Genomic DNA, 230686 nt, shown 5'->3' with positions numbered 1-230686 from the left:
TGGTCGTCTCTCCCGGCGACGCGGAGAGCGCCCGCACGATCGTCGGCGACGACGTACAGCTGGTGGAGCGCGAGCTCGACGACGCCTGGATGCGCGACATCGGCCCGACCTTCGTCACCGACGGGGCCGGCGGGCTGGCCGCCGTGGACTGGACCTTCAACGGCTGGGGCGCCCAGGAATGGGCCCGCTGGGAGCACGACTCCAAGATCGCCCGGCACGTCTCGGACCTGGCCGGCACCCGTACGTACAGCACCCCGCTGGTCAACGAGGGCGGCGCCATCCACGTCGACGGCGAGGGCACCGTGCTCCTCACCGACACCGTGCAGCTGGGCGCCGGGCGCAACCCCGACTGGACCCGCCAGCAGGTCGAGGACGAGATCCACGCCCACCTCGGCACCACCAAGGCGATCTGGCTCCCGTACGGCCTGGCCGGCGACTACGGCACCTACGGCACGCAGGGCCACGTCGACATCGTGGCCGCCTTCGCCCGCCCCGGCGTGGTGATGGTCCACACCCAGCCCGACCCGGCCCACCCGGACCACGAGCGCTGCAAGACCATCGCCGCCATCCTGCGCGCGTCCACCGACGCGCGGGGCCGGCAGCTGGAGGTCGTGGAGATCCCGGCGCCGACCGTGCTGGAGGAGGACGGGGAGTGGGTGGACTACTCCTACATCAACCACTACCTGTGCAACGGCGGCGTCGTGCTGTGCTCCTTCGACGACCCGCGCGACGAGGAGGCCGCCGAGATCTTCCGCGGCCTGTTCCCCGAGCGGACCGTGACCCTGGTTGACGCACGTACGATTTTCGCCGGGGGTGGCGGTATCCACTGCATCACCCAGCAGCAGCCGAAGGTCTGACCCGAGGCGGATCGACGAAGGAGTGGCCCATGGCGGCGGGTGGAGTACGTGCGGTGCGGAAGAACGCGCCGCCGCGCGAGGACGTACTCGTCGCCGCCATGGCCACGATCGCCGAGCGCGGCCTGGACGGCCTGACCATGGCCGGCCTGGGCCGCCAGGTCGGCATGAGCAGCGGCCACCTCCTCTACTACTTCGGCAGCAAGGACGAGCTCCTGCTGCAGACGCTGGAGTGGAGCGAGGCGGCCCTGGGCGCGAAGCGGCGGGCCCTGCTGTCCCGCCGCGGCCCGGCGCGCGAGCGCCTGCAGGCGTACGTGGACCTGTACGTGCCCGAGGGGGCCCGGGATCCGCACTGGACCCTGTGGCTGGAGGTCTGGAACCGCTCGCAGAACGCCGGCGCGCAGGAACGCGAACGCCAGGGCGCCATCGAGGGCGCCTGGCACCGCGACCTGGTGGCCCTGCTCGCCGAGGGCGTCTCGCGCGGGGAGTTCCGGCCGGTGGACCCCGACCGTTTCGGCGCCCGGCTGCGGGCCCTGCTCGACGGGTTCAGCATCCAGGTCGCCGTCGGCCTGCCCGGGATAGGGCGGGCGGACATCCTGGCCCACGTCTCGGAATTCCTTGACGAGGCTCTCGTATCGTGAGACGCGCCGCTCTTGCGGTGAGACGGTGTGACACACTGCGGATGTGTCTGCTCAGCTCATGATTATGGACAGCAGCGCGCCGGTCCGCAGTGGCCGCTGAACCGTGGAAAACCTTCGCGGAAGCGGCCATCGTGCCCCAGACCCGCGCGCAGACCTCTCGCACCCGCGAGAGGTTTTTTCGTTTCCCGGCTCCATTCCGGCCGGGAACGCACTGCGCGGGATGATGGGGGCAGTGGCGGCGGCCTTGCCCCGGGGCGGGCATCCGGAACCACTCATCCGACGGGAGTCAGATCAGCATGACGACGACAGAGGCGACAGCGCAGGCGCAGGATCCCGCCGACGACACGGACAGCTTCCACGTCTTCGACACCACCCTGCGCGACGGCGCCCAGCGTGAGGGCATCAACCTCACCGTCGCCGACAAGCTGACGATCGCGCGGCACCTGGACGACTTCGGAGTGGGCTTCATCGAGGGCGGCTGGCCGGGCGCCAACCCCCGCGACACCGAGTTCTTCGCCCGCGCCCGGGCCGAGATCGACTTCAAGCACGCCCAGCTGGTCGCCTTCGGCGCGACCCGGCGGGCGGGCGGCTCGGCCGCCGAGGACCCGCAGGTGCGGGCCCTGCTCGAGTCGGGCGCCCCGGTGATCACCCTGGTGGCCAAGTCCCACGACCGGCACGTCGAGCTCGCCCTGCGCACCACGCTGGACGAGAACCTGGAGATGGTCCGGGACACCGTCTCCCACCTGGTCGCCCAGGGCCGCCGCGTCTTCGTCGACTGCGAGCACTTCTTCGACGGCTACCGGGCCAACGCCGAGTACGCGAAGTCGGTCGTGCGCACCGCCCACGAGGCCGGCGCCGACGTCGTCATCCTCTGCGACACCAACGGCGGCATGCTGCCGGCCCAGGTGACCGCCGTGGTCGCGACCGTGCTCGCCGACACCGGGGCGCGCCTGGGCATCCACGCCCAGGACGACACCGGCTGCGCCGTCGCCAACACCCTGGCCGCCGTCGACGCAGGCGCCACCCACGTGCAGTGCACCGCGAACGGCTACGGCGAGCGGGTCGGCAACGCCAACCTCTTCCCCGTCGTCGCCGCACTGGAGATCAAGTACGGCCGCCAGGTGCTGCCCGTCGGCGCGCTCGCCGAGATGACCCGCATCTCGCACGCCATCGCCGAGGTCGTGAACCTGACCCCGTCCACGCACCAGCCGTACGTCGGCGTCTCGGCCTTCGCGCACAAGGCGGGCCTGCACGCCTCGGCCATCAAGGTCGACCCGGACCTGTACCAGCACATCGACCCCGAGCGGGTCGGCAACACCATGCGGATGCTGGTCTCCGACATGGCCGGGCGCGCCTCCATCGAGCTCAAGGGCAAGGAGCTCGGCGTCGACCTCGGCGGGGACCGCGCGCTGGTCTCCCGGGTCGTCGAGCGGGTCAAGGAGCGGGAGCTCTCGGGCTACACGTACGAGGCCGCCGACGCCTCCTTCGAGCTGCTGCTGCGCGCGGAGGTCGAGGGCCGCGCCCGCAAGTACTTCCGTACGGAGTCGTGGCGGGCCATCGTCGAGGACCGCCCGGACGGCACCCACGCCAACGAGGCCACGGTGAAGCTGTGGGCCAAGGGCGAGCGGATCGTCGCCACGGCGGAGGGCAACGGCCCGGTCAACGCCCTGGACCGGGCGCTGCGGGTCGCCCTCGAGCGCTTCTACCCCCAGCTGGCCAAGTTCGAGCTGATCGACTACAAGGTCCGCATCCTGGAGGGCAAGCACGGTACGGAGTCCACGACCCGCGTCCTGATCGCCACGACGGACGGCAGCCGCGAGTGGTCCACGGTGGGCGTCGCCCCGAACGTGATCGCCGCGTCCTGGCAGGCCCTGGAGGACGCCATCACGTACGGCCTCCTCCACGCCGGCGTGGAACCCGCCGAGTAGCCGAGCCCCACTTGCCTCACTCGCCCCACCCCCTGCCCCCGTGGCGGGGTGGTGGGGTTTATGTCCTGCTCACACAGGAAAGTGGCGGTTCCGGTAGCGTCGGGGACATGAGGACCAGGCTGATATCCGTACGTCCCGGTCGACTGCTGGCCGGTCTGCTGCTGGCCCTGTCCGCGAGCGCCCTCGTGGCCGCCCCGCAGGCATCGGCGGCCACCGGACCCGCTGCCGTGGCGGAGGCCCTCAAGCAGGGCCCGGTCTACGTGGACCCCCGCGCCGAGGCGCAGCTGCCGAAGGCCCAGGCGGACGCGCTGGCGAAGAAGATCAAGGATGCCGGGAAGCCGGTGTTCGTCGCCGTGCTGCCGGCGAACGCGGAGTTCCCCGCCGACAGCGTGCTGCGCACGGTCCGCGCCGAAACCGGCATCACCGGGCTCTACGCGATCCGGCTCGGCGACGGCTTCAACGCGGGCGCCGACCGGGCCGTCATGCCCACCAACGCCGTCCGCAACCTGACCGATGCCGTGAAGGCCGGCGGGCCCGTGGACGCGGGCACGCAGCTGAACAACTTCGTGGACCAGGCCCTGGCCCAGGCCAAGGGCGGCGCCCCGGCCTCCTGGGGCGACTCCGGCAGCGGCGCCGGGGTCCCGGTCGGCGGGCTGATCACGCTCGGCGCGGTGGTCGCGATCGGCGGCGGCGGTGCGTACGCGCTGGTGCGCCGGGGCCGCAAGAAGAAGGAAGAGGCGGAGCGCGAGGCCATCGAGAAGCTGCGCGTGGTCGTCGACGAGGACATCACCGCGTTCGGCGAGGAGCTCGACCGGCTGGACTTCCACCCCGGTGAGCCCGGCGCGGACGACGCCATGCGGGCGGACTACGAGAAGGGCCTCGACTCGTACGAGAAGGCCAAGGACATCATGGCCTCGGTCCAGCACCCCGACGAGGTCAGGGGAGTCACCCAGGCCCTGGAGGACGGCCGGTTCGCGCTGGCGAGCCTCGATGCCCGCCGGCAGGGCAGGCCGCTGCCCGAGCGCCGTTCGCCCTGCTTCTTCGACCCGCGGCACGGGCCGAGTACGGAGGATGCCGGCTGGGCGCCGGCCGGCGGGGCGGCGCGTACCGTCCCCGTGTGCGCGGCGGACGCCGTCCGCCTGCGCGAGGGCAAGGACCCGATGGTCCGCACGGTCGACACCGCGTACGGGCCGCGCCCGTACTACGACGCGGGCCCGGCGTACGGCCCCTGGGCGGGCGGATACTTCGGCGGCGGCATCCTGCCCGGCCTGCTCGTGGGCACGCTGCTCGGCTCGATGATGTCGAGCCCCGCCTACGCCTCCGACATGGGCGGCTACGACGGCGGGGACTACTCCGGCGCCGACTTCAACCCCTCCGACTTCGGGGGAGGGGACTTCGGCGGCGGCGGTGGGTTCGACGGCGGCGGCGGCTTCGACGGTGGGGGCGGCTTCTAGGGCCGCCCCCGGTCCCGGTCCCGGCGCCGTCAGGCGGGTCAGGCCTGCTTGATGGCCGAGATGTCGAAGGTCAGCTTCACCTTGTCGCTGACCATGACGCCGCCGGCCTCCAGCGCGGCGTTCCAGGTCAGGCCCCAGTCGGAGCGCAGGATCTCGGCGGAGCCCTCGAAGCCGACGCGCTCGTTGCCGTAGACGTCGGTGGCCGAGCCGTTGAACTCCAGGTCGATGGAGAGCGGGCGGGTCACGTCCTTGATCGTCAGCTCGCCGGTGATGCGGTACTTGTCGCCGCCGAGCTGGGCCGCCTTGGTGGAGCGGAAGGTCATCAGCGGGAAGGCCTCGGTGTCGAAGAAGTCCCCGCTGCGCAGGTGGCCGTCGCGGTCGGCGATGCCGGTGTCCACGGAGGCGACCTTCACCTCGAGGGAGGCGGCGGAGCGGGCCGGGTCGCTGCCGTCCAGCTGCAGGGTGCCGGCGTAGTCGGTGAAGCTGCCGCGCACGTTGGTCACCATCGCGTGGCGGACGGTGAAGCCGATGCTGCTGTGGGCGGCGTCGATGACGTAGTCGCCGGTGAGGGCGGCCAGGGCCGGGTCCACCTCGAGGGTGGCGACGGCGGTGGCGGTGTCGGTGCTGCGGCGGGTGAAGAGACCCATGATCTGCTCCTTGGGGCGTGCCCTGCTCGGTGTTGGTTGAACTTTCAACGAGAACGACGCTAGACCTATTCCGTTCAAATTTCAACATCCTGGGGGTGTGTCACGCCGTTTTGTGGACACTCCACAAAGGAGGGCGGCCCTGCCTGGTGCTGTCCGCACATCACGTGGCGGTTCTGTCCGGGCCGGACAGCGGAACACACCCGAGACTGTGTGGAACCAACGGAGGTTTTTCTTCGACCGCTTCGTAAGGTCGATACATGACCGTTGTGGACCAGACTCCGAGCGAGCCGACGGACGCCCGCGGGCGCGTGGCCGAGCTGCACTCCCTGCGCGAGCAGGCGCGGCGTGGACCCAGTGACCGGGCGACCGAGGCGCAGCACGCCAAGGGCAAGCTGACCGCGCGCGAGCGCATCGCGCTGCTGCTCGACGAGGGTTCCTTCAAGGAGGTCGAACAGCTGCGCCGCCACCGGGCGACCGGCTTCGGCCTCGAGAGCAAGAAGCCGTACACCGACGGTGTCATCACCGGCTGGGGCACGGTCGAGGGCCGCACGGTCTTCGTCTACGCGCACGACTTCCGCATCTTCGGCGGCGCCCTGGGCGAGGCCCACGCCACGAAGATCCACAAGATCATGGACATGGCCATCGCGGCCGGTGCCCCGCTGGTCTCCCTGAACGACGGCGCCGGCGCCCGTATCCAAGAGGGCGTCTCCGCGCTCGCCGGCTACGGCGGCATCTTCCAGCGCAACACCAAGGCCTCGGGTGTCATCCCGCAGATCTCGGTCATGCTGGGCCCGTGCGCCGGCGGCGCCGCGTACTCGCCGGCCCTGACGGACTTCGTGTTCATGGTCCGCGAGACCTCGCAGATGTTCATCACCGGCCCCGACGTCGTCCGCGCCGTCACCGGTGAGGAGATCTCCCAGAACGGCCTCGGCGGCGCCGACGTGCACGCCGAGACCTCCGGCGTCGCGCACTTCGCGTACGACGACGAGGAGACCTGCATCTCCGAGGTGCGCTACCTCATCTCGATGCTGCCCTCCAACAACCGGGAGAACCCGCCGGTCCACGAGACCTCCGACCCCGCCGACCGGCGCTCGGACGTCCTGCTGGACCTGGTCCCGGCGGACGGCAACCGCCCGTACGACATGCTCAAGGTGATCGAGGAGCTCGTCGACGAAGGCGACGTCCTCGAGATCCACGAGCGCTGGGCCCGCAACATCATCTGCGCCCTGGCCCGGTTCGACGGCCAGGTCGTCGGCATCGTCGCGAACCAGCCCGGCCACCTCGCGGGCGTCCTCGACATCGAGGCCTCCGAGAAGGCCGCGCGCTTCGTCCAGATGTGCGACGCCTTCAACATCCCGATCATCACGCTGCTGGACGTCCCCGGCTTCCTGCCGGGCGTCGACCAGGAGCACGGCGGCATCATCCGCCACGGCGCGAAGCTCCTGTACGCGTACTGCAACGCCACGGTCCCGCGGATCTCGCTGATCCTGCGCAAGGCCTACGGCGGCGCGTACATCGTCATGGACTCCCAGTCCATCGGCGCGGACATCACGTACGCCTGGCCGACGAACGAGATCGCGGTCATGGGCGCCGAGGGCGCCGCCAACGTCATCTTCCGCAAGCAGATCGCGGAGGCCGAAGACCCCGAGGCGATGCGCGCGCGCATGGTCAAGGAGTACAAGGCCGAGCTGATGCACCCGTACTACGCCGCCGAACGCGGTCTCGTCGACGACGTCATCGACCCGGCAGAGACCCGCGAAACCCTGATCAGCGCCCTGGCGATGCTCCGCAGCAAGCACGCCGATCTGCCGTCCCGCAAGCACGGCAACCCGCCGCAGTAACAGCGAAGGAGACCTGCCACTGATGAGCAAGACCACGGACACCCTGCTGCGCGTCGAGAAGGGCAACGCCGCCCCCGAGGAGCTGGCCGCGATCACCGCGATCCTGCTGGCCCGCGCCGCGGCCACCCCGGAGGCCCGCCCGGTGCACCGCATCGGCTCCCAGGCCCGCTGGCGGCGCCTGGAGCGCACCCCCGGCTTCCGCGCCCCGCACAGCTGGCGGGGTTAGTCCCCACAGAGCCTCACGAAGCCCCGCAGGTACGACTGCTCGTACCTGCGGGGCTTCGTCGTGCGCGGCCGTGGAGCCCGAAGCGGAAGGCCCCCGCACTCCGAGGAGTGCGGGGGCCTTCCGTGTCAGCCGTGGCGCCTAGCGCAGGCGGGCCATGAGGGCGTGCTCGACGAGCGTGATGAGCGCGCTCTTGGCGTCCGCGCGGTGGCGGGCGTCGGTGGTGATGATCGGAGCGTCCGGGCCGATCTGCAGGGCCTCGCGGACTTCCTCCGGGGTGTAAGGCTGGTGTCCCTCGAAGCCGTTGAGGGCCACGACGAACGGCAGCCCGCTGTTCTCGAAGTAGTCGACCGCCGGAAAGCAGTCGGCGAGTCGGCGGGTGTCGACGAGCACGATCGCACCGATGGCGCCGCGGACGAGGTCGTCCCACATGAACCAGAACCGGTCCTGACCGGGTGTACCGAAGAGGTACAGGATCAGGTCCTGGTCCAGGGTGATGCGGCCGAAGTCCATGGCGACCGTGGTGGTCGTCTTGTCCCCGGTGTGGGTCAGATCGTCGATGCCGGCCGACGCGGAGGTCATGACGGCTTCGGTGCGCAGCGGGTTGATCTCGGAGACCGCGCCGACGAACGTGGTCTTGCCCACGCCGAAGCCGCCCGCCACCACGATCTTCGCGGAGGTGGTGGAGCGAGCCGCTCCGCCGTTAGAGCTTGCGAAGTCCACTGAGCACCCTTTCGAGCAGTGTCACATCTGGCTGGCCGCCGGCAGACTCGTCGCCGCCGGGCTGGTGAATGGCGACAAGGCCCGCCTCCGCCAGGTCGGCGACGAGGATTCGGGCGACACCAAGAGGAATGGAGAGAAGTGCCGAGATCTCCGCGACGGATTTGATCTCCTGGCACAGACGGCAGATGCGCTGGTGCTCGGGCAACTGCCCTTGCAGCCGCGCGGGGTCTGCCGTGGTACTGACCAGCGCCTCGATGGCGAGCTGGTAGCGCGGCCGGGTACGGCCGCCGGTCATCGCGTACGGGCGCACCAGCGGGTTGTGGGCCTTGGGGGCCTGCGGCTGCGTACCCCGGTGGGGCTGCTGCGAAGGCCGCTGAGGCGGCTGGACCTGCTGGGGCTGGCCATACGGCTGCTGGTACGGGTTGTGCTCCGGCACGGGCCGGCTGGGAGCGGAGGGAAAGTTGAAGCGGTTCTGGTCGTGCTGCCCACCCTGCGGCTGCTGCGCGCCGCCATAAGGATGACCTCCGGGTGTTGTCACGTTTCCTCCTCCGACTCCAAGAACGCAGTACTCCCTGTGGAACCGCGCCACCGCACCCTATGGTGCGATGACGCGAAACGCACTGCCTGTTTGCTAGTTGAGAAGACTTCCCTGCAGCTCCGAACGCAGTTCCGGAGTGAGGACACTGCCTGCTCGGTCCACAAGGAGGGCCATCTCGTAGCCCACGAGGCCGATGTCGCACTCGGGGTGCGCGAGCACCGCGAGCGAAGATCCGTCCGAGACGGACATGAGGAAGAGGAATCCCCGGTCCATCTCGACCACGGTCTGGTTGACGGCGCCACCCTCGAAGATGCGGGAGGCTCCTGCGGTCAGCGACGTCAGACCGGAGGCCACGGCCGCCAGCTGATCGGCGCGGTCGCGCGGGAATCCGTCGGACATCGCCAGAAGAAGGCCGTCGGCGGAGACCACCACCGTGTGGGACACCCCAGGGGTGTTGTCCACGAAGTTGGTGATCAACCAGTTCAGGTTCTGTGCCGCCTGGCTCATCGGGCTCACACTAACGCTCCTGGTCATAGCTGTTACTTGACTGCTCAGAACCCGCGCTGCGTCCCTGCTGGACACCGCGCCGCAGGTTGCTCAACCTGCCGCGGACGTCCTCGGGTGCGCGGGAGACCTGGGGGCCGCCCTGCGGGGTCGTCTCCGCCGCGCCCTCGACCAGGTTGGCCTTGGGTACGCGCCGAGGGAGACCGGACGGGGTGACCCCGCCCGCCTTCGGCTCACGGAGTTTTGCGGCCTGCTGCCAGCGCTCGTCGTTGTTCGAGCGCCAGTCGTCGCCGGCTTCCTCGTCCCGCTCCGCGGCGGCGGGCTGCTGCTGTCGCGGCGGCCGCTGCTCGAAGAGGGATCCGGTGGACTCCGCTTCCTTCCGCGCCGGCTGCCCCTGCTGCTGGCTGCCGCGGCGCGGCAGGCCCGCTCCGGTCACTTGGTGGCCGGTGTCGGCAGCGGCGCCCGGACGGTCGAAGCCTACGCGCTCCGCGGCGGGTTCGGGAGCGGACTGGGGTTCCGATTCGGTCCCGTATCCCTGCTGGTAGCCGCCGGAGTAGGTGTTCTGCTCGGGCCACTCGGCCTGCTGGGACTGGGATGCGTAGCCGCCGTCGTACGCCTGGGCGCCCTGCTGGCGATCCTGGTAACCGGCTTCCGGATAAGCGTAGTCCTGCTGCGGGTACGCCTCGTAGCCCTGCTGGGCCCCATGGGCCTGCTGGGAGTCGTACGAGGTGTCGTAACCCTGCTCGGGCTGCTGCGCGTAGTCCTGGTACTGCTGGTACCCGTGCTCAGGCTGAGGTTCCGCATACTCCTGCTCGGAGTACTCGGCCTGCTGCTCCTGCCCGTAGACCTGGGCCTCGAGCGCGGCTCTGCGCTCCTGCTGGGCCAGGGAGCGGCCGACCGGGTTGAGCCCGGGGTCGTCGCCGCCCTGGTTGTCGTAGCGGGAGTCGTCGAAGCCGAGCTCGGCGGCCGTACGCATCGGAGCGGCCGTACGCATCGGAATCGCCTGCTGCGCCGGCTGCTGCGGGATCATCCCGGACACCGTGAAGTCGTCGTCCGGGATCCCCTCGCCACCACCACCATGGGTGATCGCGTCGGGCAGCATGACCAGCGACGTGGTGCCGGCGGCCTCGCCCGAGGGGCGCAGCTGGACCCGGATGCTGTGGCGGTCCGCCAGCCGGCCGACCACGAACAGACCCATGCGCTGGGAGATCGCGGCGTCCACGGTCGGCGGGTTGGCCAGCTTGTGGTTGATGTCCGCGAAGTCCTCGGCGGTGAGGCCGATGCCCTTGTCGTGGATCTCGACCATGACGCGGCCGTCGGGCAGGCGCGTGGCGTTGACGCGGACCTTGGTCTGCGGGGAGGAGAACGTGGTGGCGTTCTCCAGGAGCTCGGCGAGCAGGTGCACGAGGTCGGTCACGGCCTGGCCGTGGATCTCGGCCTCGGAGACGCCCGAGAGCTCGATGCGCTCGTACTGCTCCACCTCGGAGGAGGCGGCGCGCAGGACGTCGACGAGGGGGACCGGCTGGTCCCAGCGGCGGCCCGGCTCCTCACCCGCGAGGATGAGGAGGTTCTCGCCGTTGCGGCGCATACGGGTGGCCAGGTGGTCCAGGCGGAAGAGGTTCTCCAGCTGGTCCGGGTCGGCCTCGTTGTTCTCCAGGTCGGTGATGAGGGTCAGCTGGCCCTCGATCAGCGACTGGTTGCGCATGGAGAGGTTCGTGAAGATCGCGTTGACGTTGCCTCGCAGGAGCGCCTGCTCGGCGGCGAGCCGGACCGCTTCCCGGTGGACCTGGTCGAAGGCGCGGGCGACCTCGCCGATCTCGTCCTGGGAGTTGATCGGGATCGGCGCGACACGGGTGTCGACCTTGCCCGGGTCGGTGCGCGAGAGCTGGTCGACGAGCATCGGCAGGCGCTGCTCGGCGACGTCGAAGGCGGCGGAGCGCAGGCGGCGCATCGAGTTGCTCATCGAGCGGGCCATCAGGGCGGCCAGGATGAAGGCGGCGAGCAGGGCCACGACCACGACGGCGCCGGTCCAGATGGCGTCGTTGCGGGCCGCGTCGGAGACCGCGACGGAGTCGTTGACGGCCTTGGCGAGGAGGTCCTTCTCGATCTCGGCGTAGCCCTCGAACTTGGCGGTGGCCGCGGCCTGCCAGGCCTGGGGCGTGGTGCCGTTCGCGGCGAGCTTGGTCTTGTTGTCGCCGCCGGCGATCGCCTCGGTCATGCCGGTGAGCGCGGAGCCGTTCACGATGGGCGGAGCCTTGAAGACGGTGCCGGCCTGCTCGGCCTGCGTCTTGGCGGCCGCGAGCTTGGCAGCACCCTCCTGCGACTTCTTGCCCATGACCTCCTTGAGGCGGTTCACGTCGTCCTCGGTGCCGGCCGCGACGTACTCGCCGATGGCGATGTCCTCGAGGTAGGCGTACGAGGCGAAGGCGACGAGCTGGGCCTTGCGGACCGATTCGTTCTCGTTGGGCCGGACCAGCAGGTGGGTGCCGACCGAGCGCTGGAGCGAGTTGGCGGCCTTGGCCAGCTCCACCGCGTAGACCATGCGGCCGTAGCTGGTGACGTTGCCGGTGCCCAGGCCGAGTTCGTTGGAGAACGTCATGAGGTAGTGCTGGACCAGCACGTACCCCTCTTCGGTCGGGATGGGACCGTTCGCGCTGGGCGGGTTCTTCTTGTCCGTCTCCTGCGCGGTGTACGCCGTCTGCCGGACGGCCGCGAGCTTGGGCTCCTCCTGGCGGAAGAGCTCCAGTCGGCGCTCGAGCCCCTGGTTCGCGTTGGAGGGGAGGTCCTTGGCGGCCTGGGCGAACCTCTCCTTGGCCGCGTCCGTGGCTTCCCGGGCCTTCGCGACGCCCGCGTTGTTGGCGTCGCCCCGAAGGAGCGGTTCGGCCGTCAGGTCGCGCTCGTTGAGGAGGGCCTGGCCGTATTCGGCCGCCGCCTGGACGATGCGGGCCGTCTTCTCGGCGTCCTTGGCCTCGTTCCAGCTGTCGACGGAGCCCTTCACCTGGAACCCGCCCATGACCAGTCCGACGAGGACGGGTACGAGAAGGATGGCGTTCAGCTTGGTCGGCACACGCCAGTTACGGGGTGCGAACCTGCTGGTGCTGCCGCTCTTCGCCGGTGGGTCCACGGGTACGTCGACGGGCGACGCGGCCGCGCGCTGCGGCGGGGTGAAGTTGCCGCGCGCGGGTTCATCCGCGGGGCTCGAGTTGCTTCGCCTCACTCGACCAACAACCTTCCGGCGGTGCTACTAGCTAGTTAGTTGAATTCCAGCACGGTTAACGGCCGTGTTCCAAACAGTTGGAATCAGCCATTCCAAGAGACTTATGTCCCGCATAAATCGGACATAAAGAGCGAGTGCCAGCAAAAATGGAGTCATTTGTGCGCGCAGCGGCACCGGGCGACCGCACCCTGTGTCCAACTGGCGGCAATTCTCTGTCGAAACGTTATGAACCGAGAGGGCGGGCCGTGTCCTATGACACAGCCCGCCCTCTCACGTTGTGAAGAACCCGTGGTACTTGAGTGGTGCCCCTTGAGCCGCGTGACTCGGATCGTGTTACTTGAGTCGGGCCATGAGGGCGTGCTCGACGAGCGTGATGAGCGCGCTCTTGGCGTCCGCCCGGTGGCGGGCGTCGGTGGTGATGATCGGAGCGTCCGGGCCGATCTGCAGGGCCTCGCGGACTTCCTCCGGGGTGTAAGGCTGGTGTCCCTCGAAGCCGTTGAGGGCCACGACGAACGGCAGCCCGCTGTTCTCGAAGTAGTCGACCGCCGGAAAGCAGTCGGCGAGTCGGCGGGTGTCGACGAGCACGATCGCACCGATGGCGCCGCGGACGAGGTCGTCCCACATGAACCAGAACCGGTCCTGACCGGGTGTACCGAAGAGGTACAGGATCAGGTCCTGGTCCAGGGTGATGCGGCCGAAGTCCATGGCGACCGTGGTGGTCGTCTTGTCCCCGGTGTGGGTCAGATCGTCGATGCCGGCCGACGCGGAGGTCATGACGGCTTCCGTGCGCAGCGGATTGATCTCCGAGACGGCCCCGACGAACGTGGTTTTGCCCACGCCGAACCCGCCCGCCACCACGATCTTCGCGGAGGTGGTGGAACGGGCGGTTCCGCCATTAGAGCTTGCGAAGTCCACTGAGCACCCTTTCGAGCAGCGTTACATCCGGCGTGCCGCCGGCCTCTCCATTGCCCGGCTGGTGGATGGCCACCATTCCGGCCTCGGCCAGGTCGGCGACGAGGATCCGGGCGACACCGAGCGGCATCGACAGCAGTGCGGAGACCTCCGCGACCGACTTGACCTCGCGGCACAGCGTGCATATGCGCTGGTGCTCGGGAAGCAGGCCGGACAGGTGCATCGGATCGGCCGTGGTGCTGACCAGCGCCTCTATGGCGAGCTGGTAGCGCGGCCGGGTCCGACCGCCGGTCATCGCGTACGGGCGAACGAGCGGCTGGTCGCCTTCCGAGTACGAATCACCGTACGAATCGGAGTAGGCGGGGGGCGGGGTCATTGATCCTCCGGGCTGGACAGCAGTGGTCAGCGTGCCGTCTGACGGGGCGGCCGGTGGGGGGACGGTATGACGGCCTGGCGGTGGTACTGGGTTCCGGGGCTGCTGCCCCGGTCCCCCGGCCGGAAGTACCGTCCGGCCGGGAGATGTGGCGTCAGATGAGCAGGCTTCCCTGCAGCTCCGCGCGCAGGTCCGGGGTGAGGACACTGCCGGCGCGGTCCACGAGGAGGGCCATCTCGTAGCCGACGAGGCCGATGTCGCATTCGGGGTGTGCGAGTACGGCCAGCGAGGATCCGTCCGAGACGGACATGAGGAAGAGGAATCCGCGGTCCATCTCGACCACGGTCTGGTTGACGGCGCCGCCCTCGAAGATGCGGGAGGCTCCTGCGGTCAGCGACGTCAGACCGGAGGCCACGGCCGCCAGCTGATCGGCGCGGTCCCGGGGAAAGCCCTCGGACATCGCCAGAAGGAGGCCGTCGGCGGAGACCACCACCGTGTGGGACACCCCGGGGGTGTTGTCCACGAAGTTGGTGATCAACCAGTTCAGGTTCTGTGCCGCCTGGCTCATCGAACTCAACTAACGCTCCTGCTGGTAAGTGGGGTCGATGTGGTAACTGCCGGTCGCCGGGCCGTTGTTGGCCTGACGGCCCTGCTGGATACCCCGTCGGAGGTTGGTCAGACGGCCGCGGACGTCGTCCGGCGCTCGCGAGACCTGCGGGCCGGACTGTGCCTCGGCCTGCTGCTGCGCGGTGCCGGCCACGAGGTTCGCCCGCGGTACTCGGCGGGGGAGCCCCGAGGTGGTGATGCCCCCGGCGGCGGGCTGGCGCACGCGCTCGGCCTGCCGGCCCAGCTCGTCGTTCGGCGAGGACCGCCAGCTGACGGTCGGCGAGCTGCCGTTCGCCGCCTGGGCGGGCTCGGCCGCCTGCTCCTGGCCGCGCTGCGGCAGCGGCTGCTGCGGGCGCTGCTGGGGAGCCGGAGCCGGGGCGGACTGCTGGGGTACGGCCGGCGCCTGACCGGAGGACTGCTGGCCCTCCTGGTGGAACCAGTTCGACTCCAGCGTGTCGAAGATCGGGCTGCGCTCGTTGCCGGTGCTCGGAGCCGGCGGCAGCGCCTCCGGCTGGGGGGCCTGCGGCAACTGCGGGGCCTGGGGCTGCTGCTGGGCGTATCCGCCGACGCCGGGGCCGCCGGGCCGCGGGGCCGGGTAGTCCGGGCGGGCGAACTGGCCCGTGGTGGACGGATCCGCCGGACCGCGCAGCTCCGGACGCTCGAACTGGCCGGTGGTGCTGTTGCCGGCCGGCGGCCGCGGGGCATTGAAGTCCGGACGGGGGAACTCGGCCGTCGCACCGGGGCCCGAGAGCTCGTCGTGGCCGCGCGGGACCTCCTGACCGCCGCTGCGCGCCGGGTCGGCGCCCCAGCTGGTGGTCTGCGGGATCCCGGCAGGACCCGTACCCGGAAGCTCCGGACGGGGGGCGCCACCGCGCGGCGGCAGCTGCGGGCGGCTGCCGCGCGGAGCCGGGGCGGCGGGCGCCTGGACCGAGGGGACCGGGCCCGTGGGCTGCTGCGGGGCCTGCGGCCGCTCGAAGCCGTTGCCCTGCGGGAACCCGGCCTGGCCGGAGGCCGTGGGCGTGGGCATCGGACGGGACGGGGCACCGCCGGCCGGACCGCGGCCCGGCAGCGGGGCACCGCCGCCGAAGGCACCCTGGCCCTGGCCGGTCGGAGCGCCCGGCATGCCCGGACCGCCCTGCGGACGCACGCCGGTGCCGCCCTGCTGCGGACGTGCACCGGGACCGCCCTGCGGACCGGCGGCGCCGTCGCGTCCCGGCAGCGCGGCACGCTGGCCGCCGGAGACCTGGCCGCGCTGCGGGCCGGCGCCCACGGGCTGGCGTGCGCCGCCGCCCGGGACGGAACCCTGCGCGGAAGCACCCGGCATGCCCTGCTGACCGCCGGAGCCCGGACCACCCGGAGCACCGGGACCGCCCTGGCCCGGCATCGGACCCGGCTTCTTGCCGCCCTGGGCGACGTCCACCGGCAGCATGACGAGGGCCGTCGTACCACCCGAGTCGGACGGGCGCAGCTGGATGCGGATGCCGTGTCGCAGGGACAGGCGGCCGACCACGAACAGGCCCATGCGGCGGGAGACGGAGACGTCCACGGTCGGCGGCGACGCGAGCCGCTCGTTGATCGCGGCGAGGTCCTCGGGGGAGAGGCCGATACCGGTGTCGTGGATCTCGACGAGCACGCGGCCGTCGGGCAGCGCGTGACCGGTGACCTTGACCTTGGTCTGCGGGGAGGAGAACGAGGTGGCGTTCTCCAGCAGCTCGGCGAGCAGGTGCACGAGGTCGTTGACGACGCGGCCGGCGACGTCGGTGCCGGGCACCGACGAGAGTTCGATGCGCTCGTACTGTTCCACCTCGGACGCGGCGGCGCGGAGCACGTCGACGAGCGGGACGGGGCGGGTCCACCGGCGGCCCGGCTCCTCGCCCGCGAGGACGAGGAGGTTTTCGCCGTTACGGCGCATGCGGGTCGCGAGGTGGTCGAGCCTGAAGAGCGAGGACAGCTGGTCCGGGTCGGCCTCGCGCGACTCCAGCTCGGAGATGAGCGAGAGCTGGCGCTGGATGAGGCCCTGCGAACGGCGCGAGAGGTTGGTGAACATCGCGTTGACGTTGCCCCGGAGGAGGGCCTGCTCGGCGGCGAGGCGGACGGCCTCGCGGTGCACGTCGTCGAAGGCCGCGGCCACCTGGCCGATCTCGTCGCGGGTGTGCAGGCCGACCGACTCCACGGACGTGTCCACGTCCTGCGGGTCGGACTCGGACAGCTGCTTGACGAGCTCGGGCAGTCGGTCCTGGGCGACCCGGGTCGCGGTGTCCTGCAGGCGGCGCAGCGAGCGGATCATCGACCGCGCCATGACGAAGGCACCGACGAGCGAGACACCGAGGACGAGGAGGATCAGGGCACCGTTGATGATGGCGTCCTGCTGCGAGGAGTTCTTGAGCTCGCGGGCCTTCTGCTCCATGTCCTCGAGCAGGGTGAGCTCGATCTGCTTCATCGCCTGGATCTTGGTGTCGTCCGCGTCGTACCAGTCCATCCAGGACCGGTACTGCGTCTCCTTGGCGAACTGACCCTGGGTCGACAGGACGCGGCGGGTGTAGTGGTCCGCCTTGCCGATCTCCGCGTTGCCGTCGCCGAGCACCGCGAGGAGTTCCTCGGGCTTGCCCTGGTAGACGAGTTCGAAGGTCTTCTTCGCCTGGCTCTCGCCGCGGAGCGCTGCGAGGGCGTACAGGCGGTCGTTCTCGGTGAGGGTGCCGGCGGGCTGGCCGCTGTCGGGCAGCGAGGCGGCGATGACGGCGCGCTGGATCGAGGCGTACTCCTTGGCGGAGGAGAAGGCCGCCAGGGCGCGCGTACGCTTGATCATCTCCGGGCTGGACGTGGCCTGCGCCATGTCCTGGGAGAGCGAGAGCAGCGAGACGATCAGCGCGTTGTACTCGGTGACCGTCTGCTGGGCGCTGTTGCGGTACGCGTTCTTGCGGATTTCCTCGATGCCGGTGAGCTGGCGGCCGATCTGCAGGATGTTGTTGCGGATCGACTTGAGGGTCTCGTCCTTGTCCTCCGCGCCGTCGACCTTGTCGGTCGCGGCGGCGAAGGCCTTGGCAGCGGCGTCGGTCTGGTCGCGGACGCCCGTGACGAGGGTGTTGGGCTTGCCCGACTTGTCGACCGACAGCGGACCCGCCGACCTGTCCCGCTCCTCCTGGAGCATGGCGGCCAGGTTGGTGGCCTGCCGGGTCATGGTCGTCAGCAGCTGCATGTGCTCCAGCTGGCTGATGTCGTTGAGCGAGTCGTTGATGCGGAAGCCACCGAGCGTGGTGGCGGCGACGACCGGCAGGGTCAGCAGCGACACGAGTCGCGTGCTGATGCGCCAGTTCTGCATGGCGAATCGCGAACCGGGCCCGCTGGGGGCTTTCGGTATCGCCACGTCCTTGTCGGCCGGCTCTTCGCTCTTCGCCTTGCCCCGGGGCTTGAGGCGTGCCTTCCCCTTCACCGCGTTCACGGTGGCGGAGGAGTCGGTGCCTGCGCCTTCGACAGCCGGCCCGCGGTTCTGGGCGTGCTGGGGCGAGGAGCCACGGTCGGTCCCGCCGCGCGGCTCCTGCTCCGCCGCAGCGCTGCCATCCCTCTTGAATCGTCCCTGCACTAGCGTCGCAACCTCTGGACCAGGCGTCCCGCCGGGCGACCGGTGGGACGGTGTCGAGTCGTGGGGCATTTCGGCCCCATGGTGGTCGTCGGTGACCGGCGCGTCTCCCTCTCCTTGCCGCCGCGCGCGGCGCTGTGTCGCGCCACCTGCGCGCCGGCTGTTCCCGCGGCGGTCCCGCGAATTCCAGCACAGTGGCGGATCTCCAACAAGGTGCGCGTGTCGGCCCGGGGGATTGGTGACTTCTTGTAATGGCTGCACTACGCGATGTGGTCCGCCTTTCGGGAGGAAACGGACTTACGCCATCCAAACGCGGCGGCTGGCAGGGTGTCCCAGTCGAGATGATCAGGAGCGGAATGGCTGATTCAGTGGCGTAATGTCCGGTTCGTCGCCCAAAAATGACCATCCGTTATGCCCGTATTGCCTGGTCACGGGTGAGCAAACTCACACAGTCGTGGCCATTACTTCCCGGTTGAGCCGGGGAATCGGATGTTTAGCCTTGCCCTTTACAGGGTTGACGGATCCGACAACCCCCACCCCACAACCGAACCGAGGGCCCGAGACACCGTGAAGACGACGACGATGTTCCGCAACATAGCCAACCCCCGCCGCACCACCCTCGCGCACCTCAAGGACGCCGAGGAGCTGCAGGCGACCGAGGCTCCGGAGCACGCCGTCGAGCTCCCCACCCAGACCGCGAACCCGCGCCGCACGATCCTGATGGACGCGCCGGTCGCCGCCGCGCAGTAAGCCACTCGGCAAAAGGAGCGCGAAGCGCCGCTGCCCACCGCGTTAGCCTGGGGACGCAGACTCCAGCCAGCGGAAATACAGAGGGGCAGACGCAACACGTGCGCATCGCCAGGTTCTCCATCGACGGCAATGTCGCGTTCGGCGCGGTCGAGGGCAGCACTGCCCCCGGCGCCGAGGGTGAGCTCGTCCTCGACATCATCAAGGGCATTCCGTTCGCGGACTTCGAGCTCTCGGGCACGAAGGTCCCGCTGAACAAGGTCCGGCTGCTGCCGCCCGTGCTCCCGAACAAGGTCGTGGCCATCGGCCGCAACTACGCGGAGCACGCGGCAGAGCTCGGAAACCAGGTCCCGGACGTCCCGATCACCTTCTTCAAGCCCTCCACCTCGGTGGTCGGCCCGGGCGACCCGATCACGTACCCCTCCTTCTCCCAGGACCTCCACCACGAGGCGGAGCTCGCCGTGGTCATCGGCCGCATGTGCCGAGAGGTCCCGAAGGAGCGCGTCAAGGACGTGATCCTCGGCTACACCTGCGCCAACGACGTCACCGCGCGCGACGTCCAGCAGCGCGAGAAGCAGTGGGCCCGGGCCAAGGGCTTCGACAGCTCCTGCCCCCTCGGCCCGTGGATCGAGACCGACCTCGACCCGAGCGACCTGACCATCCAGTGCACCGTGAACGGCGAACAGCGCCAGCTCGGCCGCACCAGCGACATGGTCCGCTCCATCGAGGACCTGATCGTCCACATCACCGAGGCCATGACGCTGCTCCCCGGCGACGTCATCCTCACGGGGACCCCGGCCGGAGTCGGCCCCCTCAACGTCGGCGACGAGGTCGCCGTCACCATCGAAGGCATCGGCACTCTCACCAACAAGGTGATCAAGCGTGGCTAACGCACCCGTCCGCGTCCGTTTCTGTCCCTCCCCGACCGGCAACCCCCACGTCGGCCTGGTCCGGACGGCTCTCTTCAACTGGGCGTTCGCCCGCCACCACGGCGGTACGTTCGTCTTCCGCATCGAGGACACCGACGCGGCCCGCGACTCCGAGGAGTCGTACGTCCAGCTGCTCGACTCGCTGCGCTGGCTCGGCTTCACCTGGGACGAGGGCCCCGAGGTGGGCGGCCCGCACACCCCGTACCGCCAGTCCGAGCGCATGGACATCTACGCGGGCATCGCCCAGCGCCTGCGCGACGGCGGCTACGCCTATGACTGCTACTGCACCACCGAGGAGCTGGACGCGCGCCGCGCCGCCGCCCGCGCCGCCGGCAAGCCCTCCGGCTACGACGGCCACTGCCGCGAGCTGACCCAGGTGCAGCTGGAGGCCTACCAGGGCGAGCACCGCCCCTCGATCGTCCGCTTCCGGATGCCGGACGAGACGATCACCTTCACGGACCTGGTCCGCGGCGAGATCTCCGTCACCCCGGAGAACGTCTCCGACTTCGGCATCCTGCGGGCCAACGGCGCGCCGCTGTACACGCTCGTCAACCCGGTCGACGACGCGCTGATGGAGATCACGCACGTGCTCCGCGGTGAGGACCTGCTGTCCTCCACCCCGCGCCAGATCGCGCTCTACAAGGCGCTGATCGAGCTGGGCGTCGCCAAGGCGGTCCCCGAGTTCGGCCACCTGCCGTACGTCATGGGCGAGGGCAACAAGAAGCTCTCCAAGCGCGACCCGGAGTCCTCGCTCAACCTGTACCGCGAGCGCGGCTTCCTCCCCGAGGGCCTGCTGAACTACCTCTCGCTCCTCGGCTGGTCCTTCTCCAAGGACCAGGACATCTTCTCGATCGAGGAGATGGTGGCGAAGTTCGACATCCCGGACGTCAACGCCAACCCGGCGCGCTTCGACCTCAAGAAGGCCGAGGCCATCAACGCCGACCACATCCGGCTGCTGGACCCGAAGGCCTTCGCGGACGCCTGCGCCCCGTGGCTGCAGGCCCCGCACGCCAACTGGGAGGCGGAGGACTTCGACGCCGAGGCCTGGGCGGCCATCGCGCCGTACGCCCAGACCCGCGTGACCGTCCTGTCGGACATCACCGCCAACGTCGACTTCCTGTTCCGCAAGGAGCCGGTCGAGGACCAGGCGTCCTGGGACAAGGCGATGAAGGGCGAGCCCGCGGCCCTGCTGACCACCGCCCGCGCCAACCTGGACGTGGCCGACTGGAGCGACCCCGAGTCCCTCAAGCAGGCCGTCCTGACCGCCGGCGAGGCCCACGGGCTCAAGCTCGGCAAGGCCCAGGCCCCGGTCCGCGTGGCCGTCACCGGCCGTACGGTCGGCCTGCCGCTCTTCGAGTCCCTGCAGATCCTCGGCAAGGACCGCTCGCTGTCCCGCATCGACGCGGCCCTGGCCAAGCTCGCCGCGTAAGCAAGCCCGTACCTCCCTCGGGGGGCGGCGGCCGGACCTCCCGGCCGCCGCCCCCCGAGCTGTTTTCCGGGCGTCGGCCGGGGTTCTGGCGATCGACATCGGCAAACCCCGGGGGTGGAGCCCGCAGATGTCGTAGCGTCGGAGGCATGCCGATCCGTGCCGTGCTGTGGGACATCGACGACACCCTGTTCGACTACACCGGGGCGGACAGGGCCGGCCTCGCGCGCCGGCTCGCCGAGGAGGGCATCGCGCAGCGGTACGGGTCCCCCGCGCAGGCGCTCGCCCTGTGGCGGGACATCACCACCCGCCACTGGGACCGCTTCGCCGCCGGCGAGGTGAGCTTCCAGGAGCAGCGCCGGGACCGGGTGCGGGACTTCCTGGGGGAGCCCGGCATGAGCGCCGTCCAGGCCGACGACTGGTTCGACCGGTACGTCGAGCACTACAAGGCCGCCTGGGTGCTGTTTCCCGACGTGGTGCCCGTACTGGACGCCCTCGCGGCCGACTACCGGCACGGGGTGCTCTCCAACTCCTCCACCGCCAACCAGGACCCCAAGCTGCGCCACCTCGGGCTGCGCGAGCGCTTCGAGGTGCTCGTGTGCGCCGTGGAACTGGGCGTCAGCAAGCCCGAGGCGGAGGCGTTCCTGGCGGGCTGCGAGGCGCTCGGGCTGCCACCGGGCGACGTGGCGTACGTGGGGGACCAGCCGGAGATCGACGCGCGCGGAGCCCGCGACGCCGGGCTGACCGCGGTCTGGCTCGACCGTGACGGCGGGCGCGGGCCGGGCCCCGACGGCGTGCACCGGATCGCCGGGCTCGCCCGGCTCCCGGAGCTGCTGGCCTCGGATACCCGTTTTGGAGCACGGTCAGGCATCCGGTAATGTTCTTTCTGCGCCGCCGGAGCGGGCCGAAAGGCCGGACGGAGGCGCCACTCGAAAGAAAAACCCCCAAGGGGTTGACTTTCGGTGGGGTATAGTGTAATTGGCAACACGAGGGTTTCTGGTTCCCTTATTCTAGGTTCGAGTCCTGGTACCCCAGCGCAGTGCAGTAGTAACGCAGTGCTTTGCCCCCGTTGTGTAGCGGCCTAGCACGCCGCCCTCTCAAGGCGGTAGCGCCGGTTCGAATCCGGTCGGGGGTACAGATCCTTCCCGCAAGATCTCCATTTGGGTAGCTCCCGGACGTCTTGATGCAGGATCGCTAGGGCCCCCGTTGTGTAGCGGCCTAGCACGCCGCCCTCTCAAGGCGGTAGCGCCGGTTCGAATCCGGTCGGGGGTACTGGTCTGGTATAGACCACATTGGGCTATGGTGTAATTGGCAACACGAAGGTTTCTGGTTCCTTTGTTCTAGGTTCGAGTCCTGGTAGCCCAGCGCAGTACAGAGCAAGCCCCCGTTGTGTAGCGGCCTAGCACGCCGCCCTCTCAAGGCGGTAGCGCCGGTTCGAATCCGGTCGGGGGTACGCACAGAAGAGGCCCCCCGCGTTCATCGCGGGGGGCCTCTTCGTTGTTCTCGAACGCACCACGCCCCCGTGCGAGCCCCGCACAAGTGCGGGCCCGGAGGCGCGTGTTCGGACGTGTGCGGCGTCGTACGCGCCCCCGGACCCGGGGGATGGGGGAGAGGGGCCTGCGGCCGGGGCGGTGTCAGCCGGAGCGGCGCAGGGCCTCCGACAGGCGGGCGGCCGCGTCGATGACGGCCTGGGCGTGCATCCGGCCCGGGTGCCGGGTCAGGCGCTCGATCGGCCCGGAGACCGACACGGAGGCCACCACGCGGTTCGACGGCCCGCGCACCGGCGCCGAGACCGATGCCACGCCGGGCTCCCGCTCGCCGATCGACTGCGCCCAGCCGCGGCGCCGTACGCCCGACAGGGCCGTCGCCGTGAAGCGCGCGCCCTGCAGCCCGCGGTGGAGCCGCTCGGGCTCCTCCCAGGCCATCAGGATCTGCGCGGCCGAACCGGCCTTCATCGGGAGCGTGGAGCCCACCGGGACGGTGTCCCGAAGGCCCGACAGCCGCTCCGCGGCCGCCACGCAGATGCGCATGTCGCCCTGACGCCGGTAGAGCTGCGCGCTCTCGCCCGTCACGTCACGGAGGTGGGTGAGTACCGGTCCCGCCGTGGCCAGCAGGCGGTCCTCGCCGGCCGCGGCGGCGAGCTCCGCCAGCCGCGGTCCGAGGATGAACCGGCCCTGCATGTCCCTCGCCACCATCCGGTGGTGTTCCAGTGCCACGGCCAGGCGATGTGCCGTGGGTCGTGCGAGCCCTGTCGCCGCGACCAGCCCGGCGAGGGTGGCCGGACCGGACTCCAGTGCGCTCAATACCAGAGCTGCCTTGTCGAGAACGCCGACGCCGCTAGAGTTGTCCATGAAACGATATTCGCGTCTCACACTGTGAAACGCAAGTTCAATTTTTCCAAGAACCAGCGAGTCTGTATGTACGGGTCCACGAACCACTGGATCCGGGACGGTGAGCCGGAGGGAAAGCGATGGGTAGGACACTCGCGGAGAAGGTCTGGGACGACCATGTCGTCCGGCGCGCCGAGGGCGAGCCCGACCTCCTCTTCATCGATCTGCACCTGCTGCACGAGGTGACCAGCCCCCAGGCCTTCGAGGGTCTGCGGCAGGCCGGCCGCAAGGTCCGGCGGCTCGATCTCACCATCGCCACCGAGGACCACAACACCCCCACCCTCGACATCGACAAGCCGATCGCGGACCCGGTCTCCCGGGCCCAGCTGGAGACGCTGCGCAGGAACTGCGCGGAGTCCGGTGTGCGCCTGCATTCCCTGGGTGATGTCGAGCAGGGCGTCGTCCACGTGGTGGGACCGCAGCTGGGCCTGACCCAGCCGGGCACCACCGTGGTCTGCGGTGACTCCCACACCTCCACCCACGGTGCTTTCGGTGCGCTGGCCTTCGGTATCGGCACCAGCCAGGTCGAGCACGTGCTGGCCACCCAGACGCTGCCGCTGGCCCGCCCCAAGACGATGGCGATCACCGTCACCGGCGAGCTGGCCGACGGCGTCACCGCCAAGGACCTGATCCTGGCGATCATCGCGAAGATCGGCACGGGCGGCGGCCAGGGCTACATCCTGGAATACCGCGGTGCGGCCATCGAGAAACTCTCGATGGAAGCCCGCATGACCATCTGCAACATGTCGATCGAGGCCGGCGCCCGCGCGGGCATGATCGCCCCCGACCAGACCACCTTCGACTACCTCAAGGGCCGCGACCACGCCCCGACGGGTGCGGACTGGGACGCGGCGGTCGGCTACTGGCAGACCCTGCGCACCGATGAGGATGCGGTCTTCGACGCCGAGGTCGTCATCGACGGCGCCACGCTGTCGCCGTTCGTCACCTGGGGCACGAACCCGGGCCAGGGCGCGCCCCTGTCCGCGAACGTCCCCGATCCTGCTTCGTACGAGGACGCATCCGAGCGCCACGCCGCCGAAAAGGCCCTGGAGTACATGGGGTTGACGGCCGGGCAGCCGCTGCGCGAGATCAAGGTCGACACCGTCTTCGTCGGCTCCTGCACCAACGGCCGCATCGAGGACCTGCGCGCCGTCGCCTCCATCGTCGAGGGCCGCAAAGTCGCCGACGGCGTACGGATGCTGGTCGTCCCCGGCTCCGTCCGCGTCGCCCTCCAAGCCATGGAGGAGGGCCTGGACAAGGTCTTCACCGAGGCCGGCGCCGAATGGCGGCACGCGGGCTGCTCGATGTGCCTGGGCATGAACCCCGACCAACTGGCCCCCGGCGAGCGCTCCGCATCCACCTCCAACCGCAACTTCGAGGGCCGCCAGGGCAAGGGCGGACGGACCCACCTGGTCTCCCCGCAGGTGGCCGCCGCCACCGCGGTGCTGGGCCATCTGGCCTCGCCCGCCGACCTGTCCGACGCCACCGCGACCGCCGGAGTCTGAACCATGGAAGCCTTCACCACCCACACCGGCCGGGCCGTCCCGCTGCGCCGCTCCAACGTCGACACCGACCAGATCATCCCGGCCCACTGGCTCAAGAAGATCACCCGTGACGGATTCGAAGACGGCCTCTTCGAGGCCTGGCGCAAAGACCCCGAGTTCATCACGAACCGCCCCGAGCGCCAGGGCGCCACCGTGCTGATCGCCGGTCCCGACTTCGGCACCGGCTCCTCACGCGAACACGCCGTCTGGGCCCTGCAGAACTTCGGCTTCAAGACCGTCATCTCCCCCCGCTTCGCCGACATCTTCCGCGGCAACTCGCTGAAGAACGGCCTGCTCACCGTGGTCCTGCCCCAGGAAACCGTCGACCGGCTGTGGGAGCTGACCGAGGCCGACCCGACCGCCGAGGTGACGGTCGACCTCGTCGCCCGCCAGGTCCGCGCGGCGGGAATCGAGGCCGAGTTCGAACTCGACGACAACGCCCGCTGGCGCCTCCTCGAAGGCCTGGACGACATCTCGCTCACCCTTCAGAACGAAGCGGACATCGCCACCTACGAAACCACCCGACCCAGCTTCAAGCCACGCACGATTCAGGCCTGATTCCTGCCTGATCAGCGCTTATTCGCCCTTGGGTGATCACATCGACAACACTGTGCCCCCCGCCTTCCGGCGGGGGGCACAGCCGTGTGTTGAGGCCCCGTGAGGCGACAACTCGCCCCAGATGGCACAATCTGTGCATGGAACGCGACAGTCAACTTGAGCTCTACGAACTCGTCGCGGACCGGCTGAAAGAAGCACACACAAGGGTGCGCACACTGCAAGTCCCGGAGGGCGTAAGGATGGCGCTGTCCCGGAAGCTGTTGGTCGTCACGGCCGCGGCGAAGCATGATCTCGCCGATGCGGCAAGGCGCCTGGACAGGTTGATGAAGGACCTCGACGAGGGTCGATTCCCTGAAGGCGACTGATGCGAAGGAACTCCGTAACGACCTACACCGTTGCGGCACTAGGGTGATTAGCCCGTTTCGTGTTTGATTTGCGGTATATATCCGCCTAACGTGCGAAATAAGCTTGAACACATTCGTTCTGGCGAAGTCTCCGAAGGGGAAGACGTGAACAAGGCGCAGCTCGTAGAAGCGATTGCCGACAAGCTGGGCGGCCGCCAGCAGGCCGCGGACGCTGTCGACGCGGTACTGGACGCGATGGTCCGCGCTGTGGTCGCGGGCGACCGGGTCTCGGTCACGGGCTTCGGCTCGTTCGAGAAGGTCGACCGCCCGGCCCGCTACGCCCGCAACCCGCAGACGGGTGAGCGCGTCCGGGTCAAGAAGACCTCGGTTCCCCGCTTCCGCGCGGGCCAGGGCTTCAAGGACCTGGTCGCGGGCACCAAGAAGCTGCCCAAGGGCGGCGAGGTGTCGGTGAAGAAGGCTCCCAAGGGCAGCCTCTCCGGCGGAGCTTCCGCGACGGTCAAGAAGGCCGTGGCCAAGAAGGCCACCACCGCCAAGAAGGCGGCGGCGAAGACCACGGTCGCCAAGAAGACCACTGCGAAGAAGGTCGCCACCGCCAAGAAGGTGGTCGCCAAGACCGCCGCGGCGAAGAAGACCACGACGGCGGTGAAGAAGACCACTGCCGCGGCGAAGAAGACCGCGACGGCGGCGAAGAAGACCACCACCACCGCCAAGAAGACGGCTCCGGCGGCCAAGAAGGCCACCGCGAAGACCACGGCGCCCGCCAAGAAGACGACGGCGCGCAAGACCACCGCGAAGAAGACCACGGCCCGCAAGAAGTAAGGCCACGAGTCACACACGCCGGGCCGGCTTCCCCTCCCTGGGGAAGCCGGCCCGCGGTGCTGTCCGTGCAGGTCAGAAGGCCGGCACGGCCGAGGCTCAGAAGGTCTGCAGGGTGATCAGGGTGATCCGGCGCGCCGGTCCCTCGCCGTCCGTCTCGATCCGGACCCGCTGCCCGGGGCGCAGCAGCCGCAGGCCGCCCGCGTCGAACGCCGGGGCCTCGAAGGGCACCGGGGTGCCGTCGTCCAGCAGCACACTGCCGCTGCGGGTCTGGGAGTCGTACGTGTACGCGGTCGCCTGCATACCGGCACTGTATCGGGCCGTGTGACGGCCCACACCGAGGGCGAGGGCCGTCCGCAGATCCGCGGCCGTGTCCACGTCCCGGCGCACGCTCTCGACATCCGCGAGGGCTATTTCCGCAGCTCCCGAGGCCGAATGGCGGGCCCGTGACGGGCCTCCGAACGAGGGTGCCAATTCCACGTCCGGCGCAGCGGAAAGCAGGGTCGTACCGATTCCCGCCGCATCCGCCAGAAATGCCCGGGGAAATGCGGATGCGGCTTCGAGCACGCGTAGCAATTCCGGCGGCCGCAACGCGGGCAGATCCGCGTTCATCGCGGCCACCGCCGCCCCGGGCCGCACCGCACGTATCTCCCGCGCCCCGTGGGTCAGCGCCGCGTTGAGCCCGGCGGCCGGGGTGTCCGGCAGGATCCGCGCCCCGAGCCGGGCCAGTTCCGCACCCGCCTGCGCGTCGTCCGTGACGACCACCACATCCGCGACTGCCGCGCAGGCCAGAGCCCCTGCCACGGTGTCCTGTGCGAAAGCCAGCGCGAGCCCGGGACGGGACGCGCCCACCGCCGCCGCGAGACGGCTCTTGGCCACCGCCAGGGGCTTCAGCGGGACCACCAGACTCCAGACCGCGTTCGTGGCGGGCCCCTTCCCTCCGGTGCGCGTCCCTGCATGTGTGGACCAAGGCCGGGTCATGGCCGGGTCGTGCGTCGGCCCATTGTCGCCTCTGCCCGGTCGACCCGGCGGTCCGGTGCTCCGGGCGGGGCGTACCGTGTTCTCGACAGAGACCGGACCTGAGGCCACACTTGTCCGGCCGACGAGGTGCCCCGGCTTCCCCAGCCACCGCTGGGAGGTACCCCACGCACCCGTTCAAGAGGAAAGGTGTCCGAGTGTCCCGCCGCAGAATCGGCTTCTGGTACCGCCTGGCGGCGGTCATCGCAAAACCGCCGCTGGTGGTGCTCTTCAAGCGGGACTGGCGGGGAATGGATCACATTCCGGCCGACGGCGGGTTTATCACGGCCGTCAATCACAACTCGTATCTGGACCCGCTCTCCTACGCGCACTTCCAGTACAACACCGGCCGGGTGCCCCGATTGCTCGCGAAGGCGGCCCTCTTCAAGGTCCCCATTGTCGGCGCGATCCTGCACGGATCCGGCCAGATCCCGGTCTACCGCGAGACCACCAACGCCCTGGACGCATTCCGGGCCGCCGTGGACGCGATCGAGCGCGGCGAATGCGTGGCCTTTTATCCGGAAGGCACCCTCACCCGCGATCCGGACATGTGGCCGATGGCCGGCAAGACCGGCGCGGCCCGGGTCGCGCTGATGACCAGGGCGCCGGTCATTCCGGTGGCCCAGTGGGGCGCGAATCTCGCGATGCCGCCCTACGCCAAGGAGGACAAGGTGCGGCTGTTCCCGCGCAAGACCCTCCAGGTCCTCGCCGGACCTCCCGTGGACCTCTCCGAGTTCTACGACCGGGAGCCCACCCCGGAGGTGCTCAAGGCCGCCACCGAGACGATCATGGAGGCCATCACCGGGCTGCTGGAGGAGCTGCGCGGCGAGAAGGCGCCCGAGCAGCCGTACGACCATCGCAGGGCCAGGGCGGAACAGCGGCACAAGGCCGCGGGGGAGGACCAGAAGTGACACGTCCCGTGAAGGCAGCCGTCTTCGGAACCGGCTCCTGGGGCACGGCCTTCGGCATGGTGCTCGCCGACGCAGGCTGCGAGGTGACCCTGTGGGGCCGCCGCCGCGAGGTCGTCGACGCCATCAACACCGGCCGGACCAACCCGGACTACTTCCCGGACGTCGAACTCCCCGCGAACATGCGCGCCACCACCGACCCGGCCGAGGCCGCGGCCGGCGCCGATTTCGCGGTCCTCGCCATCCCCTCCCAGACCCTGCGCGGCAACCTCGCCGAATGGGCCCCGCTGCTGCCCGCCGACGCCGTGCTCGTCTCCCTGATGAAGGGCATCGAGCTCGGCAGCGCCAAGCGCATGAGCGAGGTCATCGAGGAGGTGGCCAAGGTCCCCGCCGAGCGCGTCGCCGTCGTCACCGGCCCCAACCTGGCCCGTGAGATCGCCGCCCGCCAGCCGGCCGCCGCCGTCGTCGCCTGCTCCGACGAGGCCGTCGCGCAGCGCCTCCAGGCGGCTTGCCACACCCCGTACTTCCGCCCGTACACGAGCACCGACGTCATCGGCTGCGAGCTGGGCGGCGCCGTCAAGAACGTCATCGGCCTCGCCGTCGGCATCGCGGACGGCATGGGCCTGGGCGACAACACCAAGGGCTCGCTCATCACCCGCGGCCTCGCCGAAGCGACCCGGCTGGGCCTGGCGATGGGCGCCGACCCGCTCACCTTCTCCGGTCTCGCGGGCCTCGGCGACCTCGTCGCCACCTGCTCCTCGCCGCTCTCGCGGAACCACACCTTCGGCACCAACCTCGGCCGCGGAATGACCCTCGAGGAGACCATCGCGGTCACCAAGCAGACCGCCGAGGGGGTCAAGTCCTGCCAGTCGGTGGCCGATCTGGCCCGCCGCCACGGGGTGGACATGCCGATCACCGACACGGTCGTCGACATCGTCCACCACGGCAAGCCCCCGCTGGTCGCTCTCAAGGAGCTGATGGGACGCAGCGCCAAACCGGAACGCCGCTGACTCCGTTCCGGACGTGTGAGCGGGTATCGTCGTGGCGATATGAGCAGCGAGAACCTCCCCCAGACCCCTGAGCAGCAGGGCCGCAAGCCCCGCGTGGCCGTCGTGTTCGGCGGCCGCAGCTCGGAACACGCCATCTCGGTCGTCACGGCGGGCGCCGTGCTGCGCTCCATCGACCGGTCCAAGTACGAGGTGCTGCCCATCGGCATCACCACGGACGGCCGGTGGGCGCTGACCGCCGACGAGCCCGCGCGGATGGCCATCGCCGACCGCAAGCTCCCGAGCGTCGAGGAGCTGGCGGACTCCGAGGACGGCGCCGTCGTGCTCTCCGTCGACCCGGCCAACCGCGAGGTCGTCTACACCGAGCCGGGAGCCGTCCCCAAGGCCCTGGGCGAAGTCGACGTCGTCTTCCCGATGCTGCACGGCCCGTACGGCGAGGACGGCACCCTGCAGGGCCTCCTGGAGCTCTCCGGCATCCCGTACGTCGGCTCGGGCGTCCTCGCCTCGGCCGTCGGCCAGGACAAGGAGTACATGAAGCGGGTCTTCACCTCCTTCGGCCTCCCCGTCGGCCCGTACGTGACCATCCGCCCGCGCGAGTGGGAAGCCGACCGGGACGCCGCCAAGGCGCGGATCCTGGACTTCGCCGGCGAGCACGGCTGGCCGCTCTTCATCAAGCCCGCCCGGGCCGGCTCCTCCATCGGCATCACCAAGGTCGACGAGGTCTCCGGCCTCGACGAGGCGATCCGCGAGGCCCACCGCCACGACCCGAAGATCATCGTGGAGGCGCTGCTGCGCGGCCGCGAGATCGAGTGCGGGGTGCTGGAGTTCGATGACGGGCCGCGCGCGAGCATGCCCGCCGAGATCCCGCCGGTCTCCAGCCACGACTTCTACGACTTCGAGGCGAAGTACATCGACTCCGCCTCCGGGATCGTGCCCGCTCCGCTCACCCCGGAGCAGACCGCCGAGGTGCAGCGGCTCGCGATCGAGGCGTTCGACGCCGCGTCCTGCGAGGGCCTGGTGCGCGCCGACTTCTTCCTCACCGAGGACGGCACCTTCGTCATCAACGAGATCAACACCATGCCGGGCTTCACCCCGATCTCCATGTACCCGCGGATGTGGCAGGAGTCGGGCATCGAGTACCCCGAGCTGGTGGACCGCCTGATCCAGGCGGCCCTGCGCCGCTCCACCGGGCTGCGCTAGCAGGCAGCCGCAGAGCGCAAAGCCGACCGCCCGCCGGGATTCCCGGCGGGCGGTCGGTGTACGAAGCGGGGGGCGTCCGGCCGTCGGGCCTTCGGGCCGTCAATACGACGAGATGCCCTCGGGGACGGTCCTGGCCACCACGCCGGACAGACCGACCAGCATGCCCGCATCCGTGGCATGCTCCTTGTCGACCCGGACCTCGGTGTACGCCAGCCGCATCCCGGTGATGAACCGGAACCCGCCGCCGGCACTGTCGGGGACGGGCTTCAGCAGCCACCGGACGCCGTCGACCTCGACGCCGCCCAGCTTTTCGTCCGCCATCTCGGGGGGCTTGGGGATACCGCACCGCAGTACGATCGCCGAGCCGCCCCACGCGGCGGTCAGATCCGACTCCGGCGCGGCCTCGGCCCGCGCCAGGCCGGCCACCGTCTCCGGGAGTTCCTTGTGCAGTGCTGCACAGAACCCCGCGACGTCGGCGGGCGGCGTGGGCGGCGGGTCCACCCGGGCAACGGAGTCACCCGGGGTACAGCCCGCGAGGGCCAGTACGGCGGCCAGTACGGACAGGGCGGGCACACGGAGGGGCCGGCGGTGGAGGGACATCACCGGCCAAGAGTAGACGGGGGCTACAGATGGACCACCGGGCAGGTCAGGGTGCGGGTGATGCCCTCCACCCGCTGCACCTTGGCGACGACCATGCGGCCGAGCTCGTCCACGGTGTCGGCCTGGGCGCGCACGATCACGTCGTACGGCCCCGTCACGTCCTCGGCCTGGATCACCCCCGCGATCTGGCTGATGGACTCGGCGACGGACGACGCCTTGCCCACCTCGGTCTGGATAAGGATGTACGCCTGTACCACGGAACCTCCAGGGCGGCCACGAGGATCGATTCCCCTAACCTTCGGGTGGGCCCAGGGATTCGGACGGGCCCGGGGAAGAAGGGACGCCACGGTACCGCGTTGCCGAGCACCACGGGGAGACCCGGGGGCACGGCGCCACGCACGGCGGGGCGTACGGAGAGCAGAAGTTGACGTATCTGTTGACGGTACCCAGAGCTGTGACGGCTCGCGACCGCAAGCGGACTGGGCAAGAAGGGGCACAGCGATGAAGGGCACTGTGGGCGAGCTGGGGGAGTTCGGGCTCATTCGAGAGCTCACCTCACGGCTCACCACCACCCCGGCGGTCCGGCTCGGACCGGGCGACGACGCCGCGGTCGTGTCGGCCCCCGACCGGCGCGTCGTGGCGAGCACCGACATCCTGCTCGAGGGCAGGCACTTCCGGCGCGACTGGTCCACGGCCTACGACGTCGGCCGCAAGGCCGCCGCACAGAACCTCGCCGACATCGCCGCCATGGGCGCGGTGCCGACCGCACTGCTGCTCGGCCTGGTCGTCCCGGCCGAGCTGCCGGTCACCTGGCCCACCGAGCTGATGGACGGGCTGCGCGACGAGTGCCAGGTCGCCGGCGCGGCCGTGGTCGGCGGCGACGTCGTCCGCGGGGACACCATCACCGTCGCCATCACCGCCCTCGGCGACCTGCGCAACCACGAGCCCGTGCTGCGCTCCGGCGCCCAGCCCGGCGACGTGGTGGCCGTCACGGGCTGGCTGGGCTGGTCCGCGGCCGGATTCGCCGTGCTCTCGCGCGGCTTCCGCTCCCCGCGGGCCTTCGTCGAGGCGCACCGGCGCCCCGAGCCCCCGTACCACGCGGGCCCCGCCGCCGCCGGGCTCGGCGCCACCGCCATGACCGACGTCAGCGACGGCCTGATCGCCGACCTCGGGCACATCGCGGAGGCCAGCAAGGTACGGATCGACCTGCGTTCGGCAGCCGTCGACATCCCGACCCAGATGCACGACATCGGGCAGGCCGTCGGGGTCGACCCCTTGCAGTGGGTGCTCACCGGGGGAGAAGATCACGCCATCGTGGCGACCTTCCCGCCCGACGTGAAACTGCCGGCCCGCTGGAAGGTCATCGGTGAGGTGCTGAACCGGTCCGCGCTGCCCCAGGTGACCGTGGACGGCGCTCCCTGGACGAGCACCGGCGGGTGGGACCACTTCGGCTCCGACCCGTCCACCGAGGAGACCCCCAGATGACCGACGCGCCACCGCTGTGCCTGACCGTCGCCGGATCCGACTCCGGCGGTGGCGCCGGGATCCAGGCCGACCTCAAGACCATGCTGGCACTCGGCGTGCACGGGATGAGCGTGGTGACCGCCGTGACCGCGCAGAACTCCCTCGGGGTCCAGGGAGTCTGGGAGCTGCCCGCCGAGGCCGTGAAGGCCCAGTACCGGGCCGTCGTGGACGACATCGGCGTACAGGCGGTCAAGACCGGGATGCTGTCCTCGGCCGCGCTGGTGGAGACGGTGGCCGAGCTGCTCGCCGCCACCTCCGCGCCCGCCGTCGTGGACCCCGTCGGGGTCTCCAAGCACGGGGACGCGCTGCTCGCCGAGTCGGCGCTGGACGCCGTACGCAAGGAGCTGCTGCCGCGGGCCACCGTGGCCACGCCGAACCTGGACGAGGTGGCGCAGCTCACGGGCGTGGTGGTGGAGAGCGAGGACGACATGCGGCGGGCCGCCGACGCGGTCCTCTCGTACGGGCCCGAGTGGGCGCTGATCAAGGGCGGGCACCTGGCGGCCCACGGGAACGAGGCCGCCGACCTGCTGACCGACGGCGAGACGCAGCTGTGGCTGCGGGCGCCGCGCCACGACAACCGGCACACCCACGGCACCGGCTGCACCCTCGCCAGTGCGATAGCCGCCGGGCTCGCCAAGGGCCAGGACGTGCCGCAGGCGGTCATGGAGGCCAAGGAGTACGTGACCGGCGCCATCGCGGCCGGCTTCGCGCTCGGCGGCGGCATCGGCCCGGTGGACCACGCCTGGCAGTGGCACCGCTGAGGCGACCGGACCGCGGATCCCGCACGGCACAGCAGAGGACCCCCGCATCAGGATGATGCGGGGGTCCTCTGCCGCCCGGTCGGTCCAGGCAAGGCAAGGCAAAAGGCCGGTCCACGAGGTGGACCGGCCTTTTTGGCAACCGGAAAGGGCTGCGCTACGACGGTTGGCGTCAGCGCGAGACCTTGCCGGCCTTGATGCACGAGGTGCAGACGTTGAGGCGCTTCGGCGTCCCACTGACCATGGCACGAACGCGCTGGATGTTCGGGTTCCAGCGACGCGAGGTGCGGCGGTGCGAGTGGGAGATGCTGTTGCCGAAGCTCGGCCCCTTGGCGCAAACGTCGCAGTTGGCAGCCACAGGTCACTCCAAAGACTTCAGATGCACTTACAGTGAAATCCGGCGCACCGGATCAGAAGTCTGAGAAGTCTGAGTGGTTTGCCGGGGGAATGGCCCGACTCTCATCGGGCAACCGGAGCAGCATACAACGACTGCGTCCGTCCAAGAAAACTACCATGGCTGCCGGTGGCCCCGCCCCGCGGTCCGAGGCGCCCGGCAGACCTTCGTTACCCTGCGGTGAACCCTGGCCCGCACAAGGAGGAACGCCCGGTGCCGCACGAGCCGCAGCCGCAGCCCCCCGACGAGCTCGACGCCGACGCGGTGCGCACCTGGAGCTCGCTGGCCGTGGCCGCACTGGGCCGGGCCCGCGAGGACATCGACGCGATCAACGTCTACCCGGTCGCGGACGCGGACACCGGAACCAACCTCTACCTGACCGCCGAATCGGCGGACCGCGCACTGGCCGCGGCCCTCGGGACGGCGCCCGCGGACGTGAGCGAGACCACAGGGCCCGGACCGGACGCCGGGTCCCGGACCCCCTCCCTCTCCCAGGCCGTACGGGCCTACGCGCACGGCGCCCTCATAGGCGCCCGGGGGAACTCCGGGACGATCCTGGCGCAGCTGCTGCGCGGAGTGGCCGACGTACTGGGCGACGAGCCCGGCGACCGCGGGCCGGGCCGGCTGCTGGCCCAGGCGCTGACCCGGGCCGCCGAGGAGGCGTACCGGGCGGTCGCGCACCCGGTGGAGGGCACGATGCTCACCGTCGCCGCCGCGGCGGCGACGGCCGGCGAGGCGGCCGGCGCGGCCGCCGGAACCGCCGCGGACGTGGCCCGGGCCGCCTACGACGCGGCCCGCGCGGCCCTGGCGGACACCCCGGGGCAGCTGGCCGAGCTGGGCCGGGCCGGGGTGGTCGACGCCGGGGGCTGCGGGCTGGTCGCCGTACTCGGGGCGCTGTGGCAGGCGCTGTCCGGCCAGGAGCCCGCCGCCGAGGCCGTCCGCGGCCGGGCCGTGCCCGTACCGCAGCCGCCGCAGCCTTGCGAGGCCGAGGAGCAGGGCGGGCCCGCGTACGAGGTGATCTACCTGCTGGAGGCCGCCGAACCGGCCGTGGGCGAGCTGCGCGAGCGCCTCGACGGGCTCGGGGACTCCCTGGTGGTGGTCGGCGGCGACGGGCTGTGGAACGTGCACGTCCACGTCGACGACCCCGGCGCCGCCGTGGAGGCCGGCGTGATCGCGGGGCGGCCGTACCGGATCCGCATCACCCACTTCGGCGACGAGCGGCGCCGGGCGCGCGGAGAACGCGTCCAGCGGGCCGTGGTCGCCGTGGTCCCGGGCGAGGGGCTGGCCGGGCTGTGCGGGGAGGCGGGCGCGACGACCGTGCTCGCCCGCCCCGGAGAGGCTCCGGACGCGGCCGCACTCGTCGATGCCATCCGCCGGGCACACGCCCGCGAGGTGGTGCTGCTGCCCGGCGGCGCCGACCAGCGCGCGGCCGCGGCCGCCGCCGCCGAGCGGGCCCGCGCCGACGGCGTACGGGTGGCGGTGATCCCCACCCGGTCCGCGGTACAGGGCCTGGCCGCCCTCGCCGTGCACGACCCGGACGGCAGCTTCGACGAGGACGTCGTCGCCATGACCGCGGCGGCCGGCGCCACCCGCTACGCGGAACTCGCCGTCGCCGAACGGCAGTCCTTCACCTCCGCCGGCATCTGCCAGGCCGGGGACGTGCTCGGGCTCATCGACGGCGACGTCGCCGTCATCGGCTCCGGCCTCACCGAGACCGCCGAGGCGGTCCTGGAGCGGATGCTGGGCTCCGGCGGCGAACTCGTCACCCTGGTCCTGGGACCGGAGGTGCCGGACACCCTCGCCGAGCGCCTGGAGGCGTACGTACAGCACGGACACCTGGCGGTGGACACCGTCACCTACCGCGGCGGCCGGTACTCGGCGCCCCTCCTCATCGGGGTCGAATAGCCGGCTTGTCAGCGCGATGGTGTGCAATGAACACGTGCCCGCGCTCGACGAAGACCTCAAGAAGACGCTCGGCCCCGCCACCGCCAAGGTGCTGGCCGAGCAGCTCGGCCTGCACACGGCCCTGGACCTGCTCCACCACTACCCGCGGCGGTACGCCGAGCGCGGGGAGCTGACCTCCCTGGCGGAGCTCGCGGACCAGATCGACGAGCACGTGACGGTGGTCGCCCAGGTCGCCGACGCCCGGATCCTGACGTTCAACGGGGGCCGCGGCAAACGCCTGGAGGTGACCATCACCGACGGCAGCGGCCGCCTCCAGCTGGTCTTCTTCGGGGCGGGCGTCCACAAGCCCCACAAGGACCTGCTCCCGGGCACCCGCGCCATGTTCGCGGGCAAGGTCGGCATGTTCAACCGCAAGCTCCAGCTCTCCCACCCCGCGTACGAGCCGCTCGGGGCGGACGCCTCCGACCGGGACGCCGCCACCGCCTTCGCGAACCAGCTGATCCCGATCTACCCGGCCTGCGCCAAGCTGGAGTCCTGGAAGGTCGCCAAATGCGTGGACGCCGTACTGCCCAGCGCCCATGAGGCCGTGGACCCGCTGCCGGACGCACTGCGCGAGGGCCGCGGACTGGTCCCCCTCACCGAGGCCCTGCTGAAGATCCACCGGCCGGGCACCAAGGCCGACATCGACGACGCCCGGCAGCGGCTGAAGTGGGACGAGGCCTTCGTCCTCCAAGTCGCGCTGGCCCGCCGCCGGCACGCCGACTCCCAGCTCCCGGCCGTCCCGCGCCGCCCCGCTCCCGGCGGCCTGCTCGACGCCTTCGACGCCAAGCTCCCCTTCACCCTCACCGAGGGCCAGCAGACCGTCTCGAAGGAGATCTTCGACGACCTGGCCACCGAACACCCCATGCACCGCCTCCTGCAGGGCGAGGTCGGCAGTGGGAAGACGATGGTGGCGCTGCGGGCCATGCTCGCCGTCGTCGACTGCGGCGGGCAGGCCGCCATGCTGGCCCCCACCGAGGTGCTCGCCCAGCAGCACCACCGCTCCATCACCGAGATGATGGGCGAGCTCGCCGAAGGAGGGATGCTCGGCGGCTCCGACCAGGGCACCAAGGTCGTGCTGCTCACCGGCTCCATGGGGATGCCCGCGCGCCGCCAGGCCCTGCTCGACCTGGTCACCGGCGAGGCCGGCATCGTGATCGGCACGCACGCGCTCATCGAGGACAAGGTGCAGTTCCACGACCTCGGCCTGGTCGTGGTCGACGAACAGCACCGCTTCGGCGTGGAGCAGCGCGACGCGCTGCGGTCCAAGGGGAAGCAGCCCCCGCACCTGCTGGTGATGACCGCGACCCCGATCCCGCGCACGGTCGCGATGACCGTCTTCGGGGACCTGGAGACCTCCGTCCTCGACCAGCTGCCCGCCGGCCGCTCCCCGATCGCCACCCACGTCGTACCGGCCAAGGACAAGCCGCACTTCCTGACCCGCGCCTGGGAGCGCGTACGGGAGGAGGTCGGGAACGGGCACCAGGCGTACGTGGTGTGCCCGCGGATCGGCGACGGCGAGGACGACCCGAAGAACCCGAAGAAGAAGACCGCCGAGGACGACGGCGAGAAGCGGCCGCCGCTGGCCGTCCTGGAGATCGCCGAGCAGCTGACCCGGGGGCCGCTCGCCGGGCTGTCGGTGGAGGTGCTGCACGGCCGGATGGACCCGGCCGACAAGGACGACGTCATGCGCCGCTTCGCCGCCGGCGAGGTCAAGGTGCTGGTCGCCACCACCGTCATCGAGGTCGGCGTGAACGTCCCGAACTCCACGGTCATGGTGATCATGGACGCGGACCGGTTCGGCGTCTCCCAGCTCCACCAGCTGCGCGGCCGCGTCGGCCGCGGCTCCGCGCCGGGCCTGTGCCTGCTGGTCAGCGAGATGCACGAGGCGAGCCCCGCCCGGGCCCGGCTCGCCGCGGTCGCCGCCACCCTGGACGGATTCGAGCTCTCCCGGATCGACCTGGAGCAGCGCCGCGAGGGCGACGTGCTGGGCCAGGCCCAGTCGGGCGTGCGGTCCTCGCTGCGCATGCTCGCGGTCATCGAGGACGAGGAGGTCATCGCCCAGGCCCGCGAGGAGGCCGCCCGCGTGGTCGCCGCCGACCCGGAACTGGAGCGGCTGCCGGGCCTGAGGAGCGCGCTGGAGGCCCTGCTGGACACCGAGCGGGAGCAGTACCTGGAGAAGGGCTGAGCGGTACCGCCCGGGGCCGCCCGGAGCGGTACGACCTATCGTTGAACTCCGCAGTACCGGCCAGGACCGGAAACGGCCCGGCAGCACCCGTCAGTACCCCGACCGCCACCGTCGTACCGAAGGACCCCAGATGACCCGCGTGATCGCCGGCAGCGCCGGCGGGCGACGGCTGACCGTGCCCCCGGGCACCGGCACCCGGCCGACCTCGGACCGGATGCGCGAAGGCCTGTTCTCCACCTGGGAGTCGCTGCACGGCGTCGAAGGGGCCCGGGTGCTCGACCTGTACGGCGGCTCAGGCGCCGTCGGCCTGGAATCGCTGTCCCGCGGCGCGGCCCACACCCTGCTCGTCGAGGCCGACGCCAAGGCCGCCAAGGCGATCCGGGACAACATCCGGACGCTGGGCCTGCCCGGCGCGGAGTTCCGTGCCGGCAAGGCCGAGCAGATCGTGGCGGCCAAGGCCGCCGGGGACCCGTACGACATCGTCTTCCTGGACCCGCCGTACGCCGTGGACAGCGCTGATCTGCGGGAGATCCTCCTCACACTCCGGTCCAATGGCTGGATCACGGACGACGCGCTCGTCACCGTGGAGCGCAGCACCAGGAGCGGCGCCTTCCCGTGGCCCGAGGGCTTCGAGCCGCTCCGGTCGCGCAAGTACGGTGAGGGCACCCTTTGGTACGGACGCGCCGCTTTCACCAGCGAAGACTCATGAACGAGGGAGTTCAGTTGCGCCGCGCAGTCTGTCCGGGGTCCTTCGATCCCATCCACAACGGACACCTCGACATCATCGGACGCGCCTCCAGGCTGTACGACGTCGTGCACGTCGCCGTGATGATCAACCGGTCGAAGCAGGGCCTGTTCACCGTCGAGGAGCGGATCGAGCTGATCCGCGAGGCGACGGCCGACTACGGCAACATCGAGGTGGAGTCCTTCCACGGCCTGCTCGTCGACTTCTGCAAGCAGCGGGACATCCCGGCCATCGTCAAGGGCCTGCGCGCGGTCAGCGACTTCGACTACGAGCTCCAGATGGCCCAGATGAACATGGGCCTGTCGGGCGTCGAGACGCTGTTCGTCCCGACCATCCCCACCTACAGCTTCCTGTCCTCCTCGCTGGTCAAGGAGGTCGCGACCTGGGGCGGCGACGTCGCCCACCTGCTGCCGGCCCACGTCCACGCGGCGCTCCTGGAACGGCTGCGAGACCGCTGACCGACTGACGGGCCGTCAGTCGGTGTCGGGCGTTCACCCGGTGGCCTTACAGTCGTCCCGTCCGTCTCAGGAACCGCCCGAGGCCGAGAGAGTGCGAGCCCCCATGGACGTACAGAAGAAGCTCGACGAGATCGTCGCGGCCGTCGGCGGCGCCCGGTCCATGCCCATGTCGGCCTCCTGTGTGATCAACCGCGCCGAGCTGCTCGCCCAGCTCGAAGAGGTGCGCCAGGCGCTGCCCGGCTCGCTCGCGCAGGCGCAGGAGCTCATCGGCGGCCGGGAACAGATGGTCGACGACGCCCGCCGCGAGGCAGAGCGGATCATCGAGTCCGCGCACGCCCAGCGCGGTTCGCTGATCTCCGACACCGAGGTCGCGCGCCGCTCGCAGGCGGAAGCGGACCGGATCCTGGCGGACGCCCGCAGGGAGGCCGAGGAGATCCGGGCCGAGGCCGACGACTACGTCGACAGCAAGCTCGCGAACTTCGAGGTCGTGCTCACCAAGACCATCGGCTCGGTCGACCGCGGCCGCGAGAAGCTGCTCGGCCGCGGCCCGGGCCTGGACGACCAGGGCTACCCCGACGCGGACGCACCCGAGCGCAGCCACGACCCGGAGACGCAGCGGCAGCAGGCGGACGCCTACGTGGACACCAAACTGGCGACCTTCGAGGCGGTGCTCTCCAAGACCCTCGAGGCGGTCGGCCGGGGCCGCCAGAAGCTGCTGGGCCGGGTGCCGACGGACGACCTCGGCGCGCACATGGCCGCCCAGGACGCCGCGGGCGGGCAGCAGTCCCGCTCGGCGAGCGACGCGGACTTCCTGGCGGGCCTGGCGGAGCCGGCGGCCCCGATGGCCCCCGCGATCCCGGCGCAGGCCCAGCAGGAGCCCGCGTACGACGCGTACGGCTACCAGCCGCAGCAGCCGCACCAGCAGCAGGACGCCTACCCCTATCAGGACCCGTACGGCTACCAGCAGCAGGTCCAGCAGCCGGATCCGTACGCGGCGATGGGCTACGAGCAGCAGCCGGACCCCTACGCGGCCTACCAGCAGCAGCCGCAGGCCCCGCAGCAGCCGCAGCAGCCCGCCCTCGACGAGACCAGCTTCTTCGACACGAGCATGATCAACCTGGAGCAGCTGCGCCAGTACGAGCAGGGGCGCTAGGGCCGGATTGGGCTCAGAGCGAAGCGCCGGGTATCCTGGCTCTTCGGTCGCGCGTATGCACCGCGATCCATGCTGCCCGCAGGTGCTTCACCTGAGGGGCAATCTTTGATCTTCAGCGATCTGTGAAAGCAGGAACGGCCCTGAATACCCGCCTCGACCACCGCAACCCCCTCGTGTTCGACACGCACGAGCTGGGTCGGCGTCCTGGTGCCATGCAGCGGCTGTCCCGTGAGATCGCGGCACCGGCGGACCTCGGTCTCGTCGGCGTCATCGGGGTGCCGGAAGGCGCCCCGCTGAAGCTCAGCCTCCGCCTCGAGTCGGTCATGGAAGGGGTGCTTGTCACAGGCACCGCCCGTGCATCGGCCGTCGGGGAGTGCGTAAGGTGTCTGGAGCCCGTCGAGCGCGAGCTCAAGGCGGACTTCCAGGAGATGTTCTCGTACCCTGACGCCGACGACCGGAGCCGCAGCAAGGCGGAGCCGGCCGACGACGCCGAGGACGACGAGGACACGCTCTTCCTCGAGGACGGTTTGTTCGACCTCGAACCCGTGCTGCGCGATGTGGTGGTGCTCGCACTGCCCATGCAGCCGGTGTGCCGGGAGGACTGTCTCGGACTGTGCCCCGATTGCGGGCTCAGCCTGAACGACGACCCGGACCACCACCATGACGCCGTCGACATCCGTTGGGCGGCACTGCAGGGACTCGTCACCGATCAGGGCGTCGAGAAGGACAACATGAGCGGCACTGCCTCTGACGGAGTTCAGGGCGCCGCCGAGAAGCAGGAGAAGTAGCCGTGGCTGTTCCGAAGCGGAAGATGTCGCGCAGCAACACGCGCCACCGCCGGTCGCAGTGGAAGGCTGCGGTCCCCACCCTGGTTTCGTGTGAGCGTTGCCAGGAGCCGAAGCTCCAGCACATTGCGTGCCCGAGCTGCGGCACCTACAACAAGCGCCAGGTCCTCGAGGTCTGAGCGGCTGGTGAGAGGCGCAATGTCTGAGCTGTCCAACGCTGAGAAGCAGGCAGACAGTAACAACGCGGCCTCGTCCCACACGCTTCTGGAAGGGCGGCTCGGGTATCGACTCGAGTCCGCCCTTCTGGTGCGTGCACTGACCCACCGCTCGTACGCGTACGAGAACGGCGGTCTGCCCACCAACGAGCGCCTGGAGTTCCTCGGGGACTCCGTGCTCGGCCTGGTGGTCACGGACACGCTGTACACGACCCACCCCGACCTGCCCGAAGGCCAGCTGGCCAAACTGCGGGCCGCGGTGGTCAACTCTCGCGCACTTGCGGAGGTCGGGCGCGGCCTCGACCTCGGCTCCTTCATCCGGCTCGGCCGGGGCGAAGAGGGCACGGGTGGCCGGGACAAGGCCTCCATCCTCGCCGACACCCTTGAAGCGGTGATCGGCGCGGTCTACCTCGACCAGGGCCTCGAAGCGGCCTCGGAGCTGGTCCACCGGCTCTTCGACCCGCTCATCGAGAAGTCCTCGAACCTCGGGGCCGGCCTGGACTGGAAGACCAGTCTCCAGGAGCTCACGGCGGCCGAAGGCCTCGGTGTACCGGAATATCTGGTCACCGAGACCGGTCCGGACCACGAGAAGACCTTCACCGCTGCCGCCCGCGTCGGTGGTGTCTCGTACGGCACCGGCACCGGCCGCAGCAAGAAGGAAGCGGAACAGCAGGCTGCGGAGTCCGCATGGCGCGGTATCCGCGCCAAGGCGGACGAGCGGATCGCGGCGGAAGCCGCGGCCTCTGCGGCCGCACAGGTCACGGTGGCGGCCCCGGCCGACACCGCGGCCGAGGCCGAGGACGGCGGGTCGCCGACGCCCGCCGAACCGACGCCGAACGGCTGAGCCCTTCCTTCGGGATCTCCCGCCCGCCCCTGCCGCGCAGGGGCGGGCGGACCCGTTTCCGGGCCCGGCGGGGGAGGCCGGTACGCTCGCCGGGAGCGACCAGAACGCACCCCATCCGGAGGACCACCGTGCCCGAGCTGCCCGAAGTCGAAGTCGTACGGCGGGGCTTGGAGCGCTGGGTGGCCGGCCGGACCATCGAGGCCGTCGAGGTGCTGCACCCGCGCGCGGTACGCCGCCACCCCGCAGGCGGGGCCGATTTCGCGGCGCGGCTGACGGGCGAGACGATCGGCGTGGCGCAGCGGCGCGGCAAGTACCTGTGGCTGCCCCTGGAGGGGCGGGACCTCTCCGTCCTCGGGCACCTCGGCATGAGCGGACAGCTCCTCGTGCAGCCCGAGGAGGCCGCGGACGAGAAGCACCTGCGCATCCGCGTGCGCTTCGGGGACACCGCCGGGACCGAGCTCCGCTTCGTCGACCAGCGCACCTTCGGCGGTCTCTCGCTCCACGAGAACACGGCCGACGGGCTGCCCGACGTCATCGCGCACATCGCCCGGGACCCGCTGGACCCCCTCTTCGACGAGGCGGCGTACCACGCGGCGCTGCGCGCCAGGAGGACCACCGTCAAACGGGCCCTGTTGGACCAGTCCCTGATCAGCGGGGTCGGCAACATCTACGCCGACGAGGCGCTGTGGCGGGCCAGGCTGCACTACGAGCGCCCCACCGCCACGCTGACGCGCCCCCGGAGCGCGGAACTCCTCGGGCATGTCCGGGACGTGATGAACGCGGCCCTCGCAGTCGGCGGCACCAGCTTCGACAGCCTCTACGTCAACGTGAACGGAGAGTCCGGCTACTTCGACCGTTCGCTCGACGCCTACGGGCGCGAGGACGAGCCGTGCCGGCGCTGCGGCACCCCGATGCGGCGCCGCCCGTGGATGAACCGGTCCAGCTACTTCTGCCCGCGCTGTCAGCGGCCGCCGCGCGCGGCGTCGTAGGACTCCCGGGCGCTCATGACCCCGGGCATGCTGCCCTCGAGGAAGTGGATGAGCGCGAGCAGCCGGTCGGCGACCTCGATGCCGAGCGGGGTCAGTTCGTAGTCGACGCGCGGCGGGTTCGTCGGCTGCGCCTCGCGGTGGACGATGCCGTCGCGCTCCAGGGCCTGCAGGGTCTGGGAGAGCATCTTCTCGCTCACGCCGTCGACCTTGCGGCGCAGCTCGTTGAAGCGGCACGAGCCGTCGCGCAGGGCGCCCACCGTGAGGCTGCCCCAGCGGCCCGTGACGTGCTCCAGGGTCTCCCGGGACGGGCACGCGCGCGCGAACGCGTCGAACGGAAGCTGTGTCTCCATGGCGACCAGCTTAACTCCGCACAGCGCTTGCCAGAAGCATGCGCTTTCGGTCGGTAAGTGCTCGGTGGGCGCGCCGCGGGGGCCCGGCTGCTGCGGCTAGAAGCCGAAGTCCTGCGTCCACCAGGGGCCGCCGGCCGAGACGTAGACGCCGACACCCAGGGTGCGGAACTCGCAGTTGAGGATGTTCGCCTTGTGGCCCGGGCTGTTCATCCACGCGTTCATGACCGCCTGGGCGTCACCCTGGCCGCGGGCGATGTTCTCGCCGCCGAGCCCGGAGAGGCCCGCGTTGGTGGCGCGGTCCCACGGGGTGTTCCCGTCGGGGTCGGTGTGGTCGAAGAAGCCGCGGGTGGCCATGTCCTTGCTGAAGGCGCCGGCCAGCGCCGCGAGCGGCGGGTTCGCCCGGACCGGACCGCAGCCGGCCTGCGCGCGCTCCTGGTTGACCAGGGTGAGCACGGCGGACTCCTCCGCGGAGTGGCCGTTGTCGGGCGTGGGGGCGGGCGGGGCCGGCGGCTTGGGCGCGGCCGTCTTCGGCGGCACCGGGACCGGCACCGGGACCGGCTTCTTCGCCGGCTTCGGCGCCACCTTGGCGGGGGCGGAAGCGGGGGCGGAAGCGGAGGCGGAGGCGGAGGGGGTGGGCGAGGCGGAGGGGCTCGGCGAGGCCGACGGGGAAGGAGAGGCCGACGGCGAGGGGGAGGCCGAGGGGGACGGGCTGCCCGTCCCGGGACCCGAGGAGGCGCGGCCCGACAGGTTGGCGAGGCCGCCCTGCTGCTCGACCGCGGCGGCGGGGCTCGGCGAAGCCTCGGCCTCGGCCCGGGTCTTGGCGGCCGGGCCGTCGGCGGTGACGCCGACATAGGGGAAGGAGGTGCTGACCGGCACCATGCCGGTGGTCACGGCCGCGGTGCCCAGGGCGACGGCCACGGCAACGCCCAGCAGGCCGCCCCGTACGAGGGCGCGGCGCTTGTCGCCGTGGTCCGGCGGGGCGGGGAGTCGGTGGCGTCCCATCGGCCCGTACCTTCCTTGCAGGTCAAGATCATCCCTTACTCACCCAAATGGGTGAGTTCATTGCTGCGCGACTGTACGCCATGGGGCGCGGGGGCGATGTGGGCCGAAACTCTTTGCCCGGTTAGCGTTCACGCATGAATGAAGATGTCCGCCTGACCGCGTGGGTGCGCGGCCGTGTACAGGGAGTGGGCTTCCGCTGGTTCACCAGGGCCAATGCGCTGGAGATCGGTGGAGTCGTCGGGTTCGCGCTCAACCTCGACGACGGACGAGTGCAGGTCGTGGCCGAAGGTCAACGTGAGAATTGCCACCGGCTGCTCGACTGGCTGCGCTCCGCCGACACGCCCGGGAGGGTGGACGGAGTGACAGAGATCTGGGGCACACCGCGCGGTGGCTACGACGGTTTCGCCATCCGGTGACCGATCGACCGATCATGCACTGATCGCATCTCTCGACGGTCCGCACCCGGTCGGATCTGCGCGTTCGCCGTCGACGCGTTGCCGGCCGGCCCGAACCGTGGAAGGCTCGAAGCAGCGGACGATCTCCACGTCCCTTGGGAGAGCCGGGCCGACCGCGGATACGGGGCGTGATCGTGTTGACCGTCAAACTTTTTGGTGAGACGCTGGAAGCCCCGCGCACCTGAGCTGTTTGGCAGTGCTGACAGTAGGCGTGTTAGCAAAAGAACGCGTGCAGTGACTGACAGTCGCTGCCGGACATCCGCGGGTGCGATTCCCTCACGACCCACACCGCTTCGGTCGGTCACTCAGTGTGGAGGACCATCCATCATGGCAAAGGCGCTTCTCGGTTACGTCGGCGGTTCCGATCCGCGACTCCTCGCCGAGATGCGACGGCTTCAGCAGCGCGTCCAGGACCTCGAGTCCGAGCTCACACGGATTCAGTCCGAAAACGACGCGCTGAATGCGGCCGCCGCTCAGCACGGAGACTCGCTGCTGGACCGCATCGACATCGACGTACCCCAGGCGGAGCCTGCGCTCACCTGACGCTCATCTGATCCGCGCTCAACTCGTCGCTCGACTCCAGCCCCGCATGATCTGCAAGGGACGCTCCGGCGTCCCTTCTTTCTTTGACCACCACGTCAGCGACCATCGGGCCATTCGTGCGCGAGCACGTTGGGCCAGGTGGGGGGCCGATTCCTTTAACGTCAGTTGTGCCCTGCACCTTCATGGGTGAAACCGAACGCGAAAGGTAGAGTCCGGCGGCGTGCACCTCAAGTCCCTGACCCTGCGTGGCTTCAAGTCCTTCGCCTCTGCAACCACCCTGCGCTTCGAGCCCGGTATCACCTGCGTCGTGGGCCCGAACGGCTCGGGCAAGTCCAATGTGGTGGACGCGCTGTCCTGGGTCATGGGGGAGCAGGGTGCCAAGTCCCTGCGCGGCGGCAAGATGGAGGACGTCATCTTCGCCGGGACCACCGGGCGGCCGCCGCTCGGGCGCGCCGAGGTCTCGCTCACCATCGACAACTCCGACGGCGCCCTGCCGATCGAGTACGCCGAGGTCACCATCACGCGGATCATGTTCCGCGGCGGCAGCAGCGAGTACCAGATCAACGGCGACACCTGCCGGCTGCTCGACATCCAGGAGCTGCTCTCCGACTCCGGCATCGGCCGCGAGATGCACGTCATCGTCGGCCAGGGCCAGCTGGACTCCGTCCTGCACGCCGATCCGATGGGACGCCGCGCCTTCATCGAGGAAGCGGCCGGCGTACTCAAGCACCGCAAGCGCAAAGAGAAGGCGCTGCGGAAGCTGGACGCGATGCAGGCCAATCTGGCGCGCGTGCAGGACCTCAACGAAGAACTGCGGCGCCAGCTGAAGCCGCTGGGGCGGCAGGCCGCGGTGGCCCGGCGGGCCGCCGTCATCCAGGCCGACCTGCGCGACGCGCGGCTGCGGCTGCTCGCCGACGACCTGGTCACGCTGCGGGGCGCGCTCGACGCGGAGATCGCGGACGAGGCGGCGCTGAAGGAGCGCAAGGAGGCGGCCGAGGCCCAGCTCGCGGACGCGCTGCGGCGGGAGGGGCAGCTGGAGGAAACGGTGCGGCAGTTGACGCCGCGGCTCCAGCGGGCCCAGCAGACCTGGTACGAGCTGTCGCAGCTGGCCGAGCGGGTACGGGGGACTGCGTCCCTGGCCGACGCGCGGGTCAAGTCGGCCTCGGCTCCGGCCGAGGAGGAGCGGCGGGGCCGCGATCCGCAGGACATGGAGCGGGAGGCCGCGCGGATCCGCGAGCAGGAGGCGGAGCTGACGGCCGCGCTGGAGGCGGCCTCGCGGGCGCTGGAGGACACGGTCGAGCACCGGGCCGAGCTGGAGCGGTCGCTGGCCGGGGAGGAGCGTCGGCTGCGGGACGCCGCGCGGGCCATCGCCGACCGGCGTGAGGGGCTGGCCCGGCTGACGGGGCGGCTGGGCGCTGCCCGGTCCCGGGCGGGGGCCGCGCAGGCGGAGATCGACCGGCTGGTGGCGGCGCGGGACGAGGCCGAGTCCCGGGCCGGGGCCGCGCAGGCGGAGTACGAGGCGCTGGCCGAGGAGGTCGGCGGGCTCGAGGACCCGGCGGTGGACGAGGAGTACGCGGCGGCCCGGGCGGAGCTCGCGGCGGCGGAGGCCGCGCAGACGGCAGCGCGGGACGCGGTGACGGCAGCGGAGAAGTCGAGGGCGGCGGTGTCGGCGCGGCGGGACGCGCTGGCGCTGGGGCTGCGGAGGAAGGACGGCACCGGGGCGCTGCTCGCGGTGCGGGAGCGGCTGGCGGGGCTGCTGGGGCCGGCGGCGGAGCGGCTGTCGGTGACCCCGGGGTACGAGGTCGCGGTGGCGGCGGCGCTGGGCTCCGCGGCGGACGCGCTGGCGGTGGCCTCCCCGGGCGCGGCGGCCGGAGCCATCCGGCACCTGCGGGACGCGGATGCGGGCCGGGCCACGTTCCTGATCACCCCCGCCCCGGCGGACCCGTCGGCCGGAATCCCGATCCAGGGCCAGGCATGGGCGGGCGGCCCGAGGGGAGAGGCCTTCGCGGATGCCGAGACCCCGCTCCCGGGCCGGTCCTTCGCGGGTGCGGATGCCGCGGTCCCGGCGGGTCGGACCCCTGCCGACGCGGACGCCGGGGCTCCGGAGGCCGGGATCCCGTTCCCGAGCCGGGCGTTGACCACGGGCGGCCCGGCGGGTCCGGCTGCCGCGGATGCCGTGTACCCGGCGGGCTCTTCGGCCGGAACCCCGCTTCCGGGGCAGGCCGTGGCCGTCGGCTCGGACGGCCGGGGCGGCTCGGCAGGCGGGAGCGCCGCCGGCGCGGGTGGCCCGGGCGCGGCGGGCCCCTCGGCCGAGCCCCCGGTCCCGGGGGAGTTCGCGGCCGACGGGGTCGGGTCGGCGGGAGCTTTCCCCCACCCCGCTCCTTCCCACGGCACCGCGCCATGCGGCTCCGCCGCGTGGCGTGACTCCGCCCCGGCCCCCGCGCCTCCAACGCCGGCGGAGCTGGGAGGGCCTGACCGGGACTCCGTTCCCGGCACCGGCCCCCAGGCGTCCGCTGCCGGGGGCTCCGCAGCGGGCGCGGGGCCGGTGTCGCACGCGGGGTCCGAGGGCCTGCGCTCCGCCGCGGGCCCGATGGCTCGAGCGACGGTCGGGCCGGGGTCGCCCGCACGGCGCGAGGACCAGGGGTCCACGCCCGGGGCGTTGCCCGACGCAGGCTCCGGCCTCGGCGCCGTGGCGGCCGGGTCGGGTCACGGGTCCCCGGCCGGCGGGCCGGGGCCGGCGGCCGGCGAGCTGGTGCAGGGGGACGCCGGTGTGGTGCGGGCCGTGGCCTGGGTGTTGCGGGAGCACGTAGTCGTCGGGACGCTCGACGAGGCCGAACGGGTCGTCGGGGCGCGGCCCGACCTGGTGGCCGTGACCCTCGACGGGGACGTGCTCGGCGCGCACCTCGCGCACGGGGGTTCCGCCGGGGCGCCGAGCCTGATCGAGGTGCAGGCGGCCGTCGATGAGGCGGAGGGTGAGCTCGTACGGCTCGATGCGCAGTGCGTCGAGCTCGGTGCCGGCCGGGACGCTGCCCAGGCCCTGCGCCGGGAACTCGTCGCGCGGGTCGAGGAGATCGGCGAGCGCCGCCGGGCCGGGGAGCAGGCACGGGCCGGGGTGGCGCAGCAGCTGGGGCGGCTCGCCGGGCAGGCGAAGGGGGCCGCCGGCGAGGCCGAGCGCAGCGCCGCCGCCGCGGCCAAGGCCCAGGACGCGCTGGAGCAGGCGCTGGCCGACGTCGAGGAGTGCGCCGAACGGCTGGCCGTCGCCGAGGAGAACGACCCCGTCGGGAGCGGCGAGGAGGAGCCCGACACCGCGGTGCGGGACCGGCTCGCCGCCGACGGGGCCAACGCCCGGCAGACCGAGATGGAGGCCCGCCTCCAGCTCAGAACCCATGAGGAGCGGGTCAAGGGGCTGGCCGGGCGGGCGGATTCCCTGGACCGCGGGGCCCGCGCCGAGCGGGAGGCCCGGGCCCGCGCCGAGCGCCGCCGGGCACGGCTGCGCCACGAGGCCGAGGTGGCCCGCGCCGTCGCCGACGGAGCCCGGCAGCTGCTCGCGCACCTGGAGGTCTCGCTGCGCCGGGCCGAACAGGAGCGCGCCGCCGCCGAATACGCCAAGGGCCTGCGCGAGCGGGAGCTCGGCGAGGCCCGGACCCGCGGCCGCGACCTCAAGGGCGAGCTCGACAAGCTCACCGACTCCGTACACCGCGGGGAGGTGCTCGGCGCCGAGAAGCGGCTGCGCATCGAGCAGGTGGAGTCGCGTGCGCTGGAGGAGTTCGGGATGGAGGCCGCCGGTCTCGTCGCCGAGTACGGGCCGGACCAGCCGGTGCCGCCGGGCCCGCCCGCCGAGGGCGAGGACCCGGACGAGGAGGCCGAGCCGGGGCCCTTCGTACGCGCCCGGCAGGAGAAGCGGCTCAAGGCGGCCGAGCGCGCGTACCAGCAGCTCGGCAAGATCAACCCGCTCGCCCTGGAGGAGTTCGCGGCGCTGGAGGAGCGCCACCGGTTCCTGAGCGAGCAGCTCGAGGACCTGCGCAAGACCAGGGCCGACCTCCTTCAGGTCGTGAAGGAGGTCGACGAGCGCGTCGAGCAGGTGTTCACCGAGGCCTACCGGGACACGGCCCGGCAGTTCGAGGGGGTGTTCTCGCGGCTTTTCCCCGGCGGCGAGGGCCGGCTGATCCTCACCGACCCCGACAACATGCTGACCACCGGCGTGGACGTGGAGGCCCGGCCGCCCGGCAAGAAGGTCAAGCGGCTCTCCCTGCTCTCCGGCGGCGAGCGGTCGCTGACGGCCGTCGCCCTGCTGGTGTCCATCTTCAAGGCCCGGCCCAGCCCGTTCTACGTGATGGACGAGGTCGAGGCGGCGCTCGACGACACCAACCTGCAGCGGCTGATCCGGATCATGGAGGAGCTGCAGGAGAGCTCCCAGCTGATCGTCATCACGCACCAGAAGCGGACGATGGAGGTCGCCGACGCGCTGTACGGCGTCTCCATGCAGGGCGACGGCGTCTCCAAGGTCATCAGCCAGCGACTTCGCTGACCGACCGACCGACCGACCGACCGACCCACCCACCCACCCACCTGTTCGTTCGAGAAGTGAATGGCCCCACCCTCGGCAACTGGGCAAGTGAACTTCTCTCTGCCTCTTGACTTCAAGAACTGAACACATAGGCTCGCTCCCGCTGCCTTTCCCCTTCGGGTGGTGCCGGATCTTCAGCTGTGCGCCACTGGAAGGAACCACCCCCACCCAGCCCGTCACCGCAGCCGGGCACCGCAGGAGCAGACCTTGACCAGCAGCACAGCGCAGGCGCCGGTGCCGGGCGGCGGCGGCCGGGCCGCCCACCCCGACCACCTCGGGCACGTCATCTTCATCGCCGCCGCGGCCGCCATGGGCGGCTTCCTCTTCGGCTATGACAGCTCGGTCATCAACGGGGCCGTCGTCGCCATCCGCGAGCGGTTCGACATCGGGTCGGCCGCACTCGCCCAGGTGATCGCCGCCGCGCTGATCGGCTGCGCGCTCGGCGCCGCCACCGCCGGCCGCATCGCCGACCGGATCGGCCGAATCCGCTGCATGCAGATCGCCGCCGTCCTGTTCACCGCCAGCGCGATCGGCTCGGCCCTCCCCTTCGCCCTCTGGGACCTCGCCGTATGGCGCGTCATCGGCGGCTTCGGCATCGGCATGGCCTCCGTCATCGGCCCCGCCTACATCGCCGAGGTCTCCCCGGCCGCCTACCGCGGCCGGCTCGCCTCCTTCCAGCAGGCCGCGATCGTCATCGGCATCGCCGTCTCCCAGCTCGTCAACTGGGGGATCCTGAACCTCGCCGACGGCGACCAGCGCGGCGAGATCGGCGGCCTCGAAGCCTGGCAGTGGATGCTCGGCGTCATGGTCGTCCCGGCCGTGCTCTACGGGATGATGTCCTTCGTCATCCCGGAGTCCCCCCGCTTCCTGGTCTCGGTCGGCCGTACCGACGAGGCCAAGAAGGTGCTGAGCGAGGTCGAGGGCTCGAAGATCGACCTGGATGCGCGCGTCTCGGAGATCGAGCACGCCATGCACTCCGAGCACAAGTCCACCTTCAAGGACCTGCTCGGCGGGCGCTTCGGCTTCCTGCCCATCGTCTGGATCGGCATCGGACTGTCCGTCTTCCAGCAGCTCGTCGGCATCAACGTGATCTTCTACTACAGCTCCTCGCTGTGGCAGTCCGTCGGCATCGACCCCTCCAGCTCGTTCCTCTACTCCTTCACCACGTCGATCATCAACATCATCGGCACGGTGATCGCGATGATCTTCGTCGACCGGATCGGCCGCAAGCCGCTCGCCCTCATCGGCTCGGTCGGCATGGCGATCTCCCTCGGCGTCTGCGCCTGGGCCTTCTCCTTCACCGAGGGCACCGGCGACAACATCACCATGCCGGACACCCAGGGCACGATCGCGCTGATCGCCGCGCACTGCTTCGTGCTCTTCTTCGCCCTCTCGTGGGGCGTGGTGGTCTGGGTGCTGCTCGGCGAGATGTTCCCCAACCGCATCCGCGCCGCCGCCCTCGGCGTGGCCGCCTCCGCCCAGTGGATCGCCAACTGGGTCATCACCGTCTCGTTCCCGTCGCTGTCCGACTGGAGCCTGTCCGGCGCGTACGTCATCTACACGGTCTTCGCCGTGCTCTCGATCCCGTTCATCCTCAAGTGGGTGCCGGAGACCAAGGGCAAGGCGTTGGAGGAGATGGGGTAACCACCCCCGCCAACACCCCCTCTCCTCTTACGGCAGGTGCTGCCCCCGCTCAGTCCTTGAGCCGGGGCAGCACCTGTTCGCACAGCAGGTGCAGGCTGCGCCAGCCCTCGTCCAGCGGCATCCCGCCGCACAGCGGGTGCAGCACCAGGTTCCCCGCCTCGCCCGCGCCCCGGGCGTACGCGACCGCCTCGTCCGGGGTCAGGACCCGGTACACGCCCTCCGCGCGCAGCTCCGCCACCGAGCGCGCGGCCGACCGTACGGCGCTGCGGATGTCCTTCGACTGCCAGGACGCGTACATGCCCGCCTCGTGCAGGAAGCGGTCGCCGTACTCGGCCCACACCCGGTCCGGGTCCTGCGCGATGTGCAGCAGCGGGGTCTCGGCCGCCGGCATCATGCAGAAGCCCTCCGTCCCGTGCTCCGCGAGCTGCGCCTGGTAGTACGCCTCCAGCTCCGGCAGGTGCGCGCTGGGGAAGAACGGCAGCCCGAGCCGCGCCGCGCGCCGGGCCGCCGCCCGGGAGCTGCCGCCGACCAGGAGCAGCGGGTGCGGCTGTGTGAACGGCGTCGGGGTCACCCGTACCGTCCGGCCGCGGAACGTGAACGGCTCGCCGGTCCACGCCTTCAGCAGGGTCTCCAGCAGCTCGTCCTGGAGCCTGCCCCGCCGGCCCCACTCGACGCCGTGCTGCTCGTACTCCTCGGGCCGGTAGCCGATGCCCGCGACCGTGACGAGGCGGCCGCCGCTCAGCAGGTCGAGGACCGCGATGTCCTCGGCCACCTTCAGCGGGTCGTACAGCGGGCCGATGATCGCCGAGACGGTGACCGCGATCCGGTAGGTGGCGCCGAAGACGGCGCCCGCGAAGGCGAACGGCGACGGCAGCCAGTTGTTGGCGGTGCCGTGGTGCTCCTCGGTCTGGATCGTGTCGATCCCGCGGTCGTCCGCGTACTTCGCCATCTCCAGCGCGGCCTTGTAGCGGGCGGAGAGGCTCTCGGGGGTGCCGTTCGGGTCGACGAGATTGAACCGGGCCACGGTGATGGGCATGGAAGAGTCCCCCTTCGCCGGAGGTGGGTGGGCGGGCGAAGGGGGACGTTAGCTGACGTGGTGTCAGTTGGACAGGGATCCGGCGAGCGCGGGCTCCTCGGCCCCGGCCGGGCCGGCCGCCGGAGCCGGGGTGCGCGGCAGCACGGCGTACAGCACGCCGGAGGTGACGATGCCGGCCGCCCAGCCCAGGCCGTTCTGCCCGATCCAGGTGTCGGCGAGCGGCCCGCCGAACCAGTCGACCTTGGTGAACAGCAGCCCCACGACCAGGGCCACGCCCCAGGCGGTCATGGCCTGCCAGGCGAACCCGCCCCGGTACCAGTAGGCGCTGGTGCGGGTGGTGTCCAGCAGCGCGGCGCCGTCGTACGAGGTCCGGCGCAGCATGTCGACACCGAAGACGCCGATCCACGCGGAGAAGGCCACGGCGAGCAGCGTGAGGAAGGAGATGAACGAGCCGAAGAAGCTGGTCGCGACCACCATCAGCAGGAAGCCGAAGACCAGGCTGATGACGGCGTTGACGCTGACGGCCGCCGCGCGCGGGACCTTGATGCCGAGGGTCTGCGCCGTGAAGCCGGCCGAGTACATGGACATCGAGTTGATCAGCAGCATGCCGACGAGCGCGATCAGCAGGTACGGGACCGCGATCCAGGCGGGCAGCAGATTGCCGATGAAGGAGACCGGGTCCTGAGCCGAGGCCAGGTCCGGGGTGCCGACCGCCATGACCGCGCCCATCAGCACCATCGGGATGACGACGACGGCGGCGCCGCCGATCGTCGCGCCGACCATGCCCTTGGCGGAGGCCGTACGCGGCAGGTAGCGGGTGAAGTCCGGGCCGGACGGGACCCAGCTGATGCCGCCCGCGGCGATGGTGCCGATGCCGGCGATCATCATCGCCGTCGAGCCGGCCGGCTTGTCGAAGACGGCGGACCAGTCGGTCTCCGCGACCAGATAGCCGAGCACGAGCACGCTGAAGGCCCCGAAGAGGTACGTCGACCAGGTCGAGCAGACGCGCAGCGCGCTGATGCCGAGGCCGGACACCAGGAAGGTGCAGCCGACGAAGAGCAGCAGGGTGACCGCGATCAGGGCCGTGTTCTTCTGCACGCCGAACAGCAGGTCCAGCACGGTGAGCATGGCGAACGCGCCGCTGACCGCGTTGATCGTCTCCCAGCCCCAGCGGGCGACCCAGATCAGGGCGCCGGGGAAGAGGTTGCCGCGCTGGCCGAACACGGCCCGCGAGAGGGCCATGCCGGGGGCGCCGCCGCGCTTCCCGGCGATCGAGATCAGGCCGACGAGCCCGTACGAGACGACGGGCGCGGCGACCGCGACGACGAGCACCTGCCAGATGTTGAGCTTGTTGAAGATCACCAGGCCGGCGCCCATGGTCAGCAGCAGCACGCTGATGTTGGCGGCGACCCAGGTGGGCACGAGCTCGCGGACCCGGCCGCGGCGCTCGCCGTCCGGCACGGGCTCGAGGCCGCGGGTCTCGACCGATGTCTCGGCGGACGTCTCGGGCGGCGTCTGTATCGCGCCTTCGGCGGGCTCGGCAGGCATGCGGCACTCCGGGTGGGCAGGGCGTACGGGAATCCGCCCATCATCGTAGATGTGCCGCTAAGAGCACAAATGGAGCCTTACGGCCTGGTCGCAAGCGCCGGAAACGGAGGTCCGGGGCCGCCGTGGCCGATACTGGACGCGTTATGGACATCCTCATCCTTGCTGTAGTCATCGCCCTGGTCGCGGTCGGCGTGATCAGCGGGCTCGTGGTCGGCAGCCGCAAGAAGAAGCAGCTGCCGCCCTCGGCGCCGCCCAGCACACCGACCCTCACTGCCCCGCCCGCCGAACCGCAGGTGGGGGAGGACGCCGTAGAGACGGCGGAAGAACCCCGCCGCACCATCGAGGAGGTCGGCCTCCCCGAAGCGGAGGCTGCGGCTCCCGAGGCGCCCGCAGTCGTCGAACCCGAGGCTCCGGCCGCCCCCGAGATCGAGGTGCCCGAGCCCACCGCCGGCCGCCTGATCCGGCTGCGCGCCCGCCTCGCCCGGTCGCAGAACTCGCTCGGCAAGGGGCTGCTCACGCTGCTCTCGCGCGAGCACCTCGACGAGGACACCTGGGAGGAGATCGAGGAGACCCTCCTGATCGCCGACGTCGGTGTCGTGCCGACGCAGGAGCTCGTGGACCGGCTCCGCGAGCGGGTCAAGGTGCTCGGCACCCGCACCCCCGCGGACCTGCGCGCCCTGCTCAAGGAGGAGCTGCTGACCCTGGTCGGCACCGACTTCGACCGCGCGGTGAAGACCGAGAGCGGCGTGGACACCCCGGGCGTCGTGATGGTCGTGGGGGTCAACGGCACCGGCAAGACCACCACCACCGGCAAGCTGGCCCGCGTGCTCGTCGCCGACGGCCGCTCCGTGGTGCTCGGCGCCGCCGACACCTTCCGTGCCGCCGCCGCCGACCAGCTGCAGACCTGGGGCGAGCGGGTCGGCGCGCGCACCGTACGCGGCCCCGAGGGCGGCGACCCGGCCTCGATCGCCTACGACGCGGTCAAGGAGGGCATCGCCGAGGGCGCCGACGTGGTGCTCATCGACACCGCCGGCCGCCTGCACACCAAGACCGGCCTCATGGACGAGCTCGGCAAGGTCAAGCGCGTCGTGGAGAAGCACGGCCCGCTGGACGAGATCCTGCTGGTCCTGGACGCCACCACCGGGCAGAACGGCCTGACCCAGGCCCGCGTCTTCGCCGAGGTCGTGGACATCACCGGCATCGTGCTGACCAAGCTCGACGGCACCGCCAAGGGCGGCATCGTCGTCGCCGTCCAGCGCGAGCTCGGCGTCCCGGTCAAGCTCATCGGCCTCGGCGAGGGCCCGGACGACCTGGCGCCCTTCGAGCCGGAGGCGTTCGTGGACGCCCTGATCGGCGACTGAGCGCGACCGTACGCAGACGTACGCAGGGCAGCGCCCCCGCATTCCGGCCGGAACGCGGGGGCGCTGCCCTGCGTACGCGCACTAGCGCCGCAGGCGGTGGCAGATGTACGCGAGGGTGCCGAGCAGCAGCCGGGCCTGCGGCGGGCCGCCCGCGGAGTCGAGCGCGGGCGGGCGCAGCCAGCCGACCGGGCCGAGGCCGGCGTGGTCGGAGGGCGGGGCGGTCAGGAACGCGCCGACGCCCAGGGCGCGCAGGTCGAGGTCGGCGTCGTCCCAGCCCATCCGGTACAGCAGCTGCGGCAGCTCGGCGGCAGCGCCCGGGGCGACGAAGAACTGGGCCCGGCCGTCCGGGGTCGCGGTGACCGGCCCGAGCGGCAGGCCCATCCGCTCGAGGCGGACCAGCGCGCGGCGCCCGGCCTCCTCCGAGACCTCGATGACGTCGAAGGTGCGGCCCACGGGGAGCAGGACCGCGGCGCCCGGGTACCCGCTCCAGGTCTCGGTGACCTCGTCGAGGGTGGCGCCGGCCGGGACGGTCGGTGCGAGGGGCAGTGGATGCGCCCCCGGCGTGCTGCAATTCGTATGACCGCAGGAGCAGTCGCGGACGGGGGCCGCGGCGCGGGCGCCGGGGACCACGTCCCAGCCCCACAGCCCGGTGTACTCCGCGACCGCCGTGCACTCCGACGTCCGGCCGCGGCGCCGCGAGCCGGAACGGAACTCCTTGGTGCTGCGGCTGCCGCCGATCGTGAAGCCCATGCCCATGCCCCCTCCAACGGGTCGGACGCGCCGGTGGTTACGACGTCGGCGGGACGGGATGCGGGGCCGGGGCGAGCCCGGTGTCCCGAGGGGCCACCCGGCGCACTCCTCGCCGCGTGCGCCCCTGGTGCACTCCCGTCCAACCAATCGTTTTCGCCTCGGTGTCAAGTGAATCGCGCCTGGCCGGTGGCTAGTTCATTCGAAGGGGTGGCGAATGGTGGCGTTTCTGGAATCGACCTCGCCGCAGGGGTGATCGTAGGATTACTTTCAGTGCACCAAACCCCGAAGGCGGGCCGTCCGTGGTTATGCCGGAGGCAACGTGTGGAGGATCTGTGAAGGTCCGTGGCGGCGCTCGCCGCCCCAGCCAGGGTTTCGTATGAAGAGGCCGAGTGGATGGGGGCGTTCCAGTGAGCGGCAACGGCGCAAGCGGAACGAGCGAGGAGCCGGAGGCCCCGGGCTCTGCGGCCCGCAATGAGCAACTGACGTCCTGGTTCGTCCGCAGCGGCTGGTCGAAGGGCGAACTCGCCCGCCAGGTGAACCGGCGCGCCCGGCAGATGGGCGCCCACCACATCAGCACGGACACCTCCCGGGTACGCCGCTGGCTCGACGGCGAGCAGCCCCGCGAGCCCGTCCCGCGGATCCTGTCCGAGCTGTTCTCCGAGCGGTTCGGCTCCGTCGTCGCCATCGAGCAGCTCGGGCTGCGCACCGCCCACCAGACGCCCTCCGTCTCCGGCGTCGACCTGCCCTGGGCCGGCCCGCAGACCGTCGAGCTGCTCGGGGAGTTCTCCCGCAGCGACCTGATGCTGGCCCGCCGCGGCTTCCTGGGGACCTCCCTCGCCCTTTCCGCCGGCCCCGCCCTCATCGAGCCCATGCAGCGCTGGCTCGTCCCGGTCCCCGCCGCCGACCCGGGCCCCCGCGAGGCGGGAGCGGCCGGAGCCCTCAGCGGCCACCGCCCGCCGCGGCTCTCCGAACCGGAACTCGGCCTCCTCGAAGCCACCACCGTGATGTTCCGCCAGTGGGACGCCCAGTGCGGCGGCGGACTGCGTCGCAAGGCCGTCGTGGGCCAGCTGCACGAGGTCACCGACCTGCTCCAGGAGAACCACCCGGCGCCCGTCATGAAGCGGCTCTTCAAGGTCGCCGCGGAGCTCGCCGAACTGGCCGGCTGGATGAGCTACGACATCGGCCTGCACCCCACCGCGCAGAAGTACTTCGTCCTCGCGCTGCACGCGGCCAAGGAGGGCGGCGACAAGCCCCTGGGCTCGTACATCCTCTCCAGTATGAGCCGCCAGATGATTCACCTGGGCCGCCCCGAGGACGCCCTGGAACTCATCCACCTCGCGCAGTACGGCAGCCGCGACTGCGCCGGCCCGCGCACCCAGGCCATGCTGTATGCGATGGAGGCCCGCGCCTACGCCAACATGGGCCAGCCCAGCCGCTGCAAGCGGGCCGTCCGGATGGCCGAGGACACCTTCTCCGACGTCGCCTTCGGCGGCGAGCCCGAACCCGACTGGATCCGCTTCTTCTCCGAGGCCGAGCTCAACGGCGAGAACTCCCACTCGTACCGCGACCTGGCCTACGTGGCCGGGCGCAGCCCCATGTACGCCTCCCTCGCCGAACCCGTGATGCAGCGGGCCGTAGAGCTCTTCGAGAAGGACGACGAGCACCAGCGCTCGTACGCCCTCAACCTCATCGGCATGGCCACCGTGCACCTGATCCAGCGCGAGCCCGAGCAGGCCACCGTCCTCGTCGGCCGGGCCCTCGACGTGGCCGGAAAGGTGCGGTCCGAAAGGGTGAACACGCGGCTGCGCAAGACGGTCGACACCGCCGCCCGTGAGTACGGCGACGTCGCCGACGTGGTCCGGCTGACCGACCAGCTCGCCTCCCGGCTCCCCGAAGCCGCGCAGGCCGTCTGACGGCCCGAGCGGTCGCCCCCGAAGGCCCCGGCCGCGGCAGCCACCCCGTGAAGCCCGATCAGGCTCCCCCAGCCAGGTCTCCTGAGGGTGCTGCCGCGGCCGGCCCCATGAACGAGCCGTTCATGGACGCGTAACACGTACGTCCTCTTCGTCATCGGCGCGAAACACCGAGCGGCGCCGCCGGAAACCGGCCTGCGCGAATCTCAGGGTCAATAACCGGCCAGCCCCCAGGCCCCACCCCCCGGCCTTACGCCTTGCGCCGCTCAGGTTTTCACGATCGCCCGCACGCGAACGTACCGACGACGAGGAGACGCCGATGGCATCAGCCATCACGACCCTCGCCGCAGACGCCCCGACGCTGTCTGCTGCGAACACCGGGTTCATGCTCATCTGCTCCGCCCTGGTCATGCTGATGACCCCGGGACTCGCCTTCTTCTACGGAGGCATGGTCCGCGTCAAGAGCAGCCTCAACATGCTGATGATGAGCTTCATCAGCCTCGGGATCGTCACGATCCTCTGGGTCCTCTACGGCTTCAGCCTCGCCTTCGGCGCGGACGTCGGCAGCATCATCGGCTGGTCCTCCGACTACGTCGGCCTCAGCGGCATCGGCATCACCGAGCTGTGGGACGGGTACACCATCCCGGTCTACGTCTTCGCCGTCTTCCAGCTGATGTTCGCCGTCATCACCCCCGCCCTGATCAGCGGCGCCCTGGCCGACCGCGTGAAGTTCAGCGCCTGGGCCCTGTTCACCGCCCTGTGGGTCACCGTCGTCTACTTCCCCGTCGCCCACTGGGTCTGGGGCGCCGGCGGCTGGCTCTTCGAGCTCGGCGTCATCGACTTCGCGGGCGGCACCGCCGTCCACATCAACGCCGGCGCCGCGGCCCTCGGCGTCATCCTGGTCATCGGCAAGCGCGTCGGCTTCAAGAAGGACCCGATGCGCCCGCACAGCCTCCCGCTCGTGATGCTCGGCGCCGGTCTGCTCTGGTTCGGCTGGTTCGGCTTCAACGCCGGCTCCTGGCTCGGCAACGACGACGGCGTGGGCGCGGTCATGTTCGTCAACACCCAGGTCGCCACCGCCGCCGCCATGCTCGCCTGGCTCGGCTACGAGAAGCTGCGCCACGGCTCCTTCACCACCCTCGGCGCCGCCTCCGGCGCGGTCGCGGGCCTCGTGGCCATCACCCCCTCCGGCGGCTCCTGCTCCCCGCTCGGCGCGATCGCCATCGGCGCCATCGCCGGTGTCGTCTGCGCCATGGCCGTCGGCCTCAAGTACAAGTTCGGCTTCGACGACTCCCTCGACGTGGTCGGCGTCCACCTCGTCGGCGGTGTGATCGGCTCGCTGCTGGTCGGCTTCTTCGCCACCGGCGGGGTCCAGTCCGACGTGGCCGGCCTCTTCTACGGCGGCGGCCTGGAGCAGCTCGGCAAGCAGGCCATCGGGGTCTTCTCCGTCCTCGCCTACTCTCTCGTCGTGTCCGCGATCCTCGCCTTCCTCCTCGACAAGACGATCGGGATGCGGGTCACCGAGGACGACGAGGTCTCCGGCATCGACCAGGTCGAGCACGCCGAGACCGCCTACGACTTCAGCGGAGCCGGCGGCGGCGCCTCCTCCCGGAGCACCGCCACCCCCGTCCCCGTTGCCGCCGCGAGCAAGAAGGTTGACGCATGAAGCTGATCACCGCGATCGTCAAGCCCCACCGGCTGGACGAGATCAAGGACGCCCTGCAGCGCTTCGGAGTCCAGGGGCTCACCGTCTCCGAGGCCAGCGGCTACGGCCGCCAGCGCGGCCACACCGAGGTCTACCGCGGCGCCGAGTACACCGTGGACCTCGTACCGAAGATCCGTATCGAGGTGGTCGTCGAAGACGACGACGCCGAATCGGTGATGGAGGTGCTCGTCACGAGCGCCCGCACCGGCAAGATCGGTGACGGCAAGGTGTGGAGCGTCCCCGTGGACTCGGTCATCCGGGTCCGCACCGGCGAGCGCGGCGCTGAAGCGCTCTAGGCGACGGGAGCTCCTGGGTGACGAGCGTCGAGCAGAGCACGACGGGTGATTCCGGCGATCCGTCCGGCTCGGGACCCAGCGGGTACGCCGCGGCCCGGCTGCGACTCCTCCAGGAGGAGTCGCGGTCCGGGCCTTCGCGGCGTTCCGCGCTGGCCGGGCTGACCGACGGCTGGCTGAGCGCCCTGTTCACCACGGCCCAGCGGGAGACCGGGGTGCGGGGCGCCACCCTCGTCGCCGTCGGCGGCTACGGGCGCGCCGAACTCTCCCCGCGCAGCGACCTCGACCTGCTGCTGCTCCACGACGGCAAGGCGGAGCCGCGGGCGCTCGCCGCGCTGGCCGACCGGATCTGGTACCCCGTGTGGGACCTGGGCGTGGCCCTCGACCACTCCGTACGGACCCCGGCCGAGGCCCGCAGGACCGCCGCCGAGGACCTCAAGGTGCACCTGGGACTGCTGGACGCCCGGCCGGTCGCGGGCGACGCGGGCCTGCTCGCGGGCCTGCGCACCTCCGTACTGGCCGACTGGCGCAACCAGGCCGCCAAGCGGCTCCCGCAACTGCACGCGCTGTGCCGGGAGCGGGCCGAGCGGGCCGGGGAGCTCCGCTTCCTGCTGGAACCCGACCTCAAGGAGGCCCGCGGGGGGCTCCGCGACGCCACCGCACTGCGGGCGGTCGCCGCGTCCTGGCTGGCCGACGCCCCGCGCGAGGGGCTGGCCGAGGCCCGGCGGCGGCTGCTGGACGCGCGGGACGCCCTGCACCTGGTGACGGGCCGGGCGACCGACCGGCTCGCGCTCCAGGAACAGGACCAGGTCGCCGCCCGGCTGGGCCTGCTCGACGCGGACGCGCTGCTGCGCGAGGTGTACGAGGCCGCGCGGGTCGTCGCGTACGCGGGCGACGTGACCTGGCGCGAGGTCGGCCGGGTCCTGCGGGCCCGGGCCGCCCGGCCGAGGCTGCGCGGGCTGCTGGGCACGCGGGGGGCCGCGGCGGCCGAGCGGGCGCCGCTCGCCGAGGGGGTCGTGGAGTCCGACGGCGAGGCTGTCCTGGCCCTGGCGGCCCGGCCCGACCGGGACCCGGTGCTGGCGCTGCGGTTCGGGGCCGCGGCCGCGCAGGCGGGACTGCCGGTGTCGCTGCACGCCGTACGCCGGCTCGCGGCGCAGGCGAAGCCGCTGCCCGTGCCGTGGCCCGCGGAGGCGAGGGAGCAGCTGCTCACCCTGCTGGGGGCGGGGGAGCCGACGGTGGCGGTCTGGGAGGCCCTGGAGGCCGAGGGCCTGATCACCCGGCTGCTGCCCGACTGGGACCGGGTGCGGTGCCGTCCGCAGCGCAACCCCGTGCACACCTGGACGGTGGACCGGCACCTGGTCGAGACGGCGGTGCGCGCCTCGGCCCTGACCCGCCGGGTGAGCCGCCCCGACCTGCTGCTGATGGCCGCCCTGCTGCACGACATCGGCAAGGGCTGGCCGGGGGACCACTCGGTGGCGGGCGAGACGATCGCCCGCGACGTGGCCGTACGGGTGGGCTTCGACGCGGAGGACGCCGCCGTGCTGGGGGTCCTCGTACGGCACCACCTGCTGCTGATCGACACCGCGACGCGGCGCGACCTGGACGACCCGGCGACGGTCCGGTCGGTCGCGCAGGCCCTGGGATCGCTCGGCACGCTGGAGATCCTGCACGCGCTGACCGAGGCGGACGCCCTGGCCACCGGGCCGGCGGCGTGGAGCACGTGGCGGGGCTCGCTGGTGGCGGACCTGGTGGCGCGGGTCGCCTCGGTCCTGGGCGGGGCCGCGCCCGCCGCGGCGGAGCCGGCCATCCCGACGACGGAGCAGGAACGCCTCGCGGTGGAGGCGCTGCGCACCCGGGAGCCGGTGCTGGCGCTGCACGCGCGCCAGGAGGAGGACGACGCGGTCGGGGTCGAGCTGGTCGTGGCGGTCCCGGACCAGCCGGGGGTCCTCCCGGCGGTCGCCGGGGTGCTGGCGCTGCACCGGCTCACGGTCCGCGCCGCGGACCTGCGCTCGCTGGAGCTCCCGGACCGGCTGGGCGAGGTGCTGGTCCTGCGCTGGCGGGTGGCGGCGGAGTACGGGGCCCTGCCGGAGGCGGCCCGGCTGCGGACGGACCTGATCCGGGCGCTGGACGGCTCGCTGGACGTCCCGGCGAAGTTGGCGGACCGCGAGGCGGCGTACCCGCGGCGGCGCGGGGTGGTCCCGCCGCCCCCGCGGGTGACGGTGGTCCCGGACGTCTCCTCCCTGGCCACGGTCCTGGAGGTCCGGGCCCCGGACGCGGTCGGCCTGCTGCACCGGATCGGGCGCGCGCTGGAATCCTCCGGGGTGCGGGTGCGCAGCGCGCACGTCTCGACGTTGGGCGCCAACGCGGTGGACTCCCTGTACGTGGTGGACCCCGACGGCAAACCGCTCCCGCTCCCCGCCGCGACCGCCCTGGCCTCCGCTTTGGAGGCCGCCCTCCACTGACCCGGAGCCCCTGCCCCCTGTCCGGGAACGGGCGGGTCCCCGGACAGGGGGAGGGCCCGATACCCTGGGGGGCGACCACACGCCCCCGACCCGAGGAATCGCGACCACCGTGTTCGATACGCTTTCCGACCGCCTCAGCGCGACCTTCAAGTCCCTCCGGGGCAAGGGCCGCCTCTCCGAGCAGGACATCGACGCTGCGGCGCGGGAAATCCGTATCGCCCTCCTCGAGGCCGACGTCGCCCTCCCCGTCGTCCGCTCCTTCATTGCGAACGTCAAGGAGCGCGCCCGTGGCGAAGAGGTCTCCAAGGCCCTGAACCCGGGCCAGCAGGTCCTCAAGATCGTCAACGACGAGCTCGTCTCGATCCTCGGCGGCGAGACCCGGCGGCTGCGCTTCGCCAAGACCGCGCCCACCGTGATCATGCTCGCCGGTCTCCAGGGTGCCGGTAAGACCACCCTCGCCGGAAAGCTCGGCCTCTGGCTCAAGGGCCAGGGCCACTCCCCGCTGCTCGTCGCCTGCGACCTCCAGCGCCCCAACGCCGTCAACCAGCTCAGCGTCGTCGCCGAGCGCGCCGGTGTCGCGGTCTACGCGCCCGCCCCCGGCAACGGCATCGGCGACCCGGTGCAGGTGGCCAAGGACTCCATCGAGTACGCCCGCACCAAGCAGTACGACATCGTCATCGTCGACACCGCCGGCCGCCTCGGCATCGACTCGGAGCTGATGCAGCAGGCCGCGGACATCCGCGACGCCGTCAGCCCCGACGAGATCCTCTTCGTCGTCGACGCCATGATCGGCCAGGACGCGGTCAACACCGCCGAGGCCTTCCGCGACGGCGTCGGCTTCGACGGCGTCGTGCTTTCCAAGCTCGACGGCGACGCCCGAGGCGGTGCCGCGCTCTCCATCGCGCACGTCACCGGCAAGCAGATCATGTTCGCCTCGAACGGCGAGAAGCTCGACGAGTTCGACGCGTTCCACCCCGACCGCATGGCGGGCCGGATCCTCGACATGGGTGACATGCTCACCCTCATCGAGCAGGCCGAGAAGACCTTCAGCCAGGCCGAGGCCGAGAAGATGGCGGCCAAGCTGGCGAAGGGGCCGAAGGAGTTCACGCTCGACGACTTCCTGGCCCAGATGGAGCAGGTCCGGAAGATGGGCTCCATCTCCAAGCTGCTCGGCATGCTCCCCGGCATGGGTCAGATCAAGGACCAGATCAACAACATCGACGAGCGCGACGTCGACCGCACCGCCGCGATCATCAAGTCGATGACCCCGGCCGAGCGCCACGACCCGCACATCATCAACGGCTCGCGCCGCGCCCGTATCGCCAAGGGCTCCGGTGTCGAGGTCAGCGCCGTGAAGAACCTCGTCGAGCGCTTCTTCGAGGCCCGCAAGATGATGTCCCGCATGGCCCAGGGCGGCGGGATGCCCGGCATGCCCGGCATCCCGGGCATGGGCGGCGGCCCCGGCCGGCAGAAGAAGCAGATCAAGCAGGCCAAGGGCAAGCGCAAGAGCGGCAACCCGATGAAGCGCAAGGAAGAGGAGGCGGCGGCAGCCGCCCGCCGCGAGCAGGGCCCGCAGACGGCCCCGCCCGCCACCGGCAGCCCGTTCGGCCTTCCCGCCGCGGGCCAGCCCGGCCAGGACTTCGACCTCCCGGACGAGTTCAAGAAGTTCATGAAGTAACGCGTGCGGTAAGCGCAGTCGCATCGGGAAGGGCCCCGGCCGGATCATCCGGCCGGGGCCCTTCCGCGTACGTTCTGCGGGCGCAATGGTGCGTTATATCCCTTATGGTCGGCCACGAGGACGGCAGTAAGGAGGCCACGTGCCCAGCCCCACCCCCGTACCGCCTCGCCAACGCGCCGACACGCCCTGGCGCTCCGAGGGCGCGCCGCCCACACCGCCGCCCAAGAGGAGGATGCCCGGGGGCTGGCGCGGGCTGATCCTCGCCGCCCTGATCGTCTTCCTGCTCACCAACGTGGTCCTGTCGTTCTTCAACGAGGGCGACGAGCCGACCGTCTCGTACACGGAGTTCAGCAAGCAGGTCGCCGACGGCAACGTCTCGAAGATCTACTCCAAGGGCGACGCCATCCAGGGCGAGCTGAAGAACAAACAGCCGCTGCCCGACGGCGGCAAGGGCGACTACACGAAGTTCGTCACCCAGCGCCCGGCCTTCGCCGACGACCAGCTGTGGGCCAACCTCACCCGACACAACGTCGTCGTCACGGCCTCCCCGGTCGTCGTGCAGCGCAGTTTCCTGGCCAACCTGCTGATCTCGCTGGCGCCGATGCTGCTGCTGGTCCTCCTGTGGGTGTTCATCGCCCGCCGCATGGGCTCGGCCATGGGCGGCGTCGGCGGGCTGGGCCGCAAGCAGCCGCCCAAACCCGTGGAGCTGGAGAGCGGCAGGCGCACGACGTTCGCCGACGTGGCCGGCATCGACGAGGTCAAGGGCGAGCTCCACGACGTCGTGGACTTCCTCAAGAACCCGCAGCAGTACCGGGCCCTGGGCGCCCGGATGCCCGGCGGGGTCCTGTTGGCCGGACCGCCCGGCACGGGCAAGACCCTGCTGGCGCGGGCGGTGGCGGGCGAGGCCGGGGTGCCGTTCTTCTCCGCCTCCGCCTCCGAATTCATCGAGATGATCGTCGGCGTGGGCGCCTCCCGGGTCCGCGAACTCTTCTCCGAGGCGCGCAAGGTGGCCCCCTCGATCGTCTTCATCGACGAGATCGACACCATCGGCCGGGCCCGTGGCGGCGGCGCCGCCATGGGCGGCCACGACGAGCGCGAACAGACCCTGAACCAGATCCTGACCGAGATGGACGGCTTCTCCGGCTCGGAGGGCGTGGTCGTCATCGCCGCCACCAACCGGCCCGACGTGCTGGACCCCGCGCTCACCCGCCCCGGCCGCTTCGACCGCACGGTGTCGGTCTCCCCGCCCGACCGGGCCGGCCGCGAGGCCATCCTGCGGATCCACACCCGGGACATCCCGCTGGCCGCCGATGTGGACCTCGACCAGGTGGCCCGCACCACCCCGGGCATGACGGGCGCGGACCTCGCCAACCTGGCCAACGAAGCCGCCCTCCTCGCGGTGAAGCGCAAGCAGGGCCAGGTCACCCAGGCGGACTTCATGGACGCCCTCGAGAAGGTCCAGCTGGGCGCGGCGCGTGCGCTGGTCATGCCCGAGGAGGAGCGCCGCCGTACGGCCTACCACGAGAGCGGCCACGCCCTGCTGGGCATGCTCCAGCCAGGCGCCGACCCGGTCCGCAAGATCACGATCGTGCCGCGCGGCCGGGCGCTCGGCGTCACCCTCTCCACTCCCGACGCGGACCGCTACTCCTACACGGAGGACTACCTCCGCGGCCGCATCATCGGCGCGCTGGGCGGCATGGCGGCCGAGCACGTCGTGTTCGACGTGATCACCACGGGCGCGGAGAACGACCTGGAACAGGTCACCAACCTCGCCCGCGGCATGGTCGGCCGCTGGGGCATGAGCGAACGCATCGGCCGCCTCACCGCGATCCCGGCGGACGCGCAGAGCCCGTACGGGCTCGTGGCGGCGCCCGCCACCCTGGACGCGGTGGACCACGAGATGCGGCGGATCGTCGACGAGTGCTACGTGGAGGCCTGCCGGCTGCTGCGCGAACACCGTCCGAAACTCGACGCCCTGACCGAAGCCCTGCTGGCGAACGAGACGCTGGACGAGCCGGCCGCCTACCGGGCCGCGGGCATCCCCCGCCTGTCGAAGTAGCGGTGCAGGCCCTGCGCGCCCGCGCCGCCGGACGCGGCCACGGCTACGGCACGCGGGCGATCACGTAACGGAAGATGTTCGGCAGCCAGACGGTGCCGTCCGCCCGTTCGTACGGGTGAAGGGCCTCCGTGAGCTCCTTCTCGACCTGCGCCGGATCCGAGGAGGACTCGTACAGCCCCGCCGACAGCAGCCCCCGTACCGCGCTGTCCACGTCCGCGTACCCGAAGGGGCAGAACACCCGGCCCGATCCGTCGGGCAAGAGCCCGGCCCGGGCCACCACCGCGTCCAGATCCTGCGGCGCGGGTCCGCCGCCCAGGACCGCGGGCACCGTGCACCGCTCCGCCGGGCCCCAGTCGGCCAGCACCACCGCCCCGCCCCGCCGGACCGCCGGCAGGGCCGCGGCCAGGGCCGGCCCGGACGGCGAGAAGGCCAGCAGCACGTCGTACGGCCGCGCGGCCGACGGCGGGGCCGGGACCACCTCCAGCAGCCGCTCACGCGCCAGTTCCCGCCGCGCCGGATCCGCCTCCACCCCCGTGGCGACGGCTCCCCGCCCCGCGGCCAGCAGCAGGGCCAGCCCGGACCCGCAGTCCAGGCCGAGCAGCCGGTCGCCCGGCCCGACCTCCAGCCGGTCGTAGACCGCCTCGTACAGCGGTACCAGCATCCGTTCCTGGATCTCCGCCCAGTCCCGGGCGACGAGCGTCGCCGTCGGCGTCGGTGTCATCGAAAGAGCGCTCCTGATTCCTTGTCGCCCCCTTGCCCCCGTTGCCAGAGAACTCCCCATTCGCCCCCGCGTCCAGAGGAGTGCGCCACCCGATTCACGCATCGAGTGCCCGGCGCCGTACCATTCGCGCCATGGCAAAGGCACCCGTTCTCACCCCCCAGGCGGAGGATTTCCCCCGCTGGTACCAGGATCTGATCAACAAGGCCGAGCTGGCCGACAACGGTCCGGTACGCGGCACCATGGTCATCCGGCCGTACGGCTACGGCCTGTGGGAGCGGATGCAGCAGGAGATGGACGCGCGCATCAAGGACGCGGGCGCCCAGAACGCGTACTTCCCGCTGTTCATCCCGCAGTCGTACCTGACGCGCGAGGCCGAGCACGTCGAGGGCTTCGCCCCCGAGCTCGCCGTCGTCACGCACGGCGGCGGCAAGGAGCTGGACGAGCCGGTCGTCGTCCGGCCCACCTCCGAGACGATCATCAACGACTACTTCTCCAAGTGGGTCCAGAGCTACCGCGACCTGCCCCTGCTGATCAACCAGTGGGCCAACGTCGTCCGCTGGGAGATGCGCCCGCGCGTGTTCCTCCGTACGAGTGAGTTCCTCTGGCAGGAGGGCCACACGGCCCACGCCACCTACGAGGACGCCCGCGACTACGCCGCCCGCATCCACACGGACGTCTACGGCGACTTCATGACGAACGTGCTCGGCATCGACGTCGTGCTCGGCCGCAAGACCGCCAAGGAGCGCTTCGCCGGCGCCATCAACACCCTCACCCTCGAGGGCATGATGGGCGACGGCAAGGCGCTGCAGCTGGGCACGAGCCACGAGCTCGGCACCAACTTCGCCAAGGCCTTCAACACGCAGTACCTGTCGAAGGAAGGCAAGCAGGAGCTCGTCTGGCAGACCTCGTGGGGCGTCTCGACCCGCATGGTCGGCGGTCTGATCATGTCCCACGGCGACGACAACGGCCTGCGTGTCCCGCCGCGCCTCGCGCACGTCCAGGTCGTCGTCATGGCGATCAAGGGTGACGAGGCCGTCGCGAAGGTCCGCGAGCTCGGCGCGCAGCTGAAGGCCGCCGGCCTCCGCGTGCAGGTCGACGACCGCGTCGACACCCCCTTCGGCCGCCGCGCCGTGGACTGGGAGCTCAAGGGCGTACCGGTCCGCATCGAGATCGGCCCCCGCGACCTGGAGGCCGGCACCGCGATGCTGGCCCGCCGGATCCCGGGCGGCAAGGAGCCCGTGCAGATCGACGCGCTCGCCGACCTGCTGCCCAAGGTGCTCGACGAGGACCAGGCGCAGCTGCTGCGCGAGTCCCGCGAGCGCCGCCTGGCCCGTACCTCCGACGTCTCCACCATCGAGGAGGCCGCCGAGGCCGCCGTCGCCGGCGGCTGGGCGCGGATCCCGTGGGCCGACCTCGGCCCCGAGGGCGAGGCCAAGCTGGGCGAGCAGGCCGTGTCCGTACGCTGCCTGATCGCCGAGGACGGGTCGGTTCCGGAGGCGGACGACGCCCCCGGTACGCTCGCCATCGTCGCGCGCTCGTACTGACCGCACCTGACTGACCACCGATCCGCCCCGGCGCACGGCACGAGCCGCGCGCCGGGGCGGGTTCGTGTCGGTCTGGTCGTCGTTACGTACCGACTCCTCCTGGGATCGGCGCACCCGTCCTCGTCGCGACGCATGAGACTGAACTGACTGGTACGTGCAAAAAATTTGGAATGGCCCGGAATCGGAACACCGGGGCACTCCGGCTCGTTGTCACGACGTGAGCACGACACCACCTGTTCTCGCCGCAGAGCTGGCGCAGGCGTGGGCCGACATTCAGCGGTACCACCCCGAGCTGCCTGACCTTGCCGCGCCCGAGTCCCTGATCGGAGAGTCCTCGTCCGCCTGCGGCGCCGAGCTCTCCTTCGAGCGACTGCTGCACGAGGCAGTCCACGGCATCGCCGCCGCCCGCGGAGTGCGCGACACCTCGCGGGCAGGCCGCTACCACAACCGCAGATTCCTCGCGATCGCCGAGGAGATGGGGCTGGACCACTCCGACGAGCCGCATGCCAGCAGCGGCTTCTCGCTGGTCTCGCTCAATCCCGAGGCGAAGAAGCGCTATCGGCCCACCATCGAGCGGCTTCAGCGCGCGCTGAAGGCGCACACGGCCGCGACGGCCGCCGACACCAAGCGCAGCTTCCGCGGGCCGGCCGCCCGGCACGGCTCCTCGGGTGGCGGTGTCCGCGTCAAGGCGGTCTGCGACTGCGGGCGCAACGTGCGGGTCGTCCCCTCCGTGCTGGCCCAGGCACCGATCGTGTGCGGTGGCTGCATGAAGCCGTTCCGGATCCCCGAGGTCGCCCTCTCGGCCGCCGCCTCCTGAGCCCGCGGCCCCACGGCCGTACGGGGGCGATGGGCGGGCGGGGTGCCTCCGCGGGCTTCCGCAGGGCGGGGGCGGCCCGGCGGTGCGCGTCCGCGTGCCCCTGATCGCCGCTCGCCGCGAGAAGCGCCGCAGGCATGTGGCACAATGGCTAGCTGTACTCGACAGTCGCATAGGACCCCTCTCTCCTCCGGCTGACGCGTCCATCGGGCACCCGAGTACCGCAACCCCACGTGGCATCTCATGTGCCCAACCACGTCAAGTTCAGGAGACACCACTCCAGTGGCAGTCAAGATCAAGCTCAAGCGCCTCGGCAAGATTCGCCAGCCGCACTACCGCATCGTCGTCGCCGACTCGCGCACCCGCCGCGATGGTCGTGCGATCGAGGAGATCGGTCTGTACCACCCGACGTACAACCCGTCGCGCATCGAGGTCAACGCCGAGCGTGCGCAGTACTGGCTGTCGGTCGGTGCCCAGCCCACCGAGGCTGTTCTCGCCATCCTGAAGCTGACCGGTGACTGGCAGGCGCACAAGGGCCTCCCGGCCCCCGCGCCGCTGCTGCAGCCGGAGACGAAGGAGAGCAAGCGTCGCTCCTTCGACGAGTTCGCCAAGGCCCTCGAGGGCATCGGCGAGACCAAGGGCGAGGCCATCACGCAGAAGGCGAAGAAGGCCGACAAGAAGGCGGACGAGGCTGAGGCCACCGCCGAGTCGACCGAGGCCTGAGCATGCTCGAGGAGGCTCTTGAGCACCTCGTAAAGGGCATTGTGGACAACCCCGACGAAGTGCAGGTCGCCTCGCGCAACCTGCGTCGCGGGCAGGTGCTCGAGGTCCGGGTTCACCCGGACGACCTCGGGAAGGTGATCGGCCGCAACGGCCGCACCGCGCGTGCCCTGCGTACCGTCGTGGGCGCCATCGGCGGCCGGGGGATCCGCGTCGACCTCGTCGACGTGGACCAGGTCCGCTGAGACTTGGTTCATTGAGAACGTGAATCACCGGCACGGGCCGGGGAGGGCATTCGTGCCCGCCCCGGCCCGTCGTCGTCTGAACAGGAGAAAACACAAGTGGAGCTGGTTGTCGCGCGGATCGGCCGCGCCCACGGGATCAAGGGTGAGGTCACCGTCGAGGTGCGGACCGACGAGCCGGAGCTGCGGCTCTCGCCCGGTGCCGTTCTGCGGACCGAACCGGCGTCGGCGGGTCCGCTGACCATCGAGACGGGCCGCGTGCACAGCGGGAGGCTGATGCTCCGCTTCGCCGGCGTCAAGGACCGCACGGGCGCCGAGGCGCTGCGCAACATCCTGCTGATCGCCGACGTCGACCCGGCGGAGCTCCCCGAGGAAGAAGACGAGTACTACGACCACCAGCTGATGGACCTGGACGTCGTGCTCGAGGACGGCACCGAGGTCGGCCGGATCACCGAGATCTCCCACCTGCCCTCGCAGGACCTCTTCATCGTCGAGCGCCCCGACGGCACCGAGGTGATGATCCCCTTCGTCGGGGAGATCGTCGCCGAGATCGACCTGGAGGAGCAGCGCTGTGTCATCACGCCGCCGCCCGGGCTGATCGACGACCGCGCCGAGATCGTCTCCGCGCGTGACAACGGGGCCGAGGCCGGGGAAGACGCCTGATGCGTCTCGACGTCGTCACGATCTTCCCCGAGTACCTGGAGCCGCTGAACGTCTCCCTCGTCGGCAAGGCGAGGGCCCGCGGGCAGCTCGACGTACACGTCCACGACCTGCGGGACTGGACGTACGACCGGCACAACACGGTCGACGACACCCCGTACGGCGGCGGTCCCGGCATGGTCATGAAGACCGAGCCGTGGGGCGAGGCCCTCGACGAGGCGCTGGCCGACGGATACGAGTCCGGTGCGCGGGGGCCGGTCATGGTCGTCCCCACGCCCAGCGGCCGTCCGTTCACCCAGGAACTGGCCGTCGAGCTCTCCGAGCGGCCCTGGCTGATCTTCACGCCGGCCCGGTACGAGGGCATCGACCGCCGGGTCATGGATGAGTACGCCACGCGGATGCCGGTCTACGAGGTCTCCATCGGCGACTACGTGCTGGCGGGCGGCGAGGCCGCCGTCCTGGTGGTCACCGAGGCCGTGGCCCGGCTGCTGCCCGGAGTGCTCGGCAACGCCGAATCGCACCGCGACGACTCCTTCGCGCCCGGCGAGATGGAGAACCTGCTGGAGGGGCCGGTCTACACGAAGCCCCCGCAGTGGCGCGGCCGGGGCATCCCCGACGTGCTGCTCAGCGGCCACCACGGGAAGATCGCCCGCTGGCGCCGGGACGAGGCGTTCCGCAGGACCGCGCAGAACCGCCCCGACCTGATCGAGCGCTGCGAGGCCTCCGCCTTCGACAAGAAGGACCGCGAGACGCTGAGCATCCTCGGCTGGCGCCCGGACGCCGACGGCCGATTTTGGCGCAGGCCGCAGGTCGTGGAAGAATAGGCGGCTGCTGTGTGCTCGCGTACGCCCCTGCCACAGGGGGACAGTCGTCCGCAGAGTGACCCGGCTCCCGAATTCTCTCCGGAAATCCGCACCGGCGGCCTGTGGCGTCGTGCGAAGAAAGCAGACGAAGAACATGTCTCACCTGCTCGATGGCGTCAACGCCGCCTCGATCCGCTCCGACGTCCCGGCCTTCCGCCCGGGTGACACGATCAACGTGCACGTCCGCGTCATCGAGGGCAGCCGCTCCCGTATCCAGCAGTTCAAGGGTGTTGTCATCCGTCGCCAGGGCTCTGGCGTCTCCGAGACCTTCACCGTTCGCAAGGTCTCCTTCAGCGTCGGCGTGGAGCGCACCTTCCCGGTGAACTCCCCGATCTTCGAGAAGATCGAGCTCGTCACCCGCGGTGACGTGCGTCGCGCCAAGCTGTACTTCCTCCGTGAGCTCCGCGGCAAGGCCGCGAAGATCAAGGAGAAGCGCGACCGCTGATCTCCTCTCCGGGTCCCCGGGGCGGCCGGATAGGCTCGCCACCGATGGACACCGAAGCAGAGCTCACACAGCGCGGCCACTCCTCCCCCGAAACGGGGGAGGGGCGGCCGCGTTTTGCGTTGTGGGGGCGCCGTGCGCGTCCCGGGTGGCGCGCGTTGCTGACCTGGCGGCGGGCCGGGGTGCTCGGCGTGCTCTGTACGACCTTCCTGCTGCTGATCAGCAATTTCGTCGTACAGCCGTTCTTGATCCCGAGCCGGTCGATGGAGCCGACGCTCCAGGTCGGGGACCGGGTGCTGGTGAACAAGCTGGCGTACCGATTCGGCAACCAGCCGGAGCGCGGGGACGTGGTGGTCTTCGACGGCACGGGATCCTTCGTACCGGAGCGCGCCGAGGGCAACCCGATCGGCGAGGCCCTGCACGGAGCGGCCTCCGCGCTCGGGATCGGCGAGCCGTCCGACACCGACTTCGTGAAGCGGGTGGTGGGCATCGGCGGGGACGACGTGGTGTGCTGTGACGCCGGCGGGCGGATCAAAGTGAACGGCGTCCCGCTGCAGGAGCCCTACCTGTATCCCGGCGACACGCCCTCGAGGGTGCCCTTCCGGATCGCCGTACCCCTTGGGACCCTATGGGTCATGGGTGATCATCGTTCCCAGTCCCGGGACTCCCGGGACCACCTGGGGGAACCGGGCGGGGGGATGGTGCCGGTGGAGAAGGTGATCGGACGGGCCGACTGGATCGGCTGGCCGGTCTCGCGCTGGGGATCGACACCTGCGGCGACACCGTCCTCCGGCGGCGGTCATGGGTAGCCGGGGGCGCCCCAGAGGCGGCCGGGCCCCGGAGCCGGAGCCGGATCCGGAGCCGGAGCCGAGGCGCGCACCCCAGCCCCCGCGCGCGCCCGAATTCTGGCGTGCGCCCGAGACCCCGGGCGGCCCTGTGCCGCGGCGGGACTCCCGGCCCGCTGCGGTCCCCGAGCCCGAGCCTGAGCCCGGGCCGGCGCGGGAACCCGGGTCCCGGCGAGGGGGCACGTCGCAACCCGTCGCGGCGGCCGGAGGCGGCAGCCGGGCCGAGCGGCGCCGGCTGGCCCGCCGGGTCCGGCGGCGCAGGCGTACCCGCCGGGTGGGCGAGGTGCCGCTGCTGATCATCGTGGCGCTGTGCATAGCGCTCGTCCTCAAGACCTTCCTCGTGCAGGCCTTCTTCATCCCGTCGGGGTCCATGGAGCAGACGATCCGGATCGGCGACCGGGTGCTGGTCGACAAGCTGACCCCGTGGTTCGGCTCCAAGATCGAGCGCGGCGACGTCGTCGTGTTCAAAGATCCCGGAGGCTGGCTCAAGGGCGAGGCCGCGCGCCCGGCCCCCGACCCGGTCGGCGTCAAACAGATCAAGGAGACGCTGACCTTCATCGGCCTGCTGCCCTCCGCCGACGAACAGGACCTGATCAAGCGGGTCATCGCCGTCGGCGGGGACACCGTCATGTGCTGCGACGCCAAGGGCCGCGTCACCGTCAACGGCGCGCCGCTCGACGAGCCGTACGTGAGCCCCGGCAACGCCCCGTCCGAAATCAGGTTCGAGGTGCAGGTGCCCCCGGGGCGGCTCTTCGTCATGGGCGACCACCGGGCGAACTCGGCCGACTCCCGCTTCCACCTCGACGAGGCCTTCGACGGCACCATCGACGAGGAGGGCGTCGTGGGGCAGGCCGTCGTCATCGCCTGGCCGTTCGATCACTGGCGCAAGCTCGAACAGCCCGCGACCTTCCGCTCGGTGCCCGATCCGGCACCGAGCGGGCGACGCGGCCGCCGCGGGCGCCGTCGTCGGCCGCCGTTCGCATAGTGTGTCCTCGGTCTCCCGCGCCTTAGGGAACTCCCGCTCGTTAAGGGAGGGGAGGGCCCGTGCCCGATTCGGCGCGGGCGGCGACTTGCGAGTGAGGAGTGGATGTGGGGGATGTGGCAGTAGGCGCGCGATCCGGACGCGACGAAGGCGAGGAGCGGCCGGACGAAGCCGAGCGCGAGGCCGAGGACGGTGGTGCCGAGGCGCGCCCGCACCGTTCGTTCTGGAAGGAGCTTCCGCTCCTCATCGGCATCGCCCTGCTGCTGGCCCTGCTGATCAAGACCTTCCTGGTGCAGGCGTTCTCGATCCCGTCCGACTCGATGCAGAACACGCTGCAGCGCGGCGACCGGGTGCTCGTGGACAAGCTGACCCCGTGGTTCGGCTCCGAGCCCGAGCGCGGCGAGGTCGTGGTCTTCCACGACCCCGCGAGCTGGCTGGCCGGGGAGCCCACCCCGGAGCCCAACTTCATGCAGACGATCCTCAGCAAGATCGGTCTGATGCCGGACGCGGCCGAGAAGGACCTGATCAAGCGGACCATCGCCATCGGCGGTGACACGGTCGAGTGCAAGAAGGGGGGACCGGTCGTCGTCAACGGCAAGGCGCTGGACGAGCCGTACATCTACCCCGGCAACACCCCGTGCGACGACGCTCCGTTCGGCCCGCTCACCGTGCCCAAGGGCAAGATCTGGGTGATGGGCGACCACCGGCAGAACTCGCAGGACTCCCGCTACCACATGCAGGACTCCACCCAGGGCTTCGTGCCGGTGAGCAAGGTCGTCGGGCGGGCCGTGGTGGTGGCGTGGCCGATCACCCGCTGGTCGACGCTGCCCATCCCGGACACGTTCGACCAGCCGGGCATCGGGAACCAGGCCAAGGCGACCGCGATGGGTCTGGGGGCCGCCGGACTGGCGCCGGTCGGGCTCGGTCCGGCCGCGCTGGGCCTCGTCGGCGCGGTTCCGGTTTTGATGTGGCGCAGGCGGAGGCTGACCAGCGGGACTACCGGCAGGTAGGGTGCCGCCCAGGTCGTCGATCCCGGAAGTGTGGGGGCGCTGCAAATGGGCGGAACGCAGGAAAGCGGTACCGAAGGAATACGTGGTGGCAAGGACGGCCGCGGCGGTCTCGGCAATGTGCTGTCGGGAGTCGCCGTGGCCGTCGGCTTTGTGCTCTTCCTGGGCGCCTTCGCATGGGGGGCGCTCGTCTACCAGCCGTACACGGTGCCGACCGACTCGATGATGCCGACGGTGAATCCCGGCGACCGGGTGCTCGCGCAGCGGATCGACGGCGGCGAGGTGCGGCGCGGCGACGTGGTCGTGTTCACCGATTCCACGTGGAGCGACTCGCCCATGGTCAAGCGGGTCGTCGGCATCGGCGGCGACACCGTGAAGTGCTGCGGTGCAGGCGGCCGGCTCACCGTGAACGGCAAGGAACTCGACGAGCCCTACATCGAGCACCCCAAGCCCGAGGCGGCAGACGCGGGGACGGGCACGGGCACGGGCGCGAGCACCGGCACGGGCACCGGCTTGGGCGTGGCCTCCGACACGCCGTTCGAGGTGACGGTGCCCGAGGGCAACCTCTTCCTGCTGGGCGACCGGCGGTCCGCCTCGCTCGACTCCCGCGCCCACCTCCAGGAGGCCGGCCAGGGCACCGTGGCCCGCTCGGCGGTCCACGCCCGGGTCGACGCCCTCGCCTGGCCCTCGATGGCGATGCTCGAGCGGCCCGGCACGTACGCCTCCCTGCCCGGCGGGACCTCGCAGCCGGGGCCGCTGCGCCTCCAGTTGGCCGCGGTGCTGGCCGGAGCCGCCCTGGTGGTGCTGGGAGCCGCGTACGGGCCCGTCGTACGGGTCCTGGGGCGCGGGCGGCGGCGGGAGGCGGCCGGTGCCCGCTGACGCGGCCGCCGGGCACGGCCCGCGCAAGGTGTCCCGGGTGATCCTGCTGGACCCCGCGGACCGGATCCTGCTGCTGCACGGCTTCGAGCCGGACGACCCGGCCGACCACTGGTGGTTCACCCCGGGCGGCGGGCTCGAGGGCGACGAGAGCCGGGAGCAGGCCGCGCTGCGGGAGCTCGCCGAGGAGACCGGGATCAGCGAGGTGGAACTGGGTCCGGTGCTGTGGCACCGGTACTGCTCCTTCCCGTTCGACGGGCGGCGCTGGGAGCAGGACGAGTGGTACTACCTGGCCCGGACCGCCCAGACGCGGACCGAGATGGGCGGGCTCACCGAGCTGGAGCGGCGCAGCGTCACCGGTGCCAGGTGGTGGACCTCCGAGGAACTTCTCGCGGCCCATGAGACGGTGTACCCGACCAGACTCGCCGAGCTGCTCCGTACGCTGCTCGACGACGGTCCTCCGGGTGCGCCGGTGGTCCTGCCCCCGGAAATCGTTTAGGGGCGCAGGGGCCTGGCGCACAATAGGGGGACGCACGGCTGAAGGGGAACATGCCATGAGCGCCGAGGACCTCGAGAAGTACGAGACCGAGATGGAGCTGAAGCTCTATCGCGAGTACCGCGACGTCGTCGGGCTGTTCAAGTACGTGATCGAGACGGAACGTCGGTTCTACCTCACGAACGACTACGAGATGCAGGTGCACTCGGTCCAGGGGGAGGTGTTCTTCGAGGTCACGATGGCCGACGCCTGGGTGTGGGACATGTACCGGCCTGCGCGTTTCGTCAAGCAGGTCCGGGTGCTGACCTTCAAGGACGTGAACATCGAGGAGCTCAACAAGAGCGACCTCGAACTGCCCGGCAGCTGATTCCCCTCACCCGGGAGGGTGACGGGGCCGTCCACAACGGCCGGGTTGTCCACCAAGATCCACAAGGTGGGCGGGGGCGCGGGATCGTCGGTGCCGGAGGTGGTGCCCGATGAACGCGAAGGGCGTGGCACAGCAGGCATTGGGGCGGTACGGCGAGGAGCTCGCGGCGCGGCGGCTGGCAGAGGCCGGGATGACCGTGATCGCGCGGAACTGGCGGTGCCGCAGCGGGGAGATCGACATCGTCGCGCGGGACGGGGACGCCCTTGTCGTGTGCGAGGTCAAGACCCGCCGGGCGGGTGAGTTCGAACATCCCATGGCCGCCGTCCGCCCCGGCAAGGCCGAGCGATTGCGCCGGCTCGCCGGCCGATGGCTCGCCGACCACGGCGGACCACCCCCGGGCGGGGTGCGCATCGACCTCGTGGGAGTCCTGCTGCCGCGGCGCGGTGCGCCCGTGGTGGAGCACGTCCGGGGGGTGGCGTGATGGGGTTCGCACGAGCCTGTTCGGTCGCCCTGGTGGGCGTCGACGGCGTGGTGGTGGAGGTCCAGGCCGACCTGGAGCCCGGGCTCGCCGCCTTCACCCTGGTGGGGCTGCCCGACAAGACCCTGGTGGAGAGCCGGGACCGGGTGCGGGCCGCCGTCGTGAACTCGGGGGCCGCATGGCCGCAGAAGAAGCTCACCGTCGGGCTCAGCCCGGCCTCCGTACCGAAATCCGGCGCCGGCTTCGACCTGGCTGTCGCGGCCGCGGTGCTGGGCGCCGCCGAGGTGGTCGACCCCGCTGTGATCGCCGACCTGGTGCTCATCGGGGAACTGGGGCTGGACGGCCGGGTACGGCCGGTGCGGGGCATCCTGCCGGCGGTCCTCGCCGCGGCGGATGCCGGGTACCGCAACGTGGTGGTTCCGCAGCAGTGCGCCGCCGAGGCCATGCTCGTCCCCGACGTCTGCGTGCTCGGTGTCCGCAGCCTGCGCCAGCTGATCGCCGTCCTCACCGACGGGGAGGTCCCCGAGGAGGAGGCGCCGGGTCCACAGGGCCGTCCGGATCCGATGCTGGCCGGACTGGTGGTCCCCGGCGCCGGGCTCGGCACCGGGATCTCCCGGCGCCGGCCCGGGGAGGGCGAGGTCCCGGACTTCCCTGACCTCTCCGACGTCGCCGGGCAGCACGGCGCCCGCCGGGCCCTGGAAGTGGCGGCCTCCGGGGGCCACCACCTCTTCCTCAGCGGGCCCCCGGGAGCCGGCAAGACGATGCTGGCCGAGCGGATCCCCTGGATCCTGCCTCCGCTCTCCCGGCAGGACTCTCTGGAGGTCACGGCCGTCCACTCGGTCGCCGGGATCCTGCCGCCCGGCGAACCGCTGGTCGCCCGGCCCCCGTACTGCGCGCCCCACCATTCGGCGACCATGCAGTCCTTGGTCGGCGGTGGAGCGGGGGTGCCCCGGCCGGGGGCCGTCTCCCTGGCCCACCGGGGCGTGCTCTTCCTGGACGAGGCCGCCGAGTTCAGCACCAAGGCGTTGGACGCACTGCGCCAGCCCCTCGAATCGGGGCACGTGGTCATCGCCCGGGCCGCCGGGGTGGTGCGGCTCCCGGCCGGATTCCTGATGGTGCTCGCGGCGAACCCCTGCCCGTGCGGGCGGCACACCCTGCACGGCGCCGGCTGCGAATGCCCGGCATCCGTGATCCGGCGCTACCAGGCGCGGCTGTCCGGGCCCCTGCTGGACCGGGTGGACCTGCGGGTGGAGGTCGAGCCGGTAACCCGCTCCGACCTGCTGGGGCGCGGCGGCCGCGGGGAGGCCACGGCGGCCGTCGCCGACCGGGTGCGCGAGGCCAGGGACCGCGCCGCGGCCCGGCTCGCCGACACGCCGTGGCGGCTCAACGCCGAGGTGCCGGGGCACGAGCTGCGCACGCGATGGCAGCCGGCCTCCGGGGCGCTGGCACAGGCCGAGCGGGATCTGGAGCGCGGGTTGCTCACCGCCCGCGGGCTGGACCGGGTGCTCCGGGTCGCCTGGACCGTGGCCGACCTGCGGGGCAGGGACCGCCCGGAGGCGCCGGACGTGGCCGTCGCCCTGGAACTGCGGACCGGCATCGCCCGCGGCGCAGCCCTGGCCATGGGAGCCGGATCATGAGCCCCGCCGCCGGGCCCGAGGGGGCGGCCGCAGCCGATTCCGAGCCGGCCGCGGAGCTGGGATCACCCGCCGGGTCCGGGACGGCCGACGGGGCCGATCCGGAGCTGTTGGCGCGGGCCGCGCTGACGCGGGTGCTGGAGCCCGGCGACGAGCACGGCGGGCGGTGGCTGCGCGAACACGGCGCCGTCGGGCTGATACGGCTGCTGACCGGCCCGGCCGCCGCGGCGGCGGCCCTGGCCGGGGTGCGGGAGCAGCGGCTCGCCGGATACCGCAGACGGGCGGCGCTCGCCGACCCGCGGCGGGACCTGGCGACCGCCGCCCGCAGCGGCGGCCGGTTCATCTGCCCCGGCTCGGCGCAGTGGCCGACCCAGCTGGACGACCTCGGCGACGCCCGGCCCGTCGGGCTCTGGCTGCGGGGCCGACCGGATCTGCGGACCTGGGCGCTGCGCTCCGTCGCCGTGGTCGGGGCCCGGGCCTGCACCCCGTACGGCGCGCACATGGCCCAGACCCTGGCCGCCGGGCTCGCCGAGCGGGGCTGGGTGGTGGTCTCCGGGGCGGCGTACGGGGTCGACGCCGCCGCCCACCGCGGGGCCCTCGCCTCGGGCGGCGCCACGGCCGCGGTGCTCGCCTGCGGGGTGGACATCGCCTACCCCCGCGGCCATGCCGGGCTGCTCGGCCGGATCGCCGACCAGGGGCTGGTGCTGGGCGAGCTGCCGCCCGGCAGCCATCCGACCCCCAGCCGGTTCGTGCTGCGCAACCGGGTCGTCGCCGCCCTCACCCGGGGCACCGTCGTGGTCGAGGCGGCCCACCGCAGCGGCTCCCTGGTCACGGCCCGGCGGGCCCAGCAGCTCGGGCGGTTCACCATGGGCATCCCCGGACCGGCCACCAGCGGGCTCTCGGGCGGAGTGCACGAACTGCTGCGCGGCGAGGCCGTGCTCGTCACCGACGCCGCGGAAGTCGTCGAGCTGGTCGGCGGCATGGGCGAACTGGCTCCCGAGCGGCGCGGCCCGGTGCTCGCCCGGGACCTGCTGGACCGGGACACCGCCCGTGTGCTCGAAGCACTACCGGCCGGGCGGCTCGTGCACGCCGGCGAAGTGGCCCTCGCCGCGGGCACCGGCACCGATGAAGTCATCGGCAGACTGTACGAACTTCACTCTCTGGGGTTCGTCGAACGGCAGGGCGAGGGCTGGCAGTTGACCACACAATCACCTGAAGGAGGCACACAAACCGGTGGCGCCCGGCGAGGCGGTCGTTGACCTGGGGTGTTCCGGTGAAAGAGTGAAGCCGATGAGAGACGCGGTCTTCCCGGTGGCAGCCGCCGGGACCGAGCGCCAGGCGCCGGTCCCGGGTCTCCCGCGCGAGTCACGACGCCCCGGTGCCCCTGCGCGATCCCGTACTCTTCGCGCACCGCGACACTTCCGTCACGCTACGCTCCCAAGGAATCCGGCTCCGGCAAAGGCGAAGCATGCCCCAGCACACCTCAGGGTCTGACCGCGCTGCGGTGCCCCCCGCTGCCCGCGGCAGCGTGCGGACCACCGCGCCCTCTTCCCTCGAGGTGCTGTGGCGCTCGTACAAGGAGAGCGGTGACGAGCGGCTGCGGGAGCAGCTGATCCTCCACTACTCGCCCCTGGTGAAGTACGTGGCCGGCCGCGTCAGCGTGGGCCTGCCGCCCAATGTGGAACAGGCCGACTTCGTCTCCTCCGGGGTCTTCGGACTGATCGACGCCATCGAGAAGTTCGACATCGACCGGTCCATCAAGTTCGAGACGTACGCGATCACCCGGATCCGGGGCGCGATGATCGACGAGCTGCGGGCGCTGGACTGGATCCCGCGCTCGGTCCGGCAGAAGGCGCGGGCCGTGGAGCGGGCCTACGCCACGCTCGAGGCCCAGCTGCGCCGCACCCCGACCGAGCACGAGGTCGCCGGCGAGATGGGCATCGCCGTCGAGGAACTCCACACCGTGTTCAGCCAGTTGTCGCTCGCCAACGTGGTCGCCCTGGAGGAGCTGCTGCACGTCGGCGGCGAGGGCGGCGACCGCCTCTCGCTGATGGACACCCTGGAGGACACCGCCGCCGACAACCCGGTCGAGGTGGCCGAGGACCGCGAGCTGCGCAGGCTCCTGGCCCGGGCCATCAACACCCTGCCGGAGCGGGAGAAGACCGTGGTGACGCTGTACTACTACGAGGGCCTCACGCTGGCCGAGATCGGCAACGTACTGGGCGTCACGGAGAGCCGGGTCAGCCAGATCCACACCAAGTCGGTGCTCCAATTGCGGGCCAAGCTGGCGGATGTCGGCCGGTGAGCTTGCGGCACCTCCGTAGAGTGGATGCGTGCCCAGGATTCGAGCGGCCTCCGTGGCCGAGCACCGGTCGATGCAGCGCGGCGCCCTGCTGGACGCTGCGCGCTCCCTGTTGTCCGAAGGCGGGACGGAAGCGCTGACCTTCCCCGCCCTGGCGGAGCGCACCGGCCTCGCCCGGTCCTCTGTGTACGAGTACTTCCGCTCCCGCGCGGCCGTGGTCGAAGAGCTGTGCGCCGTGGACTTCCCCGTCTGGGCCGCCGAGATCGAGGCGGCGATGGAGCAGGCGCAGTCTGCGGAGGCGAAGGTCGAGGCCTACGTACGGAGCCAGCTCGGGCTGGTCGGGGACCGGCGGCACCGGGCGGTGGTGGCGATCTCGGCCAGTGAGCTGGACGCGGGGGCGCGGGAGAAGATCCGTGCCGCGCACGGGGGGCTCGTGGCGATGATCGTGGAGGCGCTCGGTGCCCTCGGGCACGAGCAGCCCCGGCTCGCCGCGATGCTGCTCCAGGGCGTGGTCGATGCCGCGGTCCGGCGCATCGAGCTCGGCGCCGCGGAGGATCCCGGTGTGGTGACGGAGGCGGCCGTGGCCATGGCCCTGCGGGGCGTGCAGGGCTGATGTCCCTGGGGCTCCCCTGGGGGTCCGCCCCCAGACCTCCCCCAGCCACCGCCGGGGGCACCCCCAGCGCCTCAAAACGCCGGCGGGGCCGAGTCCGGCAGAAGTCTTGGTGTCGGATGCGGGAGGAGGGTCAGGGGGTTCAGGTAGGTGGTGCCTGACAGGAGGCCCCAGTGGAGGCAGGGCCTCCCGCAGTGCGTGCCCTCCGTGAGGACGGCGACCACCTGGCCCGCCGTGACCTCCTCTCCCTCCGCGACCAGCGGCCGCACCGGTTCGTACGTGGTGCGCAGACCGCCCGGGAGGGTGAGGGAGAGGACCCCGCGTCCGGCCACCAGGCCCGCGTAGTGCACCCGCCCCGGCCCGACCGCGCGGAGCTCCGCGCCCACCGGGGCGGCCAGGTCCACCCCGCGGTGCCCCGCCGCGTACGGGGTCGGGGGCGGGTCCCACCAGCGCGCCACCACCAAGGGGGGCGGCAGCGGCCGGGCCCCCGGTACGAGCGCCTGGGCCAGGGTCAGCAGCAGCGTGAGCAGCAGTGTCGTCATGCCGTCCAGGTTGCCGCCGGTGCGCGCAGCGTGACGGCGCCTGTGGACGGACGGCCGGGTGTGGACAACGGCGTCACCTGGCATACCGCCCGGTCCCGTACACTTCTTACGGCGATCCGGGTCACCGGGTCGACTTCGCACGCCCCAGCACCAGCCGCTCAGGCCGGGTGAATGCGTCTCTCGGTCCCCTGTTCGGGGGCAGGACGCGGTGGGGCGTCAGGAACCAAACCGAGAAACCAAGGAGATGGCCATGGCCGTCGTTACGATGCGGGAGCTGCTGGAAAGCGGCGTCCACTTCGGTCACCAGACCCGTCGCTGGAACCCGAAGATGAAGCGCTTCATCTTCACCGAGCGCAACGGCATCTACATCATCGACCTGCTCCAGTCGCTGTCGTACATCGACCGCGCCTACGAGTTCGTCAAGGAGACCGTTGCCCACGGCGGCTCCATCATGTTCGTCGGTACCAAGAAGCAGGCCCAGGAGGCCATCGCCGAGCAGGCGACGCGCGTTGGTATGCCGTACGTCAACCAGCGCTGGCTGGGTGGCATGCTCACCAACTTCTCCACCGTCTACAAGCGCCTTCAGCGTCTGAAGGAGCTTGAGGCGATCGACTTCGAGGACGTCGCCGCCTCGGGTCTCACCAAGAAGGAGCTCCTGGTCCTCTCCCGCGAGAAGATCAAGCTGGAGAAGACCCTCGGTGGTATCCGCGAGATGTCGAAGGTTCCCAGCGCCGTCTGGATCGTCGACACCAAGAAGGAGCACATCGCCGTCGGTGAGGCGCGCAAGCTCCACATCCCGGTCGTCGCGATCCTCGACACCAACTGCGACCCCGACGAGGTCGACTACAAGATCCCGGGCAACGACGACGCGATCCGTTCCGTCACCCTGCTCACCCGCGTGATCGCCGACGCCGTCGCCGAGGGCCTCATCGCCCGCTCCGGCGCTGCGACCGGTGACTCCAAGCCGGGCGAGAAGGCCGCCGCCGAGCCGCTCGCCGAGTGGGAGCGCGACCTGCTCGAGGGTGAGAAGAAGGCCGACGACGCCGAGGCCGCTCCGGCCGAGGCCGCTGTCGAGGCCCCGGCTGTCGAGGCCGAGGCCCCCGCCGCCGAGGCCCCCGCCGCCGAGGCTGTCGAGGCTCCGGCCGCCGACGCCGAGCAGGCCTGACCCACTGAGAGCGCCCGGCGTTCACGCGCCGGGCACTCACAGCACGGACGATGACGGCGGGGGAGCCGCGCCAAAAGCGCGGCGCCTCCGCCGTTCACCCGTAGATCTACGACTTCGAGAGAGAATCACAGACTCATGGCGAACTACACCGCCGCTGACGTCAAGAAGCTCCGCGAGCTCACCGGCGCCGGCATGATGGACTGCAAGAACGCGCTGGTCGACTCCGACGGTGACGTCGACAAGGCCATGGAAGCGCTCCGTATCAAGGGTCAGAAGGGCGTCGCCAAGCGCGAGGGCCGTTCTGCCGAGAACGGTGCCGTCGTCTCCCTCATCGCCGACGACAACACCTCCGGTGTCATCGTCGAGCTGAAGTGCGAGACGGACTTCGTCGCCAAGGGTGACAAGTTCCTGGCCGTCGCCAACCAGCTGGCCGCCCACGTCGCCGCCACCTCCCCCGCCGACGTCGAGGCGCTCCTCGCGTCCGAGATCGAGGCCGGCAAGACCGTCCAGGCGTTCGTGGACGAGGCCAACGCCAACCTCGGCGAGAAGATCGTCCTGGACCGCTTCGCGCAGTTCTCCGGCGGTTACGTCACGGCGTACATGCACCGCACCATGCCCGACCTGCCGTTCCAGATCGGCGTCCTGGTCGAGCTCGACAAGCCCAACGCCGAGGTCGCCCGCGGTGTCGCGCAGCACATCGCCGCGTTCGCCCCGCAGTGGCTGTCCGCCGAGGACGTCCCGGCCGAGAAGGTCGAGTCCGAGCGTCGCATCGCCGAAGAGGTCACCCGCGCGGAGGGCAAGCCCGAGGCTGCCATCGCCAAGATCGTCGAGGGTCGCGTCAACGGCTTCTTCAAGGAGGCCACCCTCCTCGGCCAGCCGTACGCGCTGGACAACAAGAAGTCCGTCCAGAAGGTTCTGGACGAGGCCGGTGTCACCCTGAAGCGCTTCTCGCGCATCAAGGTCGGCATCTGAGTCCGTCCGTACACGACGGACACCGGACCCCGGTAGGGTCTGAAGCAGTCGTCCGCCCGCGCGCGGAACGACCGCAGATCTGACGAGGAGGCCATTGCCGTAGAGGGAACCGCGAGGACCCACCGGCAATGGCCTTCTTCGTATGTGCACGAGGAGATCTCCATGAATCAGGGCGTGGACCCCCACACCGCTTCCGACGACAAGAGCGACCACGACAAGAAGGGCCGCCGCTTCATGCTGAAGCTGTCGGGCGAAGCCTTCTCCGGTGGTGGAGGACTGGGCGTCGACCCCGACGTCGTCCATGCCATCGCGCGCGAAATCGCCGCGGTGGTCCGTGACGGCGCGGAGATCGCCGTCGTGATCGGCGGCGGAAACTTCTTCCGCGGCGCCGAACTGCAGCAGCGGGGCATGGACCGTGCGCGGTCCGACTACATGGGCATGCTCGGCACCGTCATGAACTGCCTCGCCCTCCAGGACTTCCTGGAGAAGGAAGGCATCGACTCCCGCGTGCAGACCGCCATCACCATGGGCCAGGTCGCGGAGCCGTACATCCCGCTGCGCGCCGTACGCCACCTGGAGAAGGGCCGCGTCGTCATCTTCGGCGCCGGCATGGGCATGCCGTACTTCTCCACCGACACCACGGCCGCCCAGCGCGCCCTGGAGATCGACGCCGAGGCCCTGCTCATGGGCAAGAACGGCGTCGACGGGGTCTACGACTCCGACCCGAAGAAGAACCCCGACGCGGTGAAGTTCGACGCGCTGGAGTACAGCGAGGTGCTGTCCCGCGACCTCAAGGTCGCCGACGCCACCGCCATCACGCTGTGCCGCGACAACAAGCTGCCGATCCTGGTCTTCGAGCTGCTCGCCGAGGGCAATATCGCCCGCGCCGTCAAGGGTGAGAAGATCGGCACGCTCGTGAGCGACCAGGGCACCCGGGCCTGAGCGTCCCGACGCCGGGCCCGGCCCCACTGGGCCGAGCCCGCCCCGCCCGCCTGAACCATCCAAATCTGACATGCAGGAGCACGTGGTGATCGAAGAAATCCTCCTCGAGGCCGAGGAGAAGATGGAGAAGGCCGTCGTCGTCGCCAAGGAAGACTTCGCCGCGATCCGCACCGGTCGTGCGCACCCGGCGATGTTCAACAAGATCGTGGCGGACTACTACGGCGCCATCACGCCCATCAACCAGCTCGCGTCCTTCTCGGTGCCCGAGCCGCGCATGGCGATCGTGACCCCGTTCGACAAGAGCGCACTGCGCAACATCGAGCAGGCCATCCGCGACTCCGACCTGGGCGTCAACCCCAGCAACGACGGCAATATCATCCGGGTGACCTTCCCCGAGCTGACGCAGGACCGCCGCAAGGAGTACATCAAGGTCGCGCGCACCAAGGCCGAGGACTCCAAGGTCTCGATCCGCTCCATTCGCCGCAAGGCGAAGGACGCCCTCGACAAGCTCGTCAAGGACAAGGAGTCCGGCGAGGACGAGGTGCGCCGCGCGGAGAAGGAGCTCGACGACACCACCGCGAAGTACGTCGCGCAGGTCGACGAGCTGCTCAAGCACAAGGAAGCCGAGCTCCTCGAGGTCTGATGAACGACTCTCCCTGGGCCACGGAGCAGGTTCCGGCGGGTCCCGCATACGATGCGCTGGTGGGCCCGCACACTCGGCCCATGCCCATCGTGCCCGATGCCGCCGGCCGTGACTTCGACGACCGGGAAGCACGCGATCGGGGGGCCGCCGCCGACGGCGCCCCCCCGTTCCGCGCCGAGACGCCGCCGCAGGAGCCCATGCCCAGCCCCCCGCCTCCGCCCTCGCAGGCACCGCAGGACGCCTCGCCCCCGCCGCAGAAGAAGCGGGCGGGGCGAGACCTGCGTGCCGCCATAGGGGTCGGTGTCGGCCTCGGTGCGGTGATCTTCGCTTCGCTGTTCATCGTGAAGGCGGTCTTCGTCGGCGTCATCGTCGTCGCGGTCGTCGTCGGCCTGTGGGAGCTCACCTCCCGGCTCCAGGAGAAGAAGGGCATCAAGGCGCCGCTCGTCCCGCTCGCGGTCGGCGGCGCCGCCATGGTCATCGCCGGATACGTCCGGGGGGCCGAGGGCGCCTGGGTGGCCATGGCCCTGACCGCGCTGGCGGTCCTGGTCTGGCGGATGACCGAACCGCCCGAGGACTACCTCAAGGACGTCACCGCAGGCGTCTTCGCGGCGTTCTACGTGCCCTTCCTGGCCACCTTCGTCGCGATGCTGCTCACCGCCGACGACGGCCCGGAGCGCGTGGTCACCTTCCTGCTGCTGACCGTGGTCAGCGACACCGGGGCCTACGCGGTGGGCTGGCGCTTCGGCAAGCACAAGCTGGCGCCGCGCATCAGTCCCGGCAAGACCCGCGAGGGACTGTTCGGCGCGGTGGCCTTCGCGATGGCGGCCGGCGCGCTGTGCATGGAATTCCTGATCGACGGGGGCGCCTGGTGGCAGGGCCTGCTGCTCGGTCTCGCCGTCGCGGTCAGCGCCACGCTGGGCGACCTCGGCGAGTCGATGATCAAGCGGGACCTGGGCATCAAGGACATGGGCACGCTGCTGCCGGGCCACGGCGGCATCATGGACCGGCTCGACTCCCTGCTGCCGACCGCCCCGGTGGTGTGGCTGCTGCTGGCGGCCTTCGTCGGCACGGGCTGAAACCGGCCTTCGCGGGTCCCGGCCGGCAGGCGGTTCACCAGGGGGACCCCGCTGAGCTGGGGCGACGTACATCCGAAGGCTTCGGGTGGGTCCGGGCGGTTACTCTTGAAAGGCGCGCTGCTTCTGCGGCGCGCCTTTCGTCTTACGAGGAGTACCTGCCATGGCCCGCCCCGTCCCGGGAGAGCTCACCTTCGTCGCCCCTCGCGGAGCCAAGAAGCCGCCCCGGCATCTCGCCGACCTCACGCCCGAGGAGCGGCGCGAGGCGGTCGCCGCGATCGGTGAGAAGCCCTTCCGGGCCAAGCAGCTCTCGCAGCACTACTTCGCCCGGTACGCGCACGACCCGGCCGAGTGGACCGACATTCCGGCGGGCTCCCGCGAGAAGCTCCAGCAGGAGCTGCTGCCGGACCTGATGAACGTCATCCGGCACATCTCGTGCGACGACGACACCACCCGCAAGACCCTGTGGAAGCTGCACGACGGCACGCTCGTCGAGTCCGTGCTGATGCGCTACCCCGACCGGGTCACCATGTGCATCTCCTCGCAGGCCGGCTGCGGCATGAACTGCCCGTTCTGCGCCACCGGCCAGGCGGGCCTGGACCGCAACCTGTCCACCGCCGAGATCGTCCACCAGATCGTCGACGGCATGCGCGCGCTGCGCGACGGCGAGGTCCCCGGCGGACCGGCCCGGCTGTCCAACATCGTCTTCATGGGCATGGGCGAGCCGCTGGCGAACTACAAGCGGGTCGTCGGCGCGATCCGCCGCCTCACCGACCCCGAGCCCGACGGCCTGGGCCTGTCGCAGCGCGGTATCACCGTCTCCACCGTCGGCCTGGTCCCGGCGATGCTGCGGTTCGCCGACGAGGGCTTCAAGTGCCGCCTCGCGGTCTCGCTGCACGCGCCGGACGACGAGCTGCGCGACACCCTCGTCCCCGTGAACACGCGGTGGAACGTCCGCGAGGTGCTCGACGCGGCGTGGGAGTACGCCGAGAAGTCCGGCCGCCGGATCTCCATCGAGTACGCCCTGATCCGCGACATCAACGACCAGGCCTGGCGCGGCGACCTCCTCGGCCGGCTGCTCAAGGGCAAGCGCGTCCACGTCAACCTGATCCCGCTGAACCCGACGCCGGGCTCGAAGTGGACCGCCTCGCGTCCCGAGGACGAGAAGGCCTTCGTGGAGGCCATCGCCCGCCACGGCGTGCCGGTGACCGTCCGCGACACCCGCGGTCAGGAGATCGACGGCGCCTGCGGCCAGCTGGCGGCCTCGGAGCGCTAGCCTGCGGTTTTCGCGGGCCCGATTCGGCCACGGGGTACCCTGTGGCCGAACCAATTGCATATTCCGACAGGGGAGCGCCACAGCGCTGAGAGTGCGGTAACCGTCATCCGCAGACCCTCTGAACCTCGCCCCGGTCATTCGGGGTAGGAAGTTCGGTCATCACTCAAGCTGTTGCGCCCTGCCCGGCGACCGCTCGCACTGAGCGCCGGGCAGGGCCGCGTCTTCTCCTGGTCATCCCAGGAGGAATCACCAGTGAGCACCACCAAGAAGTTCGCGGGCGCAGCGCTCGCGGCCGCGCTCGGCGTCGCCACGCTCAGCGCCTGTGGCGGCGGAGACGCCAAGGACAAGTCCGCGGGCGGCGGGAGCGAGGCGCCGAAGTCCAAGACGGTCACGCTCGTCTCGCACGACTCCTTCAACGTGACCGACACGGTCCTCAAGGAGTTCGAGCAGCAGAGCGGCTACACCGTCAAGGTCCTGAAGTCCGGGGACGCGGGCGCCGCCCTCAACCAGGAGATCCTCACCAAGGGCTCCCCGCGCGGCGACGTCTTCTTCGGTGTCGACAACACGCTCCTCTCGCGCGCCCTCGACAACGGGATCTTCACGCCGTACGAGGCCAAGGGCCTGGCCGACGTGAAGCCCGAGTACGTGCTCGACAAGGAGCACCGGGTCACCCCGATCGACTCCGGCGACATCTGCGTCAACTACGACAAGGCGTATTTCGCCGACAAGAAGCTCGCCCCGCCGCAGACGCTGGATGACCTGATCAAGCCCGAGTACAAGAACCTGCTGGTCACCGAGAACGCGGCGACCTCCTCGCCGGGCCTCGGCTTCCTCCTCGCCTCCGTCGGCAAGTACGGCGATGGGGGCTGGAAGGACTACTGGACGAAGCTCAAGGCCAACGGCGTCGAGGTCGTCGACGGCTGGGAGCAGGCCTACAACGAGCGCTTCTCGGGCTCCGCGGGCGGCAAGAAGGCCAAGGGCGACCGCCCGCTGGTCGTCTCCTACGCCTCCAGCCCGCCGGTCGAGGTCCTGTACGGCGAGCCGCAGCCGGCCGAGGCCCCCACGGGCGTCTCCACCGGCACCTGCTTCCGCCAGGTCGAGTTCGCGGGCCTGCTCAAGGGCGCGAAGAACGAGGAGGGCGGCAAGGCGCTCCTGGACTTCCTGGTGAGCAAGAAGTTCCAGGAGGACATGCCGCTGCAGATGTTCGTGAACCCGGTGGTCAAGGACGCGAAGCTGCCGGAGCTGTTCACGAAGCACGGCGTGGTCATCGAGAAGCCCGAGAACGTCGCTCCCGAGACCATCGCCAAGAACCGTGAGCAGTGGGTCAAGACATGGTCCTCGCTCGTCGTGAAGTAGAACGCGAGAGCACTCCTGCGAAGGAGGGCGTACGCGGTACGGCCGTCAGGCTCGCCCTGATGGCCGTACCGCTCGCCTTCTTCGCGCTGTTCTTCGCCTATCCCGTCGCCGCGATCGTCGGCCGCGGGATCAAGACCGAGGACGGCTGGCAGTTCGGCCGGATCGGCGAGGTGCTGGCCCGGCCCGACATCGCCGACGTGCTCTGGTTCACCACCTGGCAGGCGCTCGCGTCCACGGTGCTCACGCTCCTGATCGCACTCCCCGGCGCGTACGTCTTCGCGCGCTTCGAGTTCCCCGGCAAACAACTGCTGCGGGCGGTGGTCACGGTCCCGTTCGTGCTGCCGACGGTGGTGGTCGGCACGGCCTTCCTGGCGCTGGTCGGGCGGGGCGGACTGCTGGACGAGCTGTGGGGCGTCCGGCTGGACACCACCGTGTGGGCGATCCTGCTCGCGCACGTCTTCTTCAACTACGCCGTCGTCGTACGGACGGTCGGCGGGCTCTGGGCGCAGCTCGACCCGCGCCAGGAGGAGGCCGCCCGGGTGCTGGGTGCCGGGCGGTTCGCCGCCTGGCGGCGGGTGACGCTGCCCGCGCTCGGGCCGGCCGTGGCCGCCGCCTCGCTGATGGTGTTCCTGTTCACCTTCACCTCCTTCGGCGTCGTGCAGATCCTGGGCGGGCCCTCGTACGCCACCCTCGAGGTGGAGGTCTACCGGCAGACCGCGCAGCTGCTGGACCTGCCGACGGCCGCCGTCCTCACGATGGTGCAGTTCGTGGCGGTCGGCCTGATCCTCGGCATCCACGCCTGGACCGTGCGCAGGCGCGAGACCGCCCTGCGGCTCGTGGACCCGGCGCGGACCGCACACCGGCCGAGCGGGCCCGGGCAGCGCGCCCTGCTGGGCGGGGTGCTGCTGACGGTGGCGCTGCTGATCGTGGCCCCGCTGCTGGTGCTGGTGGAACGGTCCTTCGACGTTCCGGGCGGGTACGGGCTCGGCTTCTACCGGGCGCTCCAGGACGCGGGCGCCGGCGGCGGAACGTTCCTCGTGCCGCCGCTGGAGGCGATCTGGAACTCCTTGCAGTACGCGCTCGCCGCCACCGCCATCGCCCTGATGATCGGGGGGCTCGCGGCCGCGGCACTGACCCGGCGCGGGGGCCGGTTCGTGCGCGGGTTCGATGCGCTGCTGATGCTTCCGCTCGGGGTTTCGGCGGTGACCGTCGGCTTCGGGTTCCTGATCACCCTGGACGAGCCGCCGCTGGACCTGCGGACCTCGTGGATCCTGGTGCCGCTGGCCCAGGCGCTGGTTGGCGTGCCGTTCGTCGTACGGACCATGCTGCCGGTGCTGCGCGCCGTCGACGTCCGGCTGCGCGAGGCCGCCGCCGTGCTCGGGGCGTCCCCGCTGCGGGCCTGGCGGGAGGTGGACCTGCCGCTGGTGCGGCGGGCGCTGCTGATCGCGGCCGGGTTCGCCTTCGCCGTCTCGCTGGGGGAATTCGGCGCGACCGTCTTCATCGCGCGACCCGACCGTCCGACGCTGCCGGTGGCCGTGGCGCGGCTGCTGGGGCGGGCCGGTGAGCTCAACTACGGGCAGGCGATGGCCCTGAGCACGATTCTGATGCTGGTGTGCGCGGTGTCCCTGCTGGTGCTGGAGCGGCTGCGCCCCGACAAGACCTCGGGAGAGTTCTGATGACGTTGCTCGAACTGGCCGGGGTGTCGGTCCGCTTCGGCGAGCGTGCCGTCCTCGACGCACTGGACTCCGTGGATCTCGCGGTCGCCGAGCACGAGATCGTGTGCGTGCTCGGGCCGAGCGGGAGCGGCAAGTCCACGCTGCTGCGGGTCGTCGCCGGGCTCCAGCCGGTCTCCGCCGGGCGGGTCCTGCTCGGCGGTGCGGACCAGGCGCGGGTGCCGGTGCACCGGCGCGGGGTCGGCCTGATGTTCCAGGACCACCAGCTGTTCCCGCACCGGGACGTGGGCGGCAACGTCGCGTTCGGGCTGCGCATGGGGGGCTCCGGCCGGGGGGCCTGCGGGGCCCGGGTCGCGGAACTGCTGGAGCTGGTCGGGCTGCCCGGGGCCCAGGGCCGGTCGGTGTCCTCCCTGTCGGGCGGTGAGCAGCAACGGGTCGCCCTGGCCCGGGCGCTGGCCCCCTCGCCGCGGCTGCTGATGTTGGACGAACCGCTGGGGCAGCTGGACCGGGGGCTGCGCGAGCGGCTGGTGGTGGAGCTGCGGGGGCTGTTCTCCCGGCTCGGGACCACGGTGCTGGCCGTCACCCACGACCAGGGCGAGGCCTTCGCCCTGGCCGACCGGGTGGTGGTGATGCAGGACGGGCGGATCGCGCAGGCCGGGACCCCGCTGGAGGTGTGGCAGCGGCCGGCCTCGGAGTTCGTGGCGCGGTTCCTCGGGTTCGAGAACGTGGTCCCGGCGCGGGTGTCCGGCGGGGCGGCGGTGACGGCCTGGGGCAAGGTCCTGGTGCCGGCCGGATCCCCGGAGGGCGAGCGGCGGATCCTGATCCGGCCGGCGGGCGTGGTGCTCGCCGCGGCGGGGCTGCGGTGTGAGGTGCTCGCGAGGACGTTCCGTGGGACGCATGTGGCGCTGCGGCTGCGGCCGGAGACGGGGCCGGAGCTGGAGGCGGAGTGCGGGTTGGCCGGCGCCCCGGCCGTGGGGGACCGGGTGGCAGTGGCCTTCGCTCCGGCCGAGGTGGTCGTCCTGCCGGCGGGGTAGCCGCCGCGCGGGCTGAACAGACCTGGGGCTCCGCTCCGGACGCCGCGCCTCAAACGCCGGCGGGGCTGGATTCGGCGGGGGTGGATTCGCGCGCGGGGTCTTCGGTCGGGGATTCTGCGCCGTCGTGGTTGCCGTACCAGGCGACCGCCACCGCGCCCGTGACGGCCAGGACGAAGCCGAGGACCGCGAGCCACGCCAGTCCCGGCCGCGATGCGTCGCCCAGCCACAGGACGCCGATCGCACCCGGCAGGACGGTCTCGCCGACGACCAGGGCGGCCGTCGCGCCGTTCACCGAGCCGATCTGGAGGGCGACCGTGTGCAGGTACATGCCGCCCACGCCGGCCAGCACGATGGCGTAGAGGGCCGGATCGGCGAGCAGCTTGCCCAGGTCGAACGGCTCTACCCCCTCGAGGATCCGGACGCCGACGCCGAGCGCGCCGAAGGCCAGGCCCGACAGCAGGCCCGCCAGGATCGCGGCCCGGGCGCCCAGGAGGCGGACGGCCACCGTGCCGCCCGCGATGATCAGCAGGGTCACGGCGAACAGCCACCAGTGCGTGGACATCGGGGCGTGGTGGCCGCCCTCGTGGCCCGCCGCCGTCGCCAGCAGCACCAGCGCCGCGCAGACGACCCCGATCGAGGTCCATTCCTTGCGGGTCAGCCGGATGCCCAGCATCTTCACGCTGAGGACGGCGGTGATCACCAGGTTGGCGCTGATCACCGTCTGGGAGAGGAACAGGGGCAGCAGCCGGGCGGCGAGCGCGCCCAGCCCGAAGCCGACGAAGTCCAGGACGGTGCCGACGATGAACTCCCACGTCATCGCCGCCTTCGCGGTGGACGAGAGGTTCGGGCCGCCGTGCGCGGTCACCCCGGCGGAGGCCGGGGACATCCGGGCCGCCCGGCGCGAGCCGACGGCTTGCAGGACGGACCCCGTGCCGTAGCAGATGGATGCCGCGATCGCGGTCAGCAGGCCTATGAGCACCGAGGGCTCCGTTCACGTCTGGCAGGGTTTTGCACTTTGATTACCTATGGCAGACGTGCGATCGGGCCGGGAAGTTGCCTCGGTCCGCCGCTCACTTCATCGAAGCGAGTACGGCGGGGACCTCGGCCACCGAATCGACCAGCGCGATCCGGGACTCCATCTCACGGCCGCGCGCCAGCGCCCGGAGCAGCGGCCACGCGGGCAGGTGCTCGGTCCAGTGCGTACGCCCGACCAGCACCATCGGGGTCGGCTCGCCCCGCGACCCGTAGTAGTTCGGCGTGGCGTTGTCGAAGATCTCCTGCAGGGTGCCCGCGGCGCCCGGGAGGAAGACGACGCCCGCGTTGGACCGGGCGAGCAGCCCGTCTTCCCGGGTGGCGTTCGCGAAGTACTTGGCGATGTGGCCGGCGAAGGCGTTCGGCGGCTCGTGCCCGTAGAACCAGGTGGGGATCCCCACCGAGTCGCCGCCGCCGGGCCAGCGGTCCCGTACGGCGAACGCCGCCTGCGCCCAGTCGGAGACCGAGGGCGCGAAGGACGGGGCCTTGGCCAGGATCTCCAGGGCCTCCGCAAGGGCGTGGTCCGGGGCCGGAGCCAGGTAGGCGCCGAGGTTGGCGGCCTCCATCGCGCCGGGGCCGCCGCCGGTGGCCACCGTCAGCCCGGACCGGGACAGCTCCCGGCCGAGTTCCGCCGCGCCCTGGTAGTCCAGGCCGCCGCGGGCCATCGCGTGGCCGCCCATGACGCCGACCACCCGGGCGCCGGCGAGGTGCTCGTCGAGGGCGTCGGAGACGGCGTCGTCGTGGACGGAGCGCAGCATCGAGGAGAAGACGTCGCCGTCCGCCTTGGTCTCCTGGAACCAGGCGTACGACTGGGCGTCCGGGGTGGCCTCGTAGCCGGCGGACAGCCCCGCGAACAGCTCGTCGGCGGTGTACAGCAGGCCGCGGTACGGGTTGAAGGGAAGGTCAGGCACCGGCGGGAAGACCAGCGCGCCGTCCGCGCGCACCTTGGCCGACGCGTCGGGCTCCATCGCGCAGCCCAGGAAGACGGCCGCGGAGGTGTCGGCGGACAGCAGGGCGAACGTACGCTCCAGCAGGTTGACCGACTGGATCCGGTAGCCGTTGAGCGAGCCGCGGGCGACGACCTGGTCGAATTCGGCGAGCGTCTCGATCTCGATGTCTGCGTTGACCATTCGGCCCACCCTAAGGGCTGCTCGTGTCAGCGGGTCAACGCCAGCGACGTCAGCTGCGCCACACCCCATACGACGGGTACGCACACGGCCGCCAGCGCGGTCGCCCGCAGGGTCGCGGCCGTACGCAGGACCGTGCCCGGAGTGCCCAGGTCGCGCAGGGTCGCGCGGGTGTCGGAGCGGTCCTGGCGGACCTCCACGGCGCGGGTGAGCAGGGTCGCGGCCACGCACAGTGCCACCAGCGCGCAGGCCGGTCCGGTCAGCGGGCCCAGCGGGACGGGGAAGCCGCCCCGGTCGCGCAGGGCCGCGGCGGTGAGGGCGCCCGCGCCGACCGCGCACAGCAGCCCGAGCGGACGGCCCAGCCGGGGCGCCTCTTCCTGGAGGGTCCGCCCGGCCAACAGCCGCATGGCCCCCGGGCGGACCGCCTGCACCACGGTCCCGCAGGCGTAGGCCAGGCCCGGTCCCGCGAGGGAGAGCCCGACGGCGGTGAGTGCCCATCCGGCCGGCATGCCGACGCCGCCGAGGCCCGCGTACGCCTCGACCGCCAGTCCGCAGGCGGTGAGCGCGATGCCCCAGGGCAGGCCGGTCTGCGGGGCCAGCGGCGGGCGCGGGCGCAAGGCGAGGGCCGTGGCGGCGGAGGCGGCCAGCGGCACCAGGGCCAGCAGGGTGAGGGCGGCCGCCACGGGCAGTGGCCGGTCGGCGTGCAGCATCCGGGCCCCGGCTCCGTCGAAGGGCAGGCCGGTCAGGTCGCCCCGCAGGTGGAGGAGGGCGGCCAGGGCCAGGGCGCTGCCCAGGGTGCACGAGACGGCGGTGGAGAGCGCCGCGACGAGGGCGAGCCGTACGGGGCCCAGCCCGACGGCGTCCATCCCCTCGCGGGGCCGGGTCGCGGGGTCCGTCCGGGCGACGGCGACGGCGAACTGCACGGTGACGGCGAGCGGGACCAGGGCCCACAGCAGGCGCGGGAACGATCCGGCAGGCCGGGCGGTGGCTTCGGTGAGCACGTACAGCAGGAGGAAACCGGTGCCGGCACAGGCGGCGGCGACCAGCAGCCGGCGCAGCTGGACGAGCGGGCGGGAGCCGCGGGCTAGGCGGAGAGCGAGCACGCGGCCTGGCCCTCCGGGGTCTCGTCGGAAGGACCGCCGACGGCGGCGGCGGTCCCGGCGGGTCGGCCGTCGAGCAGCGCGACCCGGCGGTCGGCGACGGCCGCGGTCTCCTCGTCGTGCGTGGCCAGCACCACGGTGATCTCGTGCGAGCGGGCCGCGGTGGTGAGCGTACGGAGCAGCAGGGAGCGCTCGGCGCGGTGCAGCGGGGCGGTGGGCTCGTCGGCGAAGACCACGGCGGGCTCGTTGACCAGGGCCCGGGCGAGGGCGACCCGCTGGGATTCGGCGCGGGTCAGGGCGCGCGGGCGCTTGCGGGCGAAGCCGCCGATGTCGAGGCGGTCCAGCCATTCGCAGGCGGCGGCCTTGGCGGTGCGGTGGGAGGCGCCGGCCACCAGCAGGGGCAGGGCGGCGTTCTCCCACACCTTGAGCTCGGGCAGCAGCCGGGGATCGGGGCCGATCCAGCCGAACCGGTCGCGGCGCAGCCGCTCGCGGGCCAGCGCGCCCATCGTGTGGACGGGCACGCTGTTGAACCAGATCTCGCCCTGCTCGGGCACCGCGTGTCCGGCCAGGCAGCGCAGCAGCGTGGTCTTGCCGCTGCCGCGCGGGCCGGTCAGGGCCAGGATCTCGCCCTGGCGGACGCCGACCGAGACCCCGATGAGGCCGGGGGAACCGCTGTGGGAGTAGTGAACGGACCGTGCCCAGAGGACGTCATTGTCCGGTGGGGCGTTGTCCGGTGGAGCCACCATGGCGTACACCTCCGTCCGGGGGAACGAAGCGGAACCGGTTCGGTCACTGGCGCCGCACTGAGATGTAAAGAGATGAACGTCTTGGATGGTGACAGCACACGGCCCGGACCCCCGCGTTCTCACTCGAACGGGGGATCCGGGCCGTGTGGTTCGGACTATTTACCGCTGTTCACCGCGCTGCCGGTTACAGCTTGGTCCACGCCTCGGTGAGCACCGAGCGCAGGATGCCCTCGATCTCGTCGAAGGTGCCCTGGTCCGCGATCAGCGGCGGGGCCAGCTGGATGACCGGGTCGCCACGGTCGTCGGCACGGCAGTACAGGCCGTTCTCGAAGAGCGCCTTGGAGAGGAAGCCGTAGAGCACGCGCTCGGTCTCCTCGTCCGTGAAGGACTCCTTGGTGACCTTGTCCTTGACGAGCTCGATGCCGTAGAAGAAGCCGTTGCCGCGGACGTCGCCGACGATCGGCAGGTCGTGCAGCTTCTTCAGCGTCGAGAAGAAGGCGTCCTCGTTGTCCAGCACGTGCTGGTTGAGGCCTTCCTTGTCGAAGATGTCGAGGTTGGCGAGGGCCACCGCGGAGGACACCGGGTGTCCGCCGAAGGTGTAGCCGTGCAGGAAGGTGTTGCCGCCCTTGTAGAACGGCTCGGCGATGCGGTCCGAGACGATGCAGGCACCGATCGGGGAGTAGCCCGAGGTCATGCCCTTGGCGCAGGTGATCATGTCCGGGATGTAGTCGAACTTGTCACAGGCGAACATCGTGCCGAGGCGGCCGAAGGCGCAGATCGTCTCGTCGGAGACGAGCAGCACGTCGTACTCGTCGCAGATCTCGCGGACCCGCTGGAAGTACCCGGGCGGCGGCGGGAAGCAGCCGCCGGCGTTCTGCACCGGCTCGAGGAAGACGGCGGCGACGGTGTCGGCGCCCTCGAACAGGATCTCCTGCTCGATCTGGTCGGCGCACCAGCGGCCGAAGGCCTCGGGGTCGTCGCCGTAGATGGGGGCGCGGTAGATGTTGGTGTTCGGCACCTTGTGCGCGCCGGGGACCAGCGGCTCGAAGGGGGCCTTCAGGGCCGGTAGGCCGGTGATGGACAGGGCGCCCTGCGGGGTGCCGTGGTAGGCGACCGCGCGGGAGATGACCTTGTACTTGGTGTGCTTGCCCTGCAGCTTGAAGTACTGCTTGGCGAGCTTCCACGCGGTCTCGACGGCCTCGCCGCCGCCGGTGGTGAAGAAGACCTTGTTCAGGTCGCCCGGGGCGTAGCCGGCGAGGCGCTCGGCCAGCTCGACGGCCTGGGGGTGCGCGTACGACCAGATGGGGAAGAACGCGAGTTGCTGCGCCTGCTTGTAGGCGACCTCGGCCAGTTCCTTGCGGCCGTGACCGGCGTTGACCACGAACAGTCCGGCGAGACCGTCCAGGTAGCGCTTGCCCTTGTCGTCGAAGATGTAGGTGCCCTCACCCCGCACGATGGTGGGGACGGGGGAGTTCTCGTACGACGACATGCGGGTGAAGTGCATCCACAGGTGGTCGTACGCGGTCTTGGAGAGGTCCTGGCTCACGGGCTATCGAGTTCCCCACATGTAGGTCTGCTTCTTCAGCTTCAGATAAACGAAGCTTTCGGTTGATCGCACGCCGGGGAGCGCGCGGATCTTCTTGTTGATCGTCTCCAGCAGGTGGTCGTCGTCCTCGCAGACGATCTCCACCATCAGGTCGAACGAGCCCGCGGTCATGACCACGTACTCGCACTCGGCCATCTGGGTCAGTGCGTCGGCCACCGGGTCGAGGTCTCCCTCGACGTTGATGCCGACCATGGCCTGGCGTCGCAGGCCCACGGTGAGCGGGTCGGTGACGGCGACGATCTGCATGACGCCCTGGTCGAGCAGCTTCTGCACGCGCTGGCGCACAGCCGCCTCCGACAGGCCGACGGCCTTGCCGATCGCTGCGTAGGGACGGCGCCCGTCCTCCTGCAGTTGCTCGATGATCGCCAGGGACACAGCATCGACCGAAGGGGACGGTTGTCTGTTCCTGGAATCTGCGCTTCGACTGACCACGACCTCACTGTGCACGAGGAGTCGTCTGTTCCGCAAGACGGAATCGATGAAATCCGTTGTCTCGGGGCTTGGATCTCACTGATTTCGTAGTTCGTGGCGTCTGGCCCTGCCGAAAGCGTCCGCCTAGGGGCTAAGATTGGGATTCGTCTCAATCGTTGGACATGTGATCAGGAGTGTGGCTGGAGTGACCACCGAACTGCGTCGTCTGCGCAACTACATCGGCGGAGAGTTCAAGGACGCCGCCGACGGGCGGACCACCGAGGTGGTCAACCCCGCCACCGGCGAGGTGTACGCCACCGCCCCGCTCTCCGGCCAGGCCGATGTCGACGCCGCCATGGCCGCCGCCGCGGCCGCCTTCCCGGGCTGGCGCGACACCACCCCCTCCGAGCGGCAGAAGGCCCTGCTCAAGATCGCGGACGCCTTCGAGGCGCGCGCGGACGAGCTCGTGGCCGCCGAGTCGGAGAACACCGGCAAGCCGCTGGGCCTCACGGCCAGCGAGGAGCTGCCGCCGATGGTGGATCAGATCCGCTTCTTCGCGGGTGCGGCCCGCCTGCTCGAGGGCCGCTCGGCCGGCGAGTACATGGAGGGGATGACCTCGATCATCCGCCGTGAGCCGGTCGGTGTATGCGCCCAGGTCGCGCCGTGGAACTACCCGATGATGATGGCCGTGTGGAAGTTCGCCCCGGCCATCGCCGCGGGCAACACCGTGGTGCTCAAGCCCTCGGACACCACCCCGGCCTCCACCGTCCTGATGGCCGAGATCATCGACTCGGTCCTGCCCAAGGGCGTCTTCAACGTCATCTGCGGTGACCGCGAGACCGGCAAGGCCATGGTCGAGCACTCCACCCCGGCGATGGCCTCCATCACCGGCTCGGTACGCGCGGGCATGCAGGTCGCCGAGAGCGCCTCGAAGGACGTCAAGCGCGTCCACCTGGAGCTCGGCGGCAAGGCCCCGGTCGTGGTCTTCGAGGACGCCGACATCGCGAAGGCCGTTGAGGACATCGCGGTCGCCGGCTACTTCAACGCCGGCCAGGACTGCACCGCCGCGACCCGTGTGCTCGTGCACGAGTCCGTCCACGACGAGTTCGTGAGCGCCCTCGCCAAGGCCGCAGCCGACACCAAGACCGGCCAGCCGGACGACGAGGACGTGCTCTACGGCCCGCTGAACAACCCGAACCAGCTCAAGCAGGTCGCGGGCTTCATCGAGCGCCTCCCGGCGCACGCCAAGGTCGAGGCGGGCGGCCACCGGGTCGGCGAGAAGGGCTACTTCTACGCCCCGACCGTGGTCTCGGGCCTCAAGCAGGACGACGAGATCATCCAGAACGAGGTCTTCGGCCCCGTCATCACCGTCCAGTGCTTCACGGACGAGGCCCAGGCCCTGGAGTTCGCGAACGGCGTCGAGTTCGCCCTCGCCTCCTCCGTGTGGACCAAGGACCACGGCCGCGCGATGCGGATGTCCAAGAACCTCGACTTCGGCTGCGTGTGGATCAACACCCACATCCCGCTCGTCGCCGAGATGCCCCACGGCGGCTTCAAGAAGTCCGGCTACGGCAAGGACCTCTCCGCCTACGGCTTCGAGGACTACACGCGCATCAAGCACGTGATGACCTCGCTCGACGGCTGATCGGTCTCCACGGAGATCGCATCGATCACCGAAGGAGCTTGAGAGGGCGGGCAGTAGACAATGTGTCTATTGCCCGCCCTCTTCTGTTCCCCGAGGCTTTGCCCATGCCTGAACTCGCCTTCTCCCGCCGCGCGGCGCTGCGCGGCCTCGGTGCCGCCGGCCTGTTCGCGGCCCTTGCCGGCTGCGGTGTGCCCGCCGCCTACGTCCCCGAGGACCGCCGGGGAGGCCCGGACCGCTCCGACCGGGACAAGAAGGTCGCCTTCTCCAACTGGCCTCTGTACATCGACACCGATGACGAGGACGAGGAGCGCCGTCCCACGCTGGACGCCTTCTCGGAGAAGACGGGCATCGAGGTCCGGTACACCGAGGAGATCAACGACAACGACGAGTTCTTCGGCAAGGTCAGCCCGGCCCTGATGAACCACCAGGAGACCGGGCACGACCTGGTGGTGGTCAGCGACTGGATGGCCGCACGCTTCGTCCACCTGGGCTGGGCGCAGAAGATGGACCGGTCGGCGCAGCCCAACGTGGCCGCCCACCTGGACCCGCAGCTGCAGTCGCCCGCCTTCGACGAGGGCCGCCTGCACACCGTCCCGTGGCAGTCGGGGATCACCGGCATCGCCTACAACCGCAAGGCGCTGGGCCGGGAGATCAAGTCCGTCAAGGACCTGTGGCACCCGGACCTGGCGGGCAAGGTCACCCTCTTCTCCGGTCTCGACGAGTCCTTCGCCCTGCTGATGCAGGGCGACGGCGTGGACGTCACCCGGTGGACCGAGTCCGACTTCCACCGGATGTGCGACCAGGTGCAGAGCATGGTGAAGAAGAAGCACATCCGCCGCTTCACCGGCAACGACTACACCTCCGATCTGAGCAAGGGCGACGTCCTGGCCTGCCAGGCGTACTCCGGCGACGCCATCCAGCTCCAAGCCGACAACCCCGACATCGAGTTCGTGGTCCCGGAAGAGGGCGCCGAGCTCTGGGCGGAGAGCCTTCTCGTCCCCAACCTGGCCCGGCACAAGGCCAACGCCGAGGCCCTGGTCGACTACTACTACACCCCCGAGGTGGCCGCCGAGCTCGCCGCCGCCGTCAACTACGTCTGCCCGGTCCCGGCCGCCCGCGAGGTGCTGGCCGGCTCCGACGACAAGGAGACCGCCGCACTCGCCGAGAACCCGCTGATCTTCCCCGACGGGGAGATGCGCAAGCGGCTCGTCGTGGCCCGGGACATCTCCTCGGCCGAGCGCCGCTCCCTCGCCCAGCGCTGGAACTCCATCGTCGGCCTCTGAGTCCCGGGCGGATCCCGATGATCACGGTCCTGCCACAGAACTGAACGCGTTCATAGAGTTGGCTGAACGCGTTCAGAAACGGGCGTAGGCTTCCTTCCATGAGCGAGAGAAGCGCCCTTCAGCGGCGGATCCGTGCCTGGCTGGTCCTGTTCATCGTCTGCCTCGTGCTCAGCGGCCTCACCGCCTTCCCCCTGGTCAGCGAATTGCACTGGGCCAACTCCCTGGTATCTCACGAGTGGCTGCGGCGGGTGGGCGACGGGCTGGACCGGGCCGACGCGGACTATCCCTTCCTCCTCTACGGCACCGACTGGCTCGCCTTCGCCCACCTGGTGATCGCGGTCTTCTTCTACGGAGTCCACCGCGACCCCGTCCGCAACATCTGGATCGTCGAAGCCGGCATGATCGCCTGCGCCGGCGTGGTCCCCCTGGCCCTGATCTGCGGCCCCATCCGGGGCATCCCCTTCGGGTGGAGCGTCATCGACATGGCGTTCGGTGTCCTCGGGGTCATACCCCTGCTGGTACTCCGCCGCATGATCAAGCGCCTCGAGACCATGCCGGCCTGACGGCCTGACGGCCTGACCGCTACTTCGCGAAGGCCGCCATCACGATCCCGAAGGCCACCTTGTTCATGTCCTGGCCCTTGGCGTCGGTGGAGTTCACCGAGTAGACCAGGGTGCGCGAGAGGTCCCGCGCCCCGCCGATCACGGTGCTGTAGCCGAACCGGGAGCCCGTCTTGCCGTAGACCGCCGTGCCGTCCGGCAGCACGAACCGCTTCATCCCCGCGGTCTGCACGGCGTCCTCCCCGGACTCGAAGTCCGACACCGCGGGCACCGTGAACATCTCCTCCAGTTGCGCCTTCGGCACCACCCGGCCGCCGAACAGGGCCTCGGTGAACTTCTCCAGGTCCGCCGTGGTCGATATCAGGTCCCCGGCAGCCCAGTTGGAGGAGGAGTTCCACTCGGTCACATCGACCAACGAGGTCCCGCCGCCGGGCTTCTGCACCGCCTGGTAGCCGTGGTGATGCGGGCCCGGTATCCGGTTCTCCCGACGCGACGGAACCGAAGTGCCGTGCAGCCCCAGCGGCTTGAGGATCCTGGCGGACAGGGCCTGCTCGTACGTCGTCCCCGTCAGCTTCTCGATCAGCACGCCCAGGACCGTGTAGTCGATGTTGAGGTAGTGCTGCTTCTCGCCCGGCCGGAATTCGGGACCCTTCGCCACCGCTTCGGCGATCAGCGCATGCGGGTCGACCACGTCGAACCGGTGGGCGTACTGCGCCTCGAACGAGTCCCCCGGGCCCTCGGCCGGCCGGATGCCGCTCGTGTAGTTCAGCAACTGCCGCACACTGATGGGCTCGAAGCCCTTCGGGCCGGCCGGCAGCAGCCCCGGGAGGTACTGCTGCACCGGCTCGTCCAGATCGACCTTGCCCTCGGCGGCCAGCTGGAGCACCACCGCCGCCGTGAAGGTCTTGGTCACCGAACCCGCCCGGAACCGGGCATCGTCGATCGCCTTGCGTCCGGTGCGGACATCGGCCACGCCGGAACTGCCCACCCAGCGCCCGCTCGTACCGCCCACCCGGACCAGCGCGGCCGTCGCGTCCGTACTGTCCGCACCGACGCCGGCGATCGCCTTCCGCAGCGCCGCCGCGTCGGGCGGGGTCGTGTAGAGGGGCGGCGCCATCACGCCCGGGGGCGCCGTCTCGGCCGCCCGAGCGGCCACCGGCCCGGGCGCCGGGGCGGCATGGGCGACGGCCGGTCCGGCCGCAATGCCCAGGACCAGAGCGGTGGCGATCAGTGTGCGCGTACGGACCTTCATGGTGGGAACCCCCCGGTGAACCATCCGGGCCCCAGCGGCCCCGATGACTCAATGCTGCAGGTCAGAGGGGTGTTCGCGGATCACCACAGAGAGGGGTCTTCACCGGTACGACAACTCACCGGCGCGAGGGATCCGACCACCGGCTTCTCACTCTCCAGAGGGAGATACCCAAGAGCCATCCCCGGTCCCGGCCGCGATCAGGCCCGTCTCGTACGCGCAGATCACCGCCTGGATCCGGTCCCGCAGCCCCAGCTTCGCCAGCACATTGCCCACATGCGACTTCACCGTGTGCTCACTCACCACCAGCGCGGCAGCGATCTCCGCATTCGACAACCCCCGCCCCAGATGCAGCAGCGTCTCCCGCTCCCGCGCCGTCAGCACCTCGAGGCGCTGCGCGGGCCACGCCCCCGCGGCCGCCGGCCGCGCCGTCGCCGCCGTGTACTCCTCGATCAGCCGCCGCGCCACCGAAGGCGCCAGCAGCGACTCGCCCGCCGCCACCACCCGTACGGCATGCACCAGGTCGTCCCGCCGCACGTCCTTCAGCAGGAACCCGCTCGCCCCCGCGTGCAGCGCCTCGTACACGTACTCGTCCGAGTCGAAGGTCGTCAGCATCACCGTCCGGCACGAGGTCCCGGCCGAGATCGCCCGGCACGCCTCGATCCCGTCGAGCACCGGCATCCGGATGTCCAGCAGCGCCACGTCCGGCCGCAGCTCCCGCACCGCCGCCACCGCCGCCGCGCCGTCCCCGACTTCCGCGACGACCTCGATGTCCTCCTGCGCGTCCAGGATCATCGCGAAACCGCTGCGCACCAGCTCTTGGTCGTCAGCCACCACCACACGGACCGTCAACGCCCCACCTCCAGCGGCGAGGTTACAAGGACGATGCGCACCGAGAACCCCAGGCCACCGGGCCCCGGACCGAATTCCGCCGTACCGCCGTGCGCCGCCGCCCGCTCCCGGATCCCGATCAGCCCGTGCCCGCCGCCGTGCCCGCCGGCAGCAGCTCCCGGACCCGGACCCGGAGCCGGACCCCGCCCGTCGTCCGTCACCGTCACCGTGAGCGACTCCGTCCCGTACTCCAGCCGTACGGACACCGCCGAAGCCCCGGAGTGCTTCACCACGTTCGTCAGCGCCTCCTGCACCACCCGGTGCACCGTCGCCTCCAGCGCCGCGGGCAGCGCGCGCACCGCGCCCGTCCGCTCGTACGACACCCGCGGCCCGCTGCCCCGGACCCGCTCCAGCAGCCCCGGCAGCTCCTCGATCCCCGGCTGCGGCGTGCGCGGAGCCGCCTGAGCCGCGCCGTCCGTCCGCAGCACCCCCAGCATCGTCCGCAGCTGCGCCATCGCATCCCGCCCCGTCTCGGCGATCGCGTCGAAGGCCGCCTCCGCCCGTTCCGGGGCCCTGCGCACCGCCACCGGACCGGCCTCCGCCTGCACGATCATGATGCTGACCGCGTGCGAGAGGATGTCGTGCATCTCCCTTGCGATCCGGGCCCGTTCGCGCGCCGCGGCCTGCTCCGCCTCGATCCGGTTCGCCCGCTCCAGCTCGGCGGCCCGCGCCTCGATCGCCGCCGTATAGGCCTGGCGGGTGTACTGCAGCCGCCCCAGCGCGTACGCCGCCGCGAAGACGAACAGCGCGAACAACAACTCCCTGGCCGTCCCGGTGTTGAGCGCCACGGAGGCGAGGATCAGCCCCGTCAGGGTCACGCCCATCGTGATCCGCACCCGGGCCGGGCACAGGAGCGCCATCGTGTAGACGCCGATCAGCGGGGCGTACGGCAGCGGCTGCCCGGGGCCGTCCATCGCCAGCGTGTAGAGCGACCCGGCCGCGACCATCCCGAAGATCGCCGACACGGGCGCGCGCCGCCGCCACACCAGCGGCACATTGCCCAGCGTGGTCAGCAGGTACGCCGGCCAGGTGGCCGGCGAATCCAGCGGATCGCGGGGCACGACGAACGGAATCGTCGTCGCCACCTGCACCAGCAGCGTCAGTCCCAGGTCCTGCCACCGCGGATCCGCCTGCCGGATCCGCTCCCCCCACGTACGTATCACCGGCTGGGCAGCCCGAACTCGGCCCGTACGCCGGCCAGCGCGTCCACCCGGTTGGTGGTGACGGAGTCCACCCCGGCCGCGATCAGCCTGCGCATCGTCCCCCTGGTGTCCGCCGTCCAGGCCGAGACGAGCAGGCCGTCCCGGTGCAGGGCGTCCGTCAGTTCCCGGTCCACCAGCCCGAAACGGTAGTTGAGCCAGGTCGGCGCCACCGCGTCGATCAACACCCGGCGCGGCGGCGCCAGCGTGGTCCACGTCAGCGCGATCTCGGCGCCCGGATCGGCGGCGCGCACGGCCAGCATGGTGTTCGGCCCCGCGCTGTAGTACGTACGCTCGCGCGCCCCGCACTCCCGGACCTGGCCGACGACCGTCCGTACGGATTCTGGCGTCGCACCGGGCAGGTCGATCATCACCCGGCCCGCACCCGCCGCCGCCAGCGCCTCGCGCAGCGTCGGGATCCCACCGCCCGTCAACTCCTGCAGCTGCGGGGCCGTGACGGCGTCGAGCCGCACGTCATGGCCCCACAGCCGCTGGAGCGTCTCGTCGTGGAGCAGTACCGCCTCGCCGTCGCGGGTCAGCCGTACGTCGATCTCGACCGCGTCCGCTCCGCGTGCGAAGGCCGAGCGGATCGAGGGCAGGGTGTTCTCACGGACACGGTAGGGATCGCCGCGGTGGCCTACGGCAGTCAGGGTGCGCATGACTGCCATTGTCGGTGTTCCCCGCAGTCCGTCAGCGAGCCAGCCAGGCAGCGGTGTACGTGTCGATCTCCGCGCTGATCTTCGCCTTGCCGGCCTCGTCCAGGAAGGAGGCCTCGACGGCGTTCTTGGCCAGCTGTGCGAGCCCGCGCTCGTCGAGGTCGAGCAGCCGCGCGGCGACCGCGTACTCGTTGTTGAGGTCCGAGCCGAACATCGGCGGGTCGTCGCTGTTGATGGTGACGAGCACGCCCGCCTGCACCATCTCCTTGACGGGGTGGCGGTCCAGGTCGGTCACGGCGCGGGTGGCGATGTTGGAGGTCGGGCAGACCTCGAGCGCGATCCGGTGCTCGGCGAGGTACGCGAGGAGCTCCGGGTCCTGGGTGGCGCTGGTGCCGTGGCCGATGCGCTCGGCGCCCAGGTCGCGGATCGAGTCCCAGATGGTCTCCGGGCCGGTGGTCTCGCCGGCGTGCGGCACGCTGTGCAGGCCCGCGGCCCGGGCGGCGTCGAAGTACGGCTTGAACTGCGGGCGCGGGACGCCGATCTCGGGGCCGCCGAGGCCGAAGGAGACCAGGCCCTCCGGGCGCAGTTCGACGGCGAGGCGCGCGGTCTCGGCGGCGGCCTCCAGGCCGGCCTCGCCGGGGATGTCGAAGCACCAGCGCAGGATGACGCCGAGCTCGGTCTCGGCGGCCTTGCGGGCGTCCTCGATGGCCTCCATGAAGGCCTTCTCGTCGATGCCGCGGCGGGTGGAGGAGTACGGGGTGATGGTCAACTCGGCGTAGCGGATGTTCTGCCGGGCCATGTCGCGGGCGACTTCGAAGGTCAGGGTGCGTACGTCGTCGGGGGTGCGGACCAGGTCGACGACGGAGAGGTAGACCTCGATGAAGTGCGCGAAGTCGGTGAACGTGAAGTAGTCGGCGAGTGCCTCGGGGTCGGTGGGGACCTTGGAGTCGGGGTGGCGGGAAGCGAGTTCGGCGACGATGCGCGGGGAGGCCGAGCCGACGTGGTGGACGTGGAGTTCCGCCTTGGGAAGCCCTGCGATGAAGGGGTTCAGGTCGGGCATGAGGGAGCCTCCGGGAGGGATGGGGGTGCGGACGGACCGGGCTTCATCGTAGGCAGCTCCGGGACTGTCGGCGGCAGCGCTTAGCATGGCCGTACGAGAGGGGGGCGCCGCATGACCGACCAGAGCCCCGAGCCGAGGGACCCGTGGGCGCCGCCGGAGCGGCCGGCGGTGGAACTCGGCAAACCGCAGGCCACACCGGGCGTGTCGGGTCCGCCGTCCGTACACGACCAGCCCACGATGGCGGGGATGCCGGGGGCCGACTTCCCGCCGGCGCAGATACCGGGGCCGGCGCCGATACAGTCTCCGGCGTCCACGCCCGAGCCCGCCCCGACGCTGCCGCCCGCGTACGGGTACCCGGCCCAGCCGGATCCCGGGGGGTACGCGTACCCCGGACCGCCGCCCGCGCAGCCGGCATACGGCTACCCGGGCTATCAGGGATACCCCGGGTACCCCGGCTATCCGCAGAAGAGCAACGGCTTCGGGGTCACCGCCCTCGTCCTCGGCATCGTCGGCGTGGTCACCTGCTACCTGGGCGTCCTGTTCGGAGTCCCGGCGGTCATCTTCGGCGCCCTGGGCCGCGGCAAGGCCCGGCGCGGCGAGGCCGACAACGGCTCGATGGCGCTGGCCGGCATCATCCTGGGCTCGGTCAGCATCCTGATCAGCATTCTGATGATCGCGCTCGTGATCGCCGGGGTCCTGCTCGGTGACCCGGGCAGCGATTCCGACTTCGACGGCCCGGCCTCCCCGACGCGGATCCGCGAGAACGTCTGACGTACAGGCTGCCGGCCGCAGGCGGCACGGCACGCGACACACGGCACAGGGCCGGGACCGGGCACACGCTGCCCGCTCCCGGCCCTGTGCCGTCCGGCCGCCGGTCCGTCTGTCCGTCCGTCAGCCCGTACCGGGGCCTACGCCACCCACGGCCAGTCGGCGTCCCGGCCGCCCTCGATCAGGGACACCATGCGGAAGGCCGCATCGGTGAGCCCGCCGAAGGTGTGCCGGTTCCCCGACCCGGAGGGCGCGTGGCCCGCCCGGTACCCGGCCAGGTTCCACGTGTACACGGGGACCTCGTCCGGGACGAGGGCCGTCGGGTCACCGCCGTAGTGGTACGTCGCCTGCTCGTCCGTGACGATCAGGACCCGGTCGTGCCCCTTGTAGTACCGCCGGACCGCCTCGGCGGTGTAGGTGCCGCCGAGGTCCTCGAACCGCTCCAGCACCTTCAGCACGGACTCGCCGCGGCCGTACGGGACCTGCTTGCTGTCCGTGCCGAACTGCACCAGGTCCGCGTCCTCGGCGCGCAGCGCCAGCGCGGTGCCGAACACGGCCGCCGCGTCCGCCCGGTTGAGCTGCGAACGCTCCGACAGCGGCGCCCACATCGACCCCGAGCGGTCCACGAGCACCAGCGTCCGGCCGGGCAGGGCCGGTACGTTGGCCAGCGAGTGGCCGAGTGCCTGCTCCAGCGGGTACGCCCAGCGCAGCGAGGGGGCGTGCTGGTAGGCGGCCAGGTAGCGGAACGGGAACTGCCGGGACCGGGCGACGACCTCCGGGTCGCAGACCTTCGCCGCGACCTGCGCGGCCACCGCGTCCGAGACACCGGCCTGGTCGAAGTTGCGCAGGTTCCGCAGCAGCGCCATCGCGCCCATGGACGGGATGACCGCCTCCCAGGCGGCCGCGTCCATCGGTCCCTGGAGCCAGCCGGCCAGCGCCTCCCAGGTCATGCCCGCGGCGGCGAGCCGCTCGGCCCCGTCGGGTGCGGTCACCACGGCCCGGCGCTCCTCCACCGGCAGCTCCATGAGCTCCCGGTGGGCGACCAGGGTGCGGTTGCCGGCCGCTACCTGCGCCGTCTCCGGGTGGTGGTGCCGGTCGAGGGCGTACCGGAACAGCTCGCCCTGCCAGGCCTTGGCGGGATCGGGGGAGGCGTGTACGAGGTTCAGCACGTCGCCGAAGCGGAAGCCTTTGGACGCGGTGTCGTACTTCAGCAGCGTGGTGCCGGAGTAGAGCCTGCGGACGGCATCGGCGATACCGCGCTTGACGGGCTTGGGGACGTTGCGCCCGTACGTCGCCGTCCAGTAGGCCAGCAGCTCGCCGGGCTCGTCCGCGCGCCGCAGTACGCAGTCCACGACCTGGCGGTTCGACGGCCCGTCGGTGGCTCCGGCGTCGAGCCGTGCCTTCACGTACTCGGCCGCTCCGACCAGCGAGGCGGTCCGCATGTTCCCGTCGGTGCGCAGCCAGCCGAGCAGGCCGGCGGTCCACGCGGTGTCCTCGACGGCGAGGCGGCGCACGAGGGCGCAGAACCGGTCGTCGCGGGCCTCGCCGCTCTCGTAGAACGTCCGCTGCGTCACGAAGTTGGCGACGGCGAGCAGGAACAGCTCGGAGCGCGGGTCGCGGGCGAAGCCGCGGCTGCCCTGGTGGTTGGCGGTGCGGCCGGTGGAGCGCACGGGCGAGGTGGGCGCGGCGGCCGCGGAAGCCTTCTTGGGTGCGCGCAGGTTGAAGCGAGCCATGGTGAATCCCCCCGAATTCAGTGGAACATGGGGAGGCGTGACGTGCGGGATGCCCGAGATCAGGGTCGGCGACGGACTTATATCCAGGCGAGCTGCCAAGCTGCTCCACCGGCCGCAGCCGGGCGGGATTCGAACCCGCGACCTCCTGGTCCCCGAAGTAACCGTCGCCTGCGCACCGGGCATCCCGCACGCGTGCCTCCCGAGATCAAGGTGGCGGCGGCTTGGGATTCTTGGGAAAAGAAGGAGCCGCAGCCCGCGCACCGGGAGGTGCGTGACGTAGGTGTCCAGAGATCGAGGTCGGCGAAACCGACGTGCTGCTCTGACCAACTGAGCTACACCGGCCCGGAAGCCGGTGGCGGGACTCGAACCCGCGACCTGCCCATGAAGAGTGGAAGTAGGTCTCGCCTGCGCACCTGGACGAGTCCTACCGTAGGCGGCCCGCTCGCGGGCCCGCCACGCATTTTAGATCGCGCCCGCCCGAGGTCAGACGGCGTCCGTACGCAGCCGGTCGCGGGCCTCCATCAGCGCGAAGCCCAGCAGGTTCAGCCCGCGCCAGCGGGACGGGTCCAGGGCGCGCTCGTCGTCCGCCGCCAGCCCGATGCCCCAGATGCGGTCCATCGGGCTCGCCTCCACCAGCACCCGGTCCCCGGTGGACAGCAGGTACGCGCGCAGCTGGGGGGTCGAGGCGAACTTGTGCACGCTGCCCTCCACCACCAGCGCGAACCGCTCCTGCGTCCATATCGCCTCGTCGAAGCCGCGCACGAGCCGCCCGGCCTTCTTGGCCTCCGCCGGGGTCTTCGCCTCCAGCGCTGCGCGCTCCGCCTCCGCGTCGCCGAACAGCCGGGCCTTGCCGGCCATCATCCAGTGCTCGGCCGTGTCGTACCGGACATCACGCACGGTGAACTCGGACGGCCACCACTGGCTCATGCAGCTGGGGCCGAGCGTCCCGTCGGGGCGCGGCCGGTGCCCCCAGAACGGCAGGTACTTCACCCGCTCACCGCGGCTGACCTGCTCGATCAACTTGTCGATCTTTTCCATGCACGCGAGTGTGGCAGTCGCCACTGACACTTCGTACGGGATTTGCGGCGCGCCTCGACACATGGTCGACCGATTCCGTCGCGTAATCAAAAGGCAACAACGGAATCACTTGGCTGTGGGTAACACCTCTGCCAGGATCGGCACTCAATTCGAGCTGAAGCTACGGAGAGCGTGAGAGCGTCATGGGTAATCGCTTCCAGGTCAAGGACCGCTTCGCAGACGGCGCGCAGTACATCGACGGGCAGCTGAGGTCCGGTACGTCCGGGCAGTCGCACACCGTCGTCAACCCTGCCACGGGCGAGGAGGTGCTCACGTACGAGCTGGCCTCCACCGCCGACGTCGACGCGGCCGTGGCCGCCGCCAAGCGGGCCTTCCCGGCCTGGTCCGCGGCCACTCCCGGTGAGCGTTCGGACGTCCTGCACCGGCTGGCCGCCGTGCTGGCCGAGCAGGCGGAGGACTTCGCGTACGCCGAATCCCTGCAGTGCGGCAAGCCGATCAAGCTGTCCACCGAGTTCGACGTACCGGGGACCATCGACAACACCGCCTTCTTCGCGGGCGCCGCCCGGCACCTCCAGGGGCAGGCGGCAGCTGAGTACTCAGGAGACCACACCTCCTACGTACGCCGCGAGGCCATCGGGGTCGTCGGCTCCATCGCGCCCTGGAACTATCCGCTCCAGATGGCCGCCTGGAAGATCCTTCCGGCGATCGCCGCGGGCAACACGATCGTCCTCAAGCCTGCCGAGCTGACCCCGCTCACCTCCCTGATGTTCGCCCAGGCTGCCAAGGACGCGGGCCTGCCCGACGGCGTGGTCAACATCGTCACCGGCGCGGGCCGGGACGCGGGCGAGCACCTGGTCGGGCACCCGGACGTGGTGATGACCTCTTTCACCGGCTCCACCGCCGTCGGCAAGCGGGTCGCCGAGATCGCCACCGCCACCGTCAAGCGGCTCCACCTGGAGCTCGGCGGCAAGGCCCCCTTCCTGGTCTTCGACGACGCCGACCTGGAGGCCGCCGCGCACGGCGCCGTCGCCGCGTCCCTGATCAACACCGGCCAGGACTGCACCGCCGCCACCCGCGCGTACGTCCAGCGCCCCCTGCACGACGCCTTCGTCGCCCGCGTGTCCGAGCTGATGGAGACCGTCCGCCTGGGCGACCCCTTCGACCCGGCCACCGACCTCGGCCCCCTGGTCTCGCACGCCCAGCGGGACCGGGTCGCCGGCTTCGTGGAGCGCGCCCGCGGCTACGCCACCGTCGTCACCGGCGGCGAGATCCCGGGGGGCGAGCTCGCCGAAGGCGCGTACTACCGGCCCACCCTCGTCTCCGGCGCCGGCCAGGACAGCGAGGTCGTCCAGTCCGAGATCTTCGGCCCGGTCCTCGTCGTCCTGCCCTTCGACACCGACGACGAGGGCATCGAGCTGGCCAACGACACCCCGTACGGCCTCGCCGCCTCCGCCTGGAGCCGCGACGTCTACCGGGCCGGCCGGGCCACCCGCGAGATCAAGGCGGGCTGCGTCTGGGTCAACGACCACATTCCGATCATCAGCGAGATGCCCCACGGCGGCTACAAGGCGAGTGGCTTCGGAAAGGACATGAGCGCCTACTCCTTCGAGGAGTACACGCAGGTCAAGCACGTGATGTACGACAACACGGCGGTGGCCGCGAAGGACTGGCACCGCACCATCTTCGGGGACCGCACCTAACCGTCTTCGGCTTCCGCCGAGTGGCAGCCTGCCGCCTGACCAGCGGCGCCACCCTCCCGAAAGGGCAGCTCATGGAGCAGTACGAGCCCGACCGCCTCTCGGCGGCGCAACTCGCCGCGATGCGGCGCAGCCTCACCACTGGGCGGGGCGCCCTCACCCGCCGCTCACTGCTGCGCGCCTCCGGGGGCGGCGCGCTCACCCTCGGCGGTCTGGCCTCCCTGTCCGCCTGCGGCATCCCGCCCGCGAAACGCGCGGGTGACACGGCCGTCGCCTCCGACGACCGCTCGGACCAGGAGAAGGAGATCAACTTCTCCAACTGGACCGAGTACATGGACACCAGCGAGGACGAGAAGACCCACCCCACGCTGGAGGAGTTCGCCAAGCGCACCGGGATCAAGGTCAAGTACACCGAGGACATCAACGACAACGTCGAGTTCTTCGGCAAGGTCCGCCCGCAGCTGGCGGCCGGCCAGGACACCGGCCGCGACCTGATCGTCGTCACCGACTGGCTCGCCGCCCGCATCATCCGGCTCGGCTGGGCGCAGAAGCTGGACCCCTCCCACCTCCCGCACGCCTACGCCAATCTGATCCCGCAGTTCCGCAACCCCGACTGGGACCCGGGCCGGTCGTACAGCTACCCCTGGACCGGCATCGACACCGTCATCGCCTACAACGTGAAGGCGACCGACGGCAAGAAGGTCGACTCCGTCACGCAGCTGCTCGACGACCCCACCCTCAAGGGCCGCGTCGGCTTCCTCACCGAGATGCGCGACAGCGTCGGCATGACCCTGCTCGACCAGGGCAAGGACCCGGCGAACTTCACCACCGCCGACTACGACGCGGCCATCGGCCGGCTCCAGAAGGGCGTGGACACCAAGCAGATCCGCCGCTTCACGGGCAACGACTACACGTCGGACCTCGACAAGGGCGACCTCGCCGCCTGCCTGGCCTGGGCCGGCGACATCATCCAGCTCCAGGCCGGCAACCCGGACATCAAGTACGCGATACCGGCGCCCGGTTACATCACCTCCAGCGACAACCTGCTGGTCCCCGCCCACTCCCGGCACAAGGCCAACGCCGAGAAGCTCATCGACTTCTACTACGAGCCGCCGATCGCCGCCCAGCTCGCCGCGTTCATCAGCTACGTCTGCCCGGTCGAAGGCGTCAAGGAAGACCTTGCGAAGATCGACCCCGAGCTCGCGGACAACCCCTTGATCATTCCGGACAAGGCGATGGCGGCCAAGGCCCACGCCTTCCGCTCCCTCACCAGTGAGGAAGAGACCGCGTACGAAGAGAAGTTCGCCAAGCTCATCGGAGCCTGACGAACCCCCTCCCGTGCCGGCACCCGCGCCCCGCACCCTTCCGACGACACCACCACCGAAGGCCGCGACCCATGACTGACAAGACCGCGGGCGGCGACGTCCGCCTCGCCGGGATCAGCAAGCACTACGGCTCGTTCACCGCCGTGCACCCGCTGGATCTCACCATCCCCCAGGGCTCCTTCTTCGCCCTGCTCGGCGCCTCGGGCTGCGGGAAGACCACCACCCTGCGCATGATCGCCGGCCTGGAGGAGCCCTCCACCGGTACGGTCCACCTCGGGGACCGCGAGGTCACCCAGCTGCCGCCGTACAAGCGACCCGTGAACACGGTGTTCCAGAGCTATGCGCTGTTCCCGCACCTGAACATCTACGAGAACGTGGCCTTCGGACTGCGCCGCCGCGGCATCAAGTCCGTCAAGAAGCAGGTCGAGGACATGCTCGAGCTGGTCGAGCTGGGCCAGTTCGCCCAGCGCAAGCCGCACCAGCTCTCCGGCGGCCAGCAGCAGCGCGTGGCCGTCGCCCGCGCGCTCATCAACCACCCGCAGGTGCTGCTCCTCGACGAGCCCCTCGGCGCCCTCGACCTCAAGCTGCGCCGCCAGATGCAGCTGGAGCTCAAGCGGATCCAGACCGAGGTCGGCATCACCTTCGTGCACGTCACGCACGACCAGGAGGAGGCCATGACCATGGCCGACACGGTCGCCGTGATGAACGGCGGCCGCGTCGAGCAGCTGGGCGCCCCCGCCGAGCTGTACGAGAACCCGAAGACCACCTTCGTCGCCAACTTCCTCGGCACCTCCAACCTCATCGAGGCCGAGGTCCTGGAGGCCGGCGGCGCCGATGTCATGGTCAGCTCGGCGGACGCCAAGCTGCGGCTGCCCGCGGCCCGATGTTCGACCACGCCCAAGGCCGGCGGAAAGCTGCTGGTCGGGGTGCGTCCCGAGAAGATCTCCCTGGTCCACGCGGACGAGGAGGACACCGTCGCGGCCGGCCGCAACAAGGTCCGCGGCACGATATCCGCCTCCTCCTTCATAGGCGTCTCCACCCAGTACGTCATCGACAGCCCCGTCTGCCCGGAGATGGAGGTGTACGTCCAGAACATCGAACGCGACGCCCGCCTCGCCCCCGGCGCCGAGGTCGTCCTGCACTGGAACCCGGAGCACACGTTCGGTCTGGACGCGGCGCAAGACATCGACGCCGGCATCGAGACGGTCGAGGAGGGCGCATGACCGCCACCGTCGCGCCACCGGAGGCCGAGGCCGCCACCGAACCCCCGGTCCACAGGCCGTCCGTGCGCAAGCGGCTGGTCCCGTACTGGCTGCTGCTCCCCGGCATCCTGTGGCTGCTGGTCTTCTTCGTGCTGCCGATGGTCTACCAGGCCTCGACCTCCGTGCAGACCGGCTCCCTCGAAGAGGGCTTCAAGGTCACCTGGCACTTCCAGACGTACTGGGACGCGTTCACCGAGTACTACCCGCAGTTCCTGCGCTCCCTGCTGTACGCCGGCACCGCGACCGTCCTGTGCCTGCTCCTCGGGTACCCGCTGGCCTACCTGATCGCCTTCAAGGCGGGCCGTTGGCGAAACCTTCTGCTGGTGCTGGTCATCGCCCCGTTCTTCACCAGCTTCCTGATCCGCACCCTGGCCTGGAAGACGATCCTGGCCGACGGCGGCCCGGTGGTGGAGGTCCTCAACGCCCTGCACGTCCTGGACGTCACCAGCTGGCTCGGGATGACCGAGGGGGAGCGGGTGCTCGCCACGCCGCTCGCCGTCGTCTGCGGTCTGACGTACAACTTCCTCCCCTTCATGATCCTGCCGCTCTACACCTCGCTGGAGCGCATCGACACCCGCCTCCACGAGGCGGCCGGAGACCTGTACGCCCGCCCCTCCACCACCTTCCGGAAGGTGACCTTCCCGCTCTCCATGCCGGGCGTGGTCTCCGGGACCCTGCTCACCTTCATCCCGGCGAGCGGCGACTACGTGAACGCCGAGCTGCTCGGTTCCACGGACACCCGGATGATCGGCAACGTCATCCAGTCGCAGTACCTGCGCATCCTCGATTACCCGACGGCCGCCGCGCTGTCCTTCATCCTCATGGCCATCGTGCTGATCATGGTCACCATCTACATCCGCCGAGCGGGGACGGAGGACCTGGTCTGATGCGTTGGCTCCGGCGCAATCTCGTCGTCATCTTGGGACTCGGCACGCTCGCGTACCTGATCCTGCCGAACGTCGTCGTGACGGTCTTCTCCTTCAACAACCCCACCGGGCGGTTCAACTACGCCTGGCAGGAGTTCTCGCTCGACGCCTGGAAGGACCCCTGCGGGGTCGCCGACCTGTGCGGCTCGCTGTCCCTCTCGCTCCAGATCGCGGTGTGGGCCACCATCGGCGCCACCGTCCTCGGTACGGCCATCGCCTTCGCGCTCGTCCGCTACCGCTTCCGGGCGCGCGGCGCGGTCAACTCGCTGATCTTCCTGCCGATGGCCATGCCCGAGATCGTGATGGCGGCCTCGCTGCTCGCCCTCTTCCTCAACATGGGCATCCAGCTGGGCTTCTGGACGATCCTGATCGCCCACATCATGTTCTGCCTCAGCTTCGTCGTCGCCGCCGTCAAGGCACGCGTCCTGTCGATGGACCCGCGACTGGAGGAGGCCGCCCGCGACCTCTACGCGGGCCCGGTGCAGACCTTCGTACGGGTCACCCTGCCGATCGCGGCACCCGGTATCGCCGCGGGCGCGCTGCTCTCGTTCGCGCTCTCGTTCGACGACTTCATCATCACCAACTTCAACTCGGGCAACACCGTCACCTTCCCCATGTTCGTGTGGGGGTCGGCCCAGCGCGGTACGCCTGTGCAGATCAACGTCATCGGTACGGCGATGTTCGTCATCGCGGTGCTGGTGGTGCTCGCCGGCCAGATGGTCGGGAACCGCCGCAAGAACGCACAGCCCAAGTAACTCTGTAGGGAGTTGGAAGCCATGGCCCCAGTCGCCATGCGAAGTGTTGCCCAATCGCTTTCCGAAGCACTGCCGGTCTCGTACTGGCTGGACGACCCCGGCAAGCCCGCCGCGCAGCCGGCGCTGACCTCGGACGAGGCCTGCGACCTGCTCGTCATCGGCGGCGGGTACAGCGGACTGTGGACGGCGCTGATCGCCAAGGAGCGCGACCCCGCCCGGGACGTCGTCCTGATCGAGTCGAAGGAGGCGGGCTGGGCCGCCTCCGGACGCAACGGAGGCTTCTGCGCCGCCTCCCTCACGCACGGCCTCGCCAACGGCATGGCCCGCTGGCCGGGCGAGCTCGCCAAGCTGGAGGAGCTGGGAGCCCGCAACCTCGACGAGATCGAAGCGGCCATCGCCCGCTACGGCATCGACTGCGACTTCGAGCGCACCGGCGAGATCGACGTCGCCACCGAGCCCCACCAGGTGGAGGAGCTGCGCGAGCTGTACGAGGAGGCCGGGAAGCTGGGCCTCGCGGCCGGCTCGCGCTGGCTGGACCGCGAGGATCTGCGCGCCGAGGTCGACTCGCCGACGTTCCTCGCGGGCCTGTGGGACACCGACGGCGTCGCCATGCTCAACCCCGCCAAGCTCGCCTGGGGCCTGAAGGAGGCCTGCCTGTCGCTGGGCGTGCGGATCTACGAGAACACCCGCGGGCTGTCCCTGGCCGCCTCGGGCGCCGGAATGGCCGTACGCACCCCGTACGGGCGGATCTACGCCCGGCGGGTGGCGCTGGGCACCAACATCTTCCCGTCGCTGGTCAAGCGGATCCGCCCGTTCACGGTCCCGGTCTACGACTACGCGCTGATGACCGAGCCGCTGACCGCCGACCAGCTGACGGCCATCGGCTGGAACAACCGCCAGGGCCTGGGCGACAGCGCCAACCAGTTCCACTACTTCCGCATCACCCCGGAGAACCGCATCCTGTGGGGCGGCTACGACGCCATCTACCCCTACCGCGGCAAGCTCGACTCCGAGTACGACCACCGCCCCGAGACGTACCTGAAGCTCGCGCAGCACTTCTTCAGCGCCTTCCCGCAGCTGGAGGGCATCAAGTTCAGCCACGCCTGGGGCGGGGCCATCGACACCTGCTCGCGCTTCTCCGCCTTCTTCGGCACCGCGCACGGCGGCAAGGTCGCCTACGCGGCCGGCTACACCGGGCTCGGGGTCGGCGCCACCCGCTTCGGCGCCGACGTGATGCTGGACCTGCTGGACGGATCCCGCACCGAGCGGACCGAGCTGGAGATGGTGAAGTCCCGGCCGATGCCGTTCCCGCCGGAGCCCTTCGCCTGGACCGGGATCACGCTCACCAAGTGGTCCCTGGCCCGCGCGGACGCCCGCGGCGGCCGCCGCAACCTGTGGCTGAAGGCCCTGGACAAGCTGGGCCTGGGCTTCGACAGCTGACCGGAGCCCATGACCGCACGACTCCCCGCACGCCCCCGGCGCACGCCGCGGTTCATACCGTGAGCCGTTTCACCACCACGGGGTGGCGAAACCCGCGTCATCGCAGGGCCCGGCCCCGCTCTCTCCCGGTGAGGACACCTCATCCCAGGGAACGGAGGCCGGGCGATGCAGGGCTCGGAGATCAGGACCGCGGTGGAATGGCTCGTGTCGGTGGCGCCGGATCCCGACGCCTGCCGGTGGGAGTGGGAGCGCAACCCCCTCGGGGTCGCCCTGCTGCCCGCCGGCCGGCACTGGGACGTGCTGATCCTGCCGGGGGAGCTGGGGCAGGCAGCCCTCGACGTCCTGACGCAGTTCCTGCACCCGCCCGGGCCGGTGCTCGCCGATTTCGCCGACTCGCGGATGGGCTTCTTCGTGCCCCCCGGTACGGCGTCCCGCTGGATCGGCACAGGCGTACGGGGAGCCGGGCGCGGGACCTGGATCGTGGTCCCGTACCCCGGCCGGCACACGGGCGGGGTGCGCTGGCTGGTGGTCCCGGACGGCTGTGGGACGCTCACCGATCCGGTGCTGCTGGAGCTCGCGATGCACGAGGCCGCGGCCCGGGCGGTGGGGGAGGAGAGCCGGAAGCCTTGACAAGGGCATTGGTCTGGACCATGTTGGGCGCCGCTGCCGCTTCACCGGCGGCCTGGCTCCATCCCCCCATGTTCCGGAGGCAGTTGTGCGCAGACCCCTGTCCTTTCTCACCGCTGCCGCCCTCGCGGTGGCCGGCTTCCTCGCCGCGGGCCCGCCGGCCGCCGCGGCCGACGCCGACCTCGCCCGCAACGGCGGCTTCGAAGCCGGACTCGACGGCTGGAGCTGCTCGGCCGGCAGCGGAGCCGTCGTCACCACCCCCGTCCACGGCGGCAGTTCCGCCCTCAAGGCCACCCCGGCCGGCCAGGACAACGCCCGCTGCTCCCAGACCGTCACCGTCAAGCCCGATGCGACGTACACGCTCGGCGCCTGGGTGCAGGGCGCGTACGTCTACCTCGGCGCGGCCGGGACCGGCACCACCGACGTGTCCACCTGGACGCAGACCCCGGGCGCCTGGAAGCAGCTGAGCACGACCTTCCGTACGGGCGCGGCCACCACCTCCGTGACGATCTACACGCACGGCTGGTACGGCCAGCCGGCCCACCTCGCGGACGACGTCACGCTCGTCGGCCCCGACCCGGGCGGCACCGGCCCCGGCCAGCCCCAGCCCCCGGCCGCCCCCACCGGCCTGACCGCATCCGGCGCCACCGCGAGCAGCATCGACCTCTCCTGGGCGGCCGCGTCCGGCGCCACCTCGTACAAGATCCACCGGGACGGTGCCGCGCCCGTGAGCGTCACCGGGAGCTCGGCGACGGTCACCGGACTCGCCGCGTCCACCGCGTACACCTTCCAGGTCAGCGCGGTGAACGCGGCCGGCGAGTCCGCGAAGAGCGCCCCCGTCTCGGCCTCCACGACGAGCGGCGGAGGCAACCCGGGCAACCCCGGCCTGCCGGCCCACGCCCTGGTCGGCTACCTCCACGCGAGCTTCGCCAACGGCTCCGGCCACGTCCGGATGGCCGACGTCCCCGCCTCCTGGGACGTCATCAACCTCGCGTTCGGCGAACCGACGTCGGTGACCTCGGGGGACATCCGCTTCTCGCTCTGCCCGGTCGGCGCATGCCCGAACGTGGAATCCGCGGCCGAGTTCAAGGCCGCCATCAAGGCCAAGCAGGCGGCCGGCAAGAAGGTCCTGATCTCGATCGGCGGCCAGAACGGCCAGGTCCAGCTCGCCACCACGGCCGCCCGCGACACCTTCGTGTCCTCCGTCAGCAAGATCATCGACGAGTACGGGCTCAACGGGCTCGACATCGACTTCGAGGGCCACTCGCTCTCCCTGGCCACCGGCGACACCGATTTCCGCGCCCCCACCACCCCGGTGATCGTCAACCTGATCTCGGCCGTCAAGACGCTGAAGGCCGAGTACGGCCCGGACTTCGTCCTGACCATGGCCCCGGAGACCTTTTTCGTCCAGCTCGGCTACCAGTACTACGGCTCCGGCCCCTGGGGCGGCCAGGACCCGCGCGCCGGCGCCTACCTCCCGGTCATCCACGCCCTGCGCGACGACCTCACCCTGCTCCACGTCCAGGACTACAACTCGGGCTCGATCATGGGCCTCGACAACCAGTACCACTCCATGGGCGGCGCGGACTTCCACATCGCCATGACCGACATGCTGCTCACCGGCTTCCCGGTCGCGGGCAACACCGCGCGCGTCTTCCCGCCGCTGCGCCCGGACCAGGTGGCGATCGGCCTCCCGGCCACGACCAACGCGGGCAACGGCCACACCCCGCCCGCCGAGGTGAACAAGGCGCTGGACTGCCTCACGAAGAAGACCGACTGCGGGACCTACGCGACGCACGGCACCTGGCCCGCCCTGCGCGGCCTGATGACCTGGTCGATCAACTGGGACCGGTTCGGCGGCTGGGAGTTCAGCCGCAACTTCGACACCTACTTCGGCGGCTAGCCGCCGAAGTGCCGAGGCGGTCCGACAGCGCGGCGTACGGCGTGGGTGACGGCCAGCAGCAGGGGCGTGCACAGGAAGCAGCTGGCCAGGACGTCCAGGGGCCAGTGCCAGCCGCGCAGGATCAGGCCGGTGGCCGTGGCGGCCGTCAGGAGGAGGGCCGCGGCGAGCGGCCAGGGGCGTCGCGCGTACGGGGAGATCAGCAGGGCCGCGCCGAGGTAGGCGACGGCCGAGGTGGCGGTGTGGCCCGAGGGGTAGTAGCCGGCGGCCCAGGGTTCCAGGGGCCCCGGGCGGGCGGTCCACGTCTTCAGCGGCACGATCACGGCCGGGACCAGGGCCATGGCCAGCCCGGCGGTCAGGGCCGGGGTCCAGGCGCGGGAGCGCCGGACGGAGTACGCCATCGCCAGCACCAGGACCGGTACGGCGACCTGGACGTTGCCGAGGTCGGAGAGGCGCTCGGTGACGGAGTCGGGGACGGTGCGGACCAGGGCGCGGCTGAGGCGCTCGTCCGGCGTGAGCAGCGGGCCCGACACCAGGACCTGCCAGGTCGTCAGGGCGAGTCCCAGCAGGGAGAGGAGGAGGAAAATGGCCGGCCGTCCCGGAACAGGGGGGATGGTTCCGGGACGGCCGCCCGGATCGGGTTGCCGGGCGCCCCGGGGGGTTTGGGGCGAACGGCCGTCCGATCGGTGAGGAGTGTGCGCGAACGCAGGCCCAGTGCGGCGCTGGGGAAGCCCGGTACTGGTGTCGCCCCCGGTTTCCCGGGAGCGGGGTGTCTCACTCATCTGCAGAAACCGTACGGCAGCGGAAAGGGGACCGACAGCAGGAACGCGCTCCTGCCATCGGCCCCCCACATCTTCTTCACAGGCTCCGCCCGTTACCGGGGGTACCGGCGGGCTCTCGTGTTCGGAAGGTCGCTCAGACGTCCGTGCCGATGGCCGCGAACGCAGCCTCGATGAGGTCCAGGCCCTCGTTCAGCAGGTCCTCGCCGATGACGATCGGGGGGAGGAAGCGGAGCACGTTGCCGTAGGTGCCGCAGGTGAGGACGAGCAGGCCCTCGGCGTGGCAGGCCTTGGCGAGCGCGCCGGCCGCCTCCGGGAACGGGGTCTTGGACACCGGGTCCTTGACCAGCTCGATCGCGATCATGGCGCCGCGGCCGCGGATGTCGCCGATGATGTCGTACTTCTCCTGCATGGCCGTCAGGCGGGCCTTCATGACGGACTCGATCTTCTTCGCCGCGGCGTTGAGGTCGAGCTCCTTCATGGTCTCGATGGAGCCGAGCGCACCGGCGCAGGCCACCGGGTTGCCGCCGTAGGTGCCGCCCAGGCCGCCCGCGTGCGCGGCGTCCATGATCTCGGCGCGGCCGGTCACGGCGGCGAGCGGCAGACCGCCCGCGATGCCCTTGGCGGTGGTGATGAGGTCCGGGACGATGCCCTCGTCCTCGCACGCGAACCACTGGCCGGTGCGGCAGAAGCCGGACTGGATCTCGTCGGCGACGAAGACGATGCCGTTGTCGTTGGCGAACTTCACGAGCGCCGGCAGGAAGCCCTTGGCCGGCTCGATGAAGCCGCCCTCGCCGAGGACCGGCTCGATGATGATCGCGGCGACGTTGTCGGCGCCGATCTGCTTGGTGATCTGGTCGATCGCCTGGGCGGCGGCCTCGGGGCCGCAGTTCTCGGCGCCGGTGGGCCAGCGGTAGCCGTAGGCGACCGGGACGCGGTAGACCTCGGGAGCGAACGGGCCGAAGCCGTTCTTGTACGGCATGTTCTTCGCGGTCAGCGCCATCGTCAGGTTCGTACGGCCGTGGTAGCCGTGGTCGAAGACGACGACGGCCTGGCGCTTGGTGTACGCGCGGGCGATCTTGACGGCGTTCTCGACGGCCTCGGCACCGGAGTTGAACAGCGCCGACTTCTTCGCGTGGTTGCCCGGGGTCAGCTCGGCCAGCGCCTCGCAGACCTCGACGTAGCCCTCGTACGGCGTGACCATGAAACAGGTGTGGGTGAAGTCCGCGAGCTGCGCGGAGGCGCGGCGCACGACGGCCTCGGCGGAGGCGCCGACGGAGGTCACGGCGATGCCGGAACCGAAGTCGATGAGGCGGTTGCCGTCGACGTCCTCGATGATGCCGCCGCCCGCGCGGGCCGTGAAGACGGGGAGCACGGAGCCCACGCCGCCGGCGACCGTCTCGAGACGGCGGGCCTGCAGCTCCTGCGACTTGGGGCCGGGGATCGCGGTGACGATGCGGCGCTCCTGCGGGACAGCGGTCATAGAGGGCTCCTGGGGGGTGTTTTCGGACGCACTTGTGTCTTTGTCCGCAGGCTAGGCCCGGGGGAGGGGGTACGGCATGCTCCGTTCGGGAGTGGTGCCCGCGTGTCCTTGTCCGTGACGGCCATAGGAAGGACATGCCGCATGTCTTGTGGACGCTGCGGAAGTACAGGCCGGTACGGGCCCACGGCCGCCTCCGGGCAACTACATTGAGCGACGCAGCGCAGGCACGGGCAGGGGGCAGGGGTTTCATGGACACCGACGGCACGTACGGCACGGACGAGAAGCGGCCGCCGCGCGCCGGGCACGTCCCGCGCCCCGCCGGCCCGCCGCCCGCACTCCCGCCGAAGCCCGCCCACGCCCCCGCCGGCCCCGGCCCGTCCCTCACGGACTGGCTGCGCACCCCGCGGAGCTCCGACGGGCCCGGCGTGTGGACGTACGGACACGTGCCGCGCGCCGCCGAGGAGCCCGAGCGGACCCCGACCCGACAGCTGATCAGCGGTGCGCTGATCGCCCTGCTCGCCGGGCTGCTCCTGTGGTCCCTGCTGTGGAACGGCTACCTGGGCGGCTTCTGGCTCTGGCCGCTCTACATGTTCACGCCCGACTCCTGGGCCGGGAAGCTGCCCTCCGTGGTGGCCTCCTACATCTGGTACGGCCTGGTCATCGCCATCCTGGTCATCGGCTTCGGGCGGCTCGGCCGCTGGCCCGAACTGGCCCGCCGGATGCTCCGCAGCCGTGCCGTACAAGCCGTACAGGCCGCCGTCCCCGCCCGGCCCGAGGAGGGCGGTCCCGATGATCCCGTCGGGTGGCCGCAGGTTCGGGGGGCCGGGCTCGGGGAGACTGCCGACCGGCTCGGGGCCGAGGTCGGATCCGGGCGGATGAACGACGTCGACTACGCGCGGATCCGGCGCGCCTGGGAGTCCGTACGGGCCGAGCCCGCGCGGGCCACGGCCTTCGCCGACGCCGTGCGCGACAAGGGCGCGGCCGCCTGCGTCCACCCCTCCGGTGCCCGGGACCTGCCCGTCCGGGCCGCGCGGCACGATCTGCTGGCCCGGCAGGTGCTGCTCGGCACGGTCGACGACAGCGAGCGCAACCCGTACGGCCGGCGCGGCACCCGCTTCGCCCTCGACCCCGCGGTGCTCGGCACCTCGCTGCTCGCCGTCGGCCCGTCCGGCGCGGGCAAGACCCGGCAGCTGGTGCGGCCCGTCGTCGAATCGCTCGCCCTCCAGGCGCTGGCCGGCCAGGCCGCCGTCATCGCCGTCGCCTCGGCCGGCGCCCAGCTCGGCCCGGACACCGCGTACGACGTCGTGGTACGCGTCGGCGACCCCGACTCCGTCTACGACCTCGACCTCTACGGCGGCACCACCGATGCCGACGAGGCGGCCACCCTGCTCGCCGAAGCCTTCGTCGGCGACGTCCCCGGCCTGGAGGTACGCCGGGCCGCGACGGCCCTCGCCCAGCTGCTCGGCCCGTTCCGTGCCGCGTACGGCCGCTTCCCCGCCGTGCCCGAACTGCGCGAACTGCTCGACCGGGTGCCCGAGGCCCTCGGCGGCCTGCGCACCGCCCTCGAAGCCGCCGGGCAGCAGGTGATGCTCCGCGAACTCGACGCACGCGAACGGCAGTACGCGGCCCAGGGCGACCCGGGACCGGCCCTCGCCGACCGGGTGGCGCTGCTCGACCGGCCCGCCTTCGCCGGCTTTTTCGACACCACCGGGCAGGGGCGGCCCTTCTCGCTGCGCGCCCTGGAGCACCCGCTGCGCGTTCGCATCGACCTGCCCGAGCGCGGGCACGCCGACGCCTCCCGGATCCTGGCCCGGCTGCTCCTCGCGCAGTTCAACGCCTCCGCCGCGGCCCGCGCCGACCGCTCCCTGTTCGCGTTCCTCGCCTTCGACGACGCCTCGCACACCCTGACCCCGCAGACCGTGCGGGGCCTGCAGCGGCTGCGCTCGGCGAACGCGGGCGTCCTGCTGACGCTGCGCACGCTGGACGACGTACCGGAGGCGCTGCGCACCCCGCTGCTCGGGGCGGTCGGCTGCCGGATGGCCTTCTCCGGGGTCACCACCTGGGACGGCAAGCGCTTCGCCGAGGCCTGGGGCACCGAGTGGGTGGAGACGCGCGACGTCACCCACCGGACCGTGTTCGCCGACCAGCCGCTGACCCGGGCCATCCACGCCTTCCGCAAGCTGGTCACCGGCAAGGCCGTGACCACGGACGCGGTGACCGTGCGCCAGGTGGAGCGGGAGCGGTGGTCGGCCTCCGAGCTGGCGCACGCCGTACCGCCCGGGTACGCGGTGCTGTCGCTGACCTCGGTCAAGGGAGAGCGGGCGGCTCCGCTGCTGGTCCGGCTGGCCGCGACGGGCTGAGCCGACCCGTACGAGGTGGCAGAATCGAGGGGAGTCGTTTCATACGACAAGGCGAAATTCCGCGCCGCGCCCCTCCTTCCTCAAAGGCCCCTGGTACCCGATGCCGCTCACCCTCGCCTCGCTCGTCCAGCACTCGGCGCTCAAGCTCAGCGTCCGGGCGGGGGAGGGCCGCCTCGACACCCCCGTCCGCTGGGCCCACGTCAGCGAGCTCGCCGACCCCGTCCCCTATATGGAGGGCGGGGAACTGCTCCTGATCACCGCGATGAAGCTGGACGCGGAGGATCCGCAGGAGATGCGCCGGTACGTACGCCGCCTCGCCGCGGCCGGGGTCGTCGGCATCGGCTTCGCCGTCGGCGTGAACTACGAGGCCGTCCCGGAGGCGCTGGTCGAGGCCGCGCGGGCCGAGGACCTGCCGCTGCTGGAGGTGCCGCGCAGGACCCCGTTCCTCGCGATCAGCAAGGCCGTCTCCGCGGCCCTCGCTGCGGACCAGTACCGCGCGGTGACCGCCGGCTTCGAGGCGCAGCGGGAGCTGACCCGTGCCGCGCTGTCCGCCGACGGCCCCGCCGAGCTGCTGTCGAGGCTGGCGGCGCACGTGCACGGCTGGGCCGCCCTGTACGACACCTCGGGCGCGGTGGTCGCGGCCGCCCCGGAGTGGGCCGCCCGGCGGGCCGCCCGGCTGACCCCCGACGTGGAGCGGCTGCGGGAGCGGCCTGCGCCGGCGAGCGCGGTGGTGGGCGGCTCGGAGGACCGGGTCGAGCTCCAGTCGCTGGGGACGGGCCGGCGGGCCCGCGGCGCGCTCGCCGTCGGCACCGGAGCCCCGCTGGGCACGGCCGAGCGGTACGCCGTGCACTCGGCGGTCGCCCTGCTGACCCTGACCACCGAGCGGTCGAGGTCGCTGCACGACGCCGAGTCCCGGCTCGGGGCGGCGGTGCTGCGGATGCTGCTGGACGGGGAGGCGGAGCACGCCCGGGCGGTGGCCGGGGACCTGTACGGGGCGCTGCTGGAGGCGCCGTTCCGGCTGATCGTGGCGGAGCCTGCGCTGCCGGGGACGGCGCAGCCGGAGGGGCTGGCGCTGCTGGCCGACGCGGTGGAGTCGGCGGCGGCCCGGGCGGGGGAGGCGCTGCTGGTGGTGCCGGAGCCGGGGCGGCTGGTGGTGCTGGCGGCCGACGGGGGCGCGGCGGTGCAGGCCTGCGCGGACCACGCGGAGGCGCTGGAGTCGCGGCGCGGGCGGGAGACGACGGGTCCGGAGCCGGACGAGCTGGTGGTCGGCCTGTCCGCTGCCGCGGTGCCTTCGGGGGTTTCGGCGGCCTTCAAGCAGGCCGACCAGGCGCTGGTCGTGGCCCGGCGGCGGGGCCGGCCGATGGTGGAGCACGAGGACCTGGCGGCGGGGTCGGTGCTCCCGCTGCTGGCGGACGAGGCGGTACGGGCCTTCGCGGACGGCACCCTGCGGGCGCTGCGCGAGCACGACGAGAAGGGGCGGGGGGATCTGGTGGCCTCGCTGCAGGCGTGGCTGTCGCGGCACGGGCAGTGGGATGCGGCGGCGGCCGACCTGGGCGTACACCGGCATACGCTGCGGTACCGGATGCGGCGGGTGGAGGAGATCCTGGGCCGCTCCCTGGACGACCCGGACGTCCGCATGGAGCTGTGGCTCGCCCTCAAGACCACCTCGCCCGCGGCCTAGCCACCAGGTTGCCGCCGCTCGCCGCTGCCGCCGCCGCGCGGGACCGGCGCGGCGACAGTGACAAAGCGGCGCGGCCGGTGCTCGGCACACTCCACCCCGGATAAACGCCGAATCCCGGACGGAGTCCTACGGTGGAGGGGACAAGGACCCGCACACATCCGAAGGGCCGGGATTCGCATGACTTCCACCCACGCCTTCTGGCTCGCCGGCCGCCAGGCCACCGGTCAGGACAGCTTCGACGTCCACTCCCCGTGGGACGGCCGCCTGGTCGGTAGCGTCAGCGTGCCCACCGATGCGCAGGTCGAAGAGGCCGTGGCCGCGGCGTCCGCCGTGACGGCCGAGTTCTCCGCGACTCCCGCCCACGTCCGTGCCGCCGCCCTGGACCACGTGTCCAAGCGGCTCGCCGAGCGCACCGAGGAGATCGCCCAGCTGATCTCCGCCGAGAACGGCAAGCCCATCAAGTGGGCCCGCGGTGAGGTCGGCCGCGCGGTGTCCGTGTTCCGCTTCGCCGCCGAAGAGGCCCGCCGCTTCAACGGCGGCGAGGCCCAGCGCCTCGACACCGACGCCGGCGGCGTCGGCCGTCTCGCCCTGACCCGCCGCTTCGTCAAGGGCCCGGTCCTCGGCATCGCGCCGTTCAACTTCCCGCTGAACCTGTGCGCCCACAAGGTGGCCCCGGCCATCGCCGTCGGCGCGCCGATCATCCTGAAGCCGGCCCCGGCCACCCCGCTCTCCGGTCTGATCCTGGGTGAGCTGCTCGCCGAGACCGACCTCCCGGCCGGTTCCTGGTCGGTCCTGCCGGTCGCCAACGACAAGATGCCGGCCCTGGTGAAGGACGAGCGCCTGCCCGTCATCTCCTTCACCGGCTCCGACAAGGTCGGCTACGCCATCCAGCAGTCGGTGCCCCACAAGCACTGCACCCTGGAGCTCGGCGGCAACGCCGCCGCCGTGGTCCTGGACGACTGGTCCTCCGAGGCCGACCTCGACTGGGCCGCGACCCGTATCGCGACCTTCTCGAACTACCAGGCCGGCCAGTCCTGCATCTCCGTGCAGCGCGTGATCGCCGACGCCTCCGTCTACGACCGCCTCGTCGAGAAGGTCGTCGCGAAGGTCCAGGCCCAGGTCACCGGCGACCCGTCCGACTCCGCCACCGACGTCGGCCCCCTCGTCTCCGAGGACGCCGCCAAGCGGGTCGAGTCCTGGGTCGACGAGGCGATCTCCGCCGGAGCCAAGCTGCTCACCGGTGGCAAGCGCGAGGGTGCCTCGTACGAGCCGACCGTCATCGCCGACCTGCCCGCCGACACCACCCTCGCCGTCGAGGAGGTCTTCGGGCCGGTGCTGACGCTGACGAAGGTCGAGAACACCGACGAGGCCTTCGCCGCCGTCAACGACTCGAAGTTCGGCCTGCAGACCGGCGTCTTCACCCGGAACATCCAGACCGCGTTCCGCGCCCACCGCGAGCTCGAGGTCGGCGGTGTGATCGTCGGCGACGCGCCGTCCTACCGCGCCGACCAGATGCCGTACGGCGGCGTCAAGCAGTCGGGTGTGGGCCGCGAGGGTGTCCGCTACGCGATGGACGACTACACGTACGAGCGAGTCCTGGTCCTGACCGGCCTCGACATCTGATTCTCGTACGGCCCAAAAGCCGACGGCCGGAGCCTACTGTGCGGGGGCTCCGGCCGTCCCCTTTTCCCCTTTTGGGCCCGGTTCGCCTCCGGGGCGCCTTTGCCGGCTCCAGGAGGCCGTGCGTCCTGGAACACCGCTCGCACCTCGCGGTTTTCTCCGGGTGCTCGCCCTCCTTCGCCGGCGCGCCCCTTCGGCTCACTCGCCAGGCGGTAGCCCGGCGGCCGGACTCGTTTTCCCTCACTCGGACCGCCCCGGCTTTTCCCGGAGGGCCGGAGAGGGTACGACTCACAGGTAGCACCGGCCAGTAGGCCGGTACCACCGACTCCGGCGGCGAGGTGAGTCCCCTCATGTCCGCAACACAGCCCGCACAGCCCAAGGTGACCGAGCGCGAGGCACGGCAGGTCGCGGAAGCGGCCCGGGAACAGGACTGGCGCAAGCCCAGCTTCGCCAAGGAACTCTTCCTGGGGCACTTCCGGCTCGACCTGATCCACCCGCACCCGATGCCCGCGGACGAGGACGTCCGGCGCGGCGAGGCCTTCCTGGCCCGGTTGCGGGCGTTCTGCGAGACCGAACTCGCAGACGGCCTCGCTGCGCGCATCGAGCGCGAGGCCAAGATCCCCGACGAGACCGTGCGCGGGCTCAAGGAACTCGGGGCCCTCGGCATGAAGATCGACCCCAAGTACGGGGGCCTGGGCCTCACCCAGGTGTACTACAACAAGGCGCTGGCCCTCGTCGGCTCGGTCAGCCCCGCCATCGGGGCCCTGCTCTCCGCCCACCAGTCGATCGGCGTCCCGCAGCCGCTGAAGATGTTCGGCACGCAGGAGCAGAAGGAAACCTTCCTGCCGCGCTGCGCGACCACCGCCATCAGCGCCTTCCTGCTCACCGAGCCGGACGTCGGCTCCGACCCGGCGCGGCTGGCCACCACCGCCGTCCCCGACGGCGAGGACGGGTACGTACTCGACGGGGTGAAGCTCTGGACCACCAACGGGGTCGTCGCGGACCTGCTGGTGGTGATGGCCCGGGTGCCGAAGTCGGAGAACCACCGCGGCGGGATCACCGCCTTCGTCGTCGAGGCCGATTCCCCCGGGATCACCGTCGAGCACCGCAACGCCTTCATGGGCCTGCGCGGCCTGGAGAACGGCCTCACCCGCTTCCACCGGGTCAGGGTGCCCGCCTCGCAGCGCATCGGCGCCGAGGGCGCCGGGCTCAAGATCGCGCTGACCACCCTGAACACCGGCCGGCTGTCCCTGCCCGCCATGTGCGTCGGCGCCGGGAAGTGGTGCCTGAAGATCGCCCGCGAATGGTCCGGCGTCCGCGAGCAGTGGGGCCGCCCGGTCGCCAAGCACGAGGCCGTCGGCGCCAAGATCTCCTTCATCGCCGCCACCACCTTCGCCCTTGAAGCCGTCGTCGACCTGGCCTCCCAGATGGCCGACGAGGACCGCAACGACATCCGCATCGAGGCCGCCCTCGCCAAGCTCTACGGCAGCGAGATGGCCTGCCTGATGGCCGACGAGCTCGTCCAGATCCGCGGCGGGCGCGGCTTCGAGACCGCAGAATCGCTGGCCGCCCGCGGCGAGCGCGCCGTCCCCGCCGAGCAGATGCTGCGCGACCTTCGCATCAACCGGATCTTCGAGGGATCCACCGAGATCATGCACCTGCTGATCGCCCGCGAGGCCGTCGACGCCCACCTGTCGGTCGCCGGCGACCTCATCGACCCCGAGAAGGCGCTCGGCGACAAGGCCAAGGCCGGAGCCCGCGCCGCCGGGTTCTACGCCCGCTGGCTGCCCAAGCTCGCCACCGGCCCCGGCCAGGTCCCCGGCGCGTACCGCGCCTTCCACCCCGGCGGCCACCCCGACCTCTCCGTCCACCTGCGCTACGTCGAGCGCAGCGCCCGCAAACTCGCCCGGTCCACCTTCTACGCCATGTCCCGCTGGCAGGGCCGCATGGAGACCAAGCAGGGCTTCCTCGGCAGGATCGTCGACATCGGCGCCGAACTCTTCGCGATGAGCGCGGCCTGCGTGCGCGCCGAGCACCTGCGCGCTTCCGGCGACCACGGCCGCGAGGCCTACCAGCTGGCCGACGCCTTCTGCCGGCAGTCCCGGATCCGCGTCGAGGAGCTCTTCGGCCGGCTCTGGTCCAACACCGACGACCTGGACCGCAAGGTCGTCGCCGGGGTGCTCTCCGGCACCTACACCTGGCTCGAGGAGGGCGTGCTCGACCCCTCTGGCGACGGCCCCTGGATCGCGGACGCCACCCCCGGCCCGTCGACTCAGAAGAACGTCCACCGCCCCATCCGCTGACCTGCGATCATCGCCGGGTGCCCGTCAGGCGTACGACACTGGCGACAGGGAAACCCGGGGAAGCGGATGCATGTGAACGTGGACAGGGAGAGCCGACGGCTCGCCTGGTGCGTGGCGCTCCTGCTGCGCCACGCACCGGACGCCGTCGCCTCCGACCTCCTCGGGCGGCTCGACGCGCCGACCCGCCGGTTCCTGTGCCGGGACGAGTACCTCCCGGCCTCCGCGGTCACCCTGCTGCTGCGCGAGGGCACCGACGAGGACCGCCGCACCATCGCCCGCAGCCCGCAGGTGCACGGCCGCCCCCTGCCCGGCCTGCCCGGCCCCGCGCGGTACGCGGCCCGCCCCGGCCCCTCGCCGGAGCTGCTCGCCACCCTCGGCGCCGAACTCGGCCGCCGGCTCGGGCCGCCGCCAGCCGCGGAGGCTTCCGGGCCACCGCCGGACGGCGCCGAGCCCATCGGGCCGCCGCTGAGCGGCCCCGAGCTCATCGGGCTGCTGCGCCGGCACGGCAGCCGCCGGGCGCGCATCCCGCTCGACGTGCTGGCCCTCCCGTACGAGCTGGACCCCGAGACCCTGCTGCGCGAGCACGCCCGCGCCCCGCTGCCGCCCGGCTCCGTGGAGGCCCTGCTACTGGTAGCCGACCTGGACCGGCGGACCCGGCTCGCCCTGCTCGACACCCGCACGCAGACCTCGTACGGACCGGCATGGCACCGGCCGGCGGTCCGCGCCGTGCGGACCGGCACCCTGACCTTCGACGAGCTCGCGGCGGCCGTCGCACCGGCCCACCGGGCCCTGCTGCTCGGGCAGGCCCACGCCGCCGGCGGCCTCGGCTGGAACCTGGCCGAGTGGGCCGGGATGCGCTCCGCCCTGCTGCGGGTGCTGCGTCCGGCGCTCGGCGACGACCCGAGGCTGTGGGCCGAGCTGCAGCGGCACGCCCCCGGGTTCACCGGCACCCTGCCCGAGCTGGCGGCCGCGGTCGCCGCCGGGGCCGCGCCCCCGCCGCAGCCGCAGGCCGCGATACCCGGCCTCGCCGAGGCCGTGGACGCCCTCGCGCCGGGATCCGCGTGGGAGCCGGACGACAGCGTGAACCGCGAGCTGGCCCTCGCCAGCCTCGGGGTGCCCAACGCCATGGGCGATCTGCGCGAGGACATCCGGTGGGTCCGCGGCTGCCTCGACGACGGCATCCTGGCCGGCGCCGACGTGATCCGGCACAAGGCCCCCGCCGCCTGGGCCCTGGACGAGGGCCACTGGCTGGGGGAGGTGGACCACCCCGACCGCCACGACCACCACCCGGCGGTCCTCGCCGCCCGCGCCGAGGCGGACCGGCTGCTCGAAGCCGCCCTCGGCGGCGACGCCGACGCCTGGTGGCGGGCCGCCCGCGCGCTCCCGGACTTCGCCGGGACGCTGCCCGAACTGCTCGCAGGCGCCGTTCACGGGGACTCCGTGTCCAACCGCTCCTGAGTTGCGGCAACAATGGGGGGCATGAGCGACCGCCCAGCCCCCCTCGCCGATCCGCACCTCCTCTTCGACCCCGCGGCCGGCCGGCGGGACATCGTCATCCTCGGGTCCACCGGGTCCATCGGGACCCAGGCCATCGACCTCGCCCTGCGCAACCCCGACCGGTTCCGGGTGACCGCGCTGTCCGCCGCCGGCGGGCGCGTCGGGCTGCTGGCCGAGCAGGCCCGGCAGCTGCGGGTGAACACCGTGGCCGTCGCCCGCGAGGACGTCGTACCGGCCCTGAAAGAGGCGCTGAACGCCCAGTACGGCGCCTCCGAGCCGCTGCCCGAGATCCTGGCCGGGCCCGACGCGGCGACCGAGCTCGCCGCCTCCGAGTGCCACACCGTCCTCAACGGCATCACCGGTTCCATCGGCCTCGCGCCCACCCTCGCCGCGCTGCGGGCGGGCCGCACCCTGGCCCTGGCCAACAAGGAGTCGCTGATCGTCGGCGGCCCGCTGGTCAAGGCCCTCGCGAAGCCCGGCCAGATCATCCCGGTCGACTCCGAGCACGCGGCCCTCTTCCAGGCCCTCGCCGCCGGCACCCGGGCCGATGTCCGCAAGCTCGTGGTCACCGCCTCCGGCGGACCCTTCCGCGGCCGCACCCGCGCCGAGCTGGCCCACGTCACCGTCAAGGACGCCCTCGCGCACCCCACCTGGGCCATGGGCCCGGTGATCACCATCAACTCGGCGACCCTGGTCAACAAGGGGCTGGAGGTCATCGAGGCGCACCTGCTCTACGACATCCCCTTCGACCGCATCGAGGTCGTGGTCCATCCGCAGTCCTACGTCCACTCGATGGTGGAGTTCTCCGACGGCTCCACGCTCGCCCAGGCCACCCCGCCGGACATGCGCGGCCCCATCGCGATCGGCCTCGGCTGGCCCGAGCGCGTTCCGGACGCGGCCTCCGCCTTCGACTGGACCAAGGCGTCGACCTGGGAGTTCTTCCCGCTGGACACCGAGGCTTTCCCGTCGGTGGGACTGGCCCGGCACGTGGGTACCGTGGGCTCCACCGCCCCCGCCGTGTTCAATGCGGCGAACGAGGAGTGCGTGGAGGCGTTCCTGGCCGGTCGGCTGCCGTTCACAGCAATCATGGATACGGTCTCTGCCGTGGTCGATGAGCACGGAACGCCGGACGCGGGAACTTCTCTCACGGTCGCAGACGTCCTCGAAGCAGAGACCTGGGCCAGGGCCCGGGCACAGGAGATGGCGGCCCAGGCCGCCGTGGAGGCGCGCGCATGACAGCACTCATGACGGTGCTCGGAATACTCATCTTCGTATTCGGGCTGCTCGTCTCCATCGCCTGGCACGAGCTCGGCCACCTCTCGACGGCCAAGCTCTTCGGCATCCGCGTGCCCCAGTACATGGTCGGCTTCGGCCCGACCATCTGGTCGCGGAACAAGGGCGAGACCGAGTACGGGATCAAGGCCATCCCGATGGGCGGCTACATCCGCATGATCGGGATGTTCCCGCCCGGCGAGGACGGCAAGGTGACCGCCCGGTCGACCTCGCCGTTCCGCTCGATGATCGAGGACGCGCGCTCGGCGGCGTACGAGGAGCTCCAGCCCGGCGACGAGACGCGGCTGTTCTACACGCGCAGGCCGTGGAAGCGCGTGATCGTGATGTTCGCGGGCCCGTTCATGAACCTGGTGCTGGCGCTGGCGATCTTCTTCGGCGTCTGGATGAGCTTCGGGATCAACCAGACGACCACGCAGGTCGCGAGCGTCTCGCCGTGCGTCATCCAGCAGAGCGAGAAGCGCGAGATCTGCAAGGCCGGCGACCCGGTCGCCCCGGCCAAGGCCGCCGGCCTGACGGCCGGGGACCGGATCGTGGCGTTCAACGGCCACAAGGTGGCCGACTGGGCGGCCCTGCAGAAGCAGATCCGCGACACGGTCGGCCCCGCCACCGTCACGGTCGTCCGGGACGGGAAGCAGCAGACGCTCCCGGTCGACCTGATCGAGAACAAGGTCGCCAAGACGGACGGCCACGGCGGTTACGTCAAGGGCCAGTACGTGACGGCCGGCTGGCTCGGCTTCAGCCCGAAGAGCGAGATCGCCCCGCTGTCCTTCGGCCAGTCCGTGGACCACATGGGCGAGGTCGTCGACAACAGCGTCCAGGGCCTGGTCAAGCTCCCCGCCAAGATCCCGGCGCTGTGGAACGCGGCCTTCAGCGGAGCCGAGCGCGAGCCCGACTCCCCGATGGGCATCGTCGGCGCGGCCCGGATCAGCGGCGAGATCGCCACCCTGGACATCCCGGCCGAGCAGCGGCTGGTGTTCTTCCTCCAGCTCGTCGGGTTCTTCAACCTCTCGCTGTTCCTGTTCAACATGCTCCCGCTGCTCCCGCTCGACGGCGGGCACATCGCGGGCGCCCTGTGGGAGTCGGTCCGGCGCACCGTGGCCCGGGTCTTCCGGCGCCCCGACCCCGGCCCGTTCGACGTGGCGAAGCTGATGCCCGCCGCGTACGTGGTGGCCGGAGTGTTCGTCTGCTTCACGCTGCTCGTGCTCGTGGCGGACGTGGTGAACCCGATCAAGATCACCTAGTACGTCCGCATGTACGCCGGCCGTACGGGGAGCCGGGCACGCTTCGTGCCCGGCCCCCTACGTTCGGGTGTTCCCGGCCCTCGGATGCAAGGGCCGCCCCGTGGTTGGCGTAATCTCGAAGCCTGGAGCCCGCCGATCTCGGGACCTTGATCCACACCTTGGGGTTGCACAGCAGATGACTGCCATCTCTCTCGGAATGCCGGCCGTGCCGACGAAGCTTGCCGACCGCAGGGTCAGCCGCAAGATCCAGGTCGGCTCGGTGGCCGTCGGCGGCGACTCACAGATCTCGGTGCAGTCGATGACGACCACCCGGACCTCCGACATCGGCGCCACGCTCCAGCAGATCGCCGAGCTGACCGCCTCCGGCTGCGACATCGTGCGCGTGGCCTGCCCGACCCAGGACGACGCCGACGCCCTCGCCGTCATCGCGAAGAAGTCGCAGATCCCGGTCATCGCCGACATCCACTTCCAGCCCAAGTACGTGTTCGCCGCGATCGACGCCGGCTGCGCCGCCGTCCGCGTGAACCCGGGCAACATCAAGCAGTTCGACGACAAGGTCAAGGAGATCGCGAAGGCCGCCAACGACGCGCGCACTCCGATCCGCATCGGCGTCAACGCCGGCTCCCTCGACGCCCGGCTGCTCAAGAAGTACGGCAAGGCCACCCCCGAGGCGCTCGTCGAGTCCGCGCTGTGGGAGGCCTCCCTCTTCGAGGAGCACGGCTTCAGCGACATCAAGATCTCGGTCAAGCACAACGACCCGGTCGTCATGGTTAACGCCTACCGCCAGCTCGCCGCCCAGTGCACGTACCCGCTGCACCTCGGCGTCACCGAGGCCGGCCCCGCCTTCCAGGGCACCATCAAGTCCGCCGTCGCCTTCGGCGCACTGCTCTCCGAGGGCATCGGCGACACCATCCGCGTCTCCCTCTCGGCCCCGCCGGTCGAGGAGATCAAGGTCGGCATCCAGATCCTGGAGTCGCTGAACCTCAAGCCGCGCCGCCTGGAGATCGTCTCCTGCCCGTCCTGCGGCCGCGCCCAGGTGGACGTCTACAAGCTGGCCGAGGAGGTCACGGCGGGCCTAGAGGGCATGGAGGTCCCGCTGCGCGTCGCGGTCATGGGCTGCGTCGTCAACGGCCCGGGCGAGGCCCGCGAGGCCGACCTCGGTGTCGCCTCCGGCAACGGCAAGGGCCAGATCTTCGTGAAGGGCGAGGTCATCAAGACCGTCCCCGAGTCGAAGATCGTGGAGACCCTCATCGAAGAGGCGATGAAGATCGCCGAGCAGATGGAGAAGGACGGCGTGATGTCCGGCGAGCCCACCGTCGCCATCGGCGTCTGAGCATCCCGGGCGCCCCGGCGGCGCCCCGCACGCATCGGCCCCGGCCCCGTTCCCGCAGCTCGCGGGCGGGGCCGGGGCTTTTTCGTGACCCGTGGGACCAGGCATCCTCAGGTGGCGGCGGGTACAGTTCGGAGATCAGCAGACTTGTATGGTGAGGCCCCAGTGTTGACGCAGACCACCACCCGGGTCCTTGAGCCCAGTGATCTCGACGCCGCCCTTGAAGTCCTCGGACGTGAGCCGGTCGAGAACGCCTTCGTCACCTCCCGGGTCCAGGTCGCCGGACTCGACCCCTGGCGTCTGGGCGGCGAGATGTGGGGCTACTACGCCGACGGGGAGCTGCGCTCCCTCTGCTACGCGGGCGCCAACCTGGTCCCCGCCTGCGCCGACTCCGACGCCGTCCGCGCCTTCGCCGACCGGGCCCGCCGCACCGGCCGCCGCTGCTCCTCCATCGTCGGCCCCGCCGACGCCACCCGGCTGCTGTGGCGGCTCCTGGAGCCCAGCTGGGGACCCGCCCGCGACGTCCGCTCCCACCAGCCGCTCATGGTCACCGAGCAGGCGTCCGCGGACGTGCGCGCCGACCCGCTGGTGCGGCGGATCCGCAAGGACGAGATGGACGTGATCATGCCCGCCTGCGTGGCCATGTTCACCGAGGAGGTCGGCGTCTCGCCGATGGCGGGCGACGGCGGGCTGCTCTACCAGGCCCGGGTCGCCGAGCTGGTCGGCACCGGCCGCTCCTTCGCCCGCATCGAAGACGGCAAGGTCGTCTTCAAGGCGGAGATCGGCGCCGCGACCGCCAGGGCCTGCCAGATCCAGGGCGTGTGGGTGGACCCCGAGTTCCGCGGCCGCGGGCACTCCGAGACCGGGATGGCCGCCGTCGTCGAGTTCGCGCTGCGCGATGTCGCGCCCGTGGTCAGCCTGTACGTCAACGACTTCAACACCGCGGCACGGGCGGCGTACCGGCGGGTGGGATTCCGCGAGGTCGGCGCGTTCATGAGCGTGCTCTTTTAGACGCGGTCGGGGCGCTGGCACCGAACCCCGCGCTCCGAACGTCGCCGCGGCCGAGCGCCGCAGGGGTGGGGGCCGTACGGACGGGGCGGGGGAACGCCCAGTAAGGTCGCGGCATGCTGCCTACCCCCGGGGGCGACGACCCCGACCGGCCCGCCGGACTCCGCATCGGCCGGCTCGACCTCGCCGACCGCGTGGACGAGGCGCTGCGCGTGCAGGCCGTGGCCTTCGGGCTCAGCGAGGAGGAGGTCGGCATCCGGCGCTACATCGTGCAGCGCCACATGACCTGCCGCGGAGCCCGCGCGCTCGGTGCGTTCACCGAGGACGGGGCGCTCGCCGGGTTCGTGTACGGGATGCCGAACGACCGGGCGTACTGGTGGTCCTCGGTCGTCGAGCCGTACCTGCGGGCCGAGGGGCACGACGGCTGGCTCGACGGTGCCTTCGTGATCACCGAGCTGCACGTCCACCCCGGCTTCCAGGGCCACGGCGTCGGCCGCACCCTCATCACCCGGCTCACCGACGCCGCCGAGGAGCCCCGCTCCATCCTCTCCGCCATCGACACCGAAAGCCCGGCCCGCGGGCTCTACCGGGTCCTCGGCTACACGGACCTGGCCCGCCAGGTGCACTTCCCGAGCGCGAGCCTCCCGTACGCCGTGATGGGGGCGCCACTGCCGCTCCGGCGCGCCTGAAAACGGGTTTCCGGGGGACCCGGTGCCCCCGGTAGCCTCCCGTCATGTCATCGCAACACGTGCAGCGCATGTCCCGCCTCATGGCCAAGACCCTCCGCGAGGACCCGGCCGACGCGGAGACCCTCAGCCACCGGCTCCTCGTCCGCGCCGGATACGTCCGCCGCAGCTCCGCGGGCGTGTGGACCTGGCTGCCGCTCGGCAAGAAGGTCCTCGACAACGTCTCGCGCATCGTCCGCGAGGAGATGGACGCCATCGGGGCCCAGGAGGTCCTGCTCCCGGCGCTGCTGCCGAAGGAGCCGTACGAGGTCAGCGGGCGCTGGACGGAGTACGGGGACCTGCTCTTCCGGCTCAAGGACCGCAAGGGCGCGGACTACCTCCTCGGCCCCACCCACGAGGAGATCTTCACCCTGGTGGTGAAGGACCAGTGCACGTCCTACAAGGACCTGCCGGTCATGCTCTACCAGATCCAGACCAAGTACCGCGACGAGGCCCGGCCGCGGTCCGGCGTGCTGCGCGGCCGCGAGTTCCAGATGAAGGACTCGTACTCCTTCGACGTGAGCGACGACGGTCTCGCGGAGTCCTACGCCCTGCACCGGGCCGCGTACCAGCGCATCTTCGAGCGCCTCGGCCTGGACCACCGCATCGTGTCGGCGGTGTCGGGCGCCATGGGCGGCTCGGCGTCGGAGGAGTTCCTGGCGCCCGCGCCGGCGGGCGAGGACACGTTCGTGGACTGCCCGTCCTGCGACTACGCGGCGAACACGGAGGCCGTGACCTTCGCGCTGACCCCGGTGGACGCCGAGCACCCCGCGCTCGAGGAGGTGGACACCCCCGACACCCCGACGATCGAGACCCTCGCCGCGCACCTCGGCGTGCCCGCGTCGGCGACGCTGAAGAACCTCCTGGTGAAGGTCGACGGCGAGATCACGGCCGTGGGCGTACCCGGCGACCGGGAGGTGGACCTCGGCAAGCTCGGCGAGCATCTGGCCCCGGCGGTCGTGGAGTTGGTGACGGCCGAGGACTTCGTCGACCGCCCGGACCTGGTACGCGGCTACGTGGGCCCGCAGGGTCTCGGCAAGGTCCGCTACCTGGCCGACCCCCGTGTCGCGCCCGGCACTTCGTGGGTGACGGGGGCCAACCGCGAGAACACGCACGCCCGGAACGTGGTCTGCGGGCGGGACTTCGAGGTGGACCAGTACCTCGACGTGGTCGTCGTCGAGCCCGGCGACCCCTGCCCGCGCTGCGGCGCCGGGCTCCGGCTGGACCGCGCGATCGAGATCGGGCACATCTTCCAGCTGGGCCGCAAGTACGCGGACGCGTTCGGGCTGGACGTGCTGGGCCGGGAGGGCAAGCCGGTGCGGGTCACGATGGGCTCGTACGGCATCGGCGTCTCGCGGGCGGTGGCCGCGCTGGCCGAACAGACCGCCGACGCGCGGGGATTGGCCTGGCCCGCGGCGGTGGCCCCGGCGGACGTCCACGTGGTGGCGGCGGGCAAGGCGGTTCCGCTGGCGCTGGCGGAGCAGGCGGCCGAGGCCCTGGCGGGGTCCGGGCTGCGGGTCCTGCTGGACGACCGCCCGGGCCTGTCCCCGGGCGTGAAGCTCACGGACGCGGAACTGATCGGCGTCCCGTGGATCCTGGTCGCGGGCCGCCGCTCGGCGGACGAGGTGGTCGAACTCCAGCACCGCGCCACGGGCACCCGCGAGGAACTCCCCCTGTCGGAAGCCCTGTCCCGCCTGATGCCCTGATGCCCTGATGCCCTGACGCCCGGGAGCCACCGTCTGCGGGCTTCCGGCCTCCGGCCACGGGGTGCGGGGTGCGTGCCGCGTGGCCCGCCGTCCGGCCATGGGGTGCGTACCGCGTGCTGCCGGGTTCGGGCTGCCGGCCACCCGCTGTCGGCCTCCGGTGGCGGGGCACCAACTGCCGGCGACCGGCTGCCCGCCTCCAGGGGGCGGGCCACTGGCCACCGGCTGCCTGCGACCGGCCAACGGCTGCTGATCACTGGGTGCGGGGTGCCGTCCACGGGGTGCCGGGTGCCGCTGCGCGGGGCCTTCTCCCCGCCCCGCCCCTTCCCGAAACCGGGGGCTCCGCCCCCGGACCCCCGCGCCTCAAACGCTGGGCGGGCTGACATGGCGCTCCGGCGCCATCCGGCCCGACCGGGGGAACTCCAGCCCCGCCGGCGTTTGAGGCGCGGGTCCGGGCAGAGCCCGGGAAACGGAGAAAGGGCGGGGCGGGGAGAAGGCCCCGCGCAGCGGGAGCGGTCACCCGGGCTGTGCTTCGTCCGTGCCGGGTGCGGTGGCAGCGTCCGGGCCCGGCGAACCGTCCACGCTCGGTCCGGGGCCCGGGGAGCCGTCCAGCCCGGTGCCCGGCTCCAGGGATCCGTCCGGCGTGGGTCCGGGATTCCCGGAGCCGTCCAACGCAGGGCCACGGCCCGGCGAGCCGTCCACTGCGGGGTCGGGGGCCGGCGAGGCGTTCAGCGCTGCTCCGCAGCCCAGGGAGCCGTTTCGCGCGGGGTCGGCATCCGGCGAGCCGTCCACGGGGGGTTCGGGGTCCGGGGTGCCGTCCACGGGGGGTTCGGGGTCCGGGGTGCCGTCCACTGCGGGGTCGGGGGCCGGTGAAGCGTTGAGTGCGGGGTGGTCGGGGGCCGATGAGGCGTTGAGTGCAAGGCCAGAGGTCGGCGAAGCGTTGACTGCGGGGGCCGGGGGCGGCGAGGCCTTGCGTGGGGGTGTGGCCGCCGGGTCCGGGGCCGTTTGGGCCGGGGCGGCGCGTTCCAGGAAGCGGAGGAGTTCCACCGGGAAGGGGAGGACCAGCGTGGAGTTCTTCTCCGCAGCCACCGCCACCACCGTCTGCAGCAGCCGCAACTGCAGCGCCGCCGGCTGCTCCGACATCACCGCCGCCGCCTCGGCCAGCTTCCGCGAAGCCTGAAGCTCCGCATCCGCGTTGATGACCCGCGCCCGCCGCTCGCGGTCCGCCTCCGCCTGCCGCGCCATCGACCGCTTCATCGTCTCCGGCAGCGAGACGTCCTTGATCTCGACCCGGTCGATCTGCACGCCCCATCCCACCGCCGGGCTGTCGATCATCAGCTCCAGCCCCTGGTTCAGCTGCTCCCGGTTGGACAGCAGATCGTCCAGGTCCGATTTGCCGATGATCGAGCGCAGCGAGGTCTGCGCCATCTGCGAGACCGCGAAACGGTAGTCCTCCACCTCGATGATCGCGTTCGCCGGGTCCACGACCTTGAAGTACACGACCGCGTCCACCCGCACCGTGACGTTGTCCCGCGTGATGCCCTCCTGCGCGGGCACCGGCAGCGTCACGATCTGCATGTTCACCTTGAGCAGGCGGTCGATGAACGGGAGGATCATGGTGAAGCCGGGCCCGCGGATCCCCTCCCGCAGGCGGCCGAAGCGGAAGACCAAACCCCGCTCGTACTGCCGCACCACCCGTGCGGCCACGCCCGCGTACACCGCGACTCCTGCGGCCGCCGCGATTCCCGCTGTCAGCAGTTCCTGGACCATGACGGCCTCCTGCGGGGCGCCTGTCTGCGGGGCACCTACCCGTATCTACGGTATTCCCTACAACCAGGCCGCGAACTCCAGCAGCAGCTCCGCGTCCCGGCGCCGCCCCGCGGCCAGCGCCCGGTTCCCGGACTCCACCGCGCGGAACAGCGTCCAGCCCCGCAGCCGGTCCCGGTCGACCTCCAGGGAGTCGGCCAGCTTGTTCACCCGGCGCCGGGCGCCCGCCGCCCCCGCCGAGGACGCGACCTGGTCCTCCAGCCGGTCCCGGACCAGCCGGGCCAGGTCGTACGCACGGTCCCCGACCAGCGGGTCCGGACCGACCGCCAGCCACGGAGCCCGCTCGCCCGCCAGCACCTTGCCCTGCCGGAAGTTCCCGTGCAGCAGCAGCTCTTCGCCGGGCAGCGCCGTCAGCTCCTCGCGGACCGCGAGCGCGGCGGACGCCAGCGCCTCGGTCTCCGGCGGGGCCTTGCGCAGCACCTCCGCCTGCTGCGCGGTGCGCTCGGCCACCGTCTCGAACAGGTGCCCGGCCGGCGGGGCCACCCACAGCCTGCGCAGCGTCCCGCTCGCCTCCAGCAGGGCCTTCGCCTCCGGCAGCGACCGCAACGACACCTCCGGGTGGAGCCGCTCCAGCAGCAGTGCCCCGTCCTCCTCGTGGTGGCGGGTGTCGAGGACCCGTACGGCGCCGAACCCGCCCCAGTGCGCCAGCGCGGCCAGCTCCCGGTCGGGGCGCGCGGACGGGGGAGCCAGCTTCACCGCGGCCGGGGTCCCGTCGGCGTAGTGGACGAGGACGACCAGACTGCTCCGGCCGCCCGGGGCCTGCACCCGCTGGGCCTGGACCCCACGCCGGGCCAGCGCCTCCTCGGCGAGCCGGGGCAACTGCCCCAGCCAGTCCGCGTCATGGGCCGGATCCGGCGTCTCGCCGAGCGCCCGTACAAGCCGCTGCGGCGGTTCGAAAGCCATGCGTGCGTGATCCCTTTCAGCTGGTCCGGGCTCGTTCTCCACGTTCCGTGAGCCCAGGGAAGGCTACGCCGACACCACGCCAGCGTGCCGCGCGCACGGCCGCGGCGCTCAGCGCGTCGGCCGCCTCGCGGCGCAACCGGCCGTCCGCCGCCCGCACCAGGTCGGAGTAAGCACCCGCCACCCGGTCCTCGATCTCGGCGGCCAGCCGCTCGGCATCGGCCGGGGTGCGCACCTCGAAGGGCAGGGCGTACGCCGCCTCCGCGGGCCGCGGCGAACCGCCCATCTCGCGCACCGTCCGGGCGAGCGCGTCCCGGCGGGACAGGTGGCCGCCGTGCGCCTCGCGGGCCTCGGCGGAGCGCGCGGAAGCGGCTCGCGCGCCGATCACCCCGTACCCGTACGCGGCCGCGTGCTCGGCGGCGAGCGCCGACTGCGCGGCTTCGAGGGCGCGGTTCGCGGGAGAGGGTTCGGGCTTCACGGCTTGGCTCCCTGGGGCGAGGTCAGCAGGTAGGCGTGTACGGCGCCGCACGCGGCCACCGAGGCCAGCAGCCGGGCCAGCTCCCCGGGCGCCCCGGCCAGGGCGATGGTCCGGGCCTCGGACAGGCTCCGCTCGGCGTCCGCGAGGGCGGTCAGGGCCTCCTCCGGCTTCGGCGGCACGGGCTCGCCGCTCACCGCGGGGGCGCCGGCCGGCGCGGACGAGGCGGCGCCGGAGGCGGCGGAGGAGGGCGAGGCGGAGCCCGAGGGCTTGCGGGTCGCGGAGTCCGCGGAGGCCAGTGCCCCGGTGTGCGCGGCGACCGAGGCCCGCAGCGGCGCGAGGCGCGCGGCCAGGGCCGGATGGGCGGCGGCGGTGGCGTCGTAACGTTCCAGCAGCCGTTCGCTGTCCCGAACGGCTGTCTCGCGCATCCGCCGTTCGAGTGGAACCCCGACGGCGGTGTCCGGCGAGCCGTCCCCGTCGGAGCACCCGGTGAGCAGCGCGGCGCCGGCCACGCCGGCGGCACCGGCGAGCAGGCTCCTGCGGGAGAGCCGCAAAGGCGAAGTCCAGGGCACGGCGACGTCCTCGAAGGTGGTGACGGGACAGGGTGTGATCACCGTACCCGGGGCCCTGTCCCCGCGGAGGACGGCAACACCCTCCGCGACCGGATACCCTTTGACCTGACACGCGACGTAAACCACAACAGCACACGCGGCCGAGGAGTCACCCGGATGAGCACCACCCAGAGCGACAGGCTGCGCGCATTGCTGGAGCCGCTCGTCGCCGCCAAGGGCCTGGATCTCGAGGACGTCGAGATGTCCAAGGCCGGCAAGCGCCGGATGCTGCGCATCATCGTGGACTCCGACGAGGGCGTGGAACTGGACGCGTGTGCCGAGCTGAGCCGCGAGGTCTCCGAGAAGCTCGACGAATCCGATGTGATGGGCGAGGACGAGTATGTCCTCGAAGTGAGCTCGCCGGGCGCCGACCGCCCGCTGACCGAGCACCGTCACTACGTACGGGCGATCGGCCGCCTCGTGAAGTTCCAGCCGGTGGAGGGCGAGGAACTGATCGCCCGCATCCTCGACGTGGACGACGAGGGAATGGACCTCGAGGTTCCGGGCGTGAAGGGCCGCAAGGCGACCGCCCGCCGCATTGCTTTCACCGACATCGCCAAGGCGCGGGTCGAGATCGAGTTCAACCGCAAGGACAAGAAGGAAGAGGAGGCGTAGCCGTGGACATCGACATGAGTGCCCTGCGGGGTCTGGTCCGGGAGAAGGAGATCTCCTTCGACCTGCTCGTCGAGGCGATCGAGTCGGCCCTCCTCATCGCGTACCACCGCACCGAGGGCAGCTTCCGGCGCGCGCGCGTGGAGCTGGACCGCACCAACGGCCACGTCGTCGTGTGGGCGACGGAGGACCCGCGGGACCTGGAGGAGGGGCAGGAGGCCAAGGAGTTCGACGACACCCCGTCGGACTTCGGCCGGATCGCCGCGACGACCGCCAAGCAGGTGATTCTGCAGCGTCTGCGCGACGCAGAGGACGACCTGACCTTCGGCGAGTTCGCCGGCCGTGAGGGCGACGTCATCACCGGTGTCGTCCAGCAGGGCAAGGACCCCAAGAACGTCCTCGTCGACATCGGCAAGCTCGAGGCCATCCTGCCGGTGCAGGAGCAGGTCCCCGGCGAGGAGTACACGCACGGCCTGCGCATCAAGGCGTACGTCGTACGGGTGGCGAAGGGTGTCCGCGGTCCGTCCGTGACCCTGTCGCGCACCCACCCCAACCTGGTGAAGAAGCTCTTCGCGCTGGAGGTCCCGGAGATCGCGGACGGCAGCGTCGAGATCTCGGCGATCGCCCGCGAGGCCGGCCACCGCACCAAGATCGCCGTACGGTCCACCCGCTCGGGCCTCAACCCGAAGGGCGCCTGCATCGGCCCGATGGGCGCCCGTGTGCGCAATGTCATGGCCGAGCTGCACGGCGAGAAGATCGACATCGTCGACTGGTCCGACGACCCGGCGGAGATGGTCGCGAACGCGCTGTCACCCGCCCGGGTGAGCAAGGTCGAGGTCGTCGACTGGGACTCGCGCTCCGCCCGGGTGACCGTGCCCGACTACCAGCTGTCGCTGGCCATCGGCAAGGAGGGCCAGAACGCCCGCCTCGCCGCTCGGCTCACCGGCTGGCGCATCGACATCCGTCCCGACACCGAGGTGTCCCCGGACGCCGACCGGGGCCGGGACGGGGAATAAATCCGGTACCTGCCGGAGCTGTCCGGCAGGTAGACAGGATCAAGACAGCAGATCTCGACAACATCCGTTCGATTTTTCGCCCGAAGGGGTGAGGTCGGTGCGGGGAGGTAGACTTAGGCGTGTCTGGCCGGACGCAAGCCCGCGCATGCCCCGAACGCACCTGTGTGGGGTGTCGGGAGCGAGCGGCCAAGAGCGATCTGCTGCGCATCGTGGCGGTCGGGGACGAATGCGTCCCTGATCCAAGCGGTACGCTGCCCGGCCGGGGCGCCTATGTGCACCCTGCCGTGGTCTGTCTGGACAAGGCGGTCCGTCGCAGAGCGTTCCCCCGGGCCCTTCGGTCCCCGGGAGCACTCGACACGACCGGACTGAGCAAAGCCGTGGCCGTCGTGGCCGAGGCGACACCGTAAGAAGTAGTACGGCACGGATACCCCGTGCGGTCAGGTACCTCGCGAGTTGGAAGTAGGTCGAGATTGCGATGAGCACTCGATGAGTACGCGATGAGTACGCCCATGAAGTAGCGACGGTCCGGCGTAACCCGGACCTAAAAGGAGCGAAGTGGCTAAGGTCCGGGTATACGAACTCGCCAAGGAGTTCGGAGTTGAGAGCAAGGTCGTCATGGCCAAGCTCCAGGAACTCGGTGAGTTCGTCCGTTCGGCGTCCTCGACGATCGAGGCGCCGGTTGTACGCAAGTTGACTGACGCACTGCAGGGGCCCAGCGGCAACGCCGGCAAGTCCGCTGCGAAGCCGGGTGCGCCCCGCAAGGCTGCGCCCGCCAAGCCCGGGGTTCCCACCCCGGGTGCTGTTGCACGTCCCGCTGCCCCCAAGCCCGGCGCCCCGGCCCCCAAGCCGGCCGCTGCCGAGGCTGCGGCACCCAGCGCGTCCGCCCCGGTGACTCCGGCCGCTTCCGGCCCGCGTCCCGGTCCCAAGGCTCCGGCCGCCCCGAAGCCCGCTCCGGCGGCTCCCGTGGCGACCGAGTTCTCCGCGCCTCCGGCGGCCCCGGCCGCCCCGGCGCGCGCCGAGCGCACGGAGCGCACGGAGCGTCCCGCCGGTCCCGGCGCGACCCCCGGCCCGCGTCCGGCGCAGCAGCGTCCCGCGGCCCAGGGTGGCCAGGCCGGTGCCCGTCCCGGCGCCCCGCGTCCGGCCGGCTCCGCCCCCGGCGGCCAGGGACAGCGTCCCGCCGGTCCCGGTGGCCAGGCCCCGCGTCCGCAGGGCGCCCGTCCGGCCGGTCCCCGTCCGGGCAACAACCCGTTCACCTCTGGTGGCTCCACCGGCATGGCGCGCCCGCAGGCGCCCCGTCCGGCCGGCGCTCCCCGTCCCGGTGCCCCCGGCGCCGGCGGCGGCCAGGGTGCTCCCCGCCCGCAGGGTGGCCCCGGTGGCGCTCCGCGTCCGCAGGGTCCCGGTGCCGGTCGTCCGACCCCGGGCGGCATGCCCCGTCCGCAGGGCGGCGCCCCGCGTCCGGGTGGTGCTCCCGGTGGTAACCGTCCGAACCCGGGCATGATGCCGCAGCGTCCCGCTGCCGGTGGTCCCGGTCCCCGTCCCGGTGGCGGCCCCGGTGGCCGTGGTCCCGGTGCGGGCGGCGCAGGTCGTCCCGGCGGTGCCGGTCGTCCCGCGGGCGGCGGCTTCGCCGGTCGTCCGGCCGGTCCGGGCTCGCGTCCCGGCGGCGGTGGCGGCTTCGGCGGCCCGCGTCCCGGTGGCGGCGGCTTCGGCGGCGGTCCGGCGGGTGCCGGCGGCGGCGGTCGTCCCGGCTTCGGTGGTCGTCCCGGTGGCCCCGGTGCCCGTGGTGGCACGCAGGGTGCCTTCGGCCGTCCCGGTGGTCCGGCCCGTCGTGGTCGCAAGTCCAAGCGTCAGAGGCGCCAGGAGTACGAGGCCATGCAGGCCCCGTCCGTCGGCGGCGTGATGCTGCCTCGCGGCCAGGGCGAGACCGTTCGCCTGTCGCGCGGTGCCTCCCTCACCGACTTCGCGGAGAAGATCAACGCCAACCCGGCGTCGCTCGTCGCCGTGATGATGAACCTCGGCGAGATGGTCACTGCCACGCAGTCCGTCTCCGACGAGACGCTCGAGATGCTGGCCGGCGAGATGAACTACGTCGTCCAGATCGTCAGCCCGGAGGAAGAGGACCGCGAGCTCCTCGAGGGCTTCGACATCGAGTTCGGCGAGGACGAGGGCGGCGAGGAATACCTCATGCCGCGTCCGCCGGTCGTGACCGTCATGGGTCACGTCGACCACGGTAAGACCCGACTGCTCGACGCCATCCGCAAGACGAACGTCGTTGCGGGCGAGGCCGGCGGCATCACGCAGCACATCGGTGCGTACCAGGTCGGTACCGAGGTCAACGGTGAAGAGCGCAAGATCACCTTCATCGACACCCCGGGTCACGAGGCGTTCACCGCCATGCGTGCCCGTGGTGCCAAGTCGACCGACATCGCGATCCTCGTGGTCGCGGCCAACGACGGCGTCATGCCGCAGACGATCGAGGCGCTCAACCACGCCAAGGCCGCCGGCGTCCCGATCGTCGTCGCGGTCAACAAGATCGACGTCGAGGGTGCCGACCCGGTCAAGGTGCGCGGTCAGCTCACCGAGTTCGGCCTGGTCGCCGAGGAGTACGGCGGCGACACGATGTTCGTCGACATCTCCGCCAAGCAGGGTCTGCACATCGACTCCCTGCTGGAGGCCGTCGTCCTCACGGCCGACGCCTCGCTCGACCTGCGCGCCAACCCGGAGCAGGACGCTCAGGGTATTGCGATCGAGTCCCACCTCGACCGCGGCCGCGGTGCCGTCGCCACCGTCCTCGTCCAGCGCGGTACCCTCCGCGTCGGCGACACGATGGTCGTGGGCGACGCCTACGGCCGCGTGCGCGCCATGCTCGACGACAAGGGCAACAACGTCGAGGAAGCGGGTCCGTCGACCCCCGTCCTGGTCCTGGGTCTCACCAACGTCCCCGGCGCCGGCGACAACTTCCTCGTCGTCGACGAGGACCGCACCGCCCGTCAGATCGCCGAGAAGCGTGCTGCGCGTGAGCGCAACGCCAACTTCGCCAAGCGCGTCCGCCGGGTGTCCCTGGAAGACCTCGACTCGGTCCTCAAGGCCGGTCTGGTCCAGGAACTCAACCTCATCATCAAGGGCGACGCGTCCGGTGCGGTCGAGGCTCTCGAGTCCTCGCTGCTCCAGCTCGACGTCGGTGAAGAGGTCGACATCCGGGTCCTGCACCGCGGTGTGGGTGCGGTCACCGAGTCCGACATCTCGCTTGCGATGGGCTCCGACGCCATCGTCATCGGTTACAACGTCCGTGCGGCCGGCCGTGCCGCGCAGATGGCGGACCGCGAGGGCGTCGACGTCCGCTACTACTCGGTGATCTACCAGGCCATCGAGGAGATCGAGGCGGCCCTGAAGGGTCTCCTCAAGCCGGAGTACGAAGAGGTCGAGCTCGGTACGGCGGAGGTCCGCGAGATCTTCCGCTCGTCCAAGCTGGGCAACATCGCCGGTGTCCTCATCCGGTCCGGCGAGGTCAAGCGCAACACCAAGGCGCGGCTCCTGCGCGATGGCAAGGTCATCGCGGAGAACCTCAACATCTCCGGTCTGCGCCGCTTCAAGGACGACGTCACCGAGATTCGCGAAGGCTTCGAGGGCGGTATCAACCTCGGCAGCTACAACGACATCAAGATCGACGACGTCATCGCGACGTACGAGATGCGCGAGAAGCCCCGCGCGTAAGCGCGAGGCGGTTCGTACCGTGTCGTAACACCGGGGCCGGTCGGCGGAATATCCGTCGATCGGCCCCGGCCGTTGCGTGTACGGTTCTGGTGACCCTGCCGCGCGACGGCCGGCAGGCCACCGAACCCGCACCGGCGGGATATCCGGAACTGAATGTACGTGGGGACTCTGTCCTTCGACCTGCTCCTCGGCGACGTCCACTCGCTGAAGGAGAAACGCTCCGTAGTCCGGCCCATCGTGGCCGAGCTCCAACGCAAGTTCGCCGTGAGCGCGGCAGAGGTGGGCGACCAGGATCTGCACCGCAGGGCCCGTATCGGGGTCGCTCTGGTCAGCGGGGACGCGAGGTTCCTCTCGGATGTACTGGACCGCTGCGAGCGGCTGGTCGCGGCACGTCCGGAAGTGGAGCTGCTGTCGGTACGACGGCGGCTGCACGGTGATGAAGACTGATAGCAAGACAAAGAAGGAGACGGACCAGTGGCCGACAATGCGCGGGCAAAGAAGCTGGCGGACCTCATCCGGGAGGTGGTGGCCGAGAAGCTGCAGCGTGGTGTCAAGGACCCCCGCCTCGGTACGCACGTGACCATCACGGACACCCGGGTCACCGGCGATCTGCGGGAGGCCACGGTCTTCTACACGGTCTACGGTGACGACGAGGACCGCGCCAGCGCGGCAGCGGGTCTCGAAAGCGCCAAGGGCGTACTGCGCTCCGCGGTCGGCCGGGCGGCGGGCACCAAGTTCACGCCCACCCTGACCTTCGTCGCGGACGCGCTCCCGGAGAACGCCAAGACCATCGAGGACCTCCTCAACAAGGCGCGCGCCTCCGACGCCCAGGTGCGAGAGGTCTCCTCCGGCGCGCAGTACGCCGGCGACGCCGACCCGTACAAGAAGCCCGGTGAGGACGACGACGAGGACGCAGCCGCGGAATGAGCACCAACGCAGGGAAGACTCCGGACGGCCTTGTCATCGTCGACAAGCCGTCCGGCTTCACTTCGCACGACGTGGTCGCCAAGATGCGCGGGATCGCCAAGACCCGCCGCGTCGGCCACGCCGGCACGCTCGACCCGATGGCGACGGGCGTCCTCGTCCTGGGCGTCGAGAAGGCCACCAAGCTCCTCGGCCACCTCGCGCTCACCGAGAAGGAATACCTCGGGACGATCCGCCTCGGTCAAAACACCCTGACGGACGACGCGGAGGGTGAGATCACCTCCTCCACGGACGCCTCCGCGGTGACCCGCGAGGCCGTGGACAAGGGCATCGCCAAGCTGTCCGGCGAGATCATGCAGGTCCCGTCGAAGGTCAGCGCCATCAAGATCAAGGGCGTGCGCTCCTACAAGCGTGCGCGCGACGGCGAGGACTTCGAGATCCCGGCCCGGCCGGTGACCATCTCCTCGTTCCAGGTGTACGACATGCGGGACGCAGAGGCCGAGGACGGCACCAAGGTCGTCGACCTCGTCGTCTCCGTGGTGTGCTCCAGCGGTACGTACATCCGCGCCCTCGCCCGTGACCTGGGCGCCGACCTCGGCGTCGGCGGGCACCTCACCGCGCTGCGGCGCACCCGGGTGGGCCCGTACAAGATCGACCGGGCGCGGACGCTGGACCAGCTCCAGGAGGAGCTGACCGTCATGCCGATCGGCGAGGCGGCGGCCGCGGCCTTCCCGCGCTGGGACCTGGACGCCCGGCGTGCCTCGCTGCTCGCCAACGGCGTGCGCATCGAGATGCCGGACGCGTACCCCGCCGGCAAGACGGTGGCGGTCTACGGGCCGGAGGGTCAGCTGCTCGGGCTCGTGGAGAGCAAGGGCGGCAAGGCGAAGTCGCTGGCCGTCTTCGTCTGATCCGCTCCGCTTTGACGTGGAGCGGTGAGCGCACATCGCCTGCTGCTCACCGCTCCACGACCCCCCTCGGGTAGGTGTCTATCCAGCCTCGCCCCCGTATGCACCCGTCCGAGCAGGCGCGCGGAGTGACTGAGGGAGTACAAGGGGGCGCTTTCCGCCGCGCGGGCTCCCGCCGGCACTCCTGCTTCGCCGAGGCCGGCCTCGTGCCCCTGCCTATCTCTTGGTCGCCCCGCCCAGCTTGACGAGCGCCTCGCTCGGCAGGTCCTCGTTGGGGCGACCGGAGGGCGAGACGGGCGAGTGGGTCCCCGTGGGGTTCTTCGGGAGCTCGTCGACGCCCAGGCTGAAGTTGTCGGGGATGCAGGACGGCACCAGCGAGGTGCGCAGCGAGCCGAAGGAACCTCGCCAGGGGCCCTTCTCGTACATCGTGAAGACGAGGGTGTGCCCCGCCGGAAGCGTCGTTGAGTTGATCTTCAACAGGGGTCCGTCCCCCTCGCTCGTGAGGAGTCCGTTCGCCTCGTCGAAACCGCCGGGCGGCCATTCGGAGCACTCGCCCGCCGGCTTCACGGGGACCCTCGTGATGCTGACCCCCAGCGCGCGGAGCTCGCGCTCCAGGCCGGGCAGCCCCTCGGGATTGAACAGCTTGACCGTGATGGTGCCGTCGCTGCTCATCGTCAGGGCGTACGCGGGGGCGCTGCCCCCGTCGTCGCCGACGACCGGCAGGGCGACCAGGAGGCCGGCGGCCGCGGCCGCTGCCACGCCGAGGGCGAGCGGCATCCGGAACCGGCGGGCGGGGGAGCGGACGGCGAAGTCGACCTGCTCCTCGATCCTGCTCCGGTCGGCGGCGATCGCCAGGAGCTCCTCCTTGAGGCGCTCCTCGAACCGGGTGGGCCTGCTGTTCATCGTGCTGCCTCCAACTGGTGTGCCGGGACGGGGTGTTCGGAAGGTGCGGACGCGGTCCGCAAAATGCGCCGGGCGCGGTGCAGGCGGACCCGGACGGTGGCCTGGGTGACGCCGAGGGCCTGCGCGGCCTCGGCCGGGCTGAGCCCGTCCACGACGATCAGGTCGAGGACGGCTCGAAGCGGCTCGGAGAGGGCGGCATGTCTCTCGGCCAGTACCCGGAACGCCCGCTGGGCGTCGATCCGCTCCTCCAGCGCGGCGACGTCCTCGTCGTCGAGCAGCCGACGGCCGCTGAGCCGCTCCAGTGCGCCGCGCTCGCGGGCACGGCCGCGGGCATGGCCCGCCAGGACATGCCGTGCGATGCCGTACAGCCAGGCGACCGGGACGCCCCGGTCGGGCCGGTAGCCCGGAGCGGCCTTCAGCGCCGCGAGGAAGATGTCGGCCGTCAGGTCAGCCGCCAGATGCGGGTCGGCGACGCGGCGCGTGACGAAACCCAGGACCGCGTCTATGTGCTGCTGGTAGAACGCCCCGAATCCTTCGGGTGTGGACAGATCCGGCGGTCCGATTCCCGCCGACACGCTCTCCTGCTCGGTGCTGCTCACCGGGCCCCCTCCCTGGTGTCCGGGACCCGTACGAGCCCCTCTACCCCTTACTTGGCCGCAGCCGCCCCCACCGTTACATCCGCGCGCCTGGGCTCCGCCCCGCCGAGGTGACACAGAGCGCCCCCAGCCAGATGCCGATGCGGGGCCCCGGGCACGGGCATGGCAGTCTTAGACCTGCAATCGGCAACCAGGACAGGGCCTACACGGTTCGGGCGAGGAGCGGTCACAGTGCAGCGCTGGCGTGGCTTGGAGGACATCCCCCAGGACTGGGGACGCAGCGTCGTCACCATCGGCTCGTACGACGGTGTGCACCGGGGCCATCAGCTGATCATCGGGCGGGCCGTGGCCAAGGCGCGCGCGCTCGGCGTCCCGTCCGTCGTCGTCACCTTCAGCCCGCACCCGAGCGAGGTCGTGCGCCCCGGCAGCCACCCGCCGATCCTGGCCCCGTACGACCGCCGTGCCGAACTGATGGCCGGGCTGGGCGTGGACGCGCTGCTGATCCTGCCGTTCACGGCGGAGTTCTCGCAGCTCTCCCCGGCCGACTTCATCGTGAAGGTGCTCGTCGACAAGCTGCACGCGCAGGCCGTCATCGAGGGCCCGAACTTCCGCTTCGGCCACCGGGCCGCCGGAAACGTCGACTTCCTCCGCGAGCTGGGCGGCACGTACGACTACGAGGTCGACGTCGTGGACCTGGTCGAGCGCGGCGCGGCGGGCGGCGGCGTCCCGTTCTCCTCGACGCTGGCTCGAAAGCTGGTCGCAGAAGGCGACATGGCGGGCGCGGCCGAGATCCTCGGTCGGCCGCACCGCGTCGAGGGCGTCGTCGTACGCGGCGCCCAGCGCGGGCGCGAACTCGGCTACCCGACGGCCAACGTCGAGACCGCCCCGCACACCGCCATCCCGGCGGACGGCGTGTACGCGGGCTGGCTCACGGCCAACGGCGAGCGGATGCCGGCGGCGATCTCGGTCGGCACGAACCTGCAGTTCGACGCCACCGAGCGGACCGTGGAGGCGTACGCGATCGACCGGATCGGCCTGGACCTGTACGGCCTGCACGTGACCGTGGACTTCCTCGCGTACGTGCGCGGCATGGCGAAGTTCGAATCGCTGGACGGCCTGCTCGAGGCCATCGCCGACGACGTGAAGCGGGCGCGGACGCTGACCGAGGCGTACGACGCGGAGCGCTGAGCCGCGGGCGGCTGCCCGGCGTGCACGAGAAGGGCCCGTACCCCCTGGGAGGTACGGGCCCTTCCTGCTGCCGTCGTCAGCCGAGGCGCGGGTCGCGCGGGGGCTGCTGCGGGTTCTGGGGCTGCTGCTGCGGCTGCCAGGGCTGGCCGGGCTGCGGGTACGGCTGGGCGTACGGCTGCGGCGGCTGCTGGTACGGGGACGGGCCCTGGGGCTGGCCGTACGGCTGGCCCTGCGGCTGCGGCTGCTGAGGTGACTGCGGCTGGGCGTGGAGCTGCTGCTGCTGTTGGGGCTGTTGGGGCTGCTGAGGTGCTCCCCAGTGGCCCTGGGGGGCCTGCTGGGCGGCGCGGACGAAGTCCTCGGCCACGAGCGCGGAGAGGTTGAAGTACGCCTCCCGGGTCTTCGGCCGCATCAGGTCGAGGTCGACCTCGGCGCCGGCCGCGAGGTGTTCGTCGAACGGCACCACGACGACGCCGCGGCAGCGGGTCTCGAAGTGCTGCACGATGTCCTCGATCTTGATCATCTTGCTGGTCTCGCGGACCCCCGAGATGACGGTGAGGGAGCGGGAGACCAGGTCGGCGTACCCGTGCGCGGAGAGCCAGTCGAGCGTCGTGCTCGCGCTGCTGGCACCGTCCACCGACGGGGTCGAGATGATGATCAGCTGATCGGCCAGGTCCAGGACGCCGCGCATGGCGGAGTAGAGCAGGCCGGTGCCCGAGTCGGTGAGGATGATCGGGTACTGGCGGCCGAGCGTGTCGATGACACGGCGGTAGTCCTCGTCGTTGAACGTCGTCGACACGGCCGGGTCCACGTCGTTGGCGATGATCTCCAGGCCGGAGGGGGCCTGGGAGGTGAACCGCCGGATGTCCATGTACGAGTTCAGGTACGGGATCGCCTGGACCAGGTCCCGGATGGTGGCCCCGGTCTCGCGGCGGACGCGGCGGCCGAGGGTGCCGGCGTCGGGGTTCGCGTCGATGGCCAGGATCTTGTCCTGGCGCTCGGTGGCGAGGGTCGCGCCGAGGGCGGTGGTGGTCGTGGTCTTGCCGACGCCGCCCTTGAGGCTGATGACGGCGATGCGGTAGCAGGACATGACCGGCGTGCGGATGAGCTCGAGCTTGCGCAGGCGCTCGGCCTCGGCGGCCTTGCCGCCGAAACGGAAGCCGGCGCGCTGGGGCTTGGGCTTCTGCTTGCCGCGCAGCAGCCGGTCGGAGGACAGCTCGACGGCGGCGGTGTAGCCGAGGGGAGCGCCGCCGCCGGCCGGGCCGGGCTGGTAGCGGGGGTCGTGCGGCTGCGGGCCCGGCTGGGGCCCGGCGGGCCACTGGGCGCCGCCGGTACGGGGGTCGTACTGCGACTGCGACTGCGGCTGCGGCTGCGGCTGCGGCTGCTGGTGCTGCGGGGGTACGGGGGCCGGGGCCGGAGCGGGCTGCGCGGGCGGGAAGGCGTAGTCGCCTGCGTCCACGGGCGGCTGCGGCTGGTGCTGCGCCGGTGCGGGGGCCGGCGGGAAGCCGTAGCCGTCCTGGGGCGCCGTGGTGGCCGGGCCGGGGGCCGGGGGGAACCCGTACCCGTTCTGGGGCGCGGGCGGGAAGCCGTAGCCGTCCTGCGGCGCGGTGGTGGCGGGGACGGGGGCCGGCGGGAAGCCGTAGCCGTCCTGCGGCGCGGTGGTGGCGGGGAACGCGGGCGGCAGCGCCGGCAGTTCGCCTCCGGGTCCCCCGAAGGGGGCTTCCACGGGCGGGTGAACTGCATCCACGGGGGTGACGGGCGCCGGAGCCTCCGGTACGGGGGGCGCGAAGGGCGCAGGGAAGGCGTCGGCCACCGGCGCGGGAGCGGCGTCCCGGGGAACCTCCGGAGCCGCGGGCTCGGGGTTCGCGAACGGGATGGCCGTCCCGTCGGGCGGGGTGTCGTGCCGCTGGACGGGGGCGGATCCCTCGAAGGAGGCCTTCACGAACGGCCCGGGCGCTTCGGCGGGGGCCTCGGCGGAGGGCGTGCCGAAGGGCGCCGGGGCGGGGGTGGGTGCCGGTGCCGGTGCCGGCAGGGCCGGTACCTCGGCGGGTGCCGGGAGAGCCGCGGGTGCGCCGGTGGTGGACTCGGCCGGGGTACTGAAGGGTGCCGGGTGCGCCGAGGGGGCGCCCGTGGTGTCGGCGGGTGCCGGGGGCGGGAAAACCGCGGGCGGGGTGGCGTTGTCGGCCGGCGCGCTGAAGGGTGCCGGGGCCGGCGGGGCCGGTGCCGGGAACGGCGAGGGCACGCCCGCTCCGTCCGACGGCGTGCGCGGGGCCGGCGGGGCGATCCGCATCGTCGAGGGCGAGGCCACGTCCGACGGGCGGTGGGGTTCGAAGCCGCTGCCTTCGGGGAGGCCCGGTACCGCAGTGGCCGGGGCCGCGCCCTGCGTGTACCAGGCCGGCGGGGTGTAGTCGATGGTGAACTCGCCCGTCACCTCGGGCTCCGCGTCGGACTGATCGTCCGTCGGGACGTCCCAAGTCCCGCCGCGCCTCTCGTTCCGATCGCCGCTCACTGGTCCTCCTGGTCTGTCGAACACTGGTCCGGCGCCCACCTCGACGCCGCGCCCGCGCCCAGCCTAATCGCGTGCCGACAGCGGTGTCCGCCCCCGTTGGACGTCCCGCGGTGCGGGGGCCCTTGCGGGCCGGCTTCCTGCCGTCGTCCTTGCCGTCCTGCCTACAGGGTGGGCGCTCCCTGAGCAACCGTCACCCGCCGGGTGGCGTGCTGCTGCCGCTGCGCGGGGCCTTTTCCCCGCCCCGCCCTTTCTCCGTTTCTCCCCAGCTCCCGCTGGGACGTGCCCCGGGGGCTCCGCCCGGACCGCGCCTCAATCGCCGGCGGGGCTGGAAAGAACCCCGGGGCTCTGACCCGGACCCCGCGCCTCAAACGCCGGCGGGGCTGGGTGGTGCCGGGGAGGCCCGGGGGCTTCGCCCCGGACCCCGCGCGTCGATCGCCAGCGCTGGAGGTGCCGCCAGGGCTGGACCGTGCCGGTCGCCCGACCGGCCAGTCTGGCCGCTCCCGGCCCGACCGGCCCGCCCCGACCTGAGCGGCCTGACTGGCACGAGCGGTCCGGTCGTCTCGCCTGGCCTGTCCGGGCCCGCCCCTCCGGCCCGCCGACCCGACTGGCCCGCGCGGTCCGGTTGGAATGCCTGTCCGGGCCGGACTGGCCCGGCCTGTGTGGCTTGGTCGGCACGGCCAGTCCCGGCCCGCCCCGGCCTGTGTGGCTTGGTCGGCACGGCCAGTCCCGGCCCGCCCCGGCCTGTGTGGCTTGGTCGGCACGGCCAGTCCCGGCCCGCCCCGGCCCGCCTTGCGTGTCCGGCCCGACCGGCAGCCCCGGCTTGCGGGGCTCGGTCGGCGCGGCCCGAGAGCTCCGCCCTGCTCGGCAGTCCCGCCTGGGCCCGGCCGCTGGGCTCCGTTGGCTTGCGTGGGGTGGGGTGGTTGGGCATCGGGGTGGTCAGTCGATGCGGCGGGAGGGGCCCAGGAGGCCGGTCTCCGGTTCCGTGCCCTGGGTCATCACGAACTGGCGGTCCTTCGGCGTGCACCACAGGGTGACCCCGTCGCCCAGCGTCGGCAGGGAATCCACCGCCGCCCGCGGCAGGTTCATCAGGCGGCCGAGCTGCTCCGCCTCGTCCGGGGACACCCGCTGGACGCCCACCAGCGAGGAGTTCTGCAGCAGCCTCGGCGCCGTCGGGCTCAGGTACGGCAGCAGGGTCAGCACCGACTGCCAGGGCCCCGCCACCACGCGCCCGCGCGGCGGCCGCATCCCGCAGTCCCGGATCACCAGCACCGGGCTGCCCGCCGACGCGCCCTGCGGCGGCACCCGGCCGACCTCGTGCAGCGTCACGCACTGCTGGCCGCCGCCCGCGGCCTGGGCCAGCCCGGACCACACCTGCCCGCGCCCGGTCTCCACCGCCACCCGCGCCCCCGTGGCCGCCGCGCGCAGCGCCAGCACCTGCGCCGTCCACAGGCCGCCGATCAGCGTCACCTCGTACGGCGTCGGCCGGTTGATGCCGAGCACCGCCGGGCGCCCCTCGGCGTCCACGCCGATGACGACCCCGTCGTCCCCGACGGGCAGCGCCAGCGCGTCCAGGTCCGCCGCGGGGACCGCATGCCGTTCCCGGCGCGGGCCGATCAGCCCGAACCCGCCCCTCATCGCGCCCCTCCCAGCGGCAGCGAAGCCAGCAGCCCCGGTACCTGTTCACGGTCGAGCCGGACCAGCCCGGTGCGCACACCGCGGGCCGTGCGTTCCAGTTCCCTGCGGGCCGCCACGAGTTCCTCGTCGCTGCGCCCCGTGACCCGTACGTGGCCGGTCAGCGTGACGCCCTGGCGCTCCGCCGGAGCCATCGTCAGGCTGAAGTTCGTCGCCAGCGCCGGCAGCGAGGTCAGCAGCGCCACGAACTGCGGCAGGGACGCCGCCCCGCTGCCGCCGAGCTGCGGCCAGCGGCCTATCCAGTAAGTGGTGTGCCGGCGGTCGTCGCAGCGCCAGATCCGCGCCGTCTCCTCCGTCCGCCGGCCGGTGCTCGCCGAGCGCCCCGCCTGCGTGATCGCCATCGGGTTCGCGCAGGAGGAGGTGGCCAGTGCCGCCGTCAGCTCCTGCTCGGTGAGCACGGTGGCCCGGAACCCGGCCCCGGTCAGCCGGCTCGCCAACTGGTCGGCCGCCCGCACCACACAGCGCTGCGCGCCCGCCAGCCCGCCACCGCGCGCGGTGACCGCCTCGGGACACAGCTCCGGGTCGAGCTTGAGCGCGATCCACGTCAGCCGCACCGCCGGGGTTCCCGTGGCGGCCTGCAGGGGCGCGTAGTTGCGGGTGGCCATCGACTGGGCCGGCAGGTGCGGGGCCGGCGCGGGCTGGGTGTGCAGCACCAGCTGCGCGGACTCCAGCCGGATGCCGTCGACTTCGAGGATGTCCCGTACGAGGGCCAGCGGCAGCGGCCGGGCGCCGCGGTCGGGCCGCAGCGCGGTGGCGTCCGTGTCCACCTGGACGACGGCGGTCAGGAACGTCCCGTCACCGACCATCCCGACGGGCCGCCGGTCGCGGTCGCTGAACGTGAGGGTCCGCAGCGCCGGATCGGCCTCGACGAGCGGGGCCAGCCCCGGCTCGGTACCCGCGGGAACCGCGAACGACGCGGCCCGGCGCCGCCGGGAGCGCAGCGCGAGCGCGCCGCCGATCCACTCCGGCAGGGAGCGCTGGTGGCGGCGTACGACGGCGAGCACCACGAGGACGAGCGCCAGGACACCGGCCGGGATCAGCAGCATCGGCTCCACGACCCAGGCCACCAGCAGGGCGGCCACGGCGATCTGGAGCAGTACGAGTTGTTGCAATCGGAACGGGCCGAAACGGCCCGGGCTCGACTTCGGATACGGCGTCACCCCGCCGCGAGCGGGTGCGGGTGCACCCGTCTGCGGCTGCGTCGCGGTGGCCATCACTCGCCCACCTCCCCTTCCCGGGGCCGTACCCCGTGAGTGCCGGAGCCGGGCGCTGCCCGCCGCAGGACCCCGGATCTCCCCAATCCACCCCAACAAGCCCTGAATACCCCGACGACCCCTGAATCGTGCGGCCCGGAAGACAGTGAGCGGCGGCCTCACCCTACCCGGCCCCTGGGCACCCTCCGTCAAGAGGCATAGTAGGTCCCCGGTCCGACAATCGAGGCCCGGGGACCGTACTCACCGACCGGGCCGTGCGGGGAGAAGCAGGCGGTCATGGCATCACGACGTGATGAACTCAACGCGTACACCTTTGCGAAGCGGCGCACGGTGGCCGCGTTCCTCCAGCCTTCCGCCACCGGGTCCGAGGAAGGTGCGCCGCGTCCGCTGCGTGCGGTTCTGCCCGGGCTGGTGGCGGGGGCGCTCGTACTCGCCGCGTTCGGTGCCTGGGGAATGTTCAAGCCGCAGGCGCCCAAGGGCTGGGACGAGGCCGGTACCAAGGTCATCGTCGGCAAGCAGTCGACGACCCGGTACGTGGTGCTCACGACCAAGGTGAACGGCAAGGACCAGACCCGGCTGCACCCGGTGCTCAACCTGGCTTCCGCCCGACTCCTCCTGGATCCGCAGAAGTTCAAGGTCATCCAGATCGACGACAAGATCCTGGACGCGGGCAAGCCGCCGCGCGGGCCCATCATCGGCATCCCGTACGCGCCCGACCGGCTGCCGGCCCCGCAGGACGCCGGCAAGGCGAAGCGCTGGGCCGTCTGCCAGGCGCCGGGCGGCAACGGCAAGACCGTGCAGACCGCGACGTTCGTCCTCGCCGACCGCGAGGCGGGGCTGATGGACGACGACCGCAAGGTCACCGACAGCCAGATGCTGTACGTGCAGAGCACCGGCGGGGCCAAGGAGCGCTACCTGATCGACGCGACGGGGACGAAGTACAAGTTCCCCGAAGGAGGCGCGGACGCCGGGAAGATGACCAACGCGCTGGTCGGCAACACCGGCGCCACCCCGCAGCAGGTCACCGAGACGTGGCTGTCCACCCTCAACTCCGGGGACGACCTGGCCTTCCCGCAGCTGCCCGTCGCGGCCGGCACGAAGGCCGACGTACAGGGCCTGACCACCGGCGACAACAAGGTCGGGATGGTGCTGAAGGCGCAGACCGGCTCCGGTGCGCAGCACTACGTCGTGCTGCCCGGGAAGGTCGCGCCGGTCTCCGACTTCGTGGCGTGGCTGCTGATCTCGGCGCCCGCGACCGACGGCCTCAACATGCACGGAAAGCCCCGCGAGGTCGACCTCCAGTCGCTCAACCCGGACGCCACGGCGTTCAAGGGCGAGGCCAAGTGGCCGCAGAAGAAGTCCGACCGGATCAACCAGGCCGCCGGCTCGGGCGCCCGCGACACCGTCTGCAACGTGCTGCGCTCGGTCGACGGCCAGGGCAACCAGACGCTGAGCACCTGGGCCGGCACCGGATTCCCCATCGACATCACCGCCAGCGGCACGAGCGCGTACGTCACGCCGGGCTCGGGACTGCTCTATACGCAGGTCCAGGGCAAGCAGACCACCGCCGGCGGCGCCCTGTTCCTGGTCACCGACACCGGACTGCGGTACGCGGTGCAGGCCAACGGGGACAGCGACGCCGAGAAGTCGAAGATCGGCGCCCCCGACCAGCCGAACGGCCAGGCCGGCGCGGACGGCCGCCCCGAGGCCAGCCAGGCGCAGATCCGGCTCGGCTACGGGACGGTCACACCGGCCATGGTGCCCATCGCCTGGTCCGAGTTCCTCTCGAAGGGGCCGCGCCTGGACACCAACTCCGCCCGCCAGCCGCAGGGTTCGTGAGGACGCCGCCGATGCCCATGCCCTCGTACACGCGCAGCGCACTCGTCACCGGGGCGCTCGCCGTGGCCGCCCTGTCCGGCACGACCGTCGCGGCCGGTGCCGCCACCGCCGCCGCGGCGGCCGCCCCGTACCCGGAACCCGTCCGCGCACCGGCCCTGGAACTCGCGGGCGCCGGCGAGTGCACCTTCCCCATGAAGAAGCAGATCGCCGACCGCCCCTGGGCCCTGCAGCGGCTGCTGCTCGACGCGCTCTGGGCGCAGACCAAGGGCAAGGACAAGAACGGCAAGCCCGTCCGCGTCGCGGTCATCGACACCGGTGTGGACCGTGCGAACCCGCAGCTCAGCGGCGCCATCGACGTCGGCGCCGGCAAGGACTTGATCGACCCCAAGGGCGGCGACGGCACGACCGACACGGTGGGCCACGGCACCAAGGTGGCCGGGCTGATCGCGGCCCGACCGCAGGAAGGCACCGGCTTCGTCGGCCTGGCCCCCGACTCGACGATCATCCCGATCCGGCAGAACGACGGACAGGGCAAGGGCAACGCCCTCTCCCTGGGCCAGGCGATCGACCACGCGGTGTCCAAGGGCGCCCAGGTCATCAACATCTCCCAGGACACCGACGCCCCCCTGACCGCCGACTCCGAGCTCGGCAAGGCCGTCCAGCGCGCCATCGACGCGAAGGTCGTGGTCGTGGCCTCGGCGGGCAACGACGGCATGAGCGGCGAGAAGCACAGGACCTACCCGGCGGCCTTCCCCGGCGTCCTCGCCGTGGCCTCCTCGGACCGCAACAACGAGCGGGCCGCGTTCTCCCAGCCCGGCGACTTCATCGGGGTCGCCGCGCCCGGCGTCGACATGGTCTCCACCGTCCCCGGCTTCGGACAGTGCATCGACAACGGCACCAGTTTCTCGGCGCCCTACGTCGCCGGAGTCGCGGCCCTGCTGCGGGCGAAGCACGAGGACTGGTCCCCGCAGGAGATCGTCTGGCAGATCCAGGGGACCGCCGAGCGTTCGGTCAACGGCCGTGACGACTACGTCGGATGGGGCGTCGTCGACCCGGTCCGCGCGGTCACCCAGGACCACGACCGCCCCAAGGCCCCCGTCCCGGACCCCGGCCCGCCCCCGGCCGCCGCACCGGAGGTGGCGGCGCTGCGGACGTCCGAGACGGCGCAGGAGCGCGAGGAGCGGTTCGGCACGTACGCTCTCGGGATCGGGGGCGTGCTGATCGCGGTCATCGCGGGCACCGCGACGGTGGTCCGGGACGCCCGGAAGCGCCGGGGTCGTTTGCAGTGAACCGTCACAGTTCATCAACGGAAGCGGCCCACCGGTGTTGGGACCGTCCGATGAACTGGCTAGAGTGACACCAGGCTTCACGACTGTGATCGGGGGATCGCGTGAGGCGGAGGGGGAGTTCCAGGGCGCGTGGCTCGAATCCGCGCCGGGAACGCCCGCTCTGCCGCGCAATCCGCCGGTTCTGCCGGCGAATTGAGAAGTGAGGAGCTTCGGATGAGCAATTTCGGACTCGCAGACGATCCGATCGTCCAGGCGAAGAACAAGATCGAGACGACGGCCCGTGCCGTCACCACCCAGTCCCGCGAGCTGGCCGACATCCTCGCCACGGTGAGCGCCGGCTGGACCGGTGTGGGTGCCTCGGGCTTCGTTTCCGCCCAGACGGTCGTCAATGAGGACCACGACGAGATCCGTCGTCTGCTCGGGGTGCTGCACAACGCGGTCGCGCAGACCAAGAACCTCAGCAACGCGCAGGACGACGACGTGCGCGCGGCGTTCAAGACGGTGCAGGCCGGCGCCGGCCAGGGCGGCTCGGGCCTCAACGGCATCTGACCTGCCGCCCACGTCTTACGGCGTCACGTCGTTCCCACTCAACTCAGCGTGAAGGAGTACAACATGTCCGGTCCCGACGGCGGGCACACCAAGGTCCGGTATGAGAGCGTCCAGGAGATGGCGAACCGCATCCGCATCGTCTCCAAGAAGATCATGACGGACCTGGAGGAGATGGACCAGGCCCTCAAGGTCGTCACGGACACCTGGGACGGTGAGGCGCACCAGGCCTACATCACCCTCCAGGGGAAGTACAAGGGCAAGGCCGACCACATGCACAAGCAGCTCGAGCAGGTCGCGACGCTGATCGAGCGCGGCAAGGGCGACTACCGCGCCACCGACGTGAAGGCCTCGCGCCTGTTCACCGAGGCCTACTGAGCCAGGTCGACCGCAGTCGCATGCGGATACGGGGCGCGCCCGCACCGGGCGCGCCCCGTCGTCGTACCCCGGGGCAGCGGCCTCAGCGCGGTCCGCGGTCGAGGTCGAACTCCCCGTCCCTGGCCCCGAGCACGAAGGCCTCCCACTCTGCCTTCGTGTAGCGCAGGACGGTGTCCCGGTCGAGCGAGGACCGCATGGCCACGGCGCCCTCGGGCAGCCGGGCGATCTCGACCCGCTCCTCGTCGGGGCTGGTCCCGGGCGGGCCCTCCCACTCCACGCCGCTGATGTCGAGCGCGTACAGCTCGTCCTTCTCCTGCTGAGTGCCCATGTGCGGCCTTTCCCTCGGCGGTGCGGTGCTACCGCGGTCTTCACCACCGATTATCGACGCTCCGCGCGGCCCCGGGGGAGCGTTTCCCGTTGATCACGAGAAAGCGGGGCCCGGCCGGTGGCCGGGCCCCGCTCCTTGTCGGCGCTCGTCGTGCGGTCCTACATTCCCGGCAGGCGGCCCAGCTGGACCAGGGACGTGCCGCGCTTGCGCGAGGAGAAGTACGCGCGGCCCGGGGGCATCGGACGGGGGCGTACGTTGCCGATCAGGTCGCCCTCGGACGGGTCGCCCGACAGCACCACGCCCTGCGCGCCGAGCTCCTTGAATCGCTGCATGAACGGCTCGTACAGCGAACGCGAGGCGCCCGCCGAGTTGCGCGCGATGATGAAGCGGACGCCCGTGTCGCGGGCGAACGGCAGGTACTCCACCAGCGGGGCCAGCGGATTGCCCTGGCTGGTGGCCACCAGGTCGTAGTCGTCGATGACGATGAACACGTCCGGGCCCGTCCACCAGCTGCGGTCGCGCAGCTGCTGCGGAGTGACGTCGGTCGGCGGCTGCCGCCGGGAGAACACCCCGCCCAGCGCCTCCATGTGCGTCTGCAGCGAGCTCGCCATCGGCGCGTACTCCAGCAGGTGCTCCTCCGGCAGCGCACCGAGCAGGCTGCGCCGGTAGTCGCCGACGACGAGGCGCGCCTGGTCCGGGGTGTACCGCTCCGCGATCTGCTGGCAGATCAGCCGCAGCAGGTTCGTCTTGCCGGACTCGCTCTCGCCGAACACGAGGAAGAACGGGTCGCTCTCGAAGTCGACGAACACCGGCTCCAGGTCCGTCTCGTCGATGCCGATGGCCAGCCCGCGGCCGGGGTTGTCCCCGCCCCGGGGCAGCTGGTCGGCGTGCAGCAGGCGCGGCAGCAGCCGTACGCCGGGAGCCGCGGCCCCCGCCCAGTTCTGCTTCACCACCGACACGAAGGCGGCCGTGGCCTCCGACAGGTCCTCCGGGTCGTGCGCGCCGTCGATCCGCGGCAGCGCGCCGAGGAAGTGCAGCTTCTCCGCGACCTGTCCGCGGCCCGGCATCCCCGTCGGGACGTTCGCCGCGACCTTGCGGTCGAACTCGGAGTCCATGACGTCGCCGAGCCGCAGCTCCAGCCGGTTCAGCATCTGGTCCTTGAGCGCGGCGCGCACCTCCATGTACCGCGCCGCCGTGATCACCACGTGGATGCCGTAGCCCAGACCGCGCGAGGCGATGTCCGTGACCACCGACTCCAGGCCCTCGTACTCGGTCCGGAAGCCGCCCCAGCCGTCGATGACGAGGAACACGTCGCCCCACGCCTCGCCGGGCAGCTCGCCCGCCGCGCGCCGCCGCCGGTACGTTCCGATGGAGTCGATGTTGTTCGAGCGGAAGAACTCCTCGCGGCGGTTGAGGATGCCGCCCACCTCCGCGACCGTACGCCGCACCCGCTCCGGGTCCAGGCGCGAGGCGATCCCGCCGACGTGCGGCAGCTCGGCGATCGACGACATGCTGCCGCCACCGAAGTCCAGCCCGTAGAACTGCACCTCGCGCGGCGTGTGCGTCAGCGCGAACGAGGAGATCAGCGTCCGCATCAGCGTCGACTTGCCCGACTGCGGACCGCCGACCACCATCATGTGGCCCGCCGCACCCGAGAAGTCCCGGTACAGCACCTCGCGGCGCTGCTCGAACGGCTTGTCGATGAGGCCCAGCGGTACGACGAGCCCGCCGGGCCGCGTGTACCCGTCCGCGTGCAGGCCCCGCTCCGCCGAAGGCGCCAGCGCCGGCAGCAGCTGGTCCAGCGGCGGGGCCTGGTCGAGCGGCGGCAGCCACACCTGGTGCGCCGGCACGCCCTGGCCCTCGAGCCGGGCCACGATCACGTCCAGCACCGTGTCCGCGAGCGCGTCGTCCTCCCGCTGCGACTGCGCCGCCAGGTACGCGGGGTCCGGCGCCGCGTACACGACCGGCACCGGCGTCGCCGTGAACAGCGCGGGACGCCGTTCCACCGGGAACAGGCCCACCGACAGGTCCGCCCCGCCCGAGCGGTAGGTGCCCGAGACGTACGCCGCCTTGAACCGCGTCATCTCGTCCGTACCGAACTTCAGGTAGCCCGAACCCGGCACCGACGGCAGGTGGTACGCGTCCGGGACGCCGATCGCGGTCCGCGACTCCGCCGCCGAGAAGGTCCGCAGACCGATCCGGTACGACAGGTACGTGTCCAGCCCGCGCAGCTTGCCCTCCTCCAGGCGCTGCGAGGCCAGCAGCAGGTGCACGCCCAGCGAGCGGCCGATGCGGCCGATCTGGATGAACATGTCGATGAAGTCGGGCTTCGCGGTCAGCAGCTCGCTGAACTCGTCGATGACCAGCACCAGAGAGGCCAGCGGCTCCAGCGGGGCACCCGCCGCGCGCGCCTTCTCGTAGTCGTGGATGTTCGCGTAGTTGCCCGCCGAGCGCAGCAGCTCCTGCCGGCGCTGCAGCTCACCGCGGATCGAGTCGCCCATGCGGTCCACGAGCGTGAGGTCGTCCGCCAGGTTGGTGATGACCGCGGCCACGTGCGGCATCTGCCCCATGCCCGTGAAGGTCGCACCGCCCTTGAAGTCCGCGAGGACGAAGTTCAGCGTCTCCGAGGTGTGCGTGACCGCCAGGCCCAGCACCAGCGTGCGCAGCAGCTCCGACTTGCCGGAACCGGTCGCACCCACGCACAGGCCGTGCGGGCCCATGCCCTCCTGCGCGGCCTCCTTGAGGTCCAGCATGACCGGCGCGCCGTCCTCGCCGACACCGATCGGCACGCGCAGCCGCTCACCGGCCGAGCGCGGACGCCAGGTACGGGCCACGTCGATCGAGGCCGCGTCGCCCAGGTTCAGCAGATCCGTGAAGTCCAGGTTGGCCAGCAGCGGTTCGTCGTCGTCCCCGCCACCGGTGCGCAGCGGTGCCAGCTGCCGCGCGAGCGCCTCCGCCGCGGGCAGCGACAGCGTGTCCGGTACGCCCTCGTACGCGATCCCCGCGCCCGACTCCAGGCGCAGCCGGCCCGGCCGCACGACGACCGACAGCCCGCCGCGCGGCTCGTCCAGCTCGCCCGCGACCACCTCGACGATGGTCACGCCCTGCAGCCCCTCGGCCGCCGCCAACGCCGAGTCCGGCGGCACCAGGCCGCCCCGGGAGTTGGCGTCCAGTACGACGACCAGGTGCGGCTGGTCCAGCACCGGGGACACGTCCCGGCTGAACCGCGGCCGCCCCTCCAGGCGCGGCGCCAGCAGCGCCTCCACCTCGGCCAGGTCATCGCTGAACAGCCGCTTCGTACCGGCCCCGTCGACCTGCCCGGGGACCTGCGTGTGCGGCAGCCACTTCGTCCAGTCCCACGCGGGCGCCGCGCCGGGCGCGGCCACCACGGCCACCACCAGGTCCTCGGGGGAGTGCAGCGTCGTCAGCTGCGCCACCAGCGCCCGTGCCGCCCCGCGCGCCGACTCCGGCTCGCCGGACACCGTCACGTGGTAGAACGCCCGCAGCGAGACCGCCACCGGTAGCCCGTCCAGCGAGGAGTGCACCTTCAGGAAGCGCTGCATCGCGCCCGCCGTCAGCGGCTCCAGCTCGTCCACGGGCGCCGTGTCCGGCGCCACCAGCGCAGTCGCGAGGCGCTGCGCGCCCAGCCCGAGCCGGGCCTGGCCGAAGTCCTCGTCGCCGACGCGCCGCTCCCACAGCCGCGAACCCTCGGCCACCACCGACCACAACTGCTCGGGCGCCGGGTGCAGATACAGCTGCGCGTCACGCTGCGCCCGTGCGGTCCTGCGGACCTGACGGCGGGTCTGCGCAAGATATTTCAGGTAGTCCCGGCGCACATCGGCCATTTGCCCCTGCGTACCGCGCCGGTGGCGCACCAGCTGGGAGAGGACCATGCCCACCGTGGACACCAGCATCAACACACCCATGATGCGCATGAAGGGCGCCGCACCCGGCATGAAGAAGAAGACGACCGACGAGCCCATGCCGAGCATCGGCAGGAGCTGCATCAGCATGCCCTCCTGCTGCCCGCGGGGAAGCTCCGGCGGAGCCTCCAGTCTCAGCTCGTCCGAAGGAACTTCGGGCGGCAAGGACCGCGGCGGGCGTTTGACGACGATCTGACTCACCGGAGCATCAATCCCTCGAAAACGGACGGGACGTCGCAACCGGCGCCCCCAAGTCCCGGGCGCGAAGGGGGTCTCCCCTGCGCGACGGTGATCCTACTTGCCGACAGTCACTCATACTCCCGGTAGGGTGGCCCGCGCAGTATGCGCATCCGCGAATCCAAGGCGAGAGCCCATGCACCCGCTTCGCCAACCAGGGGGGTCACACAGGTGAGTACGGCCGCAACGACGGGCTTCTGCAGGGTCACCGTCGTGGCTCCCGACAGCCGCATCGACGTCGCTCTTCCCGAGGACATCGCCGTCGCCGACGTCTATCCCGAACTCCTGCGCCTCACCGGCCAGACCCAGCCCGTCGGCGCCCCCACCGGATTCCACCTGGTCCGGCGCGACGGCACCGTCCTCGACGGCGCCCGCACCCTCGCCGCCCAGCAGGTCCTCGACGGCGAGGTGCTGAGCCTGCGCCCGTTCGCCGAGTCGCTGCCGCCGGCCGTGTTCGACGACGTCTCCGACGCCGTCGCCTCCGCCGTCGTCCGCGACCGCCACCTCTGGAGCGACGACATGCTGCGCGGCGCGGGCCTGGCCGGCGCCGCGCTGCTGCTCGTCCTGCTCGGCTTCGTCCTCTGGTACGCCGACCCGGTCCGCCACGACATGCACGGCCTGCCCGGCATCGTCGCCGGCGCCGTGGGCGTGCTCCTGACCGCCGCCGCCGGAGTGCGCGCCCGGGTCTACCGCGACCGCGGCTCCGCCGTCGCCCTCGGCCTCGGCGCCCTCCCGATCCTGCTGATCGCCGGCTCCGGCATCATCGCCGCCGGCGCCGGCGAGGGACCCGGCCGGCTGCAGTTCCTGCTCGGGTGCGTCTGCGTCCTGGTCGCCTCCGTGGCCCTGGTCGCGCTCACCCCCAACGGGGACGCCCCCTTCGTCGCGGCCACCTTCCTCGCCACCACCGGCACCCTGGCCACGTTCGTCGCCATCGTCACCGAGGCCTCCGCCACCGCGACCGCCGCCGTCTGCGCGCCCGTGGCCATCGGCCTCGTCGCCTTCCTGCCCGGCCTCTCCGCCCGCTTCGCCCGGCTGCCCATCGGCTACGCCGCCCCGCAGAGCGCCGTGGAGAGCTACGAGACCCCGGACCGCTACGAGACCGAGCCGTACGGCGACCCTTCCGCCGCCGAGCAGCACGACACGGGCGCCCCGCTCGACGCCGAGGCCATCGCCACCCAGGCCCGCCGCGGCCACGAGATGCTCCTCGGCCTGGTCGGCGGCTGCGCCGCGGTCGTCGTCGGCTCCGCCGCCGTGCTCGGCTTCTCCGACAACACCTGGGGCCGGCTGCTGGCCCTCACCACCGGGCTGGCCATGCTGCTGCGCGCCCGCCTCTTCCGCTACACCTCCCAGGTCGTGTGCACCCTGGTCGCCGGCCTGGCCGCCATCGGGCTGCTGATCCTGGGCCTGGCCCTGCACCCGCCGGCCGACCTGGTCCGGGAGCTCGTCCAGTACCACGACCGCGGCGGCCTGGACCTCCGTACGATCTGGCTCTCCGCAGCCGTCGCCGCCGGCGCGGCCCTCCTCGCGGGAATTGCGCTTGTCATCCCGCGCAAGGGCCTGTCACCCTTCTGGGGACGGCTGCTCGACCTCACCGAGGCGGCAGTACTGCTCAGTCTTGTCCCGCTGGCCCTCGCCGTGCTGGACGTGTACGCCCGGGCCCGCGCTCTCACCAGCTGAGACAGGGGACGTGCGGCAGCCTGGTACGCTGTGTGACGGCCGTTTGTGTACGCGCCCCCGGAACCCTCTGGAGGCTGCGCTCAGCGGACCCCGCCTCCCGAGTTACGGAAGATCCCCAGAGAATTCGACCTGGGGCACTCGGTGGCCACGAAGACCTATACGAGGAGTACGCGTGTCGCTCGACGCCGCTACGAAGAAGCAGATCATCGCCGAGTTTGGTGCCAAGGAGGGCGACACCGGCTCCCCCGAGGTCCAGGTCGCGATGCTCTCCAAGCGCATCTCGGACCTGACCGAGCACCTCAAGACCCACAAGCACGACCACCACTCCCGTCGTGGTCTGCTGATCCTGGTCGGCCAGCGTCGCCGCCTGCTGCAGTACCTGGCCAAGAAGGACATCCAGCGCTTCCGCGCGCTGGTCGAGCGCCTCGGCATCCGCCGCGGTGCGGCCGGCGTCAAGTAAAGACGCTGTGAAGGGAGCGGTTCCCACACTGAGGGGGCCGCTCCCTTTGCTGTACGTGCAGTCGCTCTACGTGCGGGACGTACCGGACGCTTTGTAGTCTGGACGCACGTGCACGGCGAACCACGTGCACAACTGAAGAGGAGGAGCGCCCTCCCTACGCCGCCGGTCCTCGGTAGTGGTACCCGGAGAGCCCCAGGGGCTCCGGACCGGGTACTTCGATCGAAGACCGGCCCGCACGCAAGGAGCGCTTCTCCGCAACCGTCCGCAGCCACACGGGCAGCGGACGGAGACGACGAAAATGGAGAAAACGCTAGTGGAGAACGAGACCCACTACGCCGAGGCCGTCATTGACAACGGTTCCTTCGGCACCCGCACCATCCGCTTCGAGACGGGCCGTCTGGCCCGCCAGGCCGCCGGCTCCGCCGTTGCCTACCTGGACGACGACACGATGGTGCTTTCCGCCACCACCGCGTCGAAGAAGCCCAAGGACCAGCTCGACTTCTTCCCCCTGACGGTGGACGTCGAGGAGCGCCAGTACGCGGCCGGCAAGATCCCCGGATCCTTCTTCCGCCGCGAGGGCCGCCCCTCCGAGGACGCGATCCTCACCTGCCGCCTGATCGACCGCCCGCTGCGCCCGTCCTTCAAGAAGGGCCTGCGCAACGAGATCCAGGTCGTCGCCACGATCATGGCGCTCAACCCGGACCACCTGTACGACGTCGTCGCGATCAACGCCGCGTCCGCGTCCACCCAGCTGGCCGGTCTGCCCTTCTCCGGCCCGATCGGCGGCGTCCGCGTCGCGCTGATCCGCGGCCAGTGGGTGGCCTTCCCGACGCACACCGAGCTCGAGGACGCCGTCTTCGACATGGTCGTCGCGGGCCGCGTCCTGGACGACGGCGACGTCGCGATCATGATGGTCGAGGCCGAGGCCACCGAGAAGACCATCACCCTGGTCAAGGACGGCGCCGACGCCCCGACCGAGGAGATCGTCGCCTCCGGTCTGGACGCCGCGAAGCCCTTCATCAAGGCCCTTTGCAAGGCCCAGGCCGACCTGGCCGCCAAGGCCGCCAAGCCCGAGGGCGAGTTCCCGGTCTTCCTGGACTACCAGGACGACGTGTACGAGGCCCTCGCGGCCGCCGTCAAGGGCGAGCTCTCCCAGGCGCTGACCATCGCGGGCAAGCAGGACCGCGAGGCCGAGCTGGACCGCGTCAAGGAGATCGCCGCCGAGAAGCTCCTCCCGGCCTTCGAGGGCCGCGAGAAGGAGATCTCCGCCGCCTACCGCAGCCTGACCAAGGCCCTGGTGCGCGAGCGCGTCATCAAGGACAAGGTCCGCATCGACGGCCGCGGCGTCACGGACATCCGTACGCTGGCCGCCGAGGTCGAGGCCATCCCGCGCGTGCACGGCTCGGCGCTGTTCGAGCGTGGCGAGACCCAGATCCTGGGCGTCACCACCCTGAACATGCTCCGCATGGAGCAGCAGCTGGACACCCTCTCCCCGGTGACCCGCAAGCGCTACATGCACAACTACAACTTCCCGCCGTACTCCGTCGGTGAGACCGGCCGCGTGGGCTCGCCCAAGCGCCGCGAGATCGGCCACGGCGCGCTCGCCGAGCGCGCCATCGTGCCGGTCCTCCCGACCCGCGAGGAGTTCCCGTACGCGATCCGCCAGGTGTCCGAGGCCCTCGGCTCCAACGGTTCGACGTCCATGGGCTCGGTCTGCGCCTCCACCATGTCGCTGCTGAACGCCGGTGTGCCCCTCAAGGCCCCCGTCGCCGGTATCGCCATGGGCCTGATCTCCCAGGAGATCGACGGCAAGACGCACTACGTCGCCCTCACCGACATCCTCGGTGCGGAGGACGCCTTCGGCGACATGGACTTCAAGGTCGCCGGCACCAAGGAGTTCGTCACCGCGCTCCAGCTGGACACCAAGCTCGACGGCATCCCGGCCTCCGTCCTGGCCGCCGCCCTCAAGCAGGCCCGCGACGCCCGCCTCCACATCCTCGACGTGATGATGGAAGCGATCGACACGCCGGACGCGATGTCCCCGTTCGCCCCGCGGATCATCACCGTCAAGATCCCGGTGGACAAGATCGGTGAGGTCATCGGCCCCAAGGGCAAGATGATCAACCAGATCCAGGAGGACACCGGCGCCGAGATCACGATCGAGGACGACGGCACCATCTACATCGGTGCCTCCGACGGCCCGGCAGCCGAGGCCGCCCGCGCCACGATCAACCAGATCGCCAACCCGACCATGCCGGAGGTCGGCGAGCGCTACCTGGGTACGGTCGTCAAGACCACCACCTTCGGTGCCTTCGTCTCCCTGATGCCCGGCAAGGACGGCCTGCTGCACATCTCGCAGATCCGCAAGCTCGCCGGTGGCAAGCGCGTGGAGAACGTCGAGGACGTGCTCGCGGTCGGCACCAAGGTCCAGGTCGAGATCGCCGAGATCGACCAGCGCGGCAAGCTCTCCCTGATCCCCGTGATCGACGGCGAGGCCGCCGGTGACGACGCTGACAAGGACGACTCCGACAAGTGACGTCGCGTAGTTCCCGTGTGACGGCCCGCCCCTCTTCGGAGGGGCGGGCCGTCGCCCGTACCCAAACCCTCCTCAAGGGCGAGAACGGCATCGGCACCGTCCGGCGCACCGTCCTCCCCGGCGGACTGCGCATCGTCACCGAGACGCTGCCCTCGGTCCGCTCCGCCACCTTCGGCATCTGGGCGCACGTGGGCTCCCGCGACGAGACGCCCACGCTCAACGGTGCCACGCACTACCTCGAGCACCTCCTCTTCAAGGGCACCGCCCAGCGCAGCGCCCTCGACATCTCCTCCGCGATCGACGCGGTCGGCGGCGAGATGAACGCCTTCACGGCGAAGGAGTACACCTGCTACTACGCACGGGTGCTCGACACCGACCTGCCGCTGGCGATCGACGTCGTCTGCGACATGCTCACCGGCTCGCTGATCCGCGAGGAGGACGTCGACGCCGAGCGCGGGGTCATCCTCGAAGAGATCGCGATGACCGAGGACGACCCGGGCGACTGCGTGCACGACCTGTTCGCGCACACGATGTACGGCGACACCCCGCTGGGCCGCCCCGTCCTCGGCACCGTCGACACGATCAACGCCCTCGGCGCCGACCGGATCCGCCGCTTCTACAAGAAGCACTACGACCCCCGCCACCTGGTGGTGGCCGCGGCCGGCAACGTCGACCACAACAAGGTCGTACGCCAGGTCCGCGCGGCCTTCGAGAAGGCCGGCGCCCTGCGGCACACCGACGCCGAGCCGATCGGCCCGCGCTCCGGAGCCAAGCGCATCCGCACCTCCGGCCGCGTCGACCTGATCAACCGCAAGACCGAGCAGGCCCACGTGGTCCTCGGCATGCCCGGCCTGGCCCGCACCGACGAGCGCCGCTGGGCGCTCGGCGTGCTGAACACGGCCCTCGGCGGCGGCATGTCCTCCCGCCTCTTCCAGGAGGTCCGGGAGAAGCGCGGCCTGGCCTACAGCGTGTACTCGTACACCTCGGGCTTCGCCGACACCGGGCTCTTCGGCGTGTACGCGGGCTGCCGCCCGAACCAGGTCCACGACGTACTGCGGATCTGCCGGGGCGAGCTCGACAAGGTCGTCTCCGAGGGGCTCACCGACGAGGAGATCAAGCGGGCCATCGGCCAGCTGTCCGGCTCCACCGTCCTCGGCCTGGAGGACACCGGCGCGATCATGAACCGCATCGGCAAGAGCGAGCTCTGCTGGGGCGACCAGATGTCGGTCGACGACATGCTGGCCCGGATCGCGGCCGTGACCCCGGACGACGTCCGCTCGGTCGCGCAGGATGTACTGGCCCAGCGGCCGTCGCTCGCGGTGATCGGCCCGCTGAAGGAGAAGCAGGCCGCCCGCCTCGACGAAGCGGTGTCCTGAGACCCCGAGACCCTGGATACCTTGAGGCCGGGCACCGGCCGCCCGCCGGTGCCCGGCCCGTACGACAGGAAGCGAAGAAGCATGAGCAGCAAGCTGCGGGTGGCCGTTCTCGGCGCCCAGGGCCGCATCGGCTCCGAGGCGGTCAAGGCCGTCGAGGCCGCCGAGGACATGGAGCTGGTGGCCGCCCTCGGCCGCGGCGACAAGCTGGAGACGGTGGTCGAGGCCGGCGCGCAGGTCGCGGTCGAGCTGACCACCCCCGCCTCGGTCATGGAGAACCTGGACTTCCTCGTCCGCCACGGGATCCACGGCGTGGTCGGCACCACCGGCTGGACCGAGGAGCGCCTCGCCCAGCTGGACACCTGGCTCGCCGCCTCCCCGCAGACCGGTGTGCTCATCGCCCCGAACTTCTCCATCGGCGCCGTCCTCACCATGAAGTTCGCCGCCCAGGCCGCCCGCTACTTCGAGTCCGTCGAGGTCGTCGAGCTCCACCACCCGAACAAGGTCGACGCCCCCTCCGGCACGGCGACCCGTACGGCGCAGCTCATCGCGGCCGCCCGCGCCGAGGCCGGCTGCGCCCCGCAGCCCGACGCCACCGCCACGGCCCTGGACGGCGCGCGCGGCGCGGACGTCGACGGCGTCCCGGTGCACGCCATCCGCCTGCGCGGCCTGCTGGCCCACCAGGAGGTGCTGCTCGGCGCCGAGGGCGAGACCCTGACGATCCGTCACGACTCCCTGCACCACAGCAGCTTCATGCCGGGCATCCTGCTCGGTGCGCGCCGCGTCGTGCAGCACCCGGGCCTCACGTTCGGCCTGGAAAACTTCCTCGACCTCGGCTGATGAGCAGGCAGTAGTACCCATGCGCGCGAAGATCACTTACTTCCTCACGGCCGCCGTCCTGGTCGTCTACTTCGTCCTGGCCGGCAGCCGGGGCGTGCTGCTGATCCGGCAGGGCACCTGGCTGACGGTGACCTTCGGGGCGGCCGTGCTGATCCTGCCGGTCATCGGCGTCTGGTTCCTCTGGAAGAACACGCAGTTCGTGACGAAGGCGAACCGGCTCGCGACCGAGCTGGAGGCCGAGGGCGGCCTGCCCGTGGACGAGCTGGAGCGGGACGAGTACGGCCGGATCCTGCGGGACTCCGCCGACGAGGTCTTCGCGCGCCGCAAGGCCGAGACGGAGGACGCGCCGGGGGACTGGCGCAGCTGGTTCCGCCTCGCCGTCGCCTACCACGACGCCCGAGACACCCCGCGGGCCCGCAAGGCCATGCAGCGGGCCATCGCCCTGCACGGCGGCCCGGCCCGCCGGCCCGGCCCGTAAGCCCGTAAGACCCGCAGGTAAAACCCCGGAAGCCCGTACAGCCGCCTGAGCGGATCCTGTACGGGCTTCCGGGGCACTGCGCGTCGGTGTCAGGCGGGCACGGCCCGGTACTCGTCGGCCCAGGCCTCGACCATGTCGGCGGCCCGGTCGAAGGCCTCGGTCCGCGACAGGAAATCGGCGTTGTGGTCGGTCAGCAGCACCGGCAGCTCCGCGCCGTCGCGCGCGGCCGCCGTCAGGGCCTGCCCCTGGACGGTCCGCGGCAGTCCCAGCCAGCGCACCGGCTGCTGGACCGTGCGGACCTCGGTGATCTCGTCCCAGCCGATCGAGCGGGTCCGGAAGAAGCCGACCCGGCGAAGCCCCGCGGGGCTCACCCAGACGCCCGCCATGAGCAAGCGCAGCGCCGACCCGATCACGCCGAGCGCGGCGGCCACACAGACACCGGCACCGGCCCAGGCACCCGCGAACGCGATGATCATCGTGGCGAGCAGCATGAACGCGGCCAGCAGGAGCAGCAGGGCGGCGCCGGCCACCCGCCAGGGCCCGGGCCGGTACGGCCGGCGCCAGCGGTCGGGGTCCTCGTGGGCCAGTACGTCCTCGTCGGCGGTGTCTTCGTGCGCGTCGAACGCGCGGTCGGCCGTCAAGAAGGGCAGGGGCACGGCTGTACCTCACTCACATGCACGTTCGGTTGGGCTGTGCCCGTGAGGCTACCGCCCCTCGGAGGCCTCCGACTGCTGCGACTTGGCGGGCGCCTGGTGGGGCTGCAGTGCGGGCATGCCGAAGAGCAGGGAACCGACGAGCCCCGCCACCACGGTCAGCCCGACCAGACTACGGGCGGCCATCTGGGCCGCACCCAGGCGCTCGCGCGGCGGCGGAGTGACATTGCTGCGGAAACGGTCGGCCTCGGCGACGAAGGCGAACGGGACGGGTTCGCTCCGGCGAAACATAGAGCGACTCTCCTCACGGTCAGGGCCCTGGGGCGGCGGTGGCGGGTGCGTGCGACGTGTACTGGAGAAGACGTACGAGCCGCCGAATCGGTGCCGGAATTCGGGACATTAACCAAATTTTATGGCTGGGCGTCAGCTGAAAGGGTGATGGAGCCGCCGCCGTGGCCTGCGCCCGATCGGCGCGAGAGCTGCGCGGGGAGCCGCCGGCTGCGCCGTAGAGTGGGCGCGCCCCATGTGAGTCGTTCGGAAGGACCCCCGGTGAGCGAGACCGCCGCTTCAGACCTGAAACCCAGCTTCCGCAGTGATGTGACGGTGGAGCTGGTGAAGCACTCCGCCGCCGACTCCGACGTGCTGTGGGCCGCCCGTGTCTCCACGGCCGGCGAGCAGTCGCTCGAGGAGCTCCAGAAGGACCCCGAGCGCTCCAAGGGCCTCATCAACTACCTGATGCGGGACCGCCACGGCAGCCCCTTCGAGCACAACTCGATGACCTTCTTCATCAGCGCCCCGATCTTCGTGTTCCGCGAGTTCATGCGGCACCGCGTCGGCTGGTCGTACAACGAGGAATCGGGCCGCTACAGGGAGCTCGAGCCGGTCTTCTACGTCCCGGACGCCGAGCGCAAGCTCGTCCAGGAGGGCCGTCCGGGCAAGTACGTCTTCGTCGAGGGCACCGCGGCCCAGCAGGAGCTGACGGGGCGGGTCATGGAGGACTCGTACCGTCAGGCCTACGAGGCCTACCAGGAGATGCTGGCCGCGGGCGTGGCCCGCGAGGTTGCCCGTTCGGTCCTGCCGGTCGGACTTTTCTCCTCGATGTACGCCACCTGCAACGCGCGCTCGCTGATGCACTTCCTCGGCCTGCGCACGCAGCACGAGCTCGCGGCCGTCCCCTCCTTCCCGCAGCGGGAGATCGAGATGGTCGGCGAGAAGATGGAGCAGCACTGGGCCGCGCTCATGCCGCTGACGTACGCCGCGTACAACGCCAACGGCCGCGTCGCCCCGTAAGGGTCGGTACGGCCTGATGGGCACGGATGGACCCCTTCCGTACAGATGTACGGAGTCAAGTCCGAAGTGTCCGTATTGCCACGTTTCGTAAAGTTCATCTAGGCTGATCAAACGGACCCGGCACTGCTTGAACCCCCGAGCAGGCAGTGCCGGGATCCAACAGACCTCCCGGCCCGTGCCGGGAGCCACACCCTCTTGACGTCCCCCGAGGGGACAACGTGAGCATGGCAGCGAGTAGCGTGTTACCCATGGCTCCGATCTCGACTCCGCAGACCCCCTTCGGGCGGGTCCTCACCGCCATGATCACGCCCTTCACGGCGGATGGCGCACTCGACCTCGACGGCGCGCAGCAGCTCGCCGTCCACCTGGTGGATGCAGGCAACGACGGCCTGATCATCAACGGGACCACCGGCGAGTCCCCGACCACCACCGACGCGGAGAAAAACGACCTCGTACGAGCCGTCCTCGAAGCGGTCGGCGACCGTGCCCACGTCGTCGCCGGCATCGGCACCAACGACACCCGGCACACCCTCGAGCTGGCCCGCCAGGCCGAGCGCACCGGCGCACACGGCCTGCTCGCGGTGACCCCGTACTACAGCAAGCCGCCGCAGGAAGGCCTCTACCGGCACTTCACGGCGATCGCCGACGCCACCGAGCTCCCGGTGATGCTCTACGACATCCCCGGCCGCAGCGGCGTCCCGATCAACACCGAAACCCTGGTGAGGCTCGCCGAGCACCCCCGTATCGTGGCCAACAAGGACGCCAAGGGCGACCTCGGCCGCGCCAGCTGGGCCATCGCCCAGAGCGGACTCGCCTGGTACTCCGGCGACGACATGCTGAACCTGCCGCTGCTGTCCGTCGGCGCCGTCGGCTTCGTCTCCGTGGTCGGCCACGTGGTCACCCCCGAGCTCCGCGCGATGCTCGAGGCCCACTTGGGCGGCGACGTCCAGAAGGCCACCGAGATCCACCAGAAGCTGCTCCCCGTCTTCACCGGTATGTTCCGCACACAGGGTGTGATCACCACCAAGGGCGCCCTGAACCTGCAGGGCCTGCCCGCGGGCCCGCTGCGGCTCCCGCTGGTCGAGCTGACGGCCGAAGAGACGGCCCAGCTCAAGATCGATCTTGCCGCCGGCGGGGTACAGCTCTGACATCAGGCTTCACAACTGAATAAGCAAGACGAACAAAACAGACGAATGCAAGTGCACGAATGACATGCGCGCCGCGTGCCTTACGACGAGGTACGTGGCGTGTGTGGTGAGGAGATACTTTTGAGCCATCCGCACCCTGAACTCGGCCCGCCGCCGAAGCTCCCCAAGGGCGGCCTCCGGGTCACCCCCCTGGGCGGTCTCGGCGAGATCGGCCGCAACATGACCGTCTTCGAGTTCGACGGCCGCCTGCTGATCGTCGACTGCGGCGTTCTCTTCCCCGAAGAGGAGCAGCCGGGCATCGACCTGATCCTGCCGGACTTCTCGTCCATCCGGGACCGGCTCGACGACATCGAGGGCATCGTCCTCACGCACGGCCACGAGGACCACATCGGCGCCGTCCCCTACCTCCTCCGGGAGAAGCCGGACATCCCGCTGATCGGCTCCAAGCTGACGCTGGCCCTCATCGAGGCCAAGCTCCAGGAGCACCGCATCCGCCCCTACACCCTCGAGGTGAAGGAGGGCGAGCGCGAGAACCTGGGCCCCTTCGACTGCGAGTTCATCGCGGTCAACCACTCCATCCCGGACGCCCTGGCCGTGGCCATCCGTACCGGCGCCGGCATGGTCGTGTGCACCGGTGACTTCAAGATGGACCAGCTCCCGCTGGACAACCGCCTCACCGACCTGCACGCCTTCGCGCGCCTGAGCGAAGAGGGCATCGACCTCCTCCTCTCGGACTCGACGAACGCCGAGGTCCCGGGCTTCGTCCCGCCGGAGCGCGACATCTCCAACGCCATCCGCGGAGTCTTCGCGGGTGCCCAGAAGCGGATCATCGTGGCGTCCTTCGCCAGCCACGTGCACCGCATCCAGCAGATCCTCGACGCCGCCCACGAGTACGGCCGCAGGGTCGCCTTCGTCGGCCGCTCGATGGTCCGCAACATGGGCATCGCCCGTGACCTGGGCTACCTGAAGGTCCCGGCCGGCCTCGTCGTCGACGTCAAGACCCTCGACGACCTGCCGGACGACGAGGTCGTGCTGGTCTGTACGGGCTCCCAGGGCGAGCCGATGGCGGCCCTGTCCCGTATGGCCAACCGTGACCACCAGATCCGGATCGTCCCCGGCGACACCGTGATCCTCGCGTCGTCGCTGATCCCGGGCAACGAGAACGCGGTCTACCGCGTGATCAACGGCCTGACCCGCTGGGGCGCCAACGTCGTGCACAAGGGCAACGCCAAGGTGCACGTCTCGGGCCACGCCTCGGCCGGCGAGCTGCTGTACTTCTACAACATCTGCAAGCCGCGGAACCTGATGCCGGTCCACGGTGAATGGCGCCACCTGCGCGCCAACGCCGAGCTCGGTGCCCTGACGGGTGTCCCGAAGGACCGGATCGTCATCGCCGAGGACGGCGTGGTCGTCGACCTGATCGACGGCAAGGCCCGGATCTCCGGCAAGGTCCAGGCCGGCTACGTGTACGTGGACGGCCTCTCGGTCGGCGACGTCACGGAAGCCCACCTCAAGGACCGCAAGATCCTCGGCGACGAGGGCATCATCTCGGTCTACGTCGTGGTGGACAGCAGCACGGGCAAGGTCGTCAGCGGCCCGAACATCCAGGCCCGCGGCTCCGGCATCGACGACTCGGCCTTCTCCTCGGTCATGCCGAAGATCGAGGAAGCCATCGCCCGCGCCGCGGCCGACGGCGTCGCCGAGCCGCACCAGATCCAGCAGCTCATCCGCCGCACGATGGGCAAGTGGGTCTCGGACGGCTACCGCCGCAGGCCGATGATCCTCCCGGTCGTCGTCGAGGTCTGAGCCTCGCCGTAGCGCCGTCACCGGAGCGGAGCAACCGGATTTGCATCCGGGGGCTCCGCTCCAGTACGTTTACGGCTCCACCTCGCACGGACCCCCGGCACGCACGCGTGCCCGGACGTGTTCGGCGAGCGGGTGGGATTCAAGACCCAGGGAGACCTGATAAAGTCTGATCCGCCCGAAAGGGAAAGGCCCTCCAACGGCCACCGAATTCAAATCCACTCCGGAAACGGAGCGGAAAGAATCTGGTAAGGTTGGAACCGCCGGAAAGGGAAAACGCGAAAGCGAAGGACCTGGAAAGCAAGCGGGACCGACTCTGATAGAGTCGGAAACGCAAGAACGAAGCCCGGAGGAAAGCCCCAGTAAGTGTTACTGAGGGTGAGTACAAAGGAAGCATCCGTTCCTTGAGAACTCAACAGCGTGCCAAAAATCAACGCCAAAAGTTGATACCCCGTCCACTTCGGTGGATGAGGTTCCTTTGAAAAAGACCTGTGAGGTTGCGGTTCGCCGTGATGCTTGCAGGCAATTACACAGCGAGGACGCAGTGGTCAGTCGGTCATATTCCGACATGATTGACCCGCTCTAAGTGCGTGTGCACCCGATTACGGGTAAACATTCATGGAGAGTTTGATCCTGGCTCAGGACGAACGCTGGCGGCGTGCTTAACACATGCAAGTCGAACGATGAAGCCCTTCGGGGTGGATTAGTGGCGAACGGGTGAGTAACACGTGGGCAATCTGCCCTTCACTCTGGGACAAGCCCTGGAAACGGGGTCTAATACCGGATAATACTCCTGCCTGCATGGGCGGGGGTTGAAAGCTCCGGCGGTGAAGGATGAGCCCGCGGCCTATCAGCTTGTTGGTGGGGTAATGGCCCACCAAGGCGACGACGGGTAGCCGGCCTGAGAGGGCGACCGGCCACACTGGGACTGAGACACGGCCCAGACTCCTACGGGAGGCAGCAGTGGGGAATATTGCACAATGGGCGAAAGCCTGATGCAGCGACGCCGCGTGAGGGATGACGGCCTTCGGGTTGTAAACCTCTTTCAGCAGGGAAGAAGCGAAAGTGACGGTACCTGCAGAAGAAGCGCCGGCTAACTACGTGCCAGCAGCCGCGGTAATACGTAGGGCGCAAGCGTTGTCCGGAATTATTGGGCGTAAAGAGCTCGTAGGCGGCTTGTCACGTCGGATGTGAAAGCCCGAGGCTTAACCTCGGGTCTGCATTCGATACGGGCTAGCTAGAGTGTGGTAGGGGAGATCGGAATTCCTGGTGTAGCGGTGAAATGCGCAGATATCAGGAGGAACACCGGTGGCGAAGGCGGATCTCTGGGCCATTACTGACGCTGAGGAGCGAAAGCGTGGGGAGCGAACAGGATTAGATACCCTGGTAGTCCACGCCGTAAACGTTGGGAACTAGGTGTTGGCGACATTCCACGTCGTCGGTGCCGCAGCTAACGCATTAAGTTCCCCGCCTGGGGAGTACGGCCGCAAGGCTAAAACTCAAAGGAATTGACGGGGGCCCGCACAAGCAGCGGAGCATGTGGCTTAATTCGACGCAACGCGAAGAACCTTACCAAGGCTTGACATATACCGGAAAGCATTAGAGATAGTGCCCCCCTTGTGGTCGGTATACAGGTGGTGCATGGCTGTCGTCAGCTCGTGTCGTGAGATGTTGGGTTAAGTCCCGCAACGAGCGCAACCCTTGTCCTGTGTTGCCAGCATGCCCTTCGGGGTGATGGGGACTCACAGGAGACCGCCGGGGTCAACTCGGAGGAAGGTGGGGACGACGTCAAGTCATCATGCCCCTTATGTCTTGGGCTGCACACGTGCTACAATGGCCGGTACAATGAGCTGCGATACCGTGAGGTGGAGCGAATCTCAAAAAGCCGGTCTCAGTTCGGATTGGGGTCTGCAACTCGACCCCATGAAGTCGGAGTTGCTAGTAATCGCAGATCAGCATTGCTGCGGTGAATACGTTCCCGGGCCTTGTACACACCGCCCGTCACGTCACGAAAGTCGGTAACACCCGAAGCCGGTGGCCCAACCCGTAAGGGAGGGAGCTGTCGAAGGTGGGACTGGCGATTGGGACGAAGTCGTAACAAGGTAGCCGTACCGGAAGGTGCGGCTGGATCACCTCCTTTCTAAGGAGCACAGTACCGATTGCAGACAAACGTTCTGCACGGTCAGCTCATGGGTGGAACGTTGATTAGTTGGCACCAGACGGTCTGATGGTTCTCGAGTACTGCTTCGGCGTGGAAAGAGGAGACGGATGACTGACTGGTGCTTGGCACGTTGTTGGGTCCTGAAGGTACGGCCGTAAGGTCATGTCTTCAGTGCCGGCCCCAGTGAACTCGCCAGCTTGTCTGGTGGGGTGATGGGTGGCTGGTCGTTGTTTGAGAACTACACAGTGGACGCGAGCATCTGTGGCCAAGTTTTTAAGGGCGCACGGTGGATGCCTTGGCACCAGGAACCGATGAAGGACGTGAGAGGCCGCGATAGGCCCCGGGGAGCTGCCAACTGAGCTTTGATCCGGGGGTGTCCGAATGGGGAAACCCGGCAGTCGTCATGGGCTGTCACCCACTGCTGAACACATAGGCAGTGTGGAGGGAACGAGGGGAAGTGAAACATCTCAGTACCCTCAGGAAGAGAAAACAACCGTGATTCCGGGAGTAGTGGCGAGCGAAACCGGATGAGGCCAAACCGTATGCGTGTGATACCCGGCAGGGGTTGCGCATGCGGGGTTGTGGGAATTCTTTTGATCGGTCTGCCGGCCGGTCGGCGAGTCAGAAACCGTTGATGTAGTCGAAGGACATGCGAAAGGTCCGGCGTAGAGGGTAAGACCCCCGTAGACGAAACATCAGCGGCTTGCTTAAGAATCTCCCAAGTAGCACGGGGCCCGAGAAATCCCGTGTGAATCTGGCGGGACCACCCGCTAAGCCTAAATATTCCCTGGTGACCGATAGCGGATAGTACCGTGAGGGAATGGTGAAAAGTACCGCGGGAGCGGAGTGAAATAGTACCTGAAACCGTGTGCCTACAAGCCGTGGGAGCGTCGCTGTATGCGCTTGCACATACAGTCGTGACTGCGTGCCTTTTGAAGAATGAGCCTGCGAGTTAGCGGTGTGTAGCGAGGTTAACCCGTGTGGGGAAGCCGTAGCGAAAGCGAGTCCGAATAGGGCGATTGAGTTGCACGCTCTAGACCCGAAGCGGAGTGATCTAGCCATGGGCAGGTTGAAGCGGAGGTAAGACTTCGTGGAGGACCGAACCCACCAGGGTTGAAAACCTGGGGGATGACCTGTGGTTAGGGGTGAAAGGCCAATCAAACTCCGTGATAGCTGGTTCTCCCCGAAATGCATTTAGGTGCAGCGTCACGTGTTTCTTGCCGGAGGTAGAGCACTGGATAGGCGATGGGCCCTACCGGGTTACTGACCTTAGCCAAACTCCGAATGCCGGTAAGTGAGAGCGTGGCAGTGAGACTGTGGGGGATAAGCTCCATGGTCGAGAGGGAAACAGCCCAGAGCATCGACTAAGGCCCCTAAGCGTACGCTAAGTGGGAAAGGATGTGGAGTCGCAGAGACAACCAGGAGGTTGGCTTAGAAGCAGCCACCCTTGAAAGAGTGCGTAATAGCTCACTGGTCAAGTGATTCCGCGCCGACAATGTAGCGGGGCTCAAGCGTACCGCCGAAGTCGTGTCATTGCAGCAATAGGGCCAACGCCCGCTGTGATGGGTAGGGGAGCGTCGTGTGCCGGGTGAAGCAGCAGCGGAAGCTAGTTGTGGACGGTTCACGAGTGAGAATGCAGGCATGAGTAGCGATACACACGTGAGAAACGTGTGCGCCGATTGACTAAGGGTTCCTGGGTCAAGCTGATCTGCCCAGGGTAAGTCGGGACCTAAGGCGAGGCCGACAGGCGTAGTCGATGGACAACCGGTTGATATTCCGGTACCCGCTTTGAAACGCCCAATATCGAATCAGGCGATGCTAAGTCCGTGAAGCCGTTCCGGACCCTTCGGGGAAAGGAAAGTGGTGGAGCCGACGAACCAGACTTGTAGTAGGTAAGCGATGGGGTGACGCAGGAAGGTAGTCCAGCCCGGGCGGTGGTAGTCCCGGGGTAAGGGTGTAGGCCGAGGGGTAGGCAAATCCGTCCCTCATTAAGGCTGAGACCTGATGCCGAGCCGATTGTGGTGAAGTGGATGATCCTATGCTGTCGAGAAAAGCCTCTAGCGAGTTTCATGGCGGCCCGTACCCTAAACCGACTCAGGTGGTCAGGTAGAGAATACCGAGGCGTTCGGGTGAACTATGGTTAAGGAACTCGGCAAAATGCCCCCGTAACTTCGGGAGAAGGGGGGCCATCACTGGTGATCGGATTTACTCCGTGAGCTGGGGGTGGCCGCAGAGACCAGCGAGAAGCGACTGTTTACTAAAAACACAGGTCCGTGCGAAGCCGTAAGGCGATGTATACGGACTGACGCCTGCCCGGTGCTGGAACGTTAAGGGGACCGGTTAGTGCGCTTTCGGGCGTGCGAAGCTGAGAACTTAAGCGCCAGTAAACGGCGGTGGTAACTATAACCATCCTAAGGTAGCGAAATTCCTTGTCGGGTAAGTTCCGACCTGCACGAATGGCGTAACGACTTCTCGACTGTCTCAACCATAGGCCCGGTGAAATTGCACTACGAGTAAAGATGCTCGTTTCGCGCAGCAGGACGGAAAGACCCCGGGACCTTTACTATAGTTTGATATTGGTGTTCGGTTCGGCTTGTGTAGGATAGGTGGGAGACTTTGAAGCAGCCACGCCAGTGGTTGTGGAGTCGCCGTTGAAATACCACTCTGGTCGTGCTGGATGTCTAACCTCGGTCCGTGATCCGGATCAGGGACAGTGTCTGATGGGTAGTTTAACTGGGGCGGTTGCCTCCCAAAGAGTAACGGAGGCGCCCAAAGGTTCCCTCAGCCTGGTTGGCAATCAGGTGTTGAGTGTAAGTGCACAAGGGAGCTTGACTGTGAGACCGACGGGTCGAGCAGGGACGAAAGTCGGGACTAGTGATCCGGCGGTGGCTTGTGGAAGCGCCGTCGCTCAACGGATAAAAGGTACCCCGGGGATAACAGGCTGATCTTCCCCAAGAGTCCATATCGACGGGATGGTTTGGCACCTCGATGTCGGCTCGTCGCATCCTGGGGCTGGAGTCGGTCCCAAGGGTTGGGCTGTTCGCCCATTAAAGCGGTACGCGAGCTGGGTTTAGAACGTCGTGAGACAGTTCGGTCCCTATCCGCTGTGCGCGTAGGAATATTGAGAAGGGCTGTCCCTAGTACGAGAGGACCGGGACGGACGAACCTCTGGTGTGCCAGTTGTCCTGCCAAGGGCATGGCTGGTTGGCTACGTTCGGGAGGGATAACCGCTGAAAGCATCTAAGCGGGAAGCCTGCTTCAAGATGAGTATTCCCACCTCCTTGAGAGGGTAAGGCTCCCAGTAGACGACTGGGTTGATAGGCCAGATGTGGAAGCCCGGTAACGGGTGGAGCTGACTGGTACTAATAGGCCGAGGGCTTGTCCTCAGTTGCTCGCGTCCACTGTGTTAGTTCTGAAATAACGAACAGCTGTGTTGTCAGCCAGCGTTCAAATTTCATAGTGTTTCGGTGGTCATAGCGTTAGGGAAACGCCCGGTTACATTCCGAACCCGGAAGCTAAGCCTTTCAGCGCCGATGGTACTGCAGGGGGGACCCTGTGGGAGAGTAGGACGCCGCCGAACAACCCGCCCTTTTAGCTCAGTCGGTAGAGCGTCTCCATGGTAAGGAGAAGGTCAACGGTTCGATTCCGTTAAAGGGCTCCAAAGAAAAGGCCCCCGCCTTATGGCGGGGGCCTTTTTGCGTTTCCGGGAGTTGGCCCGTCCGCTGGACGGGCGGGCTGCACCACAACTCTCTAACATGGGCGGCAAGGGTGGACAAGGCATGACCGGCGGCTTCGCGGTGCCCTGAGTGGCGCCCGGCAGGCCTGGGAGGCGTGATGACCGTACCCTTCGACGCGGCACCGCAGCACAAGCAGAGCGACCCCGAAGACGTCCTCAAGCAGGTCGGAAGCACCTGGCTTTGGGCACTCGGCTTCGCCCTCGCGACCCTGATTCCCGGCATCCTGGTACTCGTCTGGCCCGACGAGACGCTGCACATCCTGGCCGTCATCATCGGTCTGCAGCTCCTTGTGGCGGGTGTCTTCCGTTTCGTCAGCGCCTTCTCGCACAGCAGCGACGGCGGCGGCAGACTGGCGGGCGTCCTGGTCTCCATGCTGGCGTTCCTGGCGGGCGTCCTGGTGCTGCGGCATCCGATGCAGACGATCGGCGCGCTGTCCCTGGTCCTCGGGGTGTTCTGGTTGCTGAGCGGAGTGCTCACCGCATACACCGCGATCGCGGACCGTGACCTCCTGCACCGGGGCCTGCTCTTCGGCCTGGGCGTTCTGGGCACCGTCGCCGGAATCGTCGTGCTCTGCTTCCCGGTGGATTCCGCGGTCGCGCTGACACGGCTGCTGGGACTCTGGCTCGTCCTACTGGGCGTGTTCGAAGTGGTGATGGCCTTCGCACTGCGCTCAGCCACCCATCACATGAAGCCCGACTAGTCGCCCTCGCGCTGGTGGGGGACGCGGAAGGCCAGGATCGCCATGTCGTCCGAGGCAGGTTCGGCCGCGAAGCGTTCCACCGCGCGCAGGACGCGGGCGGCGACGGCGCCGGCGGTGAGGCCCGTGCACGTCGTGAGGACCTCGGCGAGGCCGTCGTCGCCCAGCATGCGGGTGCCCTCGCGGCGTTCCGTCACGCCGTCCGTCACGCAGAGGAGGACATCGCCCGGGTCCAGGGTGAGGCTCTGCTCGTAGAGGTCGAGGTCGTCGATCACGCCGAGCAGGGGCTGCGGGTCCGCGGCCGGCGTGACCCGGCCGTCCGGGCGCAGCCGGAGCGGCAGAGGGTGGCCGGCGCAGACGACCTTCATCAGGGCGCCGCCGTCCGGCTGGGGGTGCAGCTCGCCGTACAGGAGGGTGAGGAAGCGGCTGCGGGCGCCCTCGTCGAGGATGGCCGCGTTGAGTCGTTCCAGCACCGCCGGGCCGCCGAGGCCCTCGCGCGCCAGGAGGCGCAGGGCGTGCCGGGCGAGGCCGGTGACGGCGGCCGCCTCGGGGCCCGTACCGCAGACGTCGCCGATGGCGAAGCCGTACGCGCCGTCGCGGATCGGGAAGACGTCGTAGAAGTCGCCGCCCACCTCGTTGCCCTCGCCGGCCGCGCGGTAGATGACCTCGACCTCCATGCCGGGGATGGCGGGGGAGCCGGGCGGGAGCAGGCTGCGTTGCAGGGAGCGGCTGATGGCGGTGCGCTCGGAGTAGAGGCGGGCGTTGTCGAGGGCGAGGGCGGCGCGGCGTGAGAGGTCCTCGGCGAGTTCGAGGATCTCCTGGCGGAAGTGCTCCTCGGACGGCTTGCCGAGGGTGAGCATGCCGATCACACGGTTGCGGGCCAGGAGGGGGAGGACGACGGTCTCCCCTCCGACCGCCGAGGTCGTCGCGGGCCAGGGGCGGGCGCCGGCCTCGCGGACCGGTTCGGGCGGGCTGACACGGGAGAGCAGGGCCTTGAGGCCGTCGATGCGCTCCTCGTCCTCGTGCAGGACGTACGAGAGGTACGGATCGGAGGACTGGTCGGCGATGGTGTAGACGGCGCACCAGGTGGCCAGGGTCGGGACGGTCATCTGGGCCATGAGGGCCAGGGTCTGGTCCCGGTCGAGGGTGCCGGCGAGCAGGTCGGAGGCCTCGACGAGGAAGGACAGGGAGCCGCGGCGCAGGCGTTCCAGCTCGCCGAGGCGGGCGGATTCGACGGCGAGGGCGATGCGGTCCGCGGCGAACTGGAGGCGCAGGGCGTCGGCGTTCGAGTAGCGGCCGGGGTTCTCGGTGGCGACGCCGAGCGAACCGGTGAGCCGGCCCTCGACCTTGAGCGGGACGGTGATCACCGAGCGCATGCCGGTGGCCTCCAGGAGCGGGACGGCTCCGGGGACGGCGGCGAGGTCGTCGTGGACGGCGGGCATGCGGGCGGAGCCGTACCGGTTGGTGCCGGCCTCGACGGGGACGCGGGCGAAGCGCTGGCGGGTGGAGGGGAGCCCGGTCGTGGCGCGGACCTCGAGCTCCGTCTCGTCGTCGGTGGCCAGCAGCAGGAAGGCGGAGTCGGCGTCGAGCATGTCGCGGGCGCGTTCGACGGTGCGCTGGAGGAGTCCGTCGAGGTCGTCGGGGGCGGGGGAGCCGATGAAGACCTCGAAGGGGTCCGCGGGGCGGGGCTCGGTGAGCTGGAGGCTGTCGGCGGGTGCCGCCCGTACGGGGGTCTGGAGCAGGGCCCGCTCGTCGTCGTGGACCAGCAGGCAGACGATGGAGGGCTCTCCGTGGGCATCGCGGACGCGCAGGTGGGAGGCATACACGGGGATCACGCGGCCGTCGGCGCCGCGGATGCCGTAGCTGCCCTCCCAGCGGGACAGGCGCAGGGCCTCGGCGATGCCGGTGCCGGTCCCGGGGGTCTGGGGCCAGGCGGCGAGCTCGGCGAGGGGGCGGCCGAGGACCTTCTCGGCGGAGTAGCCGAAGACGTGCTCGGCGTCCTCGTTCCAGGCGGAGATGGAGTCGGAGGCGTCGATCTGGAGGACGGCGACGCGGACCCGGCTGTCGGCGAGCGGGAGGAGCCGGTCCGGGACGACGGGCCCGGCGGATCGGGTACCGACCGGACGGTCTGGCAGGTCGATCCGGAACCACACGTGCTTGTGGGTGGCGGTGTACTCGACGCCCCAGCGGGTGGCGAGGGCGGCGCAGAGCATCAGCCCGCGGCCGTTCTCGCGGTCGGGGTCGGCGTACGGGCGCTCGCCGGGGTGCTGGAGCGGGAGCTCGCGTTCGGGATACCGGTCGGCGATCTCGACCCGTACGCCGTCGCCGGAGCGCAGGCACAGGACCTCGGCCTTGGTGCCGGCGTGGACGACGGCGTTCGTGACGAGCTCGCTGGTGAGGACCACGGCGTCGTCGACGATGTCCGCGAAGCCCCACCCCTGGAGGGTGTCGCGGACGAACGCTCGGGCCGCGGCGACCGAGCGCCCGAGGGGGTCGAAGCTGGCAGCCGCCCGAGCCGTGATCACGAATCTCCTTCGACGCGGTTGGACATCGGATGCCAGGTTACTTACCTTCGCGGTCGGCTTGGTGCCGTCGTCCGGGATTCCACCCGCAGGGTGCGGCCGGTGTGCGATGGTGCCGAAGTGTTATGGCCGGGTTCGGCCAGGGTGAAACACTGGGCAGGATCGGATAGCCGGGCGTGCGACTCGCCGGGTGTCGGTGGAACAACGGTCGACCCTTTCGGGAGGGACACGGTGGAGTCTGGCGCAGCGGTGCGGCGAACGGGAACGCGCCCGAAAGGCGGGAGGTCCCGCCGGAACGGCACGACGGAAGTCGATACCGCCGCCCTGAACCGGCTGCTCACGGCCCTGGTGTCGATGCGGGACGGGAACTTCCGCAAGCGGCTGACGGTGTCCGGCGAGGGCGTGATGGCGGAGATCGCCGCCGTCTACAACGAGGTCGCCGACCGCAATCTCCATCTGACGGGAGAGCTCTCCCGGGTGCGGCGGATGGTGGGCCGCGAGGGGAAGCTGAGCGAACGGCTGGAAACAGGTGCCTGCGAGGGCTCCTGGGCGGCCGCGATCGATGCCTCGAACCAGCTGGTGGACGATCTTGCCCGGCCGGTGTCCGAGGTGGGCCGCGTGCTGTCGGCGGTCGCCGAGGGCGATCTGGACCAGCGGATGGACCTGCGGACGCAGACGGCGGACGGGGTCGGGCATCCGCTGCGCGGTGAGTTCCTGAAGGTCGGGCGGACGGTCAACAACCTGGTCGACCAGCTGTCCGCGTTCACCGACGAGGTGACGCGCGTGGCGCTGGAGGTGGGTACCGAGGGCAAGCTCGGCGGTCAGGCCCAAGTGCGCGGAATGTCGGGATCTTGGAAGGATCTGACCGACTCCGTCAACACGATGGCGTACCGGCTCACCGCTCAGGTGCGTGATATCGCTCTCGTCACGACGGCGGTCGCGAAGGGCGATCTGTCGCGCAAGGTCACGGTGCACGTGGCCGGCGAGATGCTCCAGCTGAAGAACACCGTGAACACGATGGTGGACCAGCTGTCGTCGTTCTCCTCCGAGGTGACGCGGGTCGCCCGCGAGGTGGGTACGGAGGGCGAGCTCGGCGGCCAGGCGAAGGTGCCCGGGGTCGCGGGTGTGTGGAAGGACCTGACCGACTCCGTCAACACGATGGCCGGCAACCTGACGGCCCAGGTGCGCGGGATCGCGCAGGTCACGACGGCTGTGGCCAATGGTGACCTGTCGCAGAAGGTACGGGTCAGCGCGCGGGGCGAGGTGGCGCAGCTGGCCGAAACGATCAATCAGATGACCGAGACGCTGCGCACCTTCGCGGACGAGGTCACGCGTGTGGCCAGCGAGGTCGGGGCGAAGGGCCTGCTCGGCGGTCAGGCGCAGGTGCCGGGTGCGGCGGGTACGTGGAAGGACCTCACCGATTCGGTGAACACGGTCTTCCGCAACCTCACCACGCAGGTGCGGGACATCGCGCAGGTGACGACGGCGGTGGCCAACGGCGATCTGTCGCAGAAGGTCACGGTCGACGTGGCCGGCGAGATGCTGGAGCTGAAGAACACCGTCAACACGATGGTGGACCAGCTCCAGTCCTTCGGTGCGGAAGTGACGCGAGTGGCCCGCGAGGTCGGCGTCGAGGGTGAGCTGGGCGGTCAGGCGCAGGTGCCGGGTGCGGCGGGTACGTGGAAGGACCTCACCGACTCGGTGAACACCGCCTTCCGCAACCTCACCGGCCAGGTGCGCAACATCGCGCAGGTGACGACGGCGGTGGCCAACGGCGATCTGTCGCAGAAGGTCACCGTGGACGTCTCGGGCGAGATGCTCCAGCTGAAGAACACCGTGAACACGATGGTGGACCAGCTCTCCAGCTTCGCCGACCAGGTCACGCGGATGGCGCGGGACGTGGGTACGGAGGGCCGCCTGGGCGGTCAGGCCCGGGTGGAGGGGGTGTCCGGGACGTGGAAGGAGCTCACCGACTCCGTCAACTTCATGGCCGGCAACCTGACCTCCCAGGTGCGCCAGATCGCACAGGTGACGACGGCGGTGGCCCGCGGTGACCTGTCGCAGAAGATCGACGTGGATGCGCGCGGCGAGATCCTGGAGCTGAAGAACACCATCAACACGATGGTCGACCAGCTCTCCGCGTTCGCCGAGCAGGTGACCCGGGTGGCCCGGGACGTGGGTACGGAGGGCCGGCTCGGCGGTCAGGCGCAGGTACCCGGCGTGGCCGGGGTGTGGCGCGACCTGACCGATTCCGTGAACGGCATGGCCGGGAACCTGACCTCGCAGGTGCGCAACATCGCACAGGTCGCGACGGCGGTGGCCCGCGGTGACCTGTCGCAGAAGATCGACGTGGATGCGCGCGGCGAGATCCTGGAGCTGAAGAACACCCTCAACACGATGGTGGACCAGCTCTCGAACTTCGCGGAGCAGGTGACGCGGGTGGCCCGCGAGGTGGGCACCGAGGGCATCCTGGGCGGCCAGGCGGAGGTGAAGGGGGTCTCCGGCACCTGGAAGGACCTGACGCAGTCCGTCAACTTCATGGCGAACAACCTGACCTCTCAGGTGCGCAACATCGCCGAGGTGACGACGGCGGTCGCCATGGGTGATCTCTCCAAGAAGATCACCGTGGACGCCAAGGGCGAGATCCTCGAGCTGGTCACGACCGTCAACACGATGGTGGACCAGCTGTCCTCGTTCGCGGAGCAGGTGACGCGGGTGGCCCGCGAGGTGGGTTCCGAGGGCATCCTCGGCGGCCAGGCCCGGGTGCGCGGGGTGACGGGCATCTGGAAGGACCTGACCGACAACGTCAACCTGATGGCCAACAACCTGACCTCGCAGGTGCGCAACATCTCGCAGGTCTCGGCGGCGGTCGCCAACGGTGATCTGACGAAGAAGGTCACGGTCGAGGCGCGCGGCGAGGTCGCGCAGCTCGCGGACACGGTCAACACGATGGTGAAGACCCTGTCCTCGTTCGCCGACGAGGTGACGCGGGTCGCCCGCGAGGTGGGCACGGAGGGCAGGCTCGGCGGTCAGGCGCACGTGCCGGGGGTCTCCGGGACGTGGAAGGACCTCACCGATTCGGTGAACTTCATGGCCTCGAACCTCACCGGCCAGGTGCGGCAGATCGCCATGGTCACGACCGCCATTGCCAAGGGCGACATGACCAAGAAGATCGACATCGATGCGCGCGGCGAGATCCTGGAGCTCAAGACCACGATCAACACGATGGTCGACCAGCTGTCCTCGTTCGCCGACCAGGTGACGCGGGTGGCCCGCGAGGTGGGCACCGAGGGGATCCTGGGCGGTCAGGCCCGGGTCCGCGACGTGGACGGCACCTGGCGCGACCTCACGGAATCCGTGAACGAGATGGCCGGGAACCTGACCCGGCAGGTGCGCGCCATCGCGGCCGTGGCCACCGCGGTGACCCGCGGTGACCTCAACCTGAAGATCGACGTGGACGCGGCGGGCGAGATCCAGGTCCTCCAGGACAACATCAACACGATGATCGCGAACCTGCGCGACACCACCTTGGCCAACAAGGAGCAGGACTGGCTGAAGGGCAACCTCGCCCGGATCTCGGCCCTGATGCAGGGCCGTCGCGAGCTGGACGACGTGGCTTCGCTGATCATGAGCGAGCTGACCCCGGTGGTCTCGGCGCAGCACGGGGCGTTCTTCCTGGCGCTTCCGTCGGGCGGCACCACCGAGATCGGGACCGAGGGCGGTCCCGACGGTGCGTACGAGCTGCGGATGCGCGGGAGTTACGCGTACGCGGGCGGTCAGATGCCCACCTCCTTCCGGCCGGGGGAGGGGTTGATCGGGACCGTCGCGGAGGAGAAGCGGACGATCCTCGTCGAGAACACCCCGCCCGGCTACCTCAAGATCTCCTCGGGGCTCGGGGAGGCGCCGCCGGCGCATGTGATCGTGCTGCCGGTGCTGTTCGAGGGGAAGGTGCTCGGCGTCATCGAGCTGGCGTCCTTCCAGCCGTTCACGCAGATCCAGAAGGACTTCCTGAGCCAGATCGCCGAGATGATCGGTACGAGCGTCAACACGATCAGCGTCAACTCCAAGACGGAGATGCTGCTCAAGCAGTCGCAGGAGATGACCGAGCAGCTGCGCGAGCGTTCCGACGAGTTGGAGAACCGGCAGAAGGCGCTCCAGGCGGCCAACGCCGAACTGGAGGAGAAGGCCGAGCTGCTGGCCCAGCAGAACCGGGACATCGAGGTGAAGAACACCGAGATCGAGGAGGCCCGGCAGGTCCTCGAGGAGCGTGCCGAGCAGCTCGCGGTCTCGATGCGCTACAAGTCCGAGTTCCTGGCGAACATGTCGCACGAGCTGCGCACGCCGCTCAACTCGCTGCTGATCCTGGCCAAGCTGCTCGCCGACAACGCGGACGAGAACCTGTCGCCGAAGCAGGTGGAGTTCGCGGAGACCATCCACGGTGCGGGCTCCGACCTGTTGCAGCTGATCAACGACATCCTGGACCTGTCGAAGGTCGAGGCGGGGAAGATGGACGTCTCGCCGACCCGGATCGCGCTGGTCCAGCTCGTGGACTACGTGGAGGCCACGTTCCGGCCGCTGACCGCGGAGAAGGGCCTGGACTTCTCGGTACGGGTCTCCCCGGAGCTGCCCGCGACCCTGCACACGGACGAGCAGCGCCTCCTCCAGGTGCTGCGCAACCTGCTGTCGAACGCGGTGAAGTTCACCGACTCCGGGGCGGTGGAGCTGGTGATCCGGCCCGCCGGGTCGGACGTGCCGACTGCGATCCGGGAGCAGTTGCTGGAGGCCGGTTCGCTGCGGGAGGCGGACGGGGACCTGATCGCCTTCTCGGTGACGGACACCGGGATCGGGATCGCGGCGAGCAAGATGCTGGTGATCTTCGAGGCGTTCAAGCAGGCCGACGGAACCACGAGCAGGAAGTACGGCGGTACGGGCCTGGGGCTGTCGATCAGCCGGGAGATCGCCCGGCTGCTGGGCGGGGAGATCCACGCGGCGAGCGAGCCCGGCCGCGGGTCCACGTTCACGCTGTACCTGCCGCTGCACCCGAGCGAGCTGCCGCCGCAGGGGTACGCGCCGCCCACGCCCGGCGGCGGGCGGGGCGAGGTGTACCGCAGGCAGGTCGAAGGGCCGCGGCCGGCGCTGCCGGCGAGCCCGGCGGCGCCCGTCACCGCAGCGCAGATGCAGCCGCAGCACGTACGGCCCGGGATGCCGGCCGATGCGGCAGGTCAGGGACAGGGCGGCGCTGCGCTGTTCCGGCGGCGGCGCAAGGCGCTGAGCGACCTGGAGCCGCGTACGGCGGTGCCGGGGCAGTCGAACGCGCAGGGGCCCGAGGACGGTTGGGCCAATCCGGAAGAAGAGCTTCCGGTGGTGCCCCGGACGTATGACTTCCACGGTGAGAAGGTGCTCATCGTGGACGACGACGTCCGGAACGTCTTCGCGCTCACTAGTGTGCTGGAGCAGCACGGGCTGGCGGTGCTGTACGCGGAGAACGGCCGGGAGGGCATCGAAGTCCTGGAGCAGCACGACGATGTGACCGTCGTGCTGATGGACATCATGATGCCCGAGATGGACGGGTACGCGACGACCTCGGCGATCCGGCGGATGCCGCAGTTCGCCGGGTTGCCGATCATCGCGCTGACGGCGAAGGCGATGAAGGGGGACCGGGAGAAGGCGATCGATTCCGGTGCTTCCGACTATGTCACCAAGCCGGTCGACCCGGACTACCTGTTGTCGGTGATGGAGCAGTGGATGCGCGGCAAGTGATCGACTGCAGAGCGCTCTGATACCAATTGCTGACTGACTGTGGCGGAAACGGTGTGGAAGGGCGGGAGACGGGGAACCTTCTGCTCTCCCACACCGTTTCTGCTTCGTGCACAGTGACATCTTGGTGACAGGGTGTGGCGATCTCGGGACTGGGGCTACGATGACCGGCACAAGGACGGACGGCGTAAAGATGCCGTCCTCTTCTGGGGCGGGGCCCGGCGTACAGGCCGGTGCCAGGAGCCGGGGAGGCCCCATGCCGGGGCGAGGAGGACAGGGCATGGTGCAGAAGGCCAAGATCCTCCTGGTCGACGACCGGCCGGAGAATCTGCTGGCGCTGGAGGCCATCCTCTCCGCGCTCGATCAGACACTGGTCCGGGCGTCGTCGGGGGAGGAAGCGCTCAAGGCGCTGCTGACGGACGATTTCGCGGTCATCCTGCTGGATGTGCAGATGCCCGGGATGGATGGATTCGAGACGGCCGCGCACATCAAGCGGCGTGAACGGACCCGGGACATCCCGATCATCTTCCTCACCGCGATCAACCACGGTCCGCACCACACGTTCCGCGGCTACGCCGCCGGCGCGGTGGACTACATCTCCAAGCCGTTCGACCCGTGGGTGCTGCGGGCCAAGGTCTCGGTGTTCGTCGAGCTGTACACCAAGAACTGCCAGCTCAGGGAGCAGGCGGCGCTGCTGCGGCTCCAGCTGGAGGGTGGCGGCCCGGGCGGTGACAGCAAGGAGACGGCCGGCCTGCTGGCCGAGCTCTCCGCGCGGCTCGCGGCGGTCGAGGAGCAGGCCGAGGCGCTGACCAAGCAGCTCGGCGAGGAATCCGCCGATGCGGCGGTCGTGGCGACCGCGGCCCATCTGGAGCGCAAGCTCACCGGTCTGCGCCGGGCGCTCGATGCGCTCGAGCCCGGGACCGGCGGGGGAGCGCCGGTGCTGCCCGCACAGAGCTGAGCGTGTCGAGGGGCTGACAGCCGGGCCGTTCGGACGGTGCCGGGTCTGGCGGTGCGTCAAAGCACCGACACGGCACGCGACACGAACGGGTGAAGGGGTGGGCACGCGTGTCCACCGGCGCGCGCACCGGTAACCTCGGCCCCATGGCCTCACGTACGTCCGGCAAGGGTTCCCAGAGCACTGCGGGCACCGCGAAGGGCCGCACCGGCCGGACGACGGCGCCGGCGAAGAAGGCGGCCCCCGCCCGCAAGCCCGCCGCGAAGAAAGCCGCGGCGCCCCGGCGTGCTCCCGTCAAGAAGGTGGCGCCCAAGCCCGCGCCGTCCCCGACCGGGGGCGTGGTGCGGCTGGTGCGCGCCCTGTGGCTGGGCTGTGCGCACGCGGTCGGCGCGGTGTTCCGCGGGATCGGCCAGGGGGCCAAGAACCTCGACCCCGCCCACCGCAAGGACGGCGTCGCGCTGCTGCTGCTCGCCCTCGCGCTGATCGTCGCCGCCGGTACTTGGTCGAACCTGAGCGGTCCCGTCGGGGACCTGGTCACCATGCTGGTCACCGGCGCCTTCGGGCGACTGGATCTGCTCGTGCCGATCCTGCTCGGCGTCATGGCGGTGCGTTTCATCCGCCATCCCGAACAGCCCGACGCCAACGGCCGGATCGGTGTCGGCCTCTCCGCGCTCGTCATCGGGGTGCTCGGCCTCGTGCACATCGCCTGCGGGGCGCCGGGCCGGGACGAGGGCACCACCGCGATGCAGAACGCGGGCGGGCTGATCGGCTGGGGCGCCTCGAAGCCGCTGATCTTCACCATGGGTGCGCCGCTGGCGGTGCCGATGCTGGTCCTGCTCACGATCTTCGGGCTGCTCGTGGTCACGGCGACCCCGGTGAACGCGATCCCGCAGCGGCTGCGGCGGCTCGGCATCCGGCTCGGGATCATCGCCCCGAACGCGTACGACGAGGGCTTCGAGGAGGACGGAGCCGCCGGCCGGCACGACCCCGAGCAGTGGCGGGCCCGCTCCGGCGCCGCCGACTCCGGCGATCCTGCCGGCCTCGCCGGTCCTGCCGATTCCGCCGACACCGCCGAGGAGCAGGCGCTCGCCCGGCGGCGGCGCCCGCGGCGGACCCCGGCCCGGCCGGCCCGCGAGCGGGAGATGGACGCCGTCGACGTGGCCGCCGCGGCCGCCGCCGCGCTGGACGGGGTGGTCTACGGCGGAATGCCGCCCTCCCCGCTGGTGGCCGACCTGACGCACGGCATTGCCGCCGACCGCGCGGGCGTGGAGATCACCGCTCCGGTGCCGCCCGCCCGTGTGGAGCGGCCCGAGGCGGCCGCCGCCCCGGAGCCGGCCGAGCCGCCGCACGACACCACCGCCGCGGCTTCCGGGACCTTGTCCGTGCCGGACCTCACCAAAGCCCCTCCGCCGCCCCAGCCGCTGCCGCCCCGCGCCGAGCAGCTCCAGCTGCGGGGGGACATCACGTACGCACTGCCCTCGCTCGACCTGCTGGAGAAGGGCGGGCCCGGCAAGACCCGCAGCGCCGCGAACGACGCGGTCGTGGCCTCGCTGACCAACGTGTTCTCCGAGTTCAAGGTCGACGCGCAGGTCACCGGGTTCACCCGAGGCCCGACGGTCACCCGCTACGAGGTCACCCTGGGCGCGGCGGTCAAGGTCGAGCGGATCACGGCGCTGGCCAAGAACATCGCGTACGCCGTGGCCTCGCCGGACGTCCGGATCATCAGCCCGATCCCGGGCAAGTCGGCGGTCGGCATCGAGATCCCGAACACCGACCGGGAGATGGTCAACCTGGGGGACGTGCTCCGGCTGGCGGACGCGGCCGAGGACGACCACCCGATGCTCGTGGCGCTCGGCAAGGACGTCGAGGGCGGCTACGTCATGGCCAACCTCGCGAAGATGCCGCACGTGCTGGTCGCCGGCGCCACCGGCTCCGGAAAGTCCTCCTGCATCAACTGCCTGATCACCTCGGTGATGGTGCGGGCCACCCCGGACGACGTCCGGATGGTGCTCGTCGACCCCAAGCGGGTGGAGCTGACGGCGTACGAGGGCATCCCGCACCTGATCACGCCGATCATCACCAACCCCAAGCGGGCCGCCGAGGCGCTCCAGTGGGTCGTGCGCGAGATGGACCTGCGCTACGACGACCTGGCGGCCTTCGGCTACCGGCACATCGACGACTTCAACCAGGCCATCCGGGACGGCAAGATCAAGCTGCCGCCGGGCAGCGAGCGGGAGCTCAGCCCGTACCCGTACCTGCTCGTGATCGTCGACGAGCTCGCCGACCTGATGATGGTGGCCCCGCGCGACGTCGAGGACTCGATCGTCCGGATCACCCAGCTGGCCCGCGCGGCCGGCATCCACCTGGTGCTCGCCACCCAGCGGCCCTCGGTGGACGTGGTCACCGGCCTGATCAAGGCGAACGTGCCCTCGCGGCTCGCGTTCGCCACCTCCTCGCTCGCCGACAGCCGGGTCATCCTCGACCAGCCGGGCGCCGAGAAGCTGATCGGCAAGGGCGACGGGCTGTTCCTGCCGATGGGTGCCAACAAGCCGGTCCGCCTCCAGGGCGCCTTCGTCACCGAGGACGAGATCGCCGGGATCGTGCAGCACTGCAAGGACCAGATGGCGCCCGTCTTCCGGGACGACGTCACCGTCGGGCAGAAGCAGAAGAAGGAGATCGACGAGGAGATCGGCGACGACCTGGACCTGCTGTGCCAGGCGGCCGAGCTCGTGGTCTCCACCCAGTTCGGGTCGACCTCGATGCTCCAGCGCAAGCTCCGGGTGGGCTTCGCGAAGGCCGGGCGGCTCATGGACCTGATGGAGTCGCGGGGGATCGTCGGCCCGAGCGAGGGGTCGAAGGCGCGCGACGTGCTGGTGAAGGCGGACGAGCTGGACGGGGTCCTCGCGGTCATCCGGGGAGAGACCCAACCGTAATTCGTGGGCGGGCAACCGTTTCCCTTGGGTCCGCGTCAAGTTGAGGGAGGTGGCGGTACCGCACCCGGTGCCGGTCCGCCGCAGCACCCGGACTTCCTGCTCTGTTCGGATTGCCATTCGGATGGCGTAGGAAGTCCACCCTCCGGTTGCTCCACCCTTTCGTCACCCCCCTAGACTGGACTTCCAGCAGGTGGCTACACGCTCGAAAGGCGCCCTCGTGTCCATCGGCAAATCCAACTCCCCCGAAGATGAGCGGCCTTCGACCGACGACCGGTCCGAGGACCGCATCATCGAACCCGCAGTCGAAGGACCGTCCATCGGGACGGTCCTGAAGAAGGCCCGGATCGCCGCCGGGCTCACTGTCGACGAGGTCAGTTCCACCACCCGTGTGCGCATCCCGATCGTGCACGCGATCGAAGCTGACGATTTCACGCGGTGCGGCGGCGACGTCTACGCCCGCGGTCACATCCGTACGCTCGCCCGCGCCGTCCGCATCGATCCGGAACCCCTGGTCGAGGCGTACGACGCCGCTCACGGCGGCCGGCCGGCACCCACGCCCGCCGCGCCGATGTTCGAAGCCGAGCGGATCCGTCCCGAGCGGCAGCGGCCCAACTGGACCGCGGCCATGGTCGCCGCCATCGTCGCCGTGATCGGCTTCGTGGGCTTCACCGCCTTCGGCGGCGGCGACGCGAAGGACAAGCGGCCGGTGGCGGAAGGTTCCGCCTCCCCGCAGGCCGCACCCAAGCAGTCGGCCGGCAAACCGGCCGCACAGCCCCCGCAGGCCCCGAAGACGCCCCAGCCGGAGCCCTCGGACAGTGCCATCGCCGCCGCGCCCAAGGACCTCGTCACGGTCGTCCTGACGGCCAACGAGGGCGAGAGCTGGATCTCCGCGAAGGACCACAGCGGCCGGCTGCTGTTCGACGGGACGCTGGCCCCGGGCGAGTCCAAGACCTTCACGGACAAGGAATCCATCGACCTCGTCCTCGGCGACGCCGGGGTCGTGAAGCTCTTCGTGAACGGCAAGGAGATCAAGGACGATTTCCGGCCGGGTCAGGTGGAACGCCTCACATACACCAAGGACGACCCCCGCCAGGGAGCCGCACAGGCGGGCTGATATGGCGCTGAATCCGTGATTCCGGGTCCCCGGGGTGCTGCGCCGCACTCCGGGGATCTTGGTTTACCGGGACTTGGGGCGGGGGTCGGCGTTTGGACAAAGTAGTCTTGAGTCCATGCCCGAACGCCGTACCGTCGCCCTTGTCACTCTTGGCTGCGCCCGTAACGAGGTGGACTCGGAGGAGCTCGCAGGCCGCTTGGCGGCGGATGGCTGGGAGCTCGTCGAGGACGCCGCCGATGCGGACGTAGCCGTCGTCAACACCTGTGGCTTCGTCGAAGCCGCCAAAAAGGACTCCGTAGACGCCCTCCTGGAAGCCAACGATCTCAAGGATCACGGCAAGACCCAGGCCGTCGTCGCCGTCGGCTGCATGGCCGAGCGCTACGGCAAGGAGCTCGCCGAGGCGCTCCCCGAAGCCGACGGCGTGCTCGGCTTCGACGACTACGCCGACATCTCCGACCGCCTCCAGACCATCCTCAACGGCGGCATCCACGCCTCCCACACCCCGCGTGACCGGCGCAAGCTGCTCCCGATCAGCCCCGCGGCCCGCCAGGACGCCGAAGTGGCGCTGCCCGGCCACGCGCAGGCTGCGTCCGATGAGCCGACTCCGTCGGCGGGCGAGGCCGCCCCCGCGGACCTGCCCGAGGGTGTCGCACCCGCCTCCGGCCCTCGCGCGCCGCTGCGCCGCCGCCTGGACAAGAGCCCGGTCGCCTCGGTCAAGCTCGCCTCCGGCTGCGACCGCCGCTGCTCCTTCTGCGCCATCCCGTCGTTCCGCGGGTCCTTCATCTCCCGCCGCCCCAGCGACGTGCTGGGCGAGACGCGCTGGCTCGCCGAGCAGGGCGTCAAGGAGATCATGCTGGTCTCCGAGAACAACACCTCGTACGGCAAGGACCTCGGCGACATCCGCCTGCTGGAGGCCCTGCTGCCCGAGCTGGCCGAGGTGGACGGCATCGAGCGCGTCCGTGTCAGCTACCTGCAGCCCGCCGAGATGCGGCCGGGCCTGATCGACGTGCTGACCTCGACCCCCAAGGTCGTGCCGTACTTCGACCTGTCCTTCCAGCACTCGGCCCCCGACGTGCTGCGCGCCATGCGCCGCTTCGGTGACACCGACCGCTTCCTGGAGCTGCTGGACACCATCCGCGGCAAGGCCCCGCAGGCCGGCGTCCGGTCCAACTTCATCGTCGGCTTCCCCGGCGAGAAGGAGTCGGACTTCGCCGAGCTGGAGCGGTTCCTCACCCACGCGCGGCTCGACGCGATCGGCGTCTTCGGCTACTCCGACGAGGACGGCACCGAGGCCGTCACGTACGACGGCAAGCTGGACGAGGACACGATCGCCGAGCGGCTCGCCCACATGCAGCGGCTCGCCGAGGAGCTCACCTCGCAGCGTGCGGAGGAGCGGATCGGAGAGACCCTGGAAGTACTCGTCGAGTCCGTCGAGGCGGTCGACGACGAGGGTGACGGCGCCTACGGGCGCGCCGCGCACCAGGCCCCCGAGACCGACGGTCAGGTCGTCTTCACGGACAGCACGGGCCTCGTGCCCGGCCGTATCGTGACGGCCAAGGTGGTCGGCACGCTGGGCGTGGACCTGGTGGCCGAGCCCCTGCATCTCGAGGAGGCGGCCGGATGACCGGAGTCCCGGCATCTGCGGCGGGCGGGACCGGCCGCCGGCCCGCGCCCGGCGCGAAGCTGGGGGCTGCGGCGGTCGATCAGGCCAGCCTGTGGAACATCGCCAACATCCTGACGATGATCCGGCTCGTCCTGGTGCCGGGATTCGTGTTGCTCCTCCTCGCCGACGGCGGGTACGACCCGGTGTGGCGCGCGTGGGCCTGGGCCGCGTTCGCCGTCGCCATGATCACGGACATCTTCGACGGGCACCTGGCCCGTACGTACAACCTGGTCACGGACTTCGGGAAGATCGCCGACCCCATCGCCGACAAGGCGATCATGGGGTCGGCTTTGATCTGTCTCTCCTGGCTGGGTGACCTGCCCTGGTGGGTGACCGGGCTGATCCTCGGGCGGGAACTCGGGATCACGCTCATGCGTTTCTGGGTCATCAGGTACGGAGTGATTCCCGCCAGCCGGGGCGGCAAGCTCAAGACTCTGGCCCAGGGAACGGCGGTGGGCATGTACGTGCTCGCACTGACCGGGGCGCTGGCGACCATGCGCTTCTGGGTGATGGCGGTCGCCGTCGTGCTGACCCTGGTCACCGGTTTGGATTACATCCGCCAGGCCGTGGTGCTGCGGCGCAAGGGTCTGGCTGCGGAGCAGGCCGCGAGGTGACACAACCGGTGGGGGAATCTCCGGTGGCCGGTGGGGCGGCTCCGGACGTCGCGGGGGCGGCGGCCGGGACCGGAGACACCTCCGCGATCGCCGCGGAGGTGCTGCGCCTCCTTGCGGAGAGTGACCAGACCCTCGCCGTCGCCGAGTCGCTGACGGGCGGGATGGTCGCCGCGGAGCTCACGGCCGTCGCCGGGGCCTCCCGGTCCTTCCGCGGTTCGGTCACGGCGTACGCGACGGAGCTGAAGCACCGGCTCCTGGGGGTGGACGCCGGGCTGCTGGCCGCAGAAGGCGCGGTGAACGCGCAGGTCGCGGCCGAGATGGCGGCTGGGGTACGGCGCGTGCTGGGGGCATCGTGGGGGATCGCGACCACCGGGGTGGCCGGCCCGGACCCGCAGGACGGGCAGCCGGTGGGCACCGTTTTCATCGCCGTGGCGGGTCCCGTGGGCAGGAAAACCGTCCCGCTGAGGTTGAACGGCTCCCGTACGGAAATCCGTAGGGAGAGTGCACGGACAGTGCTCGAACTGCTCTCGAGCGAACTCCGCGAGAATGTGCGGGGGCAGGATACGGAACAGAACGGGGGGATTTGATGTTTGCAGCCCTGAGTGAACACGACATAGCTCCCCGCACGGCCGCGGCGCGAGGCGGTACGGTGGGGCGTGAAGGATGCGGCTACACGGTCAGAGGAGGGAGCCACCGATGATTCTGCTCCGTCGCCTGCTGGGTGACGTGCTGCGTCGGCAGCGCCAGCGCCAGGGCCGTACTCTGCGCGAAGTCTCCTCGTCCGCCCGAGTTTCTCTCGGCTATCTTTCCGAGGTGGAGCGGGGGCAGAAGGAGGCATCCTCCGAGCTGCTCTCCGCGATCTGCGACGCGTTGGACGTACGGATGTCCGAGCTGATGCGCGAGGTCAGCGACGAGCTGTCGCTGGCTGAGCTGGCGCAGTCGGCCGCGGCAAGCGAACCGGTGACGGTGCCGGTCCGCCCGATGCTCAATTCGGTCTCCGTGACTTCGGTCGCGGGTGGCCCGGAGCGGGTGACCATCAAGGCGCCTGCGGAAGCGGTGAATGTCGTAGCCGCGTGAGCTCGATGCGCGAGCTGTGAAGAAATGAGCGTGGCCGGAGCCCCGGTCGGTGCGTGATGCACCGGCCGGGGCTCCGTGCCGTTTGCTGCGCTCGCCCGCATGCGGCTTCGTGCCGGGCCCGGGGTCGGGGCCGACCCGCTGCCTGCCGCGCTGTTCTGGGTGCGGGGGCGGAGGGGTTGCGGGACGATGGTCCCGTCCGGGTCCCCGGCCGCTGGGAGGTAGCCGTGCGGCGGTTACTCATACCCTTCGCGCTGGCGATGGGCGTGCTGTGGTGGTGGGCGGTGCTGCGGCTGTCGCTGGTCCCGGGCGAGTCGGGGCCGGTGGAGGGTGCGGTCGCCGTGGGCGGCTGGGGGCTGGGCCTGCTTCCGGTGCACTGCATACCAGGGCCCGTACGCAGGGCCCGGCGGGCGGCGGGCGACGGCGCGGAGTCCGATGGGGCGGCGGCCGACCGGGTGGCTACCAGGGCATCGACACTCCCCCGTTCGGGCGGAGGATCTGGCCCGTCATGAAGGACGAGGCGTCCGAGGCGAGGTAGAGCACGGCCTGGGCGATGTCCTCGGGTTCGCCGACGCGGCGCAGGGGGGACATCCGGACCATCGTGGCCTCGGTCTGCTCCTGGACCTCGGGGCTGTGCCGGCCGGTCATCGGGGTGCGGATCCAGCCCGGGGCGACGGCGTTGACGCGGATGCCGTGGGGGCCGGCCTCGGTGGCGAGGGTCTTGGTGAGCTGGACGACGGCGGCCTTGGCGGCGCTGTAGCAGAGCAGGCCGGGCTGGGCGGCGTCCACGGCGCCGGAGGCCATGGTGACGATCGAGCCGGGGCGGCCGGCCGCGATCATGGCGCGGGCGGCCTCCTGGCAGGTGCGCAGGATCCCCTTGAAGTTGATGTCCAGGACCCGGTCGAGGTCCTCGTCGGTCGTCTCCAGGACGCTGCTGGTGTGCATGATCCCGGCGATGGCGGCGGTGATGTCGAGCGGTCCGGCGGCCGTGACGGCCGCGCGCAGGGCTGCGCGGTCGGTGACGTCGAGGGGGTGGACGGTGGCGGATCCGCCGGCCTTGGCGACGAGGTCCGCCGTCTCGGCGAGGCCCTGCTCGTCGCGGTCCGCGCAGTGCACGGCGGCGCCCGCCTCGGCGAGGAGGACGGCGGTGGCGCGGCCTATGCCGCTCGCGGCGCCGGTGATCAGGGCGGTCCGGCCGGTGAGGTCGTACGGGGCTCTGGGTGTGGGCATGCCGGGACGGTACGACCGGATCTGACGGAGCGTCAACTAGGCTGTCGGGCCGGGTTGGCAGTGGGGGCACCAGTAGGTCGGGCGGTCGTCCTGCGTGGCCTTGCGGACGGGGGCGCCGCAGCGCAGGCAGGGGCGGTGCGTGCGGCCGTAGACGAAGAGCTCCTGGCCGGGGCGGCGGCTGCCGGTGGTGTTGCGGATCCGGAGGTCGCCGATGTTGGCGCGCAGCAGGCGGTGGGCGGCGCCGGCGAGGCGGACGGCGGTGGTCGCGGGTTCGGGGAGGTCGCCGACCGGGGTCCAGGGAGTGACCCGGGCCAGGAAGCAGAGCTCGCTCTTGTAGATGTTGCCGATGCCGGCCAGGTTGCGCTGGTCGAGCAGGGCCTCGCCGAGGGGGCGCTCGGGAGCGGCGAGGAGGTTGGCGGCGGCCTTCTCCGCGTCCCAGTCGGGGCCGAGGAGATCGGGGCCGAGGTGGCCGACGGCGCGGTCCTCGTCGGCGGTGTGGAGCAGTTCGACGACGGGGAGGCGGTAGCCGACGGCCGTGTGTCCGGCGGTGGCGAGGACGGCGCGGATCTCGTGGGCGGGGCCGCCGTGCCACTTCTCGGCCGCGGCGAAGACGCGCCAGGCGCCGTCCATGCCCAGATGGGTGTGGAGGGTGAGGCCGCCTTCGAAGCGGGCGAGGAGGTGTTTGCCGCGCGGGGTGACGTCCAGGGCGGTGCGGCCGGTGAGGTCGGACGTCGCGAAGCGGGGGACGCGCAGGTCGCAGCGGGTCAGCTCGTGGCCGACCAGGGCCGTGTGCAGCCGGGCCGCCACCCGCCAGACGCTGTCTCCTTCGGGCATGGCGCCATTGTCGCCCCGCGGGGGCAGGGGGCGGGTGGTGGGCCGGGACGGCGGGAGCCCCCGCCGCGCTGTGGCGCGACGGGGGCTCGGTCGGCAGGGAAGGTGCGGAGGTGTCCGCCACTGCTTCCGCCGGCCGCTACTTCCAGTAGAGGGCCTTGCCCTGGGCCAGGCCGAACGGGTCGCCCCAGTACATGGCGCCGGCGACCTTCGTCTGGGCGGACGGGGCCAGCGCGATCGCGCAGCCGGTCTGCGTCTTGCCGTTGGTGAAGCCCTTCGGCAGGGACTCGTGCGGGCACTTGGCGTAGTCGCCGATGACCGACACTTCCTGCGCCTCGCTGCCGTCGCCGAGCGTGCCCTTGACGTGGCCCACCGAGCTGAACGAGAGGTCGGTGGTGCCGACGTTCTTCACCGTGTAGCGGACGAAGTAGGGGACCATCCCCTTGACCTTGTCACCGAGCTTGAGCGCGTCCAGGTCGGAGGCCTGGCCCTGCTCGACCGCGGTCACGGTGAGGGTGATGTCGCCCGTGGTGCTTCCGCTCTTGAACGGGAACTGCGCGGCCTCGCCGATCTTGAAGGTCTGGCCCGCCTTCGCGGTGCCGCCGGACGGGGCCGCGGCGCCGCCGCCGCCCGTCGAGGCGCCGGTGCTGGGCTGTGCGGAGCCGTAACCCTCCGGGGTGCTCGGCTGGGTCGCCGGCGCGCTCGACTGTGCCGGGGCGACCTCCTCGTTGCCGCTCTTACAGCCGGTCAGGGTCAGCGTTCCGGCGACCGCCAGACCGATGACGCCCGTTGCCGCTCGTCGCATGGTGTTGGTGCTCACTTTTCTGGTCCCCCATGAGTGTGATCTTTTGACGTGGCATCGTCACGCTTGATGCCTGCGGTGATCTTGATAGTCGAGAAAGGGGCGGCGCCGCCAGTCGAGAGGGACTTCGTGACGTGCTCAAGACATAAGCGAAACGTAAGCGCGATGGTCGAGACCGGAATGTTGGATTGGGCTGCCGGACTCACGAGCGCAGGCGCAGGCCCCGAGGGGTGGCGTGGAAGCCGGCGGCTTCCAGGGCCGGGCCCAACGGTGAGGTCAACGCCGGGGTGGCGTTGATGCGTTCCACCGTGAGCGCCGGGAGGGTGCCGGCCCGGGACCCGGCCGCCAGCGCCGCGGTGGCCGCCGCGAGGCGGGGGTCGTCCGCCGGGGGCCAGGCCAGCAGCGTCTTGCCGCCCCGCTCGAGGTACAGGGTGAGCTCGCCGTCGACCAGGACCACCAGCGAGCCCGCCTTGCGGCCCGGCTTGTGGGTGGCCCCGGCCGGGGGCTCCGGCCAGGGCAGGGCCGCCCCGTACGCGTTCGCCGGGTCGGCGGCCGCCAGGACCACCGCCGCCAGCGGGGGCGGGGTCCGCTCGGCCGACCGCAGCCGGTCCACCGCGCCGTCCATCGCGAACTGGGCCGCGCCCAGGCCCTCCACCACATAGCCCCGGCGGGCCTGCCCGCTGTCCTCGAAGGCCGACAGGACCCGGTACACCGCGCTGAAGCCGCCCTCCACGCCTTCGGCGGCCACCGCGCCCCGCGTGACCACCCCGTGCCGGTCCAGCAGGGTCCGGGCCAGTGCATGGGCCCGGTGGGTGGGGTCGGGAGCCTGGGAGGGCAGCAGCGACCAGCGGCCGGAGACCGTGGGCGGGCCCGGGCGGGACACCTGCGCGCTGAGCGTCCCGTACCGGCCGCGCGGGATCGTGCGACGGGCGCGGTGGGCGGTGGCGCCCGCGGTGCGGCCCGAGCCGAGCAGGGAGCGCAGCGGGGACAGGGTGTCGTTCGTCAGCCGGCCCGACCAGGCCAGGTCCCAGACGGCCTCGGACAGTTCGAGGTCGGTGGCCTCGGACCATTTGGCGCGCACCGATTCCGCGAGCTGGCGGAAGAACAGGCCGTACCCGCCGGACAGGGTGTCGAGGATCGACCGGTGAAGGGGCGTCAGCTCCAGCGGATGAGGCGGGGGCAGCAGCAGCGGGGCCGCGTCCGCCAGGTACAGCGAGACCCAGCCGTCCTTGCCCGGGAGGGCCCCGGCGCCCGCCCAGACCACCTCGCCGGTGGTGGTGAGCTCGTCCAGCAGGGCCGGGGAGTACCCCGCGACCCGGGAGGGCAGGATCAGCCGCTCCAGCGCCGAGGCGGGCACCGGGGCGCCCTGGAGCTGCTCGATCGCCCGGGCCAGGCCGTCGATCCCGCGCAGCGCGCCGCCCAGGTGCTGCCACTGCGGCAGGAACGTGGCCAAGGAGGTCGGCGGGACCGGTTCCAGCTCCTGGCGCAGCGCGGCCAGGGAGCGGCGGCGCAGCCTGCGCAGCACGGTCGCGTCGCACCACTCCTGGCCGATGCCCGCCGGGTGGAACTCGCCCTGCACCACCCGGCCCGCCGCCGCGAGCCGGTGCAGGGCGCCCTCGGTCACCGCCGCGCCCAGGCCGAGGCGGGCGGCCACGGCGGTCGTGGTGAACGGCCCGTGGGTGCGGGCGTACCGGGCCAGGAGGTCGCCGAGCGGGTCCTTGACCGGTTCGGTGAACGCCTCCGGGACCCCGACCGGGAGCGCCGTGCCCAGCGCGTCGCGCAGCCGGCCCGCGTCCTCGATCGCCGCCCAGTGGTCCGCGCCGCCGATCCGGACCGCGATGGCCCGGCGGGCCTGGGCCAGGGCCTTCGGCCAGGCCGGGTCGGCGCCGCGCTCGGCCAGTTCGGCCGTGGTCAGCGGGCCGAGCAGGCGCAGCAGGTCGGCTACGGACTCGGCGTCCTTGGCGCGCCGGTCCCCCGTCAACCACTGGAGCTCCCGCTCCAGCTCCTCCAGTACCTCCGCGTCGAGCAGTTCGCGCAGCTCGGCCTGGCCGAGCAGCTCCGCCAGCAGGCGGGAGTCCAGGGAGAGCGCGGCCGCCCGGCGCTCGGCGAGCGGCGAGTCCCCCTCGTACAGGAACTGGGCGACGTACCCGAAGAGCAACGAGCGGGCGAAGGGGGACGGTTCGGGGGTGGTGACCTCGACCAGCCGGACCCGGCGCGCCTCGATGTCCCCCATCAGCTCCGTCAGGCCCGGTACGTCGAACACGTCCTGGAGGCATTCCCGTACGGCTTCCAGCACGATCGGGAACGATCCGAACTCCGATGCGACCTGGAGCAGTTGGGAGGCCTTCTGGCGCTGCTGCCACAGGGGGGTGCGCTTGCCGGGGCTGCGGCGCGGCAGCAGCAGGGCGCGCGCCGCGCACTCGCGGAACCGGGAGGCGAACAGGGCGGAGCCGCCCACCTGGTCGGTGACGATCCGGTTGATCTCGCCGTGGTCGAAGGCGACGTCCGCGGCGCCCAGCGGGGCCTGTTCGTCGTCGAACTCGAAGGCGTGGGAGGCGGCAGGGTCGTGGTCGAGCAGGTCCATCGAGAGCAGGTCCGCATCGGGCAGCCGGAGCACGATCCCGTCGTCGGCGTGCATGACCTGCGCGTCCATGCCGTACTTCTCGGCGAGGCGGGCGCCGAGGGCCAGCGCCCAGGGGGCGTGCACCTGGGCGCCGAACGGGGAGTGGACCACGACCCGCCAGTCGCCGAGCTCGTCGCGGAACCGCTCGACCACGATCGTCCGGTCGTCCGGGACGTGGCCGCAGGCCTCGCGCTGCTCCGCGAGGTACGCGAGGACGTTCTCCGCGGCCCAGGCGTCGAGGCCGGCCGCCAGCAGACGCAGCCGGGCGTCCTCCTCGGGCAGCCCGCCGAGCTCGCGCAGGAACGCGCCCACGGCGCGGCCCAGTTCGAGCGGGCGGCCCAGCTGGTCGCCCTTCCAGAACGGCAGCCGCCCGGGGACCCCGGGGGCGGGGGAGACCAGGACGCGGTCGCGGGTGATGTCCTCGATCCGCCAGGAGGTGGTGCCCAGGGTGAACACGTCTCCCACGCGGGACTCGTAGACCATCTCCTCGTCGAGCTCGCCGACCCGGCCACCGCCCTTCTTCGGGTCCGCGCCCGCGAGGAACACCCCGAAGAGGCCGCGGTCGGGGATGGTGCCGCCGGAGGTGACGGCGAGGCGCTGCGCGCCGGGCCGGCCGGTGATCGTCCCCGCCACCCGGTCCCAGACGACCCGCGGTCTGAGCTCCGCGAACGCGTCGGAGGGATACCGGCCCGCCAGCATGTCCAGCACCGCGGTGAACGCCGACTCCGGCAGGGCCGCGAACGGTGCCGCCCGGCGCACGAGCGCCAGCAGCTCGTCCAGCTGCCACGTGTCCATCGCGGTCATCGCGACCAGCTGCTGCGCGAGCACGTCGAGCGGGTTCGACGGGATGCGCAGCGACTCGATGGACCCGGTGCGCATCCGCTCGGTGACCACGGCCGCCTGGACCAGGTCCCCGCGGTACTTGGGGAACACCACCCCGGTGGAGACCGCGCCCACCTGGTGCCCGGCCCGGCCCACGCGCTGGAGCCCGGAGGCCACCGAGGGCGGCGACTCCACCTGCACCACCAGGTCCACGGCGCCCATGTCGATGCCGAGTTCCAGACTGGAGGTGGCGACCACGGCGGGCAGCCGGCCCGCCTTCAGGTCCTCCTCCACCAGCGCCCGCTGCTCCTTGGAGACCGAGCCGTGGTGCGCCCGCGCCAGCAGCGCCGGAGCGCCGTGGGCCGCACCCGACTGGGCCATGATCTCGGCCGGCGGCGAACCCTCGGGCAGCTTCTCGCCCATGGCGCGCTCGTACGCGATCTCGTTCAGCCGGTTGCACAGCCGCTCGGCGAGGCGGCGGGAGTTGGCGAACACGATCGTGGAGCGGTGCGCCTGGACCAGGTCCGCGATGCGCTCCTCCACATGCGGCCAGATCGAGGGCTTGTCCCCGCCGTCCTTCCCCTCGGAGGCCGGCGAGCCTCCCAACTCGCCCATGTCCTGCACCGGGACGACCACCGACAGGTCGAACTCCTTCGTCGAGGGAGGCTGGACGATCTCGACCTTGCCGCGCGGCGCGAGGTACCGGGCCACCTCGTCCACCGGCCGGACCGTCGCCGACAGCCCGATCCGGCGCGCCGGGCGGGGCAGCAGCTCGTCCAGCCGCTCCAGGGACAGGGCCAGGTGCGCGCCGCGCTTGGTGCCCGCGACCGCGTGCACCTCGTCCAGGATCACCGTCTCGATCCCGGCCAGTGCGTCCCGCGTCGCCGAAGTCAGCATCAGGAACAGCGACTCGGGCGTGGTGATCAGGATGTCCGGCGGCCGGGTCGCCAGCGCCCGCCGCTCCGCCGGCGGGGTGTCCCCCGAGCGGATCCCCACCCGGATCTCCGGCTCGGGCAGGCCGAGGCGGACCGACTCCTGGCGGATCCCGGTCAGCGGGCTGCGCAGGTTCCGCTCGACGTCGACCGCGAGGGCCTTCAGCGGGGACACGTACAGCACCCGGCAGCGCTTCTTCGGCTCGGCGGGCGGCGGGACGGACGCGAGCTGGTCGAGGGAGGCGAGGAAGGCGGCCAGCGTCTTGCCGGAGCCCGTCGGCGCCACGACGAGCACGTCGGAGCCCTCCCGGATGGCCCGCCACGCTCCCTCCTGCGCGGACGTGGGCGAGGCGAAGGCCCCCGTGAACCAGGAGCGGGTCGCGGGGGAGAACGAATCGAGCGCAGGGCCGGCCATGCCCCCATCCTGCACCCGGGCACCGACAACGGCCCGGACCTGGGGAAACACCCGGACCGGACCCGCCGCTGATCCGTCGGCCACCACCGAGGCGGAGAATGGGGGGATGGCGGACGAGGCGGTCGAGCGGGAGTGGGCCCGGCACTGGCAGTACGCGGAACTGCCCGGCCTGGACCTGCTGCGCGCCCACTACGTACGCCACACCTTCCCGCGCCACGCCCACGACGGCTACGTCATCGCGGCGGTCACCGGCGGCATCGAGGAGGTCGGCCTGCCCGGCGGCATCGTGCGGGCCGGGCCCGGCAGCGTGGTCCTGATCAACCCCGAGGTGCCGCACACCGCGCGCGCCGGGGTCCCGCAGGGCTGGGCCTACGCCACCCTGTACCCCTCCCGGGAGCTGATCGCCGAGGTCGCCGCGGAGATCGGCAGCCTGCGCGGAACCCCCGGCTTCACCGCCGACTCGGTCACCGACCCGCAGACCTCGCACGTCATCACCGAGGTGCACCGGGCCGCCGAGGAGGGCAACGCGCTGGCCGCCGACACGCTGCTGCGCCGTGCGGTGGCGCGGATGCTGGCCCGGCACGCCGGGCCGCTGCCCGCCCGTGCCGTCCGCAGCGCCGGAGCCGCCGACGCCGCGGCGGCCCGGGCGGTGCTCCAGGAGAGGATGGCGGAGCCGCCGTCGCTGGAACGGCTGGCCGCGGAGCTGGGGACCAGCCCGTTCGCCCTGCTGCGGGCCTTCCGGAAGCGGTACGGGATGCCGCCGCACACCTGGCTGACCGACGCCCGGGTCCGGCAGGCCCGCAGACTGCTGGACGCGGGGACCCCGCCCGCCGAGGCGGCCGTCGCCGTCGGCTTCACCGACCAGCCGCACCTGAACCGGCACTTCACCCGCATCGTCGGCGTCCCGCCGGGCGCGTACCGACGGGAGCGGGCGGGCGGTTAGGCTCCCGCCGTGGACGGGGTGGAGCGGGCCAGGGCGTGGAGGGCGTACGCGGCGCAGCTGCGCGGGCGGGTGCCCGAGTGGCCGCCGACGGGCGCGGTGGTGGAGCAGGACGGGCCCTTCGTACGGACCCACTACGGCACGCACGGGACGGTCGGGCACCGGCCGCTCACGGACGTCCCGCGCGCCGAGCTGGCCGGACTGGTGCGGCGCCAGCAGGAGGCCTTCGCGGCACGCGGCGAACCCGTGCGCTGGAAGGTGTACGGGCAGGACCCGCCGGATCTGGCGGAGGAGCTGGCCGCGGCCGGGTTCACGGCGGACGCCCCGCGCTCCCTGCTCGTCGCGGATCTCGCGCGGCTCGCGCCGGGCCGGGAGACCGGGGTCCGTTCGGTCCCCAGCGGCCTGCCGGCGGATTCCTCGTGGCAGGCCCTGGCCACCGCGAGCGGGCCGCACGCCCAGCCGCTCGCCGAATTCGAGGCCGACCGCGGCTGGCGCTGCGACCCCGGGGACTTCTCCGTGCTGATCGAGCACGGGAAGGCGGTGGCCGCGGGCTGGCTGGAGGTCGCCCGCGGAACCGACTTCATGCTGGTCGGCGGGCTGACCGACCCCGCGACTGCGGCCGCCTTCGTACGGCACTGGACGCCACCCGGCGATGCGAACCACCACCGGCCGGGCGCGGCGGCCTACTGCGCCGCCGAAGCCGACGGGGAGCTGCGCACCGCACTCCTCGCGGCGGGCTTTGACGAGCTCACGACCGTACGCACCTTGCGGATGGACCCGGTCGAACCCCCGGCCCGGACCCGGCCCGTCCGGGAACTCCCCGGGGCCGAGGACGACGTCCTGTGGGACCGGCTGCACGACGAATTCGGCTTCCGGGCCAAGGTCGTGGACATCCCCGGATTCGCCGCCCCGGGCCCGTCCGCCACCTGGCCGCTCGGCGACCCCCACGAGGCGCTCGTCGACGCGCTGGACCGGGTCGTCCTGCGCGGGCTGAGGGCCGTCACCGGGCCCGGGGAGCAGGTGCGCTGGCTGGACTGGCAGCACCCCTGCTATGCCTTCGACCCCCACCGGGTCGGCGGCCCCGGGGAGCCGGAGTGCCCGGGCCAGGCGTATCCCGACGGCGATTTCTACCTCTACGTGGACCCCGCGCTGCGCTTCGGCACCTTCGGCCACCCCTGGGAGCACACGCTGACCGTCTTCGGCGCGGGGCTGCTCGGTGCGGTGGAGGCGGAGCTGACCGCCCTGCTCGGGGAGCCGGTGCGGCGCCGGGGCTGAGGCGCCCCCGTCTCGCGCGTGCAAGAACGTACAAGACCCGACCGCCCTGGCCTGCGTACTTTCGCCGGGTGGGAGAACAACGAACGGTGATGAAGCAGACCCCCGAGGGGGTCGCCGGGCGGCCGCGCAGCGCCGTCGTACGCGACGCGCTCGGGGTCGGGGTGGCCGTGGGGCTGTCGGGGTTCGCGTTCGGGGTGACCGCCGCCGGGGCCGGGATCACTGCGCTGCAGGCCTGTGTGCTGAGCCTGTTCGTGTTCACCGGAGCCTCGCAGTTCGCGCTGGTCGGGGCGCTGGCCGCGGGCGGGAACCCGTTCACCGCGGCCGCCGGTGCCTTCTTCCTCGGTACCCGCAACGCCTTCTACGGGCTGCGGCTTTCGCAGCTGCTCTACGTGCCCGGGGCCGTGCGGCCGCTCGCCGCCCACTGGGTGATCGACGAGACCACCGCCGTGGCGCTGGCGCAGCCCGACCGCAGGTCGGCGCGGCTCGGGTTCACCGTGACCGGGCTGAGCCTGTACGTCCTGTGGAACCTCACCACCCTGCTCGGTGCCCTCGGCGCCGAAGCCCTCGGGGACACCGCCGCATGGGGGCTGGACGCCGCCGGACCGGCCGTCTTCCTGGCCCTGCTCGCGCCGATGCTGAAGACCGCCACCGAGCGGGCCGTCGCCGTGCTCGCCGTCGTCCTCGGGCTCGGCCTGCTCCCGGTGCTGCCCGCCGGGCTGCCCGTGCTCGTCGCCGCCCTCGCCGCCCCCGTGATCCTCTGGCTGAAGGGACGCCGCTCGTGAACGTCTGGCTCGCCATCGGGCTCACCGTCGTCGGCTGCTACGCCGTCAAGCTCGCCGGGCTGCTCGTGCCCGCCGGGGCGCTGGAGCGGCCGCTCGTGCGCAGGCTCGCCGCGCTGCTGCCGGTCGCGCTGCTCGCCGCGCTCACCGCCCAGCAGACCTTCGGCACCGGGCACGAGCTCGTGCTCGACGCCCGCGCCGCAGGGCTGGCCGCCGCCGGGCTCGCGCTGCTGCTGCGGGCCCCGTTCCTGCTCGTGGTCGGGGCCGCCGTGGTCGTCACCGCGGGCGTCCGGGCTCTGGGCGGGTAGCCGCTCAGGGGGGATCGGCGGCCAGGGGACGTCCGTACGCGCGCAGGGTCAGCAGGGCCTCCAGGGTGGCGATCGGGCGGCGCTCCAGCGAGCTGCCCGGCGCCCAGGCGAGGCGGCGCACCGGCCAGCCGCCGTCCGGCTGCTGCGCGGCGGCCAGGAAGTCCAGCGAACGCCTCAGCTCCTCGTCGGTGAACCAGCCGCGCGCCAGCGACTCCGGCCGCCGGGCGAGGTCGTGCGGGAACAGCTGCTCGCCCGGTGCGTGGCCGGGGTACGGCGGGTACTCCCGGCGGCGGCGCGGATCGAGCACGACGAGCCGCTGCTCGCGCACGAGCCGCCCCAGCCGGTCCGCCGCCGCCACCGCCCGCGGCCGGTCGGGGGCGCCGTCGAGGAAGGCCACCGCGCTCTGGACCTCGTACGGGTCCGCACGGCGCAGGGTCTCGACCCGGTCCCAGCAGAAGTCCGTGGCCCGGAACAGCCACGCGTGCCAGATCCGGTTGCGGTGCAGTACGCCGACCACCGGGCCCGTGGTCAGCAGCTCGGCCGGCGGATCGTCGTACAGCGGGTGGTACGGGGCCCCGGGATAGCCGCGCGGGGCCGGAAGGAGCACCGGAAGCGCTCCGTCCGCGGTCGAGACCAGGGTGAGGTGGCGGCAGAGCCGCTCGATCCGCTGCCCGGCGCAGCGGCCCAGGCTGTCCAGGACCCGCAGGGCGTGCGCGGTGTGCAGCGGCTGGCTGAGCGGACCGCGCAGATCGGGATCGAGGGCGTGGCCGTAGCCGCCGTCGGCGTTGAGGTACGAGCCGAGGGCGGTGTCCACCGCGTCGGGGTCCCCGCCGAGGAAGTGGAACGCGAACCGCCGCTGCTCCAGCACCCGGGCCGTGAGCCAGATGAACTGCTCGGCGCGGGCCAGCGGGGTCGGCGGGGTGGGTGGGGCCAGCGAGGAAGCTTCGTCTCCAGGCATGCGTGAAACCGTAGGGCGCGGCGGCGCGGGGACGGGGGGCGAACAGCGCCGGTGCACTCTCCCGGGGCGGGATACTGGGGGCATGCGGTTGACGATTTTCTGGGAGCGGATGGCCGAGCACTTCGGTACGGGCTACGCGGAGTCCTTCGCGCGGGACCACGTCATGACGGAGCTCGGCGGACGCACCGTCCACCAGGCGCTCGAGGCGGGCTGGGAAGCCAAGGACGTGTGGCGCGCGGTGTGTTCGGCGATGGACGTGCCGGCCTCGCTGCGCTGACGCAGACGGCCGTTTCCCCCTCCGCGCGGCGGGTGGGACAGACTGGGGCGCGTGGCAGCCACCGATGAGACGACCGTGACGACGACCGGCACCGCCGACACCACCGGGTCGGCCGGTACGGCCGAGGCGGCGGCCGGCCGCACCGGGCCGGGCCCCGCCGGTCCCGCAGGGCCTCCCGGCGGCGCCACCGCCCAGGCGGCGCCCGGGGCTCGGATGCCGCGCTGGCTGCCGCGCGCCGTCGTCCTCGTCCTGGCCCTCATCGCCTGCTTCCAGCTCGGCAGCTGGGCCTTCCACCAGCTGACCGGACTGCTCGTCAACATCCTGATCGCGTTCTTCCTCGCGCTCGCGATCGAACCCGCCGTGGCCCGGATGTCGGCCCGCGGCATGCGCCGCGGCCTCGCCACCTTCCTGGTGTTCCTCGGGGTTTTCGTCGCGGCCGTCGGCTTCGTCGTCCTGCTCGGCTCGATGCTCGCCGGGCAGATCGTGGCGATGGTGCAGGGCTTCCCGGGCTATCTCGACTCGGTGATCGGCTCGATCAACACCACCTTCCACACCAAGCTGTCCCGGCTCGCGATCCAGGACAGCCTGCTGCACTCCGACTGGCTCCAGAAGTACGTACAGAACAGCGCGACCGGCGTGCTCGACGTGTCCGCCACCGTGCTCGGCGGGCTCTTCAGGCTGCTGACGGTCGGGCTCTTCTCCTTCTACTTCGCCGCCGACGGGCCGCGGCTGCGGCGCGCGCTGTGCTCCGTACTGCCCCCCGCGAAGCAGTCGGAGGTGCTGCGCGCCTGGGAGATCGCCGTAGCCAAGACGGGCGGCTACCTCTACTCGCGCGGACTGATGGCCCTGGTCTCCGGCATCGCGCACTACGTCGTCTTCGCGGTCCTCGACGTGCCGTACGCGCCCGCGCTCGCGGTGTGGGTGGGGCTGGTCTCCCAGTTCATCCCCACCATCGGCACCTACCTGGCGGGCGCGCTGCCGATGCTGATCGCCTTCCCGGGCTCGCCCTGGTACGCGCTCTACGTCCTCGGATTCGTGGTGGTCTACCAGCAGTTCGAGAACTACGTGCTGCAGCCGAAGCTGACCGCGAAGACGGTCGACATCCACCCGGCGGTGGCCTTCGGGTCCGTCATCGCGGGCACCGCCCTGCTGGGCGCGGTCGGGGCGCTGATCGCGATCCCGGCCGTCGCCACGCTGCAGGCGTTCCTCGGCGCGTACGTGAAGCGGTACGAGGTGACGGAAGGGGCCTCCGGGGCTTCCGGGGCGGCCGGGGCCTCCGGGGATCCGGCTACTCCTTCTCCTCGGCCGTGGCGAGGAAGGCTGCCAGGGCCTCGGTGACGGTCGCCTCGACACCGGCCTTGTCCACGCCGAGGCCGCTGAAGACGCCCTCGCCGTTCTCGAGTTCGAGGAGCGCGAGCAGGATGTGCTCGGTGCCGACGTAGTTGTGGCCGAGGCGCAGCGCCTCGCGGAAGGTGAGCTCCAGGGCCTTCTTGGCGGAGGCGTCGAAGGGGATGAGGGCGGGGAGCTCCCCGGTGGCGGCCGGGGGCAGGCCGGCGGTCGCCGCGGCGCGGAGGTCGTCCACCGAGACCTGCTGGGCGCGCAGGGCGAGCGCGGCGAGGCCCTCCGGCTCGGCGAGCAGTCCGAGGACGAGGTGCTCGGTGCGGATCTCGGTGTTGCCGGCCGCGCGGGTCTCGTTCTGCGCGGTCACGACGACGTTGCGGGCGCGGGGGGTGAAGCGGCCGAAGCCCTGGTTGGGGTCCATACCGCCCTCGCCCTCCTTGTCGGCCTTGGGGACGAAGCGCTTCTGGGCGGCCTGGCGGGTGACGCCCATGCTGCGGCCGATGTCCGTCCAGGAGGCGCCGGAGCGGCGGGCCTGGTCCACGAAGTGGCCGATGAGGTGGTCCGCGACGTCACCGAGGGACTCGGCGACGACGACGGCGCCGCTGAGCTGCTCCAGGGTGTCGGTGTGGACCTTCTTGATGGCCTCGATCAGGTCGTCGAGGCGTACCGGATTGGTCATGCGAACGGGTTCCACCGAAGGGTTCGTCATGAGTGCAACCGTAGGTTGACAGTCGAAGGGGTGTCAACCCTGGGTTGTCAGTTGAGGGGCCGGGGTCAACCCGGGGCCTCGTGGGGCGGTGCGGGGGAGGACGGGGGTGCGGGCGTGGGGCCGGCCAGGGCGGCGGGGGCGCGGGAGATGCCGTGGCGGACGACCTCGACGAGCGCGGACCGGACCTCCGCGGGGACCGGGGCGTCGGGCACCGGCCAGGGGATGTGCGGCGGCGGCCGCGTCTCGTCCGCGGAGACCTCGCGGCTGCGGCGCCGGCCCGTGGCGGTGGCGTGGTCGGGCACCGGTCCGGCGAACAGGCCGGTGAGCCCCGTCACCGCGCCGAGCGCGGCGAACGCGAGGAACGGCCCCAGGCCGTCGCCCTCCCCGGTGGCGGATTCGACGGCGCAGGCCGCGACCGTTGCCGGGACCGCGAGTGCCACCAGCACCTGCTGCACGACCTGGGTGCGCGCGGCCCGCTCGCGGCGCCCGGGATCGACGGCCAGGCCCCGTGCGGCCAGACCCTTCCCGACCGCGGCGGTGGCGGGGGAGGCGGCGACGAGCTTCCCGAGCCGGTCCACGCGCGGCGCCGGAGACCCTCCTGCGCGGCGGAGGGCGTCCGCCTGTACGGGGTCGGCCGGCGCGGGCTCCTCCCGTACGCCGGCCCCGACCCGGCCGTCGGCGCCGACCGGCAGCATCCCGGCCAGGTGCAGCGCCGTGAGCGCCACCTCGGCGACGCGCTGCCGGCCGCCGGCCAGGTACGCGGCCTCGTACAGGCCGAGCGCCCCGGTGTCCGCCCGGCCCTCGGGATCGAGCCCGCGCTGCAGCGGGATGCGGGCGAAGGTCGCGCCGAGCAGCGGCACGGCCGAACCCAGGAAGATGTAGACCCACACCGTCGCCCCCGACTCCCGCGTCCCGTCGTGCCCTGCCTGCCCGGTACCGCTCCGTTCTGTTCCGTTCCGCCTGAGTGTGGGCCCGCCCGGTGGCCGGGGCAATGCGTCGGACCGGACCCGTCGGCCCGCAGGTCGGACGGCTCTGCGGGGCGGCCCGCGCCGGGTGGGGCGTGGCGCGCTTGACAGGGAAATCGAACATCCATTCTGATGAGTTATCCACAGCCGAAACGGACGTGGGAGCGCATTGTCAGTGGCAGGCGTTAGCGTCAATGGCGTGAAGCGATCGACTCAAGCAAACCGGGTGGAACCCATGGCAGGCACCGACCGCGAGAAGGCTCTCGACGCCGCGCTCGCACAGATTGAACGGCAATTCGGCAAGGGTGCGGTCATGCGCCTCGGCGACAAGCCGAACGACCCCATCGAGGTCATCCCCACCGGGTCGACCGCGCTGGACATCGCCCTCGGCGTCGGCGGGCTGCCCCGCGGCCGCGTGATCGAGGTGTACGGCCCGGAGTCCTCCGGTAAGACGACCCTGACCCTGCACGCCGTGGCCAACGCACAGAAGGCCGGCGGCACCGTCGCCTTCGTGGACGCCGAGCACGCGCTCGACCCCGAGTACGCGAAGGCCCTCGGCGTCGACACCGACAACCTCATCCTGTCGCAGCCGGACACCGGCGAGCAGGCGCTGGAGATCGTGGACATGCTCGTCCGCTCCGGTGCCCTCGACCTGATCGTCATCGACTCCGTGGCGGCCCTCGTGCCGCGCGCCGAGATCGAGGGCGAGATGGGCGACTCGCACGTGGGGCTCCAGGCCCGCCTGATGAGCCAGGCGCTCCGTAAGATCACCGGTGCGCTCAACCAGTCCAAGACCACCGCGATCTTCATCAACCAGCTCCGCGAGAAGATCGGTGTGATGTTCGGCTCGCCGGAGACCACCACCGGTGGCCGCGCGCTGAAGTTCTACGCCTCCGTGCGCCTCGACATCCGCCGTATCGAGACCCTCAAGGACGGCACGGACGCGGTCGGCAACCGTACCCGCGTCAAGGTCGTCAAGAACAAGGTCGCGCCGCCCTTCAAGCAGGCCGAGTTCGACATCCTCTACGGCCAGGGCATCAGCCGCGAGGGCGGCCTGATCGACATGGGCGTGGAGCACGGCTTCGTGCGCAAGGCCGGCGCCTGGTACACGTACGAGGGCGACCAGCTCGGACAGGGCAAGGAGAACGCCCGCAACTTCCTGAAGGACAACCCCGACCTCGCCAACGAGATCGAGCGGAAGATCAAGGAGAAGCTGGGCGTGGGCGTGCGCAAGGACGCCGCCGCCGACGGGGCGGCCGCCGGCGCGCCTGCCGAGGCCGCGGCCGTGCCCGCCCCCGCATCGAAGGCCAAGACGACGGCCAAGGCCGCCGTCGCCAAGAGCTGACCCGTGCGGGAGCAGGAAAGGGGCGGCGGGAACGGCGGCCGGGAGGGCCGTCGCGAAGGCAGCCGCGAACGCGGCCGTGAAGGCCGTCGCGAAGGACGTGCCGAAGGCCGTGGCGAAGGCCGCCAGGAACTGCCGCCCCAGAGTCCCGAGGAGCAGGCGCGGGCGATCTGCCTGCGCCTGCTCACCGGGATGCCGCGCACCCGGCGGCAGCTCGCGGACGCCCTGGAGAAGCGGGGCATCCCCGAGGAGGTGTCGCAGGAGGTCCTCTCCCGGTACGAGGAGGTCGGCCTGATCGACGACGCCGCGTTCGCCGGGGCCTGGGTCGAGTCCCGGCACCGCGGCCGGGGGCTCGCCCGCCGGGCGCTCGCCCAGGAGCTGCGCACCAAGGGGGTGCACGCCACCCTCGTCCAGGAGGCCCTGGAGCAGCTGGACTCCGACCAGGAGGAGCAGACCGCCCGGGAGCTCGTGGAGCGCAAGCTCCGCGCCACCCGGGGCCTGGAGCGGGACAAGCGGATCCGGCGGCTCGCCGGGATGCTCGCCCGCAAGGGGTACCCGGAGGGCATGGCCCTGCGGGTGGTCCGGCGCGCGCTGGAGGAAGAGGGCGACGACGGCACGGACGCGGACGACCTGGGGTACCCGGGGTTCTGAGCTGCGCCGCAGGACCCGGGGGTGGGGAAAGCCCCCGGGTGCAGACGCCGGGGCGCTCCACTGCCAAGAAGCAGGCCCGGCGGCAGAGTTGCCCGCATGATGCTGCGTTACGCCCTCCAGACCGTCAGGGACCGCAAAGCCGGTTTCCTCGGCGCCTTCGTCGCCCTCCTGTGCGCGGCGGCCCTCGTCACCGCCTGCGGCACGCTCCTGGAAACCGGACTCCGCGGAAAGATCGCCACCGAGCGCTACGCGGCCGCGCCGGTCGTCGTCTCCGCGGACCAGAACGTCCACCAGACCACGGTCAAGGAGAAGAAGGGCAAGGCCAAGACGAAGCACAAGGCCAAGCCCGTCGCCGAGCGGGCGTGGCTCCCCGCCTCCACGGTGGACGCGGTCCGGTCCGTGCCGGGCGTCGAGCGGGCCGTACCGGAGCTCAGCTTCCAGGCCGTCCCGCTGGTCAAGGCCCCCGGCGGCGCGAAGCCCTCGTACGGGCACGCCTGGACCTCCGCCGCGCTCACCCCCTTCACGCTCACCGAGGGCCGCGCCCCCCAGGGCGGCGGCGAGGTCGTCGTCGACCGTGAACTGGCCGCCCGCGCGGGGCTGAAGCCCGGCGCCCCGCTCACCGTGCAGGCCACCGGCGAGCCGAAGACGTACACCGTCAGCGGGATCGCGCGGAGCGCCCGCGGCGATCTCGCACGGCAGAACGCGCTGTTCTTCGGCGACGCCGAGGCGCAGCGGCTGGCCGCCCGCGACGGACAGGTCACCGCCATCGGGGTACTGCCGGCGCCCGGGACCGACCCCGGCGAGCTGGCCGGGCGCATCGAGCATGCACTGCGCGGCACCGGCGCGCAGGTCACCGCGGGCGACGCACGCGGGCCCGTGGAGTTCCTCGACGCGGCCGGCGCACGCATCAAGCTGGTCTCCATGGGCGGGGCCATGGGCGGCACCTCGCTGCTCGTCGCGATCCTCGTGGTCGTCGGGACCTTCTCCCTCTCCGTCCAGCAGCGCTACCGCGAACTCGCCCTGCTGCGGGCCATCGCCGCCACCCCCAAGCAGCTGCGCCGCATGATCGGCCGCGAGGCCCTCGTCGTGGGCTTGGCCGCCGGTGCCGCCGGGGCGCTCGCCGGGCTCCCGCTCGCCGCCTGGCTGCACGGCCGGTTCGTCGAGAGCGGGGTCGTGCCCGCCAACCTGGAGCGCACCGCCGGGATCTTCCCGATGTTCGCCGCCGTCGGCGCGAGCCTGCTCGGCGCCTGGGCCGCGGCCCGGATCACCGGGCCGCGGATCGCCCGGATCCGCCCGGCCGAGGCGCTGGCCGAAGCCGCCCTCGAGCGGGGGCGGCCCGCGTGGATCCGGATCGCGATCGGGGTGCTGCTGCTGGCCGGCGGTGTGGTGCTGGTCGCCGTGCTGAGTGTGCTGCGCACCGAGCCCGCTTCGACCCCGGTGACCTTCCTGGCGGTCGTGGTGCTCGCCGGAGCGGTCTCGCTGCTCGGCCCGCTGCTCGTACGGGGCGCGACCGCGCTGCTCGCCGGGCCGCTGCGGCTGGCCGGCGCGGGCGGGCACCTGGCCACCGCGAACCTGCGCGGCAACGCCACCCGGATGGCCTCCGCGGTCACCCCGCTCGCCCTGCTGATCGGCATGACCTGCACCGTCCTGTTCATCACGCCGACGCTGGGCAACGCCGCCCGGGCGCAGGCCCGTGACGGGGTCCGGGCCGGCTGGGTGCTGGCCGCGCAGGGGCCGGGTGTGACCGGCGCTGCCGCGGAGCGCATCCGCCGGACCCCCGGGGTCACGGCGGCCACCGAGATCGTGCACACGTCCGTACGGGTGGGGCTGACGAAGTACGGCGCGCAGGGGGTGACCCCGGCCGGGCTGGCGCGGACCTGGGACCCCGGTGTGACGAGCGGGAGCCTGGACGGCTTCGGCGAGAAGAGCGTGGCCGTGAGCGAACTGGCCGCCGATCAGCTGGGGCTGAAGCCGGGGAGCCCGCTGAAGCTGGCGCTGGGCGACGGGACGCCGGTCACCCTGACCGTCTCGGCCGTGTACGCGCGGGGGCTGGGCTTCGGGGACCTGACGCTGCCGCACGACCTGGTCGCGGCGCACGTGGACAACCCGCTGGCGAGCAGCGTGCTGGTGGCGGCGGAGCCGGGGACCGGGCGGGAGCAGCTGGCCGCGGCGGTACGGGAGTTCCCGGGGGTCGCGGTGCTGTCGGCGCACGACGCGGACGAGGTACGGGCGGAGCGGCAGCAGGCCGGCGCCGAGATCAACCTGCTGGCGATGGGGCTGGTGCTGGCCTTCACCGCGATCGCCGTGGTCAACACGCTGGCGATGTCCACGGCGGAGCGGCTGCGGGAGTTCGCGATGCTGCGGCTGGCGGGGGCGAAGCGGCGGCAGGTGCTGCGGATGCTGCGGGCCGAGGCGGTGGCGGTGCTGCTGATCGGGGCGGTGCTGGGGTCGGGGATCTCGCTGGCCGTACTGACCGCGTTCAGTGTGGGCATGACGGGAGCGGCTGCGCCGGCGGTGCTGCCGGTGGTGTACGTGGGGGTGCTGGGGGTGGCGGGGCTGCTGGCCCTCGCGGCCACCGCCCTGCCGGGCCGGGTTGCGCTGCGGGTCCCTCCGGTGGAGGTGGCCACCTCGAGGTAGCGGCCGCCACCTGCGGGCCGCCGCCTGCCGTCCGCCGTCCGTCGCCCGCCGGCCCGGGGTCGCACCGCTTCGGTGGTGCGGCCCCGGGCCGAGTGGTGGGCGTGGCCTGCGGCGCTGGTCCCCTACCCGCCCTTCTCCCGTTCACCGGGCGCTGCCCGGACCCGGTCCTCAAATGCCGGACGGGCTGGAAGAGCCGGGCGCTGTCCGGACCCGTTCCCAGACGCCGGACGGGCTGGGAGGTGTCAGGTGACGGGGAGGCCTGCGGCCTTCCAGGCTTGGAAGCCGCCGGTCAGATCCGTGGCGCGGTGGAGGCCCAGGGCGTGGAGGGAGGCCGCCGCCAGGGAGGAGGCGTAGCCCCCGTTGCAGATCACCACCACCCGCAGGTCGTGCGAGGTGGCCTCGGGGGCGCGGTGCGAGCCCTGGGGGTCCAGGCGCCACTCGAGCTCGTTGCGCTCGACCACCAGCGCACCCGGGATCAGGCCGTCGCGCTCGCGCAGCGCCTGGTAGCGGATGTCCACCAGGAGGGCGTCGCCCGCCCGGAACGCGGCGTACGCCTGCTCCGGCTCGATGCGGGCGTACGCCGAACGGACCTGTTCCAGCAGGGCGTCGATGCCGGTCGGGGCGCTCACTGCCAGTCCGCCGGGCGCTCGACCTGCTCCAGCGTCAGCACCTGGCCGGTGCGGCTGTAGCGGCGGATCAGGGGCAGCGGCGGATAGTACGCGTGCACCGAGACCGCGTGCTCCGCCTCCGACTCGTTGAGCACCTCGTGGACGTGGTGCTCGCCGAAGGCCCGGCCCGTCCCCGCGCCCAGGCTGCGGCTGCGGTCCACGTCGGCGGCGAGCTCCAGGCTCCGCCAGCCCTCCGAGGGCAGCCGGACCGCCAGGGAGTGCTCCCGGAGGCGGCCGCGGGCGGTGGCGAACGCGCCCCGCGATGCGGCGTGGTCGTGCCAGCCGGTGCCGGTGCCCGGCGGCCAGCCGATCACCCAGGCCTCGCTGCCGCCCGGCCCGTCGAGGCGGATCCAGGTGCGGCCCTCGGGGTCGAGGGGGAGGGAGTCGATGACCGCCGGGTCGGCGGCGGTGCGCAGGGCGAAGTCGAGGAGTTCCGCAGCCGTCACGGCATCGGCGGGTGCGGGGGCGTGCGGAGGTGAGAGGGGCGCAGTGGGTGCACTGGGTGCAAGGGGCGCATACATGGGGGCGTGACCGTCCTGGGGGTTCGCGAAAGTGCGCGCGGAGCGCGCCGGGATGGGCGAATCAGCAGGAAGGGCGACACACGCAGCCCGCGTAGCGGAGCAGGTCCATATGGACCCTCCGCCACAGGCGTACGTCGTTGCCGGTCATGTCGGCGAGTGAAGCATGCGGACCGGAGACCGGTCAATCGATCACGGCCGGATGAGTCGAAGACGACTCGAGCGGGGCGGGCGCCCCCAGCCGGACGGTGTCCGCCGCCTCGTACAGCTCGGCCGGCCGTACGCCCGCGAAGGTCGCCGCCAGGTGTCCGTCCGGCCTGACCAGGAGGACGGTGTGCGCCGGAGCCCCCGGGTAGCCGTCCGCGACCAGCAGTTCCGTACGGACCGGGAGGGCGCTCACCGCCGCCGCGAGCCGGGGCATCAGCCCGGCGCCCAGCCAGTGCCGCCGGTCCCAGACCCCGGTGCCCGGGGCGACCAGGACCACCAGCAGGCGGCCCCGCCCCAGCAGGTCGCGCAGCGGCACGGTCGCCCCGTCGGGCGCGGTGACGGGAACGTTGGCCACCTGACCGCCCGGCTCCGTGTCGGTGGGCACCTCGCGCACGGCCACGGGCGGGGCGTACGTCGGTGCCGCGCCGAGCGGCCCCCGCCCCAGGTGGCCGTCGGTCAGCAGCAGCTCGCCGGAGCGGCTGGCACCGGGCAGGTACGTCCGCAGCCCGCCGCCCCCGCGCAGTACGGGCATCGCCTGGTCGGCGGCGCGCAGCCGGGCCGCGACGGCGGTGCGGCGCTCGCCCTCGTAGCTGTCGAGCAGGGCCTCGGAGGCGCCCTGGTGCCAGGCCAGGGACAGCTTCCAGGCGAGGTTCTCGGCGTCCCGGAGCCCCTCGTCGACCCCCTGCGTGCCGACCGCGCCCAGCAGGTGGGCGGCGTCCCCGGCGAGGAAGGCGCGGCGGTCGCGCCAGCGCCGGGCGAGCCGGTGGTGCAGCGTGTAGACCCCGGTGTCGAGCAGCTCGTACGGAGGTGTCGTGCCCCCGCACCACACGGCCAGGGTGTCCCGGATCAGGGTGACGAGGGCGTCGGGCGTGACGAGCTCCCCGCGGGCCGGGAGCAGCCAGTCCAGCCGCCACACCCCGTCGGGCAGCGGCCGGGCGCTGACCTCGGGCACGCCGGGCGCCGGGGCGCGGTGCAGCAGGGCCTCGCCGGGCCAGGGGAGTTCGGTGCGCAGCGCGGCCACGGCGTGCCGCTCGACGGCGGTGCGGCCCGGGAAGCGGATGCCGAGCAGCTTGCGCACGGTGGAGCGGGCCCCGTCGCAGCCGACCAGGTAACTCCCGCGCCACCAGGTGGTCTCGGCACCCCGGGTGTGCGCGGTGACCCCGCGCTCGTCCTGTTCGAGGGAGTCCAGTTTGCTGTCGGTGACCAGCTGGACCAGCGGATGTGCGGCCGCGGCGTCGCGCAGCCCGCGCGTGAGGGCGTGCTGCGGCAGGTGCAGGGGAGCCTGGCGGTCCTCGAAGGTGACGCGCCGGGCGTCGTCGGTGCGGCTGCGGCGCCGCATGGTGCGCCAGGCGGCGAAGAGCGCCCCCTCGTCGCGCAGCGTCGTACAGCCCAGCCGGTGGACCATGGCCGAGGTGTCCTCGTGCAGGACGACCGTACGGGCAGGTCGGGGCAGGTCCTTGCCGGGTCCCTCGTCGAGCACGACGCTGGGCACGCCCGACCCGGCCAGGGCCAGGGCCAGGGACAGTCCGACGGGCCCCGCGCCGACGACGATCACCGGGTCCATGATGCGGCTCCCGATGTCCGGTATGTGATCACAGAACGTATGCAACCCACTGGAGGTGCCTGCGTCAAGTGACGCCGGTCCGGCCAACGCCGTGTGGTGCGGCGGATGAGTTCCGCCGCACCACAGGTGTCACGCCAGTGTACTGACCGGGTGTCAGGATCCCGCGTTGGGGGAGCCGTGTCCGCCGGGCTTCGGGACGGGGGTCAGGGAGCCTCGCCCACGCCGGCCGCACCGCCCGCGTCGACCTCGGCCACGTCCCCGGCGACGACCGCGCCGGTGCCCTTCTTCGACTTCCGCAGCCGCCCTTCGATCCAGGAGGCGAAGGTGGTGAGCATGAAGTTCACGACGATGTAGATCAGCGCGATCACGACGAGCGTCGGGATGGTGTTGCTGTAGTTCGCCGAGATCTGCCGGTTCATCGACAGCAGCTCGGCCAGACCCAGCACCGCGCCGCCGATCGCGGTGTCCTTGAGGATCACCACGAGCTGGCTGACCAGCGCCGGCAGCATGGCCGTGACAGCCTGCGGGATCAGGACGTTCGCCATGATCTGGCCCTTGCGCATGCCGATCGCCTTGGCCGCGTCGGTCTGGCCCCGCGGCAGCGACTGGATGCCGGCGACGACGATCTCGGCGATGACCGCGGAGTTGTACAGCACCAGGCCGGTGACCACCGCGTACAGCGGCCGCAGCTCGGAGCTGACGGTGCTGAAGCGCACGTACAGCGCGGAGCCGAACAGCATCAGCATCAGCACCGGGATGGCGCGGAAGAACTCGACCCAGGTGCCCACCGGGATCCGTACCCACCGGTGGTCGGAGAGCCGGCCGATACCGAGGAGCGCGCCCAGCGGCAGCGCGATGACCATGGCGATCAGGCCGGCCTTGAGGGTCTCGCCGAGGCCGGGCAGCAGGAACGTCGTCCAGACCTGGCTGTCGGTGACGAACGGGGACCACTTGTCGGCGTCGAGCTGGCCCTTGTCGGCCATGGTGCCGAGCACCCACCACAGGATCAGCCCGACCACCACGAGGAAGACGGCCGTGTAGATCCAGTTGCGCGCCCTGGCCTTGGGGCCGGGGGTGTCGTACAGCACGGAGCTCATCGCTTCACCGCCACTCGCTTGGCCACCCAGCCCAGCAGCAGGCCAGTGGGCAGGGTCAGCACGACGAAGCCGAGGGCGAAGACGCCGAAGACCGCGAAGAGCGCCTGCGGCTCGTTCTCAATCATTTCCTTCATCAGCAGGGCCGCTTCGGCCACGCCGATGGCCGCCGCCACCGTGGTGTTCTTGGTGAGGGCGATCAGTACGTTCGTGAGCGGGGCGACGACCGCCCGGAAGGCCTGGGGGAGCACGATCATCGTGAGCACCTGGAAGAAGCTCAGGCCCAGTGCGCGGGCGGCTTCAGCCTGGCCCACGGGTACCGTGTTGATGCCCGAGCGGAGCGCCTCGCAGACGAACGTGCCGGTGTAGGCGATGAAGCCGAGGACGGCGAGCCGGAACCCGATCTCCTTGAACGTGCCGCCGCCGAGCGTGACCCCGAGGGTCTGATTCAGACCCAGCGAGCAGCCGATGATGATGACGGTCAGTGGGATGTTGCGCACGATGTCGACGTACGCGGTACCGAAGGCCCGCATCACCGGGACCGGGCTGACCCGCATCCCGGCCAGGACGGTGCCCCAGACCAGGGATCCGACCGCCGAGTAGAGGGTGAGCTGAACCGTCACCCAGAAGGCTCCGAGCACGTCGTACTGCCCGGAAGTAAGAAAGTCGAACACGTTGCCCTGCGCTCTCCCCAGGATGGCCGGTGAGGTGCGCCGCCGTCCGCGGCAGGCGGACGGCGACGCTCCTCACCGAGGAATCAGCTGCCTTCGGTGATCTGCGGGGCCGGCTCGGCCTTGTAGTTGGCCGGGCCGAAGTTCTTCTCCACGGCCTTCTGCCAGGAGCCGTCCTCGACCATCTTCTTCAGCGCGGCATTGACCTTCGTCTGGAGGTCCTTGTCGCCCTTCTTCAGGCCGATGCCGTAGGGCTCGTCGCTGAGCTTCAGGCCGACCAGCTTGAACTTGCCCTTGTTCTTCTCCTGCGCGGCGTAGCCGGCGAGAATCGAGTCGTCCGTGGTCAGCGCGTCCACGGCCTTGTTCTCCAGGCCGGTGAGGCACTCGGAGTAGCCCGGGTACTGCTGGAGGTCGGCCTTGGGGGCCAGCTTGTCGTGGACGTTCTGCGCCGAGGTGGAGCCGGTGACCGAGCACAGCTTCTTGCTGTTGAGGTCCTCGGCCTTGGTGATCGAGGTGTCGTCGGCGCGGACCAGCAGGTCCTGGTGGGCCTTGAAGTACGGGCCGGCGAAGTCGACCTTCGCCTTGCGCTTGTCGTTGATCGTGTAGGTCGCGACGACGAGCTTCACGTCACCGTTGGCCAGCAGGTTCTCGCGCTCGGCGCTGACCGCCTGCTTGAACTCGATCTGGTCCGGCTGGTAGCCGAGCTCCTTGGCCACGTAGGTCGCCACGTCGACGTCGAAGCCCGCGAACTTGCCGTCCGGGGTCTTGAGGCCCAGACCCGGCTGGTCGAACTTGATGCCGATGACGATCTTGTCCTTGGCGCCGCCGGACGCGCCGCCGTCACTGCTCGCCTTGTCGCTGCTGCCGCCGCAGGCGGTCGCGGTCAGAGCGAGGACTGCGGCCACGGCCGCGGCCGCACCGGCCTTGAAAACCTTCATGGTGAACTTCCCTCGGATGAGACGTTGTTGGACGACGAGCGACACGAGTGCTCTGAGCCGCCAGGGGATCACTACCAGACAAGACCGTCAGTGGTGCAGGATCTTCGAAAGGAAGTCCTTGGCGCGGTCACTGCGCGGGTTGCTGAAGAACTGCTCGGGCGCGGCCTCTTCGACGATCTTTCCGTCGGCCATGAAGACGACCCGATTGGCCGCAGACCGGGCGAAGCCCATCTCGTGCGTGACGACCACCATCGTCATGCCCTCCCGGGCGAGCTGCTGCATGACCTCCAGCACCTCGTTGATCATTTCCGGGTCGAGCGCCGAGGTCGGCTCGTCGAACAGCATCACCTTGGGGTCCATCGCCAGCGCACGGGCGATCGCCACGCGCTGCTGCTGGCCGCCGGAGAGCTGCGCCGGGTACTTGTCGGCCTGCGAGCCGACACCCACCCGGTCCAGCAGGGACTTCGCCTTCTCGAGCGCCGCTGCCTGGTCCGTCTTGCGGACCTTGAGCTGACCGAGCATCACGTTCTGCAGCACCGTCTTGTGCGCGAACAGGTTGAAGGACTGGAAGACCATGCCCACATCGGCACGCAGCCGGGCCAGTTCCCGTCCCTCCGAGGGCAGTTCCTTGCCGTCGACCGTGATGGTGCCCGAGTCGATCGTCTCCAGCCGGTTGATGGTCCGGCACAGCGTGGACTTGCCCGATCCCGACGGACCGATCACCACGACGACCTCACCGCGGGCAATGCTCAGATCGATGTCCTGAAGCACGTGCAGCGCGCCGAAGTGCTTGTTGACGTTGCTCAGCACGACCAGGTCGTCCGCGGCCCCGGCCGCATCCTGCACGTCCTTGGTCACTGATACTCCGCTCATCGGCAACTTGCTCCGTCCTCCTCGGTTGGGAGGACAGTAGTGACGCGGCGCGCACACCGTCATCACATCTGAGGGAGAATTGAGCATAACGAAACGGCCTCGCTCCGATACGCTCCGTGCGCACCACGGCAACCGGGCCGGTTCGCCCGTACCGGGTGCGTAACGGAAGACGCGCCGGACCGGAACCCCCTTGACGTGGGCCTCTCCATCGGCGTGGATGCAGGGTGGCCCTGACCGCGGGCCCTGATCAGAAAAAAACAGGAAAGGGGGACGCAATGAGACTGCTGCTCGTCGAGGACGACGACCACGTCGCCGCCGCCCTGTCCGCGATCCTCGCCCGGCACGGCTTCCAGGTGACCCACGCCCGCAGCGGCGAGGAGGCCCTGCAGGCCCTGCTGCCCGCCGGAGCGCCGCCCTTCGGCGTCGTCCTCCTGGACCTCGGCCTGCCCGACCAGGACGGCTACGAGGTGTGCGGCAAGATCCGCAAGCGCACCGCGACGCCCGTCATCATGGTGACCGCGCGCGCCGACGTCCGCTCCCGCATCCACGGCCTCAACATGGGCGCCGACGACTACGTCGTCAAGCCCTACGACACCGGTGAACTCCTCGCACGCATCCACGCCGTCGCCCGGCGCACCGGCGCCTCCGAGGAGGCCGCCGCCACCGGGACGGGCGCCCTCGACGTGGTCCGGCTCGGCCCGGTCAGCATCGAGCTGCCCACCCGGCGGGTCAGCGTGGACGGCACCGACGTACCGCTCACCCGCAAGGAGTTCGACCTGCTGGCCCTGCTCGCGCAGCGCCCCGGTGTGGTCTTCCGCCGCGAGCAGATCATCAGCGAGGTGTGGCGCACCAGCTGGGAGGGGACCGGGCGGACCCTCGAGGTCCACGTCGCCTCGCTGCGCTCCAAGCTGCGCATGCCCGCCCTCATCGAGACCGTCCGCGGGGTGGGCTACCGGCTCGTCGCCCCG

At 71.2% G+C, this 230686-nt stretch carries 193 protein-coding genes, 6 tRNA genes, 3 rRNA genes and 2 pseudogenes (2 of these 204 cut by a window edge); 139 read left to right on the top strand and 65 right to left on the bottom strand.

The window, feature by feature from the left end:
• From OG299_RS12845 to OG299_RS12830, 4 genes are all read left to right on the top strand, one after another.
• Nucleotides 1-857: the 3' portion of an agmatine deiminase family protein gene (locus OG299_RS12845; RefSeq protein ID WP_327361558.1), read on the top strand. It extends 181 nt beyond the left edge of the window; only the last 857 of its 1038 coding nucleotides appear in the window; its start codon lies off the left edge, out of view; it ends in the stop codon at nt 855-857.
• A 29-nt stretch (nt 858-886) separates the two neighbouring features.
• The gene (locus OG299_RS12840; RefSeq protein WP_266625097.1) at nt 887-1495 is read left to right on the top strand and encodes a TetR/AcrR family transcriptional regulator; all 609 of its coding nucleotides are present in this window, start codon (nt 887-889) and stop codon (nt 1493-1495) included.
• Between the two features lie 296 nt (nt 1496-1791).
• Nucleotides 1792-3423, top strand: coding sequence for a citramalate synthase (gene cimA / locus OG299_RS12835; protein ID WP_266625095.1), 1632 nt, complete (start codon nt 1792-1794; stop codon nt 3421-3423).
• Nucleotides 3424-3530: 107 nt separating this feature from the next.
• Nucleotides 3531-4877, top strand: coding sequence for a hypothetical protein (locus OG299_RS12830; RefSeq protein WP_327361557.1), 1347 nt, complete (start codon nt 3531-3533; stop codon nt 4875-4877).
• A gap of 38 nt (nt 4878-4915) precedes the next feature.
• Here the strand turns inward: OG299_RS12830 and OG299_RS12825 are convergent, their stop codons facing one another.
• A complete protein-coding gene (locus OG299_RS12825; RefSeq protein ID WP_266625093.1) occupies nt 4916-5524 on the bottom strand; it encodes a YceI family protein in 609 nt (202 codons plus the stop codon).
• 257 nt (nt 5525-5781) lie between these two features.
• Here OG299_RS12825 and OG299_RS12820 point away from each other — a divergent pair, with 257 nt between their 5' ends.
• Both OG299_RS12820 and OG299_RS12815 read left to right on the top strand, forming a co-directional pair.
• Nucleotides 5782-7365, top strand: coding sequence for an acyl-CoA carboxylase subunit beta (locus OG299_RS12820; RefSeq protein WP_266625092.1), 1584 nt, complete (start codon nt 5782-5784; stop codon nt 7363-7365).
• Nucleotides 7366-7387: 22 nt separating this feature from the next.
• A complete protein-coding gene (locus OG299_RS12815) occupies nt 7388-7591 on the top strand; it encodes an acyl-CoA carboxylase subunit epsilon (RefSeq protein ID WP_266625091.1) in 204 nt (67 codons plus the stop codon).
• A gap of 138 nt (nt 7592-7729) precedes the next feature.
• Here the strand turns inward: OG299_RS12815 and OG299_RS12810 are convergent, their stop codons facing one another.
• The 8 genes from OG299_RS12810 to OG299_RS12775 form a co-directional block, all read right to left on the bottom strand.
• Nucleotides 7730-8311 (bottom strand): GTP-binding protein, encoded by a 582-nt coding sequence (locus OG299_RS12810; protein ID WP_266625089.1) that lies wholly within the window; start codon nt 8309-8311, stop codon nt 7730-7732.
• Entirely contained in the window at nt 8292-8849 is a 558-nt protein-coding gene (locus OG299_RS12805; protein WP_327361556.1) for a DUF742 domain-containing protein, read from the bottom strand. Before OG299_RS12805 ends, OG299_RS12810 begins: the two co-directional genes overlap by 20 nt.
• Before the next feature lie 93 nt (nt 8850-8942).
• Nucleotides 8943-9356, bottom strand: coding sequence for a roadblock/LC7 domain-containing protein (locus tag OG299_RS12800; RefSeq protein WP_008739857.1), 414 nt, complete (start codon nt 9354-9356; stop codon nt 8943-8945).
• A gap of 10 nt (nt 9357-9366) precedes the next feature.
• Nucleotides 9367-12570 carry a sensor histidine kinase gene (locus OG299_RS12795; protein ID WP_327361555.1) on the bottom strand — a complete coding sequence of 1068 codons (3204 nt, stop codon included), beginning with the start codon at nt 12568-12570 and terminating at the stop codon, nt 9367-9369.
• Nucleotides 12571-12903: 333 nt separating this feature from the next.
• Nucleotides 12904-13485, bottom strand: coding sequence for a GTP-binding protein (locus OG299_RS12790; RefSeq protein ID WP_048475966.1), 582 nt, complete (start codon nt 13483-13485; stop codon nt 12904-12906).
• Nucleotides 13466-13858 (bottom strand): DUF742 domain-containing protein, encoded by a 393-nt coding sequence (locus OG299_RS12785; protein ID WP_030859942.1) that lies wholly within the window; start codon nt 13856-13858, stop codon nt 13466-13468. Before OG299_RS12785 ends, OG299_RS12790 begins: the two co-directional genes overlap by 20 nt.
• Before the next feature lie 151 nt (nt 13859-14009).
• A complete protein-coding gene (locus OG299_RS12780; protein ID WP_008739864.1) occupies nt 14010-14423 on the bottom strand; it encodes a roadblock/LC7 domain-containing protein in 414 nt (137 codons plus the stop codon).
• Between the two features lie 9 nt (nt 14424-14432).
• Complete coding sequence (locus OG299_RS12775; protein ID WP_327361553.1) at nt 14433-18041, bottom strand: nitrate- and nitrite sensing domain-containing protein; 3609 nt, start codon at nt 18039-18041, stop codon at nt 14433-14435.
• Between the two features lie 564 nt (nt 18042-18605).
• Here OG299_RS12775 and OG299_RS12770 point away from each other — a divergent pair.
• The 9 genes from OG299_RS12770 (at nt 18606) to OG299_RS12730 (ending at nt 22593) form a co-directional block, all read left to right on the top strand.
• Nucleotides 18606-18788 carry a hypothetical protein gene (locus tag OG299_RS12770; protein WP_266625077.1) on the top strand — a complete coding sequence of 61 codons (183 nt, stop codon included), beginning with the start codon at nt 18606-18608 and terminating at the stop codon, nt 18786-18788.
• A gap of 98 nt (nt 18789-18886) precedes the next feature.
• A complete protein-coding gene (locus OG299_RS12765; RefSeq protein ID WP_266625075.1) occupies nt 18887-19675 on the top strand; it encodes a fumarylacetoacetate hydrolase family protein in 789 nt (262 codons plus the stop codon).
• The gene (gene gltX / locus OG299_RS12760; RefSeq protein WP_266625073.1) at nt 19668-21143 is read left to right on the top strand and encodes a glutamate--tRNA ligase; all 1476 of its coding nucleotides are present in this window, start codon (nt 19668-19670) and stop codon (nt 21141-21143) included. Before OG299_RS12765 ends, gltX begins: the two co-directional genes overlap by 8 nt.
• A 146-nt stretch (nt 21144-21289) precedes the next feature.
• The gene (locus OG299_RS12755; protein ID WP_327361552.1) at nt 21290-22018 is read left to right on the top strand and encodes an HAD family hydrolase; all 729 of its coding nucleotides are present in this window, start codon (nt 21290-21292) and stop codon (nt 22016-22018) included.
• Nucleotides 22019-22103: 85 nt separating this feature from the next.
• Nucleotides 22104-22175, top strand: a tRNA-Gln gene (locus tag OG299_RS12750).
• A gap of 27 nt (nt 22176-22202) precedes the next feature.
• Nucleotides 22203-22275, top strand: a tRNA-Glu gene (locus OG299_RS12745).
• Between the two features lie 64 nt (nt 22276-22339).
• Nucleotides 22340-22412: transfer RNA gene (locus tag OG299_RS12740), tRNA-Glu, on the top strand.
• Nucleotides 22413-22433: 21 nt separating this feature from the next.
• Nucleotides 22434-22505, top strand: a tRNA-Gln gene (locus tag OG299_RS12735).
• A 15-nt stretch (nt 22506-22520) separates the two neighbouring features.
• Nucleotides 22521-22593 (top strand) — tRNA-Glu (locus tag OG299_RS12730).
• 181 nt (nt 22594-22774) lie between these two features.
• Here OG299_RS12730 and ndgR read toward each other — a convergent pair.
• On the bottom strand, nt 22775-23491 hold the full coding sequence (ndgR, locus tag OG299_RS12725) for an IclR family transcriptional regulator NdgR (RefSeq protein WP_073911130.1): 717 nt from the start codon (nt 23489-23491) through the stop codon (nt 22775-22777).
• A 119-nt stretch (nt 23492-23610) separates the two neighbouring features.
• On the opposite strand from ndgR, the gene leuC reads away from it, so the two are divergent.
• The 4 genes from leuC (at nt 23611) to OG299_RS12705 (ending at nt 26816) form a co-directional block, all read left to right on the top strand.
• A complete protein-coding gene (gene leuC / locus OG299_RS12720; protein ID WP_327361551.1) occupies nt 23611-25035 on the top strand; it encodes a 3-isopropylmalate dehydratase large subunit in 1425 nt (474 codons plus the stop codon).
• Between the two features lie 3 nt (nt 25036-25038).
• Nucleotides 25039-25632, top strand: coding sequence for a 3-isopropylmalate dehydratase small subunit (gene leuD / locus OG299_RS12715; protein ID WP_327361550.1), 594 nt, complete (start codon nt 25039-25041; stop codon nt 25630-25632).
• A 137-nt stretch (nt 25633-25769) separates the two neighbouring features.
• A complete protein-coding gene (locus OG299_RS12710) occupies nt 25770-25997 on the top strand; it encodes an SCO5555 family protein (RefSeq protein ID WP_008739877.1) in 228 nt (75 codons plus the stop codon).
• A gap of 144 nt (nt 25998-26141) precedes the next feature.
• Nucleotides 26142-26816: an HU family DNA-binding protein gene (locus OG299_RS12705; protein WP_327361549.1), complete on the top strand. Its 675-nt coding sequence runs from the start codon at nt 26142-26144 to the stop codon at nt 26814-26816.
• A gap of 300 nt (nt 26817-27116) precedes the next feature.
• Here OG299_RS12705 and cofC read toward each other — a convergent pair.
• Nucleotides 27117-27794, bottom strand: a pseudogene (cofC, locus tag OG299_RS12700) (2-phospho-L-lactate guanylyltransferase); the annotation flags it as partial.
• A gap of 194 nt (nt 27795-27988) precedes the next feature.
• Here cofC and OG299_RS12695 point away from each other — a divergent pair.
• Genes OG299_RS12695 through OG299_RS12685 form a run of 3 tightly spaced genes read left to right on the top strand, consistent with a single transcriptional unit; the run spans nt 27989 to nt 30945 of the window.
• Nucleotides 27989-28741, top strand: a complete 753-nt coding sequence (locus tag OG299_RS12695) for a lysophospholipid acyltransferase family protein (RefSeq protein WP_266636414.1) — start codon at nt 27989-27991, stop codon at nt 28739-28741.
• Nucleotides 28738-29748, top strand: a complete 1011-nt coding sequence (locus tag OG299_RS12690; RefSeq protein WP_266636412.1) for an NAD(P)H-dependent glycerol-3-phosphate dehydrogenase — start codon at nt 28738-28740, stop codon at nt 29746-29748. The genes OG299_RS12695 and OG299_RS12690 overlap by 4 nt, the downstream gene beginning before the upstream one ends.
• A 39-nt stretch (nt 29749-29787) precedes the next feature.
• Nucleotides 29788-30945 carry a D-alanine--D-alanine ligase family protein gene (locus OG299_RS12685; protein ID WP_327361548.1) on the top strand — a complete coding sequence of 386 codons (1158 nt, stop codon included), beginning with the start codon at nt 29788-29790 and terminating at the stop codon, nt 30943-30945.
• A 99-nt stretch (nt 30946-31044) separates the two neighbouring features.
• On the opposite strand, the gene OG299_RS12680 is transcribed toward OG299_RS12685, so the two are convergent.
• A complete protein-coding gene (locus OG299_RS12680; protein ID WP_327361547.1) occupies nt 31045-31545 on the bottom strand; it encodes a DUF3515 domain-containing protein in 501 nt (166 codons plus the stop codon).
• A gap of 23 nt (nt 31546-31568) precedes the next feature.
• Nucleotides 31569-31802 (bottom strand): Lrp/AsnC ligand binding domain-containing protein, encoded by a 234-nt coding sequence (locus OG299_RS12675; protein ID WP_266636406.1) that lies wholly within the window; start codon nt 31800-31802, stop codon nt 31569-31571.
• Between the two features lie 244 nt (nt 31803-32046).
• Between OG299_RS12675 and OG299_RS12670 the strand changes: the two genes are divergently transcribed.
• Together OG299_RS12670 and thiD are read left to right on the top strand one after the other, a co-directional pair.
• A complete protein-coding gene (locus OG299_RS12670; RefSeq protein WP_030298509.1) occupies nt 32047-33030 on the top strand; it encodes a thiamine-phosphate kinase in 984 nt (327 codons plus the stop codon).
• On the top strand, nt 33027-33830 hold the full coding sequence (gene thiD / locus OG299_RS12665) for a bifunctional hydroxymethylpyrimidine kinase/phosphomethylpyrimidine kinase (protein WP_266636402.1): 804 nt from the start codon (nt 33027-33029) through the stop codon (nt 33828-33830). Before OG299_RS12670 ends, thiD begins: the two co-directional genes overlap by 4 nt.
• Before the next feature lie 169 nt (nt 33831-33999).
• Here thiD and rpmB read toward each other — a convergent pair whose 3' ends face one another.
• A complete protein-coding gene (gene rpmB / locus OG299_RS12660) occupies nt 34000-34185 on the bottom strand; it encodes a 50S ribosomal protein L28 (protein WP_266636400.1) in 186 nt (61 codons plus the stop codon).
• Between the two features lie 249 nt (nt 34186-34434).
• Here rpmB and OG299_RS12655 point away from each other — a divergent pair, with 249 nt between their 5' ends.
• The 9 genes from OG299_RS12655 (at nt 34435) to mutM (ending at nt 43542) form a co-directional block, all read left to right on the top strand.
• Nucleotides 34435-36126 (top strand): DAK2 domain-containing protein, encoded by a 1692-nt coding sequence (locus tag OG299_RS12655; protein WP_327361546.1) that lies wholly within the window; start codon nt 34435-34437, stop codon nt 36124-36126.
• Nucleotides 36127-36142: 16 nt separating this feature from the next.
• Complete coding sequence (recG, locus tag OG299_RS12650) at nt 36143-38353, top strand: ATP-dependent DNA helicase RecG (protein WP_266636396.1); 2211 nt, start codon at nt 36143-36145, stop codon at nt 38351-38353.
• A 130-nt stretch (nt 38354-38483) separates the two neighbouring features.
• Nucleotides 38484-39062 (top strand): 16S rRNA (guanine(966)-N(2))-methyltransferase RsmD, encoded by a 579-nt coding sequence (rsmD, locus tag OG299_RS12645; protein WP_266636394.1) that lies wholly within the window; start codon nt 38484-38486, stop codon nt 39060-39062.
• Nucleotides 39063-39076: 14 nt separating this feature from the next.
• Nucleotides 39077-39556, top strand: a complete 480-nt coding sequence (gene coaD / locus OG299_RS12640; protein ID WP_266636449.1) for a pantetheine-phosphate adenylyltransferase — start codon at nt 39077-39079, stop codon at nt 39554-39556.
• A 103-nt stretch (nt 39557-39659) separates the two neighbouring features.
• On the top strand, nt 39660-40709 hold the full coding sequence (locus tag OG299_RS12635) for a DivIVA domain-containing protein (RefSeq protein ID WP_266636392.1): 1050 nt from the start codon (nt 39660-39662) through the stop codon (nt 40707-40709).
• A 122-nt stretch (nt 40710-40831) separates the two neighbouring features.
• Nucleotides 40832-41497, top strand: a complete 666-nt coding sequence (locus OG299_RS12630; RefSeq protein ID WP_327361544.1) for a YceD family protein — start codon at nt 40832-40834, stop codon at nt 41495-41497.
• Nucleotides 41498-41499: 2 nt separating this feature from the next.
• A complete protein-coding gene (gene rpmF, locus OG299_RS12625) occupies nt 41500-41673 on the top strand; it encodes a 50S ribosomal protein L32 (RefSeq protein WP_003965982.1) in 174 nt (57 codons plus the stop codon).
• Between the two features lie 19 nt (nt 41674-41692).
• Nucleotides 41693-42553: a ribonuclease III gene (gene rnc, locus OG299_RS12620; protein WP_266636390.1), complete on the top strand. Its 861-nt coding sequence runs from the start codon at nt 41693-41695 to the stop codon at nt 42551-42553.
• 128 nt (nt 42554-42681) lie between these two features.
• The gene (gene mutM, locus OG299_RS12615; RefSeq protein WP_266636388.1) at nt 42682-43542 is read left to right on the top strand and encodes a bifunctional DNA-formamidopyrimidine glycosylase/DNA-(apurinic or apyrimidinic site) lyase; all 861 of its coding nucleotides are present in this window, start codon (nt 42682-42684) and stop codon (nt 43540-43542) included.
• Here the strand turns inward: mutM and OG299_RS12610 are convergent.
• Together OG299_RS12610 and OG299_RS12605 are read right to left on the bottom strand one after the other, a co-directional pair.
• A complete protein-coding gene (locus OG299_RS12610) occupies nt 43515-43892 on the bottom strand; it encodes a winged helix-turn-helix transcriptional regulator (RefSeq protein ID WP_266636386.1) in 378 nt (125 codons plus the stop codon). The two genes, mutM and OG299_RS12610, sit on opposite strands and share 28 nt — an antisense overlap.
• A gap of 96 nt (nt 43893-43988) precedes the next feature.
• Complete coding sequence (locus OG299_RS12605; RefSeq protein ID WP_327361543.1) at nt 43989-44894, bottom strand: CAP domain-containing protein; 906 nt, start codon at nt 44892-44894, stop codon at nt 43989-43991.
• Nucleotides 44895-45028: 134 nt separating this feature from the next.
• Here OG299_RS12605 and OG299_RS12600 point away from each other — a divergent pair, with 134 nt between their 5' ends.
• The 4 genes from OG299_RS12600 to OG299_RS12585 all read left to right on the top strand — a co-directional run bounded on the left by OG299_RS12600 (nt 45029) and on the right by OG299_RS12585 (nt 52103).
• The gene (locus OG299_RS12600; RefSeq protein WP_266636384.1) at nt 45029-45310 is read left to right on the top strand and encodes an acylphosphatase; all 282 of its coding nucleotides are present in this window, start codon (nt 45029-45031) and stop codon (nt 45308-45310) included.
• A gap of 366 nt (nt 45311-45676) precedes the next feature.
• Nucleotides 45677-45892: a hypothetical protein gene (locus tag OG299_RS12595; RefSeq protein WP_030859887.1), complete on the top strand. Its 216-nt coding sequence runs from the start codon at nt 45677-45679 to the stop codon at nt 45890-45892.
• Between the two features lie 220 nt (nt 45893-46112).
• Nucleotides 46113-50420 carry an AAA family ATPase gene (locus OG299_RS12590; RefSeq protein ID WP_327361542.1) on the top strand — a complete coding sequence of 1436 codons (4308 nt, stop codon included), beginning with the start codon at nt 46113-46115 and terminating at the stop codon, nt 50418-50420.
• A 246-nt stretch (nt 50421-50666) separates the two neighbouring features.
• Nucleotides 50667-52103 carry a sugar porter family MFS transporter gene (locus OG299_RS12585; protein WP_266636382.1) on the top strand — a complete coding sequence of 479 codons (1437 nt, stop codon included), beginning with the start codon at nt 50667-50669 and terminating at the stop codon, nt 52101-52103.
• Nucleotides 52104-52152: 49 nt separating this feature from the next.
• Here the strand turns inward: OG299_RS12585 and OG299_RS12580 are convergent, their stop codons facing one another.
• Together OG299_RS12580 and OG299_RS12575 are read right to left on the bottom strand one after the other, a co-directional pair.
• Entirely contained in the window at nt 52153-53139 is a 987-nt protein-coding gene (locus tag OG299_RS12580; RefSeq protein ID WP_327361541.1) for an LLM class flavin-dependent oxidoreductase, read from the bottom strand.
• Nucleotides 53140-53202: 63 nt separating this feature from the next.
• The gene (locus OG299_RS12575) at nt 53203-54687 is read right to left on the bottom strand and encodes a cytosine permease (protein WP_327361540.1); all 1485 of its coding nucleotides are present in this window, start codon (nt 54685-54687) and stop codon (nt 53203-53205) included.
• A gap of 143 nt (nt 54688-54830) precedes the next feature.
• Between OG299_RS12575 and ftsY the strand changes: the two genes are divergently transcribed.
• Nucleotides 54831-56048 carry a signal recognition particle-docking protein FtsY gene (gene ftsY, locus OG299_RS12570; RefSeq protein ID WP_327361539.1) on the top strand — a complete coding sequence of 406 codons (1218 nt, stop codon included), beginning with the start codon at nt 54831-54833 and terminating at the stop codon, nt 56046-56048.
• Nucleotides 56049-56129: 81 nt separating this feature from the next.
• Here the strand turns inward: ftsY and OG299_RS12565 are convergent, their stop codons facing one another.
• Nucleotides 56130-56798 carry a bifunctional DNA primase/polymerase gene (locus OG299_RS12565; protein ID WP_266636374.1) on the bottom strand — a complete coding sequence of 223 codons (669 nt, stop codon included), beginning with the start codon at nt 56796-56798 and terminating at the stop codon, nt 56130-56132.
• 407 nt (nt 56799-57205) lie between these two features.
• Between OG299_RS12565 and nsdA the strand changes: the two genes are divergently transcribed.
• From nsdA to ftsH, 6 genes are all read left to right on the top strand, one after another.
• Nucleotides 57206-58711: a transcriptional repressor NsdA gene (gene nsdA, locus OG299_RS12560; protein WP_405700698.1), complete on the top strand. Its 1506-nt coding sequence runs from the start codon at nt 57206-57208 to the stop codon at nt 58709-58711.
• 316 nt (nt 58712-59027) lie between these two features.
• On the top strand, nt 59028-60374 hold the full coding sequence (locus OG299_RS12555) for an ammonium transporter (protein ID WP_327361538.1): 1347 nt from the start codon (nt 59028-59030) through the stop codon (nt 60372-60374).
• Complete coding sequence (locus tag OG299_RS12550; RefSeq protein WP_266636370.1) at nt 60371-60709, top strand: P-II family nitrogen regulator; 339 nt, start codon at nt 60371-60373, stop codon at nt 60707-60709. The genes OG299_RS12555 and OG299_RS12550 overlap by 4 nt, the downstream gene beginning before the upstream one ends.
• Nucleotides 60710-60726: 17 nt before the next feature.
• The gene (locus tag OG299_RS12545) at nt 60727-63168 is read left to right on the top strand and encodes a [protein-PII] uridylyltransferase (protein ID WP_266636368.1); all 2442 of its coding nucleotides are present in this window, start codon (nt 60727-60729) and stop codon (nt 63166-63168) included.
• 109 nt (nt 63169-63277) lie between these two features.
• Entirely contained in the window at nt 63278-64846 is a 1569-nt protein-coding gene (ffh, locus tag OG299_RS12540) for a signal recognition particle protein (protein ID WP_266636366.1), read from the top strand.
• 139 nt (nt 64847-64985) lie between these two features.
• On the top strand, nt 64986-66905 hold the full coding sequence (gene ftsH / locus OG299_RS12535) for an ATP-dependent zinc metalloprotease FtsH (protein ID WP_266636364.1): 1920 nt from the start codon (nt 64986-64988) through the stop codon (nt 66903-66905).
• Nucleotides 66906-66948: 43 nt separating this feature from the next.
• Here ftsH and OG299_RS12530 read toward each other — a convergent pair whose 3' ends face one another.
• A complete protein-coding gene (locus OG299_RS12530) occupies nt 66949-67626 on the bottom strand; it encodes an SAM-dependent methyltransferase (RefSeq protein WP_327361537.1) in 678 nt (225 codons plus the stop codon).
• A gap of 131 nt (nt 67627-67757) precedes the next feature.
• Between OG299_RS12530 and proS the strand changes: the two genes are divergently transcribed.
• The 18 genes from proS to OG299_RS12440 all read left to right on the top strand — a co-directional run bounded on the left by proS (nt 67758) and on the right by OG299_RS12440 (nt 82511).
• Nucleotides 67758-69170, top strand: a complete 1413-nt coding sequence (proS, locus tag OG299_RS12525) for a proline--tRNA ligase (RefSeq protein WP_030298457.1) — start codon at nt 67758-67760, stop codon at nt 69168-69170.
• Nucleotides 69171-69387: 217 nt separating this feature from the next.
• Nucleotides 69388-69987, top strand: coding sequence for a hypothetical protein (locus OG299_RS12520; RefSeq protein WP_266636359.1), 600 nt, complete (start codon nt 69388-69390; stop codon nt 69985-69987).
• A gap of 279 nt (nt 69988-70266) precedes the next feature.
• Nucleotides 70267-70707: a 30S ribosomal protein S16 gene (rpsP, locus tag OG299_RS12515; RefSeq protein WP_266636357.1), complete on the top strand. Its 441-nt coding sequence runs from the start codon at nt 70267-70269 to the stop codon at nt 70705-70707.
• A 2-nt stretch (nt 70708-70709) separates the two neighbouring features.
• The gene (locus OG299_RS12510) at nt 70710-70949 is read left to right on the top strand and encodes an RNA-binding protein (protein ID WP_030011889.1); all 240 of its coding nucleotides are present in this window, start codon (nt 70710-70712) and stop codon (nt 70947-70949) included.
• A 96-nt stretch (nt 70950-71045) separates the two neighbouring features.
• The gene (rimM, locus tag OG299_RS12505) at nt 71046-71609 is read left to right on the top strand and encodes a ribosome maturation factor RimM (RefSeq protein WP_266636355.1); all 564 of its coding nucleotides are present in this window, start codon (nt 71046-71048) and stop codon (nt 71607-71609) included.
• A complete protein-coding gene (trmD, locus tag OG299_RS12500) occupies nt 71609-72430 on the top strand; it encodes a tRNA (guanosine(37)-N1)-methyltransferase TrmD (RefSeq protein WP_266636353.1) in 822 nt (273 codons plus the stop codon). Before rimM ends, trmD begins: the two co-directional genes overlap by 1 nt.
• 133 nt (nt 72431-72563) lie before the next feature.
• The gene (gene rplS / locus OG299_RS12495; protein WP_054226492.1) at nt 72564-72914 is read left to right on the top strand and encodes a 50S ribosomal protein L19; all 351 of its coding nucleotides are present in this window, start codon (nt 72564-72566) and stop codon (nt 72912-72914) included.
• 44 nt (nt 72915-72958) lie between these two features.
• Entirely contained in the window at nt 72959-73720 is a 762-nt protein-coding gene (gene lepB / locus OG299_RS12490) for a signal peptidase I (protein WP_266636350.1), read from the top strand.
• Between the two features lie 319 nt (nt 73721-74039).
• Nucleotides 74040-74741 carry a signal peptidase I gene (gene lepB, locus OG299_RS12485; RefSeq protein ID WP_405700693.1) on the top strand — a complete coding sequence of 234 codons (702 nt, stop codon included), beginning with the start codon at nt 74040-74042 and terminating at the stop codon, nt 74739-74741.
• Between the two features lie 104 nt (nt 74742-74845).
• Nucleotides 74846-75748, top strand: a complete 903-nt coding sequence (lepB, locus tag OG299_RS12480) for a signal peptidase I (RefSeq protein ID WP_327361536.1) — start codon at nt 74846-74848, stop codon at nt 75746-75748.
• Between the two features lie 45 nt (nt 75749-75793).
• The gene (gene lepB, locus OG299_RS12475; RefSeq protein WP_266636346.1) at nt 75794-76624 is read left to right on the top strand and encodes a signal peptidase I; all 831 of its coding nucleotides are present in this window, start codon (nt 75794-75796) and stop codon (nt 76622-76624) included.
• Nucleotides 76614-77120, top strand: coding sequence for an NUDIX hydrolase (locus OG299_RS12470; RefSeq protein WP_266636344.1), 507 nt, complete (start codon nt 76614-76616; stop codon nt 77118-77120). Before lepB (OG299_RS12475) ends, OG299_RS12470 begins: the two co-directional genes overlap by 11 nt.
• Before the next feature lie 55 nt (nt 77121-77175).
• Entirely contained in the window at nt 77176-77484 is a 309-nt protein-coding gene (locus OG299_RS12465) for a DUF2469 domain-containing protein (protein WP_006139554.1), read from the top strand.
• 109 nt (nt 77485-77593) lie between these two features.
• A complete protein-coding gene (locus OG299_RS12460) occupies nt 77594-77965 on the top strand; it encodes a YraN family protein (protein WP_053786130.1) in 372 nt (123 codons plus the stop codon).
• Nucleotides 77965-79599 carry a YifB family Mg chelatase-like AAA ATPase gene (locus tag OG299_RS12455; protein WP_327361535.1) on the top strand — a complete coding sequence of 545 codons (1635 nt, stop codon included), beginning with the start codon at nt 77965-77967 and terminating at the stop codon, nt 79597-79599. The genes OG299_RS12460 and OG299_RS12455 overlap by 1 nt, the downstream gene beginning before the upstream one ends.
• Complete coding sequence (gene dprA / locus OG299_RS12450) at nt 79596-80855, top strand: DNA-processing protein DprA (RefSeq protein ID WP_327361534.1); 1260 nt, start codon at nt 79596-79598, stop codon at nt 80853-80855. Before OG299_RS12455 ends, dprA begins: the two co-directional genes overlap by 4 nt.
• Before the next feature lie 209 nt (nt 80856-81064).
• Complete coding sequence (whiG, locus tag OG299_RS12445) at nt 81065-81901, top strand: RNA polymerase sigma factor WhiG (protein WP_266636337.1); 837 nt, start codon at nt 81065-81067, stop codon at nt 81899-81901.
• Nucleotides 81902-81953: 52 nt separating this feature from the next.
• Nucleotides 81954-82511, top strand: a complete 558-nt coding sequence (locus OG299_RS12440) for a TetR/AcrR family transcriptional regulator (RefSeq protein ID WP_266636444.1) — start codon at nt 81954-81956, stop codon at nt 82509-82511.
• Between the two features lie 71 nt (nt 82512-82582).
• Here the strand turns inward: OG299_RS12440 and OG299_RS12435 are convergent, their stop codons facing one another.
• Nucleotides 82583-83050, bottom strand: a complete 468-nt coding sequence (locus tag OG299_RS12435) for a M23 family metallopeptidase (protein ID WP_327361533.1) — start codon at nt 83048-83050, stop codon at nt 82583-82585.
• 250 nt (nt 83051-83300) lie between these two features.
• Here OG299_RS12435 and rpsB point away from each other — a divergent pair, with 250 nt between their 5' ends.
• The 9 genes from rpsB (at nt 83301) to OG299_RS12390 (ending at nt 93184) form a co-directional block, all read left to right on the top strand.
• Nucleotides 83301-84215, top strand: a complete 915-nt coding sequence (rpsB, locus tag OG299_RS12430) for a 30S ribosomal protein S2 (RefSeq protein ID WP_327361532.1) — start codon at nt 83301-83303, stop codon at nt 84213-84215.
• 135 nt (nt 84216-84350) lie between these two features.
• Complete coding sequence (gene tsf, locus OG299_RS12425) at nt 84351-85187, top strand: translation elongation factor Ts (protein ID WP_327361531.1); 837 nt, start codon at nt 84351-84353, stop codon at nt 85185-85187.
• Between the two features lie 162 nt (nt 85188-85349).
• Nucleotides 85350-86129 (top strand): UMP kinase, encoded by a 780-nt coding sequence (pyrH, locus tag OG299_RS12420; protein ID WP_030162523.1) that lies wholly within the window; start codon nt 85350-85352, stop codon nt 86127-86129.
• 85 nt (nt 86130-86214) lie between these two features.
• Nucleotides 86215-86772, top strand: a complete 558-nt coding sequence (gene frr / locus OG299_RS12415; RefSeq protein WP_030298420.1) for a ribosome recycling factor — start codon at nt 86215-86217, stop codon at nt 86770-86772.
• Nucleotides 86772-87848, top strand: a complete 1077-nt coding sequence (locus tag OG299_RS12410) for a phosphatidate cytidylyltransferase (protein WP_266636327.1) — start codon at nt 86772-86774, stop codon at nt 87846-87848. Before frr ends, OG299_RS12410 begins: the two co-directional genes overlap by 1 nt.
• Before the next feature lie 160 nt (nt 87849-88008).
• Entirely contained in the window at nt 88009-89121 is a 1113-nt protein-coding gene (gene rlmN, locus OG299_RS12405) for a dual-specificity RNA methyltransferase RlmN (protein WP_266636325.1), read from the top strand.
• Nucleotides 89122-89373: 252 nt separating this feature from the next.
• Nucleotides 89374-90477: a thiamine ABC transporter substrate-binding protein gene (locus OG299_RS12400; protein ID WP_327361530.1), complete on the top strand. Its 1104-nt coding sequence runs from the start codon at nt 89374-89376 to the stop codon at nt 90475-90477.
• Nucleotides 90453-92153 carry an ABC transporter permease gene (locus OG299_RS12395; protein ID WP_442817507.1) on the top strand — a complete coding sequence of 567 codons (1701 nt, stop codon included), beginning with the start codon at nt 90453-90455 and terminating at the stop codon, nt 92151-92153. The genes OG299_RS12400 and OG299_RS12395 overlap by 25 nt, the downstream gene beginning before the upstream one ends.
• Nucleotides 92153-93184 (top strand): ABC transporter ATP-binding protein, encoded by a 1032-nt coding sequence (locus OG299_RS12390; protein WP_327361529.1) that lies wholly within the window; start codon nt 92153-92155, stop codon nt 93182-93184. Before OG299_RS12395 ends, OG299_RS12390 begins: the two co-directional genes overlap by 1 nt.
• 49 nt (nt 93185-93233) lie before the next feature.
• On the opposite strand, the gene OG299_RS12385 is transcribed toward OG299_RS12390, so the two are convergent.
• The 6 genes from OG299_RS12385 to OG299_RS12360 form a co-directional block, all read right to left on the bottom strand.
• Complete coding sequence (locus OG299_RS12385; protein WP_266636319.1) at nt 93234-94163, bottom strand: DMT family protein; 930 nt, start codon at nt 94161-94163, stop codon at nt 93234-93236.
• A 91-nt stretch (nt 94164-94254) separates the two neighbouring features.
• Nucleotides 94255-95346, bottom strand: coding sequence for an LOG family protein (locus tag OG299_RS12380; protein ID WP_327361528.1), 1092 nt, complete (start codon nt 95344-95346; stop codon nt 94255-94257).
• A gap of 26 nt (nt 95347-95372) precedes the next feature.
• Nucleotides 95373-96446 (bottom strand): hypothetical protein, encoded by a 1074-nt coding sequence (locus OG299_RS12375; RefSeq protein ID WP_327361527.1) that lies wholly within the window; start codon nt 96444-96446, stop codon nt 95373-95375.
• Nucleotides 96428-97198: an ABC transporter ATP-binding protein gene (locus tag OG299_RS12370; protein WP_327361526.1), complete on the bottom strand. Its 771-nt coding sequence runs from the start codon at nt 97196-97198 to the stop codon at nt 96428-96430. Before OG299_RS12370 ends, OG299_RS12375 begins: the two co-directional genes overlap by 19 nt.
• Nucleotides 97199-97373: 175 nt before the next feature.
• Entirely contained in the window at nt 97374-98735 is a 1362-nt protein-coding gene (locus OG299_RS12365) for an aspartate aminotransferase family protein (protein WP_266636311.1), read from the bottom strand.
• Between the two features lie 3 nt (nt 98736-98738).
• Complete coding sequence (locus tag OG299_RS12360; RefSeq protein ID WP_030298396.1) at nt 98739-99242, bottom strand: Lrp/AsnC family transcriptional regulator; 504 nt, start codon at nt 99240-99242, stop codon at nt 98739-98741.
• Nucleotides 99243-99411: 169 nt separating this feature from the next.
• Here OG299_RS12360 and OG299_RS12355 point away from each other — a divergent pair, with 169 nt between their 5' ends.
• The 3 genes from OG299_RS12355 to OG299_RS12345 all read left to right on the top strand — a co-directional run bounded on the left by OG299_RS12355 (nt 99412) and on the right by OG299_RS12345 (nt 102697).
• Nucleotides 99412-100851, top strand: coding sequence for a gamma-aminobutyraldehyde dehydrogenase (locus tag OG299_RS12355; protein ID WP_327361525.1), 1440 nt, complete (start codon nt 99412-99414; stop codon nt 100849-100851).
• A 104-nt stretch (nt 100852-100955) separates the two neighbouring features.
• The gene (locus OG299_RS12350) at nt 100956-102134 is read left to right on the top strand and encodes a polyamine ABC transporter substrate-binding protein (protein WP_327361524.1); all 1179 of its coding nucleotides are present in this window, start codon (nt 100956-100958) and stop codon (nt 102132-102134) included.
• A 98-nt stretch (nt 102135-102232) separates the two neighbouring features.
• On the top strand, nt 102233-102697 hold the full coding sequence (locus tag OG299_RS12345; RefSeq protein WP_327361523.1) for a hypothetical protein: 465 nt from the start codon (nt 102233-102235) through the stop codon (nt 102695-102697).
• Between the two features lie 19 nt (nt 102698-102716).
• On the opposite strand, the gene OG299_RS12340 is transcribed toward OG299_RS12345, so the two are convergent.
• The 5 genes from OG299_RS12340 to OG299_RS12320 form a co-directional block, all read right to left on the bottom strand.
• The gene (locus tag OG299_RS12340; protein ID WP_327361522.1) at nt 102717-103946 is read right to left on the bottom strand and encodes a serine hydrolase domain-containing protein; all 1230 of its coding nucleotides are present in this window, start codon (nt 103944-103946) and stop codon (nt 102717-102719) included.
• 147 nt (nt 103947-104093) lie between these two features.
• Nucleotides 104094-104795: a response regulator transcription factor gene (locus OG299_RS12335; RefSeq protein WP_266636300.1), complete on the bottom strand. Its 702-nt coding sequence runs from the start codon at nt 104793-104795 to the stop codon at nt 104094-104096.
• Nucleotides 104792-105997 (bottom strand): sensor histidine kinase, encoded by a 1206-nt coding sequence (locus OG299_RS12330; RefSeq protein ID WP_327361521.1) that lies wholly within the window; start codon nt 105995-105997, stop codon nt 104792-104794. The genes OG299_RS12335 and OG299_RS12330 overlap by 4 nt, the downstream gene beginning before the upstream one ends.
• On the bottom strand, nt 105994-106692 hold the full coding sequence (locus OG299_RS12325; protein ID WP_406512819.1) for a glycerophosphodiester phosphodiesterase: 699 nt from the start codon (nt 106690-106692) through the stop codon (nt 105994-105996). The genes OG299_RS12330 and OG299_RS12325 overlap by 4 nt, the downstream gene beginning before the upstream one ends.
• A gap of 31 nt (nt 106693-106723) precedes the next feature.
• A complete protein-coding gene (locus tag OG299_RS12320) occupies nt 106724-107749 on the bottom strand; it encodes an adenosine deaminase (RefSeq protein WP_266636297.1) in 1026 nt (341 codons plus the stop codon).
• Nucleotides 107750-107860: 111 nt separating this feature from the next.
• Between OG299_RS12320 and OG299_RS12315 the strand changes: the two genes are divergently transcribed.
• Nucleotides 107861-108520: a DUF4190 domain-containing protein gene (locus OG299_RS12315; protein WP_327361520.1), complete on the top strand. Its 660-nt coding sequence runs from the start codon at nt 107861-107863 to the stop codon at nt 108518-108520.
• A gap of 137 nt (nt 108521-108657) precedes the next feature.
• On the opposite strand, the gene OG299_RS12310 is transcribed toward OG299_RS12315, so the two are convergent.
• Nucleotides 108658-110250, bottom strand: a complete 1593-nt coding sequence (locus OG299_RS12310) for a TROVE domain-containing protein (RefSeq protein ID WP_327361519.1) — start codon at nt 110248-110250, stop codon at nt 108658-108660.
• Between the two features lie 483 nt (nt 110251-110733).
• Nucleotides 110734-111288, bottom strand: coding sequence for a riboflavin biosynthesis intermediates N-glycosidase (locus OG299_RS12305; protein ID WP_327361518.1), 555 nt, complete (start codon nt 111286-111288; stop codon nt 110734-110736).
• Nucleotides 111289-111470: 182 nt separating this feature from the next.
• On the opposite strand from OG299_RS12305, the gene OG299_RS12300 reads away from it, so the two are divergent.
• From OG299_RS12300 to OG299_RS12265, 8 genes are all read left to right on the top strand, one after another.
• The gene (locus OG299_RS12300; protein WP_327361517.1) at nt 111471-112988 is read left to right on the top strand and encodes a gamma-aminobutyraldehyde dehydrogenase; all 1518 of its coding nucleotides are present in this window, start codon (nt 111471-111473) and stop codon (nt 112986-112988) included.
• Between the two features lie 71 nt (nt 112989-113059).
• A complete protein-coding gene (locus OG299_RS12295; RefSeq protein ID WP_327361516.1) occupies nt 113060-114310 on the top strand; it encodes a polyamine ABC transporter substrate-binding protein in 1251 nt (416 codons plus the stop codon).
• 71 nt (nt 114311-114381) lie between these two features.
• On the top strand, nt 114382-115533 hold the full coding sequence (locus tag OG299_RS12290; RefSeq protein WP_266636288.1) for an ABC transporter ATP-binding protein: 1152 nt from the start codon (nt 114382-114384) through the stop codon (nt 115531-115533).
• On the top strand, nt 115530-116459 hold the full coding sequence (locus OG299_RS12285; RefSeq protein ID WP_266636286.1) for an ABC transporter permease: 930 nt from the start codon (nt 115530-115532) through the stop codon (nt 116457-116459). The genes OG299_RS12290 and OG299_RS12285 overlap by 4 nt, the downstream gene beginning before the upstream one ends.
• Nucleotides 116459-117253 carry an ABC transporter permease gene (locus OG299_RS12280; protein ID WP_266636284.1) on the top strand — a complete coding sequence of 265 codons (795 nt, stop codon included), beginning with the start codon at nt 116459-116461 and terminating at the stop codon, nt 117251-117253. Before OG299_RS12285 ends, OG299_RS12280 begins: the two co-directional genes overlap by 1 nt.
• 21 nt (nt 117254-117274) lie before the next feature.
• Nucleotides 117275-118693 (top strand): NAD(P)/FAD-dependent oxidoreductase, encoded by a 1419-nt coding sequence (locus OG299_RS12275; RefSeq protein ID WP_327361515.1) that lies wholly within the window; start codon nt 117275-117277, stop codon nt 118691-118693.
• Between the two features lie 165 nt (nt 118694-118858).
• Nucleotides 118859-119323, top strand: a complete 465-nt coding sequence (locus tag OG299_RS12270) for a hypothetical protein (protein WP_327361514.1) — start codon at nt 118859-118861, stop codon at nt 119321-119323.
• Nucleotides 119324-119420: 97 nt separating this feature from the next.
• Nucleotides 119421-121223 carry a chitinase gene (locus OG299_RS12265; protein ID WP_442817587.1) on the top strand — a complete coding sequence of 601 codons (1803 nt, stop codon included), beginning with the start codon at nt 119421-119423 and terminating at the stop codon, nt 121221-121223.
• On the opposite strand, the gene OG299_RS12260 is transcribed toward OG299_RS12265, so the two are convergent.
• Both OG299_RS12260 and gabT read right to left on the bottom strand, forming a co-directional pair.
• Nucleotides 121220-121753: a phosphatase PAP2 family protein gene (locus OG299_RS12260; protein WP_327361512.1), complete on the bottom strand. Its 534-nt coding sequence runs from the start codon at nt 121751-121753 to the stop codon at nt 121220-121222. The two genes, OG299_RS12265 and OG299_RS12260, sit on opposite strands and share 4 nt — an antisense overlap.
• Before the next feature lie 382 nt (nt 121754-122135).
• Nucleotides 122136-123482, bottom strand: a complete 1347-nt coding sequence (gabT, locus tag OG299_RS12255; protein WP_266636277.1) for a 4-aminobutyrate--2-oxoglutarate transaminase — start codon at nt 123480-123482, stop codon at nt 122136-122138.
• A 248-nt stretch (nt 123483-123730) separates the two neighbouring features.
• Here gabT and OG299_RS12250 point away from each other — a divergent pair, with 248 nt between their 5' ends.
• From OG299_RS12250 to OG299_RS12200, 11 genes are all read left to right on the top strand, one after another.
• Nucleotides 123731-125842 (top strand): ATP-binding protein, encoded by a 2112-nt coding sequence (locus OG299_RS12250; RefSeq protein ID WP_327361511.1) that lies wholly within the window; start codon nt 123731-123733, stop codon nt 125840-125842.
• Between the two features lie 100 nt (nt 125843-125942).
• Nucleotides 125943-127523, top strand: coding sequence for a PucR family transcriptional regulator (locus OG299_RS12245; protein ID WP_327361510.1), 1581 nt, complete (start codon nt 125943-125945; stop codon nt 127521-127523).
• A 177-nt stretch (nt 127524-127700) separates the two neighbouring features.
• Nucleotides 127701-129146 (top strand): aldehyde dehydrogenase family protein, encoded by a 1446-nt coding sequence (locus tag OG299_RS12240; RefSeq protein WP_327361509.1) that lies wholly within the window; start codon nt 127701-127703, stop codon nt 129144-129146.
• Between the two features lie 347 nt (nt 129147-129493).
• Nucleotides 129494-131446: an acyl-CoA dehydrogenase family protein gene (locus OG299_RS12235; RefSeq protein ID WP_266636271.1), complete on the top strand. Its 1953-nt coding sequence runs from the start codon at nt 129494-129496 to the stop codon at nt 131444-131446.
• A gap of 72 nt (nt 131447-131518) precedes the next feature.
• Nucleotides 131519-132904 carry a hypothetical protein gene (locus tag OG299_RS12230; protein ID WP_327361508.1) on the top strand — a complete coding sequence of 462 codons (1386 nt, stop codon included), beginning with the start codon at nt 131519-131521 and terminating at the stop codon, nt 132902-132904.
• Nucleotides 132905-132925: 21 nt separating this feature from the next.
• Nucleotides 132926-134179 carry a 1-deoxy-D-xylulose-5-phosphate reductoisomerase gene (dxr, locus tag OG299_RS12225; protein ID WP_327361507.1) on the top strand — a complete coding sequence of 418 codons (1254 nt, stop codon included), beginning with the start codon at nt 132926-132928 and terminating at the stop codon, nt 134177-134179.
• Nucleotides 134176-135477 (top strand): M50 family metallopeptidase, encoded by a 1302-nt coding sequence (locus tag OG299_RS12220; protein WP_266636266.1) that lies wholly within the window; start codon nt 134176-134178, stop codon nt 135475-135477. Before dxr ends, OG299_RS12220 begins: the two co-directional genes overlap by 4 nt.
• A 175-nt stretch (nt 135478-135652) precedes the next feature.
• Nucleotides 135653-136810, top strand: a complete 1158-nt coding sequence (gene ispG, locus OG299_RS12215; RefSeq protein ID WP_266636264.1) for a flavodoxin-dependent (E)-4-hydroxy-3-methylbut-2-enyl-diphosphate synthase — start codon at nt 135653-135655, stop codon at nt 136808-136810.
• 162 nt (nt 136811-136972) lie between these two features.
• Nucleotides 136973-137818, top strand: coding sequence for a GNAT family N-acetyltransferase (locus OG299_RS12210; protein ID WP_266636262.1), 846 nt, complete (start codon nt 136973-136975; stop codon nt 137816-137818).
• Between the two features lie 113 nt (nt 137819-137931).
• Nucleotides 137932-138504, top strand: a complete 573-nt coding sequence (locus tag OG299_RS12205; RefSeq protein ID WP_266636260.1) for a GNAT family N-acetyltransferase — start codon at nt 137932-137934, stop codon at nt 138502-138504.
• A gap of 44 nt (nt 138505-138548) precedes the next feature.
• Complete coding sequence (locus OG299_RS12200; protein WP_327361506.1) at nt 138549-140246, top strand: proline--tRNA ligase; 1698 nt, start codon at nt 138549-138551, stop codon at nt 140244-140246.
• A 762-nt stretch (nt 140247-141008) separates the two neighbouring features.
• Here OG299_RS12200 and OG299_RS12195 read toward each other — a convergent pair.
• The 4 genes and pseudogenes from OG299_RS12195 to OG299_RS12180 all read right to left on the bottom strand — a co-directional run.
• Nucleotides 141009-142013: pseudogene (locus OG299_RS12195) on the bottom strand (SPFH domain-containing protein); the annotation flags it as partial.
• A gap of 57 nt (nt 142014-142070) precedes the next feature.
• Nucleotides 142071-142973: an aminoglycoside phosphotransferase family protein gene (locus OG299_RS12190; protein ID WP_327361504.1), complete on the bottom strand. Its 903-nt coding sequence runs from the start codon at nt 142971-142973 to the stop codon at nt 142071-142073.
• A gap of 16 nt (nt 142974-142989) precedes the next feature.
• Nucleotides 142990-143448, bottom strand: a complete 459-nt coding sequence (locus OG299_RS12185; RefSeq protein WP_266636252.1) for a ferritin-like domain-containing protein — start codon at nt 143446-143448, stop codon at nt 142990-142992.
• The gene (locus OG299_RS12180) at nt 143445-144059 is read right to left on the bottom strand and encodes a hypothetical protein (RefSeq protein WP_327361503.1); all 615 of its coding nucleotides are present in this window, start codon (nt 144057-144059) and stop codon (nt 143445-143447) included. Before OG299_RS12180 ends, OG299_RS12185 begins: the two co-directional genes overlap by 4 nt.
• Nucleotides 144060-144173: 114 nt before the next feature.
• Between OG299_RS12180 and rimP the strand changes: the two genes are divergently transcribed.
• From rimP to truB, 7 genes are all read left to right on the top strand, one after another.
• Nucleotides 144174-144671: a ribosome maturation factor RimP gene (gene rimP, locus OG299_RS12175; protein ID WP_327361502.1), complete on the top strand. Its 498-nt coding sequence runs from the start codon at nt 144174-144176 to the stop codon at nt 144669-144671.
• Between the two features lie 2 nt (nt 144672-144673).
• Nucleotides 144674-145684, top strand: a complete 1011-nt coding sequence (gene nusA, locus OG299_RS12170) for a transcription termination factor NusA (RefSeq protein WP_266636246.1) — start codon at nt 144674-144676, stop codon at nt 145682-145684.
• Nucleotides 145685-145803: 119 nt separating this feature from the next.
• Nucleotides 145804-146091, top strand: coding sequence for a YlxR family protein (locus tag OG299_RS12165; RefSeq protein ID WP_078988735.1), 288 nt, complete (start codon nt 145804-145806; stop codon nt 146089-146091).
• 148 nt (nt 146092-146239) lie between these two features.
• Nucleotides 146240-149395: a translation initiation factor IF-2 gene (infB, locus tag OG299_RS12160; protein WP_327361501.1), complete on the top strand. Its 3156-nt coding sequence runs from the start codon at nt 146240-146242 to the stop codon at nt 149393-149395.
• 153 nt (nt 149396-149548) lie between these two features.
• Nucleotides 149549-149842, top strand: coding sequence for a DUF503 domain-containing protein (locus OG299_RS12155; RefSeq protein WP_266636240.1), 294 nt, complete (start codon nt 149549-149551; stop codon nt 149840-149842).
• 27 nt (nt 149843-149869) lie between these two features.
• Nucleotides 149870-150322 (top strand): 30S ribosome-binding factor RbfA, encoded by a 453-nt coding sequence (gene rbfA / locus OG299_RS12150; RefSeq protein WP_266636238.1) that lies wholly within the window; start codon nt 149870-149872, stop codon nt 150320-150322.
• A complete protein-coding gene (gene truB / locus OG299_RS12145; RefSeq protein ID WP_266636236.1) occupies nt 150319-151227 on the top strand; it encodes a tRNA pseudouridine(55) synthase TruB in 909 nt (302 codons plus the stop codon). Before rbfA ends, truB begins: the two co-directional genes overlap by 4 nt.
• A gap of 213 nt (nt 151228-151440) precedes the next feature.
• On the opposite strand, the gene OG299_RS12140 is transcribed toward truB, so the two are convergent.
• Nucleotides 151441-152127: a hypothetical protein gene (locus OG299_RS12140; protein WP_266636234.1), complete on the bottom strand. Its 687-nt coding sequence runs from the start codon at nt 152125-152127 to the stop codon at nt 151441-151443.
• Nucleotides 152124-152726 (bottom strand): RNA polymerase sigma factor, encoded by a 603-nt coding sequence (locus tag OG299_RS12135; RefSeq protein WP_266636233.1) that lies wholly within the window; start codon nt 152724-152726, stop codon nt 152124-152126. Before OG299_RS12135 ends, OG299_RS12140 begins: the two co-directional genes overlap by 4 nt.
• A gap of 228 nt (nt 152727-152954) precedes the next feature.
• Here OG299_RS12135 and OG299_RS12130 point away from each other — a divergent pair, with 228 nt between their 5' ends.
• Nucleotides 152955-153911 carry a bifunctional riboflavin kinase/FAD synthetase gene (locus OG299_RS12130; protein WP_266636231.1) on the top strand — a complete coding sequence of 319 codons (957 nt, stop codon included), beginning with the start codon at nt 152955-152957 and terminating at the stop codon, nt 153909-153911.
• A 76-nt stretch (nt 153912-153987) separates the two neighbouring features.
• On the opposite strand, the gene OG299_RS12125 is transcribed toward OG299_RS12130, so the two are convergent.
• From OG299_RS12125 to eccE, 3 genes are all read right to left on the bottom strand, one after another.
• Nucleotides 153988-156417 carry an SCO5717 family growth-regulating ATPase gene (locus tag OG299_RS12125; RefSeq protein ID WP_327361500.1) on the bottom strand — a complete coding sequence of 810 codons (2430 nt, stop codon included), beginning with the start codon at nt 156415-156417 and terminating at the stop codon, nt 153988-153990.
• Between the two features lie 936 nt (nt 156418-157353).
• Nucleotides 157354-158052: a hypothetical protein gene (locus OG299_RS12120; protein ID WP_327361499.1), complete on the bottom strand. Its 699-nt coding sequence runs from the start codon at nt 158050-158052 to the stop codon at nt 157354-157356.
• Entirely contained in the window at nt 158049-159323 is a 1275-nt protein-coding gene (eccE, locus tag OG299_RS12115) for a type VII secretion protein EccE (RefSeq protein ID WP_327361498.1), read from the bottom strand. The genes OG299_RS12120 and eccE overlap by 4 nt, the downstream gene beginning before the upstream one ends.
• Before the next feature lie 276 nt (nt 159324-159599).
• On the opposite strand from eccE, the gene eccB reads away from it, so the two are divergent.
• From eccB to OG299_RS12095, 4 genes are all read left to right on the top strand, one after another.
• Nucleotides 159600-161162 carry a type VII secretion protein EccB gene (gene eccB / locus OG299_RS12110; RefSeq protein WP_266636224.1) on the top strand — a complete coding sequence of 521 codons (1563 nt, stop codon included), beginning with the start codon at nt 159600-159602 and terminating at the stop codon, nt 161160-161162.
• An 11-nt stretch (nt 161163-161173) separates the two neighbouring features.
• Entirely contained in the window at nt 161174-162451 is a 1278-nt protein-coding gene (gene mycP, locus OG299_RS12105) for a type VII secretion-associated serine protease mycosin (RefSeq protein ID WP_389873047.1), read from the top strand.
• 213 nt (nt 162452-162664) lie between these two features.
• Entirely contained in the window at nt 162665-163000 is a 336-nt protein-coding gene (locus tag OG299_RS12100) for a WXG100 family type VII secretion target (protein ID WP_030859748.1), read from the top strand.
• A 63-nt stretch (nt 163001-163063) separates the two neighbouring features.
• Complete coding sequence (locus tag OG299_RS12095) at nt 163064-163375, top strand: WXG100 family type VII secretion target (protein WP_266636222.1); 312 nt, start codon at nt 163064-163066, stop codon at nt 163373-163375.
• Between the two features lie 82 nt (nt 163376-163457).
• On the opposite strand, the gene OG299_RS12090 is transcribed toward OG299_RS12095, so the two are convergent.
• Together OG299_RS12090 and eccCa are read right to left on the bottom strand one after the other, a co-directional pair.
• A complete protein-coding gene (locus OG299_RS12090; RefSeq protein ID WP_266636220.1) occupies nt 163458-163703 on the bottom strand; it encodes a DUF397 domain-containing protein in 246 nt (81 codons plus the stop codon).
• Between the two features lie 158 nt (nt 163704-163861).
• On the bottom strand, nt 163862-167827 hold the full coding sequence (eccCa, locus tag OG299_RS12085) for a type VII secretion protein EccCa (RefSeq protein WP_266636218.1): 3966 nt from the start codon (nt 167825-167827) through the stop codon (nt 163862-163864).
• A 207-nt stretch (nt 167828-168034) separates the two neighbouring features.
• On the opposite strand from eccCa, the gene eccD reads away from it, so the two are divergent.
• From eccD to OG299_RS12055, 6 genes are all read left to right on the top strand, one after another.
• Nucleotides 168035-169540: a type VII secretion integral membrane protein EccD gene (gene eccD / locus OG299_RS12080; protein WP_327361497.1), complete on the top strand. Its 1506-nt coding sequence runs from the start codon at nt 168035-168037 to the stop codon at nt 169538-169540.
• Between the two features lie 172 nt (nt 169541-169712).
• Entirely contained in the window at nt 169713-170000 is a 288-nt protein-coding gene (gene rpsO / locus OG299_RS12075) for a 30S ribosomal protein S15 (protein ID WP_030859744.1), read from the top strand.
• Nucleotides 170001-170313: 313 nt separating this feature from the next.
• On the top strand, nt 170314-172536 hold the full coding sequence (locus tag OG299_RS12070) for a polyribonucleotide nucleotidyltransferase (protein WP_327364508.1): 2223 nt from the start codon (nt 170314-170316) through the stop codon (nt 172534-172536).
• Nucleotides 172533-173912 (top strand): M16 family metallopeptidase, encoded by a 1380-nt coding sequence (locus OG299_RS12065; protein ID WP_266636213.1) that lies wholly within the window; start codon nt 172533-172535, stop codon nt 173910-173912. Before OG299_RS12070 ends, OG299_RS12065 begins: the two co-directional genes overlap by 4 nt.
• Before the next feature lie 81 nt (nt 173913-173993).
• On the top strand, nt 173994-174749 hold the full coding sequence (gene dapB, locus OG299_RS12060; protein ID WP_266636211.1) for a 4-hydroxy-tetrahydrodipicolinate reductase: 756 nt from the start codon (nt 173994-173996) through the stop codon (nt 174747-174749).
• Between the two features lie 19 nt (nt 174750-174768).
• Entirely contained in the window at nt 174769-175227 is a 459-nt protein-coding gene (locus OG299_RS12055; protein ID WP_266636209.1) for a tetratricopeptide repeat protein, read from the top strand.
• Between the two features lie 89 nt (nt 175228-175316).
• On the opposite strand, the gene OG299_RS12050 is transcribed toward OG299_RS12055, so the two are convergent.
• Together OG299_RS12050 and OG299_RS12045 are read right to left on the bottom strand one after the other, a co-directional pair.
• Nucleotides 175317-175883 (bottom strand): SCO5741 family PH domain-containing membrane protein, encoded by a 567-nt coding sequence (locus tag OG299_RS12050; RefSeq protein WP_266636207.1) that lies wholly within the window; start codon nt 175881-175883, stop codon nt 175317-175319.
• Nucleotides 175884-175931: 48 nt separating this feature from the next.
• Nucleotides 175932-176171: a hypothetical protein gene (locus tag OG299_RS12045; RefSeq protein WP_053786194.1), complete on the bottom strand. Its 240-nt coding sequence runs from the start codon at nt 176169-176171 to the stop codon at nt 175932-175934.
• 258 nt (nt 176172-176429) lie between these two features.
• On the opposite strand from OG299_RS12045, the gene thyX reads away from it, so the two are divergent.
• The 8 genes from thyX (at nt 176430) to OG299_RS12005 (ending at nt 186719) form a co-directional block, all read left to right on the top strand.
• On the top strand, nt 176430-177170 hold the full coding sequence (gene thyX / locus OG299_RS12040) for an FAD-dependent thymidylate synthase (RefSeq protein WP_266636204.1): 741 nt from the start codon (nt 176430-176432) through the stop codon (nt 177168-177170).
• Nucleotides 177171-177418: 248 nt separating this feature from the next.
• Nucleotides 177419-178318: a 4-hydroxy-tetrahydrodipicolinate synthase gene (dapA, locus tag OG299_RS12035; RefSeq protein ID WP_266636202.1), complete on the top strand. Its 900-nt coding sequence runs from the start codon at nt 177419-177421 to the stop codon at nt 178316-178318.
• A 120-nt stretch (nt 178319-178438) separates the two neighbouring features.
• Nucleotides 178439-180124 carry a ribonuclease J gene (locus OG299_RS12030; protein ID WP_327361496.1) on the top strand — a complete coding sequence of 562 codons (1686 nt, stop codon included), beginning with the start codon at nt 178439-178441 and terminating at the stop codon, nt 180122-180124.
• Nucleotides 180125-180736: 612 nt separating this feature from the next.
• A 16S ribosomal RNA gene (locus OG299_RS12025) occupies nt 180737-182261 on the top strand.
• Nucleotides 182262-182545: 284 nt separating this feature from the next.
• Nucleotides 182546-185668, top strand: a 23S ribosomal RNA gene (locus OG299_RS12020).
• A 77-nt stretch (nt 185669-185745) separates the two neighbouring features.
• A 5S ribosomal RNA gene (gene rrf / locus OG299_RS12015) occupies nt 185746-185862 on the top strand.
• The 16S, 23S and 5S rRNA genes sit together here with 1 tRNA gene alongside, the layout of an rRNA operon.
• Before the next feature lie 5 nt (nt 185863-185867).
• Nucleotides 185868-185943: transfer RNA gene (locus tag OG299_RS12010), tRNA-Thr, on the top strand.
• A 173-nt stretch (nt 185944-186116) separates the two neighbouring features.
• Nucleotides 186117-186719 carry an HdeD family acid-resistance protein gene (locus OG299_RS12005; RefSeq protein WP_327361495.1) on the top strand — a complete coding sequence of 201 codons (603 nt, stop codon included), beginning with the start codon at nt 186117-186119 and terminating at the stop codon, nt 186717-186719.
• Here the strand turns inward: OG299_RS12005 and OG299_RS12000 are convergent.
• The gene (locus tag OG299_RS12000) at nt 186716-189277 is read right to left on the bottom strand and encodes a SpoIIE family protein phosphatase (RefSeq protein ID WP_442817586.1); all 2562 of its coding nucleotides are present in this window, start codon (nt 189275-189277) and stop codon (nt 186716-186718) included. The genes OG299_RS12005 and OG299_RS12000 overlap by 4 nt on opposite strands.
• 192 nt (nt 189278-189469) lie before the next feature.
• Here OG299_RS12000 and OG299_RS11995 point away from each other — a divergent pair, with 192 nt between their 5' ends.
• From OG299_RS11995 to OG299_RS11955, 9 genes are all read left to right on the top strand, one after another.
• The gene (locus tag OG299_RS11995; protein ID WP_327361493.1) at nt 189470-194998 is read left to right on the top strand and encodes a HAMP domain-containing hybrid sensor histidine kinase/response regulator; all 5529 of its coding nucleotides are present in this window, start codon (nt 189470-189472) and stop codon (nt 194996-194998) included.
• A 277-nt stretch (nt 194999-195275) separates the two neighbouring features.
• On the top strand, nt 195276-195953 hold the full coding sequence (locus OG299_RS11990) for a response regulator (protein WP_266636192.1): 678 nt from the start codon (nt 195276-195278) through the stop codon (nt 195951-195953).
• Between the two features lie 143 nt (nt 195954-196096).
• Complete coding sequence (locus OG299_RS11985) at nt 196097-198883, top strand: DNA translocase FtsK (RefSeq protein ID WP_327361492.1); 2787 nt, start codon at nt 196097-196099, stop codon at nt 198881-198883.
• A 217-nt stretch (nt 198884-199100) separates the two neighbouring features.
• On the top strand, nt 199101-199997 hold the full coding sequence (locus OG299_RS11980) for a helix-turn-helix domain-containing protein (RefSeq protein WP_266636188.1): 897 nt from the start codon (nt 199101-199103) through the stop codon (nt 199995-199997).
• Nucleotides 199998-200112: 115 nt separating this feature from the next.
• Complete coding sequence (rimO, locus tag OG299_RS11975) at nt 200113-201621, top strand: 30S ribosomal protein S12 methylthiotransferase RimO (RefSeq protein WP_327361491.1); 1509 nt, start codon at nt 200113-200115, stop codon at nt 201619-201621.
• Nucleotides 201618-202274, top strand: a complete 657-nt coding sequence (gene pgsA, locus OG299_RS11970; RefSeq protein WP_266636184.1) for a CDP-diacylglycerol--glycerol-3-phosphate 3-phosphatidyltransferase — start codon at nt 201618-201620, stop codon at nt 202272-202274. Before rimO ends, pgsA begins: the two co-directional genes overlap by 4 nt.
• 86 nt (nt 202275-202360) lie before the next feature.
• The gene (locus tag OG299_RS11965) at nt 202361-202861 is read left to right on the top strand and encodes a CinA family protein (RefSeq protein ID WP_266636436.1); all 501 of its coding nucleotides are present in this window, start codon (nt 202361-202363) and stop codon (nt 202859-202861) included.
• 109 nt (nt 202862-202970) lie between these two features.
• Nucleotides 202971-203351, top strand: a complete 381-nt coding sequence (locus tag OG299_RS11960) for a helix-turn-helix domain-containing protein (protein WP_030301503.1) — start codon at nt 202971-202973, stop codon at nt 203349-203351.
• A 257-nt stretch (nt 203352-203608) separates the two neighbouring features.
• A complete protein-coding gene (locus OG299_RS11955; protein ID WP_327364507.1) occupies nt 203609-203860 on the top strand; it encodes a hypothetical protein in 252 nt (83 codons plus the stop codon).
• On the opposite strand, the gene OG299_RS11950 is transcribed toward OG299_RS11955, so the two are convergent.
• From OG299_RS11950 to OG299_RS11935, 4 genes are all read right to left on the bottom strand, one after another.
• Nucleotides 203808-204578, bottom strand: a complete 771-nt coding sequence (locus OG299_RS11950) for an SDR family NAD(P)-dependent oxidoreductase (RefSeq protein ID WP_327361490.1) — start codon at nt 204576-204578, stop codon at nt 203808-203810. The two genes, OG299_RS11955 and OG299_RS11950, sit on opposite strands and share 53 nt — an antisense overlap.
• A 36-nt stretch (nt 204579-204614) precedes the next feature.
• Nucleotides 204615-205412 carry an Fpg/Nei family DNA glycosylase gene (locus OG299_RS11945; protein ID WP_327361489.1) on the bottom strand — a complete coding sequence of 266 codons (798 nt, stop codon included), beginning with the start codon at nt 205410-205412 and terminating at the stop codon, nt 204615-204617.
• Nucleotides 205413-205548: 136 nt separating this feature from the next.
• Nucleotides 205549-206229 (bottom strand): hypothetical protein, encoded by a 681-nt coding sequence (locus OG299_RS11940; protein ID WP_327361488.1) that lies wholly within the window; start codon nt 206227-206229, stop codon nt 205549-205551.
• Nucleotides 206230-206413: 184 nt separating this feature from the next.
• The gene (locus OG299_RS11935) at nt 206414-211003 is read right to left on the bottom strand and encodes an ATP-dependent helicase (protein ID WP_327361487.1); all 4590 of its coding nucleotides are present in this window, start codon (nt 211001-211003) and stop codon (nt 206414-206416) included.
• A 106-nt stretch (nt 211004-211109) separates the two neighbouring features.
• Between OG299_RS11935 and OG299_RS11930 the strand changes: the two genes are divergently transcribed.
• The 4 genes from OG299_RS11930 (at nt 211110) to OG299_RS11915 (ending at nt 214305) form a co-directional block, all read left to right on the top strand.
• Entirely contained in the window at nt 211110-211946 is an 837-nt protein-coding gene (locus OG299_RS11930; protein ID WP_266636171.1) for an AraC family transcriptional regulator, read from the top strand.
• A 9-nt stretch (nt 211947-211955) separates the two neighbouring features.
• On the top strand, nt 211956-213218 hold the full coding sequence (locus tag OG299_RS11925; RefSeq protein ID WP_327361486.1) for a DUF2716 domain-containing protein: 1263 nt from the start codon (nt 211956-211958) through the stop codon (nt 213216-213218).
• Nucleotides 213219-213307: 89 nt separating this feature from the next.
• Nucleotides 213308-214000: an AzlC family ABC transporter permease gene (locus OG299_RS11920; protein WP_327364506.1), complete on the top strand. Its 693-nt coding sequence runs from the start codon at nt 213308-213310 to the stop codon at nt 213998-214000.
• Complete coding sequence (locus OG299_RS11915) at nt 213997-214305, top strand: AzlD domain-containing protein (protein WP_053790491.1); 309 nt, start codon at nt 213997-213999, stop codon at nt 214303-214305. Before OG299_RS11920 ends, OG299_RS11915 begins: the two co-directional genes overlap by 4 nt.
• Nucleotides 214306-214309: 4 nt before the next feature.
• On the opposite strand, the gene OG299_RS11910 is transcribed toward OG299_RS11915, so the two are convergent.
• A complete protein-coding gene (locus OG299_RS11910; protein WP_327361485.1) occupies nt 214310-215263 on the bottom strand; it encodes a hypothetical protein in 954 nt (317 codons plus the stop codon).
• 82 nt (nt 215264-215345) lie between these two features.
• Between OG299_RS11910 and OG299_RS11905 the strand changes: the two genes are divergently transcribed.
• On the top strand, nt 215346-215540 hold the full coding sequence (locus tag OG299_RS11905; RefSeq protein ID WP_327361484.1) for a DUF3046 domain-containing protein: 195 nt from the start codon (nt 215346-215348) through the stop codon (nt 215538-215540).
• Between the two features lie 213 nt (nt 215541-215753).
• The gene (locus tag OG299_RS11900; protein ID WP_266636432.1) at nt 215754-216878 is read left to right on the top strand and encodes an AI-2E family transporter; all 1125 of its coding nucleotides are present in this window, start codon (nt 215754-215756) and stop codon (nt 216876-216878) included.
• On the opposite strand, the gene OG299_RS11895 is transcribed toward OG299_RS11900, so the two are convergent.
• Nucleotides 216829-217590 carry a Clp protease N-terminal domain-containing protein gene (locus tag OG299_RS11895; protein WP_266636161.1) on the bottom strand — a complete coding sequence of 254 codons (762 nt, stop codon included), beginning with the start codon at nt 217588-217590 and terminating at the stop codon, nt 216829-216831. The genes OG299_RS11900 and OG299_RS11895 overlap by 50 nt on opposite strands.
• Before the next feature lie 65 nt (nt 217591-217655).
• On the bottom strand, nt 217656-218480 hold the full coding sequence (locus OG299_RS11890) for a TIGR04222 domain-containing membrane protein (protein ID WP_327361483.1): 825 nt from the start codon (nt 218478-218480) through the stop codon (nt 217656-217658).
• Between the two features lie 310 nt (nt 218481-218790).
• Here OG299_RS11890 and recA point away from each other — a divergent pair, with 310 nt between their 5' ends.
• From recA to OG299_RS11875, 3 genes are all read left to right on the top strand, one after another.
• Nucleotides 218791-219900 carry a recombinase RecA gene (gene recA / locus OG299_RS11885; RefSeq protein WP_266636157.1) on the top strand — a complete coding sequence of 370 codons (1110 nt, stop codon included), beginning with the start codon at nt 218791-218793 and terminating at the stop codon, nt 219898-219900.
• Nucleotides 219901-219903: 3 nt separating this feature from the next.
• Nucleotides 219904-220548 carry a recombination regulator RecX gene (gene recX, locus OG299_RS11880; RefSeq protein ID WP_266636155.1) on the top strand — a complete coding sequence of 215 codons (645 nt, stop codon included), beginning with the start codon at nt 219904-219906 and terminating at the stop codon, nt 220546-220548.
• Between the two features lie 96 nt (nt 220549-220644).
• The gene (locus tag OG299_RS11875; RefSeq protein WP_327361482.1) at nt 220645-223185 is read left to right on the top strand and encodes an FtsX-like permease family protein; all 2541 of its coding nucleotides are present in this window, start codon (nt 220645-220647) and stop codon (nt 223183-223185) included.
• Nucleotides 223186-223427: 242 nt separating this feature from the next.
• Here the strand turns inward: OG299_RS11875 and OG299_RS11870 are convergent, their stop codons facing one another.
• From OG299_RS11870 to OG299_RS11835, 8 genes are all read right to left on the bottom strand, one after another.
• Nucleotides 223428-223820 carry a rhodanese-like domain-containing protein gene (locus OG299_RS11870; protein ID WP_327364505.1) on the bottom strand — a complete coding sequence of 131 codons (393 nt, stop codon included), beginning with the start codon at nt 223818-223820 and terminating at the stop codon, nt 223428-223430.
• The gene (locus OG299_RS11865; RefSeq protein ID WP_327361481.1) at nt 223811-224374 is read right to left on the bottom strand and encodes a cupin domain-containing protein; all 564 of its coding nucleotides are present in this window, start codon (nt 224372-224374) and stop codon (nt 223811-223813) included. Before OG299_RS11865 ends, OG299_RS11870 begins: the two co-directional genes overlap by 10 nt.
• A 61-nt stretch (nt 224375-224435) precedes the next feature.
• Nucleotides 224436-224522: a putative leader peptide gene (locus OG299_RS11860; protein WP_311318651.1), complete on the bottom strand. Its 87-nt coding sequence runs from the start codon at nt 224520-224522 to the stop codon at nt 224436-224438.
• Nucleotides 224523-224555: 33 nt separating this feature from the next.
• Entirely contained in the window at nt 224556-226142 is a 1587-nt protein-coding gene (locus tag OG299_RS11855; RefSeq protein ID WP_327361480.1) for an FAD-dependent monooxygenase, read from the bottom strand.
• 203 nt (nt 226143-226345) lie between these two features.
• Nucleotides 226346-227239 (bottom strand): amino acid ABC transporter permease, encoded by an 894-nt coding sequence (locus tag OG299_RS11850; RefSeq protein WP_327361479.1) that lies wholly within the window; start codon nt 227237-227239, stop codon nt 226346-226348.
• A complete protein-coding gene (locus OG299_RS11845) occupies nt 227236-227910 on the bottom strand; it encodes an amino acid ABC transporter permease (RefSeq protein ID WP_266636146.1) in 675 nt (224 codons plus the stop codon). Before OG299_RS11845 ends, OG299_RS11850 begins: the two co-directional genes overlap by 4 nt.
• Nucleotides 227911-227993: 83 nt before the next feature.
• Nucleotides 227994-228845, bottom strand: a complete 852-nt coding sequence (locus tag OG299_RS11840; RefSeq protein ID WP_327361478.1) for a glutamate ABC transporter substrate-binding protein — start codon at nt 228843-228845, stop codon at nt 227994-227996.
• 87 nt (nt 228846-228932) lie between these two features.
• Nucleotides 228933-229718 carry an amino acid ABC transporter ATP-binding protein gene (locus OG299_RS11835; RefSeq protein ID WP_323139548.1) on the bottom strand — a complete coding sequence of 262 codons (786 nt, stop codon included), beginning with the start codon at nt 229716-229718 and terminating at the stop codon, nt 228933-228935.
• Nucleotides 229719-229993: 275 nt separating this feature from the next.
• On the opposite strand from OG299_RS11835, the gene OG299_RS11830 reads away from it, so the two are divergent.
• Nucleotides 229994-230686, top strand: the 5' portion of a protein-coding gene (locus tag OG299_RS11830; protein ID WP_266636142.1) for a response regulator transcription factor. The gene runs 12 nt beyond the window's last position; the window shows 693 of its 705 coding nt (coding positions 1-693); it begins with the start codon at nt 229994-229996; the stop codon falls past the right edge of the window.

The sequence above is a fragment of the Streptomyces sp. NBC_01296 genome, assembly GCF_035984415.1.
Taxonomy (GTDB): Bacteria; Actinomycetota; Actinomycetes; order Streptomycetales; family Streptomycetaceae; genus Streptomyces.
Note: the sequence above shows the minus strand (reverse complement) of the source record. Positions and strands in the feature narration are given on the sequence as shown.

Bases quoted from the DNA above. Each gene is read 5' to 3' on its own strand.
- OG299_RS12095 (WP_266636222.1), top strand. From the start codon at position 163,064: ATGTCCGGTCCCGACGGCGGGCACACCAAGGTCCGGTATGAGAGCGTC.
- OG299_RS11945 (WP_327361489.1), bottom strand. From the start codon at position 205,412: ATGCCCGAAGGAGACAGCGTCTGGCGGGTGGCGGCCCGGCTGCACACG.
- OG299_RS12565 (WP_266636374.1), bottom strand. From the start codon at position 56,798: ATGGGCTTCACGATCGGCGGCAGCCGCAGCACCAAGGAGTTCCGTTCC.
- OG299_RS12300 (WP_327361517.1), top strand. From the start codon at position 111,471: ATGGGTAATCGCTTCCAGGTCAAGGACCGCTTCGCAGACGGCGCGCAG.
- leuD (WP_327361550.1), top strand. From the start codon at position 25,039: ATGGAAGCCTTCACCACCCACACCGGCCGGGCCGTCCCGCTGCGCCGC.
- OG299_RS12595 (WP_030859887.1), top strand. From the start codon at position 45,677: ATGGCAAAGGCGCTTCTCGGTTACGTCGGCGGTTCCGATCCGCGACTC.
- OG299_RS12090 (WP_266636220.1), bottom strand. From the start codon at position 163,703: ATGGGCACTCAGCAGGAGAAGGACGAGCTGTACGCGCTCGACATCAGC.
- rnc (WP_266636390.1), top strand. From the start codon at position 41,693: ATGTCTGAGCTGTCCAACGCTGAGAAGCAGGCAGACAGTAACAACGCG.
- dapB (WP_266636211.1), top strand. From the start codon at position 173,994: ATGAGCAGCAAGCTGCGGGTGGCCGTTCTCGGCGCCCAGGGCCGCATC.
- OG299_RS12155 (WP_266636240.1), top strand. From the start codon at position 149,549: ATGTACGTGGGGACTCTGTCCTTCGACCTGCTCCTCGGCGACGTCCAC.
- OG299_RS12455 (WP_327361535.1), top strand. From the start codon at position 77,965: ATGGGGTTCGCACGAGCCTGTTCGGTCGCCCTGGTGGGCGTCGACGGC.
- whiG (WP_266636337.1), top strand. From the start codon at position 81,065: ATGCCCCAGCACACCTCAGGGTCTGACCGCGCTGCGGTGCCCCCCGCT.
- OG299_RS12465 (WP_006139554.1), top strand. From the start codon at position 77,176: ATGAGCGCCGAGGACCTCGAGAAGTACGAGACCGAGATGGAGCTGAAG.
- OG299_RS12575 (WP_327361540.1), bottom strand. From the start codon at position 54,687: ATGCCTGCCGAGCCCGCCGAAGGCGCGATACAGACGCCGCCCGAGACG.
- OG299_RS11955 (WP_327364507.1), top strand. From the start codon at position 203,609: ATGGGCGTGCTGTGGTGGTGGGCGGTGCTGCGGCTGTCGCTGGTCCCG.
- rimP (WP_327361502.1), top strand. From the start codon at position 144,174: ATGAGCACCACCCAGAGCGACAGGCTGCGCGCATTGCTGGAGCCGCTC.
- OG299_RS12830 (WP_327361557.1), top strand. From the start codon at position 3,531: ATGAGGACCAGGCTGATATCCGTACGTCCCGGTCGACTGCTGGCCGGT.
- OG299_RS12285 (WP_266636286.1), top strand. From the start codon at position 115,530: ATGACCGCCACCGTCGCGCCACCGGAGGCCGAGGCCGCCACCGAACCC.
- rsmD (WP_266636394.1), top strand. From the start codon at position 38,484: ATGACCCGCGTGATCGCCGGCAGCGCCGGCGGGCGACGGCTGACCGTG.
- rimO (WP_327361491.1), top strand. From the start codon at position 200,113: ATGCCCGAACGCCGTACCGTCGCCCTTGTCACTCTTGGCTGCGCCCGT.
- OG299_RS12610 (WP_266636386.1), bottom strand. From the start codon at position 43,892: ATGGAGACACAGCTTCCGTTCGACGCGTTCGCGCGCGCGTGCCCGTCC.
- OG299_RS12005 (WP_327361495.1), top strand. From the start codon at position 186,117: ATGACCGTACCCTTCGACGCGGCACCGCAGCACAAGCAGAGCGACCCC.
- rplS (WP_054226492.1), top strand. From the start codon at position 72,564: ATGTCTCACCTGCTCGATGGCGTCAACGCCGCCTCGATCCGCTCCGAC.
- recG (WP_266636396.1), top strand. From the start codon at position 36,143: ATGGTGTGCAATGAACACGTGCCCGCGCTCGACGAAGACCTCAAGAAG.
- rpsB (WP_327361532.1), top strand. From the start codon at position 83,301: ATGGCCGTCGTTACGATGCGGGAGCTGCTGGAAAGCGGCGTCCACTTC.
- OG299_RS11875 (WP_327361482.1), top strand. From the start codon at position 220,645: ATGATGCTGCGTTACGCCCTCCAGACCGTCAGGGACCGCAAAGCCGGT.
- OG299_RS12605 (WP_327361543.1), bottom strand. From the start codon at position 44,894: ATGGGACGCCACCGACTCCCCGCCCCGCCGGACCACGGCGACAAGCGC.
- OG299_RS12305 (WP_327361518.1), bottom strand. From the start codon at position 111,288: ATGGAAAAGATCGACAAGTTGATCGAGCAGGTCAGCCGCGGTGAGCGG.
- OG299_RS12140 (WP_266636234.1), bottom strand. From the start codon at position 152,127: ATGAACAGCAGGCCCACCCGGTTCGAGGAGCGCCTCAAGGAGGAGCTC.
- OG299_RS12220 (WP_266636266.1), top strand. From the start codon at position 134,176: ATGACAGCACTCATGACGGTGCTCGGAATACTCATCTTCGTATTCGGG.
- ispG (WP_266636264.1), top strand. From the start codon at position 135,653: ATGACTGCCATCTCTCTCGGAATGCCGGCCGTGCCGACGAAGCTTGCC.
- pyrH (WP_030162523.1), top strand. From the start codon at position 85,350: ATGAATCAGGGCGTGGACCCCCACACCGCTTCCGACGACAAGAGCGAC.
- thiD (WP_266636402.1), top strand. From the start codon at position 33,027: ATGACCGACGCGCCACCGCTGTGCCTGACCGTCGCCGGATCCGACTCC.
- OG299_RS12320 (WP_266636297.1), bottom strand. From the start codon at position 107,749: ATGCCCGACCTGAACCCCTTCATCGCAGGGCTTCCCAAGGCGGAACTC.
- ndgR (WP_073911130.1), bottom strand. From the start codon at position 23,491: ATGGACAACTCTAGCGGCGTCGGCGTTCTCGACAAGGCAGCTCTGGTA.
- eccE (WP_327361498.1), bottom strand. From the start codon at position 159,323: ATGGCCACCGCGACGCAGCCGCAGACGGGTGCACCCGCACCCGCTCGC.
- OG299_RS12755 (WP_327361552.1), top strand. From the start codon at position 21,290: ATGCCGATCCGTGCCGTGCTGTGGGACATCGACGACACCCTGTTCGAC.
- recA (WP_266636157.1), top strand. From the start codon at position 218,791: ATGGCAGGCACCGACCGCGAGAAGGCTCTCGACGCCGCGCTCGCACAG.
- OG299_RS12680 (WP_327361547.1), bottom strand. From the start codon at position 31,545: ATGTCCCTCCACCGCCGGCCCCTCCGTGTGCCCGCCCTGTCCGTACTG.
- OG299_RS12045 (WP_053786194.1), bottom strand. From the start codon at position 176,171: ATGTTTCGCCGGAGCGAACCCGTCCCGTTCGCCTTCGTCGCCGAGGCC.
- OG299_RS11860 (WP_311318651.1), bottom strand. From the start codon at position 224,522: ATGACCGGCAACGACGTACGCCTGTGGCGGAGGGTCCATATGGACCTG.
- OG299_RS11840 (WP_327361478.1), bottom strand. From the start codon at position 228,845: ATGAAGGTTTTCAAGGCCGGTGCGGCCGCGGCCGTGGCCGCAGTCCTC.
- OG299_RS12510 (WP_030011889.1), top strand. From the start codon at position 70,710: ATGCTCGAGGAGGCTCTTGAGCACCTCGTAAAGGGCATTGTGGACAAC.
- OG299_RS12710 (WP_008739877.1), top strand. From the start codon at position 25,770: ATGGAACGCGACAGTCAACTTGAGCTCTACGAACTCGTCGCGGACCGG.
- OG299_RS11855 (WP_327361480.1), bottom strand. From the start codon at position 226,142: ATGGACCCGGTGATCGTCGTCGGCGCGGGGCCCGTCGGACTGTCCCTG.
- OG299_RS12550 (WP_266636370.1), top strand. From the start codon at position 60,371: ATGAAGCTGATCACCGCGATCGTCAAGCCCCACCGGCTGGACGAGATC.
- OG299_RS12815 (WP_266625091.1), top strand. From the start codon at position 7,388: ATGAGCAAGACCACGGACACCCTGCTGCGCGTCGAGAAGGGCAACGCC.
- OG299_RS11835 (WP_323139548.1), bottom strand. From the start codon at position 229,718: ATGAGCGGAGTATCAGTGACCAAGGACGTGCAGGATGCGGCCGGGGCC.
- OG299_RS12280 (WP_266636284.1), top strand. From the start codon at position 116,459: ATGCGTTGGCTCCGGCGCAATCTCGTCGTCATCTTGGGACTCGGCACG.
- OG299_RS11935 (WP_327361487.1), bottom strand. From the start codon at position 211,003: ATGGCCGGCCCTGCGCTCGATTCGTTCTCCCCCGCGACCCGCTCCTGG.
- pgsA (WP_266636184.1), top strand. From the start codon at position 201,618: ATGACCGGAGTCCCGGCATCTGCGGCGGGCGGGACCGGCCGCCGGCCC.
- OG299_RS12340 (WP_327361522.1), bottom strand. From the start codon at position 103,946: ATGAAGGTCCGTACGCGCACACTGATCGCCACCGCTCTGGTCCTGGGC.
- OG299_RS11950 (WP_327361490.1), bottom strand. From the start codon at position 204,578: ATGCCCACACCCAGAGCCCCGTACGACCTCACCGGCCGGACCGCCCTG.
- lepB (WP_266636350.1), top strand. From the start codon at position 72,959: ATGGACACCGAAGCAGAGCTCACACAGCGCGGCCACTCCTCCCCCGAA.
- OG299_RS12325 (WP_406512819.1), bottom strand. From the start codon at position 106,692: ATGCGCACCCTGACTGCCGTAGGCCACCGCGGCGATCCCTACCGTGTC.
- tsf (WP_327361531.1), top strand. From the start codon at position 84,351: ATGGCGAACTACACCGCCGCTGACGTCAAGAAGCTCCGCGAGCTCACC.
- OG299_RS11985 (WP_327361492.1), top strand. From the start codon at position 196,097: ATGGCCTCACGTACGTCCGGCAAGGGTTCCCAGAGCACTGCGGGCACC.
- dxr (WP_327361507.1), top strand. From the start codon at position 132,926: ATGAGCGACCGCCCAGCCCCCCTCGCCGATCCGCACCTCCTCTTCGAC.
- OG299_RS12670 (WP_030298509.1), top strand. From the start codon at position 32,047: ATGAAGGGCACTGTGGGCGAGCTGGGGGAGTTCGGGCTCATTCGAGAG.
- OG299_RS12275 (WP_327361515.1), top strand. From the start codon at position 117,275: ATGGCCCCAGTCGCCATGCGAAGTGTTGCCCAATCGCTTTCCGAAGCA.
- lepB (WP_266636346.1), top strand. From the start codon at position 75,794: ATGGGCGGAACGCAGGAAAGCGGTACCGAAGGAATACGTGGTGGCAAG.
- OG299_RS12100 (WP_030859748.1), top strand. From the start codon at position 162,665: ATGAGCAATTTCGGACTCGCAGACGATCCGATCGTCCAGGCGAAGAAC.
- OG299_RS11865 (WP_327361481.1), bottom strand. From the start codon at position 224,374: ATGTATGCGCCCCTTGCACCCAGTGCACCCACTGCGCCCCTCTCACCT.
- OG299_RS12435 (WP_327361533.1), bottom strand. From the start codon at position 83,050: ATGACGACACTGCTGCTCACGCTGCTGCTGACCCTGGCCCAGGCGCTC.
- OG299_RS12685 (WP_327361548.1), top strand. From the start codon at position 29,788: ATGAGCAGCGAGAACCTCCCCCAGACCCCTGAGCAGCAGGGCCGCAAG.
- mycP (WP_389873047.1), top strand. From the start codon at position 161,174: ATGCCCATGCCCTCGTACACGCGCAGCGCACTCGTCACCGGGGCGCTC.
- dapA (WP_266636202.1), top strand. From the start codon at position 177,419: ATGGCTCCGATCTCGACTCCGCAGACCCCCTTCGGGCGGGTCCTCACC.
- OG299_RS11895 (WP_266636161.1), bottom strand. From the start codon at position 217,590: ATGACGAACCCTTCGGTGGAACCCGTTCGCATGACCAATCCGGTACGC.
- OG299_RS12295 (WP_327361516.1), top strand. From the start codon at position 113,060: ATGGAGCAGTACGAGCCCGACCGCCTCTCGGCGGCGCAACTCGCCGCG.
- OG299_RS12190 (WP_327361504.1), bottom strand. From the start codon at position 142,973: ATGGCTTTCGAACCGCCGCAGCGGCTTGTACGGGCGCTCGGCGAGACG.
- OG299_RS12270 (WP_327361514.1), top strand. From the start codon at position 118,859: ATGCAGGGCTCGGAGATCAGGACCGCGGTGGAATGGCTCGTGTCGGTG.
- OG299_RS12530 (WP_327361537.1), bottom strand. From the start codon at position 67,626: ATGACACCGACGCCGACGGCGACGCTCGTCGCCCGGGACTGGGCGGAG.
- OG299_RS12825 (WP_266625093.1), bottom strand. From the start codon at position 5,524: ATGGGTCTCTTCACCCGCCGCAGCACCGACACCGCCACCGCCGTCGCC.
- OG299_RS12350 (WP_327361524.1), top strand. From the start codon at position 100,956: ATGCCTGAACTCGCCTTCTCCCGCCGCGCGGCGCTGCGCGGCCTCGGT.
- OG299_RS12055 (WP_266636209.1), top strand. From the start codon at position 174,769: ATGCGCGCGAAGATCACTTACTTCCTCACGGCCGCCGTCCTGGTCGTC.
- OG299_RS12555 (WP_327361538.1), top strand. From the start codon at position 59,028: ATGGCATCAGCCATCACGACCCTCGCCGCAGACGCCCCGACGCTGTCT.
- OG299_RS12580 (WP_327361541.1), bottom strand. From the start codon at position 53,139: ATGCCCATCACCGTGGCCCGGTTCAATCTCGTCGACCCGAACGGCACC.
- OG299_RS12240 (WP_327361509.1), top strand. From the start codon at position 127,701: ATGACTTCCACCCACGCCTTCTGGCTCGCCGGCCGCCAGGCCACCGGT.
- trmD (WP_266636353.1), top strand. From the start codon at position 71,609: ATGCGTCTCGACGTCGTCACGATCTTCCCCGAGTACCTGGAGCCGCTG.
- OG299_RS12635 (WP_266636392.1), top strand. From the start codon at position 39,660: ATGGACGTACAGAAGAAGCTCGACGAGATCGTCGCGGCCGTCGGCGGC.
- OG299_RS12390 (WP_327361529.1), top strand. From the start codon at position 92,153: ATGACGTTGCTCGAACTGGCCGGGGTGTCGGTCCGCTTCGGCGAGCGT.
- OG299_RS12290 (WP_266636288.1), top strand. From the start codon at position 114,382: ATGACTGACAAGACCGCGGGCGGCGACGTCCGCCTCGCCGGGATCAGC.
- OG299_RS11990 (WP_266636192.1), top strand. From the start codon at position 195,276: ATGGTGCAGAAGGCCAAGATCCTCCTGGTCGACGACCGGCCGGAGAAT.
- OG299_RS12840 (WP_266625097.1), top strand. From the start codon at position 887: ATGGCGGCGGGTGGAGTACGTGCGGTGCGGAAGAACGCGCCGCCGCGC.
- rlmN (WP_266636325.1), top strand. From the start codon at position 88,009: ATGGCCCGCCCCGTCCCGGGAGAGCTCACCTTCGTCGCCCCTCGCGGA.
- ftsY (WP_327361539.1), top strand. From the start codon at position 54,831: ATGGACATCCTCATCCTTGCTGTAGTCATCGCCCTGGTCGCGGTCGGC.
- OG299_RS12800 (WP_008739857.1), bottom strand. From the start codon at position 9,356: ATGAGCCAGGCGGCACAGAACCTGAACTGGTTGATCACCAACTTCGTG.
- OG299_RS12395 (WP_442817507.1), top strand. From the start codon at position 90,453: ATGGTCCTCGCTCGTCGTGAAGTAGAACGCGAGAGCACTCCTGCGAAG.
- OG299_RS12245 (WP_327361510.1), top strand. From the start codon at position 125,943: ATGCCGCTCACCCTCGCCTCGCTCGTCCAGCACTCGGCGCTCAAGCTC.
- OG299_RS12820 (WP_266625092.1), top strand. From the start codon at position 5,782: ATGACCGTTGTGGACCAGACTCCGAGCGAGCCGACGGACGCCCGCGGG.
- OG299_RS12460 (WP_053786130.1), top strand. From the start codon at position 77,594: ATGAACGCGAAGGGCGTGGCACAGCAGGCATTGGGGCGGTACGGCGAG.
- OG299_RS12310 (WP_327361519.1), bottom strand. From the start codon at position 110,250: ATGGCTCGCTTCAACCTGCGCGCACCCAAGAAGGCTTCCGCGGCCGCC.
- OG299_RS11910 (WP_327361485.1), bottom strand. From the start codon at position 215,263: ATGCCTGGAGACGAAGCTTCCTCGCTGGCCCCACCCACCCCGCCGACC.
- OG299_RS12345 (WP_327361523.1), top strand. From the start codon at position 102,233: ATGAGCGAGAGAAGCGCCCTTCAGCGGCGGATCCGTGCCTGGCTGGTC.
- eccB (WP_266636224.1), top strand. From the start codon at position 159,600: ATGGCATCACGACGTGATGAACTCAACGCGTACACCTTTGCGAAGCGG.
- dprA (WP_327361534.1), top strand. From the start codon at position 79,596: ATGAGCCCCGCCGCCGGGCCCGAGGGGGCGGCCGCAGCCGATTCCGAG.
- OG299_RS12205 (WP_266636260.1), top strand. From the start codon at position 137,932: ATGCTGCCTACCCCCGGGGGCGACGACCCCGACCGGCCCGCCGGACTC.
- OG299_RS12785 (WP_030859942.1), bottom strand. From the start codon at position 13,858: ATGACCCCGCCCCCCGCCTACTCCGATTCGTACGGTGATTCGTACTCG.
- OG299_RS11905 (WP_327361484.1), top strand. From the start codon at position 215,346: ATGCGGTTGACGATTTTCTGGGAGCGGATGGCCGAGCACTTCGGTACG.
- OG299_RS12120 (WP_327361499.1), bottom strand. From the start codon at position 158,052: ATGAGGGGCGGGTTCGGGCTGATCGGCCCGCGCCGGGAACGGCATGCG.
- gabT (WP_266636277.1), bottom strand. From the start codon at position 123,482: ATGACCGCTGTCCCGCAGGAGCGCCGCATCGTCACCGCGATCCCCGGC.
- leuC (WP_327361551.1), top strand. From the start codon at position 23,611: ATGGGTAGGACACTCGCGGAGAAGGTCTGGGACGACCATGTCGTCCGG.
- OG299_RS12235 (WP_266636271.1), top strand. From the start codon at position 129,494: ATGTCCGCAACACAGCCCGCACAGCCCAAGGTGACCGAGCGCGAGGCA.
- cimA (WP_266625095.1), top strand. From the start codon at position 1,792: ATGACGACGACAGAGGCGACAGCGCAGGCGCAGGATCCCGCCGACGAC.
- OG299_RS11850 (WP_327361479.1), bottom strand. From the start codon at position 227,239: ATGAGCTCCGTGCTGTACGACACCCCCGGCCCCAAGGCCAGGGCGCGC.
- OG299_RS11920 (WP_327364506.1), top strand. From the start codon at position 213,308: ATGAAGCAGACCCCCGAGGGGGTCGCCGGGCGGCCGCGCAGCGCCGTC.
- OG299_RS12600 (WP_266636384.1), top strand. From the start codon at position 45,029: ATGAATGAAGATGTCCGCCTGACCGCGTGGGTGCGCGGCCGTGTACAG.
- OG299_RS11900 (WP_266636432.1), top strand. From the start codon at position 215,754: ATGCCGCGCTGGCTGCCGCGCGCCGTCGTCCTCGTCCTGGCCCTCATC.
- OG299_RS11930 (WP_266636171.1), top strand. From the start codon at position 211,110: ATGGCGGACGAGGCGGTCGAGCGGGAGTGGGCCCGGCACTGGCAGTAC.
- OG299_RS12315 (WP_327361520.1), top strand. From the start codon at position 107,861: ATGACCGACCAGAGCCCCGAGCCGAGGGACCCGTGGGCGCCGCCGGAG.
- OG299_RS11960 (WP_030301503.1), top strand. From the start codon at position 202,971: ATGATTCTGCTCCGTCGCCTGCTGGGTGACGTGCTGCGTCGGCAGCGC.
- OG299_RS12380 (WP_327361528.1), bottom strand. From the start codon at position 95,346: ATGGTCAACGCAGACATCGAGATCGAGACGCTCGCCGAATTCGACCAG.
- OG299_RS12200 (WP_327361506.1), top strand. From the start codon at position 138,549: ATGTCATCGCAACACGTGCAGCGCATGTCCCGCCTCATGGCCAAGACC.
- proS (WP_030298457.1), top strand. From the start codon at position 67,758: ATGGCAAAGGCACCCGTTCTCACCCCCCAGGCGGAGGATTTCCCCCGC.
- OG299_RS12250 (WP_327361511.1), top strand. From the start codon at position 123,731: ATGGACACCGACGGCACGTACGGCACGGACGAGAAGCGGCCGCCGCGC.
- OG299_RS12410 (WP_266636327.1), top strand. From the start codon at position 86,772: ATGAACGACTCTCCCTGGGCCACGGAGCAGGTTCCGGCGGGTCCCGCA.
- OG299_RS12780 (WP_008739864.1), bottom strand. From the start codon at position 14,423: ATGAGCCAGGCGGCACAGAACCTGAACTGGTTGATCACCAACTTCGTG.
- truB (WP_266636236.1), top strand. From the start codon at position 150,319: ATGAGCACCAACGCAGGGAAGACTCCGGACGGCCTTGTCATCGTCGAC.